Here is a 230217-nt window from a genome sequence, read left to right on the forward strand (position 1 = left end):
CCCCCAGGATGCGACGAGCCGACATCGAGGTGCCAAACCATGCCGTCGATATGGACTCTTGGGCAAGATCAGCCTGTTATCCCCGGGGTACCTTTTATCCGTTGAGCGACGGCGCTTCCACAAGCCACCGCCGGGTCACTAGTTCCGACTTTCGTCCCTGCTCGACATGTCTGTCTCGCAGTCAAGCTCCCTTGTGCACTTACACTCGAAACCTGATTACCAACCAGGCTGAGGGAACCTTTGAGCGCCTCCGTTACCTTTTAGGAGGCAACCGCCCCAGTTAAACTACCCACCAGGCAATGTCCCTGATCCGGATCACGGACCGAGGTTAGATATCCAGAACGACCAGAGTGGTATTTCAACGTTGACTCCACCGACACTGGCGTGCCGGCTTCACAGTCTCCCACCTATCCTACACAAGCCGTACCGAACACCAATACCAAGCTATAGTAAAGGTCCCGGGGTCTTTCCGTCCTGCTGCGCGTAACGAGCATCTTTACTCGTAGTGCAATTTCGCCGAGTTCATGGTTGAGACAGTGGAGAAGTCGTTACGCCATTCGTGCAGGTCGGAACTTACCCGACAAGGAATTTCGCTACCTTAGGATGGTTATAGTTACCACCGCCGTTTACTGGGGCTTAAATTCTGAGCTTCGACCCGAAGATCTAACCCGTCCTCTTAACCTTCCAGCACCGGGCAGGCGTCAGTCCGTATACATCGTCTTGCGACTTAGCACGGACCTGTGTTTTTAGTAAACAGTCGCTTCTCCCTGGTCTCTGCGGCCGTTCAGGCTAGGCAGCAAGTGCCTTCACCCTCTGGGCCCCCCTTCTCCCGAAGTTACGGGGGTATTTTGCCGAATTCCTTAACCATGATTCACTCGATCGCCTTGGTATTCTCTACCTAACCACCTGAGTCGGTTTGGGGTACGGGCGGCTCGAACCTCGCTAGAAGATTTTCTTGGCAGCATAGGATCACCCTGCTTCCCGCATTCGCGGTCACTATCAGGTCTCAGGATATGTGTGAGACGGATTTGCCTATCTCACTCCCTACACCCTTGGACGTGGACAACCATCGCCACGCGGAGGCTACCTTCCTGCGTCTCTCCATTGCTTGACTACTACCAAATCGGGTCACGCGCTCCACTCAACATTCCGCACCCGAAGGTGAAGAAAAAAGAGCTTCAGGCGTTTAGCATCAAAGGGTTCATCATGGGCGGTTCTTCGCCGGTTCCGGAATATCAACCGGATGTCCATCGACTACGCCTGTCGGCCTCGCCTTAGGTCCCGACTTACCCAGGGCAGATTAGCTTGACCCTGGAACCCTTGGTTATTCGGCGGACGGGTTTCTCGCCCGTCATTCGCTACTCATGCCTGCATTCTCACTCGTGTGGCCTCCACGGCTGGATCACTCCGCCGCTTCCCTGGCCACACGACGCTCCCCTACCCATCAACACGCTTGGACCACCAACCCGCAGGTGTGGTGGCCGGGCAATATGTCAATGCCACAGCTTCGGTGGTGTGCTTGAGCCCCGCTACATTGTCGGCGCGGAATCACTTGACCAGTGAGCTATTACGCACTCTTTAAAGGGTGGCTGCTTCTAAGCCAACCTCCTGGTTGTCAATGCAACTCCACATCCTTTTCCACTTAGCACACGCTTAGGGACCTTAGCTGGTGGTCTGGGCTGTTTCCCTCTCGACTACGGAGCTTATCCCCCGCAGTCTCACTGCCACGCTCTCACTTACCGGCATTCGGAGTTTGGCTAACGTCAGTAACCTGTTGAGGCCCATCGGCTATCCAGTAGCTCTACCTCCGGTAAGAAACACGTGACGCTGCACCTAAATGCATTTCGGGGAGAACCAGCTATCACGGAGTTTGATTGGCCTTTCACCCCTACCCACAGCTCATCCCCTCAGTTTTCAACCTAAGTGGGTTCGGTCCTCCACGACGTCTTACCGTCGCTTCAACCTGGCCATGGGTAGATCACTCCGCTTCGGGTCTAGACCCAGCGACTCATACGCCCTATTCGGACTCGCTTTCGCTACGGCTTCCCCACACGGGTTAACCTCGCCACTGAGCACTAACTCGCAGGCTCATTCTTCAAAAGGCACGCTGTCACCCCACAAGAGGGCTCCAACGGATTGTAGGCACACGGTTTCAGGATCTATTTCACTCCCCTCCCGGGGTACTTTTCACCTTTCCCTCACGGTACTTGTCCGCTATCGGTCACCAGGGAATATTTAGGCTTAGCGGGTGGTCCCGCCAGATTCATACGGGATTTCTCGGGCCCCGTATTACTTGGGAAACACTCTTGGGAGTTCACGTCGTTTCGTCTACGGGGGTCGCACCCTCTGTGCCGGGCCATTCAATGCCCTTCGACTACAACGCGAATTTTTGACTCCCTGCCAGAATGTCAGTCCTGACCAAGAGGTCCCACGACCCCGTACCTGCAACGCCTGACAGCTATCACACAGATACGGTTTAGCCTCTTCCGCTTTCTCTCGCCAATACTCACGGAATCGCGGTTGCTTTCTCTTCCTGTGGGTACTGAGATGTTTCACTTCCCCACGTTCCCTCTACCTGCCCTATATATTCAGGCAGGAGTGACTGGACTTGCCTCCAGCCGGGTTTCCCCATTCGGAAATCCACGGATCACAGTCTGGTTATCGACTCCCCGTGGCTTATCGCAGATTCCTACGTCCTTCTTCGGTTCCTGGTGCCAAGGCATCCACCGTGCGCCCTTAAAAACTTGAGCCACAAAGATACAGATGCTCGCGTCCACTGTGTAGTTCTCAACATACGGCCAGCCCCACCACGATCCTCGACACCAGCCCGAACACGTTCGGCGATGTATCGACATGGCAGTCCTGAACCTTCACAACCCCCAGACCGAAGCCTGGGACCTGTGATGGCCTCAAGAGCCCAGCTGCGCTAGCAGCCCGAACCCTCAGGACCCAACAACGTGTCACGGCGCCGCCACCCACACCACACCCGTTCCCTCCCCCACACGCCCCTCACAAAGGAGAGACGTCTGAAGGTGTACTAGAGCCGGCACGAAATGCACGACGCCAACAATCGATGTTCCACCCATGAGCACCTGCCGTCCCACACTCGGGGACAGACCAGGCTCTGCACCCACCACGACAAGCGTGGCAGGCGAGTGCTCCTTAGAAAGGAGGTGATCCAGCCGCACCTTCCGGTACGGCTACCTTGTTACGACTTAGTCCCAATCGCCAGTCCCACCTTCGACGGCTCCCTCCACAAGGGTTGGGCCACCGGCTTCGGGTGTTACCGACTTTCGTGACTTGACGGGCGGTGTGTACAAGGCCCGGGAACGTATTCACCGCAGCGTTGCTGATCTGCGATTACTAGCGACTCCAACTTCATGGGGTCGAGTTGCAGACCCCAATCCGAACTGAGACCGGTTTTTTGGGATTCGCTCCACCTCACGGTTTCGCAGCCCTTTGTACCGGCCATTGTAGCATGTGTGAAGCCCAAGACATAAGGGGCATGATGATTTGACCTCATCCCCACCTTCCTCCGAGTTGACCCCGGCAGTCTCCTATGAGTCCCCACCATCACGTGCTGGCAACATAGAACGAGGGTTGCGCTCGTTGCGGGACTTAACCCAACATCTCACGACACGAGCTGACGACAACCATGCACCACCTGTATACCGACCTTGCGGGGCACCCATCTCTGAATGTTTCCGGTATATGTCAAGCCTTGGTAAGGTTCTTCGCGTTGCATCGAATTAATCCACATGCTCCGCCGCTTGTGCGGGCCCCCGTCAATTCCTTTGAGTTTTAGCCTTGCGGCCGTACTCCCCAGGCGGGGAACTTAATGCGTTAGCTGCGGCACGGATCTCGTGGAATGAGACCCACACCTAGTTCCCAACGTTTACGGCATGGACTACCAGGGTATCTAATCCTGTTCGCTCCCCATGCTTTCGCTTCTCAGCGTCAGTAGTGGCCCAGAGACCTGCCTTCGCCATCGGTGTTCCTCCTGATATCTGCGCATTTCACCGCTACACCAGGAATTCCAGTCTCCCCTACCACACTCTAGTCTGCCCGTACCCACTGCAAGTCCGGGGTTGAGCCCCGGATTTTCACAGCAGACGCGACAAACCGCCTACAAGCTCTTTACGCCCAATAATTCCGGACAACGCTCGCACCCTACGTATTACCGCGGCTGCTGGCACGTAGTTAGCCGGTGCTTCTTCTGCAGGTACCGTCACTTGCGCTTCTTCCCTGCTGAAAGAGGTTTACAACCCGAAGGCCGTCATCCCTCACGCGGCGTCGCTGCATCAGGCTTTCGCCCATTGTGCAATATTCCCCACTGCTGCCTCCCGTAGGAGTCTGGGCCGTGTCTCAGTCCCAGTGTGGCCGATCGCCCTCTCAGGCCGGCTACCCGTCATCGCCTTGGTGAGCCATTACCTCACCAACAAGCTGATAGGCCGCGAGTCCATCCCCAACCGAAAAAACTTTCCACACGCACCCCATGCGGGAGCGTGTCATATCCGGTATTAGACGCCGTTTCCAGCGCTTATTCCAGAGTCAGGGGCAGGTTACTCACGTGTTACTCACCCGTTCGCCACTGCTCACCCCGAAGCAAGCTCCGAGGATCACCGTTCGACTTGCATGTGTTAAGCACGCCGCCAGCGTTCGTCCTGAGCCAGGATCAAACTCTCCGTTGATGTTGAAAATCCCCACCCCGAAAGGCAGAGAAAAACATTACCCACAAAAGGGATTTGAAACCCGGCTGAGCAAGAACAACCAGCAATATTCACTGCTAGATGATCATGTCAACCAAAGGAAAAAACATCTCAGGACAACAACCACCCACCACAACGATGAGCAGCCATCACCCCAAAGACGAGGTATTTGGCATCGATTATTTGACACGCTGTTGAGTTCTCAAGGATCGGACGCACACCCTCCACCAACCCAACCAGGGCCAGCCTCAGGGGCAACTCTCCAAACTTACCCGCGGCCACACTTGGGCGTCAAATTCACTCCGGGGCTCTCAGAGCCTGCCGAAGTTCGACGCGCTTGGATCTTCGCGGTGCGCCTACCCTAGCAGCCTCTCGGCCGCCTCCCAAACTCGCTGTTTGCGGCGAGCTCAGCTGGGTGAAGCGGTCCCAACTGCAGGCCCGCGGGCGCTGCACTGTGACGATGTTTCCATCGTGTCGAGCTGTTGGGGTCTGCCCCGGGACCGGCCTGCATCGAGTGAGGTTTGGGGCCTCACCCCGTGGTGTCCGTTCCTCCCTGTCGGGCTGACGTCGAGAACAGTAGAGGACGTTCTCGCCAGAACACAAATCCGCTCGGTCAGAGGCACTCAGGTGAGCGGCCGGCATACCGAAAACGGCTGTGCCACAACGGTTCTAGGCCTTTCGGCCCGCCGCCATGGACTTGCGTCCGCGCCGGAGGATGGCCACCGAACCGTGCAGGAAGTGCTCGTCAGTCAGGGCGAACTCCGGGTCGGTGACCTTCTCACCGTTGACGGAGGCACCCCCATCGCCAATGGCGCGACGTGCGGCGTTGCGGGAGTCGACGAGGCCAACGGCGACGAGGGCGTCGGTCATCGTCATTCCCGGGGACACCTCTCCCCCGGGCAGCTCGGTCGTCGCGTCCCGCAGGGTCGACGCGTCGAGGGCCCCGAGGTCACCCTTGCCGAACAGGGCTTCGGAGGCCGCCTGAACCGAGGCCGTCGCGTCCGCACCGTGCACCAGCGTCGTGACGTCGGCCGCCAGCGTGCGCTGGGCTGCGCGGCGGAACGGCTCCTCCGCGACCTGCCTCTCGAGCTCGGCAATCTCGTCCTGGGTGCGGTCGGTGAAGATCCGCAGGAGCTTGACCACCGAGGCGTCCTCGACGTTGAGCCAGTACTGGTAGAAGGCGTACGGGCTCGTCATGTCGGCCGAGAGCCAGACGGCATTGCCCTCGCTCTTGCCGAACTTGTTGCCGGCGGAGTCCGTCACAAGCGGAGTCGTCAGCAGGTGGACCGACTCCCCCTCGACCTTGTGGATGAGGTCCGAGCCGGCCGTGAGATTGCCCCACTGGTCCTGCCCACCCGTCTGCAAGGTGCAGCCGTGCGCGCGGTAGAGCTCGAGGAAGTCGAGTCCCTGGAGGATCTGGTAGCTGAACTCGGTGTACGAGATGCCCTCGTCCGAGTTGAGACGTGCTGCGACGGCGTCCTTCTTGACCATCTGGTTGACCCGGAAGTGCTTGCCGATGTCGCGCAGGAAGTCGAGCGCGGACATGGGGGCGGTCCAGTCGAGGTTGTTGACCATGATCGCGGCGTTCTCGCCCTCGAACTCGAGGAAGGGTTGCACCTGGTCCTGGATCCGACCGACCCACTCCGCGGTCTGCTCCTTCGTCTTGAGCACCCGCTCAGCGCTCGGCCGCGGGTCACCGATGAGCCCAGTCGACCCACCGACGAGGCAGATGACCTTGTGGCCGGCGCGCTGGAGGTGCCGCAGGACGATGAGCTGGACAAGGTTGCCGAAGTGGAGCGAGGGGGCCGTCGGGTCGAAGCCGCAGTAGGCGGTGATCGGGGCGCTCGTCAGGGCATCGCGCAGCGCGCTCTCGTCCGTCGTCTGCGCGACCAGGCCGCGCCACTGCAGTTCGGCAAGGATGTCGTTCACAGGTCGAAACTCTGCCACGCGCAAGTCGGTGGACGACGCAGCACGTCGACGTGTGGGATGGCCGGGTGAGCGAACGTATCCACGACCACGAGGCCGACACGTCGATCGGGACCGTCCGAACCCTGCTCGCCGAGCACTGTCCGCAGTGGGCGGACCTCGAGCCGCAGCAGCTGCTCACGTCGGGCACGGACAACGCGATGTGGCGGCTCACCCCCGCATCCGGACCGGGCCTCGTGGTCCGACTTCCCCGCACCGAGGGGGCCGCCGCGAGCCTGACGAAGGAGCTGGGACTGCTTCCCGCCCTGAACGGTCGCCTTCCGGTGTCCGTCCCGACCATCGCGTATGCCGGCCCGTCCAGTGACGCCTTCCCACACCCATGGGCGGTGGTCGAGTGGCTCGACGGATCGGACTGCTGGTCCGCCCGGGACGAGATCGCGGGTCGCCAGGGCATCGAGCTGGCCGAGGACCTCGCCGCAGCGGTCACCGCACTGCGGGACGTCCGGGACGTCGACGTGCCCAACCGGGTTCCCGGCATGCGTGGTGGTCCGCTCCTCCCCTTGCTCGAGGACCTCGAGGGCTGGCTGACCGAGGAACGATGGTCGGCAGGAGCGCTCGTCGACGTGGCTGCGGTGCGCCGCAGCGCAGCGGAGTCCGCAGAGTCAGCCGCCGCCGAGGAGGTGCCGGACAGGTTCGTCCACGGGGACCTCATCCCCGGCAATGTCCTCGTGAACCACGGCCGCTTGTCGGCACTCATCGACTGGGGCGGCGCCGGCATCGGCGACGCGGCACTCGATCTCACTCCCGCCTGGGCGATCCTCGACAGGCATGCTCGTGAGACCTTCCGCGAAGCGACCGGTGCCACCGACGCCGCCTGGCTGCGTGGTCGGGCCTTCGCCCTGCAGCAAGCCGTCGGGGGCGTCCTCTACTACGTGCCGCGGCGACATGTTCTCGGCGAGGTCATGACCCGCACCCTGGCTCGCATCCTTGATGACGCGTGACTGGCAGACTTCGGCGCATGGGTGAGCGGACGGCATACACGGACTTCATCGCAGGGCTGCCGAAGGCAGAACTGCACGTGCACCACGTCGGATCGGCCCGGCCGGAGACGGTCGCGCGCCTCGCCGAGCGGCACCCGGATTCTGGTGTGCCACAGGGCATCGAGACCCTGCGCGACTTCTACACGTTCAGGGACTTCGGCCACTTCATCGACGTCTACCTGGCCGTCGTCTCACTCCTCCGCACCCCGGAGGACATCCACCTCCTGACCTACGAAGTTGCCGAAGGCCTTGCGGCACAGCAGGTTCGCTATGCCGAGCTGACGATGACACCGTTCACGAGCGTGCGGATGGGCATCGGCATCGAGGCCTACACCGAGGCGATCGAGGACGCCCGCCGCGCAGCCGAACGGGACCACGGGATCGTCCTGCGGTGGATCTACGACATCCCCGGCGAGGCCGGGCTCGAGTCGGCCGACGCCACCATCGGCTACGCGATCGACCAGGGTCCCGAGTCGCTCATCGGCTTCGGCCTCGGCGGTCCCGAGGTCCCCCGCCCACAGTTCAAGCCTCACTTCGACCGCGCCCGGGCCGCCGGGTTGCGGTCACTCCCCCACGCGGGTGAGTCCACGGACGCCCAGTCCGTGTGGGAGGCCCTCGACGCCCTGGGCGCCGAACGCATCGGGCACGGAGTGCGCTCCATCGATGACCCGCGGCTCGTGGAACGCCTTGTGGCAGAGCGCATTCCGCTCGAGGTCTGCCCCACGTCCAACATCGCGACCCGCTGCGTCGAGCGACTCGAGGACCACCCCATCCGCGCGCTGCGCGACGCCGGAGTCGTGGTCACCGTGAACAGCGACGACCCGCCGATGTTCGGCACGACGCTGAATCGGGAGTACGAGATCGCTGCAGACCTCCTCGACCTCGACGAGCAGGGTCTGCGCGACCTCGCGACGACGGCGGTCGACGTCAGTTACGCCCCGGACGACGTGAAGGCTCGGGTGCGTTCGGAGATCAGCGAGTACGCCGGCGGATGACGCCTGGGCGGTAGGTGCTCACGGTCGGCTCGCCGTCGATCCAGAACCGCCAGGGGTATGCCGTTCCGTCGCCTCCCGGGCCACTCACCCCGACGCGTGGTCCCGTTCTCACGACGGCATCGGCCACCGGGGCGCCGTGAGCGACGGTGAGATCGATCGGTTCGACGTCCCCGAGCAGCGGCCGGCAGAAGTCACGACCGGTGTGGGACCCGTCGAGGGCGAGGGTGGTCGCGAGCCGGGCCGGTCCACGGCACCAGTCCCGCTCACGAATGCCGGGGCGACGGGCCGCCGCGACGTCGTGGCCCTGCTCGACCTCACCGGCCCGGACGAGGACGGCTTCAGCAGTGCCCGGTTGGCCCGCCACCAGACAGAGCATCCAGTGCATGCCGTAGGTGAAATAGACGTAGGTGACGCCGGCCGGTCCGAACATCGGTGCTGTTCGCGGCGTCTCACCGCGAAAGGCGTGCGAACCCGGGTCGCGGTGGCCGGCATACGCCTCGGTTTCAGTGACCCGGAGTGTGACGCCGCCGTGGGACAGGTGGGCACCCAGGAGGTCGCGCGCCACGTCGAGAACGGGGCGGGCGAAGAACTCGCGGGGCAGGGTCACCGGACGGTCGGCACAACCCGGGTCCACTCGCGCAGGCGCGCGAGCTCGTCGCGCGCCCGTTCGAGCTGTTCGGCGACTCGCGTCGGCGCGGTCCCACCCTTGGCGGAGCGGGAAGCGAGGGAGCCCTCGACGGACAGGACCTCCCGCACACCCGACGTGAGGTGGGGCGAGATGTCGAGCAGGTCCTCGTCGGAGAGGTCCCACAGCTCGATGCCCAGCGGCTCGCAGGCGCGGACGCATGCACCAGCGACCTCGTGCGCGATCCGGAACGGAACGCCCTGCCGGACGAGCCACTCGGCGATGTCCGTGGCGAGCGAGAAGCCCTCCGGCGCAAGGGATTCCAGACGCTTCTCGTCGAACTCCATCGTCTCGACCATGCCCGCGAAAGCCGGGAGCAGGAGTGAGAGCGTGTCGACCGCGTCGAAGACCGGTTCCTTGTCCTCCTGGAGGTCGCGGTTGTAGGCCAGCGGCAGGGCCTTGAGCGTCGTGAGCAGCCCGGCCAGGTCACCGACGAGGCGACCGGCCTTGCCCCGCGCCAGCTCGGCGACGTCAGGGTTCTTCTTCTGCGGCATGATGCTCGACCCGGTCGAGTACGCGTCGTCGAGGCGGACGAAGCCGAACTCCTTGGTCGCCCAGAGGACGACCTCCTCGGCGATGCGTGAGATGTCGACGGCCGTCATGGCGCAGACGAACGAGAACTCCGCCACGAAGTCGCGCGAAGCCGTGCCATCGATGGAGTTCTCGACCGAACCGTCGAAGCCGAGGTCCGCGGCAACGGCCTCCGGGTCGAGGCCGAGCGAGGATCCGGCCAGGGCACCGGAGCCATAGGGAGAGATCGCCGTGCGCCGGTCCCAGTCGAGGAGCCGGTCCACGTCGCGCAGCAGCGCCCAGACGTGGGCGAGGAGGTGGTGGGACAGCAGCACCGGCTGCGCGTGCTGGAGGTGGGTCCGACCCGGCATCGCCACGCCGAGGTGCCGCGTCGACTGGGAGACGAGCGAGTCGACGACGTCGAGGACCAGCCCGCCAATGGTCCGTGCCTGCTCGCGCAGGTACATCCGGAAGAGCGTCGCGACCTGGTCGTTGCGGGAGCGTCCGGCACGGAGCCGGCCTCCGACGTCGGCGCCGGCGCGCTCGATGAGTCCCCGCTCCAGTGCGGTGTGGACGTCCTCGTCGTCGGGTGCCGGGGTGAAGGCCCCGGACTCGACGTCACGGCGCAGTTGCTCGAGCCCGTCGAGCATCGCCTCGAGCGTCGCGTCATCGAGCAGCCCGGCTGCGTGGAGGACACGGGCGTGGGCGCGCGATCCGGCCAGGTCCTGCGGGGCAAGGCGCCAGTCGAAGTGCGTCGACTTCGAGAGCGCGGCCAGGGCGTCCGCCGGCCCACCGCTGAAACGGCCACCCCAGAGGCTGACCCGTCCACTGTCGGTGTTCGTCACGCATTCTCCTTGCGGGTGTAGTCCATGAGTCGCTTCGCGACCTTGCGGCTCGCAGCCGCGCCGGTCGTGATGACCATGATCGTGTCATCCCCGGCGATCGTGCCGACGACGCCCGGGACGGTCGTGTGGTCGATGGCCGAGGCGAGGAAGTTGGCCGCACCGGGAGGCGTACGCAGCACGACGAGATTGGCCGACACCTCCGCGGAGACGAGGAGTTCGTGGCACCGCTGCGCGAGCCGACTCGTCGTCTCGTGGGCGGCGGGAGCGGCCCGAACGGTGCGGTCACCGCCCTCTCCGGGGACGGCATACACGAGGTTCTTGCCCACGCGGACCTTCTCGGCACCCACGTCCACGAGGTCACGCGACAGCGTGGCCTGGGTGACCTCGATGCCGTCGCGGCCGAGGACCTCGAGGAGCTCGGTCTGCGACTTCACCGGCTGACTGGAGAGGATCTCCACGATGCGCTGCTGGCGAGCAGTACGGCTCGAACCCACCGTCATCGACGCTCACCCCCGGACTTCTCGATGAGCCAGGACAGGACGGCCTTCTGGGCGTGGAGGCGGTTCTCGGACTCGTCCCACACCACCGATTGCGGTCCGTCGATGACGTCCGCGTCGACCTCGAAACCGCGGTAGGCGGGCAGACAGTGCAGGAAGATCGCGTCGCTCTTGGCCCGGGCCATGAGCTCGCTGCTCACGGCGTACCCGGCGAAGGGACTCGCCGACCCCTGCCGGGACTCCTTCTCCTTCTCGAAGCCCATCGACACCCACGTGTCCGTCGCGACGACATCGGCGCCCGTCACCGCCTCGCCCGGATCCTCGACGATCGTCACGGATCCGCCTGTGCCGGAGGCGATCTCGACGGCCCGCGCGAGGACCGCGGCGTTCGGCTGGTAGGCAGCCGGGGTCCCGATGCGGACGTGGAGACCCGACAAAGCCATGCCGAGCAGGTAGCTGTGGCTCATGTTGTTCGCCCCGTCACCGACGTAGGCGAACGTCAGACCCGCGAGGGTCCCCTTGTGCTCCTTGATCGTCAACAGGTCGGCGAGGATCTGGCACGGGTGGAACTCGTCGGTCAGCGCGTTGATCACGGGAACACTCGAGTGGGCGGCCATCTCCTCGATCCGCTCCTGGCCATAGGTGCGCCACACGATGGCCCTCGACTCCCGCGTGAGGACACGAGCGACGTCGGCGATGGACTCGCGCACTCCGACCTGCGCGAGCTTGCCGTCGATGACCAGCGGGAAACCACCGAGGTGGGCGATGGCACCGGCGAACGAGACCTGCGTGCGCAGCGTCTGCTTGTCGAAGAGGACGGCCACGACCTCGGGCCCTTCGAGGCAGCGGTCGCTGAACGGACGTGCCTTGATCTGGGCGGCACGGTCGAGGATCTCGGCCTGCTCCTGTGGCGTGACGTCGTCGTCCCGCAGAAGGTGCCTGACGGTTGCGGTCATGAGGAGGACTCCTTGGCAGTGGCGATGAGACCGGGCAGTGCGGCGATGAAGAGGTCGAGCTCTTCGCGGCTGACGACCAGCGGCGGGATGAGGCGAATTGCGTTGGGAGACACGGGGTTGACGAGGAACCCTGCTTCACGCGCCGCGGCCGCAACGGCCGCGGAGATCTCGGAACGCAGAACGATGGCGCGCAGGAGACCGCGTCCACGGACCCCCTCGATCTCCGAGTGACCCAAGGATCCGACCGCCGTCGCCAGGTGCTCCCCCATGTCCGAGACGTGTCGCAGCAGACCGTCACTCTCGATGCTGGTGAGGACTGACAGGCCCGCGGCCGCGACGAGCGGGTTTCCACCGAACGTGGACCCGTGCTGCCCTGCGGTGAGCAGGCCGGTGACCTCGGGACCGAAGGTCACGAGCGCACCGATCGGCAGTCCGCCGCCCAGTCCCTTGGCAAGGGTGATCGCGTCGGGCACGATCCCGCTCGCCTGGAACCCGAACCAGTCACCCGTCCGGCCGATTCCGGTCTGCACCTCGTCGATGAAGAGCAGTGCACCCACCGCTGCGGTGATCTCGCGTGCCGCCCGCAGGTACGCCGGGTCGGCCGGGATCGCGCCCGCCTCGCCCTGGACGGGCTCGAGAAAGACCGCCGAGGTCTCCTCGGTGACCACGGCGCGGAGCGCTTCGATGTCGTTGTAGGGGACGTGGCTCACCTCGGGGATGAGCGGCGCGAACGGCTCGCGGTAGGCCGCCTTGTGGGTCAGCGCCAACGCACCTGTGGTGCGTCCGTGGAAGGCCCCCTCCGCAGCGACGATTCCGGTGCGGCCCGTGCGCCGTGCGAGTTTGATGGCGGCCTCGATCGCCTCCGCTCCCGAGTTGCCGAAGAAGACCCCCGATCCCTCGGGAGCCTGCGCGATCTCGAGGATCCGCTCGGCGAGCTCGATCTGGGCGCGGGACGTGTAGAAGTTCGAGATGTGGGCCATCTCGGCCACCTGCTTGGAGACGGCTGCCACGAGGGCGGGGTGATTGTGGCCCAGGGAGTTGACCGCCACCCCTCCGACCAGATCGAGATAGCGCTTGCCGTCGGTGTCCCACACCCAGGCGCCGTCGCCACGCTCCAGGACAAGCTGCGGCGTCCCGAAGACCGTGATCAGGGAGCGCGTGTAGCGCTCGAGGAGGTCCCCCTGTGACTCGCTGCTGGCCGTGCCGGTCATGCGTCCTCCTCGATGAGGGTGCCGATGCCCTCAGAGGTGAAGACCTCGAGGAGCAGTGAGTGGGGTTCGCGCCCGTCGATGACGTGAGCCTGCGGCACCCCGTCCTCCACGGCGCGGATGCAGGCCTCGAGCTTGGGGATCATCCCCGCGTCGACCGTCTCGAGCAGTTGGCGAGCGCGGCTGAGGGGCAGCGTCGAGAGGAGCGAGGACCGGTCCGGCCACGCGGCATACACACCCTCGACGTCCGTCAGGACGACGAGCTTGCGCGCACCGAGCGCTGCCGCGAGCGCGGCAGCGGCAGTGTCGGCATTGACGTTGAGTACCTGACCGTCGTGATCGAGGTCGGGGGCCACCGTGGACACCACGGGGATCCGCCCCGCGTCGAGCAGGTCCATGACGGCCTGGGTGTTGACCGAGACGACGTCCCCGACGAGGCCGAGGTCCTCCTCCACGCCGTCCACCACGACACCGCGACGGCGCGCGCCGAAGAGGGCGCCGTCCTCACCGGAGAGGCCCACGGCGAGGGGTCCGTGCTGGTTGAGGAGGCCCACGAGTTCTCGACCCACCTGCCCGGTGAGAACCATCCGAACGACATCCATGACTTCCGGCGTCGTGACGCGCAGTCCCGCCTTGAACTCGCTCTCGAGGCCCAGACGGTCGAGCATCGCCTTGATCTGGGGACCGCCGCCATGCACGACCACGGGCCGCAGCCCGGCGTAGTGGAGGAAGGCGATGTCCTGCGCGAAGGCCCGCTTGAGGTCGTCGTCGATCATGGCGTTGCCGCCGTACTTCACGACAACGAGAGCCCCACGGAAGCGTTCCAGCCAGGGAAGGGCCTCGACGAGGGTGCTCGCCTTGGCGCTGGTCCGTTCGTCGATCACGGTGTCCTCAGGTGCTGTAGGCGGAGTTCTCATGGACGTAGTCGTGCGTCAGGTCGTTCGTCCACACCGTGGCCGTGGCCTCGCCGGCGTGGAGGTCGATGACGACGTGCACTTCGCGCGGTTCCAGGTCGACGAGCGCACGGTCGTCGCCGACCGTGGCTGCGCGGCACACCTGGACCCCATTGATGGCGACGTCGAGGGCCGTGGGGTCGAAGTCGGCGGACGTCGTGCCGACCGCGGCAAGGACCCGCCCCCAGTTCGGGTCCCTGCCGAAGATCGCCGCCTTGAATAGGTTGCTGCGGGTCACGGAGCGGGCCACTTCGACCGCGTCCGATTCGCTTGCCGCAGAACGGACTTCGACGGCGATGTCGTGGCTCGCGCCCTCGGCGTCGGCGACGAGCTGCCGCGCGAGCGAGTCGCACACCTCCTCGACGGCCTCGGCCAGTTGAGCCCCGGTGACCGCCACACCCGAGGCGCCGGAAGCCATGAGGATCACGGTGTCGTTGGTCGACATGCAGCCGTCCGAGTCCACCCGGTCGAAGGTGATGGCGGTGGCGGCACGCAGCGCCCCGTCGAGTTCGCCGGCGTCGACGACGGCGTCGGTCGTGATGACGCAGAGCATGGTCGCCAGCCCAGGGGCCAGCATCCCGGCACCCTTGGCCATGCCGCCGACGACCCAGCCGTCACGCTGCGCGACGGCCTCCTTGGGAACCGAGTCGGTGGTCATGATGGCCCGTGCCGCCGCCGCCCCGTCGTGGTCGGTGAGGGCTGCGTGGGTGAGCTCGATGCCACGGGCGATTCGATCCATCGGGAGGAACTCTCCGATGAGCCCGGTGGAGCACACGACGACGTCGGTGGCGCTGCACCCCAGCGCGTCCGCGACGAGCTCCGCGGTGCGGTGCGTGTCCTGGAATCCTCGAGCGCCGGTGCAGGCGTTGGCCCCGCCGGAGTTGAGGAACACCGCATCCGCACGGGAGTCACTCACGACCTGCCGCGACCAGGTGACGGGCGCAGCCTCGACGCGGTTGCTCGTGAACACGCCGGCGACGTGATGGTCCGGGCCGTCATTGACGACGAGGGCGACGTCGCTGGAGCCCGAGGCCTTGAGACCCGCCGTCGCACCGGAGGCCCGGAAGCCCTGCGCTGCAGTGACGCTCATGCGTCGCCCTTGCTCGAGAGGGTGGTGGAGGTGACGATCAGACCGGCCTTGCGCCATGCCTCGGACGCCGTCGTGATCTCGCCGGCCGGCACGAGGATCCAGTCGGTGTCGAACGTCGACATGGCGAGGACGCTGATCCCCGCCGACACGAGTGGCGAGAGGATCTCCGCCATCACTCCGACGGCCTCGAAGGCGAGCGGGCCCGCGACCTCGACTCCGAGGAACGGTCCTTCCGTCGTCACTCCGGCCGGCACGAGCTCTGCGAGACCCACGATGGAGGTCTCGTGCTCGGTCCTCGTCAGCGACGCGAACGGGCCACGCGTCCACTCCCACGACGGCTCGTCACCGGCGTCGAGCCGGGCGATCGCGAGGGGTTCGGGATGGGTCATGAGGTGCAGTGGCATGGCGCTCACGGCGCCACCCCCGATCCAAGAAGGCCGGTGGACTCCGGGAGCCCGACGGCGAGATTGAGGCACTGGACGGCTGCTCCGGCCGTGCCCTTGGCAAGGTTGTCGACGGCTGCGACAGCGACGACTCGACCGGCGCGCCCGTCGAGGACGACCTGCACCTCGACGTGGTTGCTGCCGATGACGTGCGCCGTGGTCGGCCAGCTGCCGGGCTCCAGCAGGTGCACGAACGGCTCGTCGGCGTATGCCGTCCGCCAGGCCTCGCGAACCGTGTCGGCGGTCGTGCCGGGCCGGACCCGGGCAGTGCATGTCGCGAGGATGCCGCGCGGCATGGGCGCCAGCGTCGGGGTGAACGAGACGGTGACCGGCGAACCCGCGGCAGCGGCGAGGTTCTGTTCGATCTCGGGCGTGTGTCGGTGGACGCCTCCGACACCATAGGGCGACATCGACCCCATGACCTCGGCTCCGAGCAGGTTCGGCTTGAGGGCCTTGCCCGCTCCCGAGGTGCCGGACGCAGCGACGATGACGACGTCGTCACCCTCGAGCACGCCCGCGGCGAAGCCCGGCGCCAGTGCGAGAGTCGACGCCGTGGGATAGCAACCGGGGACAGCAATCCGCTTCTCCCCTACGAGCGTGTCGCGGCCAGAAACGCCGCCCCGAAGGGGAAGTTCGGGCAGACCATAGGCCCACGACCCGGCATACGGCGTGTCGTAGAACGTCGACCACGCGGATCCGTCGCGCAGTCGGAAGTCGGCACCGCAGTCGATGACGACGACGTCGTCGCCCAAACCCTCGGCAACCGCGGCGGAGTGCCCGTGCGGGAGGGCGAGAACGACGGCATCGTGACCGCGCAGGGTGTCGACCGTCGTCTCCTCGAGCACCCTGTCGGCCAGCGAGAAGAGGTGCGGGTGCACTGCCCCCAGCCGGGAGCCGGCGTTGCCACCTGCGGTCACGGCACCGACGCGCGCGTCGGGATGCCGTTCGAACCAGCGGAGGACCTCTCCCCCGGCATACCCGCTCGCACCGGCAACCGCGACATTCAGCATGTGCATAGTCTTGCATGAGCGCACATCACTATGCAATTTTCCCTCGACGCGTCAGACGTGTATCAGCGATGAGGTTCCGGCCCTCCTCCACCGTAGCGACCTCGTGCAGGGCGGGGTCACAACGAAGGAGACCCACCATGTCCGGTGTCAACGACGCCATGGCCGCCGCCACACGACTCAACGAGATCGGCTTCGTCGAGTTCACGACCAAGCTCGTCAGCGACGTGTTCGACACGCTCGTCGCCTCGAACCTGCGTCAGCAGCAGGCGTTCATCGAGCTCCTCCAGGCGACGAGCAAGTCCCTCACCACGTACGTCAACGAGACGAAGGACGACATCGGTCCGGGCGAGATCATGCAGGTCCTCACGGCCATCGCGCCACGCAACGACAAGACGCCGGCCACGAGCGACAGCACCACCTCCATCACGCCCGGCGGGACGATCACGGCCGCAGAGGCTGACACCATCAACACGGCTCTCACGATCACCGACCCCGCTACGAACGCGGTGACCAACGACAAGGCAGCCAAGGCCGGCGCCATCGACGACAAGGCGATCGACACCCTCCGCGACGCCGTCGCCCAGCGCGTGGCGGCCAACAAGTACACCCTCCTCAAGGAGATGGTGAAGCTCGGCATGCTTCGACTCGTCGTCACCGACGGGACGATCGAGAGTGGGCTCAACTTCCACTCCTACGGCTCGGACTACCTGCGCAACAACAGCAGCAACTACTCGAGCCAGCAGTTCCAGCTCAAGGCCAGTGCGCAGACCGGCAGCATCCTGTCGGCGTGGGTCAAGGCATCCGCGAGCACGGCGTACACGTCGGTCAACGTCAGCACCAGCAACACCTCCAGCGGCTCCAACTCGGGCGTCGACGTCACCATCACCGGTGGCGTGAAGATCAACTTCAAGACCGACTACCTGCCGCTCGATACCCCCTGACCGCACGCCTGACGCTAGGAGCTGAGCCATGCCGGACAGCGATGTCTCCGATGTCGGCTTCGCGGAGTTCGTGGCGGTCCTCCTCGTGGAGACCCTCGACTCGATCGTGGCCTCACACGCCAGCCAGGAGGACCGCCTGCGAGCACTCGACGCAGCGGCCGACCTCACGCCCGAGGAGGTCGCGGCCACTTCGATCACGGCGGGAATGGTCGACCTGACGCTCGTGGAGCTCTTCCCCGACGGCAAGGGCGGCACGACGGTGGCGGTCGATGGACCCGTCCCACCGCCCGAGTCGCTCGCCGACCTCGGAGTCGACCTGCCCTCGCGTGACGGCCGCCTGACGAGCAAGGACGTGGGTGCCCTGCGCAACGCGGTGGCGCTGCTCCTGGCCCGGCGGCACCTCGAGTCCGTGCAGGAGGTGCGCCGGCGCGGCGTTCCGCGGGTCCTCGTCGACGGCGGGACGCTGCGCGCCAAACTGGCCTTCAGCACCACCCGCGCGACCACTCCGGCCCCCACGCCGGCGCGCGCGGCCACACCCGGGCTCACCCCGGCAGCGTCGCGCACGGCCCTCTCGACCATCCCCATCAGTCGGATCGGTGACCTCATCGGTCCGCGCGCCACGGTCCTGCGCCCCGAGGTCCTCGACGGGATTCGTGATCTGAGGCTGCGCGTACGGCCACCCGCCCAGACGACCGAGCCGGGCGAGCCCGCGGAGAAGGCCGACGTCTTCGGGGAGATCGAGATCCGATTCCGGACGGAGCTCTGAGATGGGTCCGGCAGAGCTGGCCGCCCTCGTGGCACGCGAGGCGGACGCCGGCGTGGCGGGGGCCCTGCGTGCCTTCGATGCTTCAGGAGCTCTGGAGGTCGAACAGGTCGTCGGGCGCATCGGTTCCCTCCCCCGGTCGAGCACGACGCCGTGGGAGGACGTCGTGTGGCAGGCCGAAGTCGTCATGCGCCCCACGGGTCTTGTGCGAGACCCCGAGGTCGAGGAATCGGATGCCTCCGTCGACGTACCCGCGGTGATCTCACGACTCCCGGTCGCCGCCCTGCGCGGCGTGGGTCCGCGGTGGACGGCTCTTCTCTCCGACAGAGGAGTCCGGACCATCGGCGAACTCGCGTCCGTCGGACCGTCGACCCTTGCGTCGTGGTCCCGTGAGCGCAATGGAGGGTATGCCGTTCAGCTCGTTGCGCGTGCCCGCTCCTGTGCCGGTGCGTGGCCCCGCGTTGACCGCACCGATGTGCGCTCGATCGTCGAGGTCTCCGAATCCGATCCGGGAGACGTGGCGGGCTGGCCGCCGGGGAGTCGCGCCGACGCTGCGGCACTGTGGGCCTCGTGCCTCCGGCTCCGCGCCGCGATCGACGACGACGTCCTGGAGCGACTCGCCGTCAGTGGCGCCTGAACTCAGGTCCCCAGTGGATCGTCGTCGCCCCAGGTGATGAGGCCAAGGGTCCGGTCGAGTTCACGCAGACCCACATCGGCGCGAGCCCGGAGCGACTCGACCGTGTCCGTCCCGGCCCGCACCATGCGACCGCTCCACGCGTCGAGCTCCCCACGGGCGATGGCGAGCAGAAGCGCAGTGACCTCTTCGGGAGCGGTCCACTCGGTGCGGTCCCGATGGGCGTCCATGGCCTCGGTCATGTCGGTCCTGACCACGCCCGGGGCCAGGTCGAAGACGAGCGCGGTGCGATCAGGTCCGAGACCCAGACCTGACGTGATGCGGGCCAGAGCGCCCTTGCTCACGTTGTAGGCGGTCGCGATGTCGTAGTTCTTGTAGGCGGCACCCGAGTTGATGTTGACTATGCGACCCATCCCGGGCGTGAGGTGCGGAAGCACTGTGTGGGTCATGAGATAGGGACCGCGCACGTTCGTCTCGATCGTGGCCCACCACTGGTCGGGGTCGCTCTCGGCGAGGCTGACCTCGGTGTCGATGACACCCGCGTTGTTGACGAGCAGGTCGACTCGCCCGTGGCGAGCGACGATGTTTTCCACCCAAGCGCGAACGGCGGCGGGGTCGGTCACGGGTGCCGTGGAGCGCGAGCCACGCTCCACGGCATACCCGTTGTCCTGCAACGCATCCGCGAGATGCGCACCGATGCCGCGCGAGGCTCCGGTGACGATCGCGACGGGCTGCGTCATCGCTGGACGGCCCCTGTGGTGGAGGCCGCATGTGCGACCGCGGCGTCACGGAGGCGGGAGACCTCCTCGGTCGTGAGCGTCCGGTCGGGGGCACGGAAGGTCAGCCGATAGGCCAGCGACTTCTGCCCCGCCTCGAGCTGATCGCCGCGATAGACGTCGAAGAGCGCCACCGACTCGAGCGAGTCGCCCGCGCCCTCCCGGAGGGCCGCCTCGAGCCTGGCGGACGTGACGCCTTCGTCGACGACGAGGGCGACGTCGCTCTGGGCCATCGGGAAGGTCGTCAGGGTCGCAGCCTGAACCGTTGCCTCGGCAGCGGCCGTCAGGACGTCCAGGTCGAGCTCGCCCCCCACGGTGCGGGCGGGCAGGCCAAGCGCTGCGATGACCTTGGGGTGCAACTCACCCACGTGGCCGACGACGCCGCCGTCGACAAGCTGGACGCGCGCGCAACGGCCCGGGTGATAGGGCGCGACAGCGTCATTGACGACCTCGAGCCGGACGGCCAGTGCCTCGCCGAGCACGCGGACGACGTCGACGACGTCCGTCACGTCGGCCGGACGGCCCGCACCCCACCAACCGCGACGGTCACGGTCACCGGCGAGCAGAAGTGCGACGTGGCGGGGCTGATGCGGCACGGCAGCGCGAATCTCGGCGAGCCGCTCGTCCGAGGGGCGCACACCGACGTCCTCGGTCGGCGCGGACTGCTGGGCTCCTTCGAGGTCAACGACCAGACCCACCTCGAACAGACCCACGTCACGCGTCCCCCGGGCGACGTTGCGACGCAAGGCGTCGACCATCGTGGCGAGGAGCCTCGTCCGCATGAGGGGCTGCTCGTCGGACAGGGGGTTCGCCAGCCGCACCGAGCGCGCGAGCTCGGCGTCGGTGTCCAGCCCGAGGGCCTCGTAGCGGTCGGCCCCGACGAACGGTGCACTCCAGATCTCGGACAGCCCCTCGCCGGCCAGGACGCCGGCGACGATGCGCCGCACCCGCTGGGCATGGGTCAGACCGGCGCCACCGGGAGGAGTGGGCACCACCGACGGGATGGCGTCGTACCCGTGGATCCGAGCCACCTCTTCGACGAGGTCCTCCGCGGTCGTGAGGTCCGGTCGCCACGTCGGGGGTGTCACGGTGAGGACGTCGCCGTCTCGAGCAACGGTGCAGCCCACGGCCTCGAGCCGCTCGACGACCTCGGTGTCGGCGTAGTCCACGCCGACGATCCGCGACGGGAACCCGGCCGCCATCGTGATCGGCGCGGGTGCCATCGGGGAGCCGACGTCGGTGACCGCCTCGTCCGCGACTCCACCGCCGTGCTCGACGAGCAGATCGACGGCGAGCTGGGCGGCCGCAGCCGCCAGGGCGGGGTCGACGCCGCGCTCGAAGCGTCGGGACGCCTCGGACGGAAGCTTGTGACGTCGCGCCGAGCGGGCGATGGTGACCGCCTCGAAGTGAGCGGCTTCGATGAGGACGTCGCGCGTCGACGGGCCGACCTCGGTCTGCGCGCCACCCATGACACCGGCGATCGCGATGGGGCGCTCGCCTCCGCGGTCGGTGATGAGGAGGTCGCCCTCGTCGAGCGTGCGGTCCTGGTCATCGAGCGTGGTCAGGCGCTCACCCGCGCGGGCGCGGCGCACGACGATCGGGGCCTGGAGCGTGTCGAGGTCGAAGGCGTGCAACGGCTGGCCGAGCCCGAGCATGACGTAGTTCGTCACGTCGACCGGCAGCGAGATCGGACGCATGCCGGCCTCGGTGAGGCGGGTGGCCATCCAGCGGGGTGTGGGGGCCGTGACATCGATGCCACGGACGACCCGTGCCACATAGCGGTCGCATCCGTCGCGTCCACGAATCGGGTCCTCGTCGCGGAGCTCGACCGGAAACCCGTCATCGGTGCCACGAGGGGCCCGGGCGGACAACTCCGCAGCCGGGTCGGTGAAGTCCGCGCCGGTGGCGTGCGAATACTCGCGGGCCACTCCACGCACCGCGAAGCAGTAGCCGCGGTCGGGCGTGACGTTGACCTCGACGGTCTCGCGGTCCAGACCGAGCAACGGGATGGCGTCCAGCCCCGGCGTGAGGGACGCGAGGGTGGCCTCGTCCCCGGCGAACTTGCGGGTGAGGACGAGGATCCCGTCGTGGTCCTCACCGATGCCGAGCTCGCGCTCGGAGCAGATCATGCCGGAGGAGACGTGACCGTACGTCTTGCGCGCGCTGACCTCGAGGGGACCCTGAGGGGTGGAGATGACTCCCCCGGGCAGGATGACGACGACGAGGTCACCGGGCTCGAAGTTGTGGGCGCCACAGACGATGCCCTGCGGCTCTCCGGTCCCGTTGGAGTCACCGACGTCGACGGTGCACCAGTTGATCGTCTTGCCGTTCTTCTGCGGCTCCGGCTCCATCGTGAGGACGCGCCCGACGACGAGTGGGCCGGTGACACCACCTGTGTGCAGGCCCTCCTCCTCGAGGCCGACGCGCACCAGGTCGGCGGCGATCTGCTCGCCGGTGGCGTCGGTGGGGACGGCGACGTACTCGCGCAGCCAGTCGACAGGAACCCGCATCAGTACTCCACTCCAGCAGTCAGGACAATGGCGTGCGCGTCCAGCGCACGCAGGGCAAGGGGGCGCATCAGATCTCGAGCCCGAACTGCGCGTCGAAGCGCACGTCACCCTCGATCATGTCGCGCATGTCGCTCACGCCGGTGCGGAACATCAGCGCCCGGTCGATGCCCATGCCGAAGGCGAAACCGGTGTAGCGGTCGGGGTCGACGCCGCACGCGGTCAGCACGTTGCGGTTGACCATGCCGCAGCCACCCCACTCGATCCAGCCGGTGCCCTTGCAGGTCCGGCAGTCGGGGTCCTCGCCGCGGCAGACGAAGCAGCGCAGGTCCATCTCGGCGCTCGGCTCGGTGAACGGGAAGAACGACGGACGCAGACGCGTGGTGATGCCCTCGCCGAAGAGCTCGGTGGCGAGGCGGTCGAGCGTGCCCTTGAGGTGCGCCATGGTGATGCCCTCGTCGACGGCGAGGCCCTCGACCTGGTGGAACGCCGGCATGTGGGTCGCGTCGAGCTCGTCGGTGCGGAACACGCGGCCGATCGCCGCGACGTAGACGGGCACGCCGCGGTCGAGCAGCGTGCGCGCCTGCACGGGAGAGGTGTGGGTGCGCAGGACAAGCCCGTCCTTGGGCGGGTCGACATAGAACGTGTCCTGCATCTGTCGGGCCGGGTGGTCCGCGTCGAAGTTCAGCGCGTCGAAGTTGAACCACTCGGCCTCGATCTCGGGGCCTTCGGCGATCTCCCACCCCATGCCGACGAAGAGGTCGGCAATGCGCTGGGACATGAGCTCGATGGGGTGGCGGCGACCGAGGGGGCGACGGCCCGTCGGGAGGGTGACGTCGACGGCCTCGTCCGTGAGGATGCGCTCGTCGCGCTCGGCCTCGAGCTCGGCCTGACGCGCGGCGAAGGCCTGGCTGACGCGACCCCGGGCCTGTCCGACGCGCTTGCCCGCCTCGGCCTTGGCGCTCGGAGGGAGCGCCCCGATCTCACGGTTGGCCAGGGCAAGGGCCGACTTGTCGCCCTGGTGCGCCGAACGCAGCGCCTTGAGCTCGTCGAGCGAGCCGGCGGCGGCCACGGCCTCGAGCGCCGTGCTCACGGCCTCATCGATGGCCTCGGGATCGAGCACGGCGACCTCCACCGGGTCGTAGTTCGTGTTGGGTCCGGACATGACTTCCACTTCTCGTCGCGGGCGCGTCGGATCGCGCCCTGCGGGCTGGGACATCTGCGTGTGGTGTCACGCGCCCTCGGTCGAGGCGATCAGTCGCCGCCCCTGATCGTTGATCAGGCGGCCTGCGCCACCGAGCCCGAGGGCACGATAAATCGGCGCACGGCACGGGGGGTGCGGGAGGCCGAGGAGGGGGACATGCCACCCAGCCTATCGCGCGGGGGCGATCCGCCGACGCCGGGACTGGGCACCCGCAGCACCGATGAGGGCCACCCCGAGGCCAACGCACGCCGGGAGGAGGAACCCACCCTGCGGGCCCAACCCGTCGATGGCCACACCGGCGAACGGCGCGCCCAGCGCGCCACCGAGAGTGAGGGACGAACCATGCCATCCCATCGCTTCTCCTCGAGCCGACGCGGGCACGATGCGACTCGCCTGGTCGACGCTCGCCGTGATCGTCGGCGCGCACAGCAGTCCGGCGAGGAAGGCCAGTGGCGTCAACAGGGCGACGCTGTCCGCGATCGCCATCGGCAGCGTCACGAGCGCCAACGCGCAGAGCAGCCAGAACACCGACACCGGGCGCTTGAGTCCTCCATAGACGACGGCTCCGATGAGTGATCCCAGACCCCACGCGGCAAGGACGATGCCCACGGCCGTCGGCAGACCCATCTCGCGGACGCTGGCAACGATGCCGAGGTCCGTACCCGAGAGGACGAACGTCGCGCAGGCGGCGGCACAACAAACAGCGATGAACGGCACCCCGAACCACGCCGACCGGGGGACGGACTCCCCCGCCTCGTCCTCGGACTCGCCGAGCAGTGGCAGGTCGATGATCCAGAGGAGCACCCCACCCAGAACACCCAGCATCTGCACGCCGAAGAGCACCCAACGGGTGTCCCAGTGCGACGCCGCCCAGATCGTCGCCGCCGGTCCGACGATGAACGCCAACTCGACAGCCACGGCATCGAGTGAGATCGCGGTCCGACGCTCCTGGCTCGGCACTGCGGCGATGACGGCCTGTCGCACGATCGAGAAGCTCGGGATGACGAACAGGCCAGCCACACCGGCCAGTACGAGCAGGGGCAGATAACCCACCCACGGCGCGATCGACCAACAGACCAGCGCGACGAGCGTCGAGGGCAGCACGACGCGGCGCAGGCCGAGCCGATCGAGAAGGCGCCCGCGCCACGGCCCACTCACGGCCACGGCCACGGTGGCGACGGACGCGAGAAGTCCGGCAGCGGCATACGAGTGCCGCAGTGTCGTCACGACGTGGACGGTGAGCAGCACGCCGGCCGAGAAGACGGGGATGCGGACGAAGGATCCGACGAGGAGCGCGGTCCTCAGGTCGCGGCTGCCCAGTGCCACCCGGTAGGGCGCCAGCGACATGACCGACACCCTCGCACCCCTTCGCCGCTCCTTCTTTCGCTTTCGAAAGAAGGGTATGCCGGGTGGTCGCCTCCCCCCAACCGCATTTCGGTCAGGCGGGTTCCCCGGGGAAGAAGACGCGGACGACGGCACCGGCATCCTCGGCGTCGTCGATTTCGGCCCACCCTCCGTGAGCCTCGGCGATGCCCTTGACGATGTAGAGGCCGAGTCCGGTGCCCGTGCCGCTCGGGCCGTGCCAGAAGCGGCCGAAGACTGCCCGCCGCTGCTCCGCGGGGATGCCGGCGCCGTCGTCGCTGACGCTGAGAACGACGCCCATGGAGCCATCGACGGCGAGGGGGGCGGCGTGCAGGAGCACACGACCCTGCCCGTGACGGACGGCGTTCTCGACGAGGTTCGAGAGGACCTGGTCGAGGCGGTCGCTGTCGGCGTAGACCTCTTCGGCCCCGGGCTCGACGACCACGGAGAACCCCTCCTCGCCGCGACCGGTGGCCACCGCCCGCTCGACGTGCCTGGTGAGCATCGGCCGGGTCGGGATCGGAACCTCGTGGATCCGCAGTCGCCCCGTGTCGATGCGGGAGACGTCGAGCAGGTCGGTGATGAGGCGGGTGAGGCGGTCCGCGTCGGCGTCGATGGCCTCGAGCATGGTGATGCGCTGTTCCTCGCTGAAGTTGTCCCAGCGGCGCAGCAGGGTCGAGGTGAATCCCTTGACGCCCGTGAGGGGCGAGCGCAGCTCGTGCGCGATCGTCGAGATGAGAGCGGCGTGGTCCTGTTCGGCGCGGCGCCGCGCCTCGGCATCGCGCAGCGACAACAGGATCGCGCCGAGCGGCCCGGCGTTCCCCGCCCGCAGGTATCTCGCCGTCACGAGGAGCTCGGCGCCGTCCGGCAGGTGCAGGAGCTTCTCGCGGTGACCGGTCCGAATGCGCAGGCCGTTCCACGGATCGGTGAGAGCCCACCACGACTCACCGTTGCGGGTCTCGAGGGGCAGCGCCTCACGGATGTCCCGGCCCAGCAGCTCGTCGGCGGATCGACCGAGGATCTGCTCGGCTCGACGGTTGACCGACGTGACGAGGCCCGAAGCCTCGGCGGTCACGAGCCCGTCGGGCAGCATCTGGGCGGCCGCAGAGGCCTGCGGGCGGGGCGTGGTGAGGAAGGATTCCGGCGTGGGCGTCTCGGCCATGACGCCATCCCACCATGTCGACGGCTTCGCGTCAGGTGTGGCGGGTGGCACCCGCCGACGTGGCGAGGCAGATCGTCGCTGCCATGGCGAGGTTGAGCGACTCGACACGGTCGTGGATGGGCACCCGCACCACGTCGGTGCATTGCGCCCGCAGCTCCTCCGGGAGACCCCATGCCTCGTTGCCCATGACCCAGGCGTGGGGTGTCGACACATCCACATCGGGCAGCAGTGTGGTGCCCACTCCGTCGGCTGCAAGCGTGCGTATGCCGTGTCCGGACAGCGTGTCCAGGGTCGCCTTCGCGTCGAGTCCGGTCACGACCGGCAGGTGGAAGAGCGAACCCACGGTGGACCGAACCACCTTGGGAGACAGCACATCGACGGACCCATCGGTGACGAGCACGGCGTCCGCGCCGAACGCGTCGGCGCCGCGAATGACGGTGCCGGCGTTGCCGGGGTCGCGGACTGCGCTGAGCAGGACGAGGAGTCGCGGGCCCGCCGACAGGACGTCGTCGAGGGTGTGCGTCCGCGCCGAGACGACTGCGAGCAGACCCTGGGGTGACTCCGTGTCGGCCATCGCGGCGAGCACGGCCTCATCGGTCTCGTGCACGTGGATGCCCGCGGCCGACGCCCCTGCGACGAGGTCGTCGTGGCGCTCGGCGGCCGCGGTGGTGACGTAGAGATCGTCAACTCGCTCCGCGGCATACCGGATCGCTTCGCGCACGCCCTGGGGACCGTCGACGACGAAGCGACCGGTCCGCTCACGCACGGAGCGCCGGGAGAGCGATCGCACTGACTTGACCCGATCGGATCGGACGTTGGTCAGCACGGCTCTCCCGGCGCTTCGAATCGGGCGCGGGGCGCCCTGATGTGGATCAGGCGGAAGCCCTGTCCGTCGCCGCGTCCTGCGCGGGAACGTTGGCCTTGGCGACCTCGACGAGGGCAGCGAACGCCGCCGCGTCGTTGACGGCCAGCTCGGCCAGCATGCGACGGTCGACCTCGATCTCGGCAGCCTTGAGGCCCTGGATGAGGCGGTTGTAGGTCATGCCGTTGAGGCGGGCCGCAGCGTTGATGCGCTGGATCCAGAGACGACGGAAGTCACCCTTGCGGGCGCGACGGTCGCGGTAGCTGTAGCCGAGGGAGTGGGTGACCTGCTCCTTGGCCTTGCGGTAGAGACGGCTCCGCTGTCCGCGGTAACCGCTTGCACGCTCGAGGACGACCCGGCGCTTCTTGTGGGCGTTGACCGCCCGCTTCACGCGTGCCACGTGAGTACTCCTTGCTGTTCTTTGAACGTTTCGGGGCCCGGCTCAGATGCCGAGAAGCTTCTTGACCTTCTTGACGTCGGCCTTGGACACGAGAACGTCCTTGCTGAGGGCGCGGGCCTTCTGCGGGGTCTTCTCGTGGAACTTGTGGACGTGACCGGCCTGCTCGCGCATGACCTTGCCGGAACCGGTGACGCGGAAGCGCTTCTTGGTGCCGCTGTGGGTCTTGTTCTTCGGCATGGCTGCCGATCTCCTTCGCTGTTGGTGCTGCTGCTGTGCTGCGGGAAAAACGTGGGGGTCGGCGCCTACTCGGCGGCGACGGCCTCGGACTGCTCTGCCGGCGCCTCGGCGACCGGCGCCTCCTCGGCGGGGGCTGCTGCCGAAGCCTGGGCCGCGTTGGCCGCGTCATCCTTCTTGCGACGCTGCTCGGCGCGGGCCTCGGACTTCTTCTTCGTCGGGGCCAGCACCATGATCATGTTGCGACCGTCCTGCTTGGGGGCCGACTCGACCGTGCCCAGCTCGACGACGTCCTCGGCCAGCTTCTGCAGGAGGCGGAAGCCGAGTTCGGGTCGGGACTGCTCACGACCGCGGAACATGATCGTCACCTTGACCTTGTCACCGCCGTTGAGGAACCGAACGACGTGACCCTTCTTGGTGGCGTAGTCGTGCGGGTCGATCTTCGGACGGAGCTTGATCTCCTTGATGACCGTGTTGACCTGGTTCTTGCGTGCTTCTCGGGCCTTCATGGCGGCTTCGTACTTGTACTTGCCGAAGTCCATGAGCTTGGCGACGGGAGGCTTGGCCATGGGGGCCACCTCGACCAGGTCGAGATCTGCCTCCGCGGCGAGACGCAGGGCGTCCTCGACACGGACGATGCCCACCTGCTCGCCATTGGGGCCAACCAACCGCACTTCCGGAACCCGGATGCGGTCGTTGATGCGAGGCTCGCTGATGTCGAACTCCTTCTGAGCGGAATCAAAGGTCTGGTGCCGGGCCGAACATGAGAAGAGGCTCCTCGCGCTGCACACGAGAAGCCTCACATCCGTCCACGACGACACCACGACAGACCAAGACCTCTGATCTGACGTGGACCGTGTGGAGAAAACCCGGCAACCTTGTGGTCATCGCGGGTGGAAGCGAACTTCACTTGCGCACTGCCTCGCACACCTGGAAGGTGACTGATGCAGCCGGTCCGCAGACAAGGTTAGCAGCGCTCGCCCTCACGACCAATTCGACGTGTGCCGCCCCGCTCTGCCGCCCGCTCGCGCCACCCGTGACGCGCTCAGCCGCCCTTCGGCCTGCGCGCCAGCTTGCGTACGTCGCTCACGTGGTGCTCCTCGCGCGCAGGCCTCCGGTCGGACGCACGTCTCGGGTGACACGTCGCGGGCTCGGTGTACGGGGCTTGTCAGGTGATGCGGAAGGCGAGGCCGTCGATGCGGGCGCGGAGTTCGCCGTCGGTGGCGAGCCGCTCCCCCACGCGGGTGGCGACGGCCTGCACATCGGGGGCCGACAGCCCGGAAGTGAGCTCGAGGGCGATGCCGAGGATTCCCTGGCCGGTGGGCGCGCCCTCTTCGATGCGGTGGCCGAGGACGGCCTCCTCCTCGGAGACGGCACGCTCGACGGCCTTGGCGACGAAGGGGTCCTCGTGCGGTGCGAGCCACTGCCGCTCCTGAGCGAGCGCCCAGACCATCGATGGACGCAGGACGCGGGTCACTGGGCCGGCGATGTCCATGACGATGACGTCGCACTGTTCACTCACGGCGGCCTGGGCCGCACGGGCCGAGGTCACGGGAACCGGGCGGGCCGCCGGGTCCCACGCGGCGATGGCGTCGAGGCTCGTGAAAACAGGCAGCGCGCGTTCGCCATCGGGGGCCACGAGCGTCACGGCCGCCATGTCGGTCTGCTTGTCGACGATGAGGCCGCCCTCGACGGCGGTGTCGATGGGCTCGGCGACGATCGGCACGAGAAGGCGCGCCGACGCGACCGCTTCCATCAGCGTGGTCGCGTCGTCGGACGCGAGCGCCGCGGCGAGCTCGGCGTCTGCCGAGCCGTCATCGCCCTCGAAACCGGTGAAGACGAGGTCGCGGGTCACGGCCGACCCGCGACGTCGAGGGCTTCGGGCAGGGTGATGGTGCCGCGGTAGAGGGCCGACCCGACGATCGCGCCCTCGACACCCTGCTCGACCATGCCGCGCAGTGCCTCGAGGTCGGCGAGGGTGGTGACGCCGCCCGAGGCGATGACCGGGCGGTCAGTGCGGGCACAGACGTCGGCGAGCAGATCGAGGTTGGGACCCTTGAGCATCCCGTCCTTGTTGACGTCGGTGACGACGTAGCGAGCGCACCCCTCTGCGTCGAGTCGCTCGAGCGTCTCCCAGAGGTCGCCTCCCTCCTGCGTCCAACCGCGAGCAGCGAGCGTGGTGCCGCGCACGTCGAGTCCGACCGCGATGCGGTCACCGTGTTCGGCGACCGCCTGCGCGGTCCACTCCGGGTTCTCCAGGGCCGCGGTGCCGAGATTGACCCGGCGGCACCCAGTGGCCAGGGCCCGCTCGAGCGTCTCTGCGTCGCGGATTCCGCCACTCATCTCGACGTCGATGTCGAGCGTCCCGACGATCCGGGCGAGGAGCTCGGCATTGTCGCCCCGACCGAAGGCGGCGTCGAGGTCCACGAGATGCAACCACTCCGCACCCTGCTCCTGCCAACGCAGGGCTGCCTCGACCGGCTCCCCGAACTCGCCGCCGGACCCGGCGACCCCCTGGACGAGTTGGACCGCACGACCTTCCGAGACGTCGACGGCGGGCAGCAGCTGCAGGCGGGGCGTGGTCATGACACCTTCAGGGTTCGGGACGGGTGGATCGATATGAGGCTCAGAGGGAACGGACCCAGTTCTCCAGCAGGGTGAGTCCGGCTTCCCCCGACTTCTCGGGGTGGAACTGGGTCGCCGAGAGCGGCCCGTTCTCGACGGCGGCGACGAACCGCTCGCCGTGCGTGGCGTGGGTGACACGGGGTGCGACGGCCGCGAAGTGGCCGGTGGGTTCGGCCAACGTCCAGGTGCGGACGGCATACGAGTGCACGAAATAGAACCGCTCGGACTCGACACCGGCGAACAGTGCGGAACCGTCCGGCACGTCGACCTCCGTCCATCCCATGTGCGGGACGACCGGGGCCTGCAATCGCTCGACCGTGCCGGGCCACTCCCCCAATCCGGCCTCGACCGAGTCGCTGGGCTCGGTGGACGACTCGAAGAGGGCCTGCATGCCAACGCACACCCCGAGGACCGGACGTCCCCCGGAGAGTCGGACGTCGACGATCCGAGGCGCCTCGGCTGCGCGCATGCCGCGGACACACGCATGGAAGTTGCCGACTCCAGGGAGGAAGAGTCCGTCGGCCTCGAGGGCCCGGGTCCGGTCGGCGGTCAGTTCGACGTGCGCGCCGACGTGTTCGAGGGCACGGACCGCACTGTGCACGTTGCCGCTGCCGTGGTCGAGGACCACGACCGATGGGGTGCTCACGACCCCGTCTCCGCCCGGTGCGCCGCCTCTTCGGCGACGAGCGCATCGAAGGCAGCGATGGACCGAGGACTGGGGTCGATCCGTTCGTGGGACTCGTCGGTCTCACCGAGCAACAGCTCCTCGCCCGGCAGCCCGAGCAGTCGGATCAGGCCGACGAGGACGTCGATCGGCTGACCGTCGGTGTTGGCGAAGTGAGCGGTCACCTCGGCTGCCGAGGTCCGCGTCCGGGCACCGGCGACGTCGACGATGAGTCCGGCCGGCAGGGCCGGAAGTTCCGGGGTGCGTCGCACGCCCTTGCCCGGCTCCCAGACGATCCATCGCTGTTCGAGGCGCCAACCGCGCGCCTGGACGGTGACGACCGCACACCCGTCGATGACGAACAGACCGATCGCAGGTCGGTGCCGGGTCGGCACGCGTCGGGCAGCGAGGATCTCGAGACCGACGTCGTAAGGAGCGGCCGACAGAGCCCGGTCCTCGGCGAGATAGACACCCGTCCACCCCGCGAGCTGCACGACACGAACCGCCACGAGTCCCCGGCGAACCCACCGGGCCGACGCCGCCGCCCCGCCACGGACGAGGACGACGCCGTGTCCGGGTTCAATGCCCTGCTCTGCGGTGGCCACGGCTCAGAGCGCACCCTTGGCGCTCGGGATCCCATCGACGCGTGGATCGCGTGCGATGGCTGCGCGCAATGCGCGGGCGACGGCCTTGAACTGCGCCTCGACGATGTGGTGGGGGTCGCGGCCGCCGAGCACGCGGACGTGCAGGGCGATGCCTGCGTGGAACGCGAAGGACTCGAATACGTGGCGCGTCAGCGACCCGATGTAGTTGCCGCCGATGACGGCGTACTCCTGCCCGGCGGGCTCACCGGAGTGCACGACATAGGGGCGTCCGGCCACGTCGACGACGGCGTGCACGAGCGCCTCGTCCAGGGGCACCGTGGCGTCGCCGAAGCGCGAGATGCCGCTCTTGTCACCGAGTGCTTCACGCAGGGCGTCGCCGAGGACGATCGCCACGTCCTCGACCGTGTGGTGGGCGTCGACGTCGACATCTCCGGTGGCGCGGACCGTCAGGTCGATGAGGGAGTGCTTCGCCAGCGACAGCAGCATGTGGTCGTAGAAACGCACCCCGGTGCTGACGTCACCCTTGCCGGTGCCGTCGAGGTCGAGCGTCAGCTCGACGCTGCTCTCGGAGGTGGAACGCGTCACCGTCGCGGTGCGGTTGCTGGTCACGACTGTCCTTCCAGGTGGTCGTCGCGCAGGTGCTCGGATGGCAGCTCGGCGATGGCGTCGAGGAACGCCGACGTCTCCTCCGGTGTCCCGGCGGTCACTCGAAGATAGTGGGCGATGCCCACATCGCGAACGAGAACCCCCTGCTCGAGCAGGGCCTCCCACGTGGCGTGACTGTCGCGGAGCCCGCCGAAAAGGACGAAGTTCGCGTCGCTGGGCACCGGCGTGAGGCCGAAGCGCGGCAGTGTGTCGACGATGCGGTCGCGCTGCTCCTTGATCACGTCGACGGTCCCGAGCATGGTCTCGGTGTGTCGCAAGGCTGCTCGCGCGATCGCCTGCGCGGGCGACGAGAGGTGGTACGGCATCCGGACGAGGCGCAGGGCATCGACCAGGTCCGGGTCGGCGGCGAGGTAGCCGAGCCGTCCGCCGGCGAAGGCGAATGCCTTGCTCATCGTGCGTGTCACCACGACGCGCGGACGTCCCTCGAGGAGCGTCAGCGCGCTCGGAGTGCCGGGGCGGGCGAACTCCTCGTAGGCCTCGTCGACGACGATCACGGCGCGTGGCGCCGCGTCGTGGACGGCCTCCACGACGTCGAGCCCGAGCGCCGTCCCGGTCGGGTTGTTGGGCGAGCACAGGAAGACGAGGTGCGGGTCGTGCCGGGCGGCCTGCTCGGCTGCCGATTCGGCGGTGAGGTCGAAGACTCCCCCGCCCGCGACCCCGCGCATCCCGTCGACCCATGCGGTTCCGGTCGTCGCGCTGATGATCGGGTGCATCGAGTAGGCAGGGGTGAACCCGAGCGCCGTCCGCTCCGGTCCGCCGAACGCCTGGAGGAGGTGCAGGAGTACCTCGTTCGATCCGTTGCCGGCCCAGATCTGCTCGGGGCTCACCCGTGTTCCGCTGCGCGAGAGGTATGCCGCGAGGTCGCCTCGCAGGTCCGTGAACTCGCGATCGGGGTACCGATTCAGACCCGGGGCCACGGCCGCGACCGCCGCGACGATCTCGTCGACGACGGCCTGCGGGACGGCATACGAATTCTCATTGGTGTTCAGTGCCACGGGCACGTCGAGCTGCGGGGCACCGTAGGCCGTGCGACCCCGAAGGTCCTCACGCAGCAGGTTTTCGATCGTGCTCATGTCAGCTCGGGGAGGCGGGCAATGACTGCCTCACCGTGGGCAGGCAGGTCCTCGGCGCGCGCGAGCGTCACGACGTGACCACCGACCTCACGGAGCGCGGCCTCGCTGTATTCGACGATGTGGATCCCGCGCAGGAAGGACTGGACGGAGAGGCCGCTGGAGTGCGACGCGCACCCGCCGGTCGGAAGCACGTGGTTGGAGCCCGCGCAGTAGTCGCCCAGGCTCACGGGCGACCACGTGCCGACGAAGACCGCGCCGGCGTTGCGCACGCGGGCAGCCACCTCGGCCGCGTCGGCGGTGTGGATCTCGAGGTGCTCGGCCGCGTAGGCGTTGACGACGTCCAGTCCCACGTCGATCGAGTCGACGAGGACGACGGCCGACTGCGGACCGGTCAGGGACTCCGTGACCCGCTCTGAGTGCTTGGTCTCGGCGACCCGACAGACCACGGCATCGCGCACCGCATCGGCGAGCTCGATGCTGTCGGTCACGAGCACGGCGGCCGCCATGGGGTCGTGCTCGGCCTGACTGATGAGGTCGGCAGCGACGTGGTCCGGGTCGGCTCCGGCGTCGGCGAGGATCGCGATCTCGGTCGGCCCGGCCTCGGCGTCGATTCCGATGAGGCCCTTGAGAAGACGCTTGGCGGCCGCGACCCAGATGTTGCCGGGGCCGGTGACGAGGGCGACCGGCTCGAGGCCGTCGCTGCCCTCCCCGCCCTCGAGGCCGTGCGCGAACGCGGCGACGGCCTGGGCGCCACCCATCGCCCAGACCTCCTCGACGCCCAACAGCTCGCAGGCCGCCAGGATCGTCGGGTGGGGCCAGCCGCCGAAGTCCTTCTGGGGAGGACTCGCCACCGCGAGGGAGCCGACTCCCGCCAGCTGGGCCGGAACGACGTTCATGACGACGCTGCTCGGATAGACCGCGCGTCCGCCGGGGACGTAGAGGCCCACCCGGTCGACCGGCACCCAGCGCTCGGTGACGGTTCCTCCGTCGGTGACCGTCGTCGTGGTGTCCGTGCGGCGCTGCTCCGAGTGAACCAGACGGGCGCGGCGAATGGACTCCTCGAGGGCGGAACGCACCTGGGGGTCGAGGTCGGCGAGTGCCCGGCTCATGACGTCGGCCGGGACTCGCAGCGACGTCGGGCGCACGCCGTCGAAGCGCTCCGAGGCGTCGAGGACCGCCTCCGCGCCGCGAGTCGCCACGTCATCGCACACGGGACGGACCACGGCGACGGCCGCCTCGACGTCGAGTTCGGCGCGCGGCAGCGTGCCTCGCAGCTCGCGAAGCGAGGGCGTGCGACCACGAAGGTCGAGAACCGGAATCATGGATCCCAGTTTAGGTAGCGTCCCCGTAGAAGACCTTTTCGGCCGCATGCCGGGCACGACGGGCAACCCGCCGATAGCGGTTGGCGAGTTCCTGCCCCGACCGGGGAGGCAGGCCCATGATGCGGGCCATCCCGTCAGCGTCCCGCAGGTCCGAGGGAACGGAGTCGACCGGGCGGCCGCGCGACAGCAGCCCGGCATTGCGCATCTGGGAGGCGAGGCGCCACGACTCGGCGAGCGCGGTGGCGTCCTCGGCGTCGAGGAGTCCAGCCGCCTCGGCGGCAGCCAGGGCACCGAGGGTGCTCGTCGTCCGCAGTCCCTCATGGGCGTGCGCATGCTGGAGCTGGAGGATCTGGGCACACCACTCGACGTCCGAGAGGCCACCGTGGCCCAGCTTGAAGTGGGCCTTGCGGTCGGCACCCCGCGGCAACCGCTCCGACTCCATCCGGGCCTTGAGGGTGCGGATCTCCCGAATCTGCCCTGCATCGAGGCCCCCCTCGGGCCAGCGCAGGGGGTCGATGAGTTCGAGGAAGTCCGAGCCGAGGTCGCGGTCGCCGGCGACTGGCGCCGCCCGCAGCAGCGCCTGCGACTCCCACACGAGGGACCACCGCTCGTAGTAGGCGCGATAGGACTCCAACGACCGGGTGAGTGGCCCGTTCTTGCCCTCCGGTCGCAGTCCCGCATCGACCTCGAGTCGCGGATCGGGTGCGGCGAGACCGAGCAGGCGAATGAGCTCCTTGACGACCTCGAGGGCCTGCTCCTGAGCGGCTCTACCGTCCACGCCGTCGCGCGGATCGTGCACGAAGAGCACGTCGGCGTCGCTGCCGAAGGCCGCCTCTCCCCCGCCGAGTCGTCCCATGCCGACGACGAGGTGGCGACTCAGGGGAGGCTCCCCCGACTGCGCCTCGACGCCTTCGAGGACGACGTCGAGGGTGACGTCGATGAGCGCGCCGTTGACGTCGGCGAGGGCCCGTCCCAGATCATCCAGCGTGAGGTGTCCGAGGAGCGAGGCGACCGCGAGCCGGAAGAGCTCGGAGCGGCGCACTGCCCGAGCGGCCAGCACCGCCTGCTCGGGCGCGTCCTTGCGTCGCGCCGCGGCGCGCATGCGCCCCTGGACGTCGTCGCGAGAGCGTGGTCGCAGTCCGTTCGTGTCCCCGAGGAACTGCACGGACTCGGGACCCTGCTCGAGCAGTTCTGCGGCGTAGCGACTCCGACCCAGGGTGTGGGCGAGCCGCTCGGCAGCGCTCCCCTCGTCGCGCAGCAAGCGCAGGAACCACGGGGTCGTGCCGAGTTCGTCGCTGATGCGACGGAAGGCGAGCAGCCCAGCATCGGGGTCGGCCTCGTCGGCGAACCAGCCGAGCATGACGGGCAGCAGCTGTCGTTGGATGGCAGCACGCCGGCTCACCCCGTCGGACAGCGCCTCGAGGTGTCGGAGAGCGCCCTTCGGGTCGCGGAAGCCCAGCGCGGCCAGACGCTCGCGGGCCGCCTCGGGCGTGAGCCGCACTTCGTCCGGCCCGAGTCGCGCCACGGCGGAGAGCAGCGGGCGATAGAAGATCCGCTGGTGCAGACGACGCACCTCGCGGGCGGCAGTCCGCCACTGCGCGACGACGGAGTCCTCCGGATCGCGTTGATGACCGAGGGCGCGACCGAGCCGTCGCAGATCGGCCGGAGCGGTCGGCATGAGATGCGTGCGGCGCATGCGGTGCAGCTGGATGCGGTGCTCGAGTGTGCGGAGAAGCCGGTATGCCGTCTCGAGAGTGTGTGCGTCCTCTCGCCCGACGTAGCCCCCCTGGGAGAGGGCGGACAACGCGGTGAGTGTGGTCCCGGAACGCAGGCTCCGGTCGGCCCTACCGTGGACGAGTTGGAGGAGTTGCACGCTGAACTCGACGTCGCGCAGTCCGCCGGGGCCGAGCTTGATCTGACGGTCGGCCTCGCCGGCGGGGACGTTCTCCTCGACCCGACGACGCATGGTCTGGACGTCCTCGACGAAGTTCTCGCGAGAAGCGGCAGACCACACGAAGGGTGCGACGGCCTCGACGTAGGCCCGCCCGAGCGCGCGGTCACCAGCCACCGGTCGAGCCTTGAGAAGGGCCTGGAACTCCCAGGTCTTCGCCCACCGCTCGTAGTAGGAGACGTGGGATTCCAGGGTCCGCACCAGTGGGCCGTTCTTGCCTTCCGGTCGCAACGCAGGGTCCACCTGCCACAGGGCCCCGGCCGCCGTCTGCGTCGAGCAGATCCGGATGAGGCGCGTAGCCAGGTCGGTCGCCACGGCGAGCGCGGCGTCCTCCTCGACGCCCTCGGCGGGTTCGGCCACGAAGATGACGTCGACGTCGCTGATGTAGTTGAGCTCCCGGCCACCCGTCTTGCCCATGCCGATGACGGCGAACCGGCAGGTGTCGGCCTCGTCCCCGACGGCGCTGCGCGCAATGGTCAGGCCGGCCTCGAGCGCCGCCTCTGCGAGATCGGCCAGCGCCGCAGCGGTCTCGGGCAGGCGTGCCTGGGGTTCGGGCCGCGACACGTCCAACGCGGCGATGCCCAGCAGTTGCCGCCGGTACTCGATCCGGAGGGCATCCTCGGGCGAGGTGCCCCCAGCGGGTGAGGTCACGGCTCCGACGAGGAGATCGATCCGTTCCTCCACCTCCAGCGGGAAGGCGTTCGTGACCGCGCTCCAGTGCTCGGGCCGGGCCACGAGGTGATCGCCGAGTGCCGTCGACGCTCCGAGGACGGCGAACAGCCGATCACGGGATCGCCCCGGCTGACTGAGTGCAGTGACCAACTCGGCCCGAACCGGGTCATGGGCCGGGGCCCTGACGGACTCCATGAGGCGTACGAGCGCGAGCAGGGCCTGGTCGGGATCCGCCACTCGGGACAGCGACACGGCCAGGCCCTCGGCCTCGACGCGCTCCCGATCGTGGACGAGGGGCGCCAGGACCGGATCGGCCAGCAGGTCCAGCGCGCGGCGGGAATCGGCAAAGCCGAGGCGGGTCAGATCACCCGGAACGGACGGCATACGGGAAGTCATGAAGCTCCCGGTCAGAGGCGCGGGAGATAACGCTCGAGCTCGAACGCGGTCACCTGACCGCGGTAGTCGGCCCACTCGGCACGCTTGTTGCGCAGGAAGAAGTCGAAGGTGTGCTCGCCGAGCGTCTCCGCGACGAGTTCGCTCTCCTCCATGACCTCGATCGCATCACTGAGGCTCGCCGGGAGCGGCTTGATGCCCATGGCCCGGCGCTCGGAGTCCGTGAGGCCCCAGACGTCGTCCTCGGTCTCGGGCGCGAGCTCGTAACCCTCCTCGATGCCCTTGAGTCCGGCGGCGAGAAGCACCGAGAACGCGAGGTAGGGGTTGCAGGCGCTGTCGATCGACCGGACCTCGACGCGGCTGCTCTGACCCTTGTTGGGCTTGTACATCGGGACGCGGACCATGGCGGAGCGGTTGTTGTGGCCCCACGTGAGATGGGCCGGCGCCTCGCCACCACCCCACAGACGCTTGTAGCTGTTGACCCACTGGTTCGTCACGGCCGTGATCTCGGCCCCGTGGTGCAGAAGCCCAGCGATGAACTGCCGGCCCGTCCTCGAGAGCTGGTAGGGCGCGCCGGCCTCGTAGAACGCGTTGCTGTCGCCGTCGAAGAGCGACATGTGCGTGTGCATGCCCGACCCAGGGTGATCCGCCAGCGGCTTGGGCATGAACGAAGCGAAGATCCCCTGCTCGAGCGCGACCTCCTTGATGACCGTCCGGAACGTCATGATGTTGTCGGCGGTCGAGAGGGCGTCCGCATAGCGCAGGTCGATCTCGTTCTGGCCCGGGGCGCCTTCGTGGTGGCTGAACTCGACGCTGATGCCCATCGACTCGAGCATCGTGATGGCGGCGCGACGGAAGTCCTGTGCGGAACCGTGCGGCACGTGGTCGAAGTAGCCGGCCTGATCGATCGGCGTGGGCTGCTCCCCCGGCTTGGCGCCCTTCTCGAAGAGGAAGAACTCGATCTCGGGGTGGGTGTAGAACGTGAAGCCCTGGTCGGCGGCCTTGGCGAGGGTGCGCTGCAGGACGTGGCGCGGGTCGGCCATGCTCGGGGCACCGTCGGGCAGCGTGATGTCGCAGAACATCCGAGCGGTGCCCGGGTTGTCGCCACGCCACGGCAGGACCTGGAAGGTCGAGGGGTCCGGCTTCGCGAGCATGTCGGCCTCGTAGACCCGGGCGAAGCCCTCGATCACCGAACCGTCGAAGCCGATGCCCTCGGAGAAGGCCCCCTCGAGTTCCGCCGGAGCGACCGCGACGGACTTCAGCGCGCCCAGCACGTCGGTGAACCAGAGACGGACGAAGCGGATGTCCCGCTCCTCGATGGTGCGGAGGACGAACTCCTGCTGACGATCCATGCTCGGCATCCTAGGGGGAGGAAGGGCAAGGGCCCCGGAGCGTCTCGCTCCGGGGCCCTCCCCTTCATGCGGGTGATGCGTTCAACTCAGGGTCACGGGGTCGGGACCGTGATGTTGAGCTGCATCTCCGTGCCCTTCTTCGTCGTCTTGGCGACGGTCACCTTGGTGCCCGTGCCCGCAACCTTGACCGAGTTCCACGGGTTGTCCGCGGTCCAGTACTTGTTGACGTCGGTGTCGTCGAAGGTCGGGATCGCGGCCTGCTTGCCGATCGTCACCGGAACACCGTTGCGGTGGAAGGTGACCGAGTCGGTCTTCTCCTGGCCGAACGTGGCATCCCACGGCTGACGACGGTTGCCGAGCAGCTGACCACCCGGGAACTTCACCGGCGCCGGACGGGCGTCGACGGGCAGGGACTGACCGCCACCCGGGTGAGCCGAGGTGTTGTTGTCGGCGAAGGAGCTGTCGACGTACCAGACCAGCATGCCGTTCTGGTAGGGGAAGCGCTCCACCCAGTCCGGCTTGGTGTCGGCCCAACCGAAGTTGTACGGACCGGTCTGGAGGGTCTTGTCGTAGCCGGAGTAAACGCGGTTCTCCAGGAGGTAGAAGCGCGGGTACATCTTGTCGATCGTGCCGCTGATGATCTGGAAGCCGGTCGCGGCCCAGCCGTTGGCGCCGGACTCGACGTCATCGGAGAGGACGGCAGCGCCGTCGGCGTTGATCGTGATGTCGTCGATGAAGGCGCCCTTCTTGGCGAGGCCTCCGTCGGTGACGTAGTTGAAGCGGAACTTGATGGCCTTGCCGGCGAACGCCGACAGGTCCCAGGTCTTCTGGGTCCAGCCACCGCTGGCACCGTCGACGGCGTCGATGTCGGTCCAGTTGGCGCCACCATCGGTGGAGGCCTGGACGTAGAGGAAGTCGTAGCCCTCCTCGATGTCGTAGTCGAGCCACGCCGAAACGCTGGCCGAGGTCTTGCCGGTCAGGTCCACGTCACGCGTGATCGAGTTCTTGAGGTCGTCACCCGACTGGCTCCACCACTCGGCTGCGCCGCTGTGGGGGGTGTTGTACTTCGTGACAACGCGCTTGTCGGGAAGCGGAACCGCGACGGCCTGGGGCGTCTTGGCACCATCGAGGTCGGCCTGGCCGAGGGTGTACTTGCCGCTCTTGTCGGCCACGGTGTAGTCGAGCCAGCCGAGCTGCAGCTTCTCGAGCGGACCCATGTAGCCCGGGGTCGAGCCGATGGAGTCCTTGCCGTGGTTCAGCCACGAGCCACCGGACATGAGCGTCCAGAAGCCGGTGCCGTTGTCGCCACCGGCGGTGTCGTAGTAGTCCGGCAGACCGAGATCGTGACCGAACTCGTGGGTGAAGACACCCAGGCCACCGTTCTCGGGCTCGGTGGTGTAGTCACCGATCCACATGCCGGAGTTGCCGAGCTGAACGCCACCGGCCTTGTTCTGCTCCGGACCGGTCTTGCCGATCTGGTTGGAGTAGACGTACCAACGGTGCGACCAGATGGCGTCCTCGCCCTGTGCGCCGCCGCCGGCCTCTTCGCCCTCACCGGCGTGGATCGCCTGGAAGTGGTCGATGTAGCCGTCGGGCTCGTTGAAGTTGCCGTCGCCGTCGTAGTCGTAGCGGTCGACCTTGTCGAACTGCGCGAGGTACGTCTTGATCTCGGCGTCGGTCTTGCCGGCCGCCTTCTGGGAGTCGTACCAGGCGTTGGCCGAGTCCTGGATGAACGGCCAGGCACCCTCGGCGTCGCTGATCTCGTTGCTGCCGTAGGTCGCCGCGTTGCCGGGCACCTTGACCCAGTCGGAGACGTCGCCCTTGGCCAGGAAGCGGCCGTTGGACTGCTTCTCGTAGAAGTCCTTGAAGGACTCGCCCTCGCCGAACATCATGTCGAGGTAGTGCTCGCGGTTGAAGTCCGCAACCCACTCGGTGGAGTTGTTGTCGGTCGCGTCGCCGTTCCAGTTGCGGTCCGGCTCAGGGATCTCGTTGCGGCTCGGGCCGGGGGTGCCACCCGTCTTGGGGTTCACGCCATCGCCGAACTCGGCGAGGATCGTGAAGATGTCCTCCTCGCGCTCGACGGGGTAGGACACGAAGCGGTCCTTGCTGGCCTTGCCCTTGGCGGACTTCTTCTCGCCGGCGAGCTTGATGACTCGCTGGCCGCCGCGGATCTCGGTCGTGGCCTCGCCCTTGATGAGCTTGTGCACGGCCTCCTCACGCAGCTCGCGCGCAGCGTCGCCGAGCGGGTTGGGCAGGTCGTCCTTCTTGGCCGTCGAGGCCTTGGTGTCCTGCGCAGGGGGTGCGCTGTCCTTGGCGCTGGCACCCATGGGTGCGAGCGTCAGCACCAGCGCGGCTCCGGCCAGACCGGCCAGGGCGCGAGTGTGTCGTCTTGTCACGATTCCTCCGAGTGTGATGCCCGCCAGGGATCAGGCGTGCCCATGCAGAGAAACATGTGCAGTCCGATTGCACAATGGTTTGTGGGGTTTTTTACCTCCCCTTTACATTCCGCTCTCGACCGCGGTGACTCTGAGAGGATCGGGCCATGAGCGAGCAGCCCACCCCAGCGCCCGAAACGACCAACCCCTACGGCACCGGCGCGCAGGCGGCCCCCCAGAAGCGGATCCGCGTCCCCCACCTCCAGAAGATGAAGGCCGACGGCGAGAAGTGGGCGATGCTCACGGCCTACGACATGTACACCGCCGAGATCTTCGACGAGGCCGGAATCCCCGTCCTGCTCGTCGGCGACTCGGCCGGCAACAACGTCTACGGCTTCGAGACGACCGTCCCCGTAACCGTTGACCACCTCGTCCCACTGTGCCGTGCGGTGACCTCGGCAGCCCGGCACGCGATGGTCGTCGCTGACCTCCCCTTCGGTTCATACCAGGCCAGCCCACAGCAGGCCCTCGCCACGGCCACGCGCTTCATGAAGGAGGGCCTGGCCCACGCGGTCAAGCTCGAGGGCGGCAAGGCGATGGTCCCCGAGATCGAGCTGCTCGTCCGCGCCGGCATCCCCGTCATGGGGCACATCGGCTTCACCCCGCAGAGTGAGCACGTGCTCGGCGGCTACCGCGTGCAGGGCCGCGGCGACGGCGCCGACCGGTTGCTCGAGGACGCCCTGGCGCTCGAGGCCGCCGGTTGCTTCGCCATCGTCATGGAGATGGTCCCGGCCCCGGCCGCCAAGCGGGTCACCGAGGCTCTGTCGATCCCCACGGTCGGCATCGGCGCCGGTCCCGACTGCGACGCCCAGGTCCTCGTCTGGCAGGACATGGCCGGCCTCCGTGGCGGTCGCGCCCCGCGCTTCGTCAAGAAGTACCTCGACATGCGCACCGACCTCGCCAATGCCGCCCGCGACTACGCGTCGGAGGTCGCCTCGGGCTCGTTCCCGGCGGCCGAGCACTCCTTCGAGAGCTGACCGAACGCCAAACAGAAGCCGGTATGCCGGGTGCGCACCCGGCATACCGGCTTCAGTTCTGCAGACGTCGCCGCTGAGCCTTCTGTCGCGCTCCGCCTACTGCGGGCCTCGCTCGTTCCGCCCACGCAGAGCGTGGGACCCGGCTCGTGTCCGCCCACGCAGAGCGTGGGACCCGATCACGGCGTCGCCGCTCAATCCTCGAGGTCCTCGTCGTCCCACGTCGAGTTGGCGCCCTTGTTCTCCCACGCATCGTCCTCGGCGTCCCAGGCCTCGGTGTTGTCCCGGGCGGTCGCGAGCGCGTTGCGAGCCGCTTCTTCGGTGTCGTAGGGGCCCATGACGTCGTCGTTGCGGCTGCGGTTCTCGTCGGTCTCGACCTGCTTGGTCGCAATGTTGTACCAGTACGCCACGGTGTCCTCCTGAGTTCGTGAACAGGCGCTCTGCCTAGACTCCACCGTATGCCGATGACGTACGGAAGTGTCGCTCCCTGTGCGGTGTCCCCGCGGCGCGCTGTCCCCGCCACGATCGAGCGGCCCGAGTACGTCGACAAGCCCGCGCCGGACAAGAACCTCTCCCCCGAGGTCAAGGACGCCGAGACCATCGAGTTGATGCGCGTCGCGGGCCGGATCGCCGCCCAGGCCATGGAGGCCGCCGCCGCCGTCATCGCCCCGGGTGTGACGACCGACGAGATCGACCGCGTCGGACACGAGTTCCTCCTCGACCACGGCGCCTACCCCTCGACCCTGGGCTACCGCGGCTTCCCGAAGTCGCTCTGCACCTCCGTCAACGAGGTCGTCTGCCACGGCATCCCCGACTCCCGTCCGCTCGAGGATGGCGACATCGTCAACATCGACATCACGGCCTACATCGGCGGCGTGCACGGTGACACCGACGCGACCTACCTCTGCGGCAACGTCGACGACGAGTCGCGCCTCCTCGTCGAGCGGACGCGCGAGGCGATGATGCGCGGCATCAAGGCCGCGGTCCCGGGCCGCGAGGTCAACATCATCGGGCGGGTCATCGAGAGTTATGCCAAGCGCTTCGGCTACGGCGTCGTGCGCGACTTCACCGGGCACGGCATCGGCCGCTCGTTCCACTCGGGCCTGATCATCCCCCACTACGACGCGGCCCCGTCCTACGACACCGTTATCGAGCCGGGCATGACGTTCACCATCGAGCCCATGCTCAACCTCGGCACCGAGCGCTGGGAGATGTGGACGGACGACTGGACCGTCGTCACCGCCGACCGGCGACGCTCTGCCCAGTTCGAGCACACGATCCTCATCACCGAGACCGGCAACGAGATCCTCACCCTGCCCTGACCAGCACCGACCCGAGTCACCGACGGACGAAGGAGTCCCCATGAGCAAGAAGAGCGGCCTGCCCCTTGGCATCGACGTCGGCGGGAGCGGGATCAAGGGAGCCCCGGTCGACCTCAAGAAGGGTGAGTTCGCGGGCAAGCGCAAGCGGATCGACACCCCGGCGAAGTCGACGCCCGACGCCGTGGGCGACATCATCAACGAGATCGTCGACCACTTCGACGAGGTCCGCGGCGACTCCCCCATCGGCGTGACCATCCCCGGTGTGGTGACGAACGGCGTTGTGCGCACCGCGGCCAACATCGACAAGTCGTGGATCGATTTCGACGCCGAGAAGATGCTCGAGAAGAAGCTCGGGCACGACATCGTCCTCGTCAACGACGCCGACGCAGCCGGTGTGGCGGAGCTGCACTACGGCGCCGCCAAGGGCCAGAAGGGCCTCGTCATCGTCACGACCCTCGGCACCGGCATCGGATCTGCGCTGATCCACGACGGACGGCTCATCCCGAACTCCGAGCTCGGGCATTTCGAGCTCAACGGCGGCGATGCCGAGAAGTACGCCGCGTCGTCCATCAAGGACGTCGAGGGGCTCAGTTACCCCGAGTGGGCCGAGCGTCTCCAGAGCTACTACAGCCACCTCGAGAACCTGCTTTGGCCCGACCTCTTCGTCGTCGGCGGCGGCGTCTCCAAGGACCACGAGGAGTTCCTGCCACTGCTGAAGCTGCGCACCCCGATCGTGCCGGCCGAGCTGGAGAACAAGGCGGGCATCATCGGTGCGGCGCACCTGGCGCAGGAGTACCACGACCAGAAGTAGCCGCCCGACCCCGCCACTGCCCCACCCCGTCAGCGCTGGCGCGCGATGACCATCGCCTTCTTGGGGATGTTCTTGTCGAGGTCGTACTTCGCCTTCTTGCCCGTGGTCAGCTGCTCCGCGTACCCCATCTTGGAGAGGCGCATGAGGACGACCGGGCACGACTTGCAGCGCGGCTTGTCCTTGCAGCACTTCTTCTTCGCGGAAACCTTGGGCACGCGCCGAGAGTAGGTGAGCCTTACCTACTTCGCAAAATGATGTCCATCACGTGGCGCGCCGCCGTGCGTGGGGTCAGTGTCCGGAGAGATCCGTCGCCCCGCGACCGGCGAGGTCCCGGATCTCCGTGTCCGTGCCCCCGAGCTCGGCGGCCTGCCGCAGATAGAGCGCCCGACCGCGCTCGTTGAGGAGCCCGTCGTGGATCGGCACGGCCGTGCGCGGGTTGAGCCGACGGAGGAACCCCGTCAACTCGCGACTCCGCTGCCACGGAGCGTTGAGCGGGAACGCGACGACGTCGACCGCGCCCGGATCCTGGTCGACCGCGTCGCCGGGATGGAACAGGTTCGGCTCCCCCTCGGCCCGCAGCACGACGCCGACGTTGGGGATCCGCGGAAGGTCCTCGTGGATCAGCGCGTGCACCTCACCGACCGGTGTGATCGTCACGGCGCCCAGCGTCGTCGCACCGTTGTGCGTGCTCGCCTCGACGCCGACCCCGGCCAGGACCTCCGCACTCCCCGGGTCGCAGAGCACGCGCACGCCTGCGTTGGCCCGCACGAGTGCCGGCACGCGCCCTGGATCGAGGTGGTCCGGATGCTGGTGGGTGACGACGACCGCCGACAGGTCGCGCAGATCCTCGAACCCGGGCGTGAAGGTGCCCGGATCGATGAGGATCCGCTCACCGCCGATCTCGACGAGGAGGCATGAGTGGCCGAGGTGCGTCACACGCATGGCCTCACCGTATGCCCCGCACCCCGGCTTTGGGGCGGACGAGTCAGTCATAAGCCGGGTTCTGTCGCGTGGCCGGTTGCCCGGGTCACGCTGACGGTCATCCATCTACGACCACTGTTGCCAGTGGCCTCCAGCGCTCTACCCGTGTGCTTGGGCGGGCCGCCCTCGAACGCACACTGTCTGAGCTTGCTCCGGGTGGGGTTTACCGAGCCGACTCCGTCACCGGAGCCGCTGGTGGTCTCTTACACCACCGTTTCACCCTTACCGCTCGACCGGGGTCGAACGGCGGTCTGTTCTCTGTGGCACTGTCCCGCGGGTCACCCCGGGTGGCTGTTGGCCACCACCGTGCCCTGTGGAGCCCGGACTTTCCTCGACGTGGTTGCCCACGCCGCGACCGTCGGACTGACTCGTCCGCACGGGCAAGCATAGAGGTCGGCGGACGGCATACCGAAAAACGACGGCGTATGCCGTCCGCTCAGGCGACGACGAAGGTCACCTTCCCGGCGCTGACGTCCGCAGTCTCGAGGCGCACGCTGACGGTGGCACCCAGGTCCCCGTGACCCTTGGCGCGGGCGACGACGGGCACCTCCGTGAGCTGGACCTCGAGGCCCTTGTCATCCCGATCGACGACGACGGCCTCGAACGTCTCACCGATGCGCGGCGTGAGCACAGCTGCCTCGACGGCGTCGGCGCACATGCGTTCGGCTGCGCCGGCGACGCGGTCGCTCTCCTTCATGATCTCGGGCAGCGTCGGCAGGGCTTCACGGACCCAGCCCGGGATCTCGGTGCCGGCGCTGATCGCCTCGCAGATGACGAGACCGAAGCGGTCGATGAGCCGACGCAGTGGTGCCGTCACGTGGGCGTATGCGTCGGCGACGGCTGCCTGCTCGACCTGCTCCGGCACGTCGCCGTCGAACGGTGTGTAGCCGGCACCGCGGAAGAGGGAGGTGGCGTCGTAGATGAGGGCGAGGTGCTTGGGGTTCGTGCGGTCGAGGCTGCGGAGGAACTCGCCGTAACCCATCTCCGCTGGCCACGGCGTCCCGAGCGCCTTGGCCTGGCGGCGGAACCGGGCGACGGCATTGTGGTCGGCCTCGGGCATCGTGCGCAGGATGCCGACGCGGGCGTGCAGCATCATGTCGGCCGCAGCCATGCCGGTGAGAAGCGAGATCTGGGCGTTCCACTCCTCGACGGCGCGCGGCGGACGGAACTCGAGGCTGAAGTTGCCATCCTCGCCGAGGTGGACCTCCTGCTCGGGCATCGGCAGGCTCGCGCCACCGCGGAGCTGCTCCTGACGGATGCGCTTCTCGCCGATCTCCTTGAGCAGGAGCCAGCGCTCGTCCGCCGTGCCCGCATCGAACTGCTCCTGCAGCGTCACGTAGTCGAAGCGCTCGACCGACTTCACCATGGCGCGGTAGACCTCGGCACTCGTGCCCTCCCCCTCGGCGTCGAGGCGCATGTCCCACACGAAGGCCGGGCGCGTCTCACCCGGGAGCAGGCTGGCCGCGCCCTCGCTGATCGCCGTGGGGTGCAGCGGAATCCGCAGGTCCGGGCAGTAGACCGTCTGGCCGCGTCGGCGGGCCTCGACGTCAACTGCCCCGCCGGCAGCGACGAAGGCCGGCACGTCGGCGATGGCGTAGCGCACGCGGTAGCCGTCACCTTCTCGCTCGAGGTGCATCGCCTGGTCGAGGTCCATCGACGTGGCGGGGTCGAGGGTCACGAACGGCACAGCCGTCTCGTCGCGCTCCGGGAGTGCGGGTGCGCCGGCGACCTGCGTGGCCTCGGCCTCCACCTCGGGTGGGAACTCCTCGCTGACCTTGAGCTCCGCCCGGATGGCGGCAAAGCGGGCGAGCAGGGTCTCGCGCAGGGGTGCTGTCGTCGTGGCGTCGACCGGGGCAAGGCTGATCTGGCGCTGAGGCATACCGGCAAACCTACAGAAGCCGGCGCGGACATAGGGTGACCGCGTGTTGATCCTCCTGCCGCCGTCGGAGTCCAAGGCGAACCGTCGCCGTGGGAAGCCTGTCGACCCTGCGACCTGGTCGTTCCCCGAACTGACGGAGACACGCGCACTCGTGGCCAAGCACTTGCGTGAGGTGAGCCAGTCCCCCACTGCCACAACGGATCTCGGCGTCTCGCCCGGTCTCGCGGACGAGGTCGCGCGCAACCTCGAGCTCGACGTCGCGCCGGCCACTCCGGCGGCCGAGGTCTACACCGGCGTGCTCTACGACGCGCTCGGGCTCTCCACGCTGGACAGCGCGGCACGACGCCGCGCCAACCAGTGGCTCGTCATCGTCTCCGCACTCCACGGTGCCGTTCGCCCCAAGGACCGCATCACGGCATACCGGCTCTCGATGGACGTCAACCTGCCCGGGCTGGGACCTGTCGCGGCTGCGTGGCGACCGGTCCTTGCCGACGTGCTCACGTCGGCCGCCGGGCGCGAGGTCGTCGTCGACTGCCGCAGTTCGACGTATGCCGCCGCGTGGACTCCCACGGGCGACGTCGCCTCGCGCTGGGTGCAGGTGCGCGTTCCGGGCGCGAGCCACATGGCCAAACACACGCGAGGTCTCGTGGCGCGGCACCTCTGCCTGCGGGGCGAGCGCGCCCGCACCCCCGAGAAGCTCGCCACGATCGTGGCCGAGGCGTTCGACGTGGCCCTCACTCCCCCGGCTCGCCCGGGCAAAGCCTGGGTGCTCGACGTCCGAGCCGACTGATGGTCAGCGGCTGAGGGCTCCGGCGAGGGCTGCGTCGAGATCCTCGATGAGGTCCTCGACGGACTCGAGGCCGACGGAGATGCGGATCGTCCCGTCGGTGATGCCGACGGCCGCACGGGCCTCCGGAGTGAGCCGCCGATGGGTCGTCGTCGCCGGATGGGTCGCCAAGGACTTGGCGTCGCCGAGGTTGTTGGAGATGTCGACGAGCTGCAGGGCGTTCATCACGTCGAAGGCGACGTCCTTGCCACCGTCGACCTCGAACGTCACGACCGTGCCCCCGCCACCCATCTGGCGCGTCGCCAGCTCGTGCTGCGGGTGGCTCTCGAGCATCGGGTAGACGACCTTGACGATGCCCTCACGGGACTCGAGGTGGCGGGCGATCGTCAGGGCGTTGTCCGCCATCCGCGTCACGCGCAGCGACATCGTCTCCAGACCCTTGAGGAGGACCCAGGCGTTGAACGGGGACATCGCCGGGCCGGTGTGCCGCATGAGGTTCTTGACCGGTCCGTCGATGAACTCGCTCGGGCCGAGGACTGCGCCGCCGAGGACGCGCCCCTGGCCGTCGATGTGCTTCGTCGCGGAGTAGACGACGATGTCGGCACCGTGCTCGAGCGGCTTGCTGAACAACGGTGTCCCGAACACGTTGTCGACGACGACCTGGGCACCGGCGGCATGCGCGAGGCGCGAGACCTCGGCGATGTCGACGAGCTCCTGCATCGGGTTGCTCGGGGTCTCGAAGAAGACGGCCGCCGTGGGAACCGACAGGGCCTCCTCCCACTGCGCGAGGTCCGGGCCATCGACGAACACAGCCTCGACCCCGAAACTCGGCAGGATCTCGTCGACGATGACGAAGCAGGAGCCAAAGAGCGCACGTGACGCGACGATCCGGTCGCCGTTGCCGCACAACGCTGCCAGTGCGACCCACACCGCGGACATGCCCGAGGACGTGGCGAAGCAGGCCTCCGCACCTTCGAGCAGTCGCAGCCGTTCCTCGAACATGCTCACGGTGGGGTTGCCATAGCGGCTGTAGATGAACTTCTCGATCTCGTCCTTGAACGCCGCCTCGGCCTGCTCGGCCGACTCGTAGACGAAGCCCGAGGTGAGGAACATTGCCTCACTCGTCTCGTCAAAACCGCTGCGGGACAGGCCTCCTCGCACGGCGAGAGTCTCGGGGCGGAACGCACGGCCTGCTTCCTCGCCCACGTCAGCCCTGCTTCCAGGGCAGTCCGGCGACCTTCCAACCGGACACCGTGCGGTGTCCGTCCGCGTCGTGCGGACCCTCAAAACCTTCGAGGACGTTGTATGCCGGTCCGAGACCGGATGCAGTGGCCGCCTTCGCGGCGGCAACCGACCGCACGCCCGAGCGGCACAGGAAGTAGAGGGACGTTCCGTCCTCCACACCAGCGCCCCTCAGTTGGTCGACGAACGCCGCGTTGATCCGCCCGTCGGGATACGACTGCCACTCCACGAGCAGGACGTCGTGCTCCGAATCCAGTTGCGGGACACCCACGTAGGACCACTCGGCATGGGTGCGCACATCAACGAGAACGGCATCCGCACCCTCGGTGACGGCGGCAAAGGCCTCGGACGGGGTGACATCGCCGGCATAACTCATGCGAGTCAGCCTAGGGACGCCACACCGTGCGTGGTGGTGTCGTTCAGAGGCCGGACTCTGGCGTGCGCACGAGGATGCGACGGCACTCCTCGCAGCGGAGCACCTCGTCCTCGGGAGCGGCCTTGATCTCACGCAGGGCAACCGGGTTGAGTTCGAGCTGGCACCCGCCGCAGCGCCGCTGCCGCAGCGCCGCCGCACCCGTTCCGCTCGTGGCCCGGATCTTGTCGTAGAGGGCGACGAGCGCCTCACCGGCACCCGACACGAGCTCGCCGCGTGGAGCGCTGACCTGGGCCTCGTCGGTGTCGAGCTCGGCCAGGCGTGCATCGCGCTCGGACTCGAGCCGCGTGAGGCGCTCGGTGAGCTCCGAGCGCCCGCGCTCCAGTTCGGCCACGTCGGACTGGATCGCCTCGACTCGCTCCATCACCTCGAGCTCGACCTCCTCGAGCTCGGCCTGACGCCGACCCAGGGATTCGAGTTCGTGCTGGATGGCGGTGAGGTCCTTGGCCGTCCCCACTCCGGAATCGAGCCGCTGCTGGTCGCGCGTTGCCCGGTCGCGGACCTGCTGCACGTCACTCTCGGCCTTGATGAGCTCGCGCTGGACGTCGCCGAGCTCGGTGCGCGAACGCACGAGCTGGTCGTCGAGCAAGGACGCCTTGCCCTCGAGGTCGGCGATCTCGGCGAGCTGCGGGATCGTGGTGCGCGCGTGGGCGATCTGCGACAGGCGCGTGTCGAGTGCCTGGAGGTCCAGCAGGGTGGCCTGTTGTCCGGGATCGGCTTTCACGGGGTACCTCCGGCTGTCGTTGCCCCGACCGTGAAGGTCCACGGGTCGGTGCGCACTGTGCTGATGTCGATGTCAACGTCCACCCTAAGCGCTGATGCGAGCGCGTCGGCCAGCGTCGGCAGCCACACGGCCTCGCTCGACCAGTGGCCGGCGTCGACGAGGTAGGGACGACCCCCGCGCGCCTCTTCCCGGGCTTCGAGCGCGGGGTGGTGACGCAGGTCCGCGGTGACGTAGACATCGGCACCCGACGCCCGGACGGCGGCGAACTGGTCGTCCCCCGCACCGCCGACGACGGCCACCGTCTGGACCACCGCGTCGGCGGGGCCAGCGACCCGCAGGCCGGCAGCGGAAGCCGGCAGGCCGGCATACAGGGAGGTTGCGAAGTCCGCGAGCGTCGTGGGCGTCGGGAGGCGCCCGACACGACCGAGCGGCTGGTCCTCCACCACGGCGAGTGGACGAGTGTCGCTGAGGCCGGCTGCGGACGCGAGGGCCTCGCAGACACCGGCCGCCGCGACGTCAGCGTTGGTGTGGGCCACATAGAGAGCGATGTCGCCGACGATGAGGCCGGTCACGCTCGCACCCTTGGCGCTCGTCGTCGCCACGGAGTGGATGCCGCGCATCAGCAGCGGGTGATGCGTGACGATGAGGTCGGCGTGCCGCTCGCGGGCTTCCTCGATGACGGCCAGAGTGGGATCGAGTGCCAGCAGGATCCGCTCGACCGGCTGGTCGGGGTCACCGGAGACGAGACCGACCTGGTCCCAGGACTGCGCCGTGGACGGCGGGTAGAGCCCTTCGAGGGCAGCGACGACGTCACGCAGCAGGAGGGTCACGTGGGCCCGGCCGGCCTCGAACCGACGACACCCGCGGTGTAAACGCGGTGCTCTACCAACTGAGCTACAGGCCCCGACACGACACGAGGTGCCGTGGTCGGTCGCCCATTGTGTCAGGCCGCGAGAGGGTTCGCGTCAGGCCCGGGCGAGTGCAGCGTGGAAGCCGCTGAAGTCCCGTCGTTCACCGATCCCGCTGATCAGGGACCAGCGGATGATGCCGTCGCGGTCGATGAGGAAGGTGCCACGGCGCGCGACCCCGACCTCCTCGTCGAACACGCCATAGGCCCTGGCGACCTCGCCGTGCGGCCAGAAGTCGGACAGGAGCGGGAAGAAGTAGCCGTCGCGATCCGCGTAGGCGCGCAGGGAGAACATGGCGTCGCAGGAGATGGTGAGCACCTGAACGTCATCGGTCACGAAGCTGCCGAGGTCGTCGCGGATCTCGGTCAGCTCTCCGGTGCAGATCCCCGAGAACGCCCACGGATAGAACACGATCAGAGCCTGGCGTTGTGCGAGGACGTCGGTGAGGGCCACGTCCGCGCCATTCTGGTCGCGGAGGGTGAACAGGGGTGCCCTGTCCCCCACCGCGAGAGCTGTGCCGGGGTCGGTCATGCGAGCAGTCTGCCGCAGCGCGTTCAGCGTCGTCCCTTGGGTGTGCCGAGCTTGGTGGCCCGCCACCGCGGGGAGGCGTGGAACGCCCCGGCGGTGTGCAGGCCGGTCGTCGCGGCGGCTTCGTCGATCTCGGCGGGGTCCACAGCCCCGGCGGTCCGGTCCTTCGGGGTCAGCACGATGACGAAGCCACCCTCCGGCAGGACGCCCACGAGGTTGATGAGGGCGTCGGTGAGGTCACCGTCGTCGGCGCGCCACCACAGTAGGGCCGCGTCGGCCTCCCCGGTGTAGTCCTCGTCCTCGAGGTCCGCGCCGACGACGTCCTCGACCGCGAAGCGGAAGTCGTCGTCGACGTCCTCGTCCCACCCGAACTCCTGCACGATCTGCTCGGCGGCGAAGCCGAGGCGCTCGACGGCACCTGAGCCGTCGGGCCCCGTGTCGGCGGGCGGTGGTGCGGCGGTGTTCACGGTGGGGCTACCTCTCGTCGTGTGGGTCTGGGGTCACTAGTTGACTAGGAACGTCCGCACTCGTGCAACCGCTTCTCGCGAATTTCCGTGCTGCTCCTGCCCTCGCGGACTCTTCGCGCAGGAGCGTCGTCGCCGTCTCGAGGTCGAGGTGGGCGATCGAGACACTCACCGGGCCGGGGGTCGAGACGAGCGTGACACCGGCGAGATCGAGGCGACGCTCCAGCGGTCCCTGCGCCATCGTCAACGACTGCACCCGGGCGTGCGGCATGACCGAAACCTTGCGTGAGAGTCGACCGGTGCGGACCATGACGGAGTGCGGGGTGGCCGCGAATCCGGCGCGCCGCCAGCTCAGGGGATCGAAGCGCCGGGCGCGCGGCGAGACGAGCGTCCACCCACCCTCGGTCCCCTCGCCGAGGGCGGCACGGCGCAGGTCCTCGGCGGACAGAACCGGGTCGAGCAGCGTGAGCACATCAAGGGCCTGCTGGAGATTCCCGACGGGGAGCACCGTCGTCTCCGTGTCGTTGGTGCCGGTGGGGTCGTGCGCGACCCCGGCGACGTTGACCTTGACCCGCCACCATCCCAGCGGTCGCCACCAGAGCGGCTGGACCATGCCGACTGCCTGAATCCGGTGCAGCGGAACGGTATTGGTGCGTTTGTCGGTCAGGCCGTGCTGGATGCGGACGGAGGTTCCGGTCTCGGCGAGTCGGAAGTTGCCGTGCTTGAGCAGCTCCCCGACGCGGTTCACCGCGATACCGAGGGCGATGGGACCCAGTGCGGGCAGCGCCAGCGCCACCCCGGTGAGCGCCTCGAACCGGCTGCCATAGGCCGCCAGCGCGACCGCCGCCGCCAGCAGCATCACGAGGCCGAGGAAGATCGTGCCGCCGTGAAGGATGGTGGCCACGAACAATCTGCCGTTCGGGACCCGGAACACTTCGTGCCCCTCGTCGAGGGAGAGCGGGTGCGGTGACGATCCTTCGGTGGGTATGCCGTCCGCCCCCGCAGGTGCCCCCGCTGCGGTTCGCGGACCGGCCTCGTCGCGACGACCCGCGAGCGCCAACAGTTCCCGACGGACCTCGTCGGCCCGGCCGGAGCTCAGGAACGCGAGCTTGAGCTGGGAGTCGCCGCCTCCGGCCGACTGGACGATGACCTGGGAGAGCCCGGTGATCTGGGCCAGAAGCGGCCGGCTGATCTCGATCGCCTGGACGCGCTCCAGAGGCACCTGACGATGCTCACGGAACAGCCATCCCTTCCGGAACTCGATCTGCCCATCGGCAACGCGGAACTTCGCGAACCGCCAGGCCAACCAACCGAACAGCCCGACGATGGTGAGCCCGGTCACGATGACCGCTGCCGTCGCGAGCGAGTGGTCGAAGAGGAACCCGAGGCCTTCGCGCAAACTCTGATCGGCAGCCTCGTCCCCCGGGTCCTTGGAACCACCGGTCAACGAACGGAAGATGTCGTCGATGAATTGCGTCGCGGCATACCCGATGATCGCGACCCCGACCACACCACCACGGAGGATGGGCGACAACGGGTGGAGGTGCTGCCAATCGGCAAGGTCCCGTTCGGAGGTCGAGCCCTGCGGGAGCGGATTCGGTTCTGTCACAACCCTGCTCGCTGTGCCTCGCCGCGAGCGGCCAACCGGCCCCGCAGAGCTTCGGCCTCGTCCACGGGCAGGCCGGGAAGGGTCCCGCCGCTCTCGGGAGACGCCGTGTGGAACTCGCAGGACGCGATCCCGCGCGACCGCATGAGCGGTCCGGACTCGACGTCGATGTATTGGAGGCGGCCGTACGGAATGCTCACGAGGGAGCGGAAGAGTCGGCCCTTGCGAATGACGATCTCCTCGTCGAGTTCGATCCACGTGATCGCGGAGACCTGACGAACGATGAGCCAGGCACCCCACCCGATCAGCACCGCAACCGCCCCCGCACCGATCCAGAACCAGGGCGTGACGAGAACGGCGAGCGCGACGAACGCGATCACGAAGGGGACGAGCCACCCGAAGAGGGTGATGAGTCGGACCGTGCGCAGGGACGGGCTCACCGACCTCCATGGCAACTCGTTGCCGCGCAGGGACACGGCGGCGGATTCGGGTGACGTCGTCATGGCCCCAGCCTGCCAGCCCACCCGAGTGTGACGCCCACCACTCCCGGTGACAGGATGGACGTGTCGACCTCAACCGGTCGGTGACTCGACTCCACCCCGAGTCGGGCCCGTATGAAGAAGGGACACCGTCGTGACGTTCCGCGAGGAAGCCGGACCAATTCTCAATGGCCTTCCCAGCAGCCTCACCGACATCGACCCCGAGGAGACCTCGGAGTGGCTGGACTCGCTCGACCAGGTGATCGACGAGGGAGGGCGACAGCGAGCGCGCTACCTCATGTTGCGCCTCCTCGAGCGCGCCCGGGAGAGCCAGATCGGCGTCCCGTCCCTCACGGCGACCGACTACGTCAACACCATCGACCAGGAGCAGGAGCCCTGGTTCCCGGGTGATGAGGAAGTCGAGCGTCAGTACCGCCGCTGGATCCGCTGGAACGCCGCGGTCATGGTGCACCGCGCGCAGCGCCCCGGAGTCTCGGTGGGTGGCCACATCTCGACGTACGCGTCGGCCGCCACCCTCTACGAAGTCGGCATGAACCACTTCTTCCGCGGCCAGGACCACCCGGGCGGCGGAGACCAGATCTTCTTCCAGGGCCACGCCTCCCCCGGCATGTACGCGCGCAGCTTCCTCGAGGGCCAGATCGATGAGACCGACCTCGACGGCTTCCGTCAGGAGAAGTCGCACATCGTCGACGGCAGGATCCGGGCGCTGTCGTCCTACCCGCACCCGCGGATGATGCCTGAGTACTGGCAGTTCCCGACAGTGTCGATGGGCATCGGTCCGATGAACGCGATCTATCAGGCGCAGTTCAACAAGTACCTCGACAACCGCGGTATCAAGGACACGTCCGACCAGCGCGTGTGGGCCTTCCTCGGCGACGGCGAGATGGACGAGCCCGAATCGCGTGGCCTCCTCCAGCTGGCCGCGAACGAGGAGCTCGACAACCTCACGTTCGTCATCAACTGCAACCTGCAGCGGCTCGACGGACCGGTGCGCGGCAACGGCAAGATCATCCAGGAGCTCGAGGCGTTCTTCCGCGGCGCGGGCTGGAACGTCGTCAAGGTCATCTGGGGCCGCGGCTGGGACCCGTTGCTCGCGGCCGACCGCGACCATGCCCTGCGGCACATCATGAACACCACGACCGACGGTGACTACCAGACGTTCCGCGCCAACGACGGCGCCTATGTCCGCGAGCAGTTCTTCGGTCGCGACCCGCGCACCCGCAAGATGGTCGAGAAGCTCACGGACGAGCAGATCTGGCACGACCTGCAGCGCGGTGGCCACGACTACCGCAAGGTCTTCGCCGGATATCAGGCCGCCGTCAACCACACGGGTCAGCCGACGGTCGTCCTCGCCCACACCATCAAGGGCTACGGCCTGGGCAAGGGCTTCGCCGGACGCAACGCGACGCACCAGATGAAGAAGATGACGGTCGACGACCTCAAGAACTTCCGCGACGTCCTGCGCCTGCCGATCACCGACGCCCAGATCGAGGAAAACCCCTACCAGCCGCCCTACTTCCACCCGGGCGAGAACGACCCGACGCTCGAATACATGCTCGAGCGGCGACGCGCCCTCGGTGGATCGATCCCGCAGCGGCGGAGCAAGTACACCCAGTTGTCCCTTCCCGGCGACGATGCCTACGCGCAGGTCAAGAAGGGCTCGGGCAAGCAGAACATCGCCACGACGATGGCCTTCGTCCGTCTCCTCAAGGACCTCATGCGGGACAAGGAGTTCGGCAAGCGCGTCGTGCCGATCATCCCGGACGAGGCTCGCACGTTCGGCATGGACTCGTTCTTCCCGACCCTCAAGATCTACAACCCGCACGGACAGAACTACACGCCCGTGGACCACGACCTCATGCTCAGCTACCGCGAGTCGGAGCAGGGCCAGATCCTCCACGCCGGCATCAACGAAGCCGGATCAGTGGCGGCGTTCACCGCGGCCGGGTCGAGCTACTCGACCCACGGCGAGCCGATGATCCCGATCTACGTCTTCTACTCGATGTTCGGGTTCCAGCGCACCGGCGACTCCATCTGGGCTGCGGCCGACCAGCTGGTGCGTGGCTTCCTCATCGGCGCCACGGCCGGACGCACCACCCTCACCGGCGAGGGCACGCAGCACGCCGATGGCCACTCCCCCCTGCTGGCGTCGACGAACCCCGGTGTCGTCAGCTACGACCCGGCGTTCGGCTACGAGATCGCGCACATCATGCGCGACGGCCTGCAGCGCATGTACGGCGATGACCCGGAGAACGTCATCTACTACCTCACCGTCTACAACGAGCCCTACGTGCAGCCGGCCGAGCCGGAGAATGTCGACCGCGAGGGCATCGTTCGAGGGATGTACCTCCTTCAGGCGGCAGACACCACGGGGTGGACCCACACGCCCGCTCGAGCGCAGCTCATGGCCTCCGGTGTGGGCGTCCCGTGGGCCCTCGAGGCCCAGCGCCTCCTGGCCGACCACTGGGGCGTCGCCGCGGACGTCTGGTCCGTGACCTCGTGGGGCGAGCTGCGGCGGGATGGCCTCGCCTGCGATGAGGACGCGTTCCTCCACCCGGAGAACGAGGTTCGTGTCCCCTACGTCGCGCAGAAGCTCAAGGACGCGCCCGGCCCGGTCCTCGCGACGTCGGACTACATGCGCGCGGTTCCCGACCAGATCGCGCAGTACGTCCCGGGTGAGTTCCACTCCCTCGGTACCGACGGGTTCGGGTTCGCCGACACCCGTCCGGCAGCGCGTCGTTTCTTCCACGTCGACGGTCCGTCGCTGGCGGTGCGCACCCTCCAGGTGCTCGCGGCGCGCGGTGAGGTCGCGGCCGACCTCCCGGGCAAGGCTGCGGAGAAGTACGACCTCCTCGATGTCCGTGCCGGCACGAGCGGCAACGAGGGCGGCGACAGCTGACAAGCCACGACTGATTGCGCTGGTGGGACAACGAGCGCCAGCGAGTTGACCCATCAGCGCAAGAAGTGGTTGTCCCACTGGGGCAAGAAGTGGGAGCGTCAGTCGATGAGGCCGAGGCGGCGAGCGGTCGCCACCGCACCGGTTCGCGAGTCGACGTCGAGCTTGTCGAAGAGGTGCCCGAGATGGGTCTTCACGGTCGCCCGGCTGATGAAGAGTGCCTTGGCGATCTCGTCGTTGGATCGTCCGTCGGCGACGAGCCTCAGGACGTCGAGCTCGCGCTCGCTCGGTGGTCGCCCACCGACGCGCAGGGTGTCGATGACCCGTTGCGATTGCTCCGCCGACAGCACGGTCTCGCCCTGCGCGGCAGCCCGGATGGCGGCCACGATCTCGTCCGGAAGGGCGTCCTTGAGGAGGTAGCCCGCAGCGCCGGCCTCAACGGCTCGGACGATGTCCGCGTCGTGGTCGAACGTCGTGATGATGAGGACGGCGACGTCGGGGTGTGCTCCACGAACCGCCTTGGTGACGTCGACCCCGTCACCGCCCGGACCGAGCCTCAGGTCGGTGAGCACCACGTCGGGAGAGGTGTTTTCGACCATCGTCAGGACCTCGTCCCCATTGCTCGACTCACCCACGACCTCGATGCAGGGCGACGCCGCGAGGAGCGTGTGCATCCCCGAGCGCACCACCGGGTGATCGTCGACGATCACGACGCGGATCGGTTCCTGCGGGTGGTTGGCCGTCGGGGTTGTCATCGGGTGGTCCCCGTCGGGAGGTGGGCCGACAGTGCGGTTCCGTCGCCCGGCGCGGATTCGATCTCGAGGCCACCACCGAGTTCCTGGAGCCGAGCTCTTGTCGACGGCAACCCGTAGCCTCCGTGGCTGAAGCTGCTGCCCGGCGGTGCGACCGCGGAGGGGTCGAAGCCCTGACCGTCGTCCACGACTTCGAGGAGAACCCGGTCGTCGCCTCCCGACAACGTGACGACGACCCGGCTGGCGCGGGAGTGTGACCGGACGTTGGCCAGCGCGCCCTGAGCGGTCCGCAGCAACGCGACCTCGCGGACCGTCGGCAGCGCGAGCGGCTCACCTTCGACACGCAGTTCTCCGCGTATGCCGGTCTCCCGGGTGAGCGTGTCGAGGAGCCTTCCGAGGGCCTGCGCCAATCCGTTGTCGGACAACGACTGCGGGGCAAGGGCGCTCACGACGTTGCGGGCCTCTGCGAGGTTGGTGCTGGCGGTCTCCTCGATTCTGGCCAGGACGTCCCGGAGTTCGGCTTCTCCCCGGACGACGTCACGACCTCGGGCGAGGAGCACGATGGAGGAGAAGCCCTGGGCGAGGGTGTCGTGGATGTCACGGGAGAGGCGACCGCGTTCCTGGAGGACTCCGGCCTCACGTTGGGCCGTCGCGAGTTCGTCGTGCAGGGCGGCGCTCTCCTCCTGCGCACGCACGAGCGAGTCGACGAGCCGCTGACGCTCGACGGCATCGCGGACAAGTTGGTGCTGGCCCCGTGACAAGGCGAACGCGAAGAGCGCACCGATAGCCGGTCCGAGGGCCTCGGCCACCGTGAGTTCTCCCGTCGCCGCCCAGGGCCTCCAGATGACGACGGCCAGGACGACGACACCCAGCGCGATGGCCGGGCGGAGCGGCAGGAAGTGCGGGATGAGCAGCCACAGGCTGAAGGCGAGCCAGACGTTCTCCGCGGACACGAGGACGAGGACGAACCACAGTCCCACGAGCCCGACCAGCCACCATCGCCCTCCGAGGTGCCTCTCCCCCGCCGAGGGCACGCGATCGCCCGAGGCGGGGGCATCCTCCCCGACCGCCGCGGCGGCCGGGTGGCCCACGAGACGGAGCCCCACGGCATACCAGATCAGCAGTGCGGCGGCAGCCGCGAGGAGCGGGAGCCGCGGCGCACCCGTCGTCCACGAACGGGTCACGCAGACGGCGGCCAGCACGAGGAACAGAACATGCTGGACCACCGTCAGCGTGCGCGTCACACGGTGCATGGTGGTGACGCTACTTCAGCCACGCGAGCCAGGTCCTCCGACGGGGCCGCGGCCACCGGCCCGGTCGGAAGCGGGCCGCGCCCAGGCCACCACACCCGCTCGCCGAGGAGTCCGAACAGGCCCGGTACGAGGACGGTCCGGACGAGGAACGTGTCGATGACGACCCCCAGTCCGACGATGAGCCCGAGTTGCCCCAGGGCCACGAGCGGCAGGACTCCGAGTGCTGCGAAGACCGCGGCGAGGACGATGCCCGCACTCGTGATGACCGCGCCCGTGCCGCCGACCGCACGCACCATGCCCTGCCGGGTGCCGTGCGAGGACGCCTCGGAACGGGCACGGTGGACGAGGAAGATCGTGTAGTCGATGCCCAGAGCCACGAGGAAGAGGAACGAGAGCAGAGGGACCTGGAGGTCCAGTCCCGGCCAGTCGAGGACGTGGCGGCCGATCCAGGAGCCAGCCCCGATCGTGGCGAGAGCGCTGAGGATATTGACTCCGAGAAGCACGACGGGGGCGACGAGCGACCGGGTCAGCGCCATGAGAACCAGGGCATTGACGAGCAGGATGAGGGGTACGAGGAGCCGGAGGTCGCGGTCATTCCCCGCGCGGGCATCGACGTCGGTCGCCTGCTGACCACCCACGAGCGCGTCCGCGCCCGGCACGGCGTGGGCGACCGAACGCACCGAGCCCACGAGGTCGCGGGCTTCGGACGTGCCCGGGTTGGGAGCGGTGACGACGCTGATTCGGACCAGGGGTGTCGAACCGCCGGTGGTTCCCTCGACGGGCCGCACGGAGTCCACTCCCGGAATCTCGCGGACGGCTGCGACGACGTGATCGACCCGGTCTGCTGGGGCCACGATGGTGAGTGGCTGGGCGGCACCGGCCGGGAAGTGCCGGGCGAGCGTCTCGAGTCCCGTTGCCGACTGCGAGGCAACCCGGAACTGGTCGGTCTGGGCGAGGCCGACCGTGGTGCCCACCAGCCCGGCGGCCATGACTCCGAGTGCGAGGATGCCCGCGATGACGACCCTGCCCGGGTGACGCATGACGCCTGTCGCGACCCGAGCCCAGCCGGACGAGTGGTGGTCGTCGACGCCATCGACCGCAGGAACGAAGGGCCAGAAGATCCGTCGACCCACGACCGCGAGGGCGGCCGGCAGCAGCACGAGCACCCCGACGAGGGCGACGAGCAGCCCCGCGGCGGAAGCGACACCCAGACCGCGGGTGCCCGGCGTCACGGCGAGAGCGAGCGTCGCCAACGCGACGACGACCGTGGCGTTGCTCGCGACGATCGCGGGCAGGGTCGCCCGCCAGGCCGAGGCCAGAGCCGTCCGGTGGTTCGCCTCGTGGCGCAGTTCCTCGCGATAGCGGGAGATGAGCAGCATCGCGTAGTTCGTCCCGGCACCGAAGACGAGGACGCTGACGATTCCGGCATCGAACGAGAGGTCGAGTGCCGAGCCGAGGACCTTCGTGAGGACGGCCGCGAGCTGGTCGGCCAGGCCGACGACGACCACCGGGACGAGCCACAGAATGGGCGAGCGATAGGTGAGCAGCAGGAGCAGCGCGACCACGCCGATCGTCACGAGCAGCAGGGTGAGGTTTGCTCCGTCGAAGGCCTTTGCGATGTCGGCGCCGAAGGCGGGACCACCGGTGACGAGGACCGTCACACCGGGCGGCGTCTGATCTGCGACGAGCTCGCGCAGGTGTGTGATGGTCTCCGCGTTCTGCCCGTTGTCGGCGGACGTGGTGATGGGAAGCTGGACCATGGCGGCCCGGCTGTCGGCCGAGGGGATGGCGGGGCTCGCCGCCTCCCCCGCGGCCGCCGGCAAGGCACTTCCCAGACGCGTCAGCGCAGCGAGATCGTTCTGATCCACGGGGGCACCGTCATCCCGCGTGGCGACGAGGAGGACACCTTGCACATCCGCGTCGGGGAACCGCGACGACAGGTCCGCGACCCGGGCCGACTCCGACGTCGTGGGCGCAGCCCCGGCACGCGGCGGGGCCTCGACCCCGCGCAGCCCGCCGATCGGCGCGAGGCTGACGAGGAGGCCGAGGGCGAGCGCCAACCAGGCGCCGCGGCGCGACGTGAGGCGCTCGATGACGGTGCTGCTGTGGGTGGTGACAGAGTCGGTGGGGGCCATGCTTCGACGCTAGAAAGCAGGCCCCCACCGACGCCTCCACCGAGCATCAACCTTTCGGCCGATAGGCCCCGAGCGACCGCACCGGCGCCCCTTTATCGGGTGACCCGACAAAGGTCCGCTCGACCCCGGGTGCGAACCAGGGTCGAGCGCCCCTTTATCGGGTCAGGTCAGGGGATCAGCGGGCGAGGAACTCCGCACGAGCAGCCACGCAGATGTCGGGCTGGTCGCAGAAGACACCGTCGACGCCCGCCTCGAAGAAGCGGGTCACCTCGTCGGCGATGCGGCCGTGCGCCGCCGGGTTGGTGCCGATGCGGTAGTCCACCGGGAGGAAGGAGTTCTCCGCGCGGAAGGTCCACGGCGTGACGTCGAGACCGACCTTGTGGGCGTCGGCAACGAGGGAGGTCGGCGTCGCGCTCAGGGTGCCGTCGGCGTTGCGCGGGATGACGCGGCTCTTGTCGACCCCCAGTCCGTTGATGCTCTTCGAGAGGGTCTTGAGGCTCGCAGGTGTGATCAGGTCGGTGTAGGTCCTCGGGTCACCCTGGGCGACGAGGTCGTACGGCGCACCACCGGACGTCACGAGGAAGACGCTGTTGGCCTTGTAGCCGAGTTCGTGGCGCAGGCGCAGGAGGTTGGTCAGCTCGAAGCTCTGGACCCAGAGGGCGGCGTTCGGACGGTTGAGGCCGAACTTCGTCAGCTGCTCCATGAGGGCCACCTCGGGGTCGAGCCCGTGAGAGTGTTCGAAGGTCGAGTGCTTGATCTCGGGGATGATCCCGACCGTGCGCCCGGTCTCGGCGCTGAGCTCCTCACGCAGTTCGAGGACCTCCTCGAGGGTCGGCACCTCGAACTGGCCGTTGTAGCTCGCGCTCTCGGGGCGCAGCTGCGGCAGGCGCTCCGTGGCGCGCAGGGTCTTGAGCTCGGCGAGGGTGAAGTCCTCCACCCACCACCCCGTCACGGACGAGCCATCGAGCTGCTTGGTCACCTTGCGGTCAGCGAACTCGGGGTGGTTGGCGACGTTGGTCGTGCCCCCGATCTCGGGCTCGTGCCGGTCGATGAGGACGCCGTCCTTGGTCATCGCCAGGTCGGGCTCGATGTAGTCCGCGCCCTGCTGGACGGCGAGACGGTAGGCCGCAAGGGTGTGCTCGGGGCGGTAGCCCGAGGCGCCGCGGTGGGCGTGGACGAGCGGGGTCGTGAACTTCGGCTTGCCATTCGAGGCGGGCGGCGCGTCGGCCGAGGCGGGGGCGATCGTCGCGGCGGACGGCAGCGCGAGGCCGGCGATCAGGGACAGGGACACGAGGATTCGTCGCATGAGGGTCAACGTCCCGGCCAGGGGTGCACGCCGGTCGACCTCGACACGAACGGAAGGTGACGAGTCACCGACACCTGCGCGGACGGCATACCCTTGATTTGTGGTTATGCGTTTCACTGTATAGTCTTGCAACGTGTCCAAGGTCCTCACTTCCCTGCCCGTCGGCGAACGCGTCGGCATCGCCTTCTCCGGAGGTCTCGATACTTCCGTCGCCGTTGCCTGGATGCGGGAGCGAGGAGCCGTCCCGTGCACCTACACCGCCGACCTCGGCCAGTACGACGAGCCCGAGATCGACACCGTGCCGGACCGCGCGGGGCAGTACGGCGCCGAGATCGCGCGCCTGGTCGACTGCCGTAGCGCCCTCGTCGAGGAGGGACTGTCCGCTATCGCGTGCGGCGCGTTCCACATCCGCAGCGGCGGCAAGACGTACTTCAACACCACTCCCCTGGGCCGCGCCGTGACCGGAACCCTCCTCGTGCGGGCCATGCAGGCCGACGACGTGCAGATCTGGGGCGACGGCTCCACCTTCAAGGGCAATGACATCGAGCGGTTCTACCGCTACGGACTGCTCGCCAACCCCAGCCTGCGGATCTACAAGCCGTGGCTCGACCCGGCCTTCGTCGGCGAACTCGGTGGCCGGCACGAGATGAGCGAGTGGCTCACGGCGCGCGACCTCCCCTATCGGGCGAGCGCCGAGAAGGCCTACTCGACGGACGCGAACATCTGGGGCGCCACGCACGAGGCCAAGACGCTCGAGCACCTCGACGAGTCGCTGGAGATCGTCGAGCCGATCATGGGCGTCAAGCACTGGGACCCGTCGATCACGATCGACTCCGAGGACGTCACGATCCACTTCGTCCAGGGACGGCCCGTCGCCATCAACGGCGAGTCCCTCGACCCCGTTGCCCTCGTCAACCTCGCCAACACCATCGGCGGTCGGCACGGCCTCGGCATGTCCGACCAGATCGAGAACCGGATCATCGAGGCGAAGTCGCGCGGCATCTACGAGGCGCCGGGCATGGCGCTGCTGCACATCGCCTACGAGCGGCTCCTCAACGCCGTCCACAACGAGGACACGATCGCGAACTACCACAACGAGGGGCGCAAGCTCGGCCGGCTCCTCTACGAAGGCCGCTGGCTCGACCCGCAGAGCCTCATGCTGCGCGAGGCCATCCAGCGGTGGATCGCGTCGGTCGTCACGGGTCAGGTCACGCTGCGGCTGCGGCGCGGCGACGATTACTCGATCATCGACACGCGCGGAGAGAACTTCAGCTACCACCCGGACAAGCTGTCGATGGAGCGTGTCGAGAACGCCGCCTTCGGTCCGCTCGACCGGATCGGCCAGCTGACGATGCGCAACCTCGACATCGCCGACAGCCGGGCCAAGCTCGAGCTCTATGCCGAGCAGCCGTTCGATCAGGGCCAGCTGCTCGTCGAGAACGGCACGCTGTTCGGCGAGCTCCCCGCCGGTGGCTACGACCGGATCACCGACAACCCCTCGGCCGGTGAGCCGAAGGCCGAGGCACTGGATGCTGCGGCCATGGAGTTCGGCACGGACTGACGACGACAGCGCGGAGGCTCCGGAACCTCTGGCTTTCGGTGAGGCACACGCGGCATGCTTCAGGCATGGACGGTCGCACCATTCTCGAGCGGGTCGTCGCGGTGCTCGGCATCGCCGGATTGTTCGTCGTGCTGCCGTTGTACGTGTCCTCCGGGCTCGTCGCTCCGCTCTCGGCGATCGTGGTGCTCCTGGGTTTCTGGCTGCTGCTGCTCGTGACGGCGATCCGGTGGTTCTCCCGGCGCCCGTGGGTCATCCTCGCGTTCCCGTTCGTCGCCGCCGCCGTCTGGTGGCTCGCCATCACCCTGGGAGAGCAGGCCTTCGGCTGGCAGGCCTGAGACCGCCCCGAACGACAAGGCGACGCATGCCGGGTGCTTGTGCACGGCATACAAATAGACTTTGGTCGTGGCCACCTCGAAGAGTCGCCCTTCGGCGGCAACGCGTCGACGCGTCGAGCGCACCGCCGGCGACCTCGGAGCGGCCGCGGTGCAGCAGATGGAGAGCGACCATGAGTGGTATCGCAACCTTCCCGCCGAGGAGCGCTCGTGGGTGGGGCTCGTTGCCCAGGCCGGCATCAAATCGTTCATCGAGTGGTTCAGCGGCAGCCACGACCGTGCGCACGTCACTGCGGACGTCTTCGGGACCGCCCCGCGCGAGTTGACGCGTTCGATCAGCCTCGGCCAGACGTTGGACCTCATGCGCACGGTCGTCGACGTCGTGGAGCGGGAGTCGATCGGCCTCGCGGGCCGCGGCGAGGAGACCAAGGTGCGCGAGGCGGTCCTGCGCTACAGCCGTGAGATCGCCTTCTCCGTCGCCGAGGTCTATGCCCACGCCGCAGAGGCGCGCGGCGCATGGGATGCGCGGCTCGAGGCGCTCGTGGTCGACGCCGTCATCCGTGGCGAGGCCGACGACTCGATGCAGTCGCGGGCGTCGGCACTCGGTTGGGGGACGACGACCGACGTGAGCGTGATCGTCGGTTCGACCCCGAACACGGGGACGTCACAGGTCGTCGACCTGTTGCACCGGGGCGCCAAGAGGCTCGGCGTCGACGTCCTCGTCGCGATCCACGGCCGGAGGATCGTGTGCATCGTCGGCCGAGTGACCGATGCGCTCGAGACGGCGTCGACGCTCGGCGAGCTCTTCGGTGACGGCCCGATTGTCGTGGGTCCCGTTGTCCCACACCTGTATGCCGCGGGGCGCAGCGCCCGTGCCGCCCTCTCCGGCCACTCGGCGGCACCCGCCTGGCCAGCCGCTCCGCGTCCGGTCGCGAGCGAGGATCTGCTGGCCGAGCGTGCGCTGCTCGGGGACCTGCCCGCCCGCGCGTCACTCGTCAGCCGCGTCTATGCGCCGCTGTCGGAGAGTGGTGGCGGCAACCTACTCGAGACGGCCGCCGCCTACCTCGATGGCGGCCTGGGACTCGAGGGCACCGCCCGTGCGCTGTTCGTCCACACCAACACCGTTCGCTATCGGCTGGGGCGGATCGCCGACACCATCGGCTACGACCTGACCGACCCGCACGACGCGCAGACCGTGCGACTGGCCCTGGCCTACGGACGGGTAGCCCCAGAGCCCACACCGCGCACTCCACTGGCACCCCGACGCAATCCAGCGCAATTGTAGGAACCCCACAGATTCAGGGTCACAGAATCGTCTCGGTCCATCGGGCCCGTCACCGTCGGAAGCAGCCACTCTGGAGACGTGCTCGTGATCGTCTGCCCTGGACAGGGCTCCCAGACCCCCGGCTTCCTCAACCCCTGGCTCGACATCCCCGGCCTGCGCGAACGGATGGGTTGGCTCTCTGCCGTCGCCGGCCTGGATCTCGTCAAGCACGGGACCGAGTCGGATGAGGAGACCATCAAGGACACGGCTGTCGCGCAGCCACTCATCGTGGCATCCGGCCTCGTCTCACTCCTCGCCCTCTTCGAGCATCCCGCGGACGGCTTCCGGCTCGTCGGCGCCGGCGCCGGCCACTCCGTCGGTGAGATCACCGCAGCCTCCGCAGGCGGCGTCATCTCCGCCGAGCAGGCCATGGTGTTCGTCCGCGAGCGCGGGCGCGCGATGGCCGAGGCGAGCGCCGTCCAGCCGACGGGGATGAGCGCGGTGATGGGTGGCGACCCCGATGAGGTCGTCGCCGCGATCCAGGCGGCCGGGCTCACACCTGCCAACATCAACGGCGCTGGGCAGATCGTCGCGGCTGGCACCCAGGAGCAGCTCGCGGCGTTCGCCGCAGACCCCCCGGCAAAGACCCGCGTCATCCCCCTCAAGGTCGCCGGTGCCTTCCACACCGATCACATGGCGCCCGCCGTCGACGTGCTCGCCGGCTTCGCCAAGGCGATGTCGACGCATGACGCTCGCGTCCCGCTCGTGTCCAACCGTGACGGCGCCGTCGTCCACAGCGGCCGCGAGGTGCTCAGCCGCCTCGTGAGTCAGGTGAGCAACCCCGTGCGCTGGGACCTCACGATGGAGACGTTCAAGGAGCTCGGCGTCACGGGCATCATCGAGATCCCGCCGTCGGGCACCCTCGCGGGCCTGGCCAAGCGCACCCTCAAGGACATCGAGATCCTCGCGCTCAAGACGCCCGACGACCTCGAGCAAGCCCACCGCATGGTCAAGGAGCACGGCGTCACGTCCGGCGTGGCTCAGGACCCCACGTGGCGCCTCGTCATCAGCCCGGCCAAGGGCATGGTGTCCTTCACCGCGACCGAGGCCGGCACGGTCGTCGAGGCGGGCAGCGTCATCGCCACGGTGGGCACGCTGCGTGACTCCTACGACGTCGTCGCCCCGCACGGTGGTCGCATCGTCGAGTGGCTCGTCGAGGACGGCGACCCCGTCTCGCCCGGTCAGCCCATCCTCCGTCTCCACCCGCAGGAAGGCTGATCATGGCCGGACTCATCACTCCCGCCGCTGGGGCCGCGCACACCCGGATCTCCGGCGTCGGCGCCTACCGCCCTCGCCGCGTCGTCCCCAACTCGGAGATCGTGGACGCCATCGACTCCTCCGACGAGTGGATCCAGGAGCGGTCGGGCATCAAGACCCGCTACCGCGCCGAGGACGGCGAGAGCGTCGTCGAGATGTCCGAGGCGGCTTCGCGCGATGCCATCGAGATGGCGGGGCTGCAGCCCTCCGACATCGATGCGGTCATCGTCGCCACGGTCACCCACCCCTACCAAACCCCCGCTGCCGCACCGGATCTCGCGCACCGGCTGGGCCTGTCCAACCCGGCCGCCTTCGACATCTCGGCGGCCTGCGCTGGCTACTGCCACGGGATCTCGCTCGCGTCCGACATGGTCCGTGGCGGCAGCGCCCGTCACGTCCTCGTCGTCGGGGTGGAGCGCCTCTCCGACTTCACCAGCCCGACGGACCGCGGCACGGCCTTCATCTTCGGCGACGGCGCTGGCGCGGCGATCGTCTCGCCGTCCGACACCCCCGGAATCGGCCCCACGGTGTGGGGCTCCGAGGGCGACAAGTGGGACGTCATCGCGCAGAACGACAGCTGGGTCGAGGTGCGCGACGGCGACCTCGGGTGGCCGACGATCGGGATGCAGGGTCAGAGCGTCTTCCGCTGGGCCGTGTGGGGCATGGCCCCCGTCGCACAGAAGGCGCTCGACGCCGCTGGCATCACTGCTGACCAGCTCGACGCCTTCATCCCCCACCAGGCCAACGTCCGCATCATCGACGCGATGTGCAAGCAACTCAAGATGCCCGAGCACGTGGTCGTCGCGCGCGACATCGTCGAGACGGCCAACACCTCGGCCGCCTCGATCCCGCTGGCCACCGAGCGGCTGCTGCGCGAGGGACTTGTCCCCCGCGGTGGTCTCGCGCTGCAGATCGGCTTCGGTGCCGGCCTCGTGTATGCCGCGCAGGTCGTCGTTCTCCCCTAGAGACTCCCGCGGTCCGCGGGTTTTCGGACCACCGCAACACCACTCACCATCTCGAGCCTCCGCATCCGGCGGAGCCGAACCACACAAAAGGAGCAGGACATGGCTCAGAGCGAGCAGGAGATCCTCGCGGGTCTCGCAGAGATCGTCAACGAGGAGACCGGACTCGACCCCGAGACCGTGCAGAGCGACAAGGCGTTCACCGACGACCTCGACATCGACTCGCTGTCGATGATGACGATCGTCGTCAACGCCGAGGAGAAGTTCGGCGTGCGCATCCCCGACGACGAGGTCAAGAACCTCCGCACCGTCGGCGACGCCGTCTCGTTCATCCAGTCCAACCAGAGCTGAGCCCCCTCGACCTATTGCGCTTTCGTGCCGGACCCGGGTCGGTCCGCCGCCCGCTGAGGCGCACGAAGGCGCAATAGGTCGGGACTCGCCCTACGCCAAGGAGACAGCCACACATGAGCACCGAACGTCGCGTCGTCGTCACCGGTCTCGGAGCCACCACCCCGCTCGGTGGAACCATCACCGAGACGTGGGACGCGATCCTCGCCGGCACCCCCGGCGCGCGCCCGCTGCCCCAGGAGTGGGTCGAGCAGTACGACCTGCCCGTGACCTTCGCCGCTTCGATCCACACCTCGCCCGAAGAGGTGCTCGCCAAGGTCGAGTGCCGCCGGATGGACCCGAGCGCGCAGTACGCCATGGTGGCCTCCCGTGAGGCGTGGTCCGACGCGGGCACGCCCGAGGTCGACCCCGAGCGCTTCATGGTCGCCATCGGTTCGGGCATGGGTGGTGTCACCACCCTCCTGACGCAGTGGGACAACCTGCGGGAGAAGGGCGTACGACGCGTCTTCCCGCTCACCGTCCCGATGATCATGCCCAACAGCAGCAGCGGCAACGTCTCGCTTGCCCTCGGAGCCCGCGCCGGCGCCCACACCTCGGTGTCGGCCTGCGCCTCCGGCGCCGAGGCCATGGGCTTCGCCGTGGACCAGATCCGCGCCGGACGCGCCGACATCGTGATCGCCGGAGGCACCGAGGCCGCGATCCACCCGCTGCCCTTCGCCGGCTTCGCGCAGATGCAGGCACTCTCGACCCGCAACGACGACCCGGGCGCGGCATCGCGTCCCTATGACACCGGCCGCGACGGCTTCGTCATGGGCGAAGGTGCTGCCGTCATCGTCCTCGAGTCCGAGGAGCACGCCAAGGCTCGCGGCGCACGCATCTATGCCGAGCTCGCCCCCGCCGGTATGTCGTCGGACGCGCACCACATCACCGCCCCCGAACCCGAAGGTGCCGGCGCCTCCCGCGCCATGCGTGAGGCCGTGCAGCTCGCAGGTCTGACGCCCCAGGACATCGTCCACATCAACGCGCACGCGACCTCGACCCCCGTGGGCGACGTAGCGGAGGCCAACGCGATCCGACGGGCCTTCGGGGATGCGACCGACGGGATGTGTGTCAGCGGCACCAAGTCGATGACCGGTCACCTGCTCGGTGCTGCCGGCGCCCTCGAGGCGCTCTTCACGATCCTCTCCGTGCACCACCGCATCGCCCCGGCGACGATCAACATCGAGAACCTCGACCCCGAGATCCACCTCGACGTCGTGCGTGGCGAGCACCGCACGCTCCCCGACGGAGACATCGCGGCACTCAACAACTCCTTCGGCTTCGGCGGTCACAACGTGGCTCTCGCCGTGAAGAGCGTCTGATGGCCCACCAGCCCAACGAGGCCTCGGCCACCGTCTCGACCGCGACCAAGCCCAAGCCGGATCGGGCCACCGACCCGCGCAACCCGCGCCTGCGCCTCACCGCGTACTTCGACGAGGGCTCGGTCGAGTTCATCTCCCCCGAGGACGACTCCGGCATGCTCGCCGCCGTCGGCACGTGCCAGGGCACGCGCGTCGTCGCCTTCTGCTCCGATGCGACGATCATGGGCGGTGCCATGGGTGTGGCCGGGTGCAAGGTCATCGTGGCGGCCTACGAACGCGCTCTCGCGGACGGCATACCCGTCGTCGGTATCTGGCACTCGGGAGGCGCACGCCTCCCGGAAGGCGTCGTCAGCCTCCACGCCGTCGGCGAGGTCTTCGCGATCATGACCCGCGCGTCGGGCAAGATCCCGCAGATCTCCGTCGTCATCGGCGCGGCTGCCGGTGGCGCCGCCTACGGGCCGGCACTCACCGACATCGTCATCCTCGCCCCCGAGGGACGCATCTTCGTCACCGGGCCGGACGTCGTCCGATCCGTCACGGGCGAGGCCGTCGACGCCCTCCGCCTCGGAGGCCCCGAGCCCCACGGTCGCCGCAGTGGCGTCGTCCACGTCGTCACCGAGTCGACCGAGCAGGCCTACGAGCGCGGACGTCAGCTCTGTTCCCTGCTCGCCGACCAGGGCACCCCGGACGTGTCTGCGGTCGAGGACTTCGACCTCGAGGAGACGTTCCCGGAGTCGGCCAAGCGCGCTTACGACGTCCACCCGGTCGTCGACAACGTCCTCGACAAGGACGCCGATTCCGTTGAGCTGCACCCGCGTTGGGCTCCCAACATCGTGACGAAGCTCGGCCGCATCGGCGGTCGCACGGTCGGTGTCATCGCCAACAACCCGATGCGCCTCGGTGGCTGCCTCGACTCCCCCAGCGCCGAGAAGGCCGCCCGGTTCGTCCGGATGTGTGACGCGTTCGGTGTGCCGCTCATCGTCCTCGTCGACGTGCCGGGCTACCTGCCGGGTGTCGGCCAGGAGTGGGACGGCGTCGTGCGACGCGGCGCCAAGCTGCTGCACGCGTTCGCCGAAGCGGTCGTGCCGCGCGTGACGCTCGTGACTCGCAAGACCTACGGCGGCGCCTACATCGCGATGAACTCGCGTTCACTCGGTGCCACCCGCGTCTTCGCCTGGCCGACGGCCCACGTCGCCGTCATGGGCTCGGTCGCGGCGATCCGCATCCTGCACCGTCGCCGCCTCGCCGAGGTCGACGACGCCGAGCGCGCAGCCGTCGAGCAGCAGCTCGCCGACGAGCACGACCGCCTGTCCGGAGGTCTGCCCCGCGCCGTGGAGATCGGCGTGGTCGACGAGATCGTCGAGCCGTCGGTGACCCGCTCGGCTCTGGCGAAGGCGATCGCCGAGGCTCCGCAGCGCCGCGGCGAACACGGCAACATCCCCCTCTGATCCCCTCGACTTCTTGCACCGTTGGGACCGTCATCGGGCGGGGCGCTGCCCACAACCCGGTCCCAACGGGGCAAGAAGTCGGCATGCGTGAGGCCCGCTCCCCCTGTACTGGAGCGGGCCTCGCGACGTGTGAAGGTGCCGGGTTCGGCAGTCGGTGTGTCAGCCGACCTTGTGCAGCCAGCGGACGGGAGCGCCGTCCCCGGCGTAGCGGAACGGCTCGAGCTCGGCGTCCCACTCGACACCGAGGACCTCTTCGAGCATCTCCTCGATGGCGTCGGGCGAACCCTGCGCGAGCTTGAGGATCTCCTTGAGCCGCTCCTCGTTGACGACCGCGTCACCGCTCGCGGACGTCGTCGCGTGGTGGATGCCCAGACGGGGCGTGTGCGACCAGCGCGAGCCGTCGCAGCCGGCGCTCGGGTTTTCGGTCACCTCGTAGCGCAGCCCCTGCCACCCGTTGAGGGTCGAGGCCAGGCGGGCACCGGTGCCCTGCTCCCCGATCCACGACCATTCGCCGCGCTGGTGCCCCGGCGCGGCTGGCTGCGGGGTCCACTCGATGGCCACGCGGGATCCGGTGGCCTTCTCCAGTGCCCACTGAATGTGCGGGCACAGCGCTGCTGGGGCGGAGTGGATGAACACCACTCCCCGGGTCGACACACGTCGCGTCGCGACAGACATCCTGGCCTCCTTCACGTGCAAGGGACGTCTTCCCCAACGCCGAAGCACGTGGTCGTTTCGGAGGCACAGATCTGTATGCCGGCCAGCTCGCTGTGAGGGCTCCTCACCTTCTCGGTGGGTTGCCACTGTTTGTCGCCCCACGAGCGAACTCATGACACGTGGAACTCATCATGCCGGATGAGCACCACGAACACCACGCGCGACACAAGACAACTTCCGCCCCGCCGGACACGGTCGTGGCTGGCCGCGTCCACATGGACCGGCGACCCGCAAGGAGTGGGGCGACTCGGGCTTGAACCGAGGACCGACGGATTATGAGTCGGTCAGCACCCATCCGGATAGGTCGCGAACCGGTCGGGCTCGTGCTCAGGAGTGCCGGGCTCGCCACTCGTCATGCGGCCCGGTCGCCGCCCGTGATGCGAGGCGGCGTAGCAACGCGTTAGCACGCCGCGCACTGCCCCCAGCTGCACTAGGGCCACTGTCGAGTACTACGAGCTCATGGCAGGGGCTCAGGGGGCGCGATAAAGAGGCGGGCCCAGCCCAGCGCACACGGCATACGGACGCCCCGCTCTCCTTGGGGAGGGCGGGCGCTTCTTTCATGCACGGCGTGAGTCGCTCCGGTAAGTCTTCACCTGTGGGTCGATCTACAGGCCCACTTTTCCCCAGCTGGAACCCAAGGCTGGGAGGGGCGCCCTCATCGTCTGCCGGTGGGGGCGTCTCCACGTCCGGGAGCCAGAACGCCCCCTCCTGCCCTTCGGGTCGGGAGGGGGCGTTCTCGCGTTAGGCGGTGGCGTGGTTGAAGAAGCGCGTCACGAAGGACTCGACGTACTCGTCCGAGCTGAGGCTTCCAAGTAGCGCGGTGCTCTCGACAGCGAAGACGAGTCGCTCGCCGAGAGCGTGCGCCAGTTGCTCGGCCTGCCCCTTCTCGATCTGCTGGTCTGCCCACAGCATCGCCTGCCGGTGGTTGTTGGCCAGCCACGCGGACAGCATCGCCTGAGTGGCGACGCCCAGCTTGTCCCGCCAAGGCCTGACCCGCGACATCAGGGCCACCCCCGTCGCAGGTCGGCACCCCATGATCGAGCCCAGGTCGACGGTCGCACACGACGCCATCGCCACGGCGGCCACGAGGCCGTGCATGCCCAGACCCGCCACTGCCGACGCGAAGGCGGTCTGCACGTCGTGGTCATCGGGCGCCCGCAGCAGCGCGTGTGTAAGTTCCCGAAGGTCGCTGTACGTCAGCCACATCTCGGGTTGCTGGAAGTCGCCGGGCTCGAACATCGACACACCCCTCCTCGCTCGAGGACGATCCTCGCTCACTCGAGCGTAGGGCCGCGTGATGACATACCCGGGCGGCATGCTCGAGTACACCCTCGCCGACTACGACCCGCTGATTGACGGGGACGAGGTCGAGTGGGCCCGGCGCCTCGACGAGCAGGGCTGGCGCACTTGGCACGGCACGGGTGTCCGGGTGAACGTCAACGGCCGGGGCGCGAAGTGCTGGAGCCTGCGTCGGAAGCCGAGCGCGCCACTGCAGTCACGCGGCGTCCCCGCGGCAGGTCGCACAACTGGCGAGGCCGTACGGGCTAGCCGACCCGATGGTCCTTGAATGCCGGGTGCGGATGGGTAGGCGGCGTCAGAACACGCTTCTCAGGCGAGGCTCAAGAAGAGTTTCTCCATGGCCGCGTGGTCCTCCTCGTTGATGCCGTCCGGTGCGGTGAGGCACTCGCGCAGGCCCGACGAGACGATCGCGAAGCCGGCCCGGTCGAGGGCCTTGTTGACGGCGGCGAGTTGTGTGACGACGTCCTTGCAGTCGCGGCCCTCCTCGATGAGGCGGATGACGCCGCCGAGCTGGCCCTGGGCGCGGCGCAGCCGGTTGATGACGGGCGCCATGTCGCCCTGATTAAGCGTGACCATGTCGGTCTCCTAGGGGTCGTGGGGTCTCAGCGCCCGAGGGCGTCGAGGACGGAGGTGAGTCGGATGCGAGCGTCAGCGGCGACGTCGGTGAGGGCCTCGTTGCCGGTCACGGCGACCATGGCGTCGGGGTCCATGGCCTCGACGACGGTGCTGCCGTCGTCGACCGAGCGGACCACGACGTTGCAGGGCAGGAGGACCCCGATAGAGGGCTCGGCGTCGAGCGCGGCGAGGGCCAGCGGTGGGCGGCAGGCCCCGAGGATCACCTGCGGCGGGAGGTCGGCGTCAAGCTTCTCCCTGAGGGTCGCCGCGAGGTCGATCTCGGTGAGGATGCCGAACCCTTGGTCGGCGAGAGCCGACCGAGTGGACTCGAGCACCTCGGGGAACGGGCGGTCGACGGTGGTGCTGATGGCGTGGGGCACGGCGAGCTCCTTCGTGGGGTCTGACGGACGTGAGGGTCGGACGGTCGTGGGGTCAGGCGGACTGGGGGGCTGCCGCGATCGAGGCGCGGACCTCGTCCATGTCGAGCGCCCGGACGCCGGCGATGACCTCGTCGAGCGCGCTGGCGGGCAGGGCACCCGGCTGGCTGAACACGAGGATCCCATCACGGAAGGCCATGAGCGTCGGGATGGAGGTGATACCCGCGGCAGCAACGAGGGTCTGCTCGGCCTCGGTGTCGACCTTGCCGAAGACGATGTCGGGGTGCTGGGTCGAGGCCGCCTCGAAGACGGGCGCGAACTGCCGGCACGGGCCGCACCACGACGCCCAGAAGTCGACGAGGACGATGCCGCCCTCGCTGACGGTGGACTCGAAGTTCCCTGCGGTGAGGGTCTGGGTGGACATGAGGTGCTCCTCTGCTGATGCGTGTCGGGTGCGTGCGCGGGGCCCCGGGTCAAATACCCCATGGGGTATTTGACAAGGATACCCCCAGGGGTACTACGGTGGCAACCGTCCGGCATACCCCGCCCGGTATCCACCCCAGTGAAGAAGGCACCCGATGTCCGAGATCTCGCTCGAGCAGTTCGCCGCCACCGCGCCCGGCGCCGCCACCGTCATCGACGTCCGGCAGCCGCGGGAGTACGTCGATGGTCACGTGTCTGGATCGATCCTCATGCCGATGACGGAGCTGTCGTCGCGGCTGGCCGAGCTCGACCGCACGCGCCCCGTGCACGTCATCTGCGCGAGCGGCAACCGTTCCGGCGCCCTGGCCGACTTCCTTGCCGGCCTCGGCTTCGAGGCCCTGTCGGTCGCCGGCGGCGTCACCGCCTGGGCCGCCTCCGGGCGCCCGCTCGTTACCAGGGTTCGGCCGACCGCGCCCGCCCCGGCCGCTTCCTGACCTCCAGCCCACACCCTCCCAGATCCCCGTCCCACGGAAGGACTCCCCACTCGTGAGCACCACTCCCGTCATCGTCCCCATCGACACGCCGACCCTCGGCGACCGCTCCTACCTCGCCCACGACGGCTCGGTCGCGCTCGTCGTCGACCCCCAGCGCGACATCGACCGCGTCCTCGCCCTCGCCGACGAGGCCGGTGTCCGCATCGCGCACGTCTTCGAGACGCACATCCACAATGACTACCTCACCGGCGGACTCGCGCTCGCCGAGGCGACCGGCGCGGCCTACCACGTCAACGCCGCCGACGAGGTCTCCTATGCGCGCACCCCGATCAGCGACGGCGACGTCGTCGAGGTGTCGCCGAGCCTGCGGGTGCGCGCCATCGCGACGCCGGGTCACACGTTCACCCACCTCTCCTACGCGCTCGAGTCGGTGTCCGACGACGGCATCGAGGCCGTGGGCGTCTTCACCGGCGGCTCGCTCCTCTTCGGCGCGACCGGCCGCCCCGACCTCCTCGGCCACGAGCACACCTCCGACCTCGTGCACCACCAGTTCTCCTCCGCGCACCGCCTCGCCGACGAGCTGCCCGAGCACACCCACGTCCTTCCGACCCACGGCTTCGGCTCCTTCTGCTCGGCCGGGTCGACCGGTGACACGACGGCCTCGACCATCGGTGCGGAGAAGCGGCAGAACCCCGCCCTCACCCAGGACGAGGAGAAGTGGGTCGCCGACACCCTCGCCGGGCTCGACGCCTACCCCGCCTACTACGCGCACATGGCGCCGGGCAACAGCACCGGACCGTCCGCGCCCGACCTCTCGACGCCCGAGAGCGCCGACAAGGAGACGCTCGCGACGCGGATCGCCTCAGGGGAGTGGGTCGTCGACCTCCGCACCCGCACCGCCTTCGCCGCCGGTCACGTCACCGGGACGCTCAACTTCGGCGTCGACGGCCAGTTCGCGACCTACCTCGGCTGGATCATCCCGTGGGGCACCCCGCTCACCCTCCTCGGCGAGAGCCCCGAGCAGGTCGCCGAGGCTCAGCGCGAGCTCGTCCGCATCGGCATCGACCACCTCGAGGGTGCCGCGACCGGCTCCCCGCAGGACTGGACCGACGCGCCGCTCGGCTCGTTCGAGCGCGCGGTCTTCGCCGACCTCGCCCAAGTGCGCCACCACCGCGAGGTCTCCGTCCTCGACGTGCGCCGCACCTCGGAGTTCGACGAGGCCCACATCTCCGGCGCCGTCAACGTGCCGCTCCACGAGCTGCTCGACCGCGTCGACGAGGTCCCCTCCGGCGAGGTCTGGGTCCACTGCGCCGGTGGCTACCGCGCCTCCATCGCGGCCTCGGTCCTCGCTGCCCGCGGCGTCCACGTCGTGGCCGTCGACGACAGCTTCGACGAGGGCGCCAAGCCCTCCGGCCTGCCCATCGCCGCGGCCTGAGCGGCCGTACTCCTCCCCCTCGCCGCACCCCCGCAACCCCTCGGGTCCTCGACCCGTCGAGCCCCGAACCCCAGAACACCGAACAATCCGAACCCAAGGAGAAACCACTATGTGTCGTCCCGCCACCTGCAAGGTCTGCGGCAAGACCACCTGGGCCGGCTGCGGCCAGCACGTCGACCAGGTCATGGCCGGCGTCCCGCGCGGCGAGCGCTGCACCGGCCACACCGACGCGGAGAAGGCCGCCGCCTCGAGCGGCTCGCGGCTCGGCCGCTTCTTCGGCCGCGGCTGAGGCGTGTCACCGCTGCTCATCCCCCTCGGGCTCGTCATCGGCCTGGCGCTCGGAGCGCTGGGCGGCGGCGGCTCGATGCTCACCATCCCTGCCCTCGTCTACGTCCTCGGGCTGGAGCCGGGCACCGCGACGACGAGCTCGCTGCTCATTGTCGGCGCGACCTCGCTCATCGGTCTCGCCCCGCACCTCCGCGCCGGTCGCGTCCGCGTCGCACAGGGCCTGATGTTCGGTGCGCACGGGACGGCCGGTTCGTATGCCGGCTCGCTCCTCTCCTCCCACGTCGCACCTGCCGTGCTGCTCACCGCGTTCGCCGGGCTCATGCTCGTCGTCGCGACGGTCATGCTCGTCAGGTCCGTCCGCGGGCCGGGAAGCGGTGAGGGCGCCGACCTGTCGCGGGAGCCGATCGTCACGCTGCGACCGGTGACGTGCGCGTGCCCCAGGCTCGCGAAGCTGCTCGTCGCGGCGACCGCCGTCGGGCTGCTCACCGGGTTCTTCGGCGTCGGCGGCGGGTTCCTCCTCGTGCCCGCCCTCGTGCTGGCCCTGTCCTTCCCCATGCCCGTCGCCGTCGGAACCTCCCTGCTCGTCATCGCCATCAACAGCGCCACGGCACTGCTGTCCCGCGTGTCGACGATCGGGACCGACCTCGACTGGCCGCTCATCGCCGGGTTCACGGCCGCGGCGGTCGTCGGCAGCCTCGTCGGCGGCAAGGTCGCCGCCCGCATCCCGGCCAAGGTCCTGTCGCGCACGTTCGCCGGGCTTGTCCTGGCCGTCGCGGTCTACACCGCGGCGAACAGCGTCCCAGCGCTGCTCTGACCGCCCCCGTTCCGGCAGGTCCTCCTCCACTACCCCCTTCGATCCGGCCGCCCGGCCGGGTCGACCTCCGAGAAAGGTCCGCATGTCCTCCCTCACGACCCCCACGATCGACCAGCGCCCGTCGACCCACGGCCCCGCCGGCGTCGACCCGCACGACGTCAGGGAGTGGTTGGCCGCGGGCCGGGCCCCGCGGCTGCTCGACGTGCGCAGCCCCGCCGAGTTCGCGTCCGCGCACATCCCCGGCTCCTGGAACGTCCCCCTCGACCTGCTCCGCGAGCACCGCGACGAGCTGGGCGCCCACCTGGACGAGGAGGTCGTGCTCGTCTGCCGTTCCGGCGACCGCGCAACGCAGGCCGAGACCCTCCTTAGCTCCCGCGGTCCAGCGAACCTCCACGTCCTCGCCGGCGGCATCGCGGGCTGGGAGGCCGCCGGCGGCGAGCTCAGCCGCGGCCGCGAGACTTGGGAGCTCGAGCGCCAGGTGCGTCTCGTCGCCGGTGGCATCGTCCTCGCCGGTGTGCTCATGAGCACCGTCCTTCCGAAGGCAAAGTGGCTCTCCGGCGCCATCGGCGGCGGGCTCACCGTCGCCGCGCTCACGGACAGCTGCGCGATGGGCATGCTCCTCTCTCGGATGCCTTGGAACCGCCGCAGCGAGCCCGATGTCCAATCCGTCCTGCAGGCGCTCGCCGGCTGACGCGGGCTGGTGACGCTGCGCTGAGTGTGCGGCGACACCGGCAGTAGCCACGTCGAGCCGTCCGTCACCCAGATCGCTCAGGAGCGCGCGTCAGCTCACGTGGTCGACGTCGAACCGTTCGTCGCCTGATTCCGTTCGGCTAGCCGCTGCGCTGTGCGAGATGTCAACACCCCCTGGATGGTAGAAGTCGACCATGTGGCGCCGCCGCGTGCCGTTTCTATCCCGTCCTCAGTAAGGCGCTCTGCGATGCGGCGCAGCGTTGCCCCTCGTGCTCGCTCATCCACGATGCGTGCTACAACGCCTTCCGGGAGCGACGGGGGGCGGCCAACATGAATCCCTTCCGCTCGACGCTGGGCCATTCCCTCCCGAGTCCTCGCGCCGATGAGGTCCCTCTCGTACTCGGCGGCTGCCGCCAGCACATGGGCCGTGAACTTCCCCGCTGCGTCTTCGGTGTCGAGGTTGGGCGACAGGAGAACCAGACGCCACTTCTTGCGCTTCGCCCGAGCCAACAGACCAGCAAAGTCAGCCACAGAGCGTGAGAGACGATCCAGTCGGATCGCCACGAGTGCGTCCGCCGCACCCCGATCCAACCGATCCAGCGCGTCCGCCAAACCTGGGCGATTGAGGTCCTTCGCGCTGAAGCCCTCGTCGGCCACCAATTCGAAGTCCCAGCGGCACTACTGAAGCGCGGCGGCTTCGATCTCGTCGACGACCGCAAGGGCAATGTCACCGACGTGAAGCACAGCGGTGCGTCTGCCCCAGTCAGGCGGCGGCCAACAGCCTTGGCGGCGACCTACATGCACTTGGATTCATTCATGTACGGGCTGCTCTCAGGGGCCACGCATGGCCGCGTGTGGTTCATGCAGGGGCTTCAGGGGTCCCGGGACGACCTCGAACGCTTCTACCTACTACCTCTTCTGGACGTGTCGGATCGCGCTGTGGAGACGGCGTGCTGGCACGTGGGCCTCAAGCCGGACATATGGCTGAAAGAGACCCACTTCCGGCGCGTAGCCCTGCGTACGGATCTGGCGCAGTTCGCCGAGGGGTGGGAGACCTACGCGTCACGCCGCCGAAGCGGACGTGTTAGCAAATGGTTAGCACCCGACGGGTATGGGGCATCGTTCGGCGGTGTCTTTCGAGGCTCTGGCCTGCAGAGAGTTGAGTGGGGCGACTCGGGCTTGAACCGAGGACCGACGGATTATGAGTCCGCTGCTCTGACCGACTGAGCTACCGCCCCTGAAGCGGAGCCGAGCCTACCTGCGGGGGGCGAGCGGACGGCATACGCCATGGTTCGTCGCGGCAGGCGACGTTGCGAAAAGGTGTCGCATCGACGCAGAGCCACGTGACGGGGGCCACGTGCGGGTAGGTTTCCGTGCATGACAGAGCCCCTCGTCGTCCTCAAGGACGTCCAGAAGCACTTCGGCGACCTCCACGTCCTCAAGGACATCAACCTGGAGATCGGCAAGGGCGAGGTCGTCGTCGTCATCGGGCCCTCGGGTTCGGGCAAGTCGACGCTGTGCCGCGCGATCAACCGTCTCGAGACGATCGAGTCGGGCACCATCACGATCGACGGCAAGACCCTTCCCGAGGAGGGCAAGGCGCTCGCCCAACTCCGTGCGGACGTGGGCATGGTCTTCCAGTCGTTCAACCTGTTCGCGCACAAGACGATCCTCGACAACGTGACGCTCGGCCCGATCAAGGTGCGCAAGGTCAAGAAGGCCGACGCCGAGAAGCGCGCCATGGAGTTGCTCGAGCGGGTCGGCGTCGCACACCAGGCGCAGAAGTTCCCGGCGCAGCTGTCCGGCGGTCAGCAGCAGCGCGTCGCCATCGCCCGCTCGCTGGCGATGGACCCCAAGGTCATGCTCTTCGACGAGCCGACGTCCGCCCTCGACCCGGAGATGATCAACGAGGTCCTCGACGTCATGGTCAACCTCGCCAAGGAGGGCATGACGATGATCGTGGTCACCCACGAGATGGGCTTCGCCCGCAAGGCCGCCAACCGCGTCGTCTTCATGGCCGACGGCCAGATCGTCGAGGAGAACACCCCCGAGGAGTTCTTCACGAACCCCCAGAGCGATCGCGCCAAGGACTTCCTCGGCAAGATCCTCACCCACTGAACCCACGCTCCCGAACACCTGCGAGAACCCCAGCACTTCAACTGCTCCACACCACGGCACGCAGGGTGCCGCCATCACAGGAGGAACACCAGATGAATGCACGACGGATCGGCGCCATCGCCGCCACCGCCGCCCTCGCCCTCGGCCTCTCGGCCTGTGGCAGCTCCGATGACGGTGGCGACGCCGGCAGCGGTGGCGACAGCGGCAAGAAGCTCAAGATCGGCATCAAGTTCGACCAGCCCGGCCTCGGCCTGAAGAAGGGCACCGACGTCACCGGCTTCGACGTCGACATCGCGAAGTACGTCGCCAAGGAGCTCGGCACGTCCGAGGCCAACATCGAGTGGGTTCAGGCTCCCTCGCCCCAGCGCGAGACGCTCATCGAGACGGGTCAGGTCGACCTGATCTTCGCGACCTACTCGATCACCGACGCGCGCAAGGAGAAGGTCACCTTCGCCGGCCCGTACTTCATCGCCGGTCAGGACCTCCTCGTCCGCGCCGACGACGCCTCGATCACCGGCCCCGACTCCCTCACCGGCAAGAAGCTGTGCTCGGTCAAGGGTTCGACGTCCGCGCAGAAGGTCAAGGACAAGTACCCGGGCGTCCAGCTCCAGGAGTTCGCGACCTACTCCGAGTGCCTTCCGGCGCTCTCGACCGGAGGCGTCGACGCCCTCACGACGGACGACACGATCCTCGCCGGCTACGCGGCCCAGGCCGAGTACAAGGGCAAGTTCAAGGTCGTCGGCCAGCCGTTCTCCGAGGAGCGTTACGGCGTCGGCCTCAAGAAGGGCGACACCGCGACCTGCAACAAGGTGAACGACGCCCTCAAGAAGGCCTTCACCGACGGTGCCTGGCAGAAGGCGATCGACGACAACCTGGGCCCGGCGGGCTACAAGGCCGGCCCGGGCAACCCGCCCACCCCGGACGCCTGCGCCTGAGGCTCGTCACGCTTCGCAACCACGGCGTATGCCGTCCGCTACCTCACGAGGTGGGCGGACGGCATACGCATCCCCTTCCAGAGCCACTTGGAGGCTGATCCATGGGTGAGATCCTGAGGGACTACGACGTCCTCGGCGCCTTCTGGATGACGATCTACCTGACGTTCTTCTCGGCCATTGGCGCCCTGGTCATCGGCACGATCCTCGCCGTCATGCGGGTCTCACCCGTGAGCGTCCTGCGGGCTGCGGGCACCGCCTACGTCAACGTCATTCGCAACACTCCCCTGACGCTGATCCTCGTGTTCTGCTCGTTGGGCGTCCTCTACATCCTCGAGATCAACCTCGCCGACCCGCAGTCGCCGACCTCGATCCGTGACAACGCGATCCGCTGGGCCATCGTGGGCCTGTCCGTCTACCACGCGGCGTTCGTGTGCGAGGCGCTGCGCTCGGGCGTCAATACCGTCCCGCTGGGTCAGGCCGAGGCGGCCCGCGCGATCGGCCTCACGTTCGGCCAGTCGCTCACCCAGGTGATCATGCCGCAGGCCTTCCGGGGTGCGATCGCACCGCTCGGATCAGTCCTCATCGCGCTGACGAAGAACACGACGGTGGCGTCGATCATCGGCGTCGCGGAGGCGTCCGGCCTCATGAAGGAGATCATGGAGAACGAGACGGCATCGTTCGCGGTGTTCCTGCTCTTCGCCCTCGGCTTCGTCATCCTGACGCTCCCGACCGGCATGCTCTTCACGTGGATGTCGCAGCGCCTGGCGGTGAAGCGATGAGCACCCAGAACGTCCTCTTCGACGCCCCCGGCCCCAAGGCGCGGGCGCGCCACCTCGTCTTGACCGTTGTGGGTGGATTGATCGTCGCGGGCATCGCGGCGGCCGTCCTGTGGAAGTTCAACGAGCAGGGGCAGCTCGAAGGCCCCATGTGGCGTTCGCTGTTCACCGCTGACGTGTGGACGCAGTACCTCCTCCCCGGCCTGTGGGCGACGATCAAGGCGGCCGCGATCTCGATCGTCGGCGCGATGATCTTCGGCATCATCTTCGGCACCGGCCGCCTCTCCCACGTCGCGCCGATTCGCTGGTTCTGTGGCGTCGTGGTCGAGTTCTTCCGGGCAGTCCCGGTGCTGCTGATGATGTACTTCCTGTTCTCGTGGTTCGCCGTGCAGGCGTTCTTCGACGCGCAGTACTACCCCATCGCCGCCACCGTCATAGCGCTCACGCTCTACAACGGGTCGGTCATCGCCGAGCTCGTGCGCTCCGGTGTCTTCGGACTCCCCAAGGGCCAGCGCGAGGCCGGGCTCTCGGTGGGTCTGACCCGCTCGCAGTCACTGCGCTCGATCGAGCTCCCCCAAGCGCTGACGGCGATGCTTCCGGCACTCGTGAGCCAGCTCGTCGTGGTCCTCAAGGACAGCGCGCTCGGCTCGGCCCTGCCCTACATCGAGTTGCTGTCGCAGGTGAAGAACGTCGGCACGGCCTACGGCAACGTCATCCCCGCGTACATCCTCGGCGCAGCCCTGTTCATCCTCCTCAACTACGCCCTGACCTTCATCGCAGGGCGGATCGAGCGGCGGATCAACAAGCGCGGCAAGACCGCCGGCGGCACCGTCGCAGCTCCCCTGCCCGGCACGACGGCCGAGGACCCGACGACCTGACGAACCGCGTCAACCCCACGAGCGAAGGGCCCGGATCCAGATGGATCCGGGCCCTTCGTCAGTGCGCTCCCCCGGTTGGACTCGAACCAACAACCTGCCGATTAACAGTCGGCTGCTCTGCCAATTGAGCTACAGGGGAATGGCGCTCGCGGTGTTGCTGCGGCAGCGCGCTGCGCAACCTTAGCAAAGGGAGTGCCCCATCACGAAAACGAGGTCCCACCAGCGCTGCCGAGTGCCAGACGGGGCACATCTGACGCCTCTGGCACTCCCCCGACGGCCACGCACCGAGGCCGCGAGCTCAGCTGAGGCCGACCTGCTCGCGCAGCCGATCCAGCGCTGCCCGCGTCGTTTCGAGCACTCCCGGATCGGTCGACCGCACACCGCGGCCGAGGATCGTCTGCCCGAGCAGCGCCTGCGTCTCGAGGTCCTTGCGCACGACCACGCGCGCCTTCTGCCTGCCCCCGAGGTCGACCTCGTCGGACAGCACGACCGTGGCCTGCACCCGCTCGCGGAACACCTGCGGGAGGGTCGACGGAAGCTCGATCTCCCACACCGACGCCGGCGCGCGGTCGACCCACTGAACAGTGAGTCGACGGGTCTCGTCGTCCCACGAACCGGTGTCGACCATGTGCCACGGACGGTCGAGTTCCACGGAACCGGCCTCCGAGCCACCTCTCACGGCATACACATGTGTCTTCGTCGCGACGAGGTATGCCGTGGTGCGCGGTTCGCGCGCCACGCTCAGCACCTCAGCGGCTCGGCTTCCGAGAACCGCAGCGACCTCGTCCGGCACCTCTGGCCCGCGTCGACCCAGACGACCCAGCCTCATGACGTGAGCCGATCACGTAGGCGGGCGCGGTTCATCTCGAGCTCGATGAGTCGACGCGAGCGTTCACGGATGCCTTCCGGGTCGGGTTCTGGGGCGTTCTGCAGGCGGCGGATGGCGGCCGTCTCGTCGGCGATCTGACGGCTCAGGCCGGCGTCGTGCACGCCGATGACGAGGGACTCGAGGTAGCGCTGCGGCGGCAGGCCCGTCGCCGGGTCGACCCGGGTCGGGAGCGGCGCGACGGACAACTCGGCAAGGAGTCCGCGTACGGCCAGCGGAGCGGCTTCGGTCACCGCCGCCACCCACCGGGCCGTCGAGAGCAGACCGGCGTGGCCGGCGACCGTGCGGACACCGTCGAAGATCGCCACGTGCGCCGGTGCCGTGAATGCCGACGGCGGGATGGCGTCGATCGTCTCGGTCGTGAACCGAGTCGGATACTGCAGCAGCGCCTGGAGCAGCTGCCGCTCGGTGATGACCACAGGGTCGCGCAGGTTCGGTGCGGGCATCGCCGCAGCACCCTCGAGCGCGTTCGGTTCGGGCACCTCATCGGTCGACGCCGGTGTGCGATCCCGCCCGTGCCCCACGGATCCGTCCGGCCCGGCCTGGCTGGCGGCGCTGGCCTCGCGTGCGCTGATCCGCCCGGCTCGCTGGACCTCGTTGCGGACCTGCTCCACCTCGACGCCGAGCATGCCGGAGACGGTGCGGATGTACTCAGGCCGCAGCGAGGAGTCGCGGATGGAGTTGATGATCGGAGCCACAGCACGCATCGCCTGCACGCGACCCTCGGCGGTGTCGAGGTCGAAGCGCTTCATCGTCGTGCGCACGGCGAACTCGAACATCGGGACGGCGTCGTCCACGAGCGCCTTGACCGCCTCGTCACCGCGCGCCAACCGCAAATCGCACGGGTCCATGCCATCGGGCGCAACCGCCACGAACGACTGCGACGCCCACCGCTGGTCCTCACCGAACGCCTTCATCGCCGCCTTCTGCCCGGGGACGTCACCGTCGAACGTGAAGATCACCCGCGCCGGTGCACCGTCGACCTCGTCGCGCATGATCCGGCGCAGGATCTTGATGTGGTCGACGCCGAACGCGGTGCCACACGTCGCCACCGCCCCCTCGACGCCGGACAGGTGAGCAGCCATGACGTCGGTGTAGCCCTCGACGACGACGGCCCGACGCTCCCCGGAGATGGCCTTCTTGGCGAGGTCAAGCCCGTAGAGGACCTGGGACTTCTTGTAGATCGGGGTCTCGGACGTGTTGAGGTACTTCGCGGCGATCCGGTCGTCGTCGAAGATCCGGCGCGCGCCGAAGCCGACGGTGTCGCCGGTGACGTCGCGGATCGGCCAGACGAGTCGCCCGCGGAACCGGTCGTAGAGCCCCCGGCTCCCCCGCCCGGACAGCCCACCCGTGACCATCTCGTCCTCGGTGAACCCCTTTTCGCGCAGGTGCCGGGTGAGGTCCTCACCACCGCGCGGGGCGAAGCCGATGCCGAACTGCTTCGCGATGACCCCGTTGAAGCCACGCTCGCGCAGGTAGTCCCGCCCCTGACGGGCCTCGGCACGATCCACGAGTGCCGCGGCATAGAACTCCTCGGCCACCCGGTGCGCCTCGATGAGCCGCGAGCGCTTGCCGAGCCCGCCCTCGGAGCGCGGTCCCCCGCCCTCCTCGTAGCGCAGCTCCATCCCGATCTTGGCCGCGAGCCGCTCGACCGCCTCGGAGAACGTGAGGTGCTCGACCTTCTGCACGAACGAGATGACATCGCCGCCCTCTCCACAACCGAAGCAGTGATACGCCCCGACAGCCGGTCGCACGGTGAACGATGGCGTCTTCTCGTCGTGGAACGGACACAGCCCCTTGAGCGACCCGACGCCCCCCGGTCGCAGCGTCACGTGGTCCCGCACGACGTCCTCGATGGAGGAGCGCTCCTTGACGGTCTGGATGTCGTCAGCGTTGATCCGGCCCGCCACGCGTCATCCTCCCGTCATCGTCCGGTCCCGTTCCGTGAGAGTTCAGTATGCCGTCCGCCCGCCTTCGCGTTCACCGACTGTCCCCAGCCCGCTCCCGTTCCTTGTCGAAAACGGGCGACTCCGTTCGGCACAAGGAGTGACAAGCCCCCACAGGGCACCGGCACCCGGAAGGATCTGCACCATGCGCACCCTCATCGTCTCCGAGTTCATCAGCCTCGACGGTGTCGTCGAGTCGCCCGACTGGACCTTCGAGGTCGTTGAGTACGACGAGGCGGCCTACGCCATCAAGGGCCGCGAGCAGGAGGAGGCCGGATGCCTCCTGCTCGGCCGGCAGTCCTACGACGAGTTCGCTCCGGTCTGGCCGACGATGGAGGAGTTCGCCGACTACAACGCCATGCCGAAGTACGTCGTCTCGTCCACCCTCGAGAACCCGGAGTGGAACAACACCACCGTGCTCCGCAGCCTCGATGAGGTGGCCGCGCTCAAGGAGTCGGACGAGCCCGGCACGATCCTCGTCCACGCCAGCGCGACGCTCGCTCAGGGCCTGGCCGAGGCCGGCCTGGTCGACCGATACCACCTGCTCGTCTACCCGGTCGTCCTCGGCACGGGCAAGCGTCTCTTCCCCACGGACAGCGAGTCGGCCCGCCAGAAGCTCTCCCTCGCGGAGCACGCCGTCTATTCGAACGGCATCCAGCTCAACGTCCTCGACGTCGTCCGCTGACGCGCCGCGCGCCCACTACACCCCGATGTCGGGTCAGCACCACTGACGGTGCAGCTCCAGGGCGCGCACGTCGGTGAGCGAGGCGACCTGGTCGACCACGACGCGCAGCGCCTCGCCGTCAGTTGCCGCTGCCTCGTGATCGGCGAGCAGCTCGGGATCCAGCCGTGAGGGGTCGCAACGGTAGGCCTCGACGAGGTCGCCGATGACGTCACGCTCAGCCGCCTGCACCTCGACGCGGTCCTGGGCATTCATCACGAAGTGCGCTGCCGTCGCCTTGAGCACGGCACACTCGGCGCGGGTGTCGTCGGGCACGACGAGGTCCGCGTCGTGACGGCTGAGGTCGCCGGGGCCGTGCCGTTCGCGTGTCGCCGCCTCGACGGCCTGCACGAAACGGCCGATGAGCCGTGAGGTCATGTCCTTGAGACGCGCGAGGTCCACGCGCGTTCCTGTGTATGCCGTCGGCACCGTGCCCGTGGCCAGCACCCGTTCCAGCGCAGCACCGAGGGCGTCGCGGCTGAGGTCCGTGGCATAGGAGGCGACGGCGACCGAGAGCACGGCGTCCGTGTCCACGGCATCACGAAGCAGCCGCGGGTCGAGACGTCCGGAGGCGATGGCGTCCTCGACGTCGTGCACGGAGTAGGCGACGTCGTCGGACCAGTCCATGACCTCGGCCTCGAAGCTCCGTTGCCCCTCCGGCGCACCCTCACGGAACCACTCGAAAACCGGAAGGTCACCGGCATACACGCCGAATTTTGGTGTGGGAGAAGGTGACTCGCCGCGGGCCCAGGGGTACTTCGTCGTCGCATCCAACGAGGCCCGGGTGAGGTTGAGTCCGGCCGGGCGACCGTCTGCGTGGAAGCGCTTGGGTTCGAGCCGGGTGAGGATCCGCAGCGTCTGCGCGTTGCCCTCGAACCCGCCGATCTCCGCGGCGATGGCGTTGAGGGCCGTCTCACCGTTGTGTCCGAAGGGCGGGTGCCCAAGGTCGTGCGCGAGGCACGCGGTGTCGACGACGTCGGCGTTGCAACCGAGCGCGGCTCCGAACTCGCGACCGATCTGGGCGACCTCGAGGCTGTGGGTGAGTCGGTTGCGGACGAAGTCGTCGCTGCCGGGCTGGAGCACCTGGGTCTTGGCCGACAGCCGCCGGAGTGACGCCGAGTGGACGAGCCGCGCACGGTCGCGCGCGAAGTCGTCGCGGTCCGCACGCTTGTGGGCAGGGTCCTCGGCGACCCAGCGCTCACGGTCCCGGGCGGAGTACGTCACGTCCCGACCCTAGAGGGTCGGTGAGGCCAGCGAGCCGGCCACCGCCTCTACCGGGACGGAGGTCGGGTTGCTTCGCTGGCCGCCGCCGCGGCCCGCTCGACCCACTTGGGTTGATCGCCGTAGCGCTGGCTCGGGATGAGGCGACCGTTCGCGCACTCGTCGATGAGCTGCAGCAGGCGCTTCTCGCGGGTCTCCTCACGCTTGGCCGACACGACCCAGTTCTCGGCGACCTTGCGGTAGGAGGCGGTGGCCACCTCCCAGAACGCCGCGGCCGCAGGGTCGGCGAGCAACCGGGCGCGCTGGTCGTCACCGAGCTCCTGACGGGTCTCGTAGGAGTAGCCGCTCAGCTCGGGCTTGCGGCGCTCGAACGCTGCGAGACCTGCGGGAAGCATCTTCCCCTCCGCGGTGAGCCGCTCGACGTGGGCGATGTTGACGGCACTCCAGACACTCGTCGACTTGCGCGGCGTCCAGCGCTGGCGACGTGAGTCCTCGTCGATCCGCTGCGACACGCTGTCGATCCACCCGAAGCACAACGCCTCGGGCACCGCGTCCTCCCACGTGAGCCCGCGGTCGGGGACGTGCTTCTTGCGCAGTCCCATCCACAACTCGGTCGCGGTCTCGTGGTTGGCCTCGAGCCACCCGCGGAACTCGGCGGCATCGCGGAAGAAGGTCGCGGGACGCTCGGCGGAACCACCCGGCATACCGAAATCGGTCATGCGGGCAGTCTGTCAGCCGCCTGAGACAGAGAGCTCGGCGTGAGCGATCTGCTCGCGCTGAGCCTCGTCGAGGTCACGGGAGCGCAGCCAGTTCTCGGGGAGGGCGACGACGCGGGGTGAACCCGCGCGGCCACGCTGCCCCTCGGCAGGGTCACCGGGCCAGGGTGCGTCGAGGTCCATCGTGCCGATGAGATCGTCGAGGGCCTGGAGGCTGTCGACGAGGGCGAGCTGGTTGCGGACGGTGGAGCCGGCCGGGAAGCCCTTGAGGTACCACGCGATGTGCTTGCGTATGTCGCGGCAGCCGCGCAGCTCGTCGCCGTCGTAGAAATCCACGAGGTATGCCGCGTGACGGCGGAGCGTGTCCGTCACCTCCCGCAGGCTCGGCTGCACCCGCGCGGTCGTGCCGGCGAAGGCCGCCGCGAGATCGGTGAAGAGCCACGGCCGACCGAGGCATCCACGACCCACGACGACGCCGTCGCAGCCGGTCTCGGCGACCATGCGCAGTGCGTCCTCAGCGGACCAGATGTCGCCATTGCCGAGGACCGGCACGGTGGTCACGGCTTCTTTGAGGCGGGCGATGGCCGACCAGTCCGCCTGGCCCGAATACGCCTGTGCCGCAGTCCTTCCGTGCAGTGCGACGGCCGCCGCACCTTCGCCCTCGGCAATTCGACCGGCGTCGAGGTAAGTGATGTGGTCGGCGTCGATCCCGATGCGCATCTTGACCGTGACCGGCACGTTGTGGGGGCTGGCCTCACGCACGACGTTGCTGATGATTCCGCGGAAGAGCTCGGTCTTCCACGGCAGAGCCGCTCCCCCGCCCTTGCGGGTCACCTTGGGCACGGGGCACCCGAAGTTGAGGTCGATGTGGTCGGCGCGGTCCTCGGTGACGAGCATGCGGGCGGCGAGTCCTGCGGTGGCCGGGTCGACCGAGTAGAGCTGGACCGAGCGCGGGTGCTCCTCCGGACCGTGGCTGATGAGGCGCATCGTCTCCGGGGTGCGCTCGACGAGCGCCCGGGAGGTCACCATCTCGTTGACGTAGAGGCTCGTCGCACCACTCGCGCCGCCGAGATCCGCACCGGCAGAACCGGACTCACGGCACAGCCTGCGGAACGCCCTGTTCGTGATGCCGGCCATCGGCGCGAGGACGACGGGCGACTCGATGGTGTGGCGCCCGATCTGCAGCGGTGGCAGAACGGGCTTCGTGGCGGTGGCGGGTTCGCCGGTCAACGCGGTAGTCATGGCCCTTCAGTCTCTCACTGGTTGACTGGCGGCATGTCCACGCTGATCTCGCCTCCCGAACTGGCCGCCGCGATCGAGGCCGGGACCATCCGCGTCCTCGACGTGCAGTACTCCCTCGCGGGCGACGGACCTGCCCTGTATGCCGCGGCGCACGTCCCCGGGGCCCCTCACCTCGATCTCGACGCCGTTCTCGCCGGTCCGGCGGGTGCCGGGGGCCGCCACCCGCTCCCGGAGCCCTCGGTGATGCAGGCGGGGCTGCGTGCCCTCGGCGTCAACGACGGCGACGCGATCGTCGTCTACGACCAGTCGACGTCGCTCGCGGCGGCCCGGGCCTGGTGGACGCTGCGGTGGGTTGGCGTGACGGAGGTGCGGGTCCTCGACGGCGGACTCGCGGCCTGGCGGGCCTTCGGCGCCGAGGTCACCAGCGAGGTGCCTCGTCCCACGCCCGGCACGGTGACGGTGCGGCCGGGATCGGTTCCCGTCCTCGATGCCGAGGGTGCCGCGCGAACGGGGGCGGATGGCATACTCCTCGATTCCCGTGCGGGAGAAAGATTCCGGGGCGAGACGGAACCGATCGACCCGGTGGCCGGCCACATCCCTGGGGCACGCAACGCTCCCATGGCGGATCAGCTCGAGGCCGACGGACGGTTCCGGTCCTCCGATGAGCTGCGCGCCTACTTCGGGGGGTTGGGCGTGGACGGTTCGGCGGAGGTGGGAACGTACTGCGGGTCGGGTGTCACCGCGTCGCACACGGCTTTGGCTCTGCACCTTGCCGGGTTCGAGGCGACGCCCTACATCGGGTCGTGGAGCCACTGGATCACCGATCCGGAGCGGCCGGTGGCCACCGGACCGGCGGAGGGTTAGGGCGCCAGAGCCACGGTCGAGCCGGCACTGCCGGCAAGCGGACCGTCCTGCGAATTCGGAAGCAACGACACGCGCTGCAGAGCACCGGTGACGACGTTCCAGGCCAGCAGATGCCGCCCGTTCCACCGGATGAGGACGCGGTCGTTGTATGCCCAGCCGAGGACCTCGCAGCTGCCCACACTCTCGCCCTGGGCCCCCGACGCGGCCAGCAGGCGCGACGGCCGCGCACTGTCGACGTCGATCGTGAAGACGCCCTCGCGAGGCCCCGCACTGCGCACCTCGGCGATGCCGTTCACCGCCGCCTCACCGAGGAAGCCACAGGCGGCCAGCCGACCCACATCGTTGGTGAACGTGGCGCCCTCTGTCCCACCGAAAAGTCGTGGCCCGGTCTGGCTGCCCGTGGTCGCGCCTCGTTCATCGAAGTCGAGGATCCTCATCTCATCCGCCGCCCCGCTCTCGACCGCGTAGCGCCCCGGATAGGCGACCTGTGCGAGCCGCTCGACGGCCCCGGTCGACGGCGTGATGCGCCACCGTTGCGTCGCCGAGGCAGCGATGACATGGAGACCGTCGGGGCTCCACCCGCCCTGTTCGAGACGGCTGTCCGGGACGGCGAACGAGGTCACCTCACCCGTGAACGCATCGAGCACGAGGACCTTGTTCGGCTGGAAGAACACGACCTGGCGACGGTCGTCCGCGATCGCCGTCACCTCCAACGGCTCCGAGCTGTTGCCGTCCGGGTCGAGGTTGCGGACGAGCGGGATGCGGTCGACGAGAACGTAGGGTTCGGCGCCCATCGTCGGACGGAACAGAACGGCGCGCAGTCCCCCGTCGACGTGACGCAGCATCACCGCACGCACGGGTGCGGAACTGTTCCCGATCTCCGTCAGGGTCGGCATCGCCGTGTCCGGCCCGAAGTCGATGACCGGGGGCAGCCCGAGCTGGCCTCGCACGATGTCGTCGATCTCGGGAAGGCTCCACACCTGATCCGGCGTGGGCCCGACCTGCATCGTGACGTGGAACAGGTCGAAGGAGTTCGAGTTCCACTCGGCCGCAGCCGAGCCGGAGACCGACGGGCGAGGGCCGGGTCCGGGCTGTGCGTCCCCTCCGTCACGCCCCGGGAGAACGAATGCCCCCGCCACGACGATCGCCGCCACACCCACGACCGCGAGACCCTTCCTGCGTCTCTGCCGTCGCTTCTCGTCGGCGCGGACAGCGGCCGCCTGGACGAAGTCCTGCTCGGCGACGGGTGCTGCCAGGTCCTCGAGCAGTCCCGCGACGCCGCCGCTGAGGTGAGATCGAGTCCGGACCTGACCGACCGGAATACCCAGGATCTGCGCGGTCTCACCCTCGCTCCGGTGCTCGAAGTGCCGAAGCACCGCGACGGCACGGTCCTTGGGTGTCAGGCCCTCCAGCACCTTGCGCGCGTGGGCATCGCTGTGCCGCAACGACTTCGGCTCGTGATAGAGCGATCGGCGCACCTCGATGTCCGGCGACTCGTCCTTGAGGTGACTCCAGTGCAGGGCAAGGTCGGCGAAGGCGGAGCGGGTGTGCTCCTCGGCCTGCACGACATCACCGCACAGGAGGAAGGCCGCCCGCAGCAGTTCGTGCTGTCGTGCGCGCACGAACTCTTCGAAGTCGTCGCCGAGGGCGACCTTCGTGGACCGGGCCACGCCCCCAGTCTTCCCCACCGCACAGCGCTGTGTGCCCCATCGCGAGCCAGGGCTCGTGATGGGGCACACAAGGGGCGCCGCGGGTCAGTCCGAGACGCGTCGGAGCAGCTCGGTGAAGTCGGTGACCTCGTCGAAGCGGTCGGTGAAGCCCGCCTCGCGCTGCTCGTCGTCGGCCGGCAGGAAGCCCGCGTGGGCCGCACCGCCACCGAACCCTGCACCGAGGACCGCCGTGACGAGCTCAGCCGCGGCCCGGTCCACGCGGCGGTCGAGCCCGGTCGTCCCGAAGTCGTCCGTCGCCGCCATCACTCCGGTCGGCACGACCGACGCGTGGAGATAGCTGAACAGCGGCCGCATCGCGTGGTCGAGCATGAGCGAGTGCCGTGACGAGCCACCCGTCGCGGCCACGAGGACGGGCTTGCCCTCGAGCGCGTTGACGTCGAGGTTGTCGAAGAACGACTTGAACAACCCGCTGTAGGACCCCGAGAACACCGGCGTCACCGCGATGATCGCGTCGGCGCCGATGACCGTCTCGATGGCGGCCTTGAGGTCACCGGTCGGGAACCGCGTGAGCATCTGGTCGGCGATGGCACGAGCCAACGGCCGCAGCTCGATGACCTCGACCGTCGCCGCCTCGCCACGCGCGGTGACGTGCCGGTCGACGGCCTCGGTGAGGCGGTCGGTGAGCAGGCGCGTCGAGCTCGGCTCGGACAGGCCGGCGGTCACTGCGACGATGCGGCGCGTCATGTCAGGCCTCCACAGGGATTCCGTCGAGCGCGACGAGGCGCTCGGCGTGGCGGGGTGCCGTGGCCGGCACATGGGCGGGACGACGGGCGTCGGCGATCTTGCGCAGCTCGGGGACGACCTCGCCTCCGAGGATCTCGAGCTGCTCGAGGACCGTGTTCAGCGGCAGTCCCGCGTGGTCGATGAGGAACAGCTGGCGCTGGTAGTCACCGACGTGGTCGGCCATCGTGGCGTAGCGCTCGATGACCTGCTGCGGCGAGCCGACGGTCAGCGGGGTCTCGCGGGTGAACTCCTCGAGCGACGGGCCGTGTCCGTAGACCGGCGCGTTGTCGAAGTAGGGACGGAACTCACGCACCGCGTCCTGGCTGTTCTTGCGCATGAACACTTGACCACCGAGGCCGACGAAGGCCTGGTCGTGCTTGCCGTGGCCGTGGTGCTGGAAGCGGCGACGGTAGAGGTTGACCATCTGCTTGGTGTGCGACAGCGGCCAGAAGATGTTGTTGTGGAAGAAGCCGTCGCCGTAGTAGGCCGCCTGCTCGGCGATCTCTGGGCTGCGGATCGACCCGTGCCACACGAACGGCGGGATGCCGTCGAGCGGACGCGGCGTCGAGGTGAAGCCCTGGAGCGGCGTGCGGAACTTGCCCTGCCAGGTGACGTTCTCCTCGGTCCAGAGCTTGCGCAGGAGCGCGTAGTTCTCGACGGCGAGGTTGATGCCCTCGCGGATGTCCTTGCCGAACCAGGGGTAGACCGGGCCGGTGTTGCCGCGGCCCATCATGAGGTCCATGCGGCCGTCGGACAGGTGCTGGAGGTAGGCGTAGTCCTGCGCGATGCGCACCGGGTCGTTCGTCGTGATGAGGGTCGTCGACGTCGACAGGACGATCCGCTCTGTCTGCGCGGCGATGTTCGCGAGGAGGACCGGCGGGTTCGCGGGGGCGGCGAACGGCGGGTTGTGGTGCTCGCCGGTCGCGAAGACGTCGAGCCCGACCTCCTCCGCCTTCTTGGCGATGGCGACGGTGGCCTTGATGCGCTCGTTCTCCGAGGGCGTGTGGCCGGTGGTCGGGTCGGTCGTGACGTCCCCAACGGTGAAGATTCCGAACTCCATCGTGGTCACTCCTGTCGTTAGTAGTTGAATGTTCATCTACCTGAACAGGATAGCTGTCGGATCCATTCCCGGGGCGACCTGCCCGTATGCCGGCCGCGTCACTCGGGCGCGACCCGCACCCTGGCGATCCTGCGACCGTCCATCTCCAGCACCGTGAGCACGCGTCCGTCGACGGTGACCGAGTCCCCCACAGTTGGGATCCGTTGCAGGTGCTCGAGCACGAGGCCGGCGACGGTCGAATAGCGCTCGACCTCGAGCTCCGCACCGGTGACCTCGGCGAAGTCGGTGAGGGGCGTTGCGCCGTCGAACTCGTGGACGTCGTCGCCAGCACCCTCGGAGCGCGCTGCAAGTGCACCCGCGGGACCATCCTCGGCCGGGTCGTATTCGTCGCGGATCTCCCCCACGAGCTCCTCGACGATGTCCTCGAGCGTGACGATGCCATCGGTGCCGCCGTATTCGTCGACGACCAGGGCCATGTGCACGCCCTCGCGCATCTGGGTGAGGGCGGAGAGCACGCGTCCGCTGCTCGGCATGACGGTGATGTCGCGCACGAGCGGCGCGATCGTGCGACCCGCGTCGGCTCGACCAGCCTCGCCAGCCTCTTCACTCAGCAGGTCCCGCACATGGACGAACCCGACGACGTCGTCGACGGAGTGGTGGCGCGTCACCGGGAAGCGCGAGTGCGGCGTCGTCGCGATGACGGAGCGGGCCTGCTCGAGCGTCGTCGAGGTGTCGAGGAAGTCGACCTCGCCACGAGGGCGCATGACCTCTCGCAGGCTGCGGTCGGTGGCGGCGAAGACGTCCTGGAGGATCTGACGCTCGTCGGCCTCGAGGTCCTTGTGGTGCCCGACGAGGTGCTTGAGCTCGTCCTCGGTCATCTCGTCACCGGCCGCGTCGGGGTTGCCACCGAGGAGGCGCACGACGACGTTGGTCGACTTCGAGAGGAGCCAGATGACGGGTCGCATGAGCGTGGCGAACTTCGACAGCGGCGGTGCGACCGCCAGGGCGATGGGCCCGGGCCGCTGGAGCGCGAGTCGCTTGGGCACCAGCTCGCCGAAGACGAGGGACAGGTAGGCGATGAGCAGCGTCATCACGACCAGCGCGACGGTCTCCGAGGCACTCTCGGGCAGACCGACCTTCTCGAGCAGCGGTGCGACATCCGGGGCCAGGGTCGTCGCGCCATAGGCAGCCGAGAGGAAGCCGGCCACGGTCACGCCGATCTGGACAGCCGCGAGGAAGGTGTTGGGATCGCGCGCCAGCCCCGCGACCTTGGCGCCGCGCGACCCGGACTTCTCCAGGGCTCCGAGCTGAGTCTCCCGCAGGGACACGAGCGCCATCTCGGTCGCGGCGAAGACGCCACCGACGAGGACGAAGAGCAGCACCAGGCCGAAGGCGAGGGCGGTGTCCTGATTCACCGGACCCTCCCGCCGTCAGTCGTGGGCAGGGTCCGGATGGGTTTTCGGGGGCGATCCATGCCGAGGATCCTATGGACGTTTGCTGGCAGCGACCTGAGAGCGCGCCGAGTCGAGTCGCTTCTGGGCCGCGATGACGGCCTTGCGTGCGGCCCGTGCGGCGTCCTCTGCCGCCTCGAGGTCGGCCTGCGCCTGCGCCATCTCCGCCTCCGCCCCGGCCAGCTCCTGCTCGGCGGCCTGACGGGCCTTCTGCGCCGCCTTCGCCTCGGCCTTGGCCGCCTTCGCCGCCGCGACGGCCGCCGCCAGCTCCTCCTCGGTGAGCTCGTCCTCGTCGACCTCTGCCTCGGGTGAGGACTCGGGAGACTCGGGTTCCGCGTCGGACCGACCGCCGGGGAGGACGGACATGATCGACCCCGAGCTCGTCAGCCCCACCGCGCCGGACAGATCGACCTCGCCGAACCCGCTGTAGCTCAGCGCCCGCGTCAGCTGCCCCGAGGCCACGGCATCCGAGGCGCTCTCGTCCGCGAGCGCGGCGATGGCCGTCGCGCGCACCTCGTCCCGACCACTCGCGCTCAGAGCGGCGCCTGCCGCCGTGGCCACCTCCGCGACGCGTTCGACGTATGCCGTGATGGTTGCATCCCGCTCGCCCCTCACCGAGGTGAGGACGCTGGCATCCAGACGGGCCTGCGCGGCGCGCATTCGCGCGCCCAGCCCGACGAGGTCGGCGATGACGCCGCGGTCCTCGCGACTCGCCAGGTTCATGGCCCACGCCGTCACCGTGGGCTTGCGCAGCGCGAGGATCTCCTTCGCGGCTGCGGTCCCCTCCTTGGCACCGAGCTCCGCGGCCACCTCGGTCTTCGCCGAGGCGGCCAACGCCTTCCGCGACGCGACGAAGTCGGCCAGCGGGACGGCATACAGGCTTCTCGCTGCGTCAGCGACGATCCGCTGCACGAACTCCCCCGTGGTGTCGCGGCCCATGGGGTGACGATATCCGTGTCGGTCGTCGGGCCGACTACGCGTCGAGCTCGTCGGCGACGTCCGGCACCTCGCTCCAACCGGACCACACGTCGGACGCGGAGGACATCGTCGCCAAGGGGCGTCCCTGCTCCGCGCCGGCATCGGTGAACCAGACGGTGGACCCCCGTGCACCGAGAGCGTCCTTCAAAGCGAGGACGAACCGGGTCGCCTCGCCCTGGTCACCCTCGATGCCGAGGACGCGAGGATCGAGCATGAGGGTGAGCGACGTGCTGGCGATCTCGACATACCAATCACGGGTCAACGTCGAGCTCTGCGTGATGCGCGCAGGCTCCGGCCACAGGCTCCGCATTACGGCCACGACCTCCATGAGGTCGAACTCCATCGGCACCACGGAGAAGAGCATCTCTCCCGACACTGCACCCACCCTCAGCTTGCACGAACCAGCCCTGCTCCGATGATGCCAGAGCACGCGCCCCCGGCGGGACGGTCGCGGCGTCAGGCCGGGTCGGGCAGCGGCGGGTCGACCCGAACAGCACGCCGACGGAGTCCCCGGCCACCTACCGAGAGGTGCCACGCCCAGAGCAGGCAGCCGAGGACGATGAGCACGAGGCTGGTGACCGCAAGAGTGAGCACCGAGTCGGTGACGAGCGGCGTGAGGACTGCCGCGATGACGGCGTTGGTGGCCAACGGCATGACTCCCGCGACCGAGGCTGCGGCCCCGCGCATCTCCGGGAAGACGTCGAGGAGTGCCACCTGGATCGTCGGGAAGGCGACGCCGGTGCCGATCGCGATGAGGCTCTGCCCGATGACCGCCCACGGCAGGACCGGTCCGAAGGCGGCCGTGAGCCCGACATTGACCAGGGCCGCGGCGAGGGAGAACGCGAACGCACCTGCGACAAGGCGGTTCGTGCTGATCCGTCCCGCCATGCGGCCACTGATCCACGAGCCGAGGACGACGCCGCTGATCATCGGGACGAACAGCATCCAGAAGTCACCCTCCCCCTTGCCGAGGAGGTCGACGACGAAGATCGCGGCGCCGCCGATGTAGATGAACTGGCCGGCGAAGACGAGCGTGATCGCCCAGCTCATGCGCTCGAACCGTCCGCTCCGCGCGACGGTCGCGACGTCCCGCAGCATCGGACAGAGTCGCAGGGGGCGTCGGCGTTCCGGAGGGTGCGTCTCGGGAACGGTGACCAGGACGATGACGGCGACGATGACCGCGAAGATCCCCATGAACCAGAAGATCGTCGGCCACGGTCCGACGCCGAGGAGCAGCCCACCGACGACCGGCGCCACGGCTGGCGCGAGCCCGAAGATCATCATGACGTGGCTCATGACCCGTTGCGCCTCGACACCGTCGAAGAGGTCGCGGATGATCGTGCGCCCGATGATGGTCGACCCACCGGCCGAGAGTCCCTGGAGAACCCGGAAGACGAGGAGCACCTGGAGGTTCGGGGCGAGGGCACAGGCAACGCTCGCCACCGCGTAGGAGACGAGGGCACCGATGATGACGGGTTTGCGGCCGATGGCATCCGAGAGCGGCCCGTGGAACGGCGTCATCACGGCGAACGCCAGCATGTAGGCGCTGACGACGAGCTGCATCTCGTCGACCCCAACCCCGAACTCGCTGCGCATCTGCGCGAACGCCGGGAAGGGCGTGTCGATCGAGAACGGGCCGAGCATCGACATGCTCGCGAGGACGAGCGTCAACAGGAGGCCGGCATGACGGCGCGAGGCGCCCGCGGGGAATCCGCCGGGCGCCTCGCGTCCTGCCGTCACGGCAGATCCACTGTGGATGTGTTGGCCATCAGCACCCGAGGAGACGCTGGGCGAGGTAGCCCTCGACCTGGTCGAGCGCAACCCGCTCCTGCTGCATCGTGTCTCGCTCACGGATCGTGACCGCCTGGTCCTCGAGCGTGTCGAAGTCGACGGTGATGCAGAACGGCGTACCGATCTCGTCCTGGCGGCGGTAGCGCTTGCCGATGGCACCGGCGTCGTCGAAGTCGACGTTCCAGTTCTTGCGCAGGGTCGCGGCGAGGTCGCGCGCCTTGGGCGAGAGGTCGGCGTTGCGGCTCAGCGGCAGCACGGCGGCCTTGACCGGTGCGAGGCGGCGGTCGAGACGCAGGACGACGCGCTTGTCGACGCCACCCTTGGTGTTGGGCGCCTCGTCCTCGGCGTAGGCGTCGACGAGGAACGTCATGAGGCTGCGCGAGAGACCGGCCGCGGGCTCGATGACGTAGGGCGTGTAGCGCTCCCCCGTCGTCTGGTCGAAGTAGACGAGGTCGGTGCCGGAGTGCTTGCTGTGCGTCGACAGGTCGAAGTCGGTGCGGTTGGCGATGCCCTCGAGCTCACCCCACTCGGAGCCGGCGAAGTTGAAGCGGTACTCGATGTCGACGGTGCGCTTGGAGTAGTGCGACAGCTTGTCGGCCGGGTGCTCGTAGTGGCGCAGGTTCTCGGGGTTGATGCCGAGCTCGGTGTACCAGCGGGTGCGCTCGTCGATCCAGTACTGGAACCACTCGTCGTCCTCGCCGGGCTTGACGAAGAACTCCATCTCCATCTGCTCGAACTCACGCGTGCGGAAGATGAAGTTGCCCGGCGTGATCTCGTTGCGGAAGCTCTTGCCGGTCTGGGCGATGCCGAACGGCGGCTTCTTGCGCGACGTCTGCATGACGTTGAGGAAGTTGACGAAGATGCCCTGCGCCGTCTCCGGACGGAGGTAGTGCAGACCCGACTCGTCCTCGATCACGCCGAGGTGGGTCTTGAGCATCATGTTGAATTCGCGCGCCTCGGTCCACTCGCCGCGCGTGCCGCAGTTCGGGCAGGCGATGTCCGAGAGCGGGATCGAGTCGGGGTCGAGCTCGGGCTTGTCGGCGTTCTTCTTCGCGTTGGCCCTGGCCGCAATCGCTTCCTGCATGTGGTCGACGCGGAAGCGCTTGTGGCACGACAGGCACTCGGTCAGCGGGTCGGTGAAGGTGCCGACGTGGCCGGACGCGACCCACGTCTCGCGCGGCAGGATGATCGAGGAGTCGAGGCCCACGACGTCGTCGCGGCCGATGACCATGGCCTTCCACCACTGGCGGCGGATGTTCTCCTTGAGCTCGACGCCGAGGGGCCCGTAGTCCCACGCGGAGCGCGTACCGCCGTAGATCTCACCGCTCGGGAAGACGAAACCTCGGCGCTTGCAGAGGTTGACGACGGTATCGACGGTAGAGGTCTCCTTGGCCATGCGCGCAAGGTTACTGTCCGCGCGGCCGTGCTCTCGCATCGGTTTCGCTCAGCGGTGCGGCCTTCCGGGCCGGTCCCGTTCCCTTCGTCGGTCTGCCGTGTGCTCCCGTAGGCTGCCGCCTCGTGTCGTCCCTTCGCGAAACCTTCGAGCGCGCCAGCGCCCCGACCCTCCAGACCCTCGCCGGGCTCCCGCGCGCGGTCCCGTTCCTCCTCGTCCTGGGACTGATGCTCGCGGGCGTGATCATCCCCGGTTGGGGTTGGATCCTCGTCGCCATCGTGACGCTCTTCCTCCTGTGGCTGCTGCTGCTGGGTTGGCCGCGCCTGTCCGGTCCGGAACGGCTCATGCGCGTCGCCGTCGTCGCCATCGCCCTCGCGATCACGATCACCCAGGCCTTCCCCCGCTGACGACCGACTTATTGCGCTGGTGGGACAGGTACGCGTGTCCCACCAGCGCAATAAGTGGGAGCAGATCGGGTGCGCGTCGGACCGTGTTTGACAATCATTCTCATCTGAGTTGAGAATGATTGTCATGAAGCGTTCCGTCATTCCCTTCCTTGCCACCGCGGCCGCCGCCACCCTCGCCCTGACCGGCTGCTCCGGTTCGGCCGCGGAGAAGGCCGAGCAGGCGGACGGCAGGATCGGCGTGACCGCCGCGTTCTACCCGCTCCAGTACGCCCTCGAGCGGATCGGTGGGGACCACGTCCACGCCATGACCCTGACGAAGCCCGGTGCCGAACCCCACGACGTCGAGCTCACGCCCCGTGACGTCGCCGACCTCGGCAAGTCCTCCCTCGTCGTCTACGAAAAGGGCTTCCAACCTGCCGTGGACGACGCCGTCGGCAACCTCGACCCGGCGGCGGCAACGCTCGACGTCGCCACAGCAGTGGACCTGACGATCGAGGCCGCCGACGACGGGCATGATCACGCCGGCGAGGACCACGCCCACGAAGGTGTCGACCCCCACTTCTGGCTCGATCCGACCCGCTACGCCAAGGCCGTGACGGCGATCGCCACGAAACTGGCCGCGGTCGACCAGGCCAACGCGACGGCATACACCCAGAACGCGGCAGCGTTCGTCACCGAACTGACCGCCCTCGATGGCGAGTTCACCGCGGCACTGAAGAACTGCGCGAGTCGTGAGCTCGTGACCGGGCACGCGGCGTTCGCCTACCTCGCCGACCGCTACGACCTCCACCAGGAGGGGATCGCCGGCCTCTCCCCCGACGCCGAGCCCAATGCGGCGGCCATGAAGTCGATCGTCGAGCACGTCCGGGAGCACAAGGTGTCGACGGTCTACGCCGAGACGCTCGTCAGCAAGGACCTCACCGAGACGATCGCCAAGGAGACCGGGGCGACGGTGGCAGTCCTCGACCCACTCGAAGGACTGAGTGACGCCTCGGCCGGCACGAACTACCTTGAGGTCATGCGGTCAAACCTGGCGACCCTCAAGCAGGGGCAGGGGTGTTCGTGACGGACGCACCACTCATCGAGCTGCGGTCGGCGTCCTTCGGGTACACCGACCGCAAGGTCGTCGACTCGGTCAGCCTGACCCAAGGCGCCGGCGAGGTCATCGCACTCCTCGGCCCCAACGGTTCGGGCAAGACCACCCTCGTCAAGGGCCTGCTCGGCCTGTCCGAGCACCTCGGCGGCGAGGTGTCACTCTTCGGGACTCCCCTGGCGAAGTTCCGCGACCGGCCGCGCATCGGCTACGTGCCCCAACGCCACTCTCTGTCCGCGTCGGTCCGGGTCACCGTCCGCGAGATCGTCGAGACCGGGCGGCTTCCGCTGCGCCCGTGGTGGCGACCGGGCTCGGCCGCCGACGCCGCCGTCGTGGATGAAGCCCTCGACGCCGTGGCCCTGCGCGATCGCGAACGCGAGGACGTCGCTGCCCTCTCCGGTGGTCAACAGCGACGAGTCCTCATCGCGCGCGCTCTGGCCGCTCAGCCGGACGTGCTCCTCATGGACGAACCGACGGCGGGCGTCGACATCGCCAACCAGCGCATCCTCGCCGAGGTCCTCTCTGGGCTGGCCGACCGCGGCACGTCGATGCTCATCGTCACGCACGAACTCGCCGCGCTGAGCGGCGTCGTCACTCGCATCGTCTGCATGAACGCAGGGCATGTGGACTTTGACGGGACCCCCACGGCATACACCCGCGGGCACGAGGGGCACGAACTCGGGGACGCGCACCACCACTCCCCCTCGGCGGACGAACGCCGGCCCGGGCTCGCCGCACTCGTCACGGATCCACTGCCCAGCCGGGAGGTGCCCCGTGGGTGACCTGCTCTCCCTCGACTTCATGCGGCAGGCGCTCGTCGCCGCCGTCCTCGTCGGTCTCGCGGCACCGCTCGTCGGTGCCTTCCTCGTCCAGCGCCGGATGTCCCTCATCGGCGACGGCATCGGCCACGTGGCGCTCGCGGGTGTGGCGGTCGGACTCCTCACGGGGTCGATGCCCGTCTTCACGGCGCTCATCGCGGCCGTGGCCGCGGCTGTCGGTGTGGAACTCATCCGGATGGCCGGGCGGACCAGCGGAGACATCGCCCTGGCCGTCATGTTCTACGGTGGCATCGCCCTCGGCGTCGTCCTCATCTCCAAGTCCACGGCGTCCTCGGGCAACCTCACGGGCTACCTCTTCGGCGCAATCCTGACGACGAGCCGCACCGACATCGTCGTGTTCGCGGTGCTCGCCGTCGTCGTGGTCGGCGTGACCTGGGTTCTGCGACACCGCTTCTTTGCTGTCGCCAACGACGAGGAGTACGCCCGTGCCGTCGGCATGCCGGTCATGGGTTACAACATCGCACTCTCGGTGCTCACCGCCGTCACCGTCGTTGTGTCCATGCGCGTGGTCGGCCTGCTCCTCATCACGGCCCTCATGATCATCCCCAACGCCACCGCGCAACTCGTGTCCCGCAGCTTCCGCAGCGGCCTCCTCTGGGCCTCCGTCATCGGCGTCGCCTCCAGCGTGAGCGGCGTGATCGTCTCGTTCTATGCCGAAACCCCCTCCGGCGGAACGATCGTGCTCCTCGCGATCGGCGCCTTCCTCGTGGCAAGCGTCGTGAGCGGCCTCGTCACGCGAGCCCGGCGCGCGGCACACGAGCGGGCCGAACGCCACGAGCACGAGCACGGACCCGTGTGCGGGCACCCGGCCATCCCCCACGAGGACCACGTCGACTACCTGCACGACGGTCACCGGCACGCTGCGCACGGCGACCACTACGACGAACACTCACCCCACGGGTCACCACACGACTCACCCGACTCCGCCGACGCCACGACTCACAGCGAGGAGGTCTCCAGATGACTTCTCCCCCAACCGAATCCGCCTCTCGTCGACCCACGCGTCAGCGCGCGGCCCTCGCCGAACTCATGGCCGAGACGTCCGAGTTCCTGTCCGCGCAGGACCTCCACTCCAAGCTGCAGTCACGCGGCGACTCGGTCGGCCTGGCCACCGTCTATCGCAACCTTCAGGCGATGGCCGCCGACGGCGACGTGGACGTGCTGCGCACCGACGATGGCGAGTGCGTCTATCGCTCGTGCGCGACCGACGCTCACCACCACCACCTCGTGTGCCGCGAGTGCGGTCGCACGGTGGAGGTCGAGGGCCCGGCGGTCGAGAAGTGGGCGGCCGAGGTCGCTCGCGCCAATGGCTTCAGCGACGTGACCCACACGATCGAACTCTTCGGCACCTGCACGTCACACTGACAACCCGCCTCAGGTGGTGGGGGCGGCCTTGTCGACGGCGCCGCCGTAGCGACGCTCCCGGTCGGCGTAGATCTCGATGGCCCGCCACAGGTCTCGCCGGTCGAAGTCGGGCCACAGCGTGTCGAGGAAGACCATCTCGGCGTAGGCGCTCTGCCACAGGAGGAAGTTCGACGTGCGCTGCTCCCCCGACGACCGGATGAACAAGTCGACGTCGGGCATACCCTGCTCCGGCAGGTAGCGCGCCAACGCCTTGTCGTCGACGTTCTTGGGCTTGAGCCGTCCTCGGGCCACGTCCTCGGCCAGCGCCCGGGCAGCGTCACCGAGCTCGGCGCGGCCGCCGTAGTTGACGCAGAAATACAGCGTCAGCCCGGTGTTGTGCTTGGTCAGCTCCTCGGCGATCTCGAGCTCCTTGATGACCGAGCTCCACAACCGCGGCCGACGACCGACCCACCGCATCCGCACCCCCCACTCGTGCAGCTGGTCGCGCCGACGGCGGATGACGTCACGGTTGAAGCCCATGAGGAAGCGCACCTCCTCGGGCGAACGCTTCCAGTTCTCCGTGGAGAAGGCATAGGTCGACAGATGCGTCACCCCCGCCTCGATGGCTCCGGCCACGACGTCGAGCAGTGCGCCCTCGCCGGCCTCGTGCCCCTTGGTCCGCGGCAGCCCGCGCTGGTTGGCCCACCGGCCGTTGCCGTCCATGACGATGGCGACGTGGCCCGGCACCTGGGCCGGAGCAAGAGTGGGCGGCTGCGCGCCGGAGGGGTGCGGGAAGGGGCGGCTCGTCACCGCTCCACCATACGGAGGGAACGCACCCCGTGTTCGAGGTGCCACTGCAGGAACGCCGTCGTCATCCCGGCTCCCTCACGTCGGTGTCGCGGGTCGGACGCGTCGGCGACGAACCAGTCGCCGGCCAGTAGCGCAGCCAGCAACCGAAGCGTCTCCGGCGCGGGGGCACTCGAACCGGGCGGACGGCATACGGAACACACCGCTCCACCCGAGACGATGTGGAAGCCGCGGTGCGGACCCTCGGCACCACACTTCGCGCAGTCGTGGAAGCTCGGCGCCCAACCCGCAATCGCGAGCGCGCGCAAGAGATAGGCGTCGAGGACGAGCCGCGGGTCGTGCTCCTTGCCGGCGAGCGAACGCAGCGCCCCCGTGACGAGCAGGTACTGCTGCAGCGCCGGTTCGCGCTCCTCGGTGAGCCGGTCGCACGTCTCGAGGACGGCGTTCGCGGCGGTCCACGCGTCGTAGTCGCGCGCGACGACATCGCCCCACGACTCGACCGTCTCGGCCTGCGTCACGGTGTCGAGGTTGCGCCCCTCGTAGCACTGGAGGTCGACGAGCATCCCTGGCTCGAGCCTCGCACCGAAGCGCGACTTCGTGCGGCGCACCCCCTTGCCGACGGTGCGGACCTTGCCCATGCTGCGCGTGAGGACGGTGATGATCCGGTCTGCCTCACCCAGTTTGTGGGTGCGCAGCACGATCCCCTGGTCACGGTAGAGCGGCACCTCCCGATTGTCCCCCGCGGCTCTGACAATCCCGGTATGCCGGGCCGTCACCCGTCGATACCGTGTCGCCATGAGCTCTCGCGAACCGTTCTTCGAGCCGCCCCCGCCACCGGAGGACGAGGGCGTCACGGCGCGCACGTTCGCGAACCACCCGTGGTCCCCACCGATCAACGTCGTTCCCGTCGTTGTGCCTGTGCACGCCGACGTGGTGGCGACGCCATCCGTCGTGATCCGCGTGACCGACATCGCCGCCTACGACCGCGGCATGCTCGTCACCCTCGAAGGCTGGGTGCACCCTGACGTGGCGTCAGTGACGCAAGGTGCCTACGGCATGCACGAGATGCCGCGCGTGGGCCTGCTGCTCGAGGACGGGACGAGGCTGGGCGCCGGCGATCCGAGACACTCGCCCGATGTCGGGCCCGTCGAGTCGGGCACGGCGGAGCGGCCCGGCTTCGACATGTCCGGCGGTAGCTCGGGCGACCTGCGGTCGAGCCAGAGCTTCTGGGTCCACCCCATCCCTCGGGGAGGCGCCGAGGTCGTTGTTGCGTGGGAGATTCTCGATGTCCCCGAGACCTACCTGCCGCTCGACCTCGACGCCGTGCGCGAGATGTCGGCCGCGGCGCGCGAGCTCTGGCCTTTGCCCGACGTCACCGACATGGAGATGGGCTGGTTCGCCTACGCACCGCACGGCGGAGCGTCGGCCTACGGTTCGACCCTCGACCTGCAGCTGGACGACGAGCACGAAAGGTGAGCGGACGGCATACCGGAGAAGGCCCTAGAACACACGTTCGATTTACGCTACCGTCGAAGGCATGTCCGCAGCGCTGCAGCATTCGCTCTTCGACACGGCCGACACGATCGAGCTCGCGCCTCTCGCGCAGACCCGCACGACCCTGACGCGCGGAGCGTGGGTCGACTACCAGCCCGGCTGGCTGACCGGCGCCGACCTCCTCTTCGAGGAGTTGCATCGGGACGTGCCATGGCAGGCCGAGCGGCGGGAGATGTATGAACGGGTCGTCGACGTTCCTCGGCTCCTGAAGTTCTACGAGGCCGACGAACTGCTCCCCCATCCGATCCTCACCGAAGCGCGAATCACGTTGTCCCACAACTATGCCGGCGAGCTGGGTGAGCCGTTCGTCACCGCCGGCATGTGCCTCTATCGCGACGGACGCGACTCCGTCGCATGGCACGGGGATCGCATCGGGAGAGCCAAGGACCAGGACACCATGGTCGCGATCCTGTCGGTCGGGTCGCCGCGCTCGCTCATGCTCCGTCCTCGCGGCGGAGGCTCGTCGCTCGGGTTCTCGCTCGGGCACGGCGACCTCGTCGTCATGGGCGGGTCGTGCCAGCGGACCTGGGACCACGCCATCCCCAAGACGAGCAAGCCCGTCGGGCCACGGATCTCGATCCAGTTCCGGCCCCGCGGTATCCGCTGACACCCTCCACTTCTTGCCCCGCTGAGACACGCGGAACCGTCCGATGACACGAACCTGATCGCTGGACAGCACCCTGTCCAGTGCTGGGAGGATCGGTGCGTGACGGAGTCCCCCAACGACGGATCGGTCGAGGTCCGGCTGCTCACCGACATCGAGGAGATGCGCGCGGCAGACACCCTGCTGCGGGAGGTCTGGGGCGTCGGCCCGGGAGACGACCCGCCCTTCACCGTCGACACGATGCGGGCCCTGTCGCACACCGGCGGCTACGTGGCAGCGGCGTTCCTCGGCGACGAGATGGTCGGAGTTGCCGGTGGCTTCCACGCGATCTCCGGTCCGCTGCACTCACATGTTGCCGGCGTGCGACCAGGGCTGCAGGGCAGGGGAATTGGCCTCGCCATGAAGGAGCACCAGCGCCAGTGGGCGGGCGAACAGGGCATCGCCTCGGTGTCGTGGACCTATGACCCACTCATCCGGCGCAACGCGTGGTTCAACCTGGGCCGGCTCGGCGCGCGGGTGGTCGACTACATGCCCGAGTTCTATGGCGTCATCACCGACAGCATCAACGCGGGAGACCTCACCGATCGGGTCTATGTCGACTGGCCGGTCGTGGAGGCGCCTGCTCTCGAGTTGTCGCCGCTCGAATCGTTCGAGGCCGTGGTGCGCTCCGATGTCACCTCCGGCGCGGTCTCCCCCGCCGAGAACCCGGAGTCGTGGCCTGACCTCGTGCGGTGCGCCGTGCCCGAGGACATCGAGTCGTTGCGCCGGACCGACCCGGGCGCTGCGCGCGAGTGGCGGCTTGCGCTGCGTGCCGGACTCCACGGTGGGATGACTCACGGCTTCGAGGTGGTCGGCTTCGACCGCTCGGGCTGGTACCTCATGGCACGCACCGACGACCCCAAGGAAGGCTGACCCCGTGAAGATCCAGAGTGTCGAGCTCCGTGAGGTGGCCCTCCCCCTCGTGACACCGTTCCGCACCTCGGTCGGCAGTCAGGACGACCGCAACGCCCTGCTCGTCAAGGTGACGACTGCTGACGGCGCGGTCGGTTGGGGCGAGTGCGTGGCCGAGGACGACCCCTACTACTTCCCCGAGTACCTGTCAGGTGAGCGCGAGGTCATTCGCCGTTGGCTCGCGCCCACGCTCGCGGCCGAGACTGACCTGCGCTCGGCTCAGGTCCCCGGGCTCCTGGGTCCCCTGCGCGCGCACACGATGGCCAAGGCCGCCATCGAGATGGCTGTCCTCGATGCGGAGCTGCGCGACCTCGGTGTCTCCCTGGCCCAACACCTGGGGGCGGTTCATTCCTCCGTTCCCGTCGGCGTCTCGGTCGGCATCACGGACACCCTCGATGAGCTCCTGAAGCAGGTCGAGAACTATCTCGCCGAGGGCTACAGCCGGGTCAAGCTCAAGATCGAACCGGGCTGGGACCTCGAACCGGTGCGACTCGTCCGCGAGGCATTCGGCGACGACCTCGCCCTGCAGGTTGACGCGAACACGGCATACGGATTGGTCGACATCCCCCACCTTCGCCGCCTCGACGACTTCGGACTCGTCCTCATCGAACAGCCCTTCCAACCGGACGACCTCGACAGCCACGTCCGACTCGCCGCACGCATCGACACACCGGTCTGCCTCGACGAGTCGATCCGCTCCGCCCGCGATGCCGCGACAGCGCTGCGCATGGACGCGTGCTCGATCATCAACATCAAGCCCGGACGGGTCGGCGGCTACCTCGAATCACGACGGATCCACGACCTCTGCTCAGCCGTGGGTGTCCCGGTGTGGTGCGGCGGCATGCTCGAGACCGGACTGGGCAGGGCCGCCAACCTTGCTCTTGCGGCCCTGCCCGGTTTCACCCTGCCGGGTGACATTTCGGCGACTGCTCGCTACTACGAGCGGGACATCACGGCGGCGTTCGTCCTCGAGGACGGGCAGCTGCGCGTTCCCGACGGACCGGGAATCGGCATCCTGCCCGACCCCGATGCCCTCGAGGACGCGACCACCGCCGTGGAAACCCTGACCTTCTGACGTCCCGACCCCGGATGCCTCCGGGACCTTGACTCAGGCCGCGTCGCGCTCGGCCCGATTCACCGCGGACAGGACTGCGGTGAGCGAGGCGCGCACGATCGACGAGTGCATGCCGACACCCCAGAGGATGCGGTCGCCGACAGCACACTCGACATAGGCCGCGGCCTTCGCGTCGCCACCGGACGACAGTGCGTGCTCGGAGTAGTCGAGGACGCGCACGTCCACGCCGAGCGTCGACAGGGCATCGATGAACGCCGCGATCGGCCCATTGCCGGTGCCCTCGACGGTGATCTCCTCGCCGTGGTCCAGCATGACGGCGGTGATGTGGTCACGTCCGTCGTCGGCACTGACGAGGGTGTGGCTCACGGGCGTGAAGCGACCCCAGTCGTTGCGCCTGCCCGGCTTGGCCGGCAGGTACTCGTCGCGGAAGATCGACCACAGTTCCTTGGCCGTGATCTCGCCACCGTGCTCGTCGGCCCTGTGCTGGACGACCTGGCTGAACTCCACCTGGAGTCGGCGCGGCAGGTCGAGGCCGTGCTCGGACTTGAGCAGGTAGGCCGAGCCACCCTTGCCGGACTGGCTGTTGACGCGCACGACCGCCTCGTAGGAACGGCCGATGTCGTGCGGGTCGATCGGCAGGTACGGCACGCCCCAGTCGAGCTCGTTGATCGTCTTGCCGTCGGCCCTGCCGCGGCGCTCCATGTCCTCGAAGCCCTTCTTGATGGCGTCCTGGTGGGAGCCGGAGAAGGCCGTGTAGACGAGGTCGCCGCCCCACGGGTGCCGTTCGTGAACGGGCAGCTGGTTGCAGTACTCCACCGTGCGCCGGATCTCGGCCATGTCGGAGAAGTCGATCTGCGGGTCAATGCCCTGGCTGTAGAGGTTCATCCCCAGGGTGACGAGGCAGACGTTGCCGGTGCGTTCGCCGTTGCCGAACAGGCAGCCCTCGATGCGGTCCGCGCCGGCGAGGTAGCCGAGCTCGGCGGCGGCCACGCCCTCACCACGGTCATTGTGCGGATGCAGGCTGACGACAACGGATTCGCGGCGGTCGAGGTGGCGGATCATCCACTCGATCGAGTCCGCGTAGACGTTGGGAGTGGCCATCTCGACGGTCGCCGGCAGGTTGATGATCATCTTGTGGTCGGGCGTCGGGTCGATGACCTCGATGACCTGGTTGCAGACCTCGACGGCGAACTCGAGCTCGGTGCCGGTGTAGGACTCCGGCGAGTACTCGTAGTAGACGTCGGTCTCCGGGATCGTCTCCTCCAACTTGCGGCACAGCCGCGCACCCTGGAGGGCGATGTCGATGATCCCCTCCTTGGGCAGGTCGAAGACGACGCGCCGCTGCAGGACCGACGTGGAGTTGTAGAAGTGGACGATCGCCTGCTTGCTCCCACGAATGGCGTCGAAGGTCCGCTCGATGAGGTGGTCCCGGCACTGGGTGAGCACCTGGATCGTCACGTCGTCGGGGATGTGCCCGCCGTCGATGAGCTCGCGGCAGAAGTCGAAGTCGGTCTGGCTCGCACTCGGGAAGCCGACCTCGATCTCCTTGTAGCCCATGCGCACGAGGAGCTTGAACATGCGCATCTTGCGCTCGGAGTCCATCGGGTCGATCAGCGCCTGGTTGCCGTCACGCAGGTCAACCGCGCACCATCGCGGCGCCTTCGTCATGACCTGGTCGGGCCAGGTGCGGTCCGGCAGCCGGATGTCGATCTGCTCCTGGAACGGCACGTACTTCGTGGCCGGCATCCCGGACGTCTGCTGGGGGTGGATCATCTCTCGCCTCTCGTCGTGCGCTTCAAGTCTGTCAGCCGGTGCACAGCGGACTCCGCGACGAGGGGCGGCCGATCAGTCAGGCCCCGTCGCGGCAGCGAAGGAGGAGGCGTGAGAAACGCACGAGATCGAGTATGCCGTCCGCCCACCTCCCTGCCCACCTCCGGTCCGCACTGTGGTCACCGTCCCGGTGTCTCCCGCGCGCGACCTGTGGACAACCCGAGTGGCGGTTTGGCCGGGTTTGCCTAGACTCATCCGCAGTCCTTGATACCAACGGGTGGGGAAAAGAACCGTGCAGACGAACTACGGACGCGGCGCAGCCGTGCTATCCATCGCTGTCCTGCTGCTGAGCGGCTGCGGCGACAAGGACGAGCCGACACAGTCTGGTTCGTCGACCCCGACGACGTCCTCGTCAACGGCATCGGGAACGCCGCCGACCTCCGCCAGCCCGAGCGCGTCGGCCAGCCCGTCAACGAACCCGAGCATCCCGGCGGCGGCCCGCGAACGCACCGAAGCCGGTGCCATCGCCTTCCTCGAATTCTGGTTCGACGAGTTCAGCAGGGGCATGGTCGACCCTCAGAACGCACCTGACCTGTTCGCCATCTCGGACAAGGACTGCATCGGCTGCAAGAAGTCGCAGGACCTCATCACCGAGTACACCAAGGGCGGTTGGTCGGTCAAGCAGCCGGGGATGACCGTGGTCGAACCGGCGTTGGCGACCGACGTCAAGGCGGATCGGGTGATCATCAACTTCACCCTCGAGGAGATCTCCCAGCCGCTCTACCAGAACGGCAAGCTGACCAAGAACAAGGTTCCGGCGGCATCCATCAAGAAGGGCGCCGCTCTCAAGTGGGTGAACGACTCGTGGCAGGCGTTCGACTTCCAGAATCTCTGACGGGCATTGCCCTCGCGATCCTCCTCGCAGGAGCCACCGCCCTGCCCGCGGCTGCAGAGAGCACGGTGCCACCTGGCGGAGGCGCCGGCGTTCCAACCGGCGGAGGCGCGCGAGTCACGCTGACGCTGCAGGAGCTGCGGAAGGCGCGGGCCGATGCGGCGAAGGCGGTGGGCAAGCCCGGCCCCCGCTGGGAGTACAAGACGCGCATCAACTGCGCCGTCGGTGACCCCGACGCGAACTGTGACACCGCCGCGTCGGCCTGCACCAACGGCCAGCTCCAGGCCGTGGTCCTCCGCAGACTCGTCAACCCCGACGGCACCCCTGTGCCGGACGACCGGGGTATCTGGTCGGAGTGGGGCGTCACCTGCTTTCCGGACCTGCTGCCCGGCAACACCCTCCCGTCACTGGCCCAGATCCGGCAGGCGTTCCGGCAGGTCAACTTCACCAAGGGCGACCTGTCGATCCAACCCGTCGGCAACGTCACGCTCGTCAACCTCCCGACCTACTTCGAGGCCACCTGGCCCGAGGCCGGTGTCGGACCCGACGAGATCGACGCCTCGACGATCCTGGGCTACCGCCTCGAGATCCAGCCGATCGCGCGATCGGTCACCTACGTCTACGGCGACGGCAACACGAGTGGACCCACGACCTCGGTCGGCGGCTCCTACCCGGACGGCGACATCCGCTGGACCTACAAGCAGCCAGGAGTCATGGCCACCCGGCTCGACACGACCTACGGCGGTCGCTTCCGTCTCGAAGGTGGCGCGTGGATCACCATCCCCGGCACCGTCGAGGTCAAGGGCAGCCCGGTGAACCTCACCGTGCGCGAGGCCAAGGCCCGTCTCTACAACAACGGCTGATCCCGACCGCCACGCCTGGTCCGGACCCCGCCAACGACAGGTAGGTTGCCGACCATGATGATCCGCCCGGACACCCTGGCCGCGATCAAGGCGGGCGAGGTCGACCTCGCTTTCCGACGATGGGACCGCCCACGCGTGGTCGTCGGCACTCACCTCCGGACCCGCGTCGGCCTCCTCGAGGTGACGGCCGTCGAGCGAACGGCGGTCTCCCGCATCACGGCCGCCGAGGCTCGTCGAGCCGGCGCAAGCAGCCTCGCGGAGCTCAGGCGAATGCTCGAGGCCAAGGCTGACAAGCCGGTGTGGCGCGTCACCCTCCACCACGCGGGTGCTGACCCACGTGAGGCGCTGCGGACCTCACTCCCCGACGCCGACGAGGTGGCGACGATCAGCGCGCGACTCGACCGGCTCGACGCCGCCTCGGCCACCGGACCGTGGACCCGGGCAACACTCGACCTCATTGACCGCCGGCCTACGGTGCGCGCCCCTGACCTCGCTGCCGAAGTGGGTCGAGAGACGGCCGACTTCAAGAAGGACGTCCGCAAGCTCAAGGAGCTCGGACTCACCGAGTCCCTCGACATCGGTTATCGCCTTTCACCCCGTGGGGCGGCCTTCGTCGACGCCGAGTCCGGCACGCCGCGCACCGATCGGGAAGCCGCACCCGCAGGCACCCCGCTCCCCCGCATCGGCGCTCAGGCGTCGAAAGCCCTTCGCGCAGAGGGCATCTGGACGGTCGAGCAACTTCGCTACCGCCGCGAAGCGGACCTCGCGTCCCTGCCCGGGGTTGGTCCGATCGCCATCCGCTTCCTCCGTGAGGCGTTGGCCGAGCGCGGCTGGTCCTTCACCGGCTGAGCCCGAGTGAGTGTGCACTCAGTGTCGGAGATGTGGGCCTTCGCAGCCGAGGGAAGCCCCGAATCCCCGACACCCGCTGAGGGCTTCGCGGCGGGAGTCAGCGACAGCGCACCGAGAGACAGGTGACGCAGCCCTCGAGCTTCTCGAACTCGCTGATGTCGACGGTCACGACCTCGTGTCCACGAGTCCGCAGCAGCTCCGCCGTGCGCGGCGCACTCGCCGCCATCAGCAGCACGTTGTCGTCGAGCAGCACGACGTGCGCACCACCCTCCTCCGGCATCCCCTCATAGCTCGGAAACGCGCCCGGCCAGTCCACGACCGGATCCCACCCGATGACCGTTTCGTCGGGCAGAGCAGTCACCGCGGACTTGAGATGCAGTGCTCGCTCGACCGTCACGGCCTGAGTCTTCAGACCCACCGACGCGAAGTGCCCCGCGAGTTGCTGGATCCCGGCACCGTTCGTGCGGCCACCCAACCCGACGTATGCCGTCCCGCCCACCTTGAGGACGTCGCCGCCATCGAGGGTGCCCGGATCCTGGATCCGCTCGATCCGGTAGCCCAGGTCGCGGACCACGCCCTCGACGGCAGCTACCTCTGGTTTGCGTTCTGCCGCACCGGGATTCGTCAGCACTGCAAGATCGCCGGCCACCACGACGGCGTCCTCGATGAACACAGCGTCCGGGCAGTCATCGGCCGGCGGGACCTCCGCAGTCTCCCAGCCGGCGGAACGCAAGCACCCGGCATACGCCTCCCATTGCTCCCGAGCCAGATCGAGATCGATCGCGGACTTCTCGAGGTGAGTCACGAGGCCGTCGGAGAGCCGGGGACCCGGGCGACGGATGAGGGCTGTTCGACGGGTCACGCGTCGACCCTACGACGGGTGAGTCGTCGTCAGGACCGGCGTCTCGTCGAGCTCGTCGATCGTGCGAGTGCCGGGGATCGGTGACCGGATGAGCCAGAGAATCGAGAGCGATCCGCCAACCGCCGCGAGCACCATGGTGGGCCCGAGACCCATCCATTCACCGAGGAACCCTCCGAGGATGGCACCCAACGGCCTGATCCCGTAGTTGATCGTGCTGAACGCCCCGACCACCCGGCTCCGGACGGCGTCCGGCGTGACGGCAGTCTGCAGCGCGTTGAGTGGGACGTCGAGCAGCATGACTCCGAACCCTGAGATGAACTCGACTCCGCCGAGCACGAGCATGCGCGCCCACACCGGCCCTCCGGCGAGAGGAAGCAGTGCGAAGGGCGCCGAAAAGAGCACGGCACCCACGCAGATCGTGCGACCGACGCCGATGGCACGGGTGACGCGACCGGCCAGAACCGCACCGAGGACACCGCCCGTCGCGCCGATCCCGAGCGCGAGGCCGATAGACCCGGCGGAGAGGCCGAGCTGCCGGCTGGCGAAGAGGATGAGGAGCGCTGCCGCGGCGAAGTTGAAGAAGTTGATCGTCGTGACGCACGCGAGCGACGCACGCAGGTAGGGGTGGCGCACGACGAGGCGCATCCCGTCGCGAGCACGCCGCAGCAAGCCGTCCTGTGCCTCGTCGACGGCACGGTCCTCGACCTTGACCCGCCCGATGAGCAGTGCGGAGGCGAGGAACGACAGCGCGTCGAGGACGAGTGCCACGGGTGCCGTGAGGACCTGGATGAGCGCACCTGCGAGCGCAGGCCCGCCGACGAACGACACCGATCGGGTGGAACTGAGCAGCCCGTTGGCCTCGACGAACTGCTCACGACGCACGAGCGAAACAAAGAAGCTCGGGTATGCCGTTTGGTAGAGCACCTGCCCCAGTCCCGCGAGCAGCGCGACGGCAAGGAGTTGGCCCATCGTCACCGCTCCGAGCCAGTGGGCCACGGGGAGGCTGAGGATGACGAGGGCACGGATCAGGTCGGCGATGACGAGCAGGCGGCGCTTGCGGACGTGGTGGTCGACCCAGGAGCCGATGAGCAGCGAGAGGATGTTCGGCGCCCAGACTGCGGCCGTGAGGACGCCGACCATGGGCGCGCTGGCGTGGAGTGTCGTCACCGCGATGAACGGCAGCGCGAGCTCGGTCACCCGGTCCCCGAACTGCGAGATCCCCTGGCCAGCCCAATAGGTCGCGAAGCGGCGGTCCCGCCACAGGGGCGTCGTCGTCCGGGCGATCTCGGCGGTCATGACTCCTCCGTCGGATCACTCGGCGCGCCCTGAGCGTTCGGAGCGCTCGGCAGGACGTAGCGGAGCAGGCGAACCCGGCGGGCGCCTTCGGGGTCGCCCGCCCCTGCGGAAGAACCGGCAGCCTTGCGCAGGACGAACGGCGCCAGCAGCTCCTCGATGGCCGCTTCGACCTCCGCGAGTTCCTCGGCGGTCGCGACGATGGTGGTGTTGGACAGGCCCGCGGTGCGTCGCCACTCGTCCTCGAGCAGAGGCTCGACGTCACGCGCCCACTCGCGCGGCAGCGGATCGGCCTGGTCGAAGAGCACTCGCGACAGCAGGCTCGCCTCGGCCGCGCTGGCTTCCGTGGGCTCGAACCGGAAGCCGTTGCCCACGGCCTGCCACCACCGCTGTCTGCCGTCGGCACCTCCGCCGGGTGCGTCGACATCGCGCACGAGCCCGTGCTCGGCCAGGTGGCGGAGGTGCCAGCTCGTCACGGACGGCGTCGCCCCGACGAGCGGCGCCAACGCGGTGGCGGTGCTCGGCCCATGACCCTGCAACCGGCTGAGGATGGCGAGCCGCACGGGATGTGCGAGAGCTCGCATGCTCCGTGGGGTCAGCTCGACGTCGCCGTACGGATTGCCCATTGCTCTCGCCTCTTCGTCGCGGACAGACATTTATGAGAGAACACTCTCGAAAGAACACTCTCACACTTTCGGCACCGCGCGAGGTGGGCGAGCAAAAGCAGGCGACAGGACGGCATACGGTCGGGCACTCTCCTGCCATGGCACTTCCCGAAGGGCTCATCGCGCGCCCCCACTCCCCCGCCGACGCCCAGGCGGTCTGCGACCTCGTCGCAGCCACCGAGGTCGTCGACGCCGGCGAGGCCGCCATCGAACTCGAGGACATTCAGGGCGACTGGGCCCGCAGCAGTTTCGACCTCGCGACCGAGAGCATCGGCGTGTGGGACGGCGACCGCCTCGTCGGCGCTTCCGAGGTGTTCAAGGGCCGCCGCGCGGACGGTGGGGTCCACCCCGAGTATCGCGGCCGCGGCATCGGCACCTGGCTCGCCGGCTGGATGGAGGACTGCGCCCGAGCCCGCGGCTCACGCCTCGTCGGGCAGACCGTGCCGGGTGGGAGCAACGCGGAGGAGTTCTTCCGGGCGCGGGGCTATCGGGAGGGCTGGACCTCGTGGGTGCTCCAACTGCCCAAGGATCAGCGCATCGAGCCGCAGCCCCTCCCGGAGGGCTACGCCCTGCGCGAGTTCGCCGGTGGCAAGGACGGGCGCACCGCGTTCCAGCTCATCGAGGATGCCTTCAACGAGTGGCCCGACCGCGAACCATCGAGCTATGACGACTGGGCGCCTCGCGGACCGCTGCGGCCCGGGTTCGAGCCGTGGCAGATCCGCTTCGTCACCGACGCGACAGGCACGGACGTCGGCGTCTGCTACACGATCCTGTCCGATGCCACCGGCTACGTCGACGCCCTCGCCGTGCGTCGCGACCAGCGCGGACTGGGCCTTGCCAAAACCCTTCTCGCTGACGCCTTTTCACGCGCCCGCGAACGCGGCGCCACGGTCAGCGAACTCTCCACCGACTCCCGCACGGGTGCCCTCGGGCTGTACGAGCACGTCGGCATGCAGGTCACCGTGACATGGCGCCACTGGATGACCGACCTCTGACTCAGCGCCGACGGACGAGTTCCTCGGCGACCTGCACCGCGTTGAGGGCAGCACCCTTGCGGAGGTTGTCACCCACGACGAAGAGGACGAGCCCCTTGCCCTCGGGGGCAGCCTGGTCGGCGCGCACGCGGCCGACGAAGACCTCGTCACGACCGGCGGCCTCGAGCGGATTGGGGACGTCGGTGACGACGACACCCGGCGCCTTCGAGAGCAGCTCGAGGGCGCGCTCGGGCGAGATGTCGTCGGCGAACTCCGCGTGGATCGCGAGCGAGTGCCCGGTGAAGACCGGGACTCGGACGCAGGTGCCGGAGACGCGCAGGTCCGGGGCGTGCAGGATCTTGCGGGACTCGTTGCGGAGCTTCTGCTCCTCGTCGGTCTCGAGCGATCCGTCGTCGACGAGCGAGCCGGCGAGCGGCACGACGTTGAAGGCGACGGGCACGGCATACACGGCAGGGGCTGGAACGGCGACCGCACGCCCGTCGAGCGCGAGAGCGGCAGGCTCGCCCGCGGCATACGCACCGCGAAGCTGACCGTCGAGCTCCTGGACGCCCTTGCCACCGGAGCCCGAAACCGCTTGGTACGAGGCCACATTGAGACGAACCAGTCCAGCGACGTCGTGCAGCGGCTTGAGCACCGGCATCGCAGCCATCGTTGTGCAGTTCGGGTTCGCGACGATGCCCTTGGGGATCGTGTCGAGGTCGTCGGGGTTGACCTCGGCCACGACGAGCGGCACCTCGGGGTCACGACGCCACGCCGACGAGTTGTCAATGACGGTCGCACCGGCCTCGGCCACGCGCGGCGCCCAGACCTTGGAGGTCGAGCCACCGTTGGAGAAGAGGGCAATGTCGATGCCAGAGAAGTCGGCGGTCTCGGTGTCCTCGACCGTGATCTCGGTGCCCTTCCACGGCAGCGTCGTGCCGGCGGAACGCGCCGAGGCGAAGTAGCGGATCTCGTCGACCGGGAAGTCGCGCTCCTCGAGGAGCGCGCGCATCACGCCGCCGACCTGACCGGTTGCACCGAAGACACCAACTCGCATGCGCCGATTCTAGAGCCGCACCGCCCTCGCCCGGCTCTGACGACCACTCCGTGGGCGCCGACTCGGCGCGGCACCGCCCGGCACTTCTTGACGACGGACAGGCATCTGTCCGACGAAAAGGCACAGATCTCGATAACGGCACCCGATTCCCTACCAGTTGGTAACCAGAGCGGTCAGAGTGGCAGTGCGATCTGTTCGCACCGAGTGGCCTTCAACGAGGACGCCGCGACACCAGGAGGAAACACCGCACAAGAAGCGCATCATCACTCTCATGCTGGGTCTTCTCGCCACCGTCGCCCTGACGGTTGGCCTCACCACGAGCGCGTCAGCCGCTCCCAAGGCGAAGCACACGAGCACCACCCAGTCACCGCTGCTGCAACTCGGCACGGCCGTGGGTCTGTTCACGGTCACGGGCTTCGGCGGAACCGAGTTCGACACCACGACCGGGGCGATCACCTCGCCCGTCTCCAACAACGTCGAGGCCTCGCAGAAGGTCATTCAGCACGGCGGCATCACCCTCGCCAAGGCCGACGGCACGTCCCTGACCATCGAGAGCATCCAGTACGACCTCAAGGCCGGCCTCATCAGCGGAGTGATCGACGGTGAGCGCGTCACGCTCTACACCTCCGAGAGGACCTCCGACACCACGGCAAAGCTCTTTGTCCACCCCGAGGGCGGTGCCCCGCTGCGCGAGTTCGTCAACTTCTTCGGCCTCCCGGCCGACGGTTCGGAGTTCGGCACCGCCTCGCTGAGCTGACGCACCAACCACTCCCTGAACAACGTCGAGGGCCGCCCCAACCACTATTGGGGCGGCCCTCCGCGTTGCGTGGTCGATCAGACCTTCGCGTCCGCCGAACTGTCCACCGACTCGGTGGGGGTGGCACCGGGGAGAGTGACGAGCTCGCCCACGCCCTCACCGGGAGCCGCCTCCTCGTAGGTGAGGGTGAAGTCGTCCCCGTGCTCGGTGACGCCGGCGACCACGGCCTGCTCGACGGCAGCCACGGCATAGGCCCGGCGCACGACCAGCGGGTCCTGCGACAGGTCCTTCACGAGCGCCACGGCCAGGCCGACCATCACGAGGAGGAACGGCAGGGCCGCCACGATCGTGATGTTCTGAAGCCCGGACAGGGCGTCCGAACCACCGACGACCAGCATGACGGCGGCGACGGCACCAGTCGCGGCACCCCAGAAGATGACCGTCGGCCGGCTCGGCGCGAGGGTGCCTCGCTCCGAGAGCGTGCCCATGACGATCGAGGCGGCATCCGCACCGGACACGAAGAAGATCGCGACGAGGAGCATCACGACGATCGAGGTGATCGTCGACATCGGCATCGTCTCGAGCATCCCGAACAGGGTGGCCTCCGGCGTCTCGGCCCCGGCGAGGTCAGTGCCACCGCGCTGGGTGTCGATGCCCGCACCACCGAAGATCGCGAACCAGACGAGCGAGACGAGGCTCGGCACGAGCAGCACACCGGTGACGAACTGACGGACGGTGCGACCGCGCGAGATGCGCGCAATGAACATGCCGACGAAGGGCGTCCACGACACCCACCATGCCCAGTAGAAGATCGTCCAGCCGGAGAGCCAGGTCTGCATGGCGTCGCCGCCAGCGGCGTCCGTGCGGGCCGACATCATCGCGAGGTCCTGGAAGTAGGAGCCCACGGCGGTCGGGACGAGGTTGAGGATGAAGACGGTCGGGCCGACGACGAACACGAAGACGGCCAATGCGAGGGCCAGGACCATGTTGGTGTTGGACAGCCACTGGATGCCCTTGGAGACACCGGAGACCGCGGACAGGATGAAGCACAGGGTCAGCACGGTGATGATCGCGACGAGAACGCCATTGCCGGCGCGGCCGATGCCGCCGACGATCTCGAGGCCCGACCCGATCTGGAGTGCGCCGAGTCCGAGCGAGGCCGCGGACCCGAAGAGCGTCGCGAAGATCGCAAGGATGTCGATGACTCGACCGGCGGGACCGTTCGCGCGGCGCTCGCCCAGGAGCGGCGCGAAGGCCGAGCTGATGAGCAGCGAACGGCCGCGACGGAACACGCCGTAGCCCACGGCGAGCCCGACGACCGCATAGATCGCCCACGGGTGCAGCGTCCAGTGGAACAGTGTCGTCGCCATGGCCGTCTGGACGGCCTCGGGGTTGCCGGCCTCGCCGGTGCCGGGCGGCGGAGTCGCGAAGTGCGCAACCGGCTCGGAGACGCCATAGAACATCAGGCCGATGCCCATGCCGGCGGAGAACATCATGGCGATCCACGACACGGTCCGGAACTCGGGCTGCTCGTCGTCGCGGCCCAGCGGGATCCGACCAAACTTGCCGGCCGCCAGCCAGATGACGAAGACGACGAAGCCCGAGGCCACGAGGGAGAAGAGCCAGCCCATGTTGTGGACGACCCACGACAAGCTGTTGGACGAGGCCGTGCCGAGGGTCTCGGTGCTCAGGAAACCCCAGAGCACGAAGCCGATGGCGATGGCAGCCGTGACGCCGAAGACGACGGTGTCGAGCTTCTGCGGTGCATCCGCGGGGTGTTCCTCGACCGGGTTGTCGAGGGCGGGGTGGGGGGCCTCATCACGAAGCGGACCATCGAGGATCTCGCGCTCGCCCGCTGCATCTCCGGGGGCCGTGGGGCCGGTATTCATGAGTTTCTGGTTCACGGGTGATTCGGCGCGAACGCCGCTCCTTCGTTGTTCTCGTCAGTCACGTACGCGGCTCAGATGCCGCCAGCTTCAGGTTCTTGCAACCTGTCCACCATGCCGAACATGACGCTCGATCTCAACCTGAGGGGTGCAGGTGGGCGTCCTCACGGACGCGTCCAAAGACGGTGACGGACGCGGCGAACGACCATTCCGGTATGCCGTCCGCTCACCTTCGCGAGGTCAGAAACCCAGTCGTTGCAACTGTTTCGGGTCGCGCTGCCAGTCCTTGGCGATCTTGACGTGGAGGTCGAGGTGGATGCGCTGTCCGAGCAGTTTCTCGATCCCGGCCCGGGCCGTGGCACCGACTTCGCGCAGGCGCGATCCACCGCGGCCGATGATGATCGCCTTCTGGGACGAGCGCTCGACGAAGACGTTGACGCGCACGTCCATGAGGGGTTTGTCCGCGGGCCGGTCCTCGCGCTGGATCATCTCCTCGACGACGACCGCAAGCGAGTGGGGCAACTCGTCGCGCACTCCCTCGAGGGCGGCCTCGCGGACGAGTTCGGCGATCATCACGACGTGCGGTTCGTCGGTGAGGACGTCATCGGGATAGAGGGGGCCCGGCGACGGCGGCAGGTATTTCGCCAGGACGCTCGCGACCGTGTCGACCTGGTCCCCCTTGGTGGCGGAGCACGGGACGATCTCGGCCCAGTCCCCGAGCTGGTCGATGGCGATGAGGTGCTCGGCCAGGCGCTTGCGGTCGACCTTGTCCGACTTCGTCGCGAGGGCGACGACGGGGGTCCGCTTGGCCTGACGCAGTTCGGCGAGTTCGCGGGCGATGAACTGGTCACCCGGACCGATGCGCTGGTCCGACGGGAGGCAGAAGCCGACGACGTCGACATCGAGGAGCGTCTCGCGCACGAGGTCGTTGAGTCGCTCGCCGAGCAGGGTCCGGGGTTTGTGCAGGCCCGGGGTGTCGACGAGGACGATCTGGCTCGTCGGACTCGTGACGATGCCTCGGATCGTGTGCCGCGTCGTCTGCGGCTTGCTCGAGGTGATCGCGACCTTGTCGCCGACAAGGGCGTTGGTCAGGGTCGACTTGCCCGCGTTGGGTCGTCCCACCAGGCAGGCGAATCCCGCAACGTAGGGCGTGGCAGCGGTGTCATCAGTCATGGGAACTCCCGGAGTCGGCTGCCTGCATCATCTCGTGTGCGGCGGGGGCGATGCGTTCGACGATGACCGTCGCGATGCGGTGGCGTCGACCGGCCATCCGCTCGGCGGTGAGGCGCAGGCCGGCGACCTCGCACGTCGAACCGAGGATCGGGACACGGCCGATGGTCTTGCCGATGAGGCCACCCACGGTGTCGACCTCGTCCTCGTCGATCGTCACACCGAGTTCCTCGGCGAGGTCATCGATGTCCATCGTCGCGTCGACGCGCCAGCGCCCGTCGCCGAGATCCTCGAGATCGGGTGTCTCGCGGTCGTATTCGTCCGCAATCTCACCGACGATCTCCTCGATGATGTCCTCGATCGTCACCAGCCCGGCGGTTCCACCCCATTCGTCCACGACGAGGGCGAAGTGCGTCTGATCGCGCTGCATCTCCCGGAGCAGGGCATCGACCGGCTTGGACTCCGGGATGAACGGCATCGGCCGCATGAGCTCGGCGACCGGAGTGGTGGCGCTCGCCGGGTCGGCGGTGACTCGGCGCACGACGTCCTTGAAATAGAGGAGGCCGAGGACGTCGTCGGAGTCCTCTCCCGTCACCGGGATGCGTGAATAACCGCTGCGGAGAAAGAGATTCATCGCCTTGCGGGCTTCACGGTCGCCGTCGATCGTCACCATGTCGGTCCGCGGCACCATGACCTCACGGGCAACGGTGTCGCCCAGCTCGAAGACCGAGTGGATCATCTGGCGCTCCTCGGCCTCGATGACCGAGGACTCGCCGGCGAGGTCGACGAGGTCGCGCAGCTCGGACTCACTCTCGAACGGCCCGTCCCGATACCCGCGCCCAGGCGTGACCGCGTTGGCGAGGAGCACGAGGAGACGGGCCAGTGGCCCGAGGACGCGGCGAAGCCAGATCGCCACGGGTGCCGCGAGGAGCGAGACGCTGCTCGCGTGCTGCCCGCCGAGGGTGCGGGGCGAGACGCCCACGAGCGCGAAGGAAAGGACCGCGAGGATCGCGATGGCGATCAGGAGTGGCTTCCACGTGCCGTCGACCGTGCGGTGCACGGCCACGGTGACGAGGACGGCCGTCGTCATCTCGGCGATGACGCGGACGAATGCGAGGACGGAGAGATAGGCCGGTCCGTCGGCGACCACCGTGGCCAGCGATCGAGACCCGGCCCGTCCCTCGTCGAGCAGTTCCTGTGCGCGCACGCGGGACACGCGGTACAGCGCGGCCTCGGCGGCGGACAGGACGAAGGCGAGGACGAGTCCGAGGACGCTGATGACGACGAGTCTGGTCATCGCTCGGCCCTCCCGGGTCCCGACATCACGCGGACGTCGGGACTGGCTGGGTCAGGCACCGTTTCGGCCCCTCGTCGCCAGGAAGGTGAGGAGGAGCTGGCGCTGCAGCTCGAACATCTCCTTCTCCTCCTCGGGCTCGGCGTGGTCGTAGCCGAGGAGGTGCAGGATGCCGTGGGTCGTGAGGAGCAGAAGTTCCTCTTCGGTCGCGTGCCCTGCCGCGGCGGCCTGCTTCTCGGCCACGCTCGGGCACAGCACGATGTCTCCGAGGACGCCCTCCTCGGGGTCCTCGTCATCGCTGCCCGGGCGGAGTTCGTCCATCGGGAAGCTCATGACGTCGGTCGGCCCCGGCAGGTCCATCCACTGCACGTGGAGGGTCTCCATCGCCGCTTCGTCGACGAGCCGCAGACAGAGGTCGGCCTGCGGGTGGACCTTCATCTCGCCCATGACGTAACGGGCGCACGCGACGAGTTCGAGCTCGTCGAGCCGGAATTCGGTCTCGTTGAGGACGTCGATGCTCACGCGTCACCCTCCGTGTGCGTCACCTCGGCGACGGCGTCGCCACCATCTCGGGTATGCCGGGTGCTCGCCGGCGGCGTGCGGCGCACCCGTGTCGGTCGCTTCGGTCCGCCACCGTGCTGCTCCGCGTCCCACCGACCGTAGGCGTCGACGATCTCGCCGACGAGGCGGTGGCGCACAACGTCCTGAGCGGTGAGCTCGGCGAAGTGGATGTCCTCGACCTGGGTGAGGATGTCGCGAACGATGCGCAGCCCGCTCGTCGTCCCACCCGGCAGGTCGACCTGCGTGACGTCACCGGTCACGACCATCTTGGAGCCGAAGCCGAGGCGGGTGAGGAACATCTTCATCTGCTCGGGCGTGGTGTTCTGGGCCTCGTCGAGGATGACGAACGAGTCGTTGATCGATCGACCGCGCATGAACGCCAGGGGCGCGACCTCGATGGTGCCGGCTGCCATGAGCCGCGGGATCGAGTCCGGGTCGACCATGTCGTGCAGGGCGTCGTAGAGCGGCCGCAGATAGGGGTCGATCTTGTCGTTGAGGGTGCCCGGCAGGAAGCCGAGCCGCTCCCCCGCCTCGACGGCCGGTCGGGTGAGGATGATCCGGTTGACCTGCTTGGCCTGGAGCGCCGCAACGGCCTTGGCCATGGCGAGGTAGGTCTTGCCGGTGCCGGCGGGCCCGATGCCGAAGGTGATGGTGTGCTCGTCGATCGCCTCGACGTAGCGCTTCTGGCCCAGCGTCTTGGGCCGGATCGTCCGTCCGCGCGAGGACACGATGTTCATCGTGAGGACGTCGGCGGGCCGCTCCGTCGTCTGGGCTCGCAGCATCGCGATGGACCGGTCAACGGCATCGGCGTTGAGGGCCTGTCCACCTTCGATGACGGCGAGGAGCTCATCGATGACGCGCTCGACGAGGGCCACCTCCGCGCTCGTGCCGGAGATGTGGAACTCGTTGCCCCGCACGTGGATAGACGTCAGCGGGAACTGCCGCTCGATGGTGCGCAGCAACTCGTCCCTCGGGCCGAGCAGGGACACCATCTGCACGTCAGCGGGGATCGTGACGGTGTGGACGGGGAGGTGGGTCGAAGGTTCGCCCGACCTGGAGGTATGCGGTGCGTCTGTCATGTTGTCCCCCAGTCTACGGTTTCGCGTCAGCCGGGAGGCCATTGCATTGACCGGCCTCCGAGCACGTGCAGGTGCGCGTGGAAGACGGTCTGGCCCGCCTCGGCCCCGGTGTTGAAGACCAGCCGGTAGCCGCCGTCGAGGCCCTCGGCCGCGGCCACGTCCCTGGCGAGGCTCACGACGTCAGCCAGCTCCTCGGCGTGGACCGCGAGCGCACCGGCGTTCTCGACGTGCCGTTTGGGGACGACGAGGACGTGGGTCGGCGCCTGGGGGTTGATGTCGCGGAAGGCGAGGCTGCGGTCGGTCTCGGCGACGACGTCGGGCTCAATCTCGCGGGAAACGAACCGGCAGAAGAGGCAGTCGGACGGAGTCGGCGCTTCGGACATGCTCCGACAGTAAACCGATCACCGCCCCAGGGCGTCTCACCGGCGTGACAATGACACCCGTGGGAACCCGACGTGACGCTGCAGCACGTGCGGCCGCCGATGACGGCGTGTCGACCCTGTATGCCGTCCAGTGGCGTCCCATGGTTCGGCTCGCCTGGCTCTTCGTGCACGACGACCTCCTCGCCGAGGAGATCGCCCAGGATGCCTTCATCTCGCTCCATCGCAAGTGGAGCGACGTCCAGGAAGGCCGCGCGACGGCATACCTGCGGCAGTGCGTCGTCAACGGTGCGCGCTCCGCGCTGCGGCACCACAACGTCGAGCGGCGCTACCTCGATTCGCTGCGGGACTCCACGCGCCGACTCACGGCCGTCAGCGCCGAGGACTCCGTGATCGCCACCGCGGGTTCGGCCGATCTCTTCGCGCGTCTCCAGACCTTGCCCGACCGACAACGTGAGGTGCTCGTCCTGCGCTACTACCTCGACCTCAGCGAGGCCCAGATCGCCGAGACGCTCGGGATCGCTCCGGGGTCGGTCAAGGCCCACGCCCACCGGGGTCTCGCAGCCCTGCGCATCCAGATGGAGGAGCGGCCATGAGCACCCACCTCGACCCGTCCGACACCGAGCGCGAACTGCGCGAGGCACTCGCCACGCGGGCGCGGCAGATCCAGCCGTCCGACCGCTTGGACGCCATCCTGCACGAGGCCTCGGCGGTGGAGACGTCGCGTTCACGGGGTCCATGGCTGGCGGCCGCGGGCGTGGCCGCGGCGGCGGCGGTCGTGGCCGGCGTCGTGTGGGCCGCCCAACCCGACACCGACTCGACGCTGCCGGGCGGTACGTCGACACCGGCTCCCACGAGCCCGGGCGTCACCGAGCCGGCGCCCAGTCCGACAACCGGCGTCAGCACGCCTCCGCCCTCGACGTCCCCGAGCCAGAACAATCCGTCAGGGACGCCCGGCGAAACGGGCAATTCCGCTGTGGCACAGGCGATCTACCGCGTCGGCAGCAACGGTGGGGCGAGCGATCGGCCTGGGCTGGTGCGGGAGTACCGGTCCGTGACGATTCCTGCCTCGGAGGACGCTCGGGTCAAGAGCGCTGTGATCGAGGCGCTGACGCGCACCGACCTGTGGCGGGGTACGTCGCTGGTGGACTGGGACGTCACTCGGGACTCGATCACGTTGCGGCTCAGCGGCCCTGGCGCGGCGGCGCCCACTGTCGAGGCGGCGAGGTTGGCGGCATACGCCCTCGTCTGGACGGCACAAGGTGCAGTCGGCCGCGGGGACGTGCCCGTGTCGATCGTCCCCGCTGCCGGCGACACACTCCTCGGCCAGCTGGACTCCTCGAAGCCCTTCACGCGCGCCGCCACTCCCCCGGATGCGTTGGCCGACATCTGGATCGACACACCCTCCCCCGGAGCTGCCCTCAGCGCCGGTCGGGCCATCACCGTCCGCGGTCAGGCCGTCGCGTGGGAGGCCAACGTCGAGTGGGAGCTGCGGCGCGGATCGGACGTCGTCGACAACGGCTTCACCACGGCCTCGATCGGCGCCCCGTCACGCGGGACCTACTCCGTCGACCTCGGGCCGGTCGCGGCCGGGACCTACACCTTCCGGGCCTTCACGACGTCCATGGCCGACAGCTCGGTGATGTCGGAGCGCCTCGTCACCTTCACCGTGCGCTGACCCGCCGCCACCCTTGCCTTGTGCGTCTGAGGGCGAGCCCTGGCTCGCGCTCAGCCACACGGCAGGGCTCAGCGCCAGCGGGACGCGGCGCAGAGGACGGCCAGGGCGGCCGGGCCGGCGCTCGACGAGCGGAGCACGGTGTCGCCGAGGCGGACGACGCGACCACCGGCGGCACGCAGGGCCTCGAGCTCCTCCGGGGCGACGCCGCCCTCGGGGCCAACGATCACGAGGACGTCGCCGTCGGCGGGGAGCTGCTCGGCGGCCAGGGCGGCCAGCGGCTCGGTGGCGTCCTCGTGCAGGACGTAGGCCGTCGCCCCCGCCTCGATGCGGCGCACCAGATCCGCCGTCGTCGCCGTCTGCGCCAGGGCCGGGCGGCGGGCGCGACGGGACTGCTTGGTCGCCGCGACCAGCACCGCGTCCCACTTGCCGCGGGCCTTCTCGCCGCGCTCCCCGCGCCACTGGACGATGCTGCGACCGGCCTGCCACGGCACGACCTCGTCGACGCCCAACTCGGTCGCGGCCTCGATCGCCTGGTCGTCCCGGTCGCCCTTGGCGAGGGCCTGCACGAGTACGAACCGTGGCGACGACTCCGGCTGGTCCTCCACGGTCTCGGCACGCAGGCTGAGCCGGTCCTTCTCGACGGAGACCACCTCGCCGGTGACGACCCGGCCGGCGCCGTCGGCCAGCCGGAGTCGCTCACCCGGCTGGGTGCGCTTCACGGTGGCGGCGTGACGGCCCTCGGGCCCGTCGAGCACGACGACGTCGCCCTCGCGGATCCCATCGAGCGCACCCGCCGGGACGAGGTAGAGGTGCAGGCTCACGAGCGCCTCCCCGTGTTACCAGCCATGCGAGGTCAGCGGGCCTTGAACGCGTCGCGCAGCTTGCCGAAGATCGACCCGTCACCGGGGTCAGCAACGCGACCGGTCGGCTTCTCCTCGTTGCGCAGCCTGGCGAGCTGCCGGAGCAGGTCTTCCTGCTCGGCGTTGAGCTTCGTCGGCGTCTGCACCATCGCGTGGACGATGATGTCGCCGCGTCCCGAACCACGCAGGTGCGTCACGCCGAGACCGCGCAGGCGGATCTGCTCGCCCGACTGGATCCCGCTGCGCACCTCGAGGTCCTGCACGCCGTCGAACGTCTCGAAGGGGACGGTGGCACCGAGCGCGGCCGCCGTCATGGGCAGCTCGAGGGTCGCGTGGAGGTCGTCGCCCTGCCGCTGGAACCGGGGATCACGGCGCACCGCGACCTCGACGTAGAGGTCGCCCTGCGGGCCATTGCCCGGGCCGACCTCGCCCTCACCGGCGAGCTGGATGCGCGTGCCGGTGTCGACGCCGGCGGGGACGCGAATCGTCATCGTGCGGCGCGTCCGGACCCGACCGTCACCCGAGCACTCGTAGCACGGGCTCTCGATCACCTGGCCGGTCGCCTGGCAGTTGACGCAGGGACGCGACGTCATGACCTGGCCGAGGAAGCTGCGCTGCACCTGCTGAACGGATCCCTGCCCCTTGCAGACCTCGCACGTGCGCGTGCCGGTGCCGGGCTGGGTGCCGGCCCCGTGGCACGTGGAGCACCCCTCGGCGGTGTCGATCGTCAGTTCCTTCTCCGCGCCGAACACGGCATCGGCGAGGTCCAGGTCGAGGCGGACGAGAGCGTCCTGACCACGCGACTGGCGCGACCGCGGGCCGCGCCCCTGGGCCTGCCCGGCCCCCTGACCGAAGAAGGCGTCCATGACATCGCTGAACGAGAAGCCCTGCCCGAAACCGGCGGCTCCGGCGCCGCCATAGGGGTCGGAGCCCATGTCGTAGTTCTGCTTCTTCGCCGGGTCCGACAGCACGTCATAGGCCTGCGAGACCTTCTTGAACTGCTCCTCGGCCTCGGGGCCGGGGTTGACGTCGGGGTGGAGCTTGCGGGCGGCACGACGGTAGGCCTTCTTGATGTCGTCGGCGGTAGCGTCGCGGGCCACGCCGAGGTCGGCGTAGTAGTCGTTCACTGTGGTGGACGTCCTTCGTTGGAATCTGTTGCGGTCACACGGGTCAGGGGTTCAGCTGCGTCAGTCGGCGAGGATCCGGCTGACATAGGTCGCGACGGCACGCACGGCCGCCATCGTCGTCGGGTAGTCCATGCGTGTCGGTCCCACGACGCCCAGCCCGGCCACGAGGTCCGAGCCGGCGCCGTAGCCGGTCGTGACGAGTGAGGTCGACTGGAGCCCCGCGAAGGGATTCTCGGCGCCGATGCGCACCGCCACGGTGTCACCCTGCTCCGTCACCGTGCCCAGGAGCTTGAGGAGGACGACGTGCTCCTCCAGCGCCTCGAGCACTGGCCCGATCGACGTGGAGAAGTCCTCACCGGCGCGGATGAGATTGGACGTGCCGGCCAGCACGACTCGCTCCTCGCGCTGCTCGACGAGCACCTCCGTGAGCTCGGCGGCGATGGCGGCGAGCAGCCCCCGGGCAGCCGGGTCCACCTGGGTGGGGAGTTCGCCCAGTCCACCCGCCGCGTCGGCCAACGTCTTGCCGACCGTGGCGCCGTTGACGTCGGAGCGCAGCGACGCGAGCATCCGCTCCGCCGTCTCCTCCGTCAGGTCGAGGCCTGTCTCGAGAATCCGCTGCTCGACCCGTCCGGTCGTCGTGATGAGGACGACGAGCAGGCGCGTGCCGCCGAGCGGGACGAGCTCGATGTGACGCACCGACGACCGGGTGAGCGACGGGTACTGCACCACCGCCACCTGACGGGTGAGTGAAGCGAGCAGCCGAACGGTGCGGTCGACGACGTCGTCGAGGTCGATCGCGCCGTCGAGGAGCGTCGCGATCGCCCGCTTCTCGGCACTGCTGAGCGGCTTGACGCCACTGAGGCGGTCGACGAAGAAGCGGTAGCCGGCGTCCGTCGGGATGCGGCCGGCGCTCGTGTGTGGGGCCGCGATGAGCCCCTCCTCCTCGAGCGCCGCCATGTCGTTGCGCACCGTGGCCGCGGAGACACCCAGCCGATGACGCTCGAGCAGGGCCTTGGATCCGACCGGCTCGGAGGTCTCGACGTAGTCCTGCACGATCGCGCGCAGCACCGCGAGCCGACGATCCTCGCTCATTCCCCGACACCTCCCGGTCCACTGGCACTCATGCTTGGTGAGTGCCAATTCTACGTCTACCCTCGCGCAGGTGACGGATCGCTACGGACAGGACGTGCTCGCCGGCGACTGGAAGGCGCCCCGTGGCGGCCGCTCCACGCCTCTGGCCGCTGAGAACGGCGTGGTCGTCGAGGACGTCGAGACCGGGTGGGTCGGTGCGGTGGTCCGCGTGGAGAAAGCAGGCGGCATACACGTCGTCCACCTCGAGGACCGGCGCGGACGCACGAAAGCCTTCCCCCTGGGACCCGGCTTCCACGTCGATGGTCGGCCAGTGACCCTCACCAGGCCCGAGGCCGCAGCGACGGCGCAGCTCACGGCCGCACGGGCGGCCGCCTCCCGCACCGCGAGCGGTTCGCGGGCCGTCGCCAACGCGCCGGCCAAGGTCGCGAGCGCCTCGCGCATCTTCGTCGAGGGCACGCACGACGCCGAACTCGTCGAGAAGGTCTGGGGACACGACCTGCGCATCGAGGGCGTCGTCGTCCAACCACTCGACGGGGTCGACGATCTCGAGGCCGCGATCCGCGACTTCGCGCCCGGGCCGGAGAAGCGGATGGGGGTGCTCGTCGACCACCTCGTCCCGGGCACGAAGGAGACGCGCGTCGTCGAGGCCGCGTCGCGCCTCCAGCCGTGGGCACCGCACGTCCTCATCGTCGGCCACCCCTATGTCGACGTGTGGCAGTCCGTGCGACCCGAACGTCTCGGCATGAAGCAGTGGCCCGTCATCCCGCGCGGCACGTCGTGGAAGCACGGCATCTGCGCCCACCTCGGCTGGCCGCACGAGTCGCAGGCCGACATCGCCCGTGCATGGAAGCAGATCCTCGGGACCGTCCGAACCTATGCCGATCTCGAGCCGTCCCTGCTGGGCCGCGTCGAGGAGCTCATCGACTTCGTCACCGCCCCGTGACCGCCCCAACTTTTGCTCCCCATGAGGGCAGGTGAGGGATCCGGAGGCTTCATAGCCCTCCGGACCCCTCACGTTCCCTCCGGTCGCCCACAGCACCCGGTATGCCGGCCGCTCACCTTCTCGGTGCGGCTCGCCTCGGCAGGGTCGCCCCTGACCGCACCCTGATTCCACCCTCAAGAGGGGATGAATCGGCGTGGCCATGGGTTTCACTGGATGACAGCACCTCGTCCCCTGAAGGAGGACACCATGACCACGACCCCTCAGCCCGAGTTCCAGGGGCAGAACCCCCAGATCCCGCAGAGCCCCCAGGACCCGCAGTTCGCCCAGGGCGCGTCGACTCCCCCGCCGTACCAGCAGCCGACCGGCCAGCCCTGGTCGGGGCAGGTCCCGCCCGGTCAGACCACGGCCTACGGCCAGCAGGTTCTCGACCCGGCACAGCAGCGCCAGTGGGGCATGCTCAGTCACCTCATCGGACTGGGCGCCATGATCTTCAGCGCCGGTGTCGCAGGCTTCGTCGGGTCCCTCGTCGTTTATCTGCTCTTCAAGGAGCGTGGCGACTTCGTCCGGCAGCACTCGGCGAACTCGCTCAACGTCCAGATCATGGCTGGCATCGGAAACCTCGTCTCGTGGTTCCTCATCATCACGGTCATCGGCGCCATCATCGGCATCCCGCTGCTCATCGCCGTCAACGTCTGGGCCTTCGTGGTCCACATCATCGGCGCGATGAAGGCCAACAAGGGCGAGCTCTGGGACCCGCCGCTGGCCTACCAGTTCGTGAAGTGAGCCGATCGGTTCACTGAGCCAGACCGACGCACTTCTTGCGCTGTTGGGACCGAATACTCGGTCCCAACAGCGCAAGGAGTGGCGTGGGGGGTCAGACGCCGCCCTTGAGCAGCAGCCCACCGTCGACGACGACGAGTTGCCCCGTCATCCAGGCAGCGTCGTCGGAGAGCAGGAACGCCACGACCCCGGCGATGTCCTCGGGCACACCCAGTCGCGCCAGCGGGTAGCCCGCTGCAACCTTCTCCTCACGCCCCTCGTAGAGCGCGGTGGCGAACTGGGTCTTCACGACCGCCGGCGCGACGGCGTTGACGCGGACCGTGGGTCCGAGCTCGACGGCGAGTTCCTCCGTGAGGTGCGTGAGCATCGCCTTGCTCGCACCGTAGAACCCGATGCCGGGCGCCGGTCGCACCCCCGCTACGGACGAGACATTGACGATCGCCCCTCCGCGCTCCTCGAGACCGCCCGCGACGGCCTTCTGGATCCACGACAACGCCGCGATGCAGTTGACCTCGACGATCTTGCGGGCCGCGTCGAGGTCGAGATCGACCAGCCGTCCGTATGCCGGGTTGATGCCGGTGTTGTTGACGAGCAGGTTCACGGGTCCGAACCTTTCGGCCACCGCGGCCAGCACCTCGTCCTGATGCGTCGGATCGTCAGCGCGGCCCGCAACCGCCATGGCGACGTCCGCTCCGCCGAGGGCGTCGACGGCCTGGTCGAGCGCCTCCTGCTTGCGGGCCGTGATGCAGACCCGCGCACCCTCGGCGACGAGGCGCTCCGCGATGCCGAGGCCGATGCCACGGCTGGCTCCGGTGACGATGGCGGTGCGGCCCTCGAGCCGCCGGACCGGGGTGGTGGGCGCGTTCATGCGCGCCACTCTAGAGAGGGCGGCCGAGACGCCCAGTGGGTGCCGCGGGGCGGACCGGCCCACGTCGACTCCTCCGCCGAGCCCTGACGCAGGCGCGGACGTCAGTTCACGCCGAGGAGGCGTCGCACGACGGTGTCGGCGAGAAGTCGACCTCGGAGCGTGAGCACGACACGGCGATCCCGCACGGCCGCCGCCCCATCGACGAGCCCGTCGGCCACGAGCCCGGCCACTGCCCTGCGTCCGGTCTCGTCCAGCGCGTCGATCTCGAGGCCGTCCCGAACGCGGACCTGAAGGAGCACCTTCTCGTCACGCAGCTGCTCTGCTGTCAAGGTCTCACGCCCCGCAGCGGGAGACGTGCGCTCGGCCAGCCGGCCGGCATACGCCCTGGGGTGTTTGACGTTCCACCACCGCACGCCGCCGACATGGCTGTGCGCACCGGGACCGACGCCCCACCAGTCCCCGCCGGTCCAGTAGCCATCGTTGTGGCGGCACCGCCCGGACAGGGTCCTGGTCCAGTTGCTCACTTCGTACCAGTCGAAACCGGCGCCGGAGAGGACCTCCTCGGCGAGTTCGTACTTCGTTGCCTCGTCGTCGTCATCAGGTCGCTGGACCTCTCCACGGCGCACCTGTGTCGCCAGCTTCGTGCCCTCCTCGACCACCAGCGCGTAGGCCGAAATGTGTTCTGGCTCAAGGGAAATCGCCGCGTCGAGGCTCGTCAGCCAATCCTCAATGGACTCCCCCGGCGTGCCGTAGATGAGGTCGACGCTCGTCACGAGGCCGGCGTCGCGCGCGGCGGCCACGGCGCGACCGACACCCTCTGGATCGTGCGTCCGGTCGAGCGTGGCGAGGACGTGGGGCACAGCCGATTGCATGCCGAGCGAGACGCGCGTGAACCCGCCGTCGGCGAGTTCGCGCAGCGACTCCGGAGTCACCGAGTCGGGGTTCGCCTCGGTTGTCACCTCCGCGTCGTCGGCCAGACCAAAGCGATCCCGTATGCCGTCCACGGCCTTCACGAGATCGGCTGCGGCGAGCATCGTCGGAGTTCCTCCGCCGATGAAGATCGTGTCGACCGGAGGCGCGGCATCGCCGAGGACGTCGCGGGCCAGGTCGAGTTCGGCCAGCGCCGTGTCGACGAACGACGCCGTGCTCGCCCCGGGTCCGAGCTCGGTCAGCGTGTAGGTGTTGAAGTCGCAATAGCCGCAGCGCACGCGGCAGAACGGCACGTGCAGGTAGACGCCGAAGGGGCGCTCACCGAGGCCGTGCAGCGCCGACGACGGAAGGTCACCCGTGGGCGGTGCGGGATCTCCATCGGGCAGTCTCGGCATGCCCAAGAGTCTCCCATCGGGTCCACCGCTGGATCTGCATCACCACTGCCTTGGGCTCGGTGAAGAACTCGCGACTGAAGTTTCCACCTTCCCGTCCGACGCCGGAGTCACCCACTCCGCCGAAGGGCGTTCGGAGGTCGCGGATGAAGAAGCAGTTGACCCATACCGTGCCCGCCCGAAGGCGGGACGACACACGATGGGCCCTCGACAGGTTCTCGGTGAAGAGCATGGCGTTGAGCCCGTAGCGGGTGTCGTTGGCCAGCACGACCGCCTCGTCCTCGGAGTCGAAGCGGTTGACGACACAGACCGGACCGAAGATCTCCTCGCAGCAGGCGGGCCCGAAGGTTGGACCACGCACACACCCCACACCGAGGGCCGGGACCTCCGGTGAACAATCGGCGTGTCCAGCGCGACACGCCGACCAGACCAGAAAATGTGGGGAGTTTCGGCTCCAGGGGTTGCCAACTCACCGGACCCCGACTAGAACTGTTCGTACGCACTCACCTCGGTGAGAGCGTCGGATCAAGAATTTCGGTTCATGATCTGTCGAGGGCCTCGGAAACTCATACTTTCCGAGGCCCTCACCTTTGCCCGGGACATTTCCCCTCCGATGCGGGACCCGTCGCGACTAGGTTGGCGACCGTGCGCATCCTCACCGACGCCGACGTCCGCACCTGCCTGCCACCCCTCGTGGAGGTCGTGGATCTCGTCGAGGACGCCCTGTCCGCTCTGGCCGAGGGGCGAGCGGACGTCCCACCCAAGCCCACCGTTCGGACGTCCCCCGGCATGTTCGCCAACGCCATGCCCGCGGCCTACCCGGAGCGAAACCTGTTGGGCTGCAAGTGGATCAGCGTCGTCCCGGACAACCCTGTGCGCGGCCTTCCCACAGCAAGTGGCGTCATGGTGGTCAACGACGGAGACACAGGTGTGCCGCGTGCGATGCTTCCGGCCCACGAACTCACGGCCGTGCGCACGGCCGCAGTGACCGGCGCGTGCATCCGGGCACTCGCCCCGCCTGGCGCAACGATCTCCTACGTCGGCGCCGGCCTCCAGGCCCGCTCGCACCTTCGCGTCCTCGAGGCGCTCGGCCACTCCGAGGTCCATGTGTGGGCCCGACGTCGTGAAGCGATCGACGGCCTGGTGAGCGACCTCGCGACGCACGCACCCGGCATACGCGTCATTGCCTCTCCGTCCCGCGAGGCGGCCGTCCGGGACAAGGAGGTCGTCATCACGGGACTGTCCATCGGACTCACGGACATGACGATCCCGGTGACGTGGCCCACGGACGACGCACTCCTGCTCCCGATCGACTACGCGAGCTCGATCGGGGCGGACCTCGCCGAGACGGCCGTCCTGGCCGCCGACGACCCGCACCAGTTCGCGGCGGTGCGAGCCGTACGGGGGAAGCTCGACGGCTACCCGACGCCGACCACCTGGACCGGGCACCAGGTCCACGCGCCCAGGCCGACAGGACGACTCGTCATGCAGAACCTCGGCACGGGCATCACCGACCTCGTCGTCGCCGACGCGATCGCCGCGCTCGCCGAAGCGTCAGGAACTGGTCAGCTCGTCGACATGTGAGCGATCTACGATGGCGGACGTGAGCCAGACGCACAGCGGGGACGAACTGCCACCTCTCCAGCCATCCACGGACCGGTGGGTCGAGCTCGACGGGGTCGTCAACATGCGCGACTCGGGTGGGCTGCCGACGCGCGACGGAGGCGTGATCCAACCGCACCGGTTGCTGCGCTCGGACAACCTCCAGGACCTCAGCGAGGCCGACGTGCGGCAGGTCGTCGAGGTCCTGGGTGTGAGCGACATCGTCGACCTGCGCAGCGACACCGAACTCAGCACGGAGGGTCCGAGCCCGCTCTGGCATCTCGAGTCGCTGACGCACCATCACCACTCGCTCTTCGGTGGAGATCGGCCCGTCACTGGGGAGCAGGCGCTGGCCCTTCCTGCTCAATCCGATCGCCCCGTGCGCGACGCCACGTTCTGGGCAGCGCACTACCTGCGCTATCTGGCCGCTCGGCCCGACTCCATCTCCGCGGCACTCGATGTCATCTCTCGGAGCACTGGCGCGACGATCGTCCATTGCGCAGCCGGCAAGGACCGGACCGGCACTGTCGTGGCCCTCGCCCTCGACACTGCCGGCGTTCCTCACGATCTGATCGTCGACGACTATGCCCTGTCGGCCGAGCGGATCGAGCCGATCATGGCACGACTCTTGCCTAGGCCCCTCTATGGCGACGCCCTGCGCAACCGCAGCCTCGCAGACGAGGCACCACGTCCGGAAACGATGCGGACGATCCTGTCGACCCTTGACAGCGAGTTCGGTGGCGCCCCCGGATGGTTGCGTGAGCAGGGCTGGAGCGACGCCGACATCGAGCGCCTGCGGGCGAGGCTGACGACGTGACGCACGACCCGGAGTCCCGGCCGGACCGGCGCGCGCGTCCCATCGTGGACGCCCCCGAGCACGACACCCGCTCACGCAACCGACGGCGCGCGATGCGGGTCCTGCTCGTCGACACGTCCGACCGGCTCCTGCTCTTCCGGGACAGCGACCCCGGACTCGCGCCGACGCCGACCTTTTGGATCACTCCGGGAGGCGGGGTCGACCCGGGTGAGACCGATCTCGAGGCGGCCGTCCGCGAAGTCGCCGAGGAGACCGGCCTGATGATCGCCGAGACCGACCTCGTCGGACCGCTGGCCGAGCGGGTCGTCGTCCACGGCTACAGCGATGTCGTGACGACCCAGGACGAGCTCTTCTGGTTCGTGCGGTGCGAGCCGTTCGACGTCTCGACGGCAGGCCACACCGCGGATGAGATCGCGACGATGACGGCCCACCACTGGTGGACCAGGGCCGAACTCGAGTCGACCGACGAGGACATCTGGCCCCGCGACCTCCTCACGATCTGGGGCCAGATCGGTCCGGATGGCGCTGTCACTGCAGCAATGTTCGACCTCGGTCACGTGGACGAGTCGACGGTCTCCCCCACCTGACCACTGCTGGACGGATTCAGCTAGCGTCGACGGGCTCGAGGACGAACACCGGGATGAGTCGCTCGGTCTTCGTCTGGTACTCCGCGTAGTTCGGGAAGGCCGCAACACACCGCTCCCACCACGCGTCGCGCTCCGCGCCGGCAAGTTCACGAGCCCGCGCCACCCACGTGCGCGTGCCGTCCTGGACCTCGATGACCGGGTTGCGCCGCAGGTTCGCGTACCACTTCGGGTGCTCCGGAGCCCCGCCCTTGCTGGCCACCGCGGCATAGAGCCCGTCGTGCTCGACCCGCATGAGCGGCACCTTGCGCACGGATCCGGTGATGCCGTTCATCGTGAGCATCACGACGGGGCGTCCCTGGATGTCGACGGACTCGGTGGTGCCGGTCGCCTCGATGGTCTCGACCTGCTTGCGGACCCAGTCGCTCGGGCTGGGGACGTATGTTCCGGTGATCGTGGTCATGTCTGTCGCAACACCGCGAGCGCCCTGAGTATTCGCTACTTCTTCTTCTCGCTGACGTAGATCGTGATGACACCCTCGACGACGACCGTGCCGTCCTCGCGAATGGCGCGCACCCGCACCGGCACGTCGCCCGGCTCCTCCCAGTCGGCGGGGTCGGTGTCCGCGGTGCAGAGCAGGTCGGTCGTCGACTTCGCGGTGTAGGCGACCTCCATGCCCTTGGGGATCCACCGGCGATCCTTGGGCGTCGTCGCCTCCGCGAGGAGGCCCATGGCGGCCTCGAGTCCGTTGCACACGGCGATCGCGTGGACGGTGCCGATGTGGTTCTGGACGGCGCGACGCTTGGCGATCGTCAGCTCAGCGTGGTGCGGGCGCACCTCACGGATCTGCGGACGGACCGACCAGAAGTACGGCGCCTTCTGAGCGAAGAGGAAGGAGAACGCCTGCTTCCCGAGGGGCAGGGAGGTGAGCTTCTGGTACAGGGCGAAGGTGTCCGGCATACACCGATGTTACTTCCCGGTATGCCGGCCGGTCGCCACCCGTGGCAATCGCCACTGATTGCCACTTCGCACAGTGCGAAGTGGCAATCAGTGCATCGTGGACACGGTGCGAAGTGGCAATCAGTGGCGCGAGTGGACGCTACTTCTTCTTGGGCTCGGCGGCGTCGGAGGACAGCGCTGCGATGAAGGCCTCCGGCGGAACCTCGACGGTGCCGATGTTCTTCATGCGCTTCTTGCCGGCCTTCTGCTTCTCGAGCAGCTTGCGCTTGCGGCTGATGTCACCGCCGTAGCACTTGGCGAGGACGTCCTTGCGGATGGCCCGGATGTTCTCGCGGGCAATGATCCGGGCGCCGATGGCTGCCTGGATCGGCACCTCGAACTGCTGCCTCGGGATGAGCTCCTTGAGCTTGCCCGCCATCATGTTGCCGTAGGCGTAGGCCTTGTCCTTGTGGACGATCGAGCTGAAGGCGTCGACGTTCTCGCCCTGGAGGAGGATGTCGACCTTGACGAGGTCGGCCGCCTGGTCCCCGGCCTCCTGGTAGTCCAGCGAGGCGTAGCCGCGGGTACGCGACTTCAGCTGGTCGAAGAAGTCGAAGACGATCTCGGCGAGCGGCAGCGTGTAGCGCATCTCGACCCGGTCCTCGGAGAGGTAGTCCATGCCGAGCAACTGTCCGCGCTTGCCCTGGCAGAGCTCCATGATTGCGCCGATGAACTCGCTCGGTGCCAGGATCGTCGCCCGGACGACCGGCTCGCGCACCTCGGCGACCTTGCCGTAGGGGAACTCGCTCGGGTTCGTGACGACCACGACCGATCCGTCGTCCATCGTCACGTCGTAGACGACGTTGGGCTGCGTCGAGATGAGGTCGAGGTCGAACTCGCGCTCGAGGCGCTCACGCACGATCTCGAGGTGCAGCAGGCCGAGGAAGCCACATCGGAAACCGAAGCCGAGGGCGGCGGACGTCTCGGGCTCGTAGACGAGGGCCGCGTCATTGAGCTTGAGCTTGTCGAGGGCGTCGCGCAGGTCCGGGTAGTCGGATCCGTCGATCGGATAGAGGCCCGAGAAGACCATCGGCTTGGGGTCGCGGTAGCCACCGAGGGCCCCGGCCGCTGGCTTGGCCGAGTTCGTCACCGTGTCACCGACCCGGGACTGGCGCACGTCCTTCACGCCGGTGATGAGGTAGCCGACCTCGCCGACGCCGAGGCCCTTGCCGGGCACCGGCTCCGGTGAGATGACGCCGATCTCGAGCAGCTCGTGCGTCGCCTTGGTCGACATCATCGAGATGCGCTCACGCGGGTTGAGGTTGCCGTCGACGACACGGACATAGGTGACGACACCGCGATAGGTGTCGTAGACCGAGTCGAAGATCATCGCGCGCGCCGGCGCGTCCGGGTCACCGACCGGCGACGGGAACTGGCGCACGATCTGGTCGAGCAGCGGCTCGACACCGACACCGGTCTTGCCCGACACGAGCAGGCAGTCCTCGGGCTCGCACCCGATGAGGCCGGCCAGCTCCTCGGCGTACTTCTCGGGCTGGGCCGCGGGAAGGTCGATCTTGTTGAGCACCGGGATGATCGTGAGCTCGTTCTCCATCGCGAGATAGAGGTTGGCGAGCGTCTGCGCCTCGATGCCCTGCGCCGCGTCGACGAGGAGGACCGCACCCTCACAGGCAGCCAGCGAGCGCGACACCTCGTAGGTGAAGTCGACGTGCCCGGGGGTGTCGATCATGTTGAGGATGTAGTTGCCCGACTCCCCCGCCGCGTTGACGCTCTCCCACGGCATGCGCACGGCCTGGCTCTTGATCGTGATGCCGCGCTCACGCTCGATGTCCATGCGGTCGAGGTACTGCGCGCGCATGGCCCGGTCGTCGACGACGCCGGTGATCTGGAGCATCCGGTCGGCCAGTGTGGACTTGCCGTGGTCGATATGGGCGATGATGCAGAAGTTGCGGATCGCCTCCGGCGGCGTGGCGTGCGGCTGCAGCGCGGTGCGGGCGCGGGGAGACACAGTGGCAAAGTCCTCGTGACGGTGACGAACAGGGAGTCGGGACAGTCTCCCACGTCGGAACCACCCGTCCGAACCGGCGACAAATTGGCTACCGGGCGGTAACGTGCCCGAGGAGGCTACCGCCCGGTAGCCCAGATCTCGTGGAGGAACCCGACAATGACGTCTCGCACCACGCTTCGCCGTTCATCGCTCGCCGTCGCCGCCGCTGGCGCGGCCACCGCTCTCACCTTTGCCGCTGCACCCTCTGCCAGCGCTGCCCCCATTGGGGTCGGCTGGGACGTCAACGTCACCACCACCGTGAAGAAGCTCAACCAGCAGATCACCTTCCCGCAGACCCGCTTCCCCGCTCAGGTCGACATCTTCGGCGACGGGTCGATCTCCGGAAACCTCCAGCTGCCCGACGCCACGAGCACGCTCAAGGTCGGCAGCCTCCCGCTCGCCAAGGTCACCCTGGCCGTCGTCCCGACCAAGCCCGTGTCCGGCAAGCTCACCGGTCTCGACGTCGTGGCGAACCAGGAGTTCAACATCCACATCAAAAAGATCGAGCCCCTCGGTCTGCCCATCAACCTCGTGGGCAACAACTGCAAGACGGCCACGCCCGTCAAGAGCCAGCTGACGGGAACGCTGACGGGCCTGCTCGACCCCTACACCCTCAAGGGTGAATACACGATCCCGAAGTTCTCCAACTGCGGTCTGAGCACGTGGCTCATCAACCTCGTGATCCCCGGCACGGGCAACACGATGTCCGCCGACTTCACCAACTTCAAGATCGGCAGCTGACCCAGCCGCGACAGAACGGGAGGTGTATGCCGTGGGGTCCCCACGGCATACACCTCCCGTTTTTCGTCGTTGAGTAGCGTGAAGCGCATGAGCTACCCCGGCGACTTCCATGGACCACTCGACCCGATCTGGGCACCCGACGCCGATGGCGAACCGGACGCGGGCGAGGTCGTGTGGGCGCACGTGCCGTACGAGGAGGACGCGACCCAGGGCAAGGACCGGCCCGTCCTGATCGTCGGATGGGACGGGGACTGGGTGCTGGGGATGTATCTCACGAGCAAGGACCACGACCGCGACCACGAGCAGGAGCGTCAAGCGGGCCGGCTGTGGGTCGACGTCGGCCCCGGCGGCTGGGACAGCAAAGGACGCCCGTCGGAGGCCCGCATCAACCGGATCGTCCGCATCGACCCGGCCACGATCCGGCGCGAGGGAGCCGTCCTCGATCGGGCGCGATGGGACGAGGTCATGGCCGCGTTCCACCGGATTCAGCCCGAGGCCGGTTCGAACATCGGTTAAAGACTTGGTCAGTTCCGGCTCCCCCGGTTGCGAGTCGGTGTGCGGACCCCTTGGCTGGAAGCGGCTCGGAGCTACCGGGCGCCGGCCTCACCGCCGCCGCTGCGCTCGTCCTCACGCCGCTCGCGACGCAGACCGCCACTGCGCGGACCGCCTCGAGCGCCCCACCCCGCGCGGCCGCTGCGGTGACCCAGACGCCCGGCATGGACGTCTCGTCGCACCAGGGCAACGTCAACTGGTCCTACTGGTGGGGTCAGGGCATGAAGTTCGCCTACGTCAAGGCGACCGAGGGCACGAGCTACAAGAACCCGTACTTCGCCCAGCAGTACAACGGCTCGTACAAGGTCGGCATGATCCGCGGCGCGTACCACTTCGCCGTCCCCTCGAGCTCGAGTGGAACGGCGCAGGCGGACTACTTCGTCAACAACGGCGGTGGCTGGTCCCGCGACGGCAAGACCCTGCCGGGCGTCCTCGACATCGAGTACAACCCTTATGGCGCAACGTGTTACGGCCTGTCCCAGGCGGGCATGCGCAGTTGGATCGCGGCCTTCACCTCGCGCTACAAGGCACGCACCGGGCGGGACGCCGTCATCTACACGACCACGGACTGGTGGACGCGCTGCACGGGCAACACGAGCCAGTTCTCGCAGACCAACCCGCTGTGGATCGCGCGCTACAACACCTCGGTGGGGACGCTGCCGGCCGGGTGGTCGTACTACACGTTCTGGCAGTACACCGACAGCCCGCTCGACAAGAACCGTTTCAACGGCGACCTGAGCCGGCTCAAGGCCCTGGCTCTCGGCTGAGCGCGCTAGCCGCCTGTCGCCAAGCGACGGGGCATGCGCGAGGGCCCGTCACCGATGTGGTGACGGGCCCTCGTGCGGTGAGCCAGGCGGCTGGATCAGAGGCTGTTGGCCTTCTTGGCCAGCGCCGACTTCTTGTTGGCCGCGTTGTTCTTGTGCAGAACACCCTTGCTGACGGCCTTGTCGAGCTTCTTGGACGCCACCTTGAGCGCGTCCTTCGCCTCGTCAGCCTTGCCGGCCTCCGCGAGCTCGCGGAACTTGCGGACGGCCGTGCGGACGTCCGACTTGATGGCCTTGTTGCGCTCGGTCGCGACCTTGTTGGTCTTGATGCGCTTGAGCTGGGACTTGATGTTTGCCACGAAGAGAAACTTTCTGAAGAGGTCGGTGATTGCCGTGAGAGGGCGGCAGCCGCCGTTCGGGACCGGGAGTGGGGACACCCTTGCGTGAACCGCGACTGGATGAAGCAACGTACGCGCACGACCTGAGCGCGCACGCAAGGACCAAATTTACCAGCGCGGATGCCTCGCGGGCAAAACGACCATGGCGTATGCCGTCCGCTCGCCTTCGTCGGTCGCCTCGCCTACCGCTCAGCAGTCACCCTCGGCCTTCTCGCGCGTGATCGTGAGGACCGCGCGCTCGACGGCGTAGACGGGGTCACGACCGCCACCCTTGACCTCGAAATCTGCTGCCGCAACCGCCTGGAGGGATCGGGCCAGGGCCTCGGCGGTCCACCCGTTGAGGGAACGGCGGGCCTTGTCGACCTGCCACGGAGCCATGCCGAGGTCTCTCGCGAGGTCGACGGACCGGCCACGGCCCGCTGAACCGACCTTGATGAGCTGTCGGAGTTGTTGGGCCAGGACTGCCACGATCGGCACGGGGTCGACACCGACCGCGATGGCATGGCGCAAGAGGCGCAGCGCTTCCCCCGCGTTGCCGGCAACGGCGGCGTCGGCGACTCGGAAGCCGGTCGCCTCCACCTTGCCCCCGTGATAGGTGAGCACGACCTGGTCGTCGATCGTCCCAGTCGTGTCGGCGATGAGCTGCTGGCAGGCCGCAGCCAGTTCGCGCAGGTCCTTGCCGATGGCGTCGACGAGCGCCTGGACCGCCTGTGGCGTCGCCCTGCGCTTGGCCCGTCGGAACTCGTTCATGGCGAAGTCGGCCTTGTCGCGATCGGTCTTGATCGCCGGGGCGTCGATGACGCGGGCCCTGGACTTCTTGAGGGTGTCGAGGACCTTCTTGCCGCGGTTGCCGCCCTTGTGGGTCACCACGAGGGTGAGGTCCTCCGGCGGCGCAGCGAGGTACGCAAGGAGGTCCTGCTGGAGCTCGTCGGTCGCCTCGTCGAGGTCGTGGACCACGACCGCTTTGTCGCCGCCGAAGAGCGACGGGCTCGCGTGGACCATCAGCTCGCCCGGGTCGTAGGCACTCGCGTGGAGGCGGATGACCTCGACGTCCGGGGTGCGCTCACGGATGGCCTGAAGCGTCTCCGCGAGGCCGCGCTCGGCGAGCACCTGCTCCGGCCCGGCGATGAGCACGAGCGGTGGCACGCGGCGCTGCACCTCGACGAGATCACTCACGGCGGTCACTCTGCCACGAACCCCCGACGCCGCCCGTCGGTCAGGGGTCGTGGGTCGGTCGCTGGTCGCGTGGCCCCTGACCCATGACACGACCCCCGACTGACGCAGTCAGTCGAAGCTGAGCGTGCTGCCGGTGCCGGCCTCGAGACCCAGTCCCTCGAGGCGGGCGGCAATGACGTCCTTGGGCAGCTCGAGGGACTCGCTCAGCTCCTCAAGATCGAGGCCGAGCTCGACACCGTCGCGCAGCTCCTCGTCCTCCTGCTCGCTCCACGCGTGCCCCTGCGTGACCGCCGTGCGGGCGGAGGGAGCGGGCGCGGGGGCCGTCGCCACCGGGCGGGTATCAGTCGCGTCGACTGCGCCCTTGACCTCGGCGTCACCCATCGCCGTGCCCTTGATCGCGCCGGTGAGACCGCGCAGGGCCGGGTCGGCCACGTCGAGAGGTGGAGGCGCCGTCTGGTCCAGGCGCTGGAGCGCATTGAGCACGAGGTTGCGATCGGACGTCGGCCAGAACGGTGGCAACGAACGCTGGAGGAACCCGGCATACCGGGCGCTCATCATTCGCGAGTCGAGGAAGGCGACGACTCCGCGGTCGTCTCCACGTCGGATGAGGCGACCGGCGCCCTGCGCGAGCCGCAGCGCGGCGTGCGTCGCCGAGACGGCCATGAAGCCGTTGCCGCCCATCTGCGCGATCGCCTGCGAGCGCGCGGAGGCGAGTGGGTCGTCAGGCCGCGGGAACGGGATGCGGTCGATGATGACCAGTTGGCAGCTCGAGCCGGGGACGTCGACGCCCTGCCAGAGGCTCAGCGTGCCGAAGAGGCAGGTCCGCGGATCGCGCGCGAACTGCCGCACGAGCGTCGAGATCTGGTCCTCGCCCTGGCACAGAACGGAGAGTTCGCCGTCGAGATCCTTGAGGCGTTCGCGCATCTCGTCGGTCGCGGCACGGGCTGCGCGCATCGAGGAGAAGAGTCCGAGGGTACGTCCACCGGCAGCGCGGACGAGGGCCTCGATCTCGTCCATGCTCTCGGGCGAGGCCCCGTCGCGACCGGGCGGCGGGAGGTGCTTGGCGACGTAGGCGATGCCCTGCTGCGGATAGTCGAACGGACTCCCGACGTCGAGCCCGGTCCATTTCGGCGAGCCCTCACCGCGGAGCCCGATCGTGCCGGCGACCGCGTCGAACGTGCCGCCGAGCTCGAGGGTCGCCGACGTGAGCACGACCGTCCGGTCCTCGAAGATCTTGTCGCGCACGAGCATCGCCACACTCATCGGTGCCACACGCAGGACGCTCCCCCGCCGCGGATCCTTGTTGACCCAGACGACGTCGAGCTCGCGGTCCTCGAGGATGCGCGAGGCATTCTCGTTGAGCTCGTCGACCGCGACACGGGCGACCTGTCGCGCACCGTCGATCTCGGTGCCGGGCTGCGGTTTGAGCTCGGACTGCACTTGCCGGGTGGTGTCGCGCAGCCGCGCGAGGGCGAGCCCGAGGTTGTCGGGCATGCCGGTGAGTCGCCCTTCCGGGATCTCGTCCAGAACCGATTCGAGGAAGGTGGCTGCGTCGTCGATCGTCTCGCTGGAGTCGGCCTGCTTGCCGGCGCGCTTGGCAGCGGTGCGGGCCATCGATGGCGTGATCTCGTCGGTGATCGTGGCGGTGACCCTGTCGACGAGCTCGTGGGCCTCGTCGACGACGAGGACATCGTGCTCGGGCAGCATCTGTCGGCCCTCGAAGGCGTCGATCGCCATGAACGAGTGGTTCGTGACGATGACGTCGACCTCTTTGGCGGCCTCGCGGGAGCGCTCGACGAAGCACTCGGTGACCATGGGGCACTTGCTGCCCATGCACTCGTGCGCGCTGACGGACACCTGTCGCCAGGCGCGTTCGCTGACGCCGGGGACGAGTTCGTCGCGATCGCCGGACTCGGTCTCACCGGCCCACTCGCGCAGTCGGACGATCTCCTTGCCGAGCCAGCCGGCCTGCTGGTCGACGTCGCCGACGCTCAGGAGCGAGTCGGCGTCGTCATCGGGGAAGCCGCCCTCAAGCTTGTGCAGGCAGACGTAATTGCGGCGGCCCTTGACGATCGCATAGGTCGGGCGCCGACCGAGCAGCGGGTGGAGGGAGTCGGCGACGCGGGGCATGTCACGGTCGACGATCTGCGCCTGCAGGGCCAGGGTCGCCGTGGCGACGACCGCTGGCTTGCCGACGTCCATGGCGTGCTGGACGGCCGGGACAAGGTAGGCGAGGGACTTTCCGGTGCCGGTTCCCGCCTGCACGAGAAGGTGCTCACCCGTGTCGACGGCATGCGCGACGGCCTTGGCCATCGTCACCTGGCCGGGGCGTTCGCTGCCCCCGACTCCGCTGACGGCAGCATGCAGAAGGTCGTCGAGAGTCGCCACCGGATCACCCTATGCCGACCGCCCGACAGCCCTCGCCCGCCATCCACAGGCCCGTTCTCAACTCGCCCATTCCTCCCCTCCGGGACAGTGAATCATTGACGTCCCGGAGGGGAGGAATGGGCGAGTTGGGCACACAGGTGAGCGGCCGGCATACCGGCGCGTCGGTCCCGGGTTGCGCGAGCGGTCAGACGGCGCCGGGCTTCTGCATGAGGCCGCCGTCGGCCATGACCGTCGTCGCGGTGATGTAGGACGCCTGGTCGCTCGCCGCCCAGCAGACGATCTTGCCCATCTCCTCGGGCGATCCGATGTAGCCGAGCGGGATGGCGGCCTCCAGCGCCTTCGTCTCCTCGGGCGTGTCGTCGGCGTTGATCGGCGTGTTGATGGCGCCGGGGCCGACGCCGATCATGCGGATGTGGTCGGGGCCGAGCTCGACGCCGGCGGTGCGGGTCAGCATGCGCATGCCGCCCTTGGAGACGCAATAGGCGAGGTCGCTCGGCATGGGCCAGTCCTCGTGCGTCGATGTGATGTTGATGATGACGCCGCCGTCGCCCTGAATGCGCATCTGCTCGGCGGCGAGCTTGGAGCCGAAGACCGCGCCCTTGAGGTTGATGTTCATGAGGAGGTCGTACTTCTCCTCGGTGAGCGACTCGAGCGTCTCGCCGAACTCGACCCCTGCGTTGTTGACCATGACGTCGAGCCGACCGAACTCCTTGACAGCGGTGTCGACGAGCTTCTGCAGATCCGCGACCTTGGAGACGTCGGCCTCGCAGCCGACCGCCTCTCCCCCGGCCTTCTCGATGTCCGCGATGATCGCGTCAGTCGCCTCGGGGTGGGAGACGTAGTCGATGACGACCTTGGCGCCCTGAGCGGCGGCCTCTCGGACGATGCCCTCGCCGATCCCGGAGTTGCCGCCGGTCACGATGACGACCTTCCCCTCAAGCGGTCGTATGCCGTCCGCGGCCTCGGTCTTCGCGCTCGCCTTCGTGGTTGCGGGCTTCTTCTTCGGGGCCGGACTCATGAGTCGATCTCCTCGCGCAGCTGGTCGGGTGTCGTGCAGATGAGGTGGGCGACAAGTGCCGTCCACCCGGTCTGGTGCGAGGCGCCGAGGCCCACACCGTTGTCTCCGTTGAAGTGTTCGCTGAACGTCGGGTGCGTGTCCCAGAGCGGACCGCCGGGATACTCGCGCGGCGTGCCCGGCCGACGACCGTCAGCGCCGGGCAGGAAGAGGGAGATGAGCCGGCTTCGGACGCCGATTGCGGCCTCCTCCAACGGCATTCGCGTCCCAGAGCCTGTCGGGAACTCCACCTCGACATCCCCATCGGCACCCTCGGCGATGACGAGCAGCGCATCGAGGATGAGGACATTCGTCGGGAACCAGATCGGTCCCCGCCAGTTGGAGTTGCCACCGAACATGCCGTTGAGTGACTCGCCGGGTGAGTACTGGATGTGCATCGACGTCCCACCGACCTCGACTTCGACGCCCTCGCGGTAGGCCGCCGACAGCGACCGGATCCCGTGCGGTGAGAGGAACTCACCTTCGTCGAAGAGCCGCCGCAGCATCGCCTCGAGACGGGTTCGGACGACGGGCGTGAGGCTGTTGTGGACCACGTCGCCGTCCTGGCTGTGGAGCAGCGAGTCGGTGAGGTCGGGGCGTCGGTCCTGCAGCCAGCGCAGCCGCGACTCGAAGTCGGGCAACTCCTCGAAGGCCCACGCCGGCACGTTGGCGACCGCGATCAGCGGCAGCAACCCGACAAGAGAACGGACCCGCACCGGAGAGCCGTTGCCGTCCGGGTCGACGAGGACGTCGTAGAAGAACTCGTCGGCGTCGTCCCACAGCGACACCCCCTCGGTGCCGAACGTCTCCATCGCCTCGGCGATCGAGAAGAAGTGCTCAAGGAAGGTGGTGGCGAGCCCGTCCCAGTTGCGGTCGACCCGGCTGAGCTCCAACGCCATCCGCAGCATCTGCAAGCACGTGAACGCCATCCAGCTCGTCGCATCCGACTGCTCGAGCCGCCAGCCGTCGGGCACTTCGCGCGACCGGTCGAAGACGCTGATGTTGTCCATCCCGAGGAAGCCGCCCTCGAAGAGGTTCGACCCGTCGGAGTCCTTGCGGTTGAGCCACCAGGTGAAATTGAACATCAGCTTGGTGAAGACGCGGATGAGGAAGCCGTGGTCGCGCGCGCCGTCGAGGACGTAGACGTGCCAGGCGGCCCAGGCGTGAACGGGCGGGTTGACGTCGCCGAACTGCCATTCGTATGCCGGGAGCTGGCCGTTGGGATGTTGGCTCCACTCCCGGCACATCAGCATGAGCTGGTTCTTCGCGAACTGGGGGTCGATGTGGGCGATGGCGACCGTGTGGAAGGCGAGGTCCCAGGCGGCGAACCACGGGTACTCCCATTCGTCCGGCATCGAGATGACGTCGGCGAGCGCAAGGTGGGTCCACGAGGTGTTGCGGGCGTACGGCTCGCGAGCGCGCCGGGCCTCGGGTGGCGGCGGGTAGGCCGGATCGCCCTCGAGCCACTCGCGCACGTTGTAGCGGTACAGCTGCTTGCACCAGTTGAGCCCGGCGAAGGCGCGCCGTGCGACGAGCCGGTCCTCGTCGGCGGTGTGCTCGGGGATGACGGCGCCATAGAACTCGTCGGCCTCACCGCGCCGAGTCGCGAGCACCTCATCGAAGCCGACACCGAACGCGTCCTCGGCCCGCAGGTCGTCGGACGCACCGTCCACCCACGCGTCGTCATGGAGGCGCAGCCGGACGCGCACCGTCTCACCGGGAGCGACCGCGTCGAAGTGGTAGTGCAGCCCGACCTTGGTGCCGCGTCCGTCGGTCGCGAGCAGACTCGGGTCGCCGTGGACGATGGCCTGATCGATGGCGTTCTTGGGGTGGGCGCTGCGGCTGTCCCCCGCATCCGCCCCGAAGACCTCGGCAACGTTGGTCTCGTTGTCGCAGACAAGGACGTCCGGCGTCCCCTCCGCGAGCAACTCGACGACGCCGATGTGGGCGTGCGTCGCACGCAGCATGACGCACCCCGACGGCGCGTCCCCGACGACCTCGATCACCGGCTGACGCGTGTCCCGCCCCCACGCCCACGTGTTGCGGAACCAGAACTGCGGCACAAGATCGAGCGGCGCCGGGTCCGGCCCGTGGTTCGTCGCCTCGAACGTCACGAGCACGTCCCCCGGCGCAGCCTTCGCGTGCGTCGTCACGACATCGAAGAAGCGGTCCTCGGCAAGCACCCCGGTGTCGACGAGCTGGAACTCGGGCACGTCGTAACCGCGAGCCGCATTCTCACTGCGCAGGACGGCATACGGGAATGCCTTTTGGGGGTAGCGGTAGAGATGCTGCGCCCAGGAGTGCGTCGGTGTCGCGTCGAGGTGCCACCAGTACTCCTTGGCGTCCTCGCCGTGATTGCCCTCCTCGTTGGTGAGGCCGAAGAGGCGCTCCTTGAGTCGGTCGTCCTGCCCGTTCCACATCGCGATGGCGAGGTTGAGGAAGCCGTAGCGGTCGCACAGTCCGGCGATCCCGTCCTCACCCCACCGATAGGCGCGGGCGTGGGCGTGGTCGAACGGGAAGAAGTCCCAGGCGTTGCCGTTCTCGGAATAGTCCTCGCGGACCGTCCCCCACTGCCGCCCGGAGACGAAGGGCCCCCACGCGCGCCACACGTCGCCATCGTGAGGTGAGTTCTCGAGTCGTTGGTGCTCCGCGGTGCTGGGGCGCTGTTCGGGCTCGACAGACGTCATGCCCCCACCTTGGCATGTGGCTGCGAGAATGTCCGGGATGACTTCGCATCCGTTGGCCGAACGCGCCCTGACTTCCGTGACAACGGATCCCGACACTCTGTATGCCGTGTTCTCGGCCTGGGCGGCCGAGTCCGGTATCGAGCTGTACCCCCACCAGGACGAGGCCGTCATCGAGGTGGTGTCGGGCCGGCACGTGGTGCTGGCGACGCCGACGGGGTCGGGCAAGTCACTCGTGGGAGTGGCGGCGCACTTCGCGGCGTTGGCCGGTGACCGGGTGTCGTTCTACACGGCGCCGATCAAGGCGCTCGTCAACGAGAAGTTCTTCGCGCTGTGCGAGGTGTTCGGCGCGGAGAACGTGGGCCTGCTGACCGGTGACGCCTCGGTCAACGCGGATGCGCCGATCATCGCCTGCACGGCGGAGGTGCTCGCGAATATCGCTCTGCGAGAGGGCTCTTCGGCAGATGTCGGGCTCGTCGTGATGGACGAGTTCCACTACTACGCCGACGGTCAGCGCGGCTGGGCGTGGCAGGTGCCGCTGCTCGAGCTGCCGCAGGCGCAGTTCCTGCTCATGTCGGCCACGTTGGGTGACATGAGTCGGATCTCCGAGGATCTGGAGCGGCGCACTGGCCGCGACGTGGCCTTCGTGACGACGGCCGAGCGTCCGGTGCCGCTGTCGTTCACGTGGTCGCTCACTCCCCTGCCGGAGATGGTCGAGGAGATTGTCACGACCCACCAGGCACCGGTCTACGTCGTGCACCCGACGCAGCAACTGGCGTCGGAGTTCGCTGCCTCGCTGACGAATCTGCGGCTGCTGTCGAACGAGGAGAAGGCGGCGATCGCGGAGCGGTTGGCCCCGGTGCGATTTGCCGCCGGGTTCGGCCGGACGCTCTCCGGGCTGCTGCGCCGTGGCATCGGCGTGCACCACGCCGGCCTGCTCCCCCGCTATCGACGCATCGTCGAGCAGCTCGCCCAGGCGGGCCTGCTCAAGGTCATCAGTGGCACGGACACGTTGGGCGTGGGCATCAACGTCCCGATCCGGACGGTGCTCTTCACCGGGCTCGCGAAGTTCGACGGGTCGCGAGACCGGATCTTCCGCTCGCGGGAGTTCCACCAGATCGCGGGTCGGGCGGGGCGGGCCGGCTTCGACACGAGCGGCACGGTCATCGTGCAGGCGCCACCGCACGTCATCGAGAACGAGCGCGCGCTCGCCAAGGCCGGCGACGACCCCAAGAAGCTGCGCAAGGTCCAGCGCAAGAAGGCCCCGGAGGGCTCGATCGTGTGGACCGAGCAGACCTTCGACAAGCTCGTCGGGAGCGAGCCCGAGGCGTTGACGTCGAAGATGCGCATCGACAACGCGATGATCCTCAACCTCATGGCGCGCCCGGGCGACCCGGTGCGCGCGGTGAGCCGGCTGGTGCGCGACAACCACGAGACGCACGTCGGTCAGGCCAAGCTGGCGCGTCGCGCCATCCGCCTCGGCCGATCGCTGCTCGACTCGGGCGTGGTCGTGCGACTCCCCGAACCGGCCGCCGACGGGCGCACGGTCGAGCTCACCGTCGACCTCCCTGCCGACTTCGCCCTCAACCAGCCGTTGGCGCATTTCGCACTGGCCGCGCTCGACCTCCTGGACGCAGACTCCCCGACCCACGCGCTCGACGTCGTGTCCGTCATCGAGGCCGTCCTCGACTCTCCCCGGCCGGTGCTGCGAGCACAGCAGTGGGCGGCCCGCGGCGAGAAGATCAACGAACTCAAGGCCGAGGGCGTCGACTACGACGAGCGCACCGCGATCGTCGAGGAGATCACCTGGCCGCGCCCGCTCCTGGAACTGTTGGAGCCGGCATACGAGACGTATCGGCAGACGCACCCGTGGCTGCCGGACGACGCACTCGACCCCAAGAGCATCGTCCGCGAGATGTGGGAACAGGCGATGAGCTTCGCCGACCTGATCCGGCGCTACGGGCTGGCTCGCTCCGAGGGCGTCGTGCTCCGCTACCTGTCCGACGCCTATCGGACGCTGCGGCAGACCGTCCCGGAACAGCACCGAGACGAGGAGCTCGACACTCTCATCGAGTGGCTCGGAGAGACGATCCGCCAGACCGACTCGTCGCTCATCGACGAGTGGGCCGCCCTGACCGACCCCGAAGCCGTGGCGAATGCCGCCGCTGCCCACGGCGATGCTCCCCCACCTCCGCGCCCGATCACGGCCAACGAGAGGGCTTTTCGCGCGATGGTGCGTCGGGCGATGTGGCGTCGCGTCGAGCTCGCGTCACTCGACGACATCGAGCGGCTCGCCCAACTCGATCGTGACGCCGTCGCGGTCCCCGAGGACGGGCGCTCGGTCGTCATGGATCTCGATGCGTGGGATGTCGCACTCGGTGCCTACTGGGACGAGCACGGGTCGATCGGGACGGACGCCGATGCCCGCGGTCCATCGCTGCTTCAGGTCGAGCCGGCGCGCGACGTCGTCCCCGGTCTCGATGACGATGAGCCGCACCGGATCTGGCGCGTGCGTCAAGTTCTCGCCGACCCGGCCGACGACCGCGACTGGGTCATCGAGGCCGTGGTCGATCTCGACGCGAGCGACGCTGCAGGTGAGCTCGTCCTCGCGACCACGGCCCTCCGCCGCCTCTGAGTGATCCACCCGCTCCTCAGCCGCTGACGCATCTCACGCGTCCCGAAGTCACCCAATCGGACACCCCGCCGTACCCAGACGTGTCCAATTGGGTGACTTCGGGACGGGGCTGGGTCCCCACGCCTGTCCAATTGGGTGACTTCGGGACGGGGCTGGGTCAGCCGCGGGGGTCGGGGGTGAGGATGCGGTCGTCGAGGCGGCGGGCCATGGAGATGCTGTCGCGCTCGTCGCCGGGCGCAACTCGAATGGCTCCGAGTACGCGCCCGGTCTCGCGGTAGCCGCACGCCTCGTAGAACGCCGTCGTCCCTGTCCCGCTGCGGACGTCGAGGGTGAGGATCTCGACGCCGGCCTCGCGGGCGACACGGTGCACGCCGGCCATGAGAAGCCTGCCGAGGTTGCGGCCACGCAGCTCTGGGTCGGTCATGACACGACCGACGCACTGCGTGTGGTCGAGCAGCGGGTTCGTGCCGCGCACGATGAAGGCCAGTCCCAGAACACGCGCGTCCGCTCCGGAACGGAGCAGCACGGCGATGGTGTGGCCACTCGCCATCGACCCCCGTGGCCCCGGAGCGCTTCTTCGACTCGATCACGAGGTGCACCCGGCAGGAAGCCCACAGCTCCCCCAGCATCGTTGGTCCGCATCCACAGGTCGAGCACCTGCTCGCGAGTCGCGTCGTCGAAGGCCGAGGTCACGGACTCGATGCGGGGCGACACGAAGATCGTCGACGGCGCTTCGTCCGGCAGGTCGTCGTTGAGCCGACGCGTTCCGACCCGTTCGAATCCCGACGCCAGCGCGGTCTTCACGGACGGGACGTTGACCTCCTTGACGAGCGCCTGCACCGGAAGGTCGGGCAAGTGCTCGAGGGCGTGCGCCGCCGAGGCTCGCGAGATCTCCTTGCCCAACCCCTGCCCCAGCCGGTCGAACACCAGCCGGTAATAGAGGTTGAGGAAGTGCACGCCGGGATCACCCTGGATCTCGCGCAGCCCGCCGACGCCGATGACGTCACGCGTCGCACGGTCCTCCACCACCCAGAAGCCGAATCCCCGCTCGTCCCAATGCTTTTGGGTCGACTCGAGGAACTCCGCGGCGTCGTCGTCCGTGGGCGACATCGCGTGCGGTGCGTGCCAGTACGTCCGTGGATCACGGTGGAGGGCCACCCACGCATCCCGGTCGGACACAGTCGGCGGGCGGAGCGTCAGGTGTGCGGTCTCGACGACGGGAGGAAACGGCATACCGGGCATCTTATTGCTAGTAGTTCGCAATAATGCCGCTGGCAGCCACGTCGCGACGGAGCAACCCGAAGACCCATGAGTCGGACACGACGCCGTCGACGATGCAGTCCTCGCGCAGCGTCCCCTCGCGGACGAACCCGAGCTTCTCGAGGACGCGGCCGCACGCGATGTTGCGGGTGTCGGCCTCGGCCTGGACGCGGTTGAGGTCCCACGAGCCAAAGGCCCAGTCCAGCAGCGCGCCCGCCGCCTCCGTCGCGTATCCGTGCCCCCACGACGCCTCGGTGTAGACGAAGCCGAGCGAGGCACTGCGGAAGTCGGGGTTCCAGTCGGTCAGGCTGACCCAACCGAGGAACTCCCCGTCCTCCATCCGCTCGACGACGACGCGCACCCCGAACCCGGATCGGGCCGCCTCGGCGCTGCGCTCGACGAACCGCCGAGACAAGGACCGGTCGGTCCACGGCGAGGAGTCCCAGTAGCGCAGCACGTGGGCATTGCTCATGAGGTCGAACACGGCGTCGCCATCACTGTCCACAACCGGTCGCAGGCGCAACCGCGACGTCTCCAGCGTCGGCGTGCGCAGCGAACCCACACCCTCCCCCGATTCGGTCACGGAATCAGACGGCCTTGTATGCCGTGAGCTCGGCCGCGAGGTCGGCGTTCACCCTCGCGGTGACGCGCGTCCCCTCGCTGACGTGCTCGCTCGCGAGGATCTCGCCCTCCTCGTGGAGTCGGCTGACGAGATCACCCCGGTTGTAGGGCAGGAGCACGTCGACGCTGATGTCGGGCTGCGGCAGCTCATCGGCGATGAGCCGCACCAGGGCATCCATGCCCTCGCCGGTACGCGCGGAGACCGCCACGACGTGCTTCTCGTTGCGCAGGAGCCGGTCGACGACTTCGGGGTCGGCGATGTCGGCCTTGTTGACGACGATGACCTCCTTGACGTCGGTCGCGTCGACGTCGGCGAGGACCGCGCGCACGGCCGAGATCTGTCCCTCGGGGTCGGGGTGCGAGCCGTCGACGACGTGGAGCAGCAGGTCGGACTCGGCCACCTCCTCGAGCGTGGAACGGAAGGCCTCGACGAGCTGGTGTGGCAAGGCCCGCACGAACCCGACGGTGTCGGTGAAGGTGAACTCGCGACCGTCCGGAGTCTCGCCGCGGCGCACGGTGGGGTCGAGCGTGGCGAACAGCTGGTTCTGCACGAGGACGCCAGCGCCGGTGAGCCGGTTGAGGATCGAGGACTTGCCGGCGTTCGTGTAGCCCGCGATCGCGACGCTCGGGATGCCGTTGGCGCGCCGCGACCCGCGCTTGGTGTCGCGGTGCGTCTTCATGCCGGCGATGTCGCGCTTGAGCTTGGCGATGCGGCTGTTGATGCGGCGCCGGTCGAGCTCGATCTTGGTCTCACCCGGACCACGCGAACCCATGCCCTGACCGCCAGCGGCCTGACCACCGGCCTGCCGGGACATCGACTCACCCCAACCGCGCAGACGCGGCAGGAGGTACTGCAACTGCGCCAGCTCGACCTGCGCCTTGCCCTCCCGGGACTTGGCGTGCTGGGCGAAGATGTCGAGGATCAGCGCGGTCCGGTCGATGACCTTGACCTTGACGACGTCCTCGAGGGCACGCCGCTGGGATGGTGCCAGCTCGCTGTCGGCGATGACGGTGTCCGCGCCCTCGCTGATGACGATGTCGCGCAGCTCCTCGGCCTTGCCCTTGCCCAAATAGGTTGCGGTGTCGGGCTTCTGGCGTCGCTGGATGACGCCCTCGAGGACCTCGGCGCCTGCGGTCTCGGCCAGGGCGGCGAGCTCACGCAACGAGTTCTCGGCGTCGACGAGGGTGCCCTCGGACCAGACGCTGGCGAGGACGACGCGCTCGAGTCGCAGTTGCCGGTATTCGACCTCGGTGACGTCCTCGAGCTCGGTCGAGAGTCCCGCGACGCGACGCAGCGCCGCGCGCTCCTCGCGCTCGAGCTGGTCGCCGTCGTAGAGCGCCGAGGGTCGGGTGCCGTCCTCGTCGCCGTCGAGCAGGTAGCCGTCGTCGTCGTAGGCGTCGTCGGAGAGCGCCTCGGCCTGGCCGGAGAAGATGTCGTGTCGTGCAGTCATGTTCCCTCTAGGGTCTCACCTATGACCGACACGGGGCGAACGGATTCCGGAGACCACTACTTCACCGCCCGCCCCGCCACACCCGATGAGCGCCGCCCCCTCGACGTCACCCTGGCCGGCCGTCGCGTCACCGTCGAGGTCGCGCCGGGCATCTTCAGCCCCGGCGGCCTCGACAAGGGCACGGCGATCCTGTTCGACGAGGTCCCAGATCCCCCGCCGTCGGGTCGTTTCCTCGATGTCGGCTGCGGCTGGGGCCCGATCGCGCTGACGCTCGGGCTGCTCTCCGAGCACGCGGAGGTTCTCGGCGTCGACGTCAACGAACGCAGCGTCGATCTCACGAACCGCAACGCCGCCGCCCTCGGACTCGGCCACGTGCGCGCGGTGACGCCGGACGCGGTCGGCGACGACACGGCATACGACCTCATCTGGTCCAACCCGCCCATTCGCATTGGCAAGGCGGCCCTGCACGACTTGCTGCGCACCTGGTTGCCGCGACTCGCGCCGGGCGGCGAGGCCTACCTCGTGGTCCAGAAAAACCTCGGGTCCGACAGTCTCCAGCGCTGGATCGAATCAGATCTGGGTATGCCGTGTGCCCGCTTTGCGACGAACAAGGGCTTTCGCGTCCTCCACGTGACCCACCCCTAGCCTCGCGTACCTGAGCGGTCCCGGTTTGGGCCCGCTGGGGCACACGAGGCCGGGTTTCAGAGGGTGCTGAGGTCGATCACGCCGTCGGCGACGAGGGCGGCGGGACCCGCGAGCTCGACCTCGTGGTTGAGCAGGCCGCGCACCCGCAGGCGCCCGCCGAGGACGTCGACCGTCCAGTCCTGCGTCGGCTCGTCGTGGCCGGCCCAGAAGCTCGTCGCGAGCGCGGCAGCACACACACCGGTGCCGCAGGACCGCGTCTCACCGACGCCCCGCTCGTGGACGCGCATGGCGATGTGACCGTCGCCGAGCACCCGAACGAACTCGACGTTCGTGCCGCGCGGCGGGACGGGACGCACCTGAGGAGCGTGGAAGAGGTCGAGCGCCGCCAGGTCCACTGATTCGGGCAGCGCCACGACCGTGTGCGGATTGCCCATGTCGACGGACAGCGCCGACCAGGGCTCATCGTCGACACCGTCCGAGCGCAACTGCACGAGAGCGTCGAACCCGTCCGCCTCGGCGGTCGAGGGCTCAGCGAGCCGCCAGGGGCCCATGTTCGTCGCGACGAGGTCTCCCTCGAAGCGGATGCCCTTGATGCCCCCGCGCGTGGCGATGGCGAACTCGTCATCCGTCTCGAGGCCCTCGCGCCGCAGATAGGTCGCGAACACGCGCGTGCCGTTGCCGCACATCTCGGCGACGGACCCGTCGGCATTGCGGTAGTCCATGAACCACGCGGCCCGATCCGCCTGCGCGCGCACGAACTCGTCGTCCGAGGACGCAGTCGGCACGACGCGGATGACGCCGTCGCCGCCGATGCCGGCGTGGCGGTCGGCGAGTCGACGCACGAGCTCCTCGCCGAGGTCGAGGCGGGCATCGACGTCGGGCAGCAGGACGAAGTCGTTCTCGGTCCCGTGGCCCTTGGTGAAGCGCCACTCCCGGGGTTCGCGCGTCTGCGTCATGTCAGCCATTGTCCGTGATGGCGCGTTGGACGTGGGCCACCGCCGCCCCGACTCCGTCGGCCGAGCTCGAATCGAACCACGTGATGCGAGGATCCGGCCGGAACCACGACTCCTGACGGCGCGCGTAGCGCCGGGTCAGTTGGGCCGTCTCGGCCTGTGCCTCCTCGGCCGTCATCGTGCCGTCGATCTCGGCGAGCGCCTGGGCGTAGCCCAACGCTCGTGACGCCGTGCGCCCGCGCCGGATCCCCTGCGGCACAAGGCGCTTCACTTCCTCGATCAGGCCATCTGTCCACATCTGGACGACCCGTGCATCGATCCGCTCGTCGAGGAGGTCACGCGGTGGCCGCAGGCCGACCATGACCGTCGGGTGCAGGTGGCGGCGCTCGGGCATCGTCGCGCTGAAGGGGCGACCGGTGATCTCGATGACCTCGAGCGCACGCACGAGGCGACGCACGTTGTGGCGACCGATCGCTTGAGCTGCGTCGGGATCGCGAGCCAGCAGCCCGGCATACGTGGCTTCTGCGCCGTTCTCCTCCGCCTCGGCCTCGAGGCGTGCCCGAACGTCCGGATCGGTGGGCGGGATCTCGAGGTGGTCGAGGGCCGCCCGGACATAGAGCCCCGAGCCGCCCGCGACGATGGGGTGGAGTCCGCGGGCGCGGATGTCATCGATGTCGGCGCGCGCCTCGACCTGGTAGCGCGCAATCGTCGCCTCGTCGGTGACGTCGAGGACGTCGATCTGGTGGTGCGGGATCCCGCGGCGCTCGGCCAACGGCAGCTTGGCGGTGCCGATGTCCATGCCGCGATAGAGCTGCATCGCGTCGGCGCTGACGATCTCGCCACCGACGGCCTCGGCGAGGCGCAGCGCCAGCTCGGATTTGCCGCTGGCGGTCGGTCCGACAACCGCAATGACGACCGGGTCGTCAGCGGGCAACGTCATCCTTGGCGCGGTCCTCGACGTGACCACCCTCGGCGATCAACTCATCGTCGTAGTCGTCCTCGTCGACGTCGTCATGTCCGAACGGGTCTCGGTCCTGGCCGGGCATCCACGTGAGACCGGGGGTGCCCCAGTCGTTGGCCTTGACCGCCTTCTTGGCCTTGCGCGCCCACTTGCCCTGGAGCCGGTCGACGTAGAGGAAGCCGTTGAGGTGGTCGTACTCGTGCTGGAACATGCGCGCGAACCAGCCGGTCGCGGTGTAGGAGATCTCGTTGCCGTCGAGGTCGAGCCCCGTCAGGGTGGCCGTCTCGCCGCGACGCAGCGGGAAGGACTCCCCCGGCACCGAGAGGCAGCCCTCGGACTCGTCGTGGGGGTCGGGGTCCCCGGCCAGGGGCTTGCTCGCCGTCACGAACGGGTTGATGACGACGCCGCGCGGCGGGATGCCGTCCCGGTTGTCCATCTGCCACGTGAAGATCCGCAGACCGACGCCCACCTGCGGGGCGGCCAGGCCGACACCGCGCGCGGCGTCCATCGTTTCGTACATGTCGGCGACGAGCTCACGAATGCCGTCGTCGATGACCTCGACGGGTACGGCGCGACGGTGGAGCACCGGTTCGCCGGTGATGGTGATGGGACGAATCGTCATGGGGTCATTGTCGCAAAGATCGCAGGTTGGTCGGACCCTGCCATGGCTTCGGGGCGATCCGTGAGGCAGAGTGGGGAGTGTCCCGATCCCCGAGAAGTGAGGAGCGACCATGAGCATGTTCGACAAGGCCAAGGACCTGGCGGGCGAGCACGCCGACAAGGTGGAGGGCCTGAGTGATCAGGGCCTCGAGAAGGCTGGCGAGTTCGCCGAGAGCAAGGGCATCGACGCCGACAAGGTCGAACAGGGCAAGGACTTCCTGGACGACAAGATCGGCGAGTGACGTCCCACTGACGGCCGAGAAGGCCCCGACCACCGTGCGTGGTCGGGGCCTTCTGCTGTCCGGGGCGATCGCTGCCAGAGCAAGGGAAACGGGTCCTGAGCAAGGGAACAGTTCCCTTGCTCAGGACCCGTTTAGCGGGGAACCCGTAAAAAGTGAGGCGGGTGGGGTGAAAAGCCGAGCGGGTATGCCGGTCAGGCGCCGCAGGCGGGTGCGCTCATCGGGGCCGTGGCCGGCTTGCCGATCGACGGCATGCCGAGGCTGACCGCGGGCTTGCCCGGCACGGGGGCGTCCTGCAACGCCTCCCACGCGTCACCACCACGGGTGCGGCGGACGGCATACGTTCCGCCGTCGAGGGCACTGTCCGCGACGAGGTGGTGCGGCGCACCGTAGGTGACGTCCACGCTGACCATGTCACCCGGACGCGGAACGTCACCGCCTTCGGGGAGGGAGAAGTGGACGAGCCGGTTGTCGCGGGCGCGACCGCTCATGCGTGCGGTCTCGGCGTCCTTGCGCCCCTCGAACGGGGCGACAAGAACCTCCACCGTCGTCCCCTCAAGGGCGCGGTTCTCAGCCCAAGACACCTTGTCCTGGAGGGCGACGAGCCGCTCGAAGCGCTCCTGCACGACCGCCTTGGGGATCTGGTCCTCCATCGTCGCCGCGGGGGTGCCGGGACGGATGGAGTACTGGAAGGTGAAGGCGCTCGAGAAGCGCGACGCCTCGACGACGCGCAGCGTCTCGGCGAAGTCCTCCTCGGTCTCGCCCGGGAACCCGACGATGAGGTCGGTCGTGATCGCGGCGTCGGGGATCTGCTCGCGGACGCGGTCGATGATCCCGAGGAACTTCTCGTTGCGGTAGGAGCGACGCATCGCCTTGAGGACTCGGTCCGAGCCGGACTGGAGCGGCATGTGCAGGCTCGGCATGACGTTCGGCGTCTCGGCCATCACGGTGATGACGTCGTCGGTGAACGCCGCGGGGTGCGGACTCGTGAACCGGACCCGCTCCAGGCCCTCGATCTCGCCACAGGCCCGCAGCAGCTTGCCGAACGCGAGGCGGTCGCCGAACTCGACGCCGTAGGTGTTGACGTTCTGACCGAGCAGCGTGATCTCGACGACGCCCTGGTCGACAAGCGCCTGAATCTCGGCGAGGATCTCGCCCGGCCGGCGGTCGGTCTCCTTGCCGCGCAGGCTCGGCACGATGCAGAACGTGCACGTGTTGTTGCAGCCGACGGAGATCGAGACCCACGCGGCATACGCGGAGTCACGACGGGTCGGAAGGGTCGACGGGAAGGTCTCGAGCGACTCGAGGATCTCGACCTCGGCGCGCTTGTTGTGCCGGGCCCGGTCGAGCAGCGCCGGCAGGCTGCCGATGTTGTGCGTGCCGAAGACGACATCGACCCACGGGGCCTTCTGGACGATCGTCGCGCGGTCCTTCTGCGCCATGCAGCCACCGACGGCGATCTGCATGTCGGGGTTGCGGGTCTTGGCGGGACGCAGCTGGCCCAGGTTGCCGTAGAGCTTGTTGTCGGCGTTCTCGCGCACCGCGCACGTGTTGAAGACGACGACGTCAGCCGTCTCGGGGCGATTGGTGGCCGGCAGGCTCGCGAGGTCGACATAGCCCGCCGTCTCGAGCAGGCCCGCGAGGCGCTCGGAGTCGTGGACGTTCATCTGGCAGCCGTGCGTGCGCACGTCGTAGGTCTTCAGATCACTCATGGCACCGTCAAGGGTACGTCCTGGACGACGCGCAGTCAGACGCCCCAGAGTGCGGCGACATGGCGCGCGTCGGTGCCGCAGCAGCCACCGACGACGTCGAGTCGAGGCAGCCGGGCAGCGAGCTGCTCGTGCGTCGTCACGAGGTCGTCGAGGTCCCCCTCGTCGAGCTCTTCGGCTGCGTCGAGCTCGGCGTGCGACTGGCGTGAGGCGTTGACCCTCAACCCGGTGACCCGAGCAGCCCAGCTGTCGTCGTCGCGCAGGGCCTCCGCGATGTGGCTCGGGTGGGCGCAGTTGATGAGGAAGCCATCTGGTGCGGCGTTGGCCCACAACTCCTCGGCGGCGTCCGCGAGAGTCGTACCGTCCGGCAGTCGCCCGTCGGTCTCGACGGTGAATGCCACCCCCACCCGGACACCGACGTTGCGAGCCGCACTGACGATTCCGATGGCCTCGGGCACGGTGGTGAGCGTGTAGGCCGTGATGCGCTCCAGTCCGCCCTCGGCGAAGGCTGCGATCTGCATCCGGTGGTACTCCGCGAACTCGTTTGCGGTGGCACGTTCACCCGCGACGTAGCCATCACCCCGGGGCCCGATGGTGCCCGACAACTCCACCTCTCCCGAGGGCTCGAGGAACTCGACGAGCCCGGCAAGGTGAACGGCACTGTCGATGTTGATCCGGCGCACATCGTCGCGGGATCCACCCAGGGACGTGACCCAGTCGGGGTTCGCGCGCCACGTCGGCGTCTCGAGCAGTAGGTTCGCACCGGCGCGGTCGGCGATCCGCGCATAACCGGCGTAGTAGGCACTCAGGAGGGCCCGACCGTCGGTGCTGTCGAGCAGCGGATAGGCGGCAAACCCCGGCAGGTCCAGACCGTGATGGAAGATCAGGTCCGTTTCGAGCCCACCGTCGGTGACCCACCGCGGCCCGGATGGCTCCGTTGCCGAATCAGGTGCCCGCACGACCGCATCGACGTCTGTCATCTCGGACCGACCTCCCTGTTGCGGTTCGGAGTGCATCCAGCGTGTTCTCGGTCGCCCCCGGCGACCAGACCCGAGGTGCCCAGATCCGCTAGTGCTCGGGGGTCATTTCCATGCGGTCACCGCAATAGTTGACACGACAATCAATCTCTGTCACCGTCTTACTTGAAACAACAACTACTCCCCCGAAGGACACACCATGGGCCTGTTCAACCGCTCCAAGAAGACCGTCACCCCCGCCGCCGTCGCCCCGACCGCGACCATCGCCACCGAGCCGACGTCGAGCTTCGTCTCCGACATCTCCGGCGACTACGCCCTCGACGCCAGCCACAGCCGCCTCGGCTTCTCGGCCCGCCACGCGATGGTCACCAAGGTCCGCGGCAACTTCGAGGAGTTCGAGGGCACGGCCCACGTCGACACCACGACCCCGGCCAACTCGACGGTCAACGTCACCATCCAGGCCGGCTCTGTCACGACCGGCAACGAGCAGCGCGACGGCCACCTCAAGACCCCGGACTTCTTCGACATCGAGAACCACCCGACGATCACCTTCACCTCCACGAACGTGGTGCGCGACGGTTCCGAGTGGGCCATCACCGGCGACCTCACCATCAACGGTGTCACCAAGCCGGTGACGATCGACTTCGAGGAGACGGGCTCGGCCAAGGACCCCTACGGCAACACCCGCATCGGCTTCGAGGGCTCGACCACGATCGACCGGACCGACTGGAACCTGAACTTCAACGCCGCCCTCGAGACCGGTGGCGTTCTCGTCAGCGAGAAGGTCAAGGTCGAGTTCGACATCTCCGCGATCGCCCAGGTCCCGGCTGCCGTCTGATCCGAGCATCGGCCAGGAGCAACCCGAAGGGCGTGGACCATCCGGTCCACGCCCTTCGGCATGTGCGCCTCCCTCGGCCGCTGCCGGATCAGTCGCGCTGGTGCTCGAGAGCGTCGGCGAGGGCCTCACGGATGACGCGCATCGACACCTCGGACGGGTAGCCCTTGCGCGCGAGCATCCCGGCGAGGCGGCGCATCTGGACGGTGCGGTCGAGGCCGTGGAGGCGTCGGAGTCGCTTCTCGACGAGCTCGCGAGCCCGGTCCTCCTCGTCCGCCGGGTCGACGTCGTCGAGGACGATCTCGGCGACCTCGTCGGACACGCCCTTCTGGCGGAGGTTCTGCGCCAGTGCGCGCCGCGCCAGACCACGTCCCGCCTGCTGCGACCGAACGAGCATGCCGGCGTAGGCCTCGTCGTCGACGAGGCCAACCTCTTCCATCCGGTCGAGGACCGCCGCCGCGACGTCCGGATCGCAGTCCCGCTTGGCCAGAGCCTGTTCGAGCTGAGCCCGAGACTTCGGTGAGTTGGTCAGCTGCCGCAGCACGATCTGCCGTGCGACGTCGTGGGCGTCGGGCTCGACGCCCACGACCGCCGTGTCCGGGGGCGGCGGAACGGGCGTGGCGCCGCGGCGGGAACGACCCTGCCGCTGACCACCTCCGGGCGATCCCCGCCGTGAGGAGCGCCCGCTCGCCACCGGGTCCGACTGCCGCTCCACAACGGCGCGCAGCTCCTCCGTGGACGGGGTCGCCCCCGCCGCCCACTCGGGCGGCGGGGACGATGCGTCAGCGAATCCCACTGTGACAGAACCGATCTCGCGAGTTCAGTCGATCGAATCGACTCAGAAGTCGACCGGGACCTCGGGGACGACCTCGAGCGGAGTGTCGACCCGCGGGCCGACCCCGAGCTTCTCCTTGACCTTCTTCTCGATCTCGTCGGCGAGGTCCGGGTTGTCCTTGAGGAACGTGCGAGCGTTCTCCTTGCCCTGACCGAGCTGGTCCCCCTCGTAGGTGTACCAAGCGCCGGCCTTGCGGACGAAGCCGTGCTCGACACCCATGTCGATGAGGCCACCCTCTCGGGAGATGCCCTGCCCGTAGAGGATGTCGAACTCGGCCTGCTTGAACGGCGGGGAGACCTTGTTCTTGACGACCTTGACGCGGGTGCGGTTGCCGACCGGGTCGGTGCCGTCCTTGAGCGTCTCGATGCGGCGGACGTCGAGCCGGACGGAGGCGTAGAACTTCAGCGCCTTGCCACCGGTGGTCGTCTCGGGCGAGCCGAACATGACGCCGATCTTCTCGCGGAGTTGGTTGATGAAGATCGCCGTCGTCCCGGTGTTGCTCAGGGCGCCGGTGATCTTGCGCAGCGCCTGGCTCATGAGGCGAGCCTGGAGACCGACGTGGCTGTCGCCCATCTCGCCCTCGATCTCGGCGCGGGGCACGAGTGCGGCGACGGAGTCGATGACGATGATGTCGAGGGCGCCGGAGCGGATGAGCATGTCGGCGATCTCGAGCGCCTGCTCACCGGTGTCGGGCTGGGACACGAGCAGGTTGTCGGTGTCGACACCGAGCTTGCGTGCGTACTCCGGGTCGAGCGCGTGCTCGGCGTCGATGAAGGCCGCGATGCCGCCGGCCTTCTGCGCGTTGGCGACGGCGTGCAGGGCGACGGTCGTCTTGCCCGAGCTCTCGGGGCCGTAGATCTCGACGACGCGGCCGCGGGGCAGACCGCCGATGCCGAGGGCGACGTCCAGGGAGATCGACCCGGTGGGGATGACCTCGATGGGCGGACGCACGTCGTCGCCGAGGCGCATGACCGCGCCCTTGCCGTGCTGCTTCTCGATCTGGCCGAGGACCATGTCCAGGGACTTGCCACGGTCGTTCGTGTTCTTGACGGCTGGTGCAGCCATTGTCGCCACCTGCTCTTCCTGTGTCGTTCGATGTGCGCGCCCGCCGGCGACCCATGCTCGCGGTCGGTCTCGTCGCGATCTCGGGTCAGACGCTAGGTCGTCGCACCGACAGCCGTCTGCAGCTGCCGTGAGTCTGTGGACAAGCGCTGCCGGATCGGCGACCTGTGGACAACAGTAGACGAACACGTGTTCGACGCCGGAAGCGACGCGCCGACACGCCGAGACGGGTTTCGCGGTGGCCGCGAAACCCTCAGCTGACGGGCTTCTCGCGCTACCCGCGCCGCATCGACACGTGCGGAATGCCGTCCTCCACGAAGCCGCGACCCGACACCTCGAACCCGAACCCGGCATACCAGTCGACGAGGTGCGCCTGCGCGTCGAGGACGACGGGCCGCTCCCCCGCGAGGCCGAGGGCAACCCGAACGAGCTCGGCACCCACCCCGGCACCACGAGCCCCTCGCGCCGTCGCCACCCGCCCGATCCGCATCGCCTCACCGTCGTCGAGGAGGCGCAGCGTCGCCACCGGATCACCGACCTCCCCCTCCGCCCAGACGTGCCACGTACCGTCCTCGACGTCACGACCGTCGAGGTCGAGATAGGGGCAGTCCTGCTCGACGACGAACACGTCCGAGCGCAGCGCCCACAACCGATAGGCCACGAGCGGGTCGAGGTCGGCGAACCGGGCGTGCCGGATGTCTTGCGTCGAGGGAGCCACGCCGCCACCCTAGGCACCCCGACCGCCCACGCCACCAACTGGCAGACTCCTGCGCCGTGACGATCATCGCGGCAGCAGACGGCTCAGCACTGGGCAACCCCGGACCGGCAGGGTGGGCCTGGTACGCGGACGACGACCACTGGGCCGCCGGCGGCTGGCCGTACGGCACGAACAACCAGGGCGAGCTGACCGCCGTCCTCGACCTGCTCGAGCAGACCGCGGACATCGACGACGACCTCGTCATCTATTGCGACAGTACCTACGTCATCAAGTCGATCACCCAGTGGATGCCGGGCTGGAAGCGCAAGGGCTGGAAGAAGGGCGACGGCAAGCCGGTCATGAACCTCGAGATCATGCAGGCCCTCGACCGCGCCATGACCGGTCGCCGGGTCCGCTTCGAGTGGGTCAAGGGACACTCCGGTCACGAGCTCAACGAGAAGGCGGACCGGCTCGCGAACGGCGCGGCGACGGCATACCAGGAAGGTCGGGAACCGGACCACGGGCCCGGGTGGGCCGGCAACGCTCCCGGCACCGTCGCGGCCCGACCCGCTCCGGCGCAACCGGCCCCGGAACCCGATCTCTTCAGCGAACTCGACGCGCAGCCCAGCGACGAGGAGCAGGTCATCGCCCTCGAGCGCGCGCTGCTCAGCGACGACGTGCGCAGCGACCCGGCCGCGGTCGCCGCGATGCTCCACCCCCAGTGGACCGAGGTCGGTCGCTCCGGACGGCTCTGGACCCGCGAGGAGATCCTCGACGAGATCGCTCCCCTCGAGGAGCCTGTCACCCTTGACGTCCTTGCCTGTATGCCGGCCGCCCCCGACACGATGTTGCTCACCTGGCGCTCGGTGACGGACTCGGGCTCGACGCTGCGCTCCTCAGTGTGGGTTCGGACCAACGGCAACTGGCAGCAGCTCTTCCACCAGGGGACCGCGGAGGCCTGACGCGCTCCGGGACGCACCGACTCAAAGACGTGACGAGAGGTGGTCGACGATCGCGACGGCCGGCCCCGAGCGGGCCGCGAGGTGGCCCGTGCCCGCCCAGAGGTGGACGAGGTCGGGCTGCCCAGTGGCCTTGCCATGGGCGCGCAGCGGCGCAGTGAGGAAGTGCACCTGCGGATAGGCCGCCGGGGCGACCTCGGTGAAGACCTCGGTCCATGACGTCACGAGCGCGCGGGCGCTGCGCCCGGTGAACGCCCGCGTCACCACGGTGTCGGTGCGCTGGGTCAGTTCGTGGCGGTGCACGTCTGCGGTGCCGGCCTCGTCGGCACGGAGAAACGCCGTGCCGCACGCCACCGCGTGGGCACCGGCAGCGACGAGCCCGGCCACGTGGGCGGGATCGGCCACTCCACCCGCGGCGATGACGGGCAGGGACGTGAGCTCCCGGACACTGTGCAGGAGCAAGCGTGTCGGTGCCTGGTGGAGGCCCGTGTCGACGGGACCGCCACGGTGCCCGCCGGCCTCCCATCCCTGCGCCACGATTCCGTCGACGCCGAGCTCGTCGGCCCAGGCGGTCTCACTCGCGTCGTTGACGGTGACCCACACCTCGATGCCCGCAGCGCGCAACCGGTCGACGACGTCGGCGGGCGGCCAGGCGAAGGCGAACGACACGACCGCCGGCCGCTCGCTCACGACCACCTCGATCTTGGCGTCGAACGAGTCGTCCCCGTGGATGGGCTCACCCAGCGTCACTCCTGCCTTGTCGGCAAGCGGCTGGAGGCGCGTCGCGTACTCGAGGACGCGCGCGGCACTGCCCGGCTCATAGGGACTCGGAGCAAAGAGGTTCACACCGAAGGGCGCGGCCCCGGCAGCCGAACGCAACAGGACGATGTCGTCACGCAACCGATCGGGCGTGAGATAGGCACCGGCGAGGAAGGCAAAACCTCCCGCGGACGTGACCGCCGCCGCGAGCGCGACCGTGCTGGGTCCCCCGGCCATGGGCGCGAGGACGACGCGACGGTCGAGGACGGTCATGCGCGCCGGTGCGCCGCGCGCTTGTGGGCGTCGTCGCGGCCGAGTCGGCGTTCGATCGGCACGTCCATGTCGTCACACAGAGCGAGCCACACCAGCCGTGGGTGCTCGCCCGCGTCGAGGGCCTGGAGCACGGTGCGGCCGCCGAGGACCTCGAGCACGTGATCGCGCGCGAGGGTGGACGCGTAGGTCTCGCCGAACTCGTCGTTCATCAGCGTCCAGAAGTGGCTGATCCGCATGCCGCGGAGTCTGTCACACGCCCCCGACGGGCCTCTCCGTCCGTGCCCCTGCGGGAGGGGACACGCCTCGCACTGCGTTCCCGCGCATTCCTTTGTAGGGTCATCGTCATGCCGGAACCCACGGAGCCCGACCCGCGTCGGGATGTCGTCCTCGATGCGACGACGCTCAAGGCGCTGACCCACCCCCTGCGCCCCCGCATCCTCAGCGCCCTTCGGCTCCACGGGCCGGCAACCGCCTCGAGTCTGGCCGCCCACCTGGGCGTCAACACCGGAGCCACGAGCTACCATGTCCGCCAACTCGCCGAGGCAGGGTTCGTCGTCGAGGCCACCGAGCTCGGCAACGCCCGCGACCGTTGGTGGCGCGCGGCCCACGCGCGGACCCTCTTCGACACCCATGACGCGGACCAGGAGACGTCGGCGGCCTATCTGTCTGCCGTCGCGGCCGGCTATGCCGAGAACGCCCAGCGCGCCATCGCCGAGATCGCCACCCTCCCGCCCGAGTGGGAGGACGCGGGGACCTTCAGCAACTTCACGCTGCGGCTCACGCCGGAGGAGACGACGACCCTCATGGGTGAGATCACGGCCGTCATTCGCGGCTACCGGTCGCACCAGGGCGCGCAGGACGCTCCCGACACCGCCCGCCCGGTGTCGGTCAATCTCGAGGTCTTCCTCGCCCCCGGGATGTCCTCGGAGTGAGCTCGTCCACGCGCCCGAGTCGGCGCAGTCTGTACGGCATGCTCGTGGCCTCGAGCGTGTCCGTCGTGGGCACCCGTGTGTCGACGATCGCCCTCCCGTTCCTCGTGTACTCGGAGACCGATTCGGCCGCGATGACCGGTCTCGTGCTCACCGCCGAGATGGCGCCCTATGTCGTGTCGAAGGCGCTCGGTGGACCGCTCATCGATCGCCGCGGACCGCGCCTCATCAGCGTCGTGGGAGACCTCCTGAGCGGGGCCTTCCTCGTGCTCATCCCGATCCTGTATGCCGTGGGGCAGCTCGACCTTCCGGAGCGCCTTCCGCTGTTGCTCGGCCTCGTGGGCCTCGCCGGCGCCTTCCGCGGACCGGGTGACGGGGCCCGCAACGCGATGATCCCGGCCGTGTCGGACGCGACCGGGATGGCGGTCGAGCGACTCACCGGACTCGACAGCACGGTGGACCGCGCGAGCCGGCTCCTCGGCGCGGGCATCGGCGGTTTCCTCGTCGCCGGATTCGGTGCCGCACCGACCGTGGCGATCACGGCCGCAACCGCCTTCCTCAGCGCCCTGGTGGTCGCCCTCTTCATCCCGCCGGTCGTCCTCGGCAGCAGTGACGAGACCGGCTCCTACCTGAGCCAGTTGCGGACCGGAGCGAACTTCCTCCGCCAGGACCGGCTCCTGCGGTCGATCCTCGCCATGATCACGGTGACGAACCTGCTCGAAGCGGCCTACATCGGCGTCATGCTGCCCGTGTGGGCGCTGCGCAACGGCTACGACGCGAGCCTCGTCGGGCTCCTCGGTGTGCTCTATGGCGGCTCGGCCGTCCTGTCGAGCCTGGTCGCCACGTCCATGGCCGGGCGGTTCAGCCGACGCGTGGCTTTCCTCCTCGGGTGCACCCTCACGGGAGCGCCGCGCTACCTCGCGCTCGCCCTGGGTGCCCCGCTGTGGCTCATCGTGGCGTCCAACGTCGTGGCCGGACTCGGGTCCGGATTCGTCAACCCGACGATCAACGCCCTCTTCTTCGAGCGGGTCCCGCGCCACATCATCGGTCGGGTCGGGTCGCTCGCCGACGCGCTCGCCTGGGCGGGCCTGCCCATCGGCGGTGTCGTCGGCGGAGCCGCGGTGACGGCGATCGGGGTCTCACCGGCTCTCGGTGTGGCCGGTGCGGCCTACCTCATGTCGACCACGGTGCCTGGCCTGCGGCCCGAGTGGCGCGAGATGGATCGAGTCAGGACGCCTGTCAGTCGCAGGTGAGAGGCTTGCCCCCTCATGACGGCTGACGTTCTCGACCGCTTCTCCCCTGCCACCGCGGCGTGGTTCCGGGACTCCTTCAGTGCGCCGACCGACGCCCAGGCTGGCGCGTGGCAAGCCATCAGTTCGGGCCACCACGCCCTCGTCGTGGCCCCCACGGGGTCGGGCAAGACCCTGTCGGCCTTCCTCTGGGCACTCGACCGGCTCGCCGCCGAGCCGGTCCCGGAGGAGAAGCTCAAACGGTGCCGTGTCCTCTATGTCTCACCGATGAAGGCCCTCGCCGTCGACGTCGAGCGCAACCTCCGCAGCCCTCTCGTCGGCATCGGCCACGCGGCCACCCGGCTGGGTCTGCCCACGCCCGACATCACCGTCTCGGTGCGCAGCGGAGACACCCCGGCGGGCGAGCGACGCGCGTTCGCCCGAACCCCGAGCGACATCCTCATCACGACCCCGGAGTCGCTGTTCCTCCTCCTCACGTCCCAGGCCCGGGAGGCGTTGCGCGGCGTCGAGACGGTCATCCTCGACGAAGTGCACGCCGTGGCGGGCACCAAGCGCGGCGCCCACCTCGCCCTGTCGCTCGAGCGGCTGGACGCCCTCCTCGACACCCCGGCGCAGCGCATCGGACTATCGGCCACCGTCGAGCCGGTCGACGAGGTGGCCCGCTACCTTGCCGGCGGCCGACCGGTCGACATCGTCCGGCCGCCGTCGACCAAGCAGTGGGATCTCGACGTCGTCGTCCCGATCGCCGACATGTCCTCACTCGGAGAGGTGATCGAGGACGACCTCAGTGGTCCCGCAGCCGGTGCCGAACGCCGGGCCTCCATCTGGCCGCACGTCGAGGAGCGGATCGTCGATCTGGTTGCGGCACACCGGTCGACGCTCGTCTTCGCCAACTCCCGACGTCTCGCTGAGCGCCTCACGGCCCGGCTCAACGAGATCTGGGACGAGCGATTGGAGGCCGCCGCGGCCAGCGTCTTCGACGTGGTCGACGGCGGAGGCGACGAGGTTTCGGAGGCGGGCGGACGGCATACCGGATCGGTTCGGACGCCCGCCCAGGTCATGGCGCAGTCGGGCGCATCGGCGGGGGCACCGCCCGTCCTGGCCCGGGCGCACCACGGTTCGGTGAGCAAGGAGCATCGCCAGCTCATCGAGGAGGACCTCAAGGCCGGACGGCTCCCCGCGGTCGTCGCGACGAGCAGTCTCGAACTCGGCATCGACATGGGTGCGGTCGACCTCGTCATCCAGGTCGAGTCGCCGCCGTCCGTCGCGAGCGGACTCCAACGGGTGGGCCGCGCCGGACACCAGGTCGGTGCCGTGTCGCAGGGCGTCCTCTTCCCGAAGTTCCGTGGCGACCTCGTGCAGACGGCGGTCGTCGTCGAGCGGATGCGGTCCGGTGCCATCGAATCGCTTCGTGTCCCGGCCAACCCCGTCGACGTCCTCGCCCAGCAGATCGTCGCGATGACCGCCCTCGACGAGTGGACCGTCGACGAGGTCGAGCAAGTGATCCGTCGGGCGGCACCCTTCGCCTCGCTCCCCCGATCGATCCTCGAGTCGGTGCTCGACATGCTGTCCGGGCGCTACCCGAGTGACGAGTTCGCGGAGCTGCGCCCCCGCATCGTCTGGGACCGCATCGGCGGCGTCCTCTCCGGCCGACCCGGCGCCCAACGCCTGGCCGTCACCTCCGGTGGCACCATCCCGGACCGCGGTCTGTATGCCGTGTTCCTCGCCTCCGGTGAGGGCACCGGTCGGAGGGTCGGTGAGCTCGACGAGGAGATGGTCTACGAATCGCGGGTGGGCGACGTCTTCACCCTCGGCACCTCGACCTGGCGAATCGAGGACATCACCCACGACCGCGTGCTCGTGACGCCCGCACCGGGTCAACCCGGGCGGCTCCCGTTCTGGAAGGGCGACCAGCTGGGTCGGCCGGCCGAACTCGGTCGAGCCGTCGGCGCCTTCGTGCGCGAGGTCGCCGGTGCGACGCCGGAGCGCGCTCGAGAGCGGGTCACGGCCGCCGGGCTCGACGAGTGGGCGACCGACAACCTGCTCGCCTACCTCGACGAGCAGCGCACGGCCACGGGCCACGTCCCGGACGACCGCACCATCGTCATCGAACGGTTCAGGGACGAGATTGGCGACTGGCGGGTCGCTGTCCACAGTCCGTTCGGCGGTCAGGTCCACGCTCCGTGGGCGCTGTGCGTCTCGGCCCGCATGCGCGAACGGTTCGGGGTCGACGTCCAGGCGATGCACGGCGACGACGGCATCGTCTTCCGACTCCCCGACCTCGAGTTCGACGGTGAGGGCTCGTCCGGGCGCGGAGCCTCGGCCGAGCTGCTCGACCTCGTCCGCCTCGACCCCGACGACGTGCACGACCTCGTCACGGGAGAGATCGGCGGTTCGGCACTGTTCGCGGCCCGTTTCCGAGAGTGCGCCTCACGTGCCCTGCTGCTGCCGCGGCGGCGTCCCGACCGGCGCCAACCTCTGTGGCAACAGCGGCAACGCGCCGCCCAACTGCTCGAGGTGGCGAGCCAGTACGCCTCCTTCCCCATCGTCCTCGAGACGGTGCGGGAGTGCGTCCAGGACGTCTTCGACGTCCCCGGTCTCACGGCGCTGATGTCCTCGATCGCCTCGCGCGAGGTGACCCTCGTCGACGTCGAATCGGTGCAGCCGTCACCCTTCGCCCGATCGCTCATGTTCGGCTACGTCGCCCAGTTCCTCTACGAGGGCGACTCGCCGCTCGCCGAGAAGCGCGCAGCCGCCCTGTCCCTCGACCCCACCCTGCTCGCCGAGCTCCTCGGCCGGGGCGAGGGCCTGTCCCTGCGTGACCTCCTCGACCCCGAGGCGATCGCCCGGACCGAGGCCGAGATCCAGCGCCTGGCCGAGGACCGGCGGTGTCGCCACGCCGAGGACGTCGCCGACCTGCTGCGCACCCTCGGTCCGCTCTCCCTTGTCGAGATCGAGCGGCGCACCCGCGATGACGCCACCACCCGCGACGTCGGTTCGTGGCTCGTCGATCTCGAGGGTGCCCGGCGGGTCATCCGGGTGCGCATCGCCGGCGAGGAACGGTGGGCGGCGATCGAGGACGCCTCACGGCTGCGTGACGCCCTGGGCGTGTCCCTGCCCGTCGGTGTGCCGCAGGCGTTCCTTGAGCCTGTTTCGGATCCGCTGGGCGACCTCGTCGCCCGCTACGCGCGCACCCATGGACCGTTCCCGGCGCACGCCGTGGCCCAGTGGTGGGGCGTCGGCCCGGCGGTGGCTCTCGACGCGCTGCGCCGACTCGCCGCCGCCGGACGCGTCGTCGAGGGCGAGTTGCTCCCGACCGAGAGCGGCGGAGGGCAGCACGGCCTCGACCACTGTGACGCCGAGGTGCTCCGGACGCTGCGCCGCCGATCGCTCGCGGCGCTGCGAGCCGAGGTCGAGCCCGTGGCCGCCGTCGAGCTCGCGAGGTTCCTGCCGTCGTGGCAGTCGGTCGGTGGTGGTCTGCGTGGCCGCGACGGTCTCCTCCGCGTCATCGAGCAACTCGCAGGTGCCGTGCTGCCGGCAAGCTCCCTCGAGAGTCTTGTCCTGCCGGCCCGGGTCGTCGACTACTCCCCCGCTCTCCTCGACGAGCTCATGAGTGTCGGCGAGGTCGTCTGGCGCGGCCACGGCTCCCTGCCGGGTGACGACGGGTGGATCTCCCTGCATCTCGCCGAGACGGCCGACGTCACGATGGCTCCGCCGGACACCGCCGAACTCGGGGACCGCGCCCGAGCGCTCCTCGAGATCCTGTCGCGGGGCGGTGCCTACTTCTTCCGCGCCCTCGCCGACCAGGTCGAGGGGGCCGATGCCGAGATCGTCGACGACCTCTGGTCCCTCGTGTGGTCCGGTCACGTCGCGGGTGACACGTTCGCGCCCGTGCGAGCCCTCCTCGCGGGCGGACGGACCGCACACAAGCGGTCCGCGAGCGGACCACGAACGTCCCGGTATGCCGGCCGCCCCGGTTCCCTGGGCACGCTCGGTGGTCGTCGGGGTGCCTCACGCCCGTCGGCCGTCGCCCGGCAGGCACCGGCCGTCGTCGCGGGTCGATGGTCTCTCCTGCCAGAGGTCGAGTCGGACGCGACGATCCGTGGCCTCGCTGCGGCGGAGGTCCTCCAGGACCGCTACGGCGTGCTGACGCGTGGCAGCGTCGTCGCCGAGGACATCCCGGGAGGCTTCGCAGCTGTCTATCGCGTGCTCGCGGCCGCCGAGGAGTCCGGTCGGGTGCGGCGCGGCTACTTCGTCGAGTCCCTCGGTGCCGCTCAGTTCGCGACCACCGGTGCGATCGACCGGATCCGGGCCCATGCCCGCCAGCCCGGGGCGAGCCTTGACGGCAGCCAGCCGGCGCTGGTCCTGGCCGCGACCGATCCCGCCAACGCCTACGGTGCTGCCCTCCCCTGGCCCGATCGCCCCGTGGCCGACGGCGAGAGCGATGACGCGGGCGGCAATGCGTCTCCCGGGCGACGGGGTCACCAGCCGGCCCGCAAGGCAGGCGCCCTCGTCGTCCTCGTCGACGGCGACCTCATCCTCTATGTCGAGCGCGGCGGCAAGACACTCCTGTCGTGGACCGACGACCCGGCACGACTCCAGGCGGCCGCCGACGCGCTCGCCCTCGCCGTCCGCGAGGGTGCACTCGGACGACTCACGGTCGAGAAGGCCGACGGCGGCGCGATCCTCGGGTCGGGCCATCCGCTCGTCGACGCCCTCGCGCGGGCCGGCTTCCATGCCACCCCGCGCGGGCTGCGCCTGCGGCGCTGAGACGAGGGAACGATGCCCGAAGGCGACACCGTGTGGCGCACGGCCGACCGACTGCACCGCGCCCTCCGTGGCGGGACGGTGACGGTCAGCGATCTGCGCTTTCCCGAGGTGGCCACCGTCGACGTGCAGGGCAGCGTGACGACCGAGGTCGTGAGTGTGGGCAAGCACCTGCTGCATCGTCTCGACTGCGGACGGACGATCCACTCGCACCTGCGCATGGAGGGCCAGTGGCGGTTGGAGCGCCCCGCGGACGCTGCCCGCTGGCTCCGCCGAGCCGATCTGCGCGCTGCCGTCGGGACAACCGACTGGATCGCGCTCGGGCTCCGGCTGGGACAGCTCGACGTCCTCCCCACGGCACGCGAGCACGAGGTCGTGGGCCACCTCGGACCCGATGTGCTCGGTCCGACCTGGGATGCCGCGGAGGCCACCCGTCGCCTCTCGGCGTCCGATGCCCCCATCGGCGCCGCCTTGCTCGACCAGACGCTCCTTGCGGGGGTCGGGACGCTGTGGGCGGCCGAATCCCTCTTCCTCGAACGCCTCGGCCCATGGACCCCGGCAGACCAGCTCGACCCGAAGGCTGTCGCGGACCTCGTCACCCGGATCCACCGACTCATGGACCACGCCCGGAAGGTGGGAGTGCAGTCGAGCACCGGTTCGCGACGGCGCGGCGACGAGGTTCACGTCCATGCCCGGTCGGGTCTGCCCTGCCGTCGTTGCGGTGGACCGGTGAGGGTGTCTGCCATCGGGCCGGCCGGCCGCGAACGCTCGATGTTCTATTGCCCCACCTGTCAGGGCGGACGGGCACCGCATGACGACGGACACGCCCAACGACCTCTGGGCGCGTCACGCAGCGGCCGCCGCGTTCGGACCGGACCCTGACCGGTGTGGCTCGGGGCGGCGACTGACCGCCCCGAGCCACGTCGTCAGTTCACTCGCGGCGCGGCGGACGGCGCCCGTCATCCGTGACGGCCGGCGGCGCCTGCTTGGAGGCCGCGCCAGCCGGGCTCGACTGGAGCGTCGGGAAGTTGTAGCTCGTCCCCGTCACCGTCACGGGGAACGTGCCTGCCGCCGACTTGGTCCCGACCCTGATCGTCAGCGAGCCGAGCGTCATGGACTGCCCCGGGGCGAGGACGTGGTTGACCGAGTCACCCGGACCCTTGGCCGGCGAGATCCGGATGTCGGGGTAATCACCGACGTTCGGCGACCACTGCTCGACCAAGTGGACGGTGACGCCCTCCTTGTCGAGGTATTGGTCGTAGCCGGACTTCACCCGGGCGTCGATGGCCACGAACTTGCCGGCCCTCCCGCTGGGCACTGCCAGCAACTGCGTGCCCGTCACACCGATCGGTGCCAGCGTGTAGGTGGAGCCGCTCGTCTTGTGTATCCGCACCTGCCCGGGATCGATCCAGCCCGCCATGAGGCGATTCACGGCCACCGTCGAGTCCGGCAGACCCTGCCCGCCCGAGTTCGCATGGCCACCGCTCATGAGGTCGACGACGTTGTTGTATTCGTCGCCGCTGCCGTCGTCCCAGTAGGAGTGCCACCACGACAGCATGTGGCCGAGCTCGTGGTCGGTGACGTTGAAGAAGGCGTTGGGCGTCCCCTGCTTGAGGATGGACGTCGACGTGATGACGCCGTCGCGCTGGTTAGAGGGATAGGTGGCCGAGCCGCCACGGGCATAGCCGGGGCCGGCGAGACCCGAGGCCCCGAACTCGTTGGCCTGGTACCAGATGCTGAGGGCACCGTCGTAGCCTGCCGCCTGGGTCCTCGCGGCCGATCGATTGAGGCACTCCTCCTTCGTGGCCGTGGTGATGACCGGAGCGCCGACGTCAGTGAAGGTCTGGGTGTAGCGGTTGCGGCTCAGCGACTCGTAGAACGTGCGGACCGCACCGTTGAGGTTGGCCACCATGGCGGATCGGTTCAGCGCAGGCGCACCCGACGGCGCGCAGAACAGGACGGCAATCCGGTCCTGTCCGGTCGCGTAGCCCAGGTAGCGGGGCACGACGGTCGTGAGGCCCACCCCATCGGTCGGGAAGTAGCCGGACACATCGACGATGACGTGGGTCAGTCCTTCCGGCCCGGTCTGGGCCTGGATTCCGCCAAGGGGTGAGCCGACGATGGCGCCGTTGGCAACGGTCTGCCGCGCGGCGTAGTTGAGACTCGACGACGCCGGTGCAGCCTGCTCAGCCGGCCAGACCGTGAGGTAGCCGCCCTGATAGGACCCCGTCACCGTGACATTGGTGACCGCCGCTCCCGGCCCGAAGGGCACCGTCGCGGTGCCTCCCCGCCGTTGCTGGGTGACGTTGAACTCGGCCGGTCGATCACCAACGAAACCGTCGCCGAAGTCCCACCCGCTGCGGTAGTAGTCGCCGTAGGGCGCGCGGGTGTCCACGATGCGCACCGGGGTCAGCGGGACGTAACCACTCGTGGGCGAGAGATAGCCCGTGATGTCCACGATCACGTCGGTATAGCCTGCGGCGTTGTAGATCTGGATGCGGCCGCCCGTCCCGACCGTTGCGAAGAGGCTGTTGGCCACCGTCTGGCCGCGGCCCATGTTGACCGATGACGTGCCCGGCCGGGTCGCGCCATAGGGATAGATCGTCAACCACGACGACGCCGCCGAACTCCGCGTGGCCGTGACCGTCAGCGCCACGGCCAGCGCGTTCGTCGGGACGCCGTTGCCGGTCACGGTCAGTGCCCGGGTCTGACCGGCCCCGATCTGCCCGCTGCCGCGGGTGTCGAGCAGTCGTCGCGGCGTGAGCGGCGTGACGCCCGAGCCGGTCGGGAACCAGCCCGTCACGTCGACGATGACGTGGGTCGAGCCCCCGCCGTAGTTGCCCACATTGAAGCGCTCGAGTGAGTCGACGCCCACGACGACAGTGTTGGCGACCGTGGCACCGCGGACGAAGTTGACCGTCGAGGTCGAGGGTGCCGCCTGACCGGCCGGCCACACCTTGAGCCACCCACCGGTCGTCGGCTGGGTGGCGGTGACGTTGAGGGCGACGGAGCCGACCCCGGAGGTCGGGATGCCACCACGCCCGCCCGCGGTGATTGCTCGCACGGTCCCGTTGCCGAACTTGGTCGCGGAGCGGCTGTCATAGAGACGGGTGGGTGCGATGGCCTGGAAGCCGAACTTGGGCGCGGCCACCACGGCCGCAGGGGCCGCCTCGAGCGCTGGCACCGCTGTCGGCCGCGCCTGGGCGCTCGAACCGACCACGGCGCTGGCCACGACCGCACTGGCAACCGCCACAGCCGCCCACACGGACCGGCGCCGACGCCGATTCCCCTGTCCCGAGTGCCAATTCGGTCCCGCAAGCATTCGTCGCATCACGCGCCCCTGTCCTGTGCGGGGCCCGCCTCCGACCCCCGTCCGCCCAACTCTGGCATGACAGCGGAGAACGTGCGGGCAAAGTCTCAAACCTCAGCCCGGCGCGCTGTCCGGGCGACGCGCCACCTTCGCGAGAATCTCCTCCACGATGTCGGTCTTGGCGTCCGCGTAGTCCTGGACGGAACGCCACCGGCGGGTCGCGAGCGACCGCTTCACCGCGGCATACCGGCTCCGGTCGTCATCGTGCACACGCAGCCAATCACGCAGGCCGAGCAGGCGCGCGATCTCCGCCGAGCCCAGGTCGGGTGACAGCACATGCAGGTTGATGTCGTGGGGCGCGCCGCGGTCACGGCGTTGGTAGAGGACGCGATGCTCCAGCCAGTCCGGCTCCCGGATCTGCAACCCATAGCCCACTGCCTCGAGGGCCGGCACGTAGGCATCCTCGTCCGCCGAGTCGGGCACCTGCAGGAGGATGTCGATGATCGGCTTCGCCGGCAGCCCCGGCACCGATGTCGAGCCGACGTGGTCCACCGCCAGGGCCACCGGACCCAGGGCCGACCTGATCACCTCGGCGTCGGTCGCGAACCACTCCGCCCAGACCGAGTCGGGGTCCTCGATGATGACCGGCACCGACCACGGAGGCCGACGTTCGCCGACGACCGGATCGGGCCGCGCGGGCGCCGTATCGTCAGGGTCCGGCTGCTGCGTCACGGTGCCGACCCGAGCCCTAGTCGGTGATCCGGTCAGGCGGCGGAGGCCGAGACGACCGCGCCGCGGTCGCCCACCGGCAGGGACACCGGCGCACTGAGCGACTCGACGTGCGCAACTCGACGGGTCACATCGTCGAGGACGACCGACATGGGGACCTCGAGCGCCTCACAGATCGCACCGAGCAGCTCGGAGGAGGCCTCCTTGACGCCGCGCTCGACCTCGCTGAGATAGCCGAGGGAGACGGAGCCGGCGGCAGCCACGTCGCGCAGGGTTCGGCCCTGCTGCTGACGCCGCTCGCGCAGCACTTCACCCAGCTCGTGGCGGAGCAGAATCGTCGTCATCGGGACCTCCCTTCGTCTGGGTGCTCGTCGTTGGTGTCCACGCTACAACGCATGGGGCACATCACGTCGAAGTGTTCCGGATCGCCGGCTATTCCCGCAGGTGGGAGGGCATGCCGGTCAGCGCGTGACGGGCGTGTCGGAAGCCGACCCGGTGAGCAGTTCCCCCAGGAGGTCGAGGACCGCGGCCACGGTCTGCTGCCGGTTCGCCTCCCTGTCGCCGTCGAGCGCCAACGCCCTCGTGGTCGCCGCGTCCGCCCAGGGACCAGCAGCCGCAATGAAGACGGTGCCGGCCGGCATACCCTCCGACGGTCCGGGACCGGCGACTCCGGTCGTCGCGACGCCAACGTCCGCACCGAGGAGGCGGCGCGCCCCCTCGGCCATCTGCGCGGCCACCTCGGCGTCAACCGGTCCAGTCTCGGCCAACCGCGCCGCGTCCACCGACAACACCGAGGCCTTGACGTCGGTGGCGTAGGCCACCACCCCGCCGCGGACCGTGTCGGACGACCCCGGGACGGACGTGAGAGCGGCCGACACGAGCCCGCCGGTCAACGACTCGGCGGTGGCCACGGTGAGCCGACGCCCGACGAGGGCGGCCACCACCGTCTCCGCGGTCGTCACGGCTCGCGCCGCTTCTCCCGTGCTGCAGCGCGTGCGGCCTTCTTGGCAAGGGCTCGCGGACTGGTGCGCCGCAGCCGGAACGCGTCGTTGACGTAGTCGATGCCCGTCACGACGGTGACCACGAGTGCCGCGATGAGTGTGATGAGCGCGATGGCGTCGAGCACGCCCGTGAGGGGCAGGGAGAACCGCGGGATGACATAGAAGCCCAGGGCGAGCGCCTGGAGCATCGTCTTCACCTTGCCACCGCGACCCGCGGCCATGACCCCATGGCGGATGACCCAGAAACGCATCGCGGTGATGCCCCACTCGCGCACGAGGATGACGCCCGTGATCCACCACGGGATCTCGGCCAGCAGCGAGAGACCCACGAGGGCCATCGTCACGAGCGCCTTGTCGGCAATGGGGTCGGCGACCTTGCCGAAGTCGGTGATGAGGCCGCGGCTGCGCGCGATGTCGCCGTCGATGCGATCGGTGATCATGGCGATGGCGAACACGACGAACGCCCACCAGCGTGCGGCGGCCGAGTCGCCATCACCCCACAGCAGCAGCCATCCGAAGACCGGCACCAGCAACAGCCGCAGCACGGTCAGGGCGTTCGCGACGTTCCACGCGCTCGGGGCCACCCGAGCGACCGGCGTGGGCCGGTCGGTCATGCCAGGTCCGCAACGAGGTCGATGCCTTCGGTCGCGATGACCGTCGCCATGACCGTCTCTCCCACCTGCGCGTCCACGTCCACGACACGCGTGATCCCGTCGACGTCCGGCCCTTGGTGCTCGGCGCGACCGACAATCTCGCCGGTGTCCTCGTCACGTCCTTCGACGAGGACCCGCACGGTCTCGCCGATGCGGTCCTCGGCGCGCTGCGCTGTGAGTTCCTCGACGAGGTCGGTGATCCGGGCGACGCGTTCGGCGATGGCTTCGGGAGCCACCTTGTCCGGCAGGAGCTCGCCCTCGGTGCCGTCCTCGTCCGAGTAGCCGAAGACACCCACCACGTCGAGTCGGGCGGCGGTGAGGAACTCGGCCAGTTCGTCGACCTCGGCCTCGGTCTCACCGGGGAAACCGACGATGACGTTGCTGCGGATGCCCGCCAGGGGCGAACGCCGACGCACGTCCTCGATGAGGCCCAGGAACGAGTCGGTGCCGCCGAACCGACGCATCCGGCGCAGCAGGGGCGAGGAGGCGTGCTGGAACGACAGGTCGAACCACGGCATGACCTCGGGGATCGCGACCATGGTGTCGAGCAGGCCCGGGCGCACCTCGGCGGGCTGGAGGTAGGAGACGCGGACCCGCTCGATGCCGTCGATGTCCGCGAGCTCGGGCAGGAGTGCGTCCATGAGGGCGAGGTCGCCGAGGTCCTTGCCGTAGGACGTCGAGTTCTCACTGACGAGGAAGAGCTCGCGCACGCCCTCACCGGCGAGCCAGCGTGCCTCCTCGAGGACGTCCGTGGGTCGCCGCGAGACGAACGAGCCGCGGAACATCGGGATGGCACAGAACGCGCACCGACGGTCGCAGCCGCTGGCGATCTTGAGCGGAGCCCACGGGCCGCTGTCGAGGCGGGCGCGGGGTGCAGCGTGGCCGGGCAGGGCGACCTCGGCCGACGCCTCCTGGCGTGTCACGGGTGAGAGCGGGAGCAGCTTGCGGCGGTCGCTGGGGACGTGACTTTTGACCGACCCACCGTCGAGGATGGTGCGCAGGTGCGTCGACATGTCGGCATAGGAGTCGAAGCCCAGCACGGCATCCGCCTCGGGCAGCTCGTCGGCCAACGTCTGCCCGTAGCGCTCGGCGAGACAACCGACGGCCACGACCTTCTGTGTCCGGCCGGTCTCCTTGAGGCTCGAGGCCTCGATGAGGCTGTCGATGGAGTCCTTCTTGGCCTGCTCGACGAAGCCGCACGTGTTGACGACCGCGACATCTGCCTCGGCCGCGTCCTCGACGAGGGTCCACCCGCCGGCGGCCAGGCGTCCGGCCAGTTCCTCGGAGTCGACGTCGTTGCGAGTGCATCCCAGGGTGACGACGGCCACCGAACGCGTGGTGGTGTCAGGGGCAGGCATGACTCCACTCTAGTTGCGTACGCACCGGGGTCCGGACCGCACGCCGGTGGCGGGCGTGACCTACGTTGGAGCGATGACGTCGATCTCCGCCCGCATCGCCGAACTCCTCGAGACCCACCCCGTCTGGGACGGCCACAACGACCTCCCCTGGGAGGCACGCAAGCAGGTCTCCTACGACCTCGATCGTCTGGACGTCGGCGGCGACGTCGCGACGACACACACCGACCTCCCCCGCATGCGTCGCGGCGGCATGGGTGCCCAGTTCTGGTCGGTCTACGTCGATGCGAAGTGGGCCGGGGAGAGGGCTGTTCGCGCCACGCTCGAACAGATCGACTTCGTCCGCACCATGACGAGCCGGTATGCCGGTGAGCTGGCTTTCGCGGTCAGTTCCGCCGACGTGGTGGCCGCCCGCGAGTCGGGACGCATCGCGTCCCTCATGGGGGCCGAGGGTGGTCATTCGATCGACTCCTCGCTCGGGGCTCTGCGCATGCTGCACGAACTCGGCGTGCGCTACATGACACTGACGCACAACGACAACGTCCCGTGGGCCGACTCGGCGACGGACGAGCCGGTGCTGGGAGGCCTCTCCCCCTTCGGTCGCGAGGTCGTGCGCGAGATGAACCGGATCGGGATGGCGGTCGACCTGTCGCACGTCTCGGCCGACACGATGCGCCACGCCCTCGACACGACGGAGGCGCCGGTGATGTTCTCCCACTCGTCGGCCCGGGCCGTGTGCGACCACCCGCGCAACGTGCCCGACGACGTGCTCGAGCGCCTCCCCGACAACGGCGGACTCTGCATGGTGACCTTCGTGCCGAAGTTCATCTCCCCCGCGATTCGCGAGTGGGATCTCGAGGCAGCCGACGCAGCGGAAGCCGAGGGGATCCACTGGGCCGACTACGCGGCATACACGCCGTTCCTGGAGCGCTACCGCGAGACGCACCCGCAGCCGGTCGCGACGGTCGACGACGTCGTGGCCCACGTCGAGCACGTGCGCGAGGTCGCGGGGGTCGACCACATCGGGCTGGGCGGCGACTACGACGGTGTGGGCGTGCTCCCGGAAGGTCTGGAGGACGTCTCGACCTACCCGCGGCTGCTCGAGGCGCTGGCCGAGCGTGGCTGGTCCGACGAGGACCTCGGCAGGCTCACGTGGGGCAACGCGCTGCGGGTGCTCGAAGGCGTCGAGGCGGCGTCGCGCGAGCTGAGTGCCATCCGCGGTCCGAGCGTCGCGACGATCGAGGAGCTCGACGGCGAGGTGTGAACCCGGTCAGCGCTGGTTGCTGCGCATGACGGTCAACGCGACGAGGCGCGAGATGACCATGGCGACGTACATGACGCCCGCGAGCTGCTCGATGATCGCCACGGCGCGGGCCTGAGCCCCGACCGGCAGAACGTCCGAGAGGCCGACGCTGGTGAGGTTGGCGCCCGAGAGATAGAGGAGCTCGAGGAAGGTTCGATGCTCCGCGTCGGCGTGACCCACGAATGAGCCGGGCCAGAGCGTCTGCACCGCCAGGAACAGGTAGGCGAACGCGAAGAGCAGCACGGTGAAGGCAGCGCCGACGGCGAAGAGCTCGTCCTTGGTGACCCAGGCGTCCTCGAACATGTAGGAGACGAGGCCGTACGCCGTGTAGAAGTAGAAGACGGACAGGGCGGTGTGCGCGAGGGCGACCACGAGGGTGTTGTCGTCCGAGATCGTCGACCAGACCTCGAGGATGCCGGCCGGCAGGCCGATGCCGATCGAGAGCCACGTCAGCGCTGGTGTGCTGCGCACGGTGAAGACGGCGATGGTCAGAGCGATCAGGCTGAGGACCGTGAGAGCCACGCGGCCGTAGCGCAACTCCTGGAGCCAGGGCAGGAGGACGATGACGAGCAACTGGACGGCGAGAAGGAACGCCGACGGCTGCTTGCGGAGGACTGCGGCCCAGCGCTGGCCCCGGGTGGGTGGCTCGCGCAGGTCATCCCAGAGCGTCGTCTCCATGCTCGTCACTCTAGGCGTCGGTCGGGTGCCGCGGTCCGACCTACGATGACGACATGCACCAGTCCGCCTGGGTGTTGGCTCCCCTCACCCTCGTCGCCGTCCTCGCCTTCAGCGCCTCCACCAAGATCGGCAAGGGCGAGTCCCTGCGCAAGATCGTCCGGAACCTTCGCCTGTCCGATCGCATCCTTCCCGTCCCGCTGGCCCGGGCCATCCCCTGGATCGAGCTGGCCATCGCCGTGGGGCTGCTCACGCCGTGGCGGTGGACCTTCGCGGCAGCGGCTGCTGGGGCCGCTGTGCTCATGGTGGTCTACTGGCTCCTCATCGCGAGAGGCATGACGCTGACGCCGCGCCCGATGTGTGGGTGCTTCGGGCAGGCCGGCGACCACGGCATCTCCTGGCGCACACTCCTGCGCAACACCCTGCTCGTTGCGGCCGCCGTGGCCTCGGTGGCGCTGGCATGGACCGGACGCACCGGCTGGTCAGCCGTCTCGGCGTTCACGTCGGGCGACTGGCTGTGGCTCGCTCTCGCGGCGGTGGCATCGGTCGTCACCGCTCTGGTCCTCGGCAGCTTCGGTCCGGCGCCGGAGTCACCCGCATCGGACCCCGTCTCGCCCACGAAGGCCGAGTCCGGGGAGCGCATTCCGGGCGGAGACGCACAGGGGGCCGCGGACGACGACGGCGACTACGTCCGCGAGCCGATCCCGCGTGCCGTTCTGATCGACGACGGCACACCGGTCACGCTGCGCGAGTTGGCCGCCGAGCGCGCTCAGTTGCTCGTCCTGGTCGACTGCTACTGCGCCTCGACCCAGGAAATCACTCCACACATCGCCGGATGGGATGAGCGACTCGACCTCGTCGACGTCCGAACCGTCTTCGCTGTGCCCTACAAGTCCGAGTACTTGCGGACACCCGTCGAGAACCCCCTGCTCGACCACGCCAAACTCACGTGGGACACGCTGGGGGTGGAGTACTCACCCGCGGCAGTGCTCCTCGGGGCCGACGGGCTCCTCGCCGGTGGCCCCGTCTCCGGTGTGGAGGAAGTGACCCAGTTCGTCGCCGACGTCGAGGCACAACTGTCCGAGGGCGATCCTGAGGTGGTCGACTCTGATTCACCACCGTCAACCGACCGGCCCTGACCGGCCGGACGGTCAGCGGCGACCGGTGAGCTCCCAGGCGTCCTCACTGTCGTCGTCCTCGTCGTCCCACGACTCGACCTGCGGGCGGCGGTCCAGGTCGGCCTGTACGGCGTCGGCGCCATACCGATCGACCGGAACCTGCTGCGTGTCCGCCGATGAGGGAGCCGGGTCAGCCAGGTCAGCCGATTCAGCGTTGTCGTAGCCCTCGGCCTCATCCACGGCCTCATTGTCGAACGCGTTCTCGGCCGTCGGCACGTCCTCGCCCCGCAGCAGCGCGAGCGTCGTCGGCAGGTCGTCGGGACGCACGAGCACATCACGCGCCTTGGAGCCCTCGGACGGACCCACGACACCGCGTGACTCGAGGAGGTCCATGAGTCGGCCGGCCTTGGCGAAGCCGACCCGCAGCTTGCGCTGGAGCATCGACGTCGAGCCGAACTGCGACGTGACGACGAGTTCGGTCGCCTGCAGCAGCAGGTCGAGGTCGTCGCCGATGTCGTCATCGATCTGCTTCTTGGCCGCGGCGACGGTGACGTCCTCGCGGTAGGTCGGCTTGAGCTGCCCGGTGACGTGGCCGACGATCTCCTGGATCTCGGTCTCGGTGACCCACGCGCCCTGGACACGCATCGGCTTGCTCGCCCCCATGGGGAGGAACAGCGCGTCACCCTGACCGAGGAGCTTCTCGGCACCCGGCTGGTCGAGGACGACCCGGCTGTCGGCGAGTGACGAGGTCGCGAACGCCATGCGGCTCGGCACGTTGGCCTTGATGAGACCCGTGACGACGTCGACCGACGGGCGCTGGGTCGCGAGGACGAGGTGGATGCCGGCGGCCCGAGCGAGCTGGGTGATGCGGACGATCGACTCCTCGACGTCACGCGGCGCGACCATCATGAGGTCGGCGAGCTCGTCGACGACGACGAGAAGGTAGGGGTAGGGCTGGATGACCCGCTCCGAACCGGGCAGCGGCTGGACCTTGCCGGCCTTGACCGCCTTGTTGAAGTCGTCGACGTGCTTGTAGCCAAAGGCCGCGAGGTCGTCGTAGCGCGCATCCATCTCGCGCACGACCCACTGGAGCGCCTCGGCCGCCTTCTTGGGGTTCGTGATGATCGGGGTGATGAGGTGCGGGATGCCTTCGTAGGCGGTGAGCTCGACCCGCTTGGGGTCGACGAGCACCATGCGCACCTCGTCCGGGGTCGACCGCATGAGGATCGACGTGATCATCGAGTTGACGAAGCTGGACTTTCCGGAACCCGTCGCACCGGCGACGAGAAGGTGCGGCATCTTCGCGAGGTTGGCGATGACGTAGCCGCCCTCGACGTCCTTGCCGACACCCATGACCATCGGGTGGTGGTTGTCGCGGGCGACCCGGCTGCGCAGGACGTCGCCGAGGCAGACCATCTCCTTGTCCGGGTTCGGGATCTCGATGCCGATGGCGGACTTGCCGGGAATCGGGCTGAGGATGCGCACATCGGCCGAGGCAACGGCATACGCAATGTTCTTGGAGAGCGCGGTGACGCGCTCGACCTTGACGCCGGGGCCGAGCTCGACGATGTAGCGCGTGACCGTCGGACCGCGGGTGAATCCCGTGACCTGCGCGTCGATGCCGAACTCGTCGAGCACGGTCGTGAGCGCCTCGACGACGCGGTCGTTGGCCTCGGAACGCTCCTTGTGCGGAGCGCCCTGCTTGAGCGCCGAGTTGTCGGGCAGCGTGTAGGTGATGTCGCCGGCGAGCGAGAGCTGCTCGACGCGCTGCGGCAGCGGCGTCGTCGGCGGCGCCTCGAGCTTGACCGGCTCCGCGGGCACCTTGGCGGCGGGAGCGAGGACACCGGGAGCCGTCGGGCGCTTCTCCCCCGGGCGCGGACCGCCCTCCTCCTGGGCGGGCGGGGCGGCGTTCGGACGCGGCTTCCGGCCCTTGCGTCCGTCCTCGTAGTCGACGATCGCGGCCTGTTCGTACGCCTCGTCACCCTCGAGGGGCTCGTCGGACAGGGCGCGCTTGCGGCGGGGCTTCCGTGCCGTCGTCGCCTCGGTCTCGTCCTCATCGGTGTATGCCGGGTGGCCCAGCAGCAGGGCCCGCAGCTGGTCGAGACGGTCCGGGATCTCGTGCACGGGCGTGGCAGTGAGGACGAGGAACCCGAAGATGCCGAGCAGGATGAGCAGCGGGATCGTGCCGTAGATCGAGACCGCGGCCTCGAGCGGGCTCGACGCGAGGAAGCCGATGATGCCGCCGGCCGCACGCATGCCGTTGGCGCCGGCCGGCGGCTCCGGAATGCCTGCTGCGACGTGGACGATGCCGCAGGTCGCGAAGGCGAGCAGCGTCGTGCCGATGGCCATGCGGTTGGTCGCGGGGTGCTCACGCGGCGTGCGCCACAGGTGGAGACCGAAGAGGAGCAGGACGAGCGGCACGGCGTACGCGACCCGGCCGAAGGTTCCGGCAACCACGGCGTGCGTGGCGTCACCGACAATGCTGTTGAGGCCCCACCACTCGCGGGCGGCGACGACCACGGCGAGGAGGAGCAGGGCCAGGCCGGCTCCGTCGCGGCGGTGCTCCGGCTCGAGGTCGTGACCCGCGTGCGAGACGCGCCGCACCGTCCCACCCGTGGCGTGTGCCAGCCCCATCCAGGCGCCGCGCACCACGGCGACGGGCATGGGGGTGCCGCCCTTGGCCGCCTTCTTGCGGTTGGCCGGTCGGGCGGGTGCGCGCCGGTTCGCGGGCCGCGAGGAGGCGGTACGCGAAGGGGCCGTGCGCGAGCGCGCGGAGGTAGTCGAACGGGTCGCCATGCTCCGACCCTAGGCCACAACCACACCAATCACATGGAGCACACGCGCACCACCCAAACCCGCCTCCCCTTTTACGGGGCCCCCGCTAAAGGGGTCCCGAACAAGGGAACTGTTCCCTTGTTCGGGATCCCTTTCCGGGGTTCAGCGATGCGCGACGCTGGTGTCGGCAGGTGCGTCAGGCCTCGATGACGACGGGGATGATCATCGGGCGGCGGCGAATCTTGCGCCCGACCCACCCGCCCACAGAGCGGCGCATGACCTGCTCGAGCTGGTACGTGTCGCTCACGCCCTGGGCCGTGGCGTCGTCGAGGGCCTTGGTCAGCTGCGGCATGACGTCGTCGAAGATCACGTCGTCCTCGACGAAGCCGCGCGCCGTGATTTCCGGCCCGGCGACGATCTTGCCCGTGCTCGAGTCCATGACGACGATGACCGAGATGAAGCCCTCGTCGCGCAGGATCTGGCGGTCCTTGAGCAGCGCCTCGTCCGCCTCCCCGACCGACGAGCCGTCGACGTAGACGTAGCCACACGGCACGGCACCCGCGACCTTGACCTTGCCGTCGACGAGGTCGACCACGACGCCGTCCTCGACGACGACGACACCCTTGGGGTGGACACCGGTCGCGAGGGCCAGGTCGGCATTGGCCCGCAGGTGCCGCCACTCGCCGTGCACCGGCATGACGTTGCGCGGCTTGACGATGTTGTAGCAGTAGAGGAGCTCCCCCGCGCTCGCGTGACCGGACACGTGCACCTTGGCGTTGCCCTTGTGGACGACGTCGGCACCGAGGCGCATGAGGCCGTTGATGACGCGATAGACGGCGTTCTCGTTGCCCGGGATGAGCGAGGAGGCCATGAGGACGGTGTCGCCCTCACCCACCTCGATCTGGTGGTCGCGGTTGGCCATCCGGGACAGGGCCGCCATGGGCTCGCCCTGCGAGCCGGTGCAGATCAACGTGACCTTGTTGTCCGGCAGGTCGCCGAGCTTCTTGAAGTCGACGAGGATGTTGTCGGGCACGTGGAGGTAGCCGAGATCGGCGGCGATCCCCATGTTGCGGACCATGGAACGGCCGACCATCGCGACCTTGCGTCCGGACTTCTCGGCGGCGTCGAGCACCTGCTGGACGCGGTGCACATGCGAGGAGAAGCAGGCGACGATGATGCGCCGCTGGGCATGCCGGAAGACGCGGTCGATGGCCGGGGCGATGTCCTTCTCAGGAGTCGTGAAGCCCGGGACCTCGGCGTTCGTCGAGTCGGTCAGGAAGAGGTCGACGCCCTCCTCCCCCAGCCGGGCGAAGGCGCGCAGATCCGTGAGTCGACCATCCAGCGGCAACTGGTCCATCTTGAAGTCGCCGGTGTGCAGCAACGTGCCACCCGAGGTCCGGACGAACACCGCGAGCGCGTCCGGGATCGAGTGGTTCACCGCGACGAACTCGCAGTCGAAGACGCCGAGCTGCTCGCGCACACCCTCCTTGACGGAGAGCGTGTAGGGCTTGATCCGGTGCTCCTTGAGCTTGGCCTCGATGAGCGCCAGCGTGAGCTGCGAACCGACGAGCGGGATGTCGGGCTTGAGCCGCAACAGGTAGGGCACGGCACCGATGTGGTCCTCGTGACCGTGGGTGAGGACGATCGCCTGCACCTGATCGAGACGGTCCTCGATCGAGGAGAAGTCCGGGAGGATCAGGTCGATGCCGGGGTGGTGGTCGTCGGGGAAAAGCACGCCGCAGTCGATGATGAGCAGCTGGCCCTGGTGCTCGATGACCGCCATGTTGCGGCCGACCTCGCCGAGTCCGCCGAGGGCGACGACCCGGACGCCTCCGTCCTTGAGTGGACGAGGCAGTGACAGTTCGGGGTGCGGGTGGCTCACGCGATCCCCGACCCAGCCAGGCCCTTGCGGAGGATCTCGAGATGCTCCGGTGGCGACTCCACGAGTGGCAGCCGGACAAAGGCCGACTCGATCACTCCCAGCTCGGCCAGCGCGGCCTTGGCCATGATCGCGCCCTGCGACGTGGTCATGATCGCGTCAGTGACGGGGATGAGTCGCTCGTGGATGGCCCGCGCAGCAGCGAGGTCACCGGCATCCATGGCGGCGATCATCGCGGCGTACTCCTTCCCGGCCACGTGCCCGACGACGGAGACGCAACCCACGGCGCCCTGGGCCAGGTGGGCCAGGGTGAGGACGTCGTCGCCGCTGAACCAGAGCAGGTCGGTCGCCGCCATGACGTGGGCCGAGGCCCAGAGGTCGGCCTTGGCGTCCTTGACCGCGACGATGCGCGGGTGCGAGGCCAGCTCGATGAGGGTCTCGGTCGCAAACGCGGTCGCGGTCCGGCCCGGGATGTCATAGAGCATGATCGGCAGCTCGGTGGAGTCGGCGACGGTGCGGCAGTGCGCGAGCAGGCCGGCCTGCGTGGGGCGGTTGTAGTAGGGCGAGACGAGGAGCAGCGCGTCGGCGCCTGCCTCGGCTGCGCGCGCCGCCATGTGCACGCTGTGCGCCGTGTCGTTGGAACCGATCCCGGCGGTGATGGCGGCGCGGTCGCCCGACACCTCCTTGGCAATGCGGATCGCGTCGATGCTCTCGTCGTCGGTGAGCGTCGAGGCCTCACCGGTCGTGCCGTTGACGACGATGCCGTCGTGCCCGTTGGCGAGCAGGTGCTCGACGACGGAACGCACTCCCGCCTCGTCGATCGATCCGTCCGGGCGCATCGGGGTGACCATGGCCGTGATGACCCGGCCGAAGGGGTTCGTCGTCATGACCCTCAGGGTAGTCGCCTCCGGGTCGCGAGCCGCCCGGGCGTCGTCAGTGCTGCCGACTACTCTCTGGAGCCATGCGCCAGTACCTCGACCTCCTCGACCGAATCCTCGACGAGGGTGTCGACAAGTCCGACCGCACCGGCACCGGCACGCGGTCCGTCTTCGGGCACCAGATGCGCTTCGACCTGTCCGAGGGCTTCCCCGTCGTCACGACCAAGAAGCTCCACCTCAAGTCGATCATCGGCGAGCTGCTGTGGTTCCTGCGCGGTGACACCAACGTCGGGTGGCTTCAGGAGCGCGGCATCTCGATCTGGGACGAGTGGGCCGACGAGAACGGCGACCTCGGCCCCGTCTACGGGCACCAGTGGCGTTCGTGGCCGACTCCGGACGGCCGCCAGGTCGACCAGATCGCCAAGGTCATCGAGTCGATCCGCACCAACCCCGACAGTCGCCGCCACATCGTGAGCGCGTGGAACGTCGCCGACGTCGACGACATGGCCCTGCCGCCCTGCCACGCCCTCTTCCAGTTCTACGTCAGTCCCGCGAGTGACAGCCACCGAGCGAAGTTGCACTGCCAGCTCTATCAGCGCAGCGCCGACGTCTTCCTCGGCGTGCCGTTCAACATCGCGTCCTACGCCCTGCTCACGATGATGGTCGCCCAGCTCACCGACCTCGAGCCGGGCGAGTTCGTCCACACGCTCGGCGACGCGCACCTCTACTCCAACCACCTCGAGCAGGCCCGACTCCAACTGACCCGCGAGCCGCGCCCGCTCCCGACGATGCGGATCGCCCCCAAGAGCGCGATCGACGACTTCGACCTCGACGACTTCGAGCTCGTCGGCTACGACCCGCACCCCGCCATCAAGGCCCCCATCGCCGTCTGACCGAGCGCAGCGGCGCACGCCCGCGCGAGGTGCGCGGACGGCATACCGGCTCCTCCGGGCGCACCACGGCAATAGGGTGCAACGCATGACTCAGGTGACGCTCATTGCAGCCGTCGGACGCAACGGCGTCATCGGATCCGACAACGACATGCCGTGGCACCTGCCGGAGGACTTCGCGTTCTTCAAGCGCACGACGATGGGCCACGCGATGGTCATGGGCCGCAAGACCTTCGACTCCATCGGGCGCGTCCTTCCGGGGCGCCGGACGATCGTCATCACCCGGCAGCCCGATTGGCACCACCCCGACGTCGAGACCGTCCATTCGCTCGACGACGCCCTCGGGCTGGCCGGTCCGGCGGACGAGGTCTTCGTCGTCGGTGGGGGCGAGGTCTATCGGCAGGCGATGCCGTTTGCTCGGCGGCTCCTCATCACCGAGGTGGACCAGGAGCCCGAGGGCGACGTCACCTTCCCCGAGATCGACCCCGACCAGTGGCGTGAGACCGAGCGCGAGGAGCGCGACGGCTTCGCGTGGGTGACCTACGAGCGCTGACGAACGTGCCCGGTATGCCGTTCAGCCGGCTTTCGCGGTCGACGTGCGGGGGTCGACCGGTCCGGTCGAGGTGAACCGCTCGCGGTGGATGTGTTCGACGCCGACCCCGGCGCCGTCCAGCCACGCCTCGACATCGGCGATGAGCCCCTCGGGACCGCACAACCACCAGTCGTCGACATTCTCGGGACCACCCACGTCGTCCAGGACGTCCCGGATGAGGAGTGGGTCGATGCGCCCGTGGCGCACTCCCGGAACGGCCTCCCGGCTCAGCACGTGCGTGACCCGCAACCGGCCCGCGGAGGCCTCTTCGAGCTCGGCGAGTTCGCGGCCCAGCACCGTCGAGGCACGGGTCCGGTTCGCGACGATGAGATCGACCGTCGAGTGCTCGTGTTGCTCGAGCGCCGCGGCAGTGATGGCCAGGACCGGCGTGATGCCGGAGCCGCCGACGACGCCGACGTGGTGGCGTGGGCCGGTCGCGGCGTCGAGGACGAAGTTGCCCAGGGGCGGCAGCACGCCCATGACTTCGCCCACCTCCACCTCGGAGGCGAGCCACGGTGACATGCGACCGCCCTGCACTGCGGCAGCCGCCACCCGGATGATCCCTTCGCGCCGGGCCCGGCTCGGCGACACCCAGATCGAATAGGACTGCCGCACGTCCTCGCCACCGACGAGGGCCCGCAGCGTGACGTACTGCCCGGCCTCGAAGTCGAGGAACTGCGGCATCTCGCTCACGTCGAACCCGATCGACACCGCGTGCTCGGCCACCGGGTCGACCTCGGCCACCGGCAGGGGCCGGAAGGTCGGGTGGGGCTTCGCAGGACGTCTCAGCAGGGACACGCTCCCCATCCTCACAAACGCCGCCCGGTTAGGCTCGACCGCGTGGCGATTCACTCACTCACCTCCGATCGGGTCACGGTCCTGACCATCGACCGCCAGGAGCGGCGCAACGCCCTCAACCACGATGCTCTCGAAGAGCTCGACGCTGCGCTTGCCGCCGCGATCGAGACGTCCCGCGCCCTTGTCATCACGGGCGCTGGTGGTCACTTCTGCGCCGGCGCCGACCTCACCGAACTCGAGGACGTGAGCTTCACCGATCGACTCGCGGACGTGCTCACCCGCCTCTCGTCCGCGCCGATCACGACGGTCGCCGCGATCTCGGGTTCGTGCATGGGTCTGGGCATGCAGCTCGCCGTCGGCTGCGACCTGCGCGTCGTCGCCGACGACGCCCGATTCGCCGTCCCGGTGGCCAAGCTCGGGCTCATGGTCAACCACTGGACTCTCGAGCGCGTCACCCGCTTCTGGGGCGAGGGCGCGGCCCGCCACATGGTCCTCACCGGAGCCGTCCTCACCGCCGACGACGCCTGGCGCCTCGGCTTCGGCCAGGTCCGTGGTGACCTCGACGCCGCCGTCGCGCTGGCTCGGCAGGCCGTCGAGCTCGCTCCCCTCACGCAGGCCGGATCCAAGCTCGGCTTCGACGCCCACGGCGGCAATCACGCCGAAGTCGCCCGCTACGAGGCAGCATTCGCTCGCGCGTGGGCGAGCGACGACCTCGACGAGGGGCGCTCGGCCTTCCGCGAGCGCCGCACCCCGGAGTTCCAGGGCCGATGAGTCACGACCACTCGCACGACCTCGGTCCGACCGCCGACGCGTCGGTGCGCCTCGCGAAGCCGACCGACGCTCCTGCCGTGGGCGTGGTCCAGTCCGCGGTGTGGACCCAGGCGTATGCCGGCCGCCTCCCCGACGAGGTCATCGCCCTCTTCGAGGCCCCCGCCTTCGCGAAGGCGTGGCGTGAGTCCCTCGAGAACCCGCCCGAGGGCGTCCACCGCCTCCTCGTGGCCCGGGCCGGCGAGCAGGTCGTCGGGTTCGCTGCGGTCGGTCCGAGCCAGGACCCCGACACGGGTCAGGCCTGCGGAGAATTGACCGCGATCGGCGTCCACCCCGGCGCCCGGCGCATGGGTCATGGTTCGCGACTGCTCAACGCGTGCGTCGACACCCTCCGCGGCGCGGGGGCCGAGGACCTCACGACGTGGGTCCTCGCCGACGACGACTCGACCCGCGCCTTCCTCGTGGCGTCGGGCCTCGGACCAGATGGGGCCTTCCGCGACCGCGTGGTCTCCCCCGACGGCGACACCCTGCGGGAGGTTCGACTCGTCGCCTCACTCGCGACGGACGAGGCGCCGTGACAGCGACAGGCGAGCACCCGGCATACGCGCCGATTGCGGACGACAAGCGCAAAGCCGTTCTGCGACAGTCACTTTCGGTCGGCATCGCCACCGGTGCCTACGGCATCAGCTTCGGCGCGCTCGGCGTCGCGTCGGGTCTGAGCATCCTTCAGACCGTCGCCCTGTCGGCGCTGCTCTTCAGCGGTGGTTCGCAGTTCGCGCTGGTGGGGATCATCGGAGCCGGCGGCACCGGGTCGGCGGCCCTGGCGACGTCGACGCTGCTCGGCGTACGCAACGGGCTCTACGGGTTGCAGACCTCGCGGATCCTGCACGCGCGCGGTCTGCGGCGTTGGGCCGCAGCGCAACTCACCATCGACGAGTCCACGGCGGTGGCCGTCGGGCAGGACGACCGTCGGGCCGGCTCACTCGGATTCTGGGTCACGGGCGCGGCCGTCTATGTGTTCTGGAACCTCATGACGCTCGTCGGTGCGCTCGTCGGCAACGCCCTCGGCGATCCGCAGCGATGGGGTCTCGATGCAGCTGCGGCAGCGGCGTTCACCGCCTTGCTGTGGCCGCGGCTGCGCAGCCGGGACGCCGCCGCCACGATGGTCTTCGCGGTGGCCATCGCGCTCATCACGTCTCCCCTGCTGCCGGTCGGCGTGCCCGTCATCCTCACGGTGCTCGCGGCCGTCGTCATCGGCCTGAGTGGCGGCGGACGGCACGAAGCGGCCACCGAGGACCCGGAGCTCGACCACCACGAGGAATTGGGACCGGACGATGCCGGGGAGGTCGCCCGATGAGCTCGTGGACCCTCGTCCTGCTCGCCTCGGCACTCGCCTTCGCGACCAAATTCGCGGGCTACCTCGTGCCCGAGTCCTGGGTCGACGGACCGCGCCGCAGTCGGGTGCTGACGCTGCTGCCCGTGGCGCTGCTCTCGGGGCTCGTGGCCATCCAGACGTTCGGTGGCGACGGTGGCTCGCTGCACCTCGATGCCCGTTTGGCCGCGGTGGCGGCAGCGATCGTGCTGTTGCTGCTGCGGGCGAACTTCCTCGTCGTCGTCATCGGCGCCGCTGCCGTGGCCGCCTTGCTGCGGTCCCTGGGCTGGGGCTGACGAACGCTCCGCGGCTCAGATGCCGAGGTAGTGCTCCAACCCCACGGTCAGTCCGGGGTGCTCGCTCACCTTGCGGACGGCGGCCACGACTCCCGGCATGAACGACACACGGTCGAACGAATCGTGCCGGATCGTCAGCATCTCTCCGGTCTGCCCGAAGAGGACTTCCTGGTGCGCGACGAGGCCACGCAGCCGAACGGAATGCACGGGTATGCCGTGTGTGCGCCCTCCGCGAGCGCCGTCCGGGTCGTGCGTGGTCGCGTCCGGGACGGGGCCGAGCCCGGCCTGCTCACGGGCGGCGCCGATGAGGTCGGCCGTGCGGGCAGCGGTGCCCGAGGGGGCGTCCACCTTGTCGGGGTGGTGCAGCTCGATGACCTCGGCGGACTCGTAGAACTCGGCCGCCTTGGCCGCGAAGGCCATCATGAGGACGGCACCGATCGCGAAGTTCGGGGCGATGAGGACACCGACTTCGGGGTGGTCCTCGAGTCGTGTGCGCAGGTCGGTGAGCTTCTCGTCGCTCCAGCCGGTCGTCCCCACGACGACGTGGACGCCGCGGTCGACGCAGTGGGCGACGTTGGTCGCCGAGGCGTCCGGAACGGAGAACTCCACGACGACGTCGGCGCCGGCCAGATCCCCCAGGTCGTCGTCGACGTCGAAGCGGCCGACGAGCTCGAGGCCGTCCGCGGCCTCCACTGCGCGGCACACCTCCGAACCCATGCGTCCCGATGCGCCGATGACCGAAACTCGGGTGGTCGCGCCCGTTGCGCCTGCGTCTGTGCTCACGGACCGAGCCTAGTGGCCGCTCCCAACCGTCCACTTCTTGCCCTCGTGGGACACGCCGCACCCACTTCTTGCGCGCGTGAGACCCAGCTCGCGGGGCGCTGGCCTGTCCCATCAGCGCAAGAAGTGGAGTGCGACCCGCGACACACTGCCAACGCCGTTCACCTTCTGTTCATCTTTGGGGTACTCTTGGGTGAACAGAAGGTGAACGGCCATCGTGGGTCAACTGCGATGGCGGCCACCATTCCGCAGGTCCACACGAGGAGATTCCCATGAAGAAGGTCGCCACGACCGTCACGGGACCGGCCTGCCTGACGATGCGTTGGGTGCCGGTGACCAAGGACGGTCGCACCCAGATGGAGATGCGCTGGAGCGCCCCGGCCAAGGTTGCCCGCGTTCCGAAGATCGCCTGATCCACTGCCCCACCTCGAAGGGCCCCCGCCACCACGGCGGGGGCCCTTCGGCGTGGGGAGTCCTCCCCATCGCACGGCCTCCGGGCGGTGCGGCAGGATGGTTCGTCGAAGGGCGTCACGGGAGGGGCCCTCACGTCCGAAGGGGGACATTCGCATGCGCAAATTCGTCGGAATCATCCTGGCCGTGGTCGGGGCCCTGCTCACCGTCGCAGGCATCATCGGCATCGCCCTGATCGGGAGCGACGACATCGTCGACTCCCCCGCGTCGACCCTCGCGCTCGGCGACGCGAAGGCCGTCGTCTCCACACCGGGACTCCTGGCGTTCAAGGACACCACCCTGCGCGTCTCTGCCTCGAGCTCGGGCGGGTCCGTCTTCATCGGCCGGGCCCACCCGGTCGATGCCGCGGACTACACCAACGGGGCCCCGACCTATGCCGTCACCCGCGTCGATGCCTCGGGCGTGCAGGGCAAGGCCCTCAAGGGGGACGCTGACGCCACGCTGGCGGACCCGGCGAAGCAGACCTTCTGGACCGACCAGGCCGCAGGCACGGGCACCCAGACACTCGAGCTCGACCTTGATGGCACTCCGACGACCTACGTCGTGATGCCCACCGGCAAGCCGGGCGACATCACCCTGGCGAGCGGAGTCAAGGTCAGCAACGGCTTCGCCCTGTCGATCGCCGCCGTGGTTCTGGGCCTGGTTGCGATCGTCTCGGGCATCGTCCTCCTCCGCCGCCGGCGCACGCCGGACGCCGACCTGCCGGACGGTGACTCCGCTGCGTCGCCCGAGAACGCAGGCGGCACGGCCACGACGGACGCACTTGTGCCCGGGCAGCCGGCACAGTCGTCGCGCACCATGACCCGCGTCGCGGCGCTCGTCGCCGTGGGCGCGCTCGTCCCCACCCTCTCCGGGTGCGGCATGGTTCCCACGAAGGTCGAGGCCTGGAAGTCCGACTCGGTGACCAAGCAGGCGCTGACGCACGACGAAGCAGTCGCGGTGATGAAGGACTACGACGTCCGCAACAACGCGGCGATCAAGGCTGCGGCCGCGACGCACGACACCACGCCGTGGGCCAAGGCCGACGCAGACGCAGTCCTCGCGGCCGACCTGTTCGGAACCCAGCTTCGGCGGGTCCGTGCGGTCAAGGAGGCCCCGGCGGTCGGCACCACCGTCGCCAACCGCACCTTCTCCCCGGCGTTCGGCACCTATCCGATGTACGCCCTGGTGAGCACGACCGAGACCTTCGGCAAGGGCAAGCCCACAGAGCGACTCGTCGCCATGCGAAGAGACAGCGTCACCGCTCCCTGGCTCAAGGTCGGATCCGCGCCGGCACCGTTGAAGTCACTTCCCGCTGCACGGACCGAGCCTGCCGAGGCGTTCACCGAGGCCGAGACGAAGGCCATCACGACCGCGGTGAATGGACTGACGTCACAGATCAATTCCGGCAAGGGCGGACCGGCGCTCCCGAAGGAGCTCGTCACGACGCTGAACGACTCCCGGACCCTGGGCCAGTACCTCCGTCAGGCCACCCTCACGGCCGGACTGTGGAACAGCCGGGCGCAGAGCCCCCTGGCCGGCGATGCGTCGATCCAGGCGGCCAGAGCAGCCAAGGGCTCGGTCGTCCTCGTCGAGTACCTGCTCAACGGGACGTACCTCGCAAAGGACGGAACCGTCATCGAGTTCACCGACAAGGACTTCGCCGCGGTGACGGGCCAGACCGGCCAGCGCTCGTCCATCCGCTACCGACAGGCGCTGACCATCGCGATGACTCTCGATGAGACGGGCAAAGCAACCGTCGTCGGCCACTCGCTCAGCCGACTCGTCTGACCACGAGCGCGTCAGTCCGCCGGTCGATCGCCGCTCCAGAGCCGGCCCAGCAGGGCCAGATCGGCCGCGACGTCCTCGCGGTAGGCGTTGTAGAACGGGTCGAACGGAGTGCGCATGTGATACGCCCGGATCGTCTCGGCCTGCACCGAGACGATCCGGCCGCTCGCCCGCGAGAAGAAGTCGCGATGGTCGACCATGCGCAGGCGTTCGTCCCAGCGCACCCGCTGGATCGCCTCGGTTCGAGCCAGATACAGCTGCGGGGTCTTGACCACGACGGGAAGGCCGTCGATGACCGTCCCGAACGGCACCTTGGGCGCCTCGGCGCCGGGGAACAAGGCATCCGCTCCCGCTGCGACGGCTCGCCATCGCGGGAGGTCGACGCGGGTCAGGGCCACGAGGTCGACCTCGGGGTTGTCGTCGAGGAAGTTCATCGCCGCGACGAGGTCACTGGCTGCGGTGAAGACGATGTCGTCGTCGGTGACGAACACGAACTCCGTGTCCACCGCATCCAGCGCGGCGTTGCGCCCCTTGGGCACGCCGCTGTTGAACGGCAGCGCGATCACGTCGATCCCCCGCCCCAACTCCGTGACGGGCTCGCGTGAGTCGTCGGCGACGACGATGCGGCCGTCGAAGACGGTGCGCAGGCTGGCAAGGCAGCGCCGCAGGACGGCCGGGCGCTCGAAGGTCTTGACCGCCGCCGTGACCCGGCGCGCGACCTCGTCGCGCTCCGCCGAGGTGTACTTCCCGAACCGCAGCCGGTCGCTGCGTCGCACCGCGACGATCTGGGCGCGCTCGGCCCCTCGATAGCTGGCCCGCAGCGGCCCGCCGAAGCGTGATCGCATGGCTCGCCTGAGCTGATGGGTGTTCACCGGAAGTCGTCCCTTCGTCGCGCCGGGGCACCTCCATGATCCCTGACGCAAAAGCCGACGGGGCGGCATACCGAAAAGGTATGCCGCCCCGTCACCGACGTGGGGACGTCAGGTCACTCGTCGCCGGACGCGTCCGCCGCGTCCGAGCGCTGGCCGCGACCGCGACCGCCGCGACGACGGTTGCGCTGACGACGCTCGCCACCCTCGGTGGCCTCGCCGCCGTTGGTGGACTCGGTCGTCTCGGTCGACTCAGCAGCTGCGTCGTCGCCCTCGGCGTCATCCGACGCAGCCGGAGCGGCCTCGGCGCTGTCGCCCTCACCCTCGGGGAGGACAGCCGCGAGCGAGAGCTTGCCGCGCGGGTCGATCTCCTTGAGCTCGACCTGGACCTTCTGGCCCACCGCGAGCACGTCCTCGACCGCGTCGATCCGCTTGCCACCGACGAGCTTGCGCACCTCGGAGATGTGGAGCAGACCGTCCTTGCCGGGGAGCAGGGAGATGAACGCACCGAAGGTCGTCGTCTTGACGACGGTGCCCAGGAAGCGCTCGCCGATCTCCGGCATCTGCGGGTTCGCGATGGCGTTGATCGCCGCGCGGGCCGCCTCGGCCGAGGGACCGTCGGTGGCGCCGATGTAGATCGTGCCGTCGTCCTCGATCGAGATCTGCGCACCCGTGTCGTCCTGGATCTGGTTGATCATCTTGCCCTTCGGGCCGATGACCTCGCCGATCTTGTCGACGGGGACCGTCACCGAGATGACGCGAGGAGCGAACGGGCTCATCTCGTCGGGGGTGTCGATCGCCTCGTTCATGACGTCGAGGATGTGCAGGCGGGCCTCACGGGCCTGGGTCAGCGCGCCACCGAGGACGTCGGCGGGGATGCCGTCGAGCTTGGTGTCGAGCTGGATGGCCGTGACGAACTCGCGCGTGCCGGCGACCTTGAAGTCCATGTCACCGAACGCGTCCTCGGCGCCGAGGATGTCGGTGAGGGCGGCGTACTGCGTCTCACCATCGACCTCAGCGGACACGAGACCCATCGCAATACCCGCGACCGGAGCGCGCAGCGGCACACCGGCGTTGAGCAGCGACAGCGTCGAGGCGCAGACCGAACCCATGGACGTCGAGCCGTTGGAGCCGAGAGCCTCGGACACCTGACGGATCGCGTAGGGGAACTCCTCGCGGGTCGGGAGAACCGGCATGAGGGCGCGCTCGGCGAGGGCGCCGTGACCGATCTCGCGACGCTTCGGCGAACCGACGCGACCGGTCTCACCGGTGGAGAACGGCGGGAAGTTGTAGTTGTGCATGTAGCGCTTGCGCGTCACCGGCGACAACGTGTCGAGCTGCTGCTCCATGCGGAGCATGTTGAGCGTCGTGACGCCCATGATCTGGGTCTCGCCACGCTCGAAGATCGCCGAACCGTGCACGCGCGGCAGGACCTCGACCTCGGCGCTCAGGGCGCGGATGTCGGCGAGGCCACGGCCGTCGATGCGGACCTTGTCGCGCAGGATGCGCTCGCGGACGAGCTTCTTCTGCACGGAGCGGTAGGCAGCGGAGAGCTCCTTCTCACGACCGGCAAAGACTCCGGGCTGCTCGTCTGTGCCCGCAAGGGCAGCCTTCATGGAGTCCTTGATCTCGTCGAGACGGTCCTCGCGCTCCTGCTTGCCCGCGATCTGCAGGGCGGCAGCGGCGTCGTCGGCAACCTTGGCCTCGACGGCGGCGTAGGCGTCCTCTTCGTAGTCGAGGAAGATCGGGAACTCCTCCACCGGCTTGGCAGCCTTGGCGGCGAGCTCGGCCTGCGCCTCGCAGAGGACCCGGATGAACTTCTTCGAGGCCTCGAGACCCTCGGCGACGATCTCCTCGGTCGGAGCCGTCTTGCCCTCGTTCTTGACGAGATCCCAGGTGAACTCGGTGGACTCGGCCTCGACCATCATGATCGCGACGTCGTCACCGGCGATCCGACCGGCAACGACCATGTCGAAGGTCGAGCGCTCGATGTCGGAGAACTGCGGGAACGCAACCCACTGGCCGTCGATGAGCGACAGGCGCGTCGCACCGATCGGACCCGAGAACGGCAGACCGGAGATCTGCGTCGAGGCCGAGGCGGCGTTGATCGCGAGGACGTCGTACTGGGCGTCCGGGTTGAGCGCGAGCACCGTGATGACGACCTGGACCTCGTTGCGCAGACCCTTCTTGAAGGTCGGGCGCAGCGGGCGGTCGATGAGACGGCAGGTGAGGATCGCCTCGGTGGAGGGGCGGCCCTCACGACGGAAGAACGAACCGGGGATCTTGCCCGCGGCATACATGCGCTCTTCGACGTCCACGGTCAGCGGGAAGAAGTCGAAACCCTCGCGCGGGGACTTCCCGGCGGTGGTGGTGGAGAGGAGCATCGTGTCCTCGTCCAGGTAGGCGCTCACGGCGCCTCCGGCCTGCTTGGCCAGGCGTCCGGTCTCGAACCGAACCGTGCGGGTGCCGAACGAGCCGTTGTCGATGGTGGCTTCGGCGAAGGTGATCTCAGGACCCTCCATTGGGTCCTCCTTTTCTTGAGAGTGTCAACGAACCGCGTGCATCGTCGTTGTGCAGCGGGCGTGCTATCTGGTGGTGCTGGGTATTGCTGGTCGTGCTCTATGAAGTTGTCGTGGGGCGTTGGCCCCACACATCCGAAAGAGCGGCCCTCCAGGTGGAGGACCGCTCCGACGGAAGATCGTGGGTCAGCGACGCAGGCCGAGGCGCTTGATCAGCGAGCGGTAACGCTCGATGTCGATGCTCTCGAGGTAGCGAAGCAGTCGGCGGCGACGGCCGACGAGGAGCAGCAGGCCACGACGGCTGTGGTGGTCGTGCTTGTGCTCACGGGAGTGCTCGGTGAGGTCGAGGATGCGCTGCGTGAGGAGCGCGATCTGGACCTCGGGGGAGCCGGTGTCACCCTCGGTGGTGGCGTACTCGGCCATGATCTTCTTCTTGACGTCTGCGTCCAAAGGCATGGGCGACTGACTCCTTTTCGTGTGATTGCGCGGCGCTCCCGGGCTGGTTCACCGGGGCTCTCTCGATCCGCGGCCGGTTCTCACGGCACGTGACAGGCTACCAGCGCGCCGCTTCGCTCCCCTAATCGTGGACTGCGATCGGTGCCTACGGGCCCACCAGGTCCCGATGCCCAGACTCGTGTACCCGCTGGCCAAGACGACACTGGCCCGGCCAGCTCAGGTTCGAGCTGGCCGGGCCAAGTGTCGTGCGACAGGGTCGTCAGCAGGTGGGGCAGGTTGTGTTGCCCGGGCAGGTGTTGCCACCGCCATCGAGGTTGCCACCGGGGACGATCGCGCTGCCCTCGTTGCCAAATCCATCCGTGAACTTGATCTCGAAGGAGTCGTAAGTACCCGTGCTGCAGTTGCCGTACGTACGAGCAGTCTGCGGCTTGAAGCTGACGGTCTGGCCCGCCGGCACCGTGCCACCTCCGGTGAAGGGCACAGTGCCATTCGCCGACGTGTTGACCGTGAAGTTGAACGAGATGGTCGCGGGCGTCGAGCCCTTGTTGGTGAAGGTGATGCAGGCCCAGTACATGGCCTGCGGGCCTCCGGAGCAGCACTTGTAGACAGTGGCGCAACCGAAGCACAGGCTTCCGATGCAGGGCTTGGGGCTGGCTGCTGCCGCAGGCGCAGCGAGTGCTACGGCCACTGCCGGCACGCTCCATGCTGCCCCCTTCGCCAGCGTACGGCGGCTGGTGCCAACGCTCTGTTCAGTCATGTGCGTTCTCTCTCTACAGCGAAATTGGGACCCGGATCGGCTCAGATCCTACACGGGTGCGGAGTCGTGACGGTCCCGTTTTCGCCGATTCGAGCGACCATAGTTAATGGTCATTTGTAACCACCCAACAGTGGGAGAATCAGTTCGAGACAGCGATCGATCTCGTTGGCGCAGGCAGCCGCCGCCTTGGCTCCCCTCTTGTACGGGTCAGCAAGATCGAAGGACAGGTTGTCCGGCGGTGCCACACGGAGCGCCGCATCCAAGCCTGCAAGCCCGTGGATCCCCGCCGGTACCTGTCCCCCGGCTTTGGCCAACTGCTTGAGGCCGAACACCTTGAGCGCATGCTCGGGCCAACGTTCGAGGATGCGCATGCGGTGGGCGAACTCCACCGTGATCACGACGTCGACACCCTTCAGGATGTCGCGTGAGAGTGCCCGACTCACATGCCCGATGCTCGACCCTCCCCGATCGTTCAGTTCCAGGGCCATCGCGGGATCCATGGCCTGCCATGGCGCACCTGAGACGCCCGCACTGCTGAACTGCGACGCCCGGGCCCCCTTGCTCAGCTGCTGCGCCCGGCGTTCGGCATACGGCGAGCGCGAGATGTTGGCGGTGCACACGAACAGCACACGAAGTGGATCATCCTCGGGTGCGGTCCGGCGAGTTCTCACGCCAGCATGCTATGTCGGGGGCCTCACCCCGGGAGCCGGACTCCGCAACGACGAGCATGGCTCCAGCAGCCCTTCGCGAACCAGGGACTCCATGAACTCGGCGACTTCACCCTCGATCACGCACCGATCCACCCCGGTGAGGCGCGCCGCTTCACCTACAGGGTCAGCCACCTCCTCGGCAACGAGGCTCCAGAGCATGGCCGCCGATCCGCGCAAAGCCCTCGGCATACCGTCGGGCATGACCATCGCGTAGACAACACCCGGGGCCTGGCTGTTCCCCATGACCTGTTCATATGCGACGTCCGAAGCGACGCGATACGTCCTCATGTCACTTCCTGTCACCTGGAGGAGCGTCGGCGTGATGCGTCTCCCTGAGCAACGCCCTCACGCCCCGACGAGCCTGTTCGACGTAGGCGCGCAGCAGTTCGCCGCCATTCAAGGGACGACCGATTCGTGAGGCCATTCGGCCGGTATTCGGTGCGAGCAGGCTGACGCCGGTACGCACCGACTCGCGCCACCCTCTAGCTGCCCTGACCCGTGCCCTCCACAGCCGGACTTGGGACGCTTCCCCTGTCGACAGAGCCGCCCATAGATCGTGGCTCGGCTCGTTTCGCACCAGGTCCAAACCGCCAGTTGCAGCCCTGAACGCGACGTCGGCGTTCAAGTCTGCGGCAAGCCTTGCCAGGTCACCGCGTGTCTCTGGGTCGGCCGAGACCCAAGGGGCCCGTGCTTCCTTGGTCAGGTCGAAGGCTGGGCTCCTCGCCGCGTGCAGGATGAGAATCAGGCGCTGCGCGAGAAGCGACGGCACGTGGATCCGTTGGGCGGCAATCGTGAGCGACCGACGGTCCTCCCAAAGTCGGCTGAACGCCGCTTCTGGTTCCAACTCGATTCCGGGGAAGTATCGATGGACGTCCACGTTCGCCAGTCCCTCTCGACCCAGTGTGGCGGCGTGCCGAAACGGCGAGCCGCCGCTGAAGTCGTAGAGGAGGGTCCAGCCATGCCGAGTCAGGCCCTGGAGCATGAGGGAAATATGGGCGGGACGCACAAGCACATCCGCATCGACGCTCGTTCGGACCGGATCGGTTGGTAAGGCTCCCAGCGCCAACGCGTTGGACTCGACTGCGGGGCCTTTGATGTGAAGCACATCGGCGCCCACCTCATCAGCGATGAATTGGGCCACGGCGTGAGTGAAGAGGACGGTTGTCCGCTGAGGCAGCACCTCTTCATTCATGCCGCAAGACTAGCCACCAGTGCCGCCTCCACCGCCGGTGATAGCGTGCGATCGATCGGCCGCGCGGCCAACCGACTCGAGCGGGGAGTATTCAGTGAAGGTCGTACTGACCGGCGGCGCCGGATTCATCGGCTCCAACCTCGGGCGTGAGCTGCTCGCCCGACCCGAGGTCGACGAGGTCGTCGCACTCGACAATCTCTCCACGGGCTTCCGCTCGAACCTCGACGGCACGGACATCACCCTCGTCGAGGGCACGGTCCTCGACCCCGACACCCTCGACCGCGTCTGCGAGGGTGCGAGCGCGATCGTTCATCTGGGCGCCCTCCCCTCGGTCCCGCGCTCGGTCATCGACCCGGTCGCCAGCCACCACGCCAACGCGACGGGCACCCTCGAGGTCCTCCAGGCCGCGCGACGGGCCGGCGACATCCAGGTCATCTCGGCATCCTCGTCCTCGGTCTACGGCGCGAACCGTGAGCTGCCCAAGCGCGAGTCCATGCGGACCGCACCGATCTCTCCGTATGCCGTGAGCAAGCAGGCGACCGAGGCCTACACCTTGTCGTTCGGTCACACCTACGGCATGCCCACCCTTGCCTTCCGCTTCTTCAACGTCTACGGCCCGCTCCAGGCAGCCGGCCATGCGTACGCCGCCGTCCTGCCGGCATTCATCGACGCAGCCCTGCGGGGCGTGCCGCTCACCATCCACGGCGACGGCGAGCAGACTCGTGACTTCACCTATGTCGGCACGGTGACCCGCGTCATCGCCGACGCCGTCGTCGGTCAGGTCTCCGACCTCGAGGCGATCAACCTCGCCTTCGGCAGCCGCACCTCGCTCAACTCAGTGGTCGACGAGCTCGCCGACATTCTCGGCGAGCGCCCCGCCGTCGAGCACGTCGAGTCGCGTGCCGGCGACGTGCGCGACTCCCAGGCCGACAACGCCCGGCTGCGTTCGCACTTCCCCGACGTCACTCCGGTGCCGTTGCGCGAGGGGCTCGAGGCGACGGTCAACTGGTTCAAGACCCTGCCCGACTACGCCTGAGGTCTCTCGTCGTGAGGGGCGTCCGCGAGCACCTCGGCTGGGGTGGTGCTGCGGCGCTCGCACCACTGGCCCTCTGGTGGGGCTGGTCCGTGGTCGCCGTCGTCCGCTCGGGCTGGGGCCTGTCCCCGGCACTCCCCTACCTGCTGTGCCCGTTGGTGCTGCTCGCCGGCGTCTGCCTCGGAGGTGTCGTCGCCCGGCATGCCGACTCTGTGGCCGTGCGCGTTGCCCTCGTCATCGCCGAGCTCATCCTCGTCATCGGGGTCGTCATGGTCACCGAGCCGGGCAAGGGGCCCACGGGCTACACCAACGCCAACGCCGCGCTGGCGGTGCAGTTCGTGGCGATCTGCGGCCTGGCCCTGCTCTCCACGGCTCGGGAGAGACGTCGTGGCGTCCTCGTCGCCCTCGCCCTTGGGGTGGTGGCCGTCGCTCTCAACCGTTCCACCGCCGGCACCGCAGTGGCATTGCCCGTCTTCACGGTCGTTGCCCTTGCTGTGTGGCTGCGACCCGCACGCCGTTGGTGGACCGCCATGTCCGTGGCCGTCGGCGCGCTCGCAGTGGGCTTCGCCGGGTGGGTCATCCTCCGGGCCGCTGAGTCGACACCCTTCCCGGAGTGGGCCGTTCGCGCCTTCGACCCAGTGCGCGAGCGACTGTGGCAGGACGCCGCGCAGCTGTGGTCGGAGCGACCGCTCACGGGTTCGGGACCCGGGTCGTTTGCCGAACGAACAGTGCTCTCGTTGGACCCCGACACCATGGCCGCGCACTCGTCGATCCTCCAGGTCGGTGCCGAGACCGGGTGGGTGGGCGTGACACTCCTGGACGCCATGGTGCTCGCAGCCATGCTATGGGCGGCTCGGGGAAGCACCCCGCACGCCGTCATCGCGGTCGCCGCAGTGGCAGCCCTGCTCGTGCACTCGATGGCGGACCATCTGCTCGAGTTCGGCTCCGTGGTCCTCGCAGTCGGGATCGTCATCGGCTGGGCCGGCGCCTCGGGACGCCAGCGCCATGACGGAAACTCAGAATAGCTCGATGTCACCGAGGGTGAGAGCCCAGTCCTTGGGTGACGGCGGCGAGGCTGCCAAGGGCCTCGTCGTGAGGAGCGGACCCTGCTTCGGGAGCGGCAACAGGCCGGCCGACCGTCCGGAGCGCAGCCCGATCGCGTAGTCGGCGCCGGTCTCGTGGAGCACCGACCGCACGAGGCGTGACCCGACGATGGCGTCGGACACGAACTGCTCGAGGATCGCCGCCTCGAGCGCATCGCCCCGGCGGCGCAGCCGGAAGACCATGCCACCGGCCGTCGGGTCGTCGGGCTTCGCGAGCAGCACGCGGTAGCGCAGGGGACCGAAGGCCGTCCGCCACAAGAGGTACTCCGGCGTGCGCCTCGTGCGCACCCCCGACTGCGGGGCATGCGTCAGGAGGCCCTTCGTCAGGTCCGGGTCCGCGAACGCCGTGGCAGCATCCAGACCCACCTCGGTCTGCTCGGACCAGAGGCTGGCCGGGACCTTGGAGGTCGCCATCGCGACCAGCGCACGAGGACCACGTGGCATGACACCGACCGGGAGCCGACGAGCCAGGCTCCAGCCCATCTTGAGATAGCCGGGGCGGCTCTGGTCATTGGGTGTGTTGAAGACGATCCCGTCACCCGCGCGGGTGAGGTCGGCGACGCCCTGGAGCGTGAGGGTGCGGAAGATGCCCAAGCCTCGGTATGCCGGGTCGGTCGCGGTGTCGACCGCACGCACCGCGCGCAAGGTCTTGCCTTCGGGCGTGAGGAACTCCCAGCGCAGGAAGGTGCGGTAGCCGACGACGACGCCGTCGTGCAGAGCGACCCATGCCGGGGAGACACCGAAGGCGTTGTCCTTGTGCTTCCACCTGAGGAACGATTCGTAGTGCGGGTCGTCGACCTTGCCGAGTGACTCACGCAGCATCGGCAGCGCCGTCGCGTCGTCATCGGGGACGGCCTCCCTGACGACGAGATCCTCCGCCTTCACCGCGCTCATCCCTGCCCCTGTTCCTCATTGGTAGCCTCGCCGAGTCTAGGCGGCAGACCCGCCCTCATTTCGCCGCTTGCGGGAAGGTGCTCACGTGGCTTCTGGATCAGCGCGGGACGGCCGGATCCGTGTCCTCTGGCTCGTCAAGGGCCTCGGCCCGGGTGGCGCCGAACAGCTGCTCCTGCTCTCCGCCGGCGTCGTGGACCGCGAGCGCTTCGACTACCGCGTCGCCTATGTCCGTCCGGACAAGACGCACCTCGTCCCGGAGTTCGAAGCCCTCGGCTTCACCCCCGAACGCCTCGGCGCCTCCGGCGGCCGCACCGCATGGGTCACGGACCTGCGCCGAGCCATGCTCGAAGTGGACGTCGTCCACGCTCACTCGCCCGTCCTCGCCTCGGCAGCTCGCGTGATCGCCAGGACTCTCCAGGCCTCCGGCCGGCCGGCCGTCGTCGTCACCGAGCACAACGAGTGGACGAGTCACCGCACGCCCACGCGGTTGCTCAACGCCGCGACGACTCCACTCGACGCGCACCACTGGGCGGTCTCGGACCAGGTGAAGGACACCGTCTGGCCCTCGCGACGCGACGGCTTCGACGTGCTGATCCACGGCATCGACCCGGCCGCTGTGCGTCCGTCTCCCGATGCACGTGCGCGGCTGCGGGCGGAGCTCGGCATCGGGGATGACGAGGTCCTGTCGCTCACGGTCGCCAACCTGCGGCACAACAAGGACTACCCGAACCTCCTGCGGGCAGCGGTCAACGCATCCGGGCGCGAGCCACGTCTGCGATTCGCGGCGGTCGGGCAAGGACCACTCGTCGACGACATGGCCGTGCTGCACGGGACTCTGGGGCTCGGCGACCGCTTCCAGTTCCTTGGCTTTCGGCGCGACGTCCACGACCTCATGGCTGCCGCCGACGTCTTCACTCTTGCCTCAGCACACGAGGGTCTGCCCGTTGCAGTCATGGAGGCCTTCGCCGCTGGGCTGCCCGTCGTGGCAACAAAAGTCGGCGGGCTCCCCCAGCAGGTCACCGATGGCGTCGAGGGCAGACTCGTGCCCGCCGGCGACTCGACAGCCTTGGCGGATGCACTCGTCACCCTGGCCGCCGATGAAGGCCTGCGCGAACGCATGGGTGCGGCTGCGCGGGAGCGAGCCACGGCATACGACATCCGTCACGCGGTGGCCGCACAGGAGAGCCGGTACGCCACCCTTGTCGGTCGAGACTAGGCCCTTGCCCCCACCGTCTTGGCGAGCCTGACGGCGGCGGCGTAGGCGCGCTCGGGACCCAGGCCTCCGGTGAGCTTCCGCGCGAAAAACTCGGGAGGGTCGGACTGCCGCACGGGGACACGCTGAAGGCGCACCCGGTCGGTGGCGGGCAGGTTGCGGCCGAGCTCACCTGTCGACGCACTGCGGAAGCGCGTCCTAAGCGCGTCATCCATGGCGGGCACAGGGATGCCCCACGGATACGTGAAGTGATCGGTGGTGATGCCGAGGCGCTGTTGGACGAGCTCGGTGCAGGCATCGAGATCGGCCTCAGTCAGCACCTCCGGACGCACGTGCCCGTGGGTGTGGTTGCCGATGGTGCACAGGCCCGAGGCGACGAGCTCGCCGAGCTGGTCCCACGTCATGCCACGGCCGGCTTCGCCCTTGGCGGTCGAGCCCTCCCACACCATCGTGTCGCCGACGAAGCCCGAGGCGAGGTAGACGGTGAAGGGGATGCGACGCTCGCGCAGCATGGGCCACGCGTTGGTGAAGACGTCGTCGAAGCCGTCGTCGAAGGTGAGGACGACGGACGGGGTCGTGTCATCGGCGTCGAGGCGGTCGAGGGCCGCGTCGAGGTGGACGACGTCATGACTGGCGAGAAGGTCGAGCTGGCGCTCGAAGCTCGCCGTGGGCAGGTCGAGCTCGTCGGCGGTGCCGCCACCGATCCGGTGGTAGATGAGCAGCGTTGCGCCGGAGGCCGACTGGGTCCGTGCGACCAGCGCGAGGGCCTGCTTGAGACGCCGGCGGCCGATCTGCGGATCAACGATGGACACGCACACGCTCCCTGGGTCGGTAGGCGAACTGTTGCTTGAGGGTGTCGACGCTCGGGAGCGCCAGCAGCACGAGGAAGAACGGAATCATCAGGACTCGTTGTCGAGCAAGGAGGCCGAAGTTACCGAAGCCGGAGAAGGCCCAAATGAAGGCCATGGTGTAGACGACACAGAACGTCACGTAGGGGTTGCGCTTGAGGATGCTGGGGAGCATCCGCAACTGCGGCCAGGCCTTCACGAGGAGGTAGATGAGCAGCAGGCCCTCCAGACTCTGCACCAGCATCTGAGCGTTGTGGGCCTCGAACGGGAAGGGTCTGAACAGCACGGTCACTATGGCGCGCGGGAGGTCAACCGGTGAACTGATTGGCCTCGAGTCGAAGGCTGAAGTGCCGGCCCCGCCCTTGCTGGCCTGTTGGGATGCCTCATCGATGGTGTCCGAAACGGCTTGGACTGAGAGATCGTCGATTCCTAGGAAACTCGCCGACTGGCTGGTGAGGAGGAGCGCCGATGCTCCCAGAACCAAGACCCCCGCTACCTTGCTGACCAGACCGGCCCCTTTGACACGCGCAGGTCGGAACAGCTGTGCCACGAACAGCGCCGCGAAGAGCAGGACGGACAGGTGCGGCCGCAACAGCGCCGTGCCGGCGGCGCCCACGAACAACAGCAGGAACGCCCCTCCTGATCGGGAGAAGAACTTGGCCACCCCGAGCGCGGTAACGCCCATGAAGAACATCAGCCACGATTCTTTGCCGATGCTCGATGGCCAATACAGAAGCGACGGAAGCATGAGAACAAGCACGGCATACCGCTTGCGGTTGCCCTCCGGGAGAGCGATGCAGAACGCCCGATAGAGGAGGTACTGGCCCCAGAAGGCGAAGAGCGCGAAGATGACGAATGCGGCCAGCGGGGAGGGCCCGATGACGGTGTACAGGGCCGTGGTGATTGCCTCCATGTACTCCGTGCCCTGTTTGCCCCCCTGCTCGAATCGGAAGATGCCGTTGCGCCAGAGCGGGTAGTGCGCGGCCGCGTACAGGTTGTAGCGCTGAGCGTCTGCCTGCCCTGCGTAGAGCACGTACGCCACGTAATAGCGAGCCAGGGCTCCGACGATCTTCAGCGCCAGCGCCGTGCCGAGGATGCTCGGCAGCCATGCGTCAGCGGACTTCCTGGACACCTTCCGCACGAGGGCAACGTTGATGGCCACCGCGATGGGGATGACGATGACCGCGCCCCAGAAGTTGTATGAGTTGGTGCCCACGGCCACCCGAAAGATGGCGGCGACCACGAGGCCGACGATCAGGGCGAGCGCGCCCGTGACGACGTGGCGCGGCAGAGCCGACATTGACCGTCAGGCCGAGGACGAGGTGCGGCGGGAGCGGCGGCTCTCCGGCTGCTCGGCGTCGTCGAAGAAGTCACCCATGTGTCCGGTCGGAGGCCCGACAGGTCCCGACTGCCGGCTGCGCGCACCCTTTCGGGCCCGCTTGGCCTTGCGCTTGGACATGCGATCGTCGCCATACCCATATCCGTAGGCATCGGCCCGTTTCGTGGGCGCGCCGACAATGAGCACGCCACTGACCGGCACCTGGAACCGACCGACAAGCTCCGCGACTCGGTTCCCGGCGACCTCCGTGAGGCGACCGCTCCGCACGACCAGCAGGAGCGTGTCGACCATGGGCAGGATGTCGAAGACATCACTTGCCTCGAGCAAGGGTGCGGTGTCGATGAGGACAACATCAGCCATCCCGCGTGCTTCGTCGAGCAGGTGACTCATTCGACTCGCGAGCGCAGCCGGGTGCGCCAAACTGGATCCTGCCGACATGATTCGCACGCCCGGCACGCTGGTCGGTCGCATGAGCGAGGCCAAGGAGGCGTCCCCACTGACATCACTGAGGTAATCCGAGATCCCAGCTCCCTGCGGGACATCGAAGACGTTGTGCACGTCCGGTGAGCGCAGGTCGGCGTCCAGGACGAGAACGCGCTGGCCGGTTTCGGCAAAACTTGCAGCAAGGTTGGCCACGCTGGTCGTCTTGCCCTCTGCCGCATGGGCCGAGGTCACGACAATGAGTCGGGCACCCGTCGCAGCCTGTTTCTCAGGCACTTCACTGGCCGCGCGTCGAGGAGTGTAGTCCCCGGGCATGACCTGACCCGTGGTGTGCACCAACGCAGTGCGCGCTGCGCGGTATCCGTCGCTGTAGATGCTGAGCGGGTCGGTGGCTACAGCGATGCTCGCTCGACTGCGCTGGGCGCGCTTGAGTCGTGGCACCTCGGCGATGATTGGCATCTGCAGGGCATTGTGGATCTCGCTGCGCGTTCGCAGTCGCGAGTCCAGCCGGTCAAGGAGGAGTGCGAGACCCAGGCCAACGAGGACGCCGAGAAGAGTCGCAATCGCGGTGCGCGGTCCCCGCCCGGGTGGAATGACAAAGCCCCCGTCGGATCCCGCAGTCGGGATAGGTGTCGCGGTCTGGAGGACTTCGAGCCGCGCGTTCTCCACGCCCGCGCGCGGCTTCTCCTTGATGTAGTTGATGGTCTCGTTGGCGAATGCGTTGGCGACCGCCGCGGCCTGCTTGCCGTCCGACGCGGTGGCTGCAACCGTGATGGCTTGGGCCGCCGGATCCGTCACCACGGTCAGTCCCGATGCCAGGACAGCTGGGTCGCCTTCGTAGCCGACCTTCTTGGCCGCCCGCTTGGGCACCTCTCCAGTCTTCAGATACAAGGCCACACGATCGAGATTGGGAGCCACGGCGGTCGCTGCGGAGGACGCCTTGGCTGTCACGAGCATGGTCGCTGTCGCAGTGTAGGAACCGACCTTCTTGGTCGTGTCACTGCTGGCCGGCGTGATGAACCACGTGATAGCGCCCGCCACCAAGGCACAGATCACGATGATGATCCAGCGGTGGCGGAAAACCTTGAAGTAGTCCTGCAGCGTCACGCTTTCACGCCCTGACCGCGACCCCTAGATCTGCCACTGCTGCTTCCGGGAGTCCCCCGCGTCACCATGACCTGCACCTTCCGAAAACGAGACTGACCACCAAAGTTTAGCCGCCCTGAGCGCACCCGACCGCCGCTTTGCGGAATATGTACTCAGCACCCGATCCCGTTTGGCAGGATGGCCCGCTGTGGCTGTCGATCTACGTGAGGGGGTGAGGCCGTCGTGCGCCTTGCGCATCTGACGACGATTGACATGAGCCTCGCCCTGCTCCTGTCGACGGAGCTCGAGGTGGACGTCGAGGAGGGCCACGAAGTCTTCGGAATCAGCGCACCCGGCCCCTATGTGCAACGCGTCACCGCGTTGGGGGTGAGACATGTGCCCCTTCCCGAGCTCACACGATCCTGGGCTCCCCTTCAGGATGCACGCGCGTTCGTCGAGTTGCTCCGGACCCTGCGCACCCTCGACCTCGATGTCCTCCACACTCACAACCCCAAGACGGGCATCATGGGACGCATTGCCGGACGTATGGCGGGGGTCCCGGTGGTCGTCAACACCTGTCACGGGCTCTGGGCGAGACCAGAGGATCGGTGGCTCAAACGTGCGCTCGTCTATGGCGCCGAGGCATTCGCGATTCGCTTCTCTGACTACGAGTTGTTCCAGAACTCGGCCGACCGCGACACGTTGCGGCCGTTCCTCAAGCGCGGCAAACATGAAGTTGTCGGCAATGGCGTCGATCTGGAGCGCTTCCAGCCTGACCCAGATGGGCGCGCCCGAGTTCGCGCAGAGCTGGGGATCGCTGATGATGAGCTCCTCGTCGGAACCATCGGCCGGCGGGTGCGGGAGAAGGGCCTCGCGGAGTACGCCCAAGCTGCATCCGCACTGGGCGATCGCGCGACCTTCATCTGGGTCGGCCCTAAGGACAACACCGACGTCGACACGAAGGTGCCGCACCAGGACTCGGTTCGCTTCATCGGCGAGCGCACCGACATGCCGGCGATCTACTCGGCGTTGGACGTCTTCGTCCTGGCGTCGTATCGCGAAGGGTTCTCACGCGCGTCCATGGAGGCTGCTGCCTGCGGCGCCGCGATGGTGTTGTCCGACATCCGAGGCTGCCGCGAGGTCGGAAGGCATGAAGAACACCTCCTGCTCGCCGCTCCCGCAAACGCCACAGCACTCACGCAGGCCGTCTTGCGGATCCTCGACTCCGCCGGACTGCGACGACGTCTCGGCACCGCCGCAAGAATGCGCGCTCAAGCGGAGTTCGATCAGCGGAAAGTTGCTGCGCGCTCACTGGCCGTCTATACGACCGAGGCGAACCACCTCCAACGAGCCCGAGGCCTGCGTCGCACCCAGGCGTCGACGAGCGCTGCACAAGAGGGCGAAGGAGCATGAGCGAACAAACGAACAAGTCCAAGTCTGGACTGAGTTTTGTCCTCGACTTGGCCAAGCCTTACCGACGGAAGATCACAACCCTTTCATCGGCCTCGTTCGTCGGCGGTCTCCTTGAAGCTGGCTTCCTGGTGCTGATCACTGGACTCATGCTGAGCTTGGCAAGCGGGGAACTACCAACGCTTCCTGTGACTGGCCCCCTGGAATCGAGATCAACGGTTCTCGGACTTGCCAGCGCAGCGTTGATTGCGCGATTGATCCTAGGCCTGCTGACCGCAAAGATTACCGCTGATCTCGGCGCGATGGTCACAGTCGACTATAGAAAGCGCCTATCCCACGCATTCTTCGACTCCGACTGGAAGACACAACAAGCCGAGCCCTCAGGGCGCCTGCAAGAACTCATGGGATCATTCGTCGTTCAGGTCAATCTGGCGATGACATCGCTGACACAGGGGATATCCGCAGCGCTCAGTCTTATCGGATTCATCGGCACTGGTTTTTTCGTGCAACCACAGGCAACGTTGGCGGTGCTTGGCGCTTTAGCGATCTTGGGCGGCATCGTCACTCCCCTACGTAGCCTGATTCGGCGTCAGTCCCACCGCAGCACGACCAGCACCTTGGCTTTCGTCGCATCCGTGGCCGAGCTGGGGTCACTCGGACGTGAGATGCAGACGTTTGGTGTTCGCGGAAGCTTCAAAGAGCGAATTGACAGCCTCGCAAAGACTGCGGCAGAGGATCGGCGCCGAGCGAACTTCACAACCGGAACTCTGACGCCGGTCTATACCTTTCTTGCCTATTCAGCCATCTTGGCTGGTGCGGGCTGGGCGAGTACCATAAGTATTGGTAATCTGGGTGCAATCGGAGCAGTGCTCTTGCTCATGATGCGGTCACTTAGTTATGCACAGCAGATCCTGTCCGTGTCAGGTGCAATATCTATGGCCCAGCCTTACCTTCACACGGTCAATGCGGCGATAAGTGGCTACTTGGCAAACCCAGCCGCCGCTGCGTCGAAACGGTCCGACAACGTGACCCCTCTCGCTCTGCAAGAAGTTTCTTTTGCATACGAATCGGACAGGCTGGCACTACGTTCAGCGACCATCTGCATCCAACGTGGAGAGATGGTCGGGGTGATTGGACCATCCGGCGCAGGCAAGTCCACCGTGGCCCAGCTCCTCCTTGGACTGCGCGAACCCGATGCGGGCCAAGTCTTGGTGGGCGGACTAGACCTAGCAACGATGGACCGCACTTGGTGGACGGAGCGGGTGTCCTTCGTAGCTCAAGAGCCTGCACTCATGACAGGCACGGTTGCTGAGAACATACGATTCTTCCGCGAGGGCATCGTCGATGAAGAGATCCACCGAGCAGCCGAGCGCGCCAACATTCTGAACGACATTCTCGCGCTACCCGAGGGCTTCGCCACTCACTTGGGCGAGCGAGGTACTCGACTCTCCGGGGGTCAGCGTCAACGGCTCTCAATCGCCCGCTCGCTGGCGACCGAGCCTGAACTTCTGATCCTGGACGAACCCACTTCTGCCCTGGACAGCAGAAGTGAGGAACTGATCCGGAATTCTCTTGCACAGCTGCACGGAAGTGTGACAATGGTGATAATTGCGCACCGAATGTCGACACTGGATCTCTGTGACAAGATTGCAGTAATCGAGAACGGCGAGGTGACTGCGTTCGCCCACCCAAAGGTCCTCGCGTCTACAAATGCGTACTACCAGAACTCCTTTCGGATCCAGGAGTCGTGAGTCTCTCATGATGAATGGCCTGAACAGCCGGTACACCAGACGGCTCCGATGAAGAAGGACGTTGGAGTTCTCACGTGGCATCACCACGAGAATTACGGAAGTGCACTACAGGCATATGCAATGGTGGAGCACATTAGGAGCCTCGGCTATAGTTGTGACCTCATCAACTATCGACGCGAAAACCGTCGTCATAGACGTCCACTCCTGGACCTCAAGCGCTTCCTTTATCGAAGACTCAAGAGACTGTTGAATCTGGACGATGGGACCAATCCAGCGTTCAATGAGTTCCAGCGCCACCACCTCCCTCAATCCCGACTGATTACGACTCCCCAGGCACTCGGTCGTTTGAACAAGCGCTATAGAGCAATCGTCTGCGGCAGCGATCAAATCTGGTCTCCCGGATCATTCGACCCGGTGTACATGTTGGACTTCGTCACGGACGCAGTCGAGAAGATTTCGTACGCGCCAAGCCTCGGACGCGACGCACTTCCGAGTGACTTGAGGACTACCTATGCGTCGCTGATTGAGCGTTTAAACCACGTGTCCGTTCGTGAAGAGCGTGGTCGGCAACTGCTCTCCGAAGTGACCACCGCGGAGATTGAGGTCGTGCTAGATCCCACCTTTCTCCTCTCGCCGACGAAGTGGATCGAGCTAGCAGATGCGCCAGCGATGGAGACTCCCTACGCCCTTGCCTACTTCTTGGGGAACAACGATGGCCATATGCGAGCCAGCGAGGCCTTCGCGGCTCGCAAGGGCCTCCCTCTCGTTGTCGTCCCGAAGCCAACGCTTGCCGGTCTAGATGCGACACGTTCCTTGCCCCCGGAAAAGTGCGGACCGAGGCAGTTCTTGGGCCTCATTGCGAACGCCGAATATGTTGTGACCGACTCGTTCCACGGGATCGCGCTGTCTCTCATTCTGGAGAAGCAGTTCCTTGCCTACGATCGCTTCGCACCAGGGGACGCCACGTCGCAGTCCTCTCGCGTAGCAAACCTTCTCGATATAGTCGATTTGTCTTCGCGGCTGGTTCCTCACGGGGCCGGACTCCCGAACTTCAATCCAATCGACTACGAGGCGGTGACCTCGCGAATCACCGCTGAGCGCACTCGGTCGCTGCTTTACTTGCAGAACGCCCTAATACAAACCGATGTCGCTAGGCCGGCGTAGGGTCTTACGCTGGCGTGGTGGCGATTTCTTGAATCGCGCCGCTGCGAGCGAAGACCAGTACCCTTCGGCGCGAGATCTGATCTACACCTAATCGGGCGAGATCCATGACCCGTGCATCTGGAGTCAGTCCGTACCCCCTTAGCACCCCCTGCGCAGACACCTCTTCTGTACGTGTCATCCCCCGCGGTGAGAAGACGACGGCATAGTCAACGGCTCCTCGACCCAGGTGATCTGCAACGAACGGTTCAATAGCCAGGTCGCTAGCAGCAGACAGCACTACGGTTCGCCACGCCCCGCTTGCAAGGACCCCATCGGCAACGCTCGATCGGTCTAGCGTTGACACATGTTCGGGGTCTGGCCATCCGTCTCCTCGGGTGGGCAGTTCGGGAGAACGCGAGTCAACCACAGTGACCCGCCCCCAGCGCGCTACCAAGTTGCTGGCCAGCTCGGTCGCATTGCTTGCATCCTCACCAACCAACACACACCAGTCGCCCGGCCGAATCAGTGCCCGTAAGGCTCGATCAAGTTGTTGTTCGGTCTCTCGAACTTGGGGTTCGGATTCGGTAGCCGAACGCAGGGACCGACTGAGAACAGCTCCTTGCCGCCGCAACCGTCGCTTCAAGAGTCCCAACTTGATGCGAAATCTACGCCGTAATGAAGGACCTGTAGACGGCTCGACCCACGTCGCCGCCCAGTGATGCGCACACACCACGTGTGGGGTGAGCCAGACATCCGTGTAGCTGACACCTGTCATCGGGCCGTAGGGATAGAACATCTCGCGGGGTAGGACCGTGACGTCCGACCTTCCATCGAATAGTCGCGTCACCAACCCTGGACCCGTGACTTCGTTCGCAGGCCTATCGCTCGGGAGTTCCCGGAACTTGGCGAGTTCGTCGATCAGCTCGCGAACGGCCGGATGCCCCGGAACCGCCCCAATGACGCCCGTTGAGATGTGCTCTCCATCCTCCGTCCCAATGAAGCAACCCAAGTTGCGGAGGGAGTCCAAGGGCTTGAATGGCTCGACGTCGGAATCGACATACACACCACCCTCGCGCCATAGGATCTCCAACCGCATGAGGTCGGCAAGTTGCGCGCCGCTCGTACATGAATCGAAAAGGTGGCCCAGCTCCCAGTCCTGAGCATGAGGGTCGCCCCACGTCTTCAGCTCCCACGCTGGGTGCAGCCGCTGAAACCTGATCCACCAGTCCTCCGCAGCAAGGCCAGGGTCGTACCCGCGGACAAGGACGCGGTGCAAGGTCCGCGGTATCTGCCCGCCTGCCACCCTTGCTGCCTCCATTCCTTGAGCCTGGATAAACGCCGTACCTGAACAAGCTCAACGCCGAGTCTGACACCATCTATTGGGCGACAGACTGAGCCTGCCAGCAGAATAGCGCTCTAGTCGCTGTGACCAGCTTAATTTCCAAACAGGGGGACGTTCTGGCCGTTAGAGTCATGCCCGTGACGGGCCCTGACAGCACCCACCGATCGCCCACACTGTGGGGCCTGGCAGTCACCTTCCAAAGGCCAGAGGTGCTCAGGAGTACGTTGGCTTGCATCCTGGATCAGACTCGCCCGCCTACCAACCTTGTCATCGTGGACAACGGCTCTGATCACGCGGTGCAGTCGATAGCAGACGCCGTGAGTGCCGTCTACTTGGACGCGAGAACCAACATCGGACCGGCGGGCGGGTTCGCGCTCGGGCTGCAGCACATAGTGCAACAGGCTGGCACCGATGACTGGGTGCTACTCATCGATGACGACGATCCACCTCGGACATCCACAGTGCTCCGAGATCTCTGGGATCTTGGCCAGGAACTGTATCGCCAAGATCCATCCGTGGCGGGGGTCGGCGTAGGAGGAAGCACCTACAAACCGTGGAGCGGAACCTTCCGCCGGCTCGAAGACAAAGACTTGAGCGGCGTTGTGGATCTGGATGTGCTCTTCGGGGGATCGCAGCCCATGTACCGAGTTGGGGCACTTCGGACGGTGCCCGGATTTGACACGGAGTTCTTTTGGGGCTTCGAGGAAGCATCTCTAGGACTACAGCTGAGAAGCCACGGTTACCGCCTGTGCGCGGACGGCGGGGCAATGCTTGACGCCAGAACTGCGAGCGGCGCTCTCGGGCTTCGGTCCCGCACCATCAAAACGGCGAGGGACAAGGCCGCTTGGCGCCGCTACTATTCCGTTCGGAACTCAACCGCCCTCGCTCGCAGGTACGGAGGCCCTCTCGCCCCTCTGGTCACAAGCCTCGGTGGCGCAGTGAAAGGCTCATACAGTCTGATTCGGTCTGGCGCACCCAAAGCCGACGCGATTTTGCCGTGGCGTGGAGCCATTGACGGCCTGAATCTGCGGCTCGGAATGAGAGTGGACCCTGGCAATAACTCAAAGAACACCTAGGACTGATGCTGTCGTGCGAGCGCCTCTAGTGAGCGTGATCATACCCGTTCACAACGTTGCAGACTATTTGCCCAAGTGTCTAGATTCTGTCCTAACGCAAGCAGTGCAGTCTGTCGAGGTCCTGCTCATTGACGACGGCTCGACAGATGGGTCATTTCAGATTTGCGACGCCTATGCCAATCGCGATAATCGGGTCACGGTGATTCACCAAGAAAATCTAGGTGTTAGTGCGGCGCGAAACGCCGGGCTTGACCATAGCAAAGGGGACTTTGTCACATTTCTAGATGCTGACGACTGGTGGGGTCCAGAGTTCTTAACAACGACGATGGCGGCGCTCGCAGAAAATCCGTCCGCTCACATGGCCATGACGAACTTCACGCGCGTTCCCGGGTCCGACTTCAACATATATCCACTGGGGAGCGATCTGCTCACGCCCACCGAAGTTACACACTTCTTCGCCGGACCGTTGCATACAATATTTTCCACGGTTTGGGGAAAGCTGTACCGGTCCAACACGTGGGTGGGCGTGCGGTTCCCCGAAGGTATGGTGCATGAAGACGAATACATCATGCCTACAATACTCTCCATGGGTGGCGCCGTTGTATCGCCAGAGCCTCTCTACATGTACCGACAACGCGGGTCTAGCATCACTGGAGCTGACGAGTCGTCGGGTCGATTGGCCGACGCCATATCAGCCTTCGAACACCAACGTCGACTGTTCCGGAGCGCGGGTGAGGCCATGGCCGAGAAATGGGCTTGGGAACAGGCTCTCAGGAACAAGCTCCAACTCCTTGCGGTCGCAAAGGCGGAGGGGCGGGACATGGAGGACGTTGCACGCTTCCGCACATTGATTCGGTCATGGTGCCGCGACGCGCCGACTGGCCGACTTCCAAGGGATTCTGCACTCCTGCGCCTGACCGCATTCGCGCTGCCAGACCTCACCAGTCGCCTTCTGCATCAGCGGAGATCTCGAGCTTCAAGCGCTCGCCGGTCGCGCACCTGACTCAGTGGCGTCACGCACGCCTTCCCCGCCTACGAATCCCTGGAATTCCGCATGCCTTCGCTCGGGCTGCCCAGCGCATTGACCCTTCAAAGAGGGTCACGGAAACCCCCGAACTCACCATCAGTGCCTTGTATACGAAACCTAGGTCCGGACTCCTAAGAATCGCCAAGAGACTTCTCCGCATGAGGGCCTTATACGCGACGGCGTATACAGGGTCGACCGTCGCACGTATATCAAGACGCTTAGGCTCGATGCTTTTGGCCGCATGGACTAAGTAGCCCCCGACGAGACGTCTCTTTGTGACTGACGAAACAGGCCAGTCGCCCACGCCTTCGATGTTCTCCTTGAGCACGCGGAGAAGATCAGTAGAGGGCGAGCACCGGCTGGAACTCATAATGCTGTCGGCATGCTGCCGGTACCCGTAAAGCTGGGCATCTACAAAGACAACCTGCCGTGCGGCCAAGTGCAGTCGGGGCATGATCTCCAGATCCTCGTAGATCAGGCCTGGAATGAACCTAAGTGAATCAAAGAGAGACGAACGATACATTCGTCCGCATGCCTCGAAACCTCGACCACGGTTCACGACACCCACCCAGTAATCCCGTGCGTCTGCGCGCTCTACCCCGCCCCCCATGGTGTAGCGGGGGCTTGATACATCCGTAAAAGGAGTGAGATCCATTACCGCGATGTCGATGTCCGAATCTTGCATTTCGGCGACGAGGCGCTCCACGAAAATTGGAGAAATCAGGTCATCACTGTCCACGAAAGTGATGAATGAACCCGTCGCCTGATCGAGCCCGACGTTTCGCGCGCCGGAGAGACCGCTATTCGTTTGATGAGTCACTCGGATCCTATTGTCCTGCTCGGCCCACTTGTCGCATATTGCAGCAGACCTATCCCAAGAACCGTCGTCAATCACGATGATCTCAAGGTTCCGATACGTCTGCTGCGAGATGCTCGCCAAGCAGGAATCCACATATCGCTCCGATTGATACACAGGAACGATGACGCTGACAAGGCCCTGACCAGTGGCCTTCACCGCGAATTCGCTACGCTCATAGTCTGACATCCCGAAAAGTGACTTCACGCCATGGTGGCAACCTCTGACCACCCAATTCACAGGCGAATGTCCGCGTCCTCCTTGTCAACGACGTATTTGAGATCATAGAGGACGTGCCCGGAGGACATACCGAATCCTCGAATTCTCTTGGCTCCCATGGCGATGAACTCGCGGTGCGAAACAGCCAAAACTATGCCGGCGTAGGTGCCTGCCTCGGGAGACTCGACCAAGGTGACGCCAGCGTACTTCCGAGCCTCGTCCGGGTCGGCCCAAGGGTCATAGACGTCGACGGCGATCTCGTAGTCCTCTAGCTCACTGATGATGTCGACGACGCGCGAGTTGCGCAGGTCGGGGGTGTTCTCCTTGAAGGTCAGGCCCAGGACGAGCACGCGAGCGCCACGCACCGGGATAGCCTCCTTGGTCATGCGCTTCACCAACTGCGAGGCGACATAGGCACCCATCGAGTCGTTGAGACGTCGCCCGGCGAGGATCACCTCGGGGTGGTAGCCGACCGCCTGCGCCTTATGGGTGAGGTAGTAGGGGTCGACACCGATGCAGTGACCACCCACGAGGCCGGGTCGGAAGCCGAGGAAGTTCCATTTCGTGCCGGCGGCCTGCAGCACCTCCTCGGTGTCGATGCCCAGCCTGTTGAACAGAACGGCGAGCTCGTTGATGAGGGCGATATTGACGTCGCGCTGCGTGTTCTCGATGACCTTGGCAGCCTCGGCCACCCGGATCGACGATGCGCGGTGCGTGCCGGCGGTGATGATCGTGCCGTAAAGAGCGTCCACGAAGTTGGCGACCTCGGGCGTCGACCCGGACGTCACCTTGACGATCGTCGGGAGGCGGTGCTGCTTGTCGCCGGGATTGATCCGCTCAGGGCTGTAGCCGACGAAAAAGTCGCGGTTGAAGGCCAGGCCCGAGATGTCCTCGAGCACGGGCACGCACCGCTCCTCGGTGGCACCGGGGTAGACCGTCGACTCGTAGATGACGAGGTCGCCTTCGGACAGGACGCGGCCGATGCTCTCGGAGGCAGACAGCACCGGCGAGAGGTCGGGTTGCTTCGCGGCGTCGATCGGCGTGGGAGTCGTGACGACATAGACGTTGCACCCGGCGAGCTCGCCAGGGTCGTCGGTGAACCGCAGTCGCGAGGCGCCGGCGAGCTCCTCGGAGGACACTTCGAGGGTGCTGTCCACTCCCCCGGCCAGCTCCTTGACGCGCGACGACTTGATGTCGAAGCCGACGACATCGACGACCTTGGCGAACTCCACCGCGAGCGGCAGCCCGACGTAGCCCAGGCCGATGACCGCGAGCTTGACGCCGTCGGGCAGGGAGGGAAGTGCGGTCACCGGCGGACCCCCGCACCGGCCGATGACGCACTCCAGTGGCCGCGACTCAGCTCGTGCTCCAGCGACTCGCTCGCCTGACCGGCGTCGGGGTCGAAGGCGTCGCGATAGTCGGCGGGATCGGTCGGCTCGACACTCACCGGACCCCGCTGGGCCTTGAACCGCTCCATCACGTCGGCCACGGTCTCACCGTCAACCTGCACGTGCTCAGGAGCGAGGCTCGGCACGGACACTTGGCTGATGAGGGGGTGACTGCTCGGCGTGCCATGCTCATCGCCGCTGAAGAGGACTTCGTGCATCTTCTCGCCCTCACGCAGACCGGTGAAGACGATCTCGATGTCCTCGTGGGACTCGTCGATGAGGCGCTGGGCGACATCGACGATGCGCACCGGCTCGCCCATGTCGAGGACGAGCACATCTCCGGCGGAGCCCATCGCCCCCGCTTGGAGCACGAGCTCGCAGGCCTCGGGAATCGTCATCATGAAGCGGGTGACCTCCCGGTCGGTGACCGTCACGGGGCCGCCCTGGGCGATCTGCGCACGGAAGGTGTCGAGGACTGAACCACGGGACCCCAGGACATTGCCGAAGCGCACCGAAAGGTAGGGCAGGTCGTGGGTCGTGGCATACCAGGCGGTGAGCCGCTCGGCGAAGCGCTTGGTCTGCCCGAGGACGCTCGTCGGGTCGGCCGCCTTGTCGGTGGAGACGTTGACGAAGTGCCGAGTCCCGAACTCATGAGCGAACTGGAGCACATTGAGGGTGCCGAGGACGTTGGTCTTCCACCCCTCCTCCGGGTGCCGCTCAAGCATGGGCAGGTGCTTGAGGGCCGCCGCATGCAGCACGACGTCGGGGCGGTGCCGCTCGAAGACACGACGCAGCGCCTCGCGGTCACGGATGTCGCAGAGGGACAGGTCGTCGCGGTCGAGCAGCCCGGAACCATAGAGCCGCAGGCTGGTCGCGTGGATCGCCGACTCGTCGCGGTCGAGCAGGACGAGCATGGCCGGCTCGAGACCGAGCACCTGTTGGGCGAGCTCCGAGCCGATCGAACCGCCGGCCCCCGTGACGAGCACGACCTTGCCCCCGACGTAGTCGGCAATTTCGCTGAGGTCGATCTCGATCTCGCGGCGCCCCAGGAGGTCGCGCACGTCGAGCTCGCGGATCTGCTCGAGGTGGACGCGCCCGGCGATGAGCTCGCTCACCGGGGGAATGATGAGCAGACGCAGGCCGGCCAGCTTGCACTGGTCCGCGACGCGCTGGACGAGCGCCGGCGTCGCGCCGGTGATGGCGAGCACGACCACCTCGGCACCCTTGGCCTCGGCGACCGAGATGAGGTCTCGACCCCGACCGGCGACACGGTGCCCCCGGATGCGGAGGTAGTGCTTGGCCGGGTCGTCGTCGACGAAGCCGACGATGCGGTAGGGCGGGGTGTCCGACGTGTGCACCAGGCGAGCGATCTCGCGCCCGGCGTCGCCCGCGCCGTAGATGAGCGCCGGCACCACGGACTCCTCGGCGTTGCGGGCGCGGCGCGGGTCCGAGACAAGCGAGCGATAGACCCACCGCCCGAAGACCATGAGGAGGAAGGCAAGCGGCGGGATGAGGACCACGGCGCCACGCGAGAAGCCGGGGAAAGCCGCGAGGAAGAAGATGCCGAGGACCACGCTGAGGACGAGGACGAGCAGCCCGAGCTGGGTCACCTCGTCAAAGCTGCCGATGCGGCTGCGGCCGAGGTAGAGGTGAGTGAAGAAGCCGACGGCGAGCTGGATGACGACCCCCACCGCGACATAGGTGAAGACGCGCTCCCACATCCGCTCACTGAGCGCGAGGTCGTGACGGACGAGCACGAAGGCCACGGCGGCGAGGAGCCATGCAACGACGTCCCACGCGACGAGCGCGAAACGCTTCCAAAAAGTTGACACATTCTTCCCCTGTCTTACCGATCTCGCACATGATATGGCGAGTGGACGACATGCCCGACCCGAAAGGAAAAGCCCGAGGCGTTCGTGCGGGCCGGAGCGCAGATTTGAGTACGCAAGGTCAGTAGCCCTGGTCCGAACGACTAGTTCGACCGGGCCACTCCATGACGCATTGCGCCAATTCAGAGGGTCTCGAACGCCACCCGGCCACCGATGACCGTCGCCGAGACTGGCAAACCTCGCAGCGCGGCCGCCGCATCGGGCCCCTGCTCCCCCGCCGAGCGAGGGTCCTCGTCGACGAGCACGAGATCGGCCAGACTGCCGACGCCGACGGTCGAGGCACCGTCGACGCTCCCGGCCAGCGCCTCGTCGACGGTGATGGTCTCGGCCTCGTTCCAGGGCTCGTCGCCATCCGCGCCTCGGTGGACAGCAGCGGCCATCGCCTCCCACGGGTCCAGCGGGGCCACCGGAGCGTCCGACCCGAGCGCGAGCACGACGCCCGCGTCGAGCATCGACCGCAGCGGGAAGCATCGCCCCGCCCGGTCCGGCCAGCACTGGTGCGTCACGACACGGTCGTCGATGAGGTGGGCCGGCTGCACGCTCGCCGCGACTCCGAGCCGGGCCATCCGAGCGACGTCAGCCGCCGCGACGAGCTGGGCGTGCTCGATCGATCCACGAGCGCTCGTGCGCGAGAACGCATCCAGCGCGACCTCCACCGCCGCATCACCGATCGCGTGCAGCGCCACGTCGAGACCGTGGGCGGCGGCAAGCCCGAGCAACTCGTCGAGCTCGGCCGGTGAGTTGTTGGGCCTGCCGCGTGGGTGCTCCAGGACGTCGTCACCGACATAGGGGTCGTGGCAGAAGGCCGTCCGCGTGTTGAGTGAGCCGTCGCTGATGATCTTCAGCGGCCCCATCGTCACGAGCCCGGCCTGATCGAGGACGTCGCCCGAGCGACGCCCGGCGGCGATGGTCTCGGCCAGCCCGACGGCATACGTGGCGGTGCGGACCCGGACCACCGCGAGACCGGAGTCGGAGCGCTCCACCCACTCGCTCGCGTTGTCGGCCCACTCCATCTCGCGGAAGCCGACGACACCTCGCCGGACTGCGGCGTCCAGGGCCTTCGCGTATGCCGTCCGCTTGCCCTCCGCACTCGTCGTCACCTCGTCGAGACGGGCGAAGACGGGGAACCACTCATTCTCCTCGACGACGCCGTCACGCGCTGCGACGTCGAGCAGGCGCAGGGCGGCCGAGTTGAGCCACCCGTGATGCGCGTCGCCGCTGATGAGGACGACCGGGATGTCGCCGCTCACCGCGTCGAGCTCGGCGACGGTCGGCTGCCGCTCCCATGCGGCGCTGCGGTGACCAAAGCCCTGGATGACGGTGTCCGGCGCTCCCCCACGTCGAGCCCCCACCTCGGCGGCGACCTGACGGGTGACGTCGTCGGGGCTGGTGGTCGACGAGAGGTCGAGCCGGCTCGCCGTCGCAGCCCACTGGCCGAAGTGGACGTGCTGGTCCCACAGGCCCGGCAGCAGCCAACGGCCGTCGGTCTCGAGGAGATCGTCGCCGGGCAGCGGCCGCAGAGCGGGTGCCACCTCGACGACACGGTCGCCGTGGATGCGCACATCGACCGGGACGTCCGGCGCGGCCACGCCACCCACGGGGAGGATGCGCGCAGCGCGGATCAACAACGAGCTCACCGACGCATCGTAGGCAGCCGACGCGTCACCTCGCAGCAGCGCCCGCTCTCCATCCCGGCCACACAACGCGGTATGCCGTCCGGGCGAGGTGCGCGGACGGCATACCGGAATGCTTGCGGCACAGGGCCGCTCGGGGGTCAGAGGTTGATCATGTGTCCCGCGATGCCCTCGACGGCCTCCTTGACCGACTCGGAGAGCGTCGGGTGCGCGAAGACGTTGCGCGCGACCTCGTCGGCGGTGAGGTCCCACTTCTGCGCGAGCGTCAGGACCGGGAGGAGCTCGGTGACGTCGGGGCCGATCATGTGCGCGCCGAGGATCTCGTTGTGCTTCGCGTCGGCGACGATCTTGACGAAGCCGACCGCGTCGCCGAGGCCCATGGCCTTGCCGTTGGCGCTGAAGGGGAACTGCGCCGTCTTGACGTCGTAGCCCTTCTCCTTGGCCTGCGCCTCGGAGTAGCCGAACGAGCCGATCTGCGGGTGGCAGTAGGTCGCGCGGGGGATGAAGTCGTACTCGACCGGCATCGTCTCGGCGCCGGCCATGTGTTCGGCGGCGACGACGCCCTGGGCCTCGGCCACGTGGGCGAGCATCATCTTGCCGGTGCAGTCACCGATGGCGTAGACGTTCGGGACGTTGGTCTTGCAGTAGTCGTCGATCTCGATGGCGCCGCGGTCCGTGAGCTTCACGCCGGCCGCCTCGAGTCCGTAGCCCTCGACACGCGGCGCGAAGCCGATGGCCGACAGGAACTTGTCGGCCTCGAGCACCTGCGCGTCGCCACCGGCAGCGGGCGAAACCGTCACGCGCACACCGGAACCCGTGTCCTCGACCCCGTCGACCTTCGTCGAGAGCATCACCTTGACGCCGAGCTTCTTGTAGTGCTTGAGCAGCTCCTTGGAGATGTCTGCGTCCTCGGTCGGCACCATGCGGTCGAGGAACTCGACGATCGTCACGTCGACGCCGAAGTTCTTCATGACGTAGGCGAACTCGACACCGATGGCGCCCGAGCCGGCGATGACGATCGAGCCGGGCAGCTGGTCGGTGAGGATCTGCTCCTCGTAGGTCACGACGTTCTGCGACACCTGCATGCCGGGGAGCATGCGGGTCACGGCGCCGGCGGCGATGATGAGCTTGTCGAAGGTGATCGAGCGGCTGTCGCCGGAGTTGAGCTTGACGTCCATCGAGGACGGGCCGGTCAGCGTGCCCCAGCCGTCGATCTCCTCGATCTTGTTCTTCTTCATGAGGAAGTGGACGCCCTTGACGATGCCGGCGCTGACCTGGCGCGAGCGCGCGTGGGTGGGGCCGTAGAACATCGTCGCGTCGCCCTCGATGCCGTACTTCGCCTTGTCGTGCTGGAGCACGTGCGCGAGCTCGGCATTCTTGATGAGCGCCTTGGACGGGATGCACCCGACGTTGAGGCAGACACCGCCCCAGTACTTGGATTCCACGACGGCCACCTTGAGCCCGAGCTGGCTCGCGCGGATCGCCGCGACGTAGCCACCGGGACCGGCACCGAGAACGACAAGATCGAAGTCAGCCATGGGCAAAGACTAGTTGTATGCCGTCCGCCCCCGTCGCGCTCCCCTACGCCTCGATCAGCGGCCGCGTCCTGAGCGGTGCGACCGCGGCGATCACCTCGAAGTCAGCATCGCGATGAACGAGGGTCACCTCGGAACGGATCGCCACGGCGGCGATCAGGCAGTCCTGGAGCTTCCGAACGGTCCTGCCGCTCCGTCGGGCCGACCGGTGAAGGTGCGCTGCGGCTGGGAAGTCGAGGGTCGGGACGATCTTGATCAGGGTCAGGCTGTCGACGAGTTGGCTGACCTTGGCAAGGGCGAGCTCGTCCGTCGACCCGGCCAACAACTCCATGGCCACGATCTCAGTCACACCGATCGAACCCGGATCCTCGAGAAGCCTCGCCTGCACGTACTGGCATGCGGGCGACTCGGTCCCCCGGAGGAACTCGATCCACACGGAGGTGTCGAAGAGCTCAGTCATCGACCGCGGCCTCGGCCCCTCGCATCACGTCGAGATCGCCCTCCCACCCCACACCCTTGAGGCTCCACACGAAGTCCGGGGTGATGGGAGAACCGGCCGCCTTGCGCAGTGCGAGATCGACCGCCTCGCGCTTGGAGGACAGCGCGTACTTGCGGATGACCTCAGCCACCAGCTCGTCATCGATCTCGATGTTGGTGCGCGTCATACACCAAGGATACACATCACGTGTGTACGCGCCCTGACGTCGTCGGTCAGCGGGACAGGCGGCGGAGTGCCTCGTGGATCGATCGCGAGATCGGCGCGGCGGTGTCGCTGCCGTGACCGCCCTGGTTGACGGCCACCGAGACGACGTAGCGGGGTGCCTGACCGGGCGCGTAGGAGACGAACCACGACGTGTCCGACCTGCCGAACACCTCTGCCGTGCCCGACTTGCCCGACACCGGCCAATCGGCTGCCATGCCGGCAAACGTCGCCGCCCCCGTTCCACTCACGATTACGGCCCGCAGGGCAGTGCGCACATACGCTCCCACGTCAGCGGGAAGGGCCGCCCGGTGCGTTGGCCCGGCCGGAATCGGTTGTGCCACACCGGAAACCGGATCGACGAGCTCCACTCCGACGCGCGGAGTCCGGACGATTCCCCCACCGGCGATCGCGGCATACGCGACTCCCATCTGGAGCGGTGTCGTCGCGACGTCGCCCTGACCGATCGAGAAGTTCGCCGCGTCACCGGCACGGAAGTCCGCGCCGCTTGCGCAGTTCTCGCGTGCCAAGGACGTCAGGTATGCCGCGCGGGCCGGATCCGTCTTCGCCACCTCGGGATACCCGGACTTCGCCCGCTCGCACGTCTCGTCCTTGGTCGCCTCCCACGTCGCGCGCTTCCACGCACGGTCCGGAATCCGGCCGGCGCTCTCTCCCGGGAGGTCGATGCCCGTCCGCTTGCCCAGCCCGAAGTCCCGGACCGTGGTGATGAACGGGTCCTTGGCGTCCGACCCCTTGAGCCCACCGAGCGCGAGCCACGACCGATAGGCCGCGTCATAGAAGACGGTGTCGCACGACACCTCGATGGCGCGGTGGAAGCTGATCGGGCCATAGCCCCGCGACTCGAAATTCTTGAACGACCGGTTGCCGATGCGATAGCTCGAGCCGCACTCGTAGGTCCCGGTCAGGGAGTTGCCCGCGGCGACGGCGGCCGGGACGCTCAGCGCCTTGAGGGTCGATGCCGGGGCTGTCGCCGAGCCGGTGGCGCGGGAGAGCAAAGGCGTTCCGGCCGACGGGGCGGTGAGAGCGGCGTACTCCTTGGCCGAGATGCCGCCGGTCCACACATTCGGGTCGTACGTCGGCGCGCTCGCGGACGCGACGACGCGACCGGTGCCGACCTCGAGCACGACCGCACTGCCCGAGTCGGCCGGCAGTCCCCTGCTGCGGGCGGAGGCCATCTGCGCGGCCAGGGCCTTCTCGGTAGCCGCCTGGATCGACGCATCGATGCTCGTCACCAGATCCCGCCCCGGAACGGGGTCGGTACGCGAAACCACTCCCGTCACGAGACCGCGCGGATCCACGGACACGACCGTCTGGCCGGGCGTGCCCCGGAGGGCGGTGTCGTACTGCTGCTCCAGCCCGGCGCGACCGACGAGGTCATCGGCGGTGATGACTCCCTTCGACCCACTGACCTCCTTCTCCGTGGCACGCCCGAGGTAGCCGAGGAGGTGGGCGGCGTTGACCCCGAGCGGTGCCGGATATCTACGCACCGGGACCGCCTCCACGGCCACTCCCGGGTAGAGATCCGGGCGTTCCACCAGGCTCAGGGCACGCGTCGGATCGACACCGCTCGCGACGGGGATCGGCACCTGCGGCGATCCGGACCAGCACGCCGGCGCCGGCGGCGCACCCGCCTCACCGCAGAGGTGCGTCCGCGCGAGCAGTTCCTCGGCGGGTCGGCCCAGCACCCCGGCAACCCGGGTCAGCACGTCTCGGGCGCCGTCGTCACTCTCGGCAACGACGCGACGCTCGAGGGTGACCACGGTGACGGATCCGTTGTCCGCCAACGGCTTTCCGGTCCGGTCGAGGATCCGACCACGGACCGCGGGGACGACGATCTCCCGGGTGTTCAGTTGGGAGGCCGCCGCCGCGTAGTCCCGGTGGTCGGTCAGCTGGACCTGCCCCAGTCGGCCGAAGAGGAGCACGAACAGCAGCGCCACGAACGCCGCGGCCGCCAGGAACCGGCCCTGGTGAGCCGAGCCATCGCGGGGGCGCAACCCGATGTCGGTCACGCGAACCTCCGCTGCTCGGCCCGCCGCTCGACCGAGGTCACGAGAGGCACGACGACGAGGGCGATGGTCGCCGTGGCCACCACCCGTCCCACCGAACCCCACGGGTCGACGGGGACGCCGGAGGCCAGCGCCACGAGGCTGCGCACCACTTCACACCCCACCGCCGCCGCGCCCACCACGGCGACGACCCACACCACGGACACCCGGCCGGGACGCCGGGCGAGGCCAACGAGAAGGCCGCACACGGCATACAGGAGGGCCTGGGTGC

At 68.4% G+C, this 230217-nt stretch carries 217 protein-coding genes, 3 tRNA genes, 2 rRNA genes, 1 other RNA gene and 1 pseudogene (1 of these 224 only partly in view); 81 read left to right on the top strand and 143 right to left on the bottom strand.

Translation table 11 applies throughout. From position 1 onward, the window contains the following. The 3 genes from N803_RS17780 to tyrS all read right to left on the bottom strand — a co-directional run. A 23S ribosomal RNA gene (locus tag N803_RS17780) occupies positions 1–2750 on the bottom strand; the annotation flags it as partial. Between the two features lie 416 nt (positions 2751–3166). Beyond that, a 16S ribosomal RNA gene (locus N803_RS00005) occupies positions 3167–4691 on the bottom strand. Between the two features lie 687 nt (positions 4692–5378). Continuing rightward, complete coding sequence (gene tyrS, locus N803_RS00010; protein WP_035901500.1) at positions 5379–6638, bottom strand: tyrosine--tRNA ligase; 1260 nt, start codon at positions 6636–6638, stop codon at positions 5379–5381. A 65-nt stretch (positions 6639–6703) separates the two neighbouring features. Here tyrS and N803_RS00015 point away from each other — a divergent pair, with 65 nt between their 5' ends. Then, a complete protein-coding gene (locus N803_RS00015; protein ID WP_052111545.1) occupies positions 6704–7636 on the top strand; it encodes a phosphotransferase in 933 nt (310 codons plus the stop codon). Between the two features lie 17 nt (positions 7637–7653). Then, a complete protein-coding gene (locus tag N803_RS00020) occupies positions 7654–8670 on the top strand; it encodes an adenosine deaminase (RefSeq protein ID WP_035901501.1) in 1017 nt (338 codons plus the stop codon). On the opposite strand, the gene N803_RS00025 is transcribed toward N803_RS00020, so the two are convergent. Genes N803_RS00025 through argC form a run of 9 tightly spaced genes read right to left on the bottom strand, consistent with a single transcriptional unit; the run spans position 8648 to position 16867 of the window. Next, positions 8648–9277 carry a DNA-3-methyladenine glycosylase gene (locus tag N803_RS00025; RefSeq protein ID WP_052111671.1) on the bottom strand — a complete coding sequence of 210 codons (630 nt, stop codon included), beginning with the start codon at positions 9275–9277 and terminating at the stop codon, positions 8648–8650. The genes N803_RS00020 and N803_RS00025 overlap by 23 nt on opposite strands. Next, positions 9274–10710, bottom strand: coding sequence for an argininosuccinate lyase (gene argH, locus N803_RS00030; RefSeq protein WP_035901505.1), 1437 nt, complete (start codon positions 10708–10710; stop codon positions 9274–9276). The genes N803_RS00025 and argH overlap by 4 nt, the downstream gene beginning before the upstream one ends. Beyond that, positions 10707–11210 (bottom strand): arginine repressor, encoded by a 504-nt coding sequence (locus N803_RS00035; protein WP_035901507.1) that lies wholly within the window; start codon positions 11208–11210, stop codon positions 10707–10709. The genes argH and N803_RS00035 overlap by 4 nt, the downstream gene beginning before the upstream one ends. Further along, entirely contained in the window at positions 11207–12163 is a 957-nt protein-coding gene (argF, locus tag N803_RS00040; RefSeq protein WP_035901509.1) for an ornithine carbamoyltransferase, read from the bottom strand. Before argF ends, N803_RS00035 begins: the two co-directional genes overlap by 4 nt. Further along, positions 12160–13374, bottom strand: a complete 1215-nt coding sequence (locus N803_RS00045) for an acetylornithine transaminase (protein WP_035901510.1) — start codon at positions 13372–13374, stop codon at positions 12160–12162. The genes argF and N803_RS00045 overlap by 4 nt, the downstream gene beginning before the upstream one ends. Further along, the gene (gene argB / locus N803_RS00050) at positions 13371–14288 is read right to left on the bottom strand and encodes an acetylglutamate kinase (protein WP_052111546.1); all 918 of its coding nucleotides are present in this window, start codon (positions 14286–14288) and stop codon (positions 13371–13373) included. The genes N803_RS00045 and argB overlap by 4 nt, the downstream gene beginning before the upstream one ends. Then, positions 14263–15414, bottom strand: a complete 1152-nt coding sequence (argJ, locus tag N803_RS00055; RefSeq protein ID WP_035901513.1) for a bifunctional glutamate N-acetyltransferase/amino-acid acetyltransferase ArgJ — start codon at positions 15412–15414, stop codon at positions 14263–14265. The genes argB and argJ overlap by 26 nt, the downstream gene beginning before the upstream one ends. Further along, positions 15411–15818, bottom strand: a complete 408-nt coding sequence (locus N803_RS00060) for an ACT domain-containing protein (protein ID WP_035902535.1) — start codon at positions 15816–15818, stop codon at positions 15411–15413. The genes argJ and N803_RS00060 overlap by 4 nt, the downstream gene beginning before the upstream one ends. Positions 15819–15823: 5 nt before the next feature. Continuing rightward, complete coding sequence (argC, locus tag N803_RS00065; RefSeq protein ID WP_035902537.1) at positions 15824–16867, bottom strand: N-acetyl-gamma-glutamyl-phosphate reductase; 1044 nt, start codon at positions 16865–16867, stop codon at positions 15824–15826. A gap of 137 nt (positions 16868–17004) precedes the next feature. On the opposite strand from argC, the gene N803_RS00070 reads away from it, so the two are divergent. Genes N803_RS00070 through N803_RS00080 form a run of 3 tightly spaced genes read left to right on the top strand, consistent with a single transcriptional unit; the run spans position 17005 to position 19208 of the window. After that, entirely contained in the window at positions 17005–17808 is an 804-nt protein-coding gene (locus tag N803_RS00070) for a hypothetical protein (RefSeq protein WP_035901516.1), read from the top strand. Between the two features lie 28 nt (positions 17809–17836). Next, positions 17837–18574, top strand: coding sequence for a hypothetical protein (locus N803_RS00075; RefSeq protein WP_035901518.1), 738 nt, complete (start codon positions 17837–17839; stop codon positions 18572–18574). Between the two features lies 1 nt (position 18575). Further along, positions 18576–19208, top strand: a complete 633-nt coding sequence (locus tag N803_RS00080; protein WP_035901520.1) for a hypothetical protein — start codon at positions 18576–18578, stop codon at positions 19206–19208. 2 nt (positions 19209–19210) lie between these two features. On the opposite strand, the gene N803_RS00085 is transcribed toward N803_RS00080, so the two are convergent. The 19 genes from N803_RS00085 to N803_RS00175 form a co-directional block, all read right to left on the bottom strand. After that, a complete protein-coding gene (locus tag N803_RS00085; RefSeq protein WP_035901521.1) occupies positions 19211–19945 on the bottom strand; it encodes an SDR family oxidoreductase in 735 nt (244 codons plus the stop codon). After that, positions 19942–22491, bottom strand: a complete 2550-nt coding sequence (pheT, locus tag N803_RS00090) for a phenylalanine--tRNA ligase subunit beta (RefSeq protein ID WP_035901522.1) — start codon at positions 22489–22491, stop codon at positions 19942–19944. The genes N803_RS00085 and pheT overlap by 4 nt, the downstream gene beginning before the upstream one ends. A gap of 67 nt (positions 22492–22558) precedes the next feature. Further along, positions 22559–23653, bottom strand: coding sequence for a phenylalanine--tRNA ligase subunit alpha (pheS, locus tag N803_RS00095; RefSeq protein ID WP_035902538.1), 1095 nt, complete (start codon positions 23651–23653; stop codon positions 22559–22561). A 207-nt stretch (positions 23654–23860) separates the two neighbouring features. Then, positions 23861–25039: an MFS transporter gene (locus N803_RS00100; protein WP_035902539.1), complete on the bottom strand. Its 1179-nt coding sequence runs from the start codon at positions 25037–25039 to the stop codon at positions 23861–23863. A 91-nt stretch (positions 25040–25130) separates the two neighbouring features. Then, positions 25131–26216: a PAS domain-containing sensor histidine kinase gene (locus N803_RS00105; RefSeq protein ID WP_035901523.1), complete on the bottom strand. Its 1086-nt coding sequence runs from the start codon at positions 26214–26216 to the stop codon at positions 25131–25133. 31 nt (positions 26217–26247) lie between these two features. After that, on the bottom strand, positions 26248–27042 hold the full coding sequence (locus N803_RS00110; RefSeq protein WP_035901525.1) for a TrmH family RNA methyltransferase: 795 nt from the start codon (positions 27040–27042) through the stop codon (positions 26248–26250). A gap of 46 nt (positions 27043–27088) precedes the next feature. Further along, positions 27089–27478, bottom strand: coding sequence for a 50S ribosomal protein L20 (gene rplT, locus N803_RS00115; protein ID WP_035901527.1), 390 nt, complete (start codon positions 27476–27478; stop codon positions 27089–27091). A 42-nt stretch (positions 27479–27520) separates the two neighbouring features. Continuing rightward, positions 27521–27715 carry a 50S ribosomal protein L35 gene (gene rpmI, locus N803_RS00120; RefSeq protein WP_009775194.1) on the bottom strand — a complete coding sequence of 65 codons (195 nt, stop codon included), beginning with the start codon at positions 27713–27715 and terminating at the stop codon, positions 27521–27523. A gap of 65 nt (positions 27716–27780) precedes the next feature. Further along, positions 27781–28428, bottom strand: coding sequence for a translation initiation factor IF-3 (gene infC / locus N803_RS00125; RefSeq protein ID WP_084763941.1), 648 nt, complete (start codon positions 28426–28428; stop codon positions 27781–27783). A 452-nt stretch (positions 28429–28880) separates the two neighbouring features. Then, on the bottom strand, positions 28881–29567 hold the full coding sequence (locus N803_RS00130) for an SseB family protein (RefSeq protein WP_035901531.1): 687 nt from the start codon (positions 29565–29567) through the stop codon (positions 28881–28883). After that, on the bottom strand, positions 29564–30298 hold the full coding sequence (gene priA, locus N803_RS00135) for a bifunctional 1-(5-phosphoribosyl)-5-((5-phosphoribosylamino)methylideneamino)imidazole-4-carboxamide isomerase/phosphoribosylanthranilate isomerase PriA (RefSeq protein WP_035901533.1): 735 nt from the start codon (positions 30296–30298) through the stop codon (positions 29564–29566). The genes N803_RS00130 and priA overlap by 4 nt, the downstream gene beginning before the upstream one ends. A gap of 40 nt (positions 30299–30338) precedes the next feature. Continuing rightward, complete coding sequence (gene hisH / locus N803_RS00140) at positions 30339–30983, bottom strand: imidazole glycerol phosphate synthase subunit HisH (RefSeq protein ID WP_035901535.1); 645 nt, start codon at positions 30981–30983, stop codon at positions 30339–30341. Further along, positions 30980–31606: a hypothetical protein gene (locus N803_RS00145; RefSeq protein WP_035901537.1), complete on the bottom strand. Its 627-nt coding sequence runs from the start codon at positions 31604–31606 to the stop codon at positions 30980–30982. Before N803_RS00145 ends, hisH begins: the two co-directional genes overlap by 4 nt. Positions 31607–31609: 3 nt before the next feature. Next, positions 31610–32215 (bottom strand): imidazoleglycerol-phosphate dehydratase HisB, encoded by a 606-nt coding sequence (hisB, locus tag N803_RS00150; protein WP_035901539.1) that lies wholly within the window; start codon positions 32213–32215, stop codon positions 31610–31612. Next, positions 32212–33345, bottom strand: coding sequence for a histidinol-phosphate transaminase (locus N803_RS00155; RefSeq protein WP_035901541.1), 1134 nt, complete (start codon positions 33343–33345; stop codon positions 32212–32214). The genes hisB and N803_RS00155 overlap by 4 nt, the downstream gene beginning before the upstream one ends. Continuing rightward, positions 33342–34667 (bottom strand): histidinol dehydrogenase, encoded by a 1326-nt coding sequence (gene hisD, locus N803_RS00160; RefSeq protein ID WP_035901543.1) that lies wholly within the window; start codon positions 34665–34667, stop codon positions 33342–33344. Before hisD ends, N803_RS00155 begins: the two co-directional genes overlap by 4 nt. 10 nt (positions 34668–34677) lie before the next feature. Beyond that, positions 34678–37674, bottom strand: a complete 2997-nt coding sequence (locus tag N803_RS00165) for a bifunctional [glutamine synthetase] adenylyltransferase/[glutamine synthetase]-adenylyl-L-tyrosine phosphorylase (RefSeq protein WP_084763881.1) — start codon at positions 37672–37674, stop codon at positions 34678–34680. Positions 37675–37697: 23 nt separating this feature from the next. Then, positions 37698–39035 (bottom strand): type I glutamate--ammonia ligase, encoded by a 1338-nt coding sequence (glnA, locus tag N803_RS00170; protein WP_035901548.1) that lies wholly within the window; start codon positions 39033–39035, stop codon positions 37698–37700. A gap of 92 nt (positions 39036–39127) precedes the next feature. Beyond that, on the bottom strand, positions 39128–41431 hold the full coding sequence (locus N803_RS00175) for an immune inhibitor A domain-containing protein (protein ID WP_035901550.1): 2304 nt from the start codon (positions 41429–41431) through the stop codon (positions 39128–39130). A 146-nt stretch (positions 41432–41577) separates the two neighbouring features. Between N803_RS00175 and panB the strand changes: the two genes are divergently transcribed. After that, positions 41578–42447, top strand: a complete 870-nt coding sequence (gene panB / locus N803_RS00180; protein WP_035901552.1) for a 3-methyl-2-oxobutanoate hydroxymethyltransferase — start codon at positions 41578–41580, stop codon at positions 42445–42447. 191 nt (positions 42448–42638) lie between these two features. Here panB and N803_RS00185 read toward each other — a convergent pair whose 3' ends face one another. Beyond that, positions 42639–42854 (bottom strand): hypothetical protein, encoded by a 216-nt coding sequence (locus N803_RS00185; protein WP_035901554.1) that lies wholly within the window; start codon positions 42852–42854, stop codon positions 42639–42641. A gap of 48 nt (positions 42855–42902) precedes the next feature. Between N803_RS00185 and map the strand changes: the two genes are divergently transcribed. Beyond that, the gene (map, locus tag N803_RS00190) at positions 42903–43766 is read left to right on the top strand and encodes a type I methionyl aminopeptidase (RefSeq protein ID WP_035901555.1); all 864 of its coding nucleotides are present in this window, start codon (positions 42903–42905) and stop codon (positions 43764–43766) included. A 40-nt stretch (positions 43767–43806) separates the two neighbouring features. Then, positions 43807–44577 carry a polyphosphate--glucose phosphotransferase gene (gene ppgK / locus N803_RS00195; RefSeq protein WP_035901556.1) on the top strand — a complete coding sequence of 257 codons (771 nt, stop codon included), beginning with the start codon at positions 43807–43809 and terminating at the stop codon, positions 44575–44577. 29 nt (positions 44578–44606) lie between these two features. Here ppgK and N803_RS00200 read toward each other — a convergent pair whose 3' ends face one another. The 4 genes from N803_RS00200 to N803_RS00210 all read right to left on the bottom strand — a co-directional run bounded on the left by N803_RS00200 (position 44607) and on the right by N803_RS00210 (position 47437). Further along, positions 44607–44792 carry a hypothetical protein gene (locus N803_RS00200; protein WP_035901558.1) on the bottom strand — a complete coding sequence of 62 codons (186 nt, stop codon included), beginning with the start codon at positions 44790–44792 and terminating at the stop codon, positions 44607–44609. Positions 44793–44865: 73 nt separating this feature from the next. Then, positions 44866–45519: an MBL fold metallo-hydrolase gene (locus tag N803_RS00205; RefSeq protein WP_035901559.1), complete on the bottom strand. Its 654-nt coding sequence runs from the start codon at positions 45517–45519 to the stop codon at positions 44866–44868. Positions 45520–45554: 35 nt separating this feature from the next. Then, positions 45555–45929, bottom strand: an RNA gene (gene rnpB / locus N803_RS17300) — RNase P RNA component class A. A gap of 65 nt (positions 45930–45994) precedes the next feature. Beyond that, complete coding sequence (locus N803_RS00210; RefSeq protein ID WP_035901560.1) at positions 45995–47437, bottom strand: RNB domain-containing ribonuclease; 1443 nt, start codon at positions 47435–47437, stop codon at positions 45995–45997. Between the two features lie 43 nt (positions 47438–47480). Here N803_RS00210 and N803_RS00215 point away from each other — a divergent pair, with 43 nt between their 5' ends. Further along, a complete protein-coding gene (locus N803_RS00215; RefSeq protein ID WP_035901562.1) occupies positions 47481–48227 on the top strand; it encodes a YaaA family protein in 747 nt (248 codons plus the stop codon). 3 nt (positions 48228–48230) lie between these two features. Here the strand turns inward: N803_RS00215 and N803_RS00220 are convergent, their stop codons facing one another. The 9 genes from N803_RS00220 to N803_RS00260 all read right to left on the bottom strand — a co-directional run bounded on the left by N803_RS00220 (position 48231) and on the right by N803_RS00260 (position 54632). After that, the gene (locus tag N803_RS00220) at positions 48231–49430 is read right to left on the bottom strand and encodes an O-succinylhomoserine sulfhydrylase (RefSeq protein ID WP_035901563.1); all 1200 of its coding nucleotides are present in this window, start codon (positions 49428–49430) and stop codon (positions 48231–48233) included. Position 49431: 1 nt separating this feature from the next. Next, complete coding sequence (locus N803_RS00225; RefSeq protein WP_035901565.1) at positions 49432–49842, bottom strand: rhodanese-like domain-containing protein; 411 nt, start codon at positions 49840–49842, stop codon at positions 49432–49434. Between the two features lie 43 nt (positions 49843–49885). Further along, on the bottom strand, positions 49886–50623 hold the full coding sequence (locus N803_RS00230) for a zinc ribbon domain-containing protein (RefSeq protein WP_035901566.1): 738 nt from the start codon (positions 50621–50623) through the stop codon (positions 49886–49888). Continuing rightward, complete coding sequence (locus N803_RS00235) at positions 50620–51453, bottom strand: Nif3-like dinuclear metal center hexameric protein (RefSeq protein WP_035902541.1); 834 nt, start codon at positions 51451–51453, stop codon at positions 50620–50622. Before N803_RS00235 ends, N803_RS00230 begins: the two co-directional genes overlap by 4 nt. Before the next feature lies 1 nt (position 51454). Next, positions 51455–51527 (bottom strand) — tRNA-Val (locus N803_RS00240). A 61-nt stretch (positions 51528–51588) separates the two neighbouring features. Further along, complete coding sequence (locus N803_RS00245; protein WP_035901568.1) at positions 51589–52062, bottom strand: peroxiredoxin; 474 nt, start codon at positions 52060–52062, stop codon at positions 51589–51591. Between the two features lie 23 nt (positions 52063–52085). Next, entirely contained in the window at positions 52086–52526 is a 441-nt protein-coding gene (locus N803_RS00250) for a DUF3052 domain-containing protein (protein ID WP_035901570.1), read from the bottom strand. A gap of 7 nt (positions 52527–52533) precedes the next feature. Further along, the gene (locus tag N803_RS00255; protein ID WP_052111548.1) at positions 52534–54132 is read right to left on the bottom strand and encodes a PH domain-containing protein; all 1599 of its coding nucleotides are present in this window, start codon (positions 54130–54132) and stop codon (positions 52534–52536) included. Beyond that, a complete protein-coding gene (locus N803_RS00260; protein WP_035901572.1) occupies positions 54129–54632 on the bottom strand; it encodes a PH domain-containing protein in 504 nt (167 codons plus the stop codon). The genes N803_RS00255 and N803_RS00260 overlap by 4 nt, the downstream gene beginning before the upstream one ends. A gap of 130 nt (positions 54633–54762) precedes the next feature. Here N803_RS00260 and aceE point away from each other — a divergent pair, with 130 nt between their 5' ends. Next, a complete protein-coding gene (gene aceE / locus N803_RS00265) occupies positions 54763–57528 on the top strand; it encodes a pyruvate dehydrogenase (acetyl-transferring), homodimeric type (protein ID WP_035901575.1) in 2766 nt (921 codons plus the stop codon). A 98-nt stretch (positions 57529–57626) separates the two neighbouring features. Here aceE and N803_RS00270 read toward each other — a convergent pair whose 3' ends face one another. From N803_RS00270 to N803_RS00285, 4 genes are all read right to left on the bottom strand, one after another. Then, positions 57627–58280, bottom strand: coding sequence for a response regulator (locus N803_RS00270; protein WP_052111549.1), 654 nt, complete (start codon positions 58278–58280; stop codon positions 57627–57629). Further along, positions 58277–59530: a sensor histidine kinase gene (locus tag N803_RS00275; RefSeq protein WP_035901577.1), complete on the bottom strand. Its 1254-nt coding sequence runs from the start codon at positions 59528–59530 to the stop codon at positions 58277–58279. Before N803_RS00275 ends, N803_RS00270 begins: the two co-directional genes overlap by 4 nt. Next, on the bottom strand, positions 59518–61665 hold the full coding sequence (locus N803_RS00280) for an MMPL family transporter (protein WP_084763882.1): 2148 nt from the start codon (positions 61663–61665) through the stop codon (positions 59518–59520). The genes N803_RS00275 and N803_RS00280 overlap by 13 nt, the downstream gene beginning before the upstream one ends. 175 nt (positions 61666–61840) lie before the next feature. Further along, a complete protein-coding gene (locus tag N803_RS00285; RefSeq protein WP_035901578.1) occupies positions 61841–62971 on the bottom strand; it encodes a glycerophosphodiester phosphodiesterase family protein in 1131 nt (376 codons plus the stop codon). A gap of 133 nt (positions 62972–63104) precedes the next feature. Between N803_RS00285 and argG the strand changes: the two genes are divergently transcribed. The 8 genes from argG (at position 63105) to N803_RS00325 (ending at position 71564) form a co-directional block, all read left to right on the top strand. Continuing rightward, positions 63105–64532, top strand: a complete 1428-nt coding sequence (gene argG / locus N803_RS00290) for an argininosuccinate synthase (RefSeq protein WP_035901580.1) — start codon at positions 63105–63107, stop codon at positions 64530–64532. Between the two features lie 65 nt (positions 64533–64597). Then, positions 64598–64867 (top strand): hypothetical protein, encoded by a 270-nt coding sequence (locus N803_RS00295; protein ID WP_035901582.1) that lies wholly within the window; start codon positions 64598–64600, stop codon positions 64865–64867. 67 nt (positions 64868–64934) lie between these two features. Continuing rightward, positions 64935–66149 carry a PucR family transcriptional regulator gene (locus N803_RS00300; protein WP_035901584.1) on the top strand — a complete coding sequence of 405 codons (1215 nt, stop codon included), beginning with the start codon at positions 64935–64937 and terminating at the stop codon, positions 66147–66149. A 78-nt stretch (positions 66150–66227) separates the two neighbouring features. After that, positions 66228–67406, top strand: coding sequence for an ACP S-malonyltransferase (locus N803_RS00305; RefSeq protein ID WP_035901586.1), 1179 nt, complete (start codon positions 66228–66230; stop codon positions 67404–67406). A 2-nt stretch (positions 67407–67408) separates the two neighbouring features. Next, positions 67409–68410: a beta-ketoacyl-ACP synthase III gene (locus N803_RS00310; RefSeq protein WP_035901588.1), complete on the top strand. Its 1002-nt coding sequence runs from the start codon at positions 67409–67411 to the stop codon at positions 68408–68410. A 99-nt stretch (positions 68411–68509) separates the two neighbouring features. Next, positions 68510–68758 (top strand): acyl carrier protein, encoded by a 249-nt coding sequence (locus tag N803_RS00315; RefSeq protein ID WP_035901591.1) that lies wholly within the window; start codon positions 68510–68512, stop codon positions 68756–68758. Between the two features lie 113 nt (positions 68759–68871). Beyond that, on the top strand, positions 68872–70116 hold the full coding sequence (gene fabF / locus N803_RS00320; RefSeq protein WP_035901593.1) for a beta-ketoacyl-ACP synthase II: 1245 nt from the start codon (positions 68872–68874) through the stop codon (positions 70114–70116). Beyond that, positions 70116–71564: an acyl-CoA carboxylase subunit beta gene (locus N803_RS00325; protein ID WP_035901596.1), complete on the top strand. Its 1449-nt coding sequence runs from the start codon at positions 70116–70118 to the stop codon at positions 71562–71564. Before fabF ends, N803_RS00325 begins: the two co-directional genes overlap by 1 nt. Positions 71565–71723: 159 nt before the next feature. Here the strand turns inward: N803_RS00325 and N803_RS00330 are convergent, their stop codons facing one another. Next, positions 71724–72239: a DUF3145 domain-containing protein gene (locus N803_RS00330; protein ID WP_035901599.1), complete on the bottom strand. Its 516-nt coding sequence runs from the start codon at positions 72237–72239 to the stop codon at positions 71724–71726. Between the two features lie 780 nt (positions 72240–73019). After that, positions 73020–73517: a hypothetical protein gene (locus N803_RS00335; RefSeq protein ID WP_035901602.1), complete on the bottom strand. Its 498-nt coding sequence runs from the start codon at positions 73515–73517 to the stop codon at positions 73020–73022. Between the two features lie 76 nt (positions 73518–73593). Between N803_RS00335 and N803_RS00340 the strand changes: the two genes are divergently transcribed. Then, on the top strand, positions 73594–73845 hold the full coding sequence (locus tag N803_RS00340; protein WP_169743013.1) for a hypothetical protein: 252 nt from the start codon (positions 73594–73596) through the stop codon (positions 73843–73845). A 41-nt stretch (positions 73846–73886) separates the two neighbouring features. Here N803_RS00340 and N803_RS00345 read toward each other — a convergent pair whose 3' ends face one another. Genes N803_RS00345 through trxA form a run of 3 tightly spaced genes read right to left on the bottom strand, consistent with a single transcriptional unit; the run spans position 73887 to position 74993 of the window. After that, positions 73887–74153, bottom strand: a complete 267-nt coding sequence (locus N803_RS00345; RefSeq protein ID WP_035901608.1) for a metal-sensitive transcriptional regulator — start codon at positions 74151–74153, stop codon at positions 73887–73889. Positions 74154–74179: 26 nt separating this feature from the next. Next, positions 74180–74572, bottom strand: a complete 393-nt coding sequence (locus tag N803_RS00350) for a DUF302 domain-containing protein (protein ID WP_035901612.1) — start codon at positions 74570–74572, stop codon at positions 74180–74182. Between the two features lie 52 nt (positions 74573–74624). Then, complete coding sequence (gene trxA / locus N803_RS00355; protein ID WP_035901614.1) at positions 74625–74993, bottom strand: thioredoxin; 369 nt, start codon at positions 74991–74993, stop codon at positions 74625–74627. Between the two features lie 154 nt (positions 74994–75147). On the opposite strand from trxA, the gene N803_RS00360 reads away from it, so the two are divergent. The 5 genes from N803_RS00360 to N803_RS00380 all read left to right on the top strand — a co-directional run bounded on the left by N803_RS00360 (position 75148) and on the right by N803_RS00380 (position 78714). After that, positions 75148–75486, top strand: a complete 339-nt coding sequence (locus N803_RS00360; RefSeq protein WP_035901616.1) for a rhodanese-like domain-containing protein — start codon at positions 75148–75150, stop codon at positions 75484–75486. A 52-nt stretch (positions 75487–75538) separates the two neighbouring features. Then, positions 75539–76921 (top strand): MBL fold metallo-hydrolase, encoded by a 1383-nt coding sequence (locus N803_RS00365; protein ID WP_052111550.1) that lies wholly within the window; start codon positions 75539–75541, stop codon positions 76919–76921. A 109-nt stretch (positions 76922–77030) separates the two neighbouring features. Further along, positions 77031–77210 (top strand): hypothetical protein, encoded by a 180-nt coding sequence (locus N803_RS00370; RefSeq protein ID WP_035901618.1) that lies wholly within the window; start codon positions 77031–77033, stop codon positions 77208–77210. Between the two features lie 3 nt (positions 77211–77213). Then, positions 77214–78023 carry a sulfite exporter TauE/SafE family protein gene (locus tag N803_RS00375; RefSeq protein ID WP_035901620.1) on the top strand — a complete coding sequence of 270 codons (810 nt, stop codon included), beginning with the start codon at positions 77214–77216 and terminating at the stop codon, positions 78021–78023. 82 nt (positions 78024–78105) lie between these two features. Continuing rightward, the gene (locus tag N803_RS00380; protein ID WP_052111551.1) at positions 78106–78714 is read left to right on the top strand and encodes a rhodanese-like domain-containing protein; all 609 of its coding nucleotides are present in this window, start codon (positions 78106–78108) and stop codon (positions 78712–78714) included. Positions 78715–78809: 95 nt separating this feature from the next. On the opposite strand, the gene N803_RS19125 is transcribed toward N803_RS00380, so the two are convergent. Together N803_RS19125 and N803_RS00385 are read right to left on the bottom strand one after the other, a co-directional pair. After that, on the bottom strand, positions 78810–79370 hold the full coding sequence (locus N803_RS19125; RefSeq protein WP_169743014.1) for a recombinase family protein: 561 nt from the start codon (positions 79368–79370) through the stop codon (positions 78810–78812). 507 nt (positions 79371–79877) lie between these two features. Next, positions 79878–79951 (bottom strand) — tRNA-Ile (locus tag N803_RS00385). Between the two features lie 139 nt (positions 79952–80090). Here N803_RS00385 and N803_RS00390 point away from each other — a divergent pair. The 4 genes from N803_RS00390 (at position 80091) to N803_RS00405 (ending at position 83420) form a co-directional block, all read left to right on the top strand. Continuing rightward, positions 80091–80831 carry an amino acid ABC transporter ATP-binding protein gene (locus tag N803_RS00390; RefSeq protein WP_035901623.1) on the top strand — a complete coding sequence of 247 codons (741 nt, stop codon included), beginning with the start codon at positions 80091–80093 and terminating at the stop codon, positions 80829–80831. A gap of 92 nt (positions 80832–80923) precedes the next feature. Continuing rightward, positions 80924–81766 (top strand): glutamate ABC transporter substrate-binding protein, encoded by an 843-nt coding sequence (locus N803_RS00395; protein ID WP_035901626.1) that lies wholly within the window; start codon positions 80924–80926, stop codon positions 81764–81766. A gap of 101 nt (positions 81767–81867) precedes the next feature. Further along, entirely contained in the window at positions 81868–82545 is a 678-nt protein-coding gene (locus tag N803_RS00400; RefSeq protein ID WP_035901628.1) for an amino acid ABC transporter permease, read from the top strand. Further along, positions 82542–83420 (top strand): amino acid ABC transporter permease, encoded by an 879-nt coding sequence (locus N803_RS00405; RefSeq protein ID WP_035901631.1) that lies wholly within the window; start codon positions 82542–82544, stop codon positions 83418–83420. Before N803_RS00400 ends, N803_RS00405 begins: the two co-directional genes overlap by 4 nt. 66 nt (positions 83421–83486) lie before the next feature. Here N803_RS00405 and N803_RS00410 read toward each other — a convergent pair. The 3 genes from N803_RS00410 to dnaG form a co-directional block, all read right to left on the bottom strand. Beyond that, a tRNA-Asn gene (locus tag N803_RS00410) sits at positions 83487–83559 on the bottom strand. A gap of 159 nt (positions 83560–83718) precedes the next feature. Beyond that, positions 83719–84249 carry a hypothetical protein gene (locus N803_RS00415; protein ID WP_035901634.1) on the bottom strand — a complete coding sequence of 177 codons (531 nt, stop codon included), beginning with the start codon at positions 84247–84249 and terminating at the stop codon, positions 83719–83721. After that, positions 84246–86216, bottom strand: coding sequence for a DNA primase (dnaG, locus tag N803_RS00420; protein ID WP_035901636.1), 1971 nt, complete (start codon positions 86214–86216; stop codon positions 84246–84248). Before dnaG ends, N803_RS00415 begins: the two co-directional genes overlap by 4 nt. A 181-nt stretch (positions 86217–86397) precedes the next feature. Between dnaG and N803_RS00425 the strand changes: the two genes are divergently transcribed. Continuing rightward, complete coding sequence (locus N803_RS00425; protein ID WP_035901638.1) at positions 86398–86937, top strand: dihydrofolate reductase family protein; 540 nt, start codon at positions 86398–86400, stop codon at positions 86935–86937. Positions 86938–86970: 33 nt separating this feature from the next. Here the strand turns inward: N803_RS00425 and N803_RS00430 are convergent, their stop codons facing one another. Genes N803_RS00430 through dusB form a run of 3 tightly spaced genes read right to left on the bottom strand, consistent with a single transcriptional unit; the run spans position 86971 to position 90152 of the window. Continuing rightward, on the bottom strand, positions 86971–88197 hold the full coding sequence (locus N803_RS00430) for a deoxyguanosinetriphosphate triphosphohydrolase (protein WP_035901641.1): 1227 nt from the start codon (positions 88195–88197) through the stop codon (positions 86971–86973). 47 nt (positions 88198–88244) lie between these two features. Next, positions 88245–88913 (bottom strand): YdeI/OmpD-associated family protein, encoded by a 669-nt coding sequence (locus N803_RS00435; protein WP_084763884.1) that lies wholly within the window; start codon positions 88911–88913, stop codon positions 88245–88247. 12 nt (positions 88914–88925) lie between these two features. Beyond that, positions 88926–90152, bottom strand: coding sequence for a tRNA dihydrouridine synthase DusB (dusB, locus tag N803_RS00440; protein WP_035901647.1), 1227 nt, complete (start codon positions 90150–90152; stop codon positions 88926–88928). Between the two features lie 33 nt (positions 90153–90185). Between dusB and N803_RS00445 the strand changes: the two genes are divergently transcribed. Continuing rightward, entirely contained in the window at positions 90186–91016 is an 831-nt protein-coding gene (locus N803_RS00445) for a sulfurtransferase (protein ID WP_035901649.1), read from the top strand. Here N803_RS00445 and N803_RS00450 read toward each other — a convergent pair. The 8 genes from N803_RS00450 to N803_RS00485 all read right to left on the bottom strand — a co-directional run bounded on the left by N803_RS00450 (position 91013) and on the right by N803_RS00485 (position 100145). After that, positions 91013–92686, bottom strand: coding sequence for a sigma factor-like helix-turn-helix DNA-binding protein (locus tag N803_RS00450; RefSeq protein ID WP_035901651.1), 1674 nt, complete (start codon positions 92684–92686; stop codon positions 91013–91015). The two genes, N803_RS00445 and N803_RS00450, sit on opposite strands and share 4 nt — an antisense overlap. Before the next feature lie 84 nt (positions 92687–92770). Further along, positions 92771–93430 (bottom strand): FMN reductase, encoded by a 660-nt coding sequence (locus N803_RS00455; protein ID WP_035901654.1) that lies wholly within the window; start codon positions 93428–93430, stop codon positions 92771–92773. Position 93431: 1 nt separating this feature from the next. After that, a complete protein-coding gene (locus N803_RS00460; RefSeq protein ID WP_035901655.1) occupies positions 93432–94529 on the bottom strand; it encodes an LLM class flavin-dependent oxidoreductase in 1098 nt (365 codons plus the stop codon). Between the two features lie 98 nt (positions 94530–94627). Continuing rightward, positions 94628–95944, bottom strand: coding sequence for a hemolysin family protein (locus N803_RS00465; protein ID WP_035901657.1), 1317 nt, complete (start codon positions 95942–95944; stop codon positions 94628–94630). 69 nt (positions 95945–96013) lie between these two features. Next, positions 96014–96919: a hypothetical protein gene (locus N803_RS17210; RefSeq protein ID WP_052111553.1), complete on the bottom strand. Its 906-nt coding sequence runs from the start codon at positions 96917–96919 to the stop codon at positions 96014–96016. Positions 96920–96953: 34 nt separating this feature from the next. Continuing rightward, positions 96954–97334 (bottom strand): hypothetical protein, encoded by a 381-nt coding sequence (locus tag N803_RS00475; protein WP_035901658.1) that lies wholly within the window; start codon positions 97332–97334, stop codon positions 96954–96956. An 80-nt stretch (positions 97335–97414) separates the two neighbouring features. Beyond that, entirely contained in the window at positions 97415–98698 is a 1284-nt protein-coding gene (locus tag N803_RS00480) for a multidrug effflux MFS transporter (protein ID WP_052111554.1), read from the bottom strand. Between the two features lie 28 nt (positions 98699–98726). Next, complete coding sequence (locus tag N803_RS00485; protein WP_035901659.1) at positions 98727–100145, bottom strand: glycine--tRNA ligase; 1419 nt, start codon at positions 100143–100145, stop codon at positions 98727–98729. Positions 100146–100267: 122 nt separating this feature from the next. On the opposite strand from N803_RS00485, the gene N803_RS00490 reads away from it, so the two are divergent. The 5 genes from N803_RS00490 to N803_RS00510 all read left to right on the top strand — a co-directional run bounded on the left by N803_RS00490 (position 100268) and on the right by N803_RS00510 (position 103846). Next, entirely contained in the window at positions 100268–100549 is a 282-nt protein-coding gene (locus N803_RS00490) for a DUF6703 family protein (protein WP_035901660.1), read from the top strand. A gap of 124 nt (positions 100550–100673) precedes the next feature. Next, the gene (locus N803_RS00495; RefSeq protein ID WP_035901662.1) at positions 100674–101615 is read left to right on the top strand and encodes a metal ABC transporter substrate-binding protein; all 942 of its coding nucleotides are present in this window, start codon (positions 100674–100676) and stop codon (positions 101613–101615) included. Continuing rightward, a complete protein-coding gene (locus N803_RS00500) occupies positions 101612–102424 on the top strand; it encodes a metal ABC transporter ATP-binding protein (RefSeq protein ID WP_035902553.1) in 813 nt (270 codons plus the stop codon). Before N803_RS00495 ends, N803_RS00500 begins: the two co-directional genes overlap by 4 nt. Then, a complete protein-coding gene (locus N803_RS00505; protein ID WP_035901663.1) occupies positions 102417–103445 on the top strand; it encodes a metal ABC transporter permease in 1029 nt (342 codons plus the stop codon). Before N803_RS00500 ends, N803_RS00505 begins: the two co-directional genes overlap by 8 nt. Further along, a complete protein-coding gene (locus N803_RS00510; RefSeq protein WP_035901664.1) occupies positions 103442–103846 on the top strand; it encodes a Fur family transcriptional regulator in 405 nt (134 codons plus the stop codon). Before N803_RS00505 ends, N803_RS00510 begins: the two co-directional genes overlap by 4 nt. Positions 103847–103855: 9 nt before the next feature. On the opposite strand, the gene N803_RS00515 is transcribed toward N803_RS00510, so the two are convergent. Both N803_RS00515 and recO read right to left on the bottom strand, forming a co-directional pair. Continuing rightward, positions 103856–104635, bottom strand: a complete 780-nt coding sequence (locus N803_RS00515; protein ID WP_035901666.1) for an isoprenyl transferase — start codon at positions 104633–104635, stop codon at positions 103856–103858. Further along, a complete protein-coding gene (gene recO / locus N803_RS00520) occupies positions 104632–105357 on the bottom strand; it encodes a DNA repair protein RecO (RefSeq protein ID WP_035901668.1) in 726 nt (241 codons plus the stop codon). The genes N803_RS00515 and recO overlap by 4 nt, the downstream gene beginning before the upstream one ends. A gap of 70 nt (positions 105358–105427) precedes the next feature. On the opposite strand from recO, the gene N803_RS00525 reads away from it, so the two are divergent. The 4 genes from N803_RS00525 to menC all read left to right on the top strand — a co-directional run bounded on the left by N803_RS00525 (position 105428) and on the right by menC (position 108816). Next, positions 105428–106108 (top strand): hypothetical protein, encoded by a 681-nt coding sequence (locus tag N803_RS00525; protein WP_035901669.1) that lies wholly within the window; start codon positions 105428–105430, stop codon positions 106106–106108. A gap of 61 nt (positions 106109–106169) precedes the next feature. Further along, positions 106170–106793: an alpha-ketoglutarate-dependent dioxygenase AlkB gene (locus N803_RS00530; RefSeq protein ID WP_035901670.1), complete on the top strand. Its 624-nt coding sequence runs from the start codon at positions 106170–106172 to the stop codon at positions 106791–106793. A 99-nt stretch (positions 106794–106892) separates the two neighbouring features. Next, positions 106893–107702, top strand: a complete 810-nt coding sequence (locus tag N803_RS00535) for a GNAT family N-acetyltransferase (protein ID WP_035901672.1) — start codon at positions 106893–106895, stop codon at positions 107700–107702. A 4-nt stretch (positions 107703–107706) separates the two neighbouring features. Beyond that, entirely contained in the window at positions 107707–108816 is a 1110-nt protein-coding gene (gene menC / locus N803_RS00540; RefSeq protein WP_035901673.1) for an o-succinylbenzoate synthase, read from the top strand. 33 nt (positions 108817–108849) lie between these two features. Here the strand turns inward: menC and leuA are convergent, their stop codons facing one another. Continuing rightward, positions 108850–110589 carry a 2-isopropylmalate synthase gene (gene leuA, locus N803_RS00545; protein WP_035901675.1) on the bottom strand — a complete coding sequence of 580 codons (1740 nt, stop codon included), beginning with the start codon at positions 110587–110589 and terminating at the stop codon, positions 108850–108852. A 289-nt stretch (positions 110590–110878) separates the two neighbouring features. Between leuA and N803_RS00550 the strand changes: the two genes are divergently transcribed. The 3 genes from N803_RS00550 to N803_RS00560 are packed head-to-tail and all read left to right on the top strand — an operon-like array spanning position 110879 to position 113190. Further along, positions 110879–111481: a DUF6318 family protein gene (locus tag N803_RS00550; RefSeq protein WP_035901676.1), complete on the top strand. Its 603-nt coding sequence runs from the start codon at positions 110879–110881 to the stop codon at positions 111479–111481. Further along, positions 111451–112341, top strand: coding sequence for a hypothetical protein (locus N803_RS00555; protein WP_156969600.1), 891 nt, complete (start codon positions 111451–111453; stop codon positions 112339–112341). Before N803_RS00550 ends, N803_RS00555 begins: the two co-directional genes overlap by 31 nt. Positions 112342–112395: 54 nt before the next feature. Beyond that, positions 112396–113190 carry a hypothetical protein gene (locus N803_RS00560; protein ID WP_035901683.1) on the top strand — a complete coding sequence of 265 codons (795 nt, stop codon included), beginning with the start codon at positions 112396–112398 and terminating at the stop codon, positions 113188–113190. A 97-nt stretch (positions 113191–113287) separates the two neighbouring features. Here the strand turns inward: N803_RS00560 and ddaH are convergent, their stop codons facing one another. The 3 genes from ddaH to N803_RS00575 are packed head-to-tail and all read right to left on the bottom strand — an operon-like array spanning position 113288 to position 115971. Further along, positions 113288–114052 (bottom strand): dimethylargininase, encoded by a 765-nt coding sequence (gene ddaH / locus N803_RS00565; RefSeq protein WP_035901686.1) that lies wholly within the window; start codon positions 114050–114052, stop codon positions 113288–113290. Positions 114053–114061: 9 nt separating this feature from the next. Beyond that, entirely contained in the window at positions 114062–115348 is a 1287-nt protein-coding gene (locus tag N803_RS00570; protein ID WP_035901691.1) for an MFS transporter, read from the bottom strand. Then, positions 115345–115971, bottom strand: a complete 627-nt coding sequence (locus tag N803_RS00575) for an ArsR/SmtB family transcription factor (protein WP_035901696.1) — start codon at positions 115969–115971, stop codon at positions 115345–115347. Before N803_RS00575 ends, N803_RS00570 begins: the two co-directional genes overlap by 4 nt. 137 nt (positions 115972–116108) lie before the next feature. On the opposite strand from N803_RS00575, the gene N803_RS00580 reads away from it, so the two are divergent. Then, positions 116109–117005: a GNAT family N-acetyltransferase gene (locus tag N803_RS00580; protein ID WP_035901699.1), complete on the top strand. Its 897-nt coding sequence runs from the start codon at positions 116109–116111 to the stop codon at positions 117003–117005. 1 nt (position 117006) lies between these two features. Here N803_RS00580 and N803_RS00585 read toward each other — a convergent pair whose 3' ends face one another. Beyond that, entirely contained in the window at positions 117007–118041 is a 1035-nt protein-coding gene (locus N803_RS00585) for an aspartate-semialdehyde dehydrogenase (RefSeq protein ID WP_035901702.1), read from the bottom strand. A gap of 271 nt (positions 118042–118312) precedes the next feature. Between N803_RS00585 and N803_RS00590 the strand changes: the two genes are divergently transcribed. Next, positions 118313–118798: a hypothetical protein gene (locus N803_RS00590; protein ID WP_035901704.1), complete on the top strand. Its 486-nt coding sequence runs from the start codon at positions 118313–118315 to the stop codon at positions 118796–118798. A 77-nt stretch (positions 118799–118875) separates the two neighbouring features. On the opposite strand, the gene N803_RS00595 is transcribed toward N803_RS00590, so the two are convergent. From N803_RS00595 to N803_RS00620, 6 genes are all read right to left on the bottom strand, one after another. Further along, positions 118876–120687, bottom strand: a complete 1812-nt coding sequence (locus N803_RS00595) for a BCCT family transporter (RefSeq protein WP_156969601.1) — start codon at positions 120685–120687, stop codon at positions 118876–118878. Between the two features lie 237 nt (positions 120688–120924). Beyond that, complete coding sequence (era, locus tag N803_RS00600; RefSeq protein WP_035901706.1) at positions 120925–121857, bottom strand: GTPase Era; 933 nt, start codon at positions 121855–121857, stop codon at positions 120925–120927. Next, on the bottom strand, positions 121850–123151 hold the full coding sequence (locus N803_RS00605; RefSeq protein ID WP_035901709.1) for a hemolysin family protein: 1302 nt from the start codon (positions 123149–123151) through the stop codon (positions 121850–121852). The genes era and N803_RS00605 overlap by 8 nt, the downstream gene beginning before the upstream one ends. A 51-nt stretch (positions 123152–123202) precedes the next feature. Then, entirely contained in the window at positions 123203–123670 is a 468-nt protein-coding gene (ybeY, locus tag N803_RS00610) for an rRNA maturation RNase YbeY (RefSeq protein ID WP_035901710.1), read from the bottom strand. Further along, positions 123667–124788 (bottom strand): PhoH family protein, encoded by a 1122-nt coding sequence (locus N803_RS00615; protein ID WP_035901712.1) that lies wholly within the window; start codon positions 124786–124788, stop codon positions 123667–123669. Before N803_RS00615 ends, ybeY begins: the two co-directional genes overlap by 4 nt. A gap of 26 nt (positions 124789–124814) precedes the next feature. After that, positions 124815–125171, bottom strand: a complete 357-nt coding sequence (locus N803_RS00620) for a histidine triad nucleotide-binding protein (RefSeq protein ID WP_035901714.1) — start codon at positions 125169–125171, stop codon at positions 124815–124817. 59 nt (positions 125172–125230) lie between these two features. On the opposite strand from N803_RS00620, the gene N803_RS00625 reads away from it, so the two are divergent. Together N803_RS00625 and N803_RS00630 are read left to right on the top strand one after the other, a co-directional pair. Continuing rightward, complete coding sequence (locus N803_RS00625; RefSeq protein WP_245616923.1) at positions 125231–125764, top strand: SigE family RNA polymerase sigma factor; 534 nt, start codon at positions 125231–125233, stop codon at positions 125762–125764. Further along, entirely contained in the window at positions 125761–126846 is a 1086-nt protein-coding gene (locus N803_RS00630) for a Gmad2 immunoglobulin-like domain-containing protein (RefSeq protein ID WP_035901719.1), read from the top strand. Before N803_RS00625 ends, N803_RS00630 begins: the two co-directional genes overlap by 4 nt. 68 nt (positions 126847–126914) lie before the next feature. Here the strand turns inward: N803_RS00630 and N803_RS00635 are convergent, their stop codons facing one another. Genes N803_RS00635 through hrcA form a run of 3 tightly spaced genes read right to left on the bottom strand, consistent with a single transcriptional unit; the run spans position 126915 to position 129925 of the window. Continuing rightward, positions 126915–127667, bottom strand: coding sequence for a 16S rRNA (uracil(1498)-N(3))-methyltransferase (locus tag N803_RS00635; RefSeq protein WP_035901720.1), 753 nt, complete (start codon positions 127665–127667; stop codon positions 126915–126917). 32 nt (positions 127668–127699) lie between these two features. Next, entirely contained in the window at positions 127700–128833 is a 1134-nt protein-coding gene (dnaJ, locus tag N803_RS00640) for a molecular chaperone DnaJ (protein ID WP_035901721.1), read from the bottom strand. 60 nt (positions 128834–128893) lie between these two features. Beyond that, positions 128894–129925 (bottom strand): heat-inducible transcriptional repressor HrcA, encoded by a 1032-nt coding sequence (gene hrcA / locus N803_RS00645; protein WP_035901722.1) that lies wholly within the window; start codon positions 129923–129925, stop codon positions 128894–128896. A 70-nt stretch (positions 129926–129995) separates the two neighbouring features. Here hrcA and N803_RS00650 point away from each other — a divergent pair, with 70 nt between their 5' ends. Then, the gene (locus N803_RS00650) at positions 129996–130868 is read left to right on the top strand and encodes a DUF3097 domain-containing protein (RefSeq protein ID WP_035901724.1); all 873 of its coding nucleotides are present in this window, start codon (positions 129996–129998) and stop codon (positions 130866–130868) included. 246 nt (positions 130869–131114) lie between these two features. After that, complete coding sequence (locus N803_RS18675) at positions 131115–131651, top strand: DUF4870 domain-containing protein (RefSeq protein ID WP_052111555.1); 537 nt, start codon at positions 131115–131117, stop codon at positions 131649–131651. Positions 131652–131742: 91 nt separating this feature from the next. Here N803_RS18675 and N803_RS00660 read toward each other — a convergent pair whose 3' ends face one another. From N803_RS00660 to N803_RS00670, 3 genes are all read right to left on the bottom strand, one after another. After that, positions 131743–132516, bottom strand: a complete 774-nt coding sequence (locus N803_RS00660; protein WP_052111556.1) for an SDR family oxidoreductase — start codon at positions 132514–132516, stop codon at positions 131743–131745. Between the two features lie 101 nt (positions 132517–132617). Further along, positions 132618–133841, bottom strand: a complete 1224-nt coding sequence (gene hemW, locus N803_RS00665) for a radical SAM family heme chaperone HemW (protein WP_035901726.1) — start codon at positions 133839–133841, stop codon at positions 132618–132620. Beyond that, positions 133798–134199, bottom strand: a complete 402-nt coding sequence (locus N803_RS00670) for an aldehyde dehydrogenase family protein (RefSeq protein WP_035901728.1) — start codon at positions 134197–134199, stop codon at positions 133798–133800. The genes hemW and N803_RS00670 overlap by 44 nt, the downstream gene beginning before the upstream one ends. Before the next feature lie 284 nt (positions 134200–134483). Between N803_RS00670 and N803_RS00675 the strand changes: the two genes are divergently transcribed. The 3 genes from N803_RS00675 to N803_RS00685 are packed head-to-tail and all read left to right on the top strand — an operon-like array spanning position 134484 to position 136844. Next, the gene (locus N803_RS00675; RefSeq protein WP_035901730.1) at positions 134484–135422 is read left to right on the top strand and encodes an ornithine cyclodeaminase; all 939 of its coding nucleotides are present in this window, start codon (positions 134484–134486) and stop codon (positions 135420–135422) included. Positions 135423–135441: 19 nt separating this feature from the next. After that, positions 135442–136257 (top strand): tyrosine-protein phosphatase, encoded by an 816-nt coding sequence (locus tag N803_RS00680; RefSeq protein WP_245616925.1) that lies wholly within the window; start codon positions 135442–135444, stop codon positions 136255–136257. Beyond that, on the top strand, positions 136254–136844 hold the full coding sequence (locus N803_RS00685; protein WP_245616927.1) for an NUDIX hydrolase: 591 nt from the start codon (positions 136254–136256) through the stop codon (positions 136842–136844). The genes N803_RS00680 and N803_RS00685 overlap by 4 nt, the downstream gene beginning before the upstream one ends. A gap of 16 nt (positions 136845–136860) precedes the next feature. On the opposite strand, the gene N803_RS00690 is transcribed toward N803_RS00685, so the two are convergent. The 3 genes from N803_RS00690 to lepA form a co-directional block, all read right to left on the bottom strand. Beyond that, a complete protein-coding gene (locus tag N803_RS00690) occupies positions 136861–137304 on the bottom strand; it encodes a nitroreductase family deazaflavin-dependent oxidoreductase (RefSeq protein ID WP_035901732.1) in 444 nt (147 codons plus the stop codon). A 35-nt stretch (positions 137305–137339) separates the two neighbouring features. Then, a complete protein-coding gene (locus tag N803_RS00695) occupies positions 137340–137801 on the bottom strand; it encodes a hotdog fold domain-containing protein (protein WP_035901733.1) in 462 nt (153 codons plus the stop codon). A gap of 139 nt (positions 137802–137940) precedes the next feature. Continuing rightward, a complete protein-coding gene (lepA, locus tag N803_RS00700) occupies positions 137941–139806 on the bottom strand; it encodes a translation elongation factor 4 (RefSeq protein ID WP_035901736.1) in 1866 nt (621 codons plus the stop codon). Between the two features lie 156 nt (positions 139807–139962). Between lepA and N803_RS00705 the strand changes: the two genes are divergently transcribed. From N803_RS00705 to N803_RS00715, 3 genes are all read left to right on the top strand, one after another. Beyond that, positions 139963–140586: a hypothetical protein gene (locus N803_RS00705; protein ID WP_035901739.1), complete on the top strand. Its 624-nt coding sequence runs from the start codon at positions 139963–139965 to the stop codon at positions 140584–140586. An 87-nt stretch (positions 140587–140673) separates the two neighbouring features. Beyond that, positions 140674–141102, top strand: a complete 429-nt coding sequence (locus tag N803_RS00710) for a type II toxin-antitoxin system PemK/MazF family toxin (protein ID WP_035901742.1) — start codon at positions 140674–140676, stop codon at positions 141100–141102. 50 nt (positions 141103–141152) lie between these two features. Next, positions 141153–141905 carry a lysozyme gene (locus N803_RS00715; protein ID WP_035901744.1) on the top strand — a complete coding sequence of 251 codons (753 nt, stop codon included), beginning with the start codon at positions 141153–141155 and terminating at the stop codon, positions 141903–141905. 95 nt (positions 141906–142000) lie between these two features. On the opposite strand, the gene rpsT is transcribed toward N803_RS00715, so the two are convergent. From rpsT to N803_RS00740, 5 genes are all read right to left on the bottom strand, one after another. After that, positions 142001–142261, bottom strand: a complete 261-nt coding sequence (gene rpsT, locus N803_RS00720) for a 30S ribosomal protein S20 (RefSeq protein ID WP_035902560.1) — start codon at positions 142259–142261, stop codon at positions 142001–142003. 228 nt (positions 142262–142489) lie between these two features. After that, positions 142490–143485 carry a DNA polymerase III subunit delta gene (gene holA / locus N803_RS00725; RefSeq protein ID WP_052111557.1) on the bottom strand — a complete coding sequence of 332 codons (996 nt, stop codon included), beginning with the start codon at positions 143483–143485 and terminating at the stop codon, positions 142490–142492. A gap of 99 nt (positions 143486–143584) precedes the next feature. After that, positions 143585–145864, bottom strand: coding sequence for an ATP-dependent DNA helicase (locus tag N803_RS00730; protein WP_035901747.1), 2280 nt, complete (start codon positions 145862–145864; stop codon positions 143585–143587). A gap of 184 nt (positions 145865–146048) precedes the next feature. Continuing rightward, positions 146049–146882, bottom strand: a complete 834-nt coding sequence (locus N803_RS00735) for a glucose 1-dehydrogenase (protein WP_084763887.1) — start codon at positions 146880–146882, stop codon at positions 146049–146051. After that, a complete protein-coding gene (locus tag N803_RS00740) occupies positions 146879–149605 on the bottom strand; it encodes an MGH1-like glycoside hydrolase domain-containing protein (RefSeq protein WP_035901750.1) in 2727 nt (908 codons plus the stop codon). Before N803_RS00740 ends, N803_RS00735 begins: the two co-directional genes overlap by 4 nt. A gap of 37 nt (positions 149606–149642) precedes the next feature. Between N803_RS00740 and N803_RS00745 the strand changes: the two genes are divergently transcribed. Next, entirely contained in the window at positions 149643–152237 is a 2595-nt protein-coding gene (locus tag N803_RS00745) for a DEAD/DEAH box helicase (RefSeq protein ID WP_035901753.1), read from the top strand. 157 nt (positions 152238–152394) lie between these two features. Here the strand turns inward: N803_RS00745 and N803_RS17220 are convergent, their stop codons facing one another. Genes N803_RS17220 through hflX form a run of 4 tightly spaced genes read right to left on the bottom strand, consistent with a single transcriptional unit; the run spans position 152395 to position 155569 of the window. Then, positions 152395–152661, bottom strand: coding sequence for a GNAT family N-acetyltransferase (locus N803_RS17220; RefSeq protein ID WP_245616929.1), 267 nt, complete (start codon positions 152659–152661; stop codon positions 152395–152397). Then, positions 152658–153470 (bottom strand): GNAT family N-acetyltransferase, encoded by an 813-nt coding sequence (locus N803_RS17225; RefSeq protein WP_052111559.1) that lies wholly within the window; start codon positions 153468–153470, stop codon positions 152658–152660. The genes N803_RS17220 and N803_RS17225 overlap by 4 nt, the downstream gene beginning before the upstream one ends. A 16-nt stretch (positions 153471–153486) precedes the next feature. Further along, entirely contained in the window at positions 153487–154080 is a 594-nt protein-coding gene (locus tag N803_RS00760; protein WP_035901755.1) for a GNAT family N-acetyltransferase, read from the bottom strand. A 4-nt stretch (positions 154081–154084) separates the two neighbouring features. Beyond that, positions 154085–155569, bottom strand: a complete 1485-nt coding sequence (gene hflX, locus N803_RS00765; protein ID WP_035901757.1) for a GTPase HflX — start codon at positions 155567–155569, stop codon at positions 154085–154087. Between the two features lie 21 nt (positions 155570–155590). On the opposite strand from hflX, the gene N803_RS00770 reads away from it, so the two are divergent. After that, a complete protein-coding gene (locus N803_RS00770; RefSeq protein WP_035901759.1) occupies positions 155591–156214 on the top strand; it encodes a class I SAM-dependent methyltransferase in 624 nt (207 codons plus the stop codon). Positions 156215–156270: 56 nt separating this feature from the next. Here N803_RS00770 and dapF read toward each other — a convergent pair whose 3' ends face one another. Genes dapF through def form a run of 3 tightly spaced genes read right to left on the bottom strand, consistent with a single transcriptional unit; the run spans position 156271 to position 158750 of the window. Continuing rightward, positions 156271–157179, bottom strand: coding sequence for a diaminopimelate epimerase (gene dapF, locus N803_RS00775; RefSeq protein WP_052111561.1), 909 nt, complete (start codon positions 157177–157179; stop codon positions 156271–156273). Further along, entirely contained in the window at positions 157172–158107 is a 936-nt protein-coding gene (miaA, locus tag N803_RS00780; RefSeq protein WP_035901765.1) for a tRNA (adenosine(37)-N6)-dimethylallyltransferase MiaA, read from the bottom strand. Before miaA ends, dapF begins: the two co-directional genes overlap by 8 nt. Then, positions 158091–158750, bottom strand: a complete 660-nt coding sequence (gene def, locus N803_RS00785; protein ID WP_035901768.1) for a peptide deformylase — start codon at positions 158748–158750, stop codon at positions 158091–158093. The genes miaA and def overlap by 17 nt, the downstream gene beginning before the upstream one ends. Positions 158751–158859: 109 nt before the next feature. Here def and N803_RS17790 point away from each other — a divergent pair, with 109 nt between their 5' ends. Further along, a complete protein-coding gene (locus N803_RS17790; RefSeq protein ID WP_084763890.1) occupies positions 158860–159030 on the top strand; it encodes an antitoxin in 171 nt (56 codons plus the stop codon). Between the two features lie 191 nt (positions 159031–159221). On the opposite strand, the gene miaB is transcribed toward N803_RS17790, so the two are convergent. Both miaB and N803_RS00795 read right to left on the bottom strand, forming a co-directional pair. Then, positions 159222–160739 (bottom strand): tRNA (N6-isopentenyl adenosine(37)-C2)-methylthiotransferase MiaB, encoded by a 1518-nt coding sequence (gene miaB / locus N803_RS00790; protein WP_035901771.1) that lies wholly within the window; start codon positions 160737–160739, stop codon positions 159222–159224. A 35-nt stretch (positions 160740–160774) separates the two neighbouring features. Continuing rightward, complete coding sequence (locus tag N803_RS00795; protein WP_084763891.1) at positions 160775–161716, bottom strand: homocysteine S-methyltransferase family protein; 942 nt, start codon at positions 161714–161716, stop codon at positions 160775–160777. Between the two features lie 196 nt (positions 161717–161912). Here N803_RS00795 and N803_RS00800 point away from each other — a divergent pair, with 196 nt between their 5' ends. Continuing rightward, the gene (locus N803_RS00800) at positions 161913–162551 is read left to right on the top strand and encodes a YceI family protein (protein WP_035901774.1); all 639 of its coding nucleotides are present in this window, start codon (positions 161913–161915) and stop codon (positions 162549–162551) included. 88 nt (positions 162552–162639) lie between these two features. Here the strand turns inward: N803_RS00800 and N803_RS00805 are convergent, their stop codons facing one another. The 3 genes and pseudogenes from N803_RS00805 to N803_RS00815 all read right to left on the bottom strand — a co-directional run bounded on the left by N803_RS00805 (position 162640) and on the right by N803_RS00815 (position 165163). Continuing rightward, positions 162640–163134 (bottom strand): regulatory protein RecX, encoded by a 495-nt coding sequence (locus tag N803_RS00805; RefSeq protein ID WP_169743015.1) that lies wholly within the window; start codon positions 163132–163134, stop codon positions 162640–162642. Between the two features lie 309 nt (positions 163135–163443). Then, positions 163444–164448 (bottom strand): annotated as a pseudogene (gene recA / locus N803_RS00810) (recombinase RecA); the annotation flags it as partial. A 271-nt stretch (positions 164449–164719) separates the two neighbouring features. After that, positions 164720–165163: a GNAT family N-acetyltransferase gene (locus N803_RS00815; protein WP_052111563.1), complete on the bottom strand. Its 444-nt coding sequence runs from the start codon at positions 165161–165163 to the stop codon at positions 164720–164722. A 56-nt stretch (positions 165164–165219) separates the two neighbouring features. Here N803_RS00815 and N803_RS00820 point away from each other — a divergent pair, with 56 nt between their 5' ends. Next, positions 165220–166104, top strand: coding sequence for an RNase H family protein (locus N803_RS00820; RefSeq protein ID WP_035901777.1), 885 nt, complete (start codon positions 165220–165222; stop codon positions 166102–166104). A 21-nt stretch (positions 166105–166125) separates the two neighbouring features. Here N803_RS00820 and N803_RS00825 read toward each other — a convergent pair whose 3' ends face one another. Beyond that, positions 166126–167133 carry a nitronate monooxygenase gene (locus tag N803_RS00825; protein WP_035901779.1) on the bottom strand — a complete coding sequence of 336 codons (1008 nt, stop codon included), beginning with the start codon at positions 167131–167133 and terminating at the stop codon, positions 166126–166128. Continuing rightward, a complete protein-coding gene (locus tag N803_RS00830; RefSeq protein ID WP_035901780.1) occupies positions 167130–167369 on the bottom strand; it encodes a DUF3046 domain-containing protein in 240 nt (79 codons plus the stop codon). The genes N803_RS00825 and N803_RS00830 overlap by 4 nt, the downstream gene beginning before the upstream one ends. Before the next feature lie 108 nt (positions 167370–167477). Between N803_RS00830 and N803_RS00835 the strand changes: the two genes are divergently transcribed. The 4 genes from N803_RS00835 to N803_RS00850 are packed head-to-tail and all read left to right on the top strand — an operon-like array spanning position 167478 to position 174961. Next, entirely contained in the window at positions 167478–168065 is a 588-nt protein-coding gene (locus tag N803_RS00835; protein ID WP_035901782.1) for a winged helix-turn-helix domain-containing protein, read from the top strand. Then, entirely contained in the window at positions 168062–169315 is a 1254-nt protein-coding gene (locus tag N803_RS00840; protein ID WP_084763892.1) for an MFS transporter, read from the top strand. Before N803_RS00835 ends, N803_RS00840 begins: the two co-directional genes overlap by 4 nt. Positions 169316–169330: 15 nt before the next feature. Beyond that, positions 169331–174082: an ATP-dependent helicase gene (locus N803_RS00845; protein WP_035901785.1), complete on the top strand. Its 4752-nt coding sequence runs from the start codon at positions 169331–169333 to the stop codon at positions 174080–174082. 12 nt (positions 174083–174094) lie between these two features. After that, positions 174095–174961, top strand: coding sequence for an Fpg/Nei family DNA glycosylase (locus N803_RS00850; protein WP_035901786.1), 867 nt, complete (start codon positions 174095–174097; stop codon positions 174959–174961). 49 nt (positions 174962–175010) lie between these two features. Here N803_RS00850 and N803_RS00855 read toward each other — a convergent pair whose 3' ends face one another. The 6 genes from N803_RS00855 to rimO form a co-directional block, all read right to left on the bottom strand. Then, positions 175011–177311, bottom strand: a complete 2301-nt coding sequence (locus N803_RS00855) for a metallopeptidase domain-containing protein (protein WP_156969603.1) — start codon at positions 177309–177311, stop codon at positions 175011–175013. Between the two features lie 192 nt (positions 177312–177503). Further along, positions 177504–178121: a GrpB family protein gene (locus N803_RS00860; protein WP_035901789.1), complete on the bottom strand. Its 618-nt coding sequence runs from the start codon at positions 178119–178121 to the stop codon at positions 177504–177506. Between the two features lie 32 nt (positions 178122–178153). Further along, complete coding sequence (locus N803_RS00865; protein WP_035901792.1) at positions 178154–178462, bottom strand: helix-turn-helix domain-containing protein; 309 nt, start codon at positions 178460–178462, stop codon at positions 178154–178156. A 117-nt stretch (positions 178463–178579) separates the two neighbouring features. Then, positions 178580–179080 (bottom strand): CinA family protein, encoded by a 501-nt coding sequence (locus N803_RS00870; RefSeq protein ID WP_035901793.1) that lies wholly within the window; start codon positions 179078–179080, stop codon positions 178580–178582. Continuing rightward, positions 179077–179733: a CDP-diacylglycerol--glycerol-3-phosphate 3-phosphatidyltransferase gene (gene pgsA, locus N803_RS00875; protein WP_035901796.1), complete on the bottom strand. Its 657-nt coding sequence runs from the start codon at positions 179731–179733 to the stop codon at positions 179077–179079. The genes N803_RS00870 and pgsA overlap by 4 nt, the downstream gene beginning before the upstream one ends. Beyond that, positions 179730–181130, bottom strand: coding sequence for a 30S ribosomal protein S12 methylthiotransferase RimO (rimO, locus tag N803_RS00880; RefSeq protein ID WP_035901799.1), 1401 nt, complete (start codon positions 181128–181130; stop codon positions 179730–179732). The genes pgsA and rimO overlap by 4 nt, the downstream gene beginning before the upstream one ends. Positions 181131–181203: 73 nt before the next feature. On the opposite strand from rimO, the gene N803_RS00885 reads away from it, so the two are divergent. Next, a complete protein-coding gene (locus N803_RS00885) occupies positions 181204–182391 on the top strand; it encodes a dipeptidase (protein WP_035901802.1) in 1188 nt (395 codons plus the stop codon). A gap of 6 nt (positions 182392–182397) precedes the next feature. Here N803_RS00885 and N803_RS00890 read toward each other — a convergent pair whose 3' ends face one another. Further along, the gene (locus N803_RS00890) at positions 182398–183108 is read right to left on the bottom strand and encodes an ion channel (RefSeq protein WP_052111564.1); all 711 of its coding nucleotides are present in this window, start codon (positions 183106–183108) and stop codon (positions 182398–182400) included. 53 nt (positions 183109–183161) lie between these two features. On the opposite strand from N803_RS00890, the gene N803_RS00895 reads away from it, so the two are divergent. Continuing rightward, the gene (locus tag N803_RS00895) at positions 183162–184244 is read left to right on the top strand and encodes a MauE/DoxX family redox-associated membrane protein (protein WP_035901805.1); all 1083 of its coding nucleotides are present in this window, start codon (positions 183162–183164) and stop codon (positions 184242–184244) included. A gap of 12 nt (positions 184245–184256) precedes the next feature. On the opposite strand, the gene N803_RS00900 is transcribed toward N803_RS00895, so the two are convergent. The 3 genes from N803_RS00900 to dapA all read right to left on the bottom strand — a co-directional run bounded on the left by N803_RS00900 (position 184257) and on the right by dapA (position 189764). After that, positions 184257–187019, bottom strand: a complete 2763-nt coding sequence (locus N803_RS00900; RefSeq protein WP_084763893.1) for a DNA translocase FtsK — start codon at positions 187017–187019, stop codon at positions 184257–184259. 175 nt (positions 187020–187194) lie between these two features. Next, positions 187195–188880, bottom strand: a complete 1686-nt coding sequence (locus N803_RS00910) for a ribonuclease J (RefSeq protein WP_035901812.1) — start codon at positions 188878–188880, stop codon at positions 187195–187197. Beyond that, entirely contained in the window at positions 188877–189764 is an 888-nt protein-coding gene (gene dapA, locus N803_RS00915) for a 4-hydroxy-tetrahydrodipicolinate synthase (protein ID WP_035901814.1), read from the bottom strand. Before dapA ends, N803_RS00910 begins: the two co-directional genes overlap by 4 nt. 74 nt (positions 189765–189838) lie before the next feature. On the opposite strand from dapA, the gene N803_RS00920 reads away from it, so the two are divergent. Both N803_RS00920 and N803_RS00925 read left to right on the top strand, forming a co-directional pair. Further along, complete coding sequence (locus N803_RS00920) at positions 189839–190648, top strand: thymidylate synthase (protein WP_035901816.1); 810 nt, start codon at positions 189839–189841, stop codon at positions 190646–190648. Positions 190649–190733: 85 nt separating this feature from the next. After that, the gene (locus N803_RS00925; protein WP_035901818.1) at positions 190734–191198 is read left to right on the top strand and encodes a dihydrofolate reductase; all 465 of its coding nucleotides are present in this window, start codon (positions 190734–190736) and stop codon (positions 191196–191198) included. A gap of 21 nt (positions 191199–191219) precedes the next feature. On the opposite strand, the gene N803_RS00930 is transcribed toward N803_RS00925, so the two are convergent. Further along, positions 191220–192044: an FAD-binding oxidoreductase gene (locus tag N803_RS00930; protein ID WP_035901820.1), complete on the bottom strand. Its 825-nt coding sequence runs from the start codon at positions 192042–192044 to the stop codon at positions 191220–191222. 33 nt (positions 192045–192077) lie between these two features. Between N803_RS00930 and N803_RS00935 the strand changes: the two genes are divergently transcribed. The 4 genes from N803_RS00935 to N803_RS00950 are packed head-to-tail and all read left to right on the top strand — an operon-like array spanning position 192078 to position 194471. After that, on the top strand, positions 192078–192806 hold the full coding sequence (locus N803_RS00935) for an enoyl-CoA hydratase-related protein (protein WP_035901823.1): 729 nt from the start codon (positions 192078–192080) through the stop codon (positions 192804–192806). Continuing rightward, positions 192803–193381 (top strand): GNAT family N-acetyltransferase, encoded by a 579-nt coding sequence (locus N803_RS00940; protein WP_035901826.1) that lies wholly within the window; start codon positions 192803–192805, stop codon positions 193379–193381. Before N803_RS00935 ends, N803_RS00940 begins: the two co-directional genes overlap by 4 nt. Continuing rightward, positions 193378–194160 carry an AzlC family ABC transporter permease gene (locus tag N803_RS00945; RefSeq protein WP_052111565.1) on the top strand — a complete coding sequence of 261 codons (783 nt, stop codon included), beginning with the start codon at positions 193378–193380 and terminating at the stop codon, positions 194158–194160. Before N803_RS00940 ends, N803_RS00945 begins: the two co-directional genes overlap by 4 nt. Further along, positions 194157–194471 (top strand): AzlD domain-containing protein, encoded by a 315-nt coding sequence (locus N803_RS00950; RefSeq protein WP_035901827.1) that lies wholly within the window; start codon positions 194157–194159, stop codon positions 194469–194471. The genes N803_RS00945 and N803_RS00950 overlap by 4 nt, the downstream gene beginning before the upstream one ends. A gap of 15 nt (positions 194472–194486) precedes the next feature. Here N803_RS00950 and dapB read toward each other — a convergent pair whose 3' ends face one another. Further along, entirely contained in the window at positions 194487–195254 is a 768-nt protein-coding gene (dapB, locus tag N803_RS00955; protein ID WP_035901830.1) for a 4-hydroxy-tetrahydrodipicolinate reductase, read from the bottom strand. 269 nt (positions 195255–195523) lie between these two features. Here dapB and N803_RS18465 point away from each other — a divergent pair, with 269 nt between their 5' ends. Together N803_RS18465 and N803_RS00960 are read left to right on the top strand one after the other, a co-directional pair. Next, positions 195524–195664, top strand: coding sequence for a hypothetical protein (locus tag N803_RS18465; protein WP_169743016.1), 141 nt, complete (start codon positions 195524–195526; stop codon positions 195662–195664). A gap of 154 nt (positions 195665–195818) precedes the next feature. Further along, positions 195819–197492 carry a hypothetical protein gene (locus N803_RS00960; protein ID WP_035901832.1) on the top strand — a complete coding sequence of 558 codons (1674 nt, stop codon included), beginning with the start codon at positions 195819–195821 and terminating at the stop codon, positions 197490–197492. Between the two features lie 11 nt (positions 197493–197503). On the opposite strand, the gene N803_RS00965 is transcribed toward N803_RS00960, so the two are convergent. The 6 genes from N803_RS00965 to N803_RS00995 all read right to left on the bottom strand — a co-directional run bounded on the left by N803_RS00965 (position 197504) and on the right by N803_RS00995 (position 203992). Then, positions 197504–198334, bottom strand: a complete 831-nt coding sequence (locus tag N803_RS00965; protein ID WP_035901834.1) for a glycosyltransferase family 2 protein — start codon at positions 198332–198334, stop codon at positions 197504–197506. Positions 198335–198474: 140 nt separating this feature from the next. Beyond that, positions 198475–200880: a polyribonucleotide nucleotidyltransferase gene (locus tag N803_RS00970; RefSeq protein ID WP_035901837.1), complete on the bottom strand. Its 2406-nt coding sequence runs from the start codon at positions 200878–200880 to the stop codon at positions 198475–198477. A 183-nt stretch (positions 200881–201063) separates the two neighbouring features. Next, entirely contained in the window at positions 201064–201333 is a 270-nt protein-coding gene (gene rpsO / locus N803_RS00975; RefSeq protein ID WP_035901840.1) for a 30S ribosomal protein S15, read from the bottom strand. Between the two features lie 259 nt (positions 201334–201592). Continuing rightward, positions 201593–202021, bottom strand: coding sequence for a hypothetical protein (locus N803_RS18185; RefSeq protein WP_169743010.1), 429 nt, complete (start codon positions 202019–202021; stop codon positions 201593–201595). A gap of 179 nt (positions 202022–202200) precedes the next feature. Continuing rightward, positions 202201–202761, bottom strand: coding sequence for an arsenate-mycothiol transferase ArsC (locus tag N803_RS00985; RefSeq protein ID WP_245616931.1), 561 nt, complete (start codon positions 202759–202761; stop codon positions 202201–202203). Positions 202762–203089: 328 nt separating this feature from the next. Then, positions 203090–203992 carry a nucleotidyltransferase family protein gene (locus tag N803_RS00995; protein WP_052111567.1) on the bottom strand — a complete coding sequence of 301 codons (903 nt, stop codon included), beginning with the start codon at positions 203990–203992 and terminating at the stop codon, positions 203090–203092. A gap of 94 nt (positions 203993–204086) precedes the next feature. On the opposite strand from N803_RS00995, the gene N803_RS01000 reads away from it, so the two are divergent. Both N803_RS01000 and N803_RS17230 read left to right on the top strand, forming a co-directional pair. After that, the gene (locus tag N803_RS01000) at positions 204087–205028 is read left to right on the top strand and encodes an NAD-dependent epimerase/dehydratase family protein (RefSeq protein ID WP_035901853.1); all 942 of its coding nucleotides are present in this window, start codon (positions 204087–204089) and stop codon (positions 205026–205028) included. 11 nt (positions 205029–205039) lie between these two features. Next, positions 205040–206050, top strand: coding sequence for an O-antigen ligase family protein (locus N803_RS17230; protein ID WP_052111568.1), 1011 nt, complete (start codon positions 205040–205042; stop codon positions 206048–206050). Here N803_RS17230 and N803_RS01010 read toward each other — a convergent pair. Further along, positions 206042–207022 (bottom strand): GNAT family N-acetyltransferase, encoded by a 981-nt coding sequence (locus tag N803_RS01010; RefSeq protein WP_035901855.1) that lies wholly within the window; start codon positions 207020–207022, stop codon positions 206042–206044. The genes N803_RS17230 and N803_RS01010 overlap by 9 nt on opposite strands. Positions 207023–207107: 85 nt before the next feature. On the opposite strand from N803_RS01010, the gene N803_RS01015 reads away from it, so the two are divergent. Beyond that, positions 207108–208238, top strand: coding sequence for a glycosyltransferase (locus N803_RS01015; RefSeq protein ID WP_035901857.1), 1131 nt, complete (start codon positions 207108–207110; stop codon positions 208236–208238). Here the strand turns inward: N803_RS01015 and N803_RS01020 are convergent. From N803_RS01020 to N803_RS01030, 3 genes are read right to left on the bottom strand one after another with little or no spacing between them, the layout of a single operon-like run. Beyond that, on the bottom strand, positions 208235–209047 hold the full coding sequence (locus N803_RS01020; RefSeq protein ID WP_052111569.1) for a polysaccharide deacetylase family protein: 813 nt from the start codon (positions 209045–209047) through the stop codon (positions 208235–208237). The genes N803_RS01015 and N803_RS01020 overlap by 4 nt on opposite strands. After that, on the bottom strand, positions 209034–210383 hold the full coding sequence (locus tag N803_RS01025) for a hypothetical protein (protein ID WP_052111570.1): 1350 nt from the start codon (positions 210381–210383) through the stop codon (positions 209034–209036). Before N803_RS01025 ends, N803_RS01020 begins: the two co-directional genes overlap by 14 nt. Before the next feature lie 6 nt (positions 210384–210389). After that, positions 210390–211970: a CpsD/CapB family tyrosine-protein kinase gene (locus N803_RS01030; protein ID WP_035901860.1), complete on the bottom strand. Its 1581-nt coding sequence runs from the start codon at positions 211968–211970 to the stop codon at positions 210390–210392. A gap of 252 nt (positions 211971–212222) precedes the next feature. Between N803_RS01030 and N803_RS01035 the strand changes: the two genes are divergently transcribed. From N803_RS01035 to N803_RS01050, 3 genes are read left to right on the top strand one after another with little or no spacing between them, the layout of a single operon-like run. Then, on the top strand, positions 212223–213362 hold the full coding sequence (locus N803_RS01035) for a glycosyltransferase (RefSeq protein WP_084763895.1): 1140 nt from the start codon (positions 212223–212225) through the stop codon (positions 213360–213362). After that, on the top strand, positions 213359–215110 hold the full coding sequence (locus tag N803_RS01040) for an ABC transporter ATP-binding protein (RefSeq protein WP_084763896.1): 1752 nt from the start codon (positions 213359–213361) through the stop codon (positions 215108–215110). The genes N803_RS01035 and N803_RS01040 overlap by 4 nt, the downstream gene beginning before the upstream one ends. A 48-nt stretch (positions 215111–215158) precedes the next feature. Further along, positions 215159–216274 (top strand): polysaccharide pyruvyl transferase family protein, encoded by a 1116-nt coding sequence (locus N803_RS01050; RefSeq protein ID WP_084763897.1) that lies wholly within the window; start codon positions 215159–215161, stop codon positions 216272–216274. Between the two features lie 4 nt (positions 216275–216278). On the opposite strand, the gene N803_RS19130 is transcribed toward N803_RS01050, so the two are convergent. Beyond that, complete coding sequence (locus N803_RS19130) at positions 216279–217571, bottom strand: glycosyltransferase family 32 protein (protein WP_084763898.1); 1293 nt, start codon at positions 217569–217571, stop codon at positions 216279–216281. A 155-nt stretch (positions 217572–217726) separates the two neighbouring features. Between N803_RS19130 and N803_RS17800 the strand changes: the two genes are divergently transcribed. Both N803_RS17800 and N803_RS19135 read left to right on the top strand, forming a co-directional pair. Next, on the top strand, positions 217727–218671 hold the full coding sequence (locus tag N803_RS17800) for a glycosyltransferase family 2 protein (RefSeq protein WP_156969605.1): 945 nt from the start codon (positions 217727–217729) through the stop codon (positions 218669–218671). A 34-nt stretch (positions 218672–218705) separates the two neighbouring features. Next, positions 218706–219674, top strand: a complete 969-nt coding sequence (locus tag N803_RS19135; protein WP_169743018.1) for a glycosyltransferase family 2 protein — start codon at positions 218706–218708, stop codon at positions 219672–219674. 10 nt (positions 219675–219684) lie between these two features. On the opposite strand, the gene N803_RS17235 is transcribed toward N803_RS19135, so the two are convergent. From N803_RS17235 to mreD, 9 genes are all read right to left on the bottom strand, one after another. Continuing rightward, entirely contained in the window at positions 219685–220761 is a 1077-nt protein-coding gene (locus N803_RS17235; RefSeq protein ID WP_156969606.1) for a glycosyltransferase family 2 protein, read from the bottom strand. 29 nt (positions 220762–220790) lie between these two features. Then, positions 220791–222083 (bottom strand): Vi polysaccharide biosynthesis UDP-N-acetylglucosamine C-6 dehydrogenase TviB, encoded by a 1293-nt coding sequence (gene tviB, locus N803_RS01060; RefSeq protein ID WP_052111573.1) that lies wholly within the window; start codon positions 222081–222083, stop codon positions 220791–220793. Beyond that, positions 222080–223993 (bottom strand): polysaccharide biosynthesis protein, encoded by a 1914-nt coding sequence (locus N803_RS01065; protein ID WP_245616933.1) that lies wholly within the window; start codon positions 223991–223993, stop codon positions 222080–222082. The genes tviB and N803_RS01065 overlap by 4 nt, the downstream gene beginning before the upstream one ends. A gap of 179 nt (positions 223994–224172) precedes the next feature. Next, positions 224173–225687, bottom strand: a complete 1515-nt coding sequence (locus tag N803_RS01070) for an amidohydrolase (protein WP_035901864.1) — start codon at positions 225685–225687, stop codon at positions 224173–224175. A gap of 137 nt (positions 225688–225824) precedes the next feature. Continuing rightward, the gene (gene lpdA / locus N803_RS01075) at positions 225825–227222 is read right to left on the bottom strand and encodes a dihydrolipoyl dehydrogenase (protein WP_035901865.1); all 1398 of its coding nucleotides are present in this window, start codon (positions 227220–227222) and stop codon (positions 225825–225827) included. Between the two features lie 43 nt (positions 227223–227265). Then, on the bottom strand, positions 227266–227679 hold the full coding sequence (gene vapC, locus N803_RS01080; protein ID WP_035901867.1) for a type II toxin-antitoxin system VapC family toxin: 414 nt from the start codon (positions 227677–227679) through the stop codon (positions 227266–227268). Continuing rightward, positions 227672–227884 carry a type II toxin-antitoxin system VapB family antitoxin gene (locus N803_RS01085; protein ID WP_156969607.1) on the bottom strand — a complete coding sequence of 71 codons (213 nt, stop codon included), beginning with the start codon at positions 227882–227884 and terminating at the stop codon, positions 227672–227674. Before N803_RS01085 ends, vapC begins: the two co-directional genes overlap by 8 nt. A 46-nt stretch (positions 227885–227930) precedes the next feature. Continuing rightward, positions 227931–229949, bottom strand: a complete 2019-nt coding sequence (gene mrdA / locus N803_RS01090) for a penicillin-binding protein 2 (protein ID WP_052111574.1) — start codon at positions 229947–229949, stop codon at positions 227931–227933. Continuing rightward, positions 229946–230217, bottom strand: partial view of a rod shape-determining protein MreD gene (gene mreD / locus N803_RS01095; protein ID WP_052111575.1) — the 3' portion only. It continues 217 nt past the right edge of the window; the window shows 272 of its 489 coding nt (coding positions 218–489); the start codon falls outside the window, past its right edge; its stop codon occupies positions 229946–229948. The genes mrdA and mreD overlap by 4 nt, the downstream gene beginning before the upstream one ends.

This window comes from Knoellia subterranea KCTC 19937 (assembly GCF_000768685.1).
In the GTDB taxonomy this organism is placed as follows: Bacteria; Actinomycetota; Actinomycetes; order Actinomycetales; family Dermatophilaceae; genus Knoellia; species Knoellia subterranea.

What these genes read in the sequence shown, in the direction of transcription:
- N803_RS00020 (WP_035901501.1), top strand. Translation starts at nt 7,654, where the DNA reads ATGGGTGAGCGGACGGCATACACGGACTTCATCGCAGGGCTGCCGAAG.
- N803_RS00035 (WP_035901507.1), bottom strand. Translation starts at nt 11,210, where the DNA reads ATGACGGTGGGTTCGAGCCGTACTGCTCGCCAGCAGCGCATCGTGGAG.
- argF (WP_035901509.1), bottom strand. Translation starts at nt 12,163, where the DNA reads ATGACCGCAACCGTCAGGCACCTTCTGCGGGACGACGACGTCACGCCA.
- N803_RS00045 (WP_035901510.1), bottom strand. Translation starts at nt 13,374, where the DNA reads ATGACCGGCACGGCCAGCAGCGAGTCACAGGGGGACCTCCTCGAGCGC.
- argB (WP_052111546.1), bottom strand. Translation starts at nt 14,288, where the DNA reads ATGAGAACTCCGCCTACAGCACCTGAGGACACCGTGATCGACGAACGG.
- argJ (WP_035901513.1), bottom strand. Translation starts at nt 15,414, where the DNA reads ATGAGCGTCACTGCAGCGCAGGGCTTCCGGGCCTCCGGTGCGACGGCG.
- N803_RS00060 (WP_035902535.1), bottom strand. Translation starts at nt 15,818, where the DNA reads ATGCCACTGCACCTCATGACCCATCCCGAACCCCTCGCGATCGCCCGG.
- argC (WP_035902537.1), bottom strand. Translation starts at nt 16,867, where the DNA reads ATGCTGAATGTCGCGGTTGCCGGTGCGAGCGGGTATGCCGGGGGAGAG.
- N803_RS00070 (WP_035901516.1), top strand. Translation starts at nt 17,005, where the DNA reads ATGTCCGGTGTCAACGACGCCATGGCCGCCGCCACACGACTCAACGAG.
- N803_RS00075 (WP_035901518.1), top strand. Translation starts at nt 17,837, where the DNA reads ATGCCGGACAGCGATGTCTCCGATGTCGGCTTCGCGGAGTTCGTGGCG.
- N803_RS00080 (WP_035901520.1), top strand. Translation starts at nt 18,576, where the DNA reads ATGGGTCCGGCAGAGCTGGCCGCCCTCGTGGCACGCGAGGCGGACGCC.
- N803_RS00085 (WP_035901521.1), bottom strand. Translation starts at nt 19,945, where the DNA reads ATGACGCAGCCCGTCGCGATCGTCACCGGAGCCTCGCGCGGCATCGGT.
- pheT (WP_035901522.1), bottom strand. Translation starts at nt 22,491, where the DNA reads ATGCGGGTTCCTGTCGACTGGCTGCGCGAGTACGTCGCCGTCCCCACC.
- pheS (WP_035902538.1), bottom strand. Translation starts at nt 23,653, where the DNA reads ATGTCCGGACCCAACACGAACTACGACCCGGTGGAGGTCGCCGTGCTC.
- N803_RS00100 (WP_035902539.1), bottom strand. Translation starts at nt 25,039, where the DNA reads ATGTCGCTGGCGCCCTACCGGGTGGCACTGGGCAGCCGCGACCTGAGG.
- N803_RS00105 (WP_035901523.1), bottom strand. Translation starts at nt 26,216, where the DNA reads ATGGCCGAGACGCCCACGCCGGAATCCTTCCTCACCACGCCCCGCCCG.
- rpmI (WP_009775194.1), bottom strand. Translation starts at nt 27,715, where the DNA reads ATGCCGAAGAACAAGACCCACAGCGGCACCAAGAAGCGCTTCCGCGTC.
- priA (WP_035901533.1), bottom strand. Translation starts at nt 30,298, where the DNA reads ATGACCACGCCCCGCCTGCAGCTGCTGCCCGCCGTCGACGTCTCGGAA.
- N803_RS00155 (WP_035901541.1), bottom strand. Translation starts at nt 33,345, where the DNA reads ATGAGCACGATCGAAAACCTGCTGCGTGAGGACCTTCGGGGTCGCACG.
- hisD (WP_035901543.1), bottom strand. Translation starts at nt 34,667, where the DNA reads ATGATTCCGGTTCTCGACCTTCGTGGTCGCACGCCCTCGCTTCGCGAG.
- N803_RS00165 (WP_084763881.1), bottom strand. Translation starts at nt 37,674, where the DNA reads ATGCCGTCCGTTCCGGGTGATCTGACCCGCCTCGGCTTTGCCGATTCC.
- glnA (WP_035901548.1), bottom strand. Translation starts at nt 39,035, where the DNA reads ATGGATCGTCAGCAGGAGTTCGTCCTCCGCACCATCGAGGAGCGGGAC.
- panB (WP_035901552.1), top strand. Translation starts at nt 41,578, where the DNA reads ATGAGCGAGCAGCCCACCCCAGCGCCCGAAACGACCAACCCCTACGGC.
- map (WP_035901555.1), top strand. Translation starts at nt 42,903, where the DNA reads ATGCCGATGACGTACGGAAGTGTCGCTCCCTGTGCGGTGTCCCCGCGG.
- ppgK (WP_035901556.1), top strand. Translation starts at nt 43,807, where the DNA reads ATGAGCAAGAAGAGCGGCCTGCCCCTTGGCATCGACGTCGGCGGGAGC.
- N803_RS00205 (WP_035901559.1), bottom strand. Translation starts at nt 45,519, where the DNA reads ATGCGTGTGACGCACCTCGGCCACTCATGCCTCCTCGTCGAGATCGGC.
- N803_RS00210 (WP_035901560.1), bottom strand. Translation starts at nt 47,437, where the DNA reads ATGCCTCAGCGCCAGATCAGCCTTGCCCCGGTCGACGCCACGACGACA.
- N803_RS00225 (WP_035901565.1), bottom strand. Translation starts at nt 49,842, where the DNA reads ATGAGTTATGCCGGCGATGTCACCCCGTCCGAGGCCTTTGCCGCCGTC.
- N803_RS00245 (WP_035901568.1), bottom strand. Translation starts at nt 52,062, where the DNA reads ATGACCGACCCCGGCACAGCTCTCGCGGTGGGGGACAGGGCACCCCTG.
- N803_RS00260 (WP_035901572.1), bottom strand. Translation starts at nt 54,632, where the DNA reads ATGACGACGTCACCCGAATCCGCCGCCGTGTCCCTGCGCGGCAACGAG.
- N803_RS00270 (WP_052111549.1), bottom strand. Translation starts at nt 58,280, where the DNA reads ATGACAACCCCGACGGCCAACCACCCGCAGGAACCGATCCGCGTCGTG.
- N803_RS00275 (WP_035901577.1), bottom strand. Translation starts at nt 59,530, where the DNA reads ATGCACCGTGTGACGCGCACGCTGACGGTGGTCCAGCATGTTCTGTTC.
- N803_RS00280 (WP_084763882.1), bottom strand. Translation starts at nt 61,665, where the DNA reads ATGGCCCCCACCGACTCTGTCACCACCCACAGCAGCACCGTCATCGAG.
- N803_RS00285 (WP_035901578.1), bottom strand. Translation starts at nt 62,971, where the DNA reads ATGCGACGAATCCTCGTGTCCCTGTCCCTGATCGCCGGCCTCGCGCTG.
- N803_RS00295 (WP_035901582.1), top strand. Translation starts at nt 64,598, where the DNA reads ATGGACGGTCGCACCATTCTCGAGCGGGTCGTCGCGGTGCTCGGCATC.
- N803_RS00310 (WP_035901588.1), top strand. Translation starts at nt 67,409, where the DNA reads ATGGCCGGACTCATCACTCCCGCCGCTGGGGCCGCGCACACCCGGATC.
- N803_RS00315 (WP_035901591.1), top strand. Translation starts at nt 68,510, where the DNA reads ATGGCTCAGAGCGAGCAGGAGATCCTCGCGGGTCTCGCAGAGATCGTC.
- fabF (WP_035901593.1), top strand. Translation starts at nt 68,872, where the DNA reads ATGAGCACCGAACGTCGCGTCGTCGTCACCGGTCTCGGAGCCACCACC.
- N803_RS00325 (WP_035901596.1), top strand. Translation starts at nt 70,116, where the DNA reads ATGGCCCACCAGCCCAACGAGGCCTCGGCCACCGTCTCGACCGCGACC.
- N803_RS00330 (WP_035901599.1), bottom strand. Translation starts at nt 72,239, where the DNA reads ATGTCTGTCGCGACGCGACGTGTGTCGACCCGGGGAGTGGTGTTCATC.
- N803_RS00335 (WP_035901602.1), bottom strand. Translation starts at nt 73,517, where the DNA reads ATGTTCGAGCCCGGCGACTTCCAGCAACCCGAGATGTGGCTGACGTAC.
- N803_RS00340 (WP_169743013.1), top strand. Translation starts at nt 73,594, where the DNA reads ATGCTCGAGTACACCCTCGCCGACTACGACCCGCTGATTGACGGGGAC.
- N803_RS00345 (WP_035901608.1), bottom strand. Translation starts at nt 74,153, where the DNA reads ATGGTCACGCTTAATCAGGGCGACATGGCGCCCGTCATCAACCGGCTG.
- trxA (WP_035901614.1), bottom strand. Translation starts at nt 74,993, where the DNA reads ATGTCCACCCAGACCCTCACCGCAGGGAACTTCGAGTCCACCGTCAGC.
- N803_RS00360 (WP_035901616.1), top strand. Translation starts at nt 75,148, where the DNA reads ATGTCCGAGATCTCGCTCGAGCAGTTCGCCGCCACCGCGCCCGGCGCC.
- N803_RS00370 (WP_035901618.1), top strand. Translation starts at nt 77,031, where the DNA reads ATGTGTCGTCCCGCCACCTGCAAGGTCTGCGGCAAGACCACCTGGGCC.
- N803_RS00380 (WP_052111551.1), top strand. Translation starts at nt 78,106, where the DNA reads ATGTCCTCCCTCACGACCCCCACGATCGACCAGCGCCCGTCGACCCAC.
- N803_RS00390 (WP_035901623.1), top strand. Translation starts at nt 80,091, where the DNA reads ATGACAGAGCCCCTCGTCGTCCTCAAGGACGTCCAGAAGCACTTCGGC.
- N803_RS00395 (WP_035901626.1), top strand. Translation starts at nt 80,924, where the DNA reads ATGAATGCACGACGGATCGGCGCCATCGCCGCCACCGCCGCCCTCGCC.
- N803_RS00400 (WP_035901628.1), top strand. Translation starts at nt 81,868, where the DNA reads ATGGGTGAGATCCTGAGGGACTACGACGTCCTCGGCGCCTTCTGGATG.
- N803_RS00405 (WP_035901631.1), top strand. Translation starts at nt 82,542, where the DNA reads ATGAGCACCCAGAACGTCCTCTTCGACGCCCCCGGCCCCAAGGCGCGG.
- N803_RS00415 (WP_035901634.1), bottom strand. Translation starts at nt 84,249, where the DNA reads ATGAGGCTGGGTCGTCTGGGTCGACGCGGGCCAGAGGTGCCGGACGAG.
- N803_RS00425 (WP_035901638.1), top strand. Translation starts at nt 86,398, where the DNA reads ATGCGCACCCTCATCGTCTCCGAGTTCATCAGCCTCGACGGTGTCGTC.
- N803_RS00435 (WP_084763884.1), bottom strand. Translation starts at nt 88,913, where the DNA reads ATGACCGATTTCGGTATGCCGGGTGGTTCCGCCGAGCGTCCCGCGACC.
- dusB (WP_035901647.1), bottom strand. Translation starts at nt 90,152, where the DNA reads ATGACTACCGCGTTGACCGGCGAACCCGCCACCGCCACGAAGCCCGTT.
- N803_RS00445 (WP_035901649.1), top strand. Translation starts at nt 90,186, where the DNA reads ATGTCCACGCTGATCTCGCCTCCCGAACTGGCCGCCGCGATCGAGGCC.
- N803_RS00455 (WP_035901654.1), bottom strand. Translation starts at nt 93,430, where the DNA reads ATGACGCGCCGCATCGTCGCAGTGACCGCCGGCCTGTCCGAGCCGAGC.
- N803_RS00460 (WP_035901655.1), bottom strand. Translation starts at nt 94,529, where the DNA reads ATGGAGTTCGGAATCTTCACCGTTGGGGACGTCACGACCGACCCGACC.
- N803_RS17210 (WP_052111553.1), bottom strand. Translation starts at nt 96,919, where the DNA reads ATGGGCCGCGACACCACGGGGGAGTTCGTGCAGCGGATCGTCGCTGAC.
- N803_RS00485 (WP_035901659.1), bottom strand. Translation starts at nt 100,145, where the DNA reads ATGGCCAAGGAGACCTCTACCGTCGATACCGTCGTCAACCTCTGCAAG.
- N803_RS00495 (WP_035901662.1), top strand. Translation starts at nt 100,674, where the DNA reads ATGAAGCGTTCCGTCATTCCCTTCCTTGCCACCGCGGCCGCCGCCACC.
- N803_RS00510 (WP_035901664.1), top strand. Translation starts at nt 103,442, where the DNA reads ATGACTTCTCCCCCAACCGAATCCGCCTCTCGTCGACCCACGCGTCAG.
- N803_RS00525 (WP_035901669.1), top strand. Translation starts at nt 105,428, where the DNA reads ATGAGCTCTCGCGAACCGTTCTTCGAGCCGCCCCCGCCACCGGAGGAC.
- N803_RS00530 (WP_035901670.1), top strand. Translation starts at nt 106,170, where the DNA reads ATGTCCGCAGCGCTGCAGCATTCGCTCTTCGACACGGCCGACACGATC.
- leuA (WP_035901675.1), bottom strand. Translation starts at nt 110,589, where the DNA reads ATGATCCACCCCCAGCAGACGTCCGGGATGCCGGCCACGAAGTACGTG.
- N803_RS00560 (WP_035901683.1), top strand. Translation starts at nt 112,396, where the DNA reads ATGATGATCCGCCCGGACACCCTGGCCGCGATCAAGGCGGGCGAGGTC.
- N803_RS00570 (WP_035901691.1), bottom strand. Translation starts at nt 115,348, where the DNA reads ATGACCGCCGAGATCGCCCGGACGACGACGCCCCTGTGGCGGGACCGC.
- N803_RS00575 (WP_035901696.1), bottom strand. Translation starts at nt 115,971, where the DNA reads ATGGGCAATCCGTACGGCGACGTCGAGCTGACCCCACGGAGCATGCGA.
- N803_RS00580 (WP_035901699.1), top strand. Translation starts at nt 116,109, where the DNA reads ATGGCACTTCCCGAAGGGCTCATCGCGCGCCCCCACTCCCCCGCCGAC.
- N803_RS00585 (WP_035901702.1), bottom strand. Translation starts at nt 118,041, where the DNA reads ATGCGAGTTGGTGTCTTCGGTGCAACCGGTCAGGTCGGCGGCGTGATG.
- N803_RS00590 (WP_035901704.1), top strand. Translation starts at nt 118,313, where the DNA reads ATGCTGGGTCTTCTCGCCACCGTCGCCCTGACGGTTGGCCTCACCACG.
- N803_RS00595 (WP_156969601.1), bottom strand. Translation starts at nt 120,687, where the DNA reads ATGAATACCGGCCCCACGGCCCCCGGAGATGCAGCGGGCGAGCGCGAG.
- era (WP_035901706.1), bottom strand. Translation starts at nt 121,857, where the DNA reads ATGACTGATGACACCGCTGCCACGCCCTACGTTGCGGGATTCGCCTGC.
- N803_RS00605 (WP_035901709.1), bottom strand. Translation starts at nt 123,151, where the DNA reads ATGACCAGACTCGTCGTCATCAGCGTCCTCGGACTCGTCCTCGCCTTC.
- N803_RS00615 (WP_035901712.1), bottom strand. Translation starts at nt 124,788, where the DNA reads ATGACAGACGCACCGCATACCTCCAGGTCGGGCGAACCTTCGACCCAC.
- N803_RS00620 (WP_035901714.1), bottom strand. Translation starts at nt 125,171, where the DNA reads ATGTCCGAAGCGCCGACTCCGTCCGACTGCCTCTTCTGCCGGTTCGTT.
- N803_RS00630 (WP_035901719.1), top strand. Translation starts at nt 125,761, where the DNA reads ATGAGCACCCACCTCGACCCGTCCGACACCGAGCGCGAACTGCGCGAG.
- hrcA (WP_035901722.1), bottom strand. Translation starts at nt 129,925, where the DNA reads ATGAGCGAGGATCGTCGGCTCGCGGTGCTGCGCGCGATCGTGCAGGAC.
- N803_RS18675 (WP_052111555.1), top strand. Translation starts at nt 131,115, where the DNA reads ATGACCACGACCCCTCAGCCCGAGTTCCAGGGGCAGAACCCCCAGATC.
- N803_RS00660 (WP_052111556.1), bottom strand. Translation starts at nt 132,516, where the DNA reads ATGAACGCGCCCACCACCCCGGTCCGGCGGCTCGAGGGCCGCACCGCC.
- hemW (WP_035901726.1), bottom strand. Translation starts at nt 133,841, where the DNA reads ATGCCGAGACTGCCCGATGGAGATCCCGCACCGCCCACGGGTGACCTT.
- N803_RS00690 (WP_035901732.1), bottom strand. Translation starts at nt 137,304, where the DNA reads ATGACCACGATCACCGGAACATACGTCCCCAGCCCGAGCGACTGGGTC.
- N803_RS00695 (WP_035901733.1), bottom strand. Translation starts at nt 137,801, where the DNA reads ATGCCGGACACCTTCGCCCTGTACCAGAAGCTCACCTCCCTGCCCCTC.
- N803_RS00705 (WP_035901739.1), top strand. Translation starts at nt 139,963, where the DNA reads ATGACGTCTCGCACCACGCTTCGCCGTTCATCGCTCGCCGTCGCCGCC.
- N803_RS00710 (WP_035901742.1), top strand. Translation starts at nt 140,674, where the DNA reads ATGAGCTACCCCGGCGACTTCCATGGACCACTCGACCCGATCTGGGCA.
- N803_RS00735 (WP_084763887.1), bottom strand. Translation starts at nt 146,882, where the DNA reads ATGAGTCCGGCCCCGAAGAAGAAGCCCGCAACCACGAAGGCGAGCGCG.
- N803_RS00740 (WP_035901750.1), bottom strand. Translation starts at nt 149,605, where the DNA reads ATGACGTCTGTCGAGCCCGAACAGCGCCCCAGCACCGCGGAGCACCAA.
- N803_RS00745 (WP_035901753.1), top strand. Translation starts at nt 149,643, where the DNA reads ATGACTTCGCATCCGTTGGCCGAACGCGCCCTGACTTCCGTGACAACG.
- N803_RS17220 (WP_245616929.1), bottom strand. Translation starts at nt 152,661, where the DNA reads ATGACCGACCCAGAGCTGCGTGGCCGCAACCTCGGCAGGCTTCTCATG.
- N803_RS17225 (WP_052111559.1), bottom strand. Translation starts at nt 153,470, where the DNA reads ATGCCGTTTCCTCCCGTCGTCGAGACCGCACACCTGACGCTCCGCCCG.
- hflX (WP_035901757.1), bottom strand. Translation starts at nt 155,569, where the DNA reads ATGACTGCACGACACGACATCTTCTCCGGCCAGGCCGAGGCGCTCTCC.
- N803_RS00770 (WP_035901759.1), top strand. Translation starts at nt 155,591, where the DNA reads ATGACCGACACGGGGCGAACGGATTCCGGAGACCACTACTTCACCGCC.
- dapF (WP_052111561.1), bottom strand. Translation starts at nt 157,179, where the DNA reads ATGGCTGACATGACGCAGACGCGCGAACCCCGGGAGTGGCGCTTCACC.
- miaA (WP_035901765.1), bottom strand. Translation starts at nt 158,107, where the DNA reads ATGACGTTGCCCGCTGACGACCCGGTCGTCATTGCGGTTGTCGGACCG.
- def (WP_035901768.1), bottom strand. Translation starts at nt 158,750, where the DNA reads ATGACGATTCGTCCCATCACCATCACCGGCGAACCGGTGCTCCACCGT.
- N803_RS17790 (WP_084763890.1), top strand. Translation starts at nt 158,860, where the DNA reads ATGAGCATGTTCGACAAGGCCAAGGACCTGGCGGGCGAGCACGCCGAC.
- miaB (WP_035901771.1), bottom strand. Translation starts at nt 160,739, where the DNA reads ATGAGTGATCTGAAGACCTACGACGTGCGCACGCACGGCTGCCAGATG.
- N803_RS00795 (WP_084763891.1), bottom strand. Translation starts at nt 161,716, where the DNA reads ATGACAGACGTCGATGCGGTCGTGCGGGCACCTGATTCGGCAACGGAG.
- N803_RS00800 (WP_035901774.1), top strand. Translation starts at nt 161,913, where the DNA reads ATGGGCCTGTTCAACCGCTCCAAGAAGACCGTCACCCCCGCCGCCGTC.
- N803_RS00825 (WP_035901779.1), bottom strand. Translation starts at nt 167,133, where the DNA reads ATGACCGTCCTCGACCGTCGCGTCGTCCTCGCGCCCATGGCCGGGGGA.
- N803_RS00830 (WP_035901780.1), bottom strand. Translation starts at nt 167,369, where the DNA reads ATGCGGATCAGCCACTTCTGGACGCTGATGAACGACGAGTTCGGCGAG.
- N803_RS00835 (WP_035901782.1), top strand. Translation starts at nt 167,478, where the DNA reads ATGCCGGAACCCACGGAGCCCGACCCGCGTCGGGATGTCGTCCTCGAT.
- N803_RS00845 (WP_035901785.1), top strand. Translation starts at nt 169,331, where the DNA reads ATGACGGCTGACGTTCTCGACCGCTTCTCCCCTGCCACCGCGGCGTGG.
- N803_RS00850 (WP_035901786.1), top strand. Translation starts at nt 174,095, where the DNA reads ATGCCCGAAGGCGACACCGTGTGGCGCACGGCCGACCGACTGCACCGC.
- N803_RS00865 (WP_035901792.1), bottom strand. Translation starts at nt 178,462, where the DNA reads ATGACGACGATTCTGCTCCGCCACGAGCTGGGTGAAGTGCTGCGCGAG.
- pgsA (WP_035901796.1), bottom strand. Translation starts at nt 179,733, where the DNA reads ATGACCGACCGGCCCACGCCGGTCGCTCGGGTGGCCCCGAGCGCGTGG.
- rimO (WP_035901799.1), bottom strand. Translation starts at nt 181,130, where the DNA reads ATGCCTGCCCCTGACACCACCACGCGTTCGGTGGCCGTCGTCACCCTG.
- N803_RS00885 (WP_035901802.1), top strand. Translation starts at nt 181,204, where the DNA reads ATGACGTCGATCTCCGCCCGCATCGCCGAACTCCTCGAGACCCACCCC.
- N803_RS00890 (WP_052111564.1), bottom strand. Translation starts at nt 183,108, where the DNA reads ATGGAGACGACGCTCTGGGATGACCTGCGCGAGCCACCCACCCGGGGC.
- N803_RS00895 (WP_035901805.1), top strand. Translation starts at nt 183,162, where the DNA reads ATGCACCAGTCCGCCTGGGTGTTGGCTCCCCTCACCCTCGTCGCCGTC.
- N803_RS00900 (WP_084763893.1), bottom strand. Translation starts at nt 187,019, where the DNA reads ATGGCGACCCGTTCGACTACCTCCGCGCGCTCGCGCACGGCCCCTTCG.
- dapA (WP_035901814.1), bottom strand. Translation starts at nt 189,764, where the DNA reads ATGACGACGAACCCCTTCGGCCGGGTCATCACGGCCATGGTCACCCCG.
- N803_RS00920 (WP_035901816.1), top strand. Translation starts at nt 189,839, where the DNA reads ATGCGCCAGTACCTCGACCTCCTCGACCGAATCCTCGACGAGGGTGTC.
- N803_RS00925 (WP_035901818.1), top strand. Translation starts at nt 190,734, where the DNA reads ATGACTCAGGTGACGCTCATTGCAGCCGTCGGACGCAACGGCGTCATC.
- N803_RS00930 (WP_035901820.1), bottom strand. Translation starts at nt 192,044, where the DNA reads ATGGGGAGCGTGTCCCTGCTGAGACGTCCTGCGAAGCCCCACCCGACC.
- N803_RS00940 (WP_035901826.1), top strand. Translation starts at nt 192,803, where the DNA reads ATGAGTCACGACCACTCGCACGACCTCGGTCCGACCGCCGACGCGTCG.
- N803_RS00950 (WP_035901827.1), top strand. Translation starts at nt 194,157, where the DNA reads ATGAGCTCGTGGACCCTCGTCCTGCTCGCCTCGGCACTCGCCTTCGCG.
- N803_RS18465 (WP_169743016.1), top strand. Translation starts at nt 195,524, where the DNA reads ATGAAGAAGGTCGCCACGACCGTCACGGGACCGGCCTGCCTGACGATG.
- N803_RS00960 (WP_035901832.1), top strand. Translation starts at nt 195,819, where the DNA reads ATGCGCAAATTCGTCGGAATCATCCTGGCCGTGGTCGGGGCCCTGCTC.
- N803_RS00965 (WP_035901834.1), bottom strand. Translation starts at nt 198,334, where the DNA reads ATGCGATCACGCTTCGGCGGGCCGCTGCGGGCCAGCTATCGAGGGGCC.
- N803_RS00970 (WP_035901837.1), bottom strand. Translation starts at nt 200,880, where the DNA reads ATGGAGGGTCCTGAGATCACCTTCGCCGAAGCCACCATCGACAACGGC.
- rpsO (WP_035901840.1), bottom strand. Translation starts at nt 201,333, where the DNA reads ATGCCTTTGGACGCAGACGTCAAGAAGAAGATCATGGCCGAGTACGCC.
- N803_RS00995 (WP_052111567.1), bottom strand. Translation starts at nt 203,992, where the DNA reads ATGAATGAAGAGGTGCTGCCTCAGCGGACAACCGTCCTCTTCACTCAC.
- N803_RS01010 (WP_035901855.1), bottom strand. Translation starts at nt 207,022, where the DNA reads ATGAGCGCGGTGAAGGCGGAGGATCTCGTCGTCAGGGAGGCCGTCCCC.
- N803_RS01025 (WP_052111570.1), bottom strand. Translation starts at nt 210,383, where the DNA reads ATGTCGGCTCTGCCGCGCCACGTCGTCACGGGCGCGCTCGCCCTGATC.
- N803_RS01035 (WP_084763895.1), top strand. Translation starts at nt 212,223, where the DNA reads ATGAGCCTCGCCCTGCTCCTGTCGACGGAGCTCGAGGTGGACGTCGAG.
- N803_RS01040 (WP_084763896.1), top strand. Translation starts at nt 213,359, where the DNA reads ATGAGCGAACAAACGAACAAGTCCAAGTCTGGACTGAGTTTTGTCCTC.
- N803_RS01050 (WP_084763897.1), top strand. Translation starts at nt 215,159, where the DNA reads ATGAAGAAGGACGTTGGAGTTCTCACGTGGCATCACCACGAGAATTAC.
- N803_RS19130 (WP_084763898.1), bottom strand. Translation starts at nt 217,571, where the DNA reads ATGGAGGCAGCAAGGGTGGCAGGCGGGCAGATACCGCGGACCTTGCAC.
- N803_RS17800 (WP_156969605.1), top strand. Translation starts at nt 217,727, where the DNA reads ATGCCCGTGACGGGCCCTGACAGCACCCACCGATCGCCCACACTGTGG.
- lpdA (WP_035901865.1), bottom strand. Translation starts at nt 227,222, where the DNA reads ATGGCTGACTTCGATCTTGTCGTTCTCGGTGCCGGTCCCGGTGGCTAC.
- vapC (WP_035901867.1), bottom strand. Translation starts at nt 227,679, where the DNA reads ATGACTGAGCTCTTCGACACCTCCGTGTGGATCGAGTTCCTCCGGGGG.
- N803_RS01085 (WP_156969607.1), bottom strand. Translation starts at nt 227,884, where the DNA reads ATGACGCGCACCAACATCGAGATCGATGACGAGCTGGTGGCTGAGGTC.